We start from the raw sequence: 230,686 nt of genomic DNA, 5'->3' as shown, positions 1-230,686 counted from the left end.
TCGGCCATTGCCCAGGGGTTATCATGGCCCGATTGTGCCAGTGCTGCATTGCCAAAGCAACTGGCAATAGTCACTCCAAACGTGATGATACCACTTTTGATTCGTTTTGATAGATATTTCTTTTTTGATGAACTACTGCATGAGTGAAGATAGGTAGCAGTGAAAAGTTTCATAAGGTATTTGAAGTTTAACTGTTAGTGGTAAACGCTTTTGTAAACAGGCGGCAACCTAGTTTATTAGTATTATATAATTGTTAAACCCCAATGAAGAGAATGTACAACGGATGTATAGTGTGATGAGAACTGCTACTGAAATTAATTGTATGGCTTAAAACTTCACCAGGCTTAGATGCGATATATGGATAGCAGTACTTTGATATTGTTTTACATTAATCCGCTCTCAACAGATTTGTATAACTGCTTTTATTATCTATATTGTATTACCAATTATTTAATGCTCTGCACACCTTCAGAGTATTAAATTTCATAAATAAATCTAATAAACGGCAAATCATGAACAAACGTTTACTTGAATTTACAGGTGGAATCGGGCTGCTTTTATGCGGCCATTTTGCCATCGGTCAAAACAAAAGTGTATTGCCCGAATGGGCTTTTGGCGGCTTTGCCAGACCGGCAAATATCAATCCCATTATTTCGCCTGATGCATCGTCACAGTTTCTGGATCCGATGAGCAAAAAGTTAGTTCATTGGGAGGCTAATGACACCTTTAATCCTGCTGCCGCTGTTAAAAATGGCAAAGTAGTAGTACTTTATCGCTCAGAGGATAAAACCGGTGTGAAGATTGGTATGCGTACTTCACGTTTGGGTTATGCCGAAAGTAGCGATGGTTTACATTTTACCCGTAAAAATAAACCGGTGTTATATCCGGCCAATGATTCGCAAAAAGAATATGAATGGTCGGGTGGCTGCGAAGATCCACGCGTAGCTGTTACTGAGGATGGCACTTACGTGGTTTTTTACACGCAATGGAACCGTAAAACACCAAGGTTGGGGGTAGCTACCTCAAAAGATTTAATACAGTGGAAAAAACATGGTCCCATTTTTCAGGATGCGTACAAAGGCAAATTTTTTAATATCCCGCACAAATCGGCATCGATACTTACACATGTCAAAAATGATAAACAAGTAGTTGCAAAAGTGAACGGCAAGTATTTTATGTACTGGGGAGAAAATGCCGTTTATGGTGCAACATCAACTAACCTGGTAGACTGGACACCGATAACCGATAATCAAGGAAAGTTGAAAGTGCTTGCTGCAACAAGGCCCGGCTATTTTGACAGTGACCTCACCGAATGCGGTCCTCCGGCTATACTTACTGATAAGGGGATAATCCTGTTTTATAATGGTAAAAATCATCCGGGTGATGGAGGAGATAAAAGGTTTAACGGCAATTCATACTGCGCGGGGCAAATGCTTTTCAGTAAAACAGATCCAACGAAATTGGTAGACAGACTCAACGTACCCTTTTTGCGCCCCATGCAGCCCTTTGAAAAAAGTGGACAATACGTAAACGGAACAGTATTTATTGAAGGCATGGCATGGTTTAAACATAAGTGGTATTTATATTATGGCTGCGCCGATTCCAGGGTAAGTGTGGCTGTTTATGATCCGGCTCATCCTGCACCTCCAGACCCTATAACTGACAAAGCAAATTAAGTTAGGATAACTCTTAAACCAGTTATAAAGCAAATGAGTAAAGCATACTTGTTGTTTAACTTTAAAAAAGCATTAGCTAAATGCGATAAGTTTTGGCTACAACAACAGTTAATTCGGCTAAGTTTTGCCTATGATGTTACCATAAGTTTGCATTAATAAATTTTGCAACATGAAAATAGTAGTAACAGGCTCATTAGGTAACATCAGCAAACCATTGGCAACCGAGCTCATTCAAAAAGGACATCAGGTAACCGTTATTAGCAGCAGTAATGACCGCAAAGCGGCCATCGAAGCCTTAGGGGCAACGGCGGCTATCGGGACCATGGAAGATGCGGATTTTTTGACGCACGCTTTTACCCGAGCAGATATTGTATATGTTATGGAAACACTTAAAAGCGATGCGTTTTTTGATCATTCCCTTGACGTAGTTGAAGGCATTACGCAAATTGGTTATAACTACAAACAAGCGATTGAACGCTCAGGCGTTAAAAAGGTGGTGCACCTGAGCAGTATTGGCGCCGACAAAGGCCCCGGACTATTGCGCTTTCATTATAATGTAGAAAACATTCTTAGAGAACTGCCTGAAGATGTTTCTATTAAATTTATGCGTCCGGTGGGCTTTTACTATGTAATGTATCAATTCATTCCGATGATTAAACAACAGGGTGCTATTTTTTCAAACAATAGTCTTGAAAGAAAAACGCCATGGGTATCACCGCTAGACATTGCCGCTGTAATTGCAGAAGACATTGAGAAACCGTTTGAAGGAAGAACTATCCGTTATATTGCCAGTGACGAAGTTTCAGGAAGGGATATCGCCAAAATTTTGGGCGAGGCCATTGGTAAACCGGATTTGCAGTGGATGGAGATCAGTGACGAACAGATGCTGAACGGGTTGCTAACAGCAGGTATGAACCCTCAAACAGCAGAGGGGTACGTAGAAATGAATATTCCGGTGCGAGACGGTAGCCTGTATGATGATTTTTACAGCCATATGCCTGTACTAGGCAAAGTGAAGTTAACTGACTTTGCCAAGGACTTTGCTATTGCATACAATCAAAATCAGTAACTTGCATGATGCCCGGCACCGCACCAGTTAAGATCAAAACCATATCGCAGCTTCACGAGCTTCGGGGTTTGCCTAAACCGCAGCACCCGTTAATTAGCGTAATAAACCTTCATGATGTCAAGTTTCCCGCAGGTCAGGTTAAGCAATTTGCCGTACTTGATTTTTACAGTATTGCCATTAAGCGGGCTACTAACCTTAAATACAAGTATGGGCAGCAACAATATGATTTTGATAACGGGGTAATGTTTTTTACTGCGCCTGGTCAGGTTATCGGCGTAGAAGCTGGTCAGGACGTGGAACATACAGGATGGGTGTTGTTTATCCATCCTGATTTTCTTTGGAATACTCAGTTGGCTAAAACAATCAAAAAGTACGAATTCTTTGACTATGCCATAGATGAGGCGCTTTTTCTGTCTGATAAAGAAGAACAGGTAATAAATGATATCCTGCGCTTTATACAGCAAGAGTACAGTTCCAATATCGATAGATTTACGCAGGATATCATTATTTCACAGATAGAGCTATTACTTAACTATAGTGAGCGTTTTTACAACCGCCAGTTTATTACCCGTAAAATTGCCAGTCATCAGCTATTAGATAAATTGGAGCAATGGCTGGATGATTATTTTAATGAAGATCAGCAAACTATGAAAAGTTTGCCTGCAGTGCAAGATATAGCTGCGGCATTGCATGTGTCGTCAACTTATCTTGGCGGAACATTAAAGGCGCTTACCGGGCTAAGCACACAACAGCATATACATGAAAGATTAATTGAAAAGGCTAAAGAAAAGCTGTCAACCAGCAGCCTGTCTGTGAGTGAGGTGGCGTACCAACTGGGGTTTGAGCATCCGCAATCTTTTAGTAAACTGTTTAAGGCAAAAACCAAGCAGTCTCCATTAGCGTTCAGGCAGTCTTTTAACTAAGGAATGGTAACGATAACAGCAACGGGCACCTGCTCAATAAGGCGCTTAGAATCTGTATGTCATTCCTAAAGAAGTTTCATTTAAACGGTTTGCATTTTTATTTAAGCAGGTTAGCTTATAGTTGACATTATGCACGGTTCCATTAGCCAAATGTATATTGGTAAAGGATGCAGAATAATATAAGCGTTTGTTCTTGAGAAGGCGTAAGGAATGATTGCCTGTGCTAATACAAAGATTCTATATACATAGCCAGTAAGCAAGTAGTTTGCTTTGCTGGAACGGATCAATATTTGGATCGATTGCCAGAAGAGCGGTAAACGGATGGTTCTTTTACACATACAATCTCAAATACAACACTTTGCTCGAAGTGGCTATAAGTGTCAAAGATGAAATGCTTATCCAGCCATCTCTCAAACCGTTGCAGGTCATAATTGAAAGAATCTTTGATTTTATCAAACTTGATAAATGCGCCAATAAGCATTAGTTTGTTAAAGGTTAAAAGAGATTCCGCGGCTGTAACGAATTCCATTGTTGGTTCAAATAATTATGACATTGTATACGATAAGATTTTTAAAAAGTTATTAAATTTTTAATAATAAAAAAGAGCTAATGTTAGTAACGTAGATCACCTTCGGATATGCTTGGTTAGGCAAGTATTAATTTAATTCTTTAACGCCGGTGATAATAAATAATAGATATTTTCCTTCCAAGAATATATCATAAGCGAATGCAATATCAAGCCAGTCCATAATTTGTAAAAAGTCACATAATTCTGTGTCTTCCCAGTCTTTATAACGGATGACTCTTCCAATTAAATTGGACGGAGATTCTACAAGTGCTTGTTCAAGGGATAGTTGTGTTAAAGGCATGGTTAGTATCAGAATGCTAAAGATATATAAAGCAACCTAAAAATCAAGTAAATATTGGCGCAATCAATTTCAAGAAGTGAAATTGATTGCGCCAATTTTGATTATACGTAACTAGAAATTTCATAAAGTTGGCTTCTTTGCTGGCATCATTGATGTAAGCCAAATTCTTAGTATTGTATGGAAGATTATTCTATGCAGGTAAAAATAGTGTGAAAGTGGTACCCTGGCCTTCCTGACTTTGTACCTCAATAGTTCCGCCTTTAATACCAATAAGTTGTTGCACCAGATACAAACCCACACCCGTGCCGTCCACATGCTCATGAAAGCGCCGGTATTTTAGAAATAAGCCGGGCAGGTTTTTCTCGGGTATCCCAAGTCCATTATCAGCAATTACCAATTGTACACCTTCATCTACCATGCTGGCCTGTATATGGATCACAGGCGACCTATGAGGATGTCGGAACATCAAAGCATTCGTTATTAAATTATGCAAGATACTTTTGAGATGAACCCGCTTGTAATAAATAGTACAATTAACGGCTTCAGTAATGATCTGGCCACCGGTATTTTCGAGTGTTTCTGAAATTTCAACTCTTATATCGTCCAACAAAGCGCATAAGTCTATCTCTTCTGCATCTTGCCCTGTCAATTTTTGCGCTTTTATGATCTCGCCCAGGTGTTCAATGGTGCTTCTCAACCTTTTAATAGATTTTTGGGGTATAGCAAACAGTTTCCTGTCTTGCTCTTCAATCTTTGTTTCCAATCTGCGATGCAATAATTCTAGCGATCCTTCTAAGCTCATTATAGGCGTTCTGAGATCATGACTGACAATATGGAGCAAGCTGTCCAATTCTTTGTTGACAAAAACGAGTTCCTGGTTTAAATTGTGCACACGTGCATCAGAACGGTTTAGCTTTTTAAGGACTAAAAAGGCCCATGGGAAAGTAAGCGCAGCAGTTCCAAGCATCAGTACAACAATAGCATACTCTGGCTGAACGCCGGTATGTTTTAATATCCAGATAAATCCTGACACGAAGATGGGCAGCAGCAGCAGAAAATATAGAATGGCATATCGCACGTAAACCGATGCAGAATGTTTGGAAAAGGCTTCGCTTAACCATCTCTGAGAACGGCTGGCGTACAGCAAACCAATAGTGGTACTTGACAGGCCCAAAGTAGTAGGCAAGGCGATACCCGAATATCGGCCGAATTGGAACAGGCCCGTAATATTTAATAACAATCCCACAAGGGCACTATACAGCAGCAAAAAGCAAAATACCAGAATGATTTGAGCAACATTAGCTTTGCCTAAAGTAAATAGTTGCATACCAGTGCAAACCAGCAAAAAGCAAGTAGCAGTGAAAGCCGACATTCTTCCCACAGGTGCCTGAACGGCATCAGTAATATTATCTAATATCCCAAGTTGGTCTACCTTTAAATCAACCGAAAAAATATATTCGAGCAAAATGGTTAAGCTAAAAAGGAAAATAGCTAAATATATTATTAGGGAAACAGACTTGTACCCTTGATGAAAGCAAAACGAACTTACCCCCAACAACAGTATGGCCAAAGCTGTATTGAACTTCATGGATGCACCGTTAGACAAAAAACTATATAGTACGGGTAAGTCCCACAGCCAACCGGAAAGGCCTAATATGCCCAGTAAAATGGTCAGAAGAGATAAGTAAGTACTAGTGGGTGCAATTTTGTTCACGTATTTAAATAGCTTGACTCATATTTGTGCAAGGATAAGGCCAAAACGTACGGTATGTATAGCTACCGTTCTTAAAGGAGGATTTTTGCGAAAGGTAAAAGCGTTCAATTAAATGAAAGGACTTAGTCTGCAAACCAAAAATGAACTTATAGCGTGCGTTTCGTAGCAGTGATGTGAACGGATGTAATACCGTGTGTTGTTGTAAATTCTAACTTGAACTGATTCTGTATTTATGCTTTTTTAGCCAAAGCCATATCTATTTGTGCTGAAATTTCAAAATTGAACAAAGCCACAACGGCTATTGTAAAAAAGACATGGTTTTACAAACCTTATTTTTTGAATTAAGCATGCTATTTCCTAGTGTGCTGTTAGTAGCCTGAAAGATAACATGAATGCCAATTTTTTATACAAGAAATGGCGTATAAGCTAGGAGCTTTTAGATGAATTTCCTACTGTGTAAAAATTACTGGCTGCAACTTTCAAATGCAAGGTTTTGGCTTGTCATTAACGGTCTATATCATCCGTCTTCCATGCCTTTAGTTAGTCTAATTTGATTTAAAATCTCTGACGTAAAAAATTATAACTATTTGTTGTAATTAGCGAAACTTTTGGGTCGCTATTTATCGTAGAATGGCTAAAGTTTAATGAATAGTTATTTCAATAAACTAATCCTCAAAAAACACTTTCTTCATAAATAAATCTAAAATGCCATGATTTGGACACCGAACCTGCTGTGTGAATCAGTTTTTGCCTGTCTTGCAGACGCAGGGCAGCTTGACCCAAATTTTTCTTTTTTATCTGCCGGTGATTTGATCATGAGCCAGCTCCAGTTTTTCAATAAAGCGGCAACGCCCGATATAATCTTAACAAATGCTACTATGCTGGCAGAAAAACTTGATAACGAATTTATTAACTGTTATCCGGTTGCATACCAAAATGGTCAAAACAGCAGCACAAGCTGTAACGCTATGGTGCAGGTGTTAATTAATGAAAAAAACACAGTAGCCGATCTTGCTCAAAGTATCGCCCAATACTATACTTTCTAATATGCCAAAAATGTTACTACGTGCAAAATTGCTGTTTCTTATGCTCATAGCTTTTGGAGTAGCAGCATACGCCCAAACCGTTAATTCAAGCCCGCTGCAAAGCACTTATGCTGGCTTGTCTAAACAACAGATAGACAGTGTTAAAGGTGCTATCCTAAATTCGGTCTTCGAAAATCCGGCACTGTACAACGATGTTTACGCAAAATTTTTACGAAACTATGCGTCCGACTCCAGTCAGCTCTTCACTTTCGTTCGCGATCTTAACCTTAAATTTAAAGCGTTCCAGCCCGAGCGGCAGAATGCTGCATTGGGCTTTGCTTATAATTATAATAACAGCTGGACTAAAAGCAAGAGCAATGCCGTTGCTACCGCTTATCAAAGCTATGCGCTAAATCTTTCGGGTAACATAGCGTTTAACAAAGCCTATAACACCAGCAATTTATTAGAATCAGCTTTTCAGTACAATGCTTCGTGGATGTGGGGCGGAAAAGTAAAAGCGCTCGATTCGGCAGGGAAATCACAGTTTGTACAATTACAACAGGCAATTATCAATGCTAACATTGCTGGTAACCGTTCGCTGCTTGCCAGGCTTTATGCCCAGCGTGGCGCATTGGCAAAAACTACTAACCAATATTATCTGGGTATAAACGGTAACTTTTCACTAGAAAATACACAGGATTTTGCCAGGCGCCAATTTGTACCAGGGCTGCTGGTTAACCTGGGTGCAAAGCCCTGGGATACGCAGCAAGCTTTGTTGTACTTTAATTTGCCCGACTATCCGTTTGCCATACTCAGATTATTAACAGGTACAGACAGCACTTTCAGGCTTTCTGCAGCTTCTTTTCCCTCTATGCTGATTGGTATTGACCATGTCATTCCCGGGCAAGATAGTATCCGGTATAAAGTAAGCGGAAACCTGAATGCATATAACCGGCTGAGAACTGAAATTTCTTTTAAAACACTGGTGGCAGCTATCGGCAATCAGATGGTGTTTTATAGTGCCGACTTGAGATACTACCGCGAGCTAAGTCCGTCTATCGCGGTAAAAAGAGCTGGCTTAGATCACTTTGTTTATTTCACCTCGGCCCTGGAAGCTACAAACGGTTTCTTTATCAGCTATACCGCCGGTCGGTTACCCTTTGATTTAAAAAATAATGTGGTATATGGCCTTGGCTATCATTTTTATTTAGGTAAGTAATTAAAGCCGGTTATTATCCTTCAGCTCAACTTTTATAACTCATTTATTAATTATAAAACTAAAAACATGGCAAATTTTATTCAGGCATTTAACATTACACTGGGTAACGAGGGCGGGTACGCCAATAACCCAAACGATCATGGCGGCGAAACATATGCAGGTGTTGCCCGTAACTTTTGGCCTAAGTGGGCCGGATGGCCGATAGTAGACCAAGTTGTGGCACAGCACCCGGCTAATCTTGATGCCCAATTACGGAGCAACAGCAACTTACAGGCCGCCGTTGAGTCCTTTTACCAAGAAAATTTTTGGGATGTTGTTGGCTTGGGCGCACTTCAATCGCAACAGTTGGCCGATCAGTTGTTTGATACCGCTGTAAACATGGGTACTGGAATGGCTGCGCGCTTTTTGCAACAAGCAATAAACGAACTGAAGCCAAATACAGTTACCGTTGATGGTCAGGTAGGGCCTCATACCATTGAAGCTGCTAATGCTGCTAATGGTGAGGCGCTTTACAACCAAGTGATAGCCTTGCGTCGAGAACGGTATTTGGCTATTATCCAAACCAACCCATCACAGGCTCAATTTGAACATTCATGGATGAGCCGGTTAACGCCTTTTAATCCGCAGTTAGCCTGATTTTCCTTAATAACTATTGATTAAACCATTAAAATGAAAAAGTATTTAATATTTACGCCTGCGTTGTTGCTGGCTCTATCGCTCACAAGTTGCAGCGATGGTAAGCAGCACTATGATTTGCACAAAACACTTGCGCTGTTTGTTATAATCGCTATCATCACTATGTTCTTTTTGCTGGCGTTTTATAGCAATATGCTAAGAGACGAAATAAATGATTGTGAGGCTTTTGATGCACATGCTGAGAAAGTACGTAGAAAGGTAGGTGTTAGATTTTTTAAAAGCAGCAATCCCTTTAGCTTATCGCGCGTGCAGCTTGCTGTATGGACAGTAGTGATTGCCTGCAGTTATATTTACCTGGAGCTGTGTATGGGTAATTGCAGTACAACAGGTATCAACCAAACAGCATTGATACTGATGGGCATAAGCGCCGCAGTAACCACAGGTAGTACCCTGATGGATAAACGCGAAATACAGGACGGTCGTGACCGTCATCAGAATGCTCCTTCTGAAGGCTTTTTTGTGGATATTCTTTCTGACGATAACGGCATCAGCATCCACAGGTTCCAGAATGTAATCTGGACCGCTATTGCCATTATTATTTACCTGAATAAGATTTATAGCATTCGTACTGGCTGTGCATTGCCAGAGTTGAGTGAAACGCTTTTGGCTTTAACAGGTATCAGCAGTGTAACTTATCTGGCTATCAAGTCTCAAGAAAATAATCCGGCAATTGAATATGCCGAAGAAAATTCGCCTGTTAACATTCCGGACCAATCTGCAGCAGCAGTTATTTCAGCATCCTATGCACCTGCGGCTACACCTTCAACGCCGGTAAATCCGGTTACGGCACAAACTGATGTTAACGCAATGCCCGCATCGCCTGACGCCGCTACTGGCATTGTGTCTGCCTGATGGTAGCTAACCCGGTTGCTATTAAATGCAGTTTGTAAACACAAACACACCAACTATACCTAAAAAATTTAGAAACAACAATGATATCTACAAACCAATTAGCAGGTTCTGATTTTAACACGCAGGTATATCAGAACACTCATGATGCTGCGGTGGCACTTGCTGCTCCATTTGTTACTGCCAATCAGCCCAATACGGTTGATGAATACTCTTACGTTTTATACTCTGCTGAAGAAATGAAAGCCAATTTTGGTATAAGCGATTTGCTTTGGCAAAATGGTGGGCCTGTGCTTGGGTTTAACACGCCTAACCAAAACTATGTAGCAACAACCGATTGTTCTGGTTTTGTTGCCCGTGTGTTGTATGCTACGATACCTTTGGGCGCTAAAACCAATGTTTATGCATCGTTGGTAACCGCTGCCAACGGTACTATTACAAATTACCAAACACCCGGCCACCAGCAACCTTTTCCAAGCGCGGATGATTTTGCAGAATGGTTTGCCTTGGGCGCAAAACACAATCTTGAGCCTGTTGCATATACTATTACTAAAAACGGTCAGCTAAGCAGGGGAGGTGCCTTTAGCGCGGTGAAGCCCGGCGATATTTTAGCCTACGGTTTGCCTGCCGGAAGTAAAGACACCGGACACGTAATGATTGTTGACAGTGTAGAAAAGCTGCAGAGAGGTGTTTTAAATGCTGCATTTTGGTCAACCGACTTAGCCGAGTTCATACAGTCTGGTTTGCAATTTTACGCAGTAACTGTTTTCGATTCATCTAACGTTGCCCATCATAATGATCAGCGTGGCAACGGCGAGCCAAAGCCAACAGGAATTGGTAGGGGCACTGTGTTGGTTGTAGCCGATGAAGCAGATACGCCCATAGGTTTCATGTTTGCCGCTCATGATCTGTTGCTGCAGGTACAACCTATCACTGTGTCATTACCAGCCTCAGCCACCGGCACTATCGGTTCACTTGCGGTAGGCCGTGTTGTTGGTGCATAAAACGAATAAATCAAATACGAAAAACCCAATTATGTGGGTGCAAATATCCCCAAACGTATTGCATCCTTAACTCTTCCCATTAAAATTTATTGCCTTTTTTACTAAAATGAGTACTATACAGTCCTTTCTTTCAGCACCATCATATGGCTACGACTTTGTTGTTGCTGTTACCCAAGCCAGCATCAACACTACAATGAAAGAATACCTTTCGGTCGCTAATCAACCGGTAGTAACCATGTATTACAACCAGGATGAAAATGGAAATCCGGTTGTGGTAGATTATGCTACCTTAATGACACAAACTAATGGTACAGATCCATTCAGTGTACAAAACTGGGATGCCAGCGAACCGTCTACGGCAGGTGTGACCAATATCGGTCAATCAAATTTCTGGTACGGATTTAAAGCCCAGATCGGTTTACCTCCGGGTTATGCACCTCAAAATATTCCGGATTTGGTAAGTCTTAATCCCGGAACCGGCGCCGTTAGCTTTACCCTGTTGTGTTCGTCTTTTACCGTGGTAGAGGCAAACTTTGGCAGACACGGCCTTACCAGTTTTGTAAACCAATCTCAGCAGCCGGGAGCTGCATGGCTGTTTACCTCAACGGTACCAGTTAATACGTTGATTAACAATACCAAGCTCCCTGCCGATGTGCAGCAGCAACTTAATAACCTCGGACCCAATGCATTCAGCGTGCAGCAATTAATGTTTGACCTGGATAATGCGGCTCTGGAAACTGTACCTACATTATCGGGCGTAGCTGCAGGTTCTGCTGTTGCAACAGCACTGAATGAAGCCTTTGTTGGCGCGTATTGTAGTGCATTGAAAGGAAGTGCTTTGCCTGTGTTGGGCTACACAATTGTGCCTAATAATCCTGCTGCAAACACATCTTCATTGAGCGTTAGTAAGATGAATTTTGAGATAAGCCCTTACGTTCCGGCGAATGCAGGGCCAGAAATTTCGGACCTTAACACGCTGAACTATCTGTGCGCTACAGGTAATGATGCACTTCCGCCTGCTGTTCCGTTTACCTGGAACTGGGTTGAACAAAGCGAGGAAGATTGCTATGATGGTGCTATTGCCATTAATCGTAAAGCTCTAGCCAATTACTTTTGCCAACATTTGATGAACATTGCAGAAGTTAACTGCTATGTGCCTTCTGTTCACGTTGCACTTAGTGGTTTTCTGGATACGCAATGTAACTGGACCTGGAACCTTTCGCGGGGGCAAACACCTTCAATCAGCCTGCCAGCTACCGGCTCTACAATACTTGATATTAGTTATCAAAGCAGTAAAGCATATGATCAGGCAGGCCTTAACGGTGATATGGGTAGTGCAGGCCTGTCATCAAACTATTCCATGACGGTTTCGGCCACTGGTAACACCATAGTAATTTCCCAAACGCTTGTAGTGTGGATATCGTTATCAAGCCTGAGTGATAATACAGAAGGTAACGTTGTAAATAGAACAATTACAGATACCTACACCGTAACGATAAACGAAAACGGCGGCTTAATGCTAAGTGCACCTGTATCAACTGTTACCAATTCGCCCGATGATGTGAGCGTAAGCGGTTTTACCAGCTTTTTTAACGGCTTAAATGATTTGAGCGCTACAATTAGTAATTATGCCAATGATGTGGCAGCTACACAGCTAACCGACGTTCCGGTTTCTGCCATTCAAAACTTTGTTTTTCCGGGTGGCAAAACGTTTACATATGCCAGCGTTGGTTTTTCGGAAAATCAGGATCTGGTTGCCCATATCACTTATACACAACCGCAGTAATCCCTTAAAAGCTTTTATTCTTAAGTAATACGATGAGCAACAATATCAATATAACATCCGAGTTGATAACCAATTATCTTCATGCGGAAATTATGGCTCCTGATGCTGCCTTTCAGGCTGTGCAAACCAGTGCCGGATACGCACTGTTGTTTTCGGTAGGAACCGATCATGTTTTTTATGTAACCGAAGAAACCTCTGCCGATACAGCAAACGGATGGACAAAAACCAACCTGACCAGCAAATTTTTAAGTACAGCTTTGCCTAATGCCCAGGTCAAAACTTTTTCTGTTGGGCAAGACATCCATAGCGGTACGATAGGCATGGGTATGGTTGCCACACTCTCAGGTACCGACCATTTGCTTTTATGTTTAAATAACTCCAGCACTGATACCTCGTGGCTGCAACAACCGGTTTGGGTAAACTATCCTTTTGACGCGCCTGGAACCCAGCCAGCGCAGATTGAGATTGTAAACGTTTACCTTACGGAAACTGCACAAGGGCAATTTATTGTTGCTGATATAATACGCGACCCATCCAGCGCTGTTCAACTGATTGAGCGTTTTTATATCAATACTAGTAAAACAAGTGGCTATGCCTGGACACCGCACAGTTTACCGGTTGATTTTGAAGCAAGTGCCTATTTATCTTGCTTGGGGCGTTCTGCAGGCGCACTGGTAGATGGAACTTACACCGGCGGGCAGGTTAACGGAAGTGCTCAGCTAATTTATAATGCATTATACAATCCGTTTAATCCTAATGTTGCACCAAGTGCCGCTGTGCTACAGCTGCCGGGCAATCTTGTTCCGGAATCGATAGCTGCCTGCAGAAATGCAGATGGCACAACCGACTTGTACGTTACAGCGAAAGGTTCGCTTTATTATTTTGCGGCAAATAATCAAGTTAATGGTGCAACTGCTGTGTTGCTTTATGCGCATAGTATGTTTATAAATGTTGCTAAATTATATGCCAGTCTTGTAAATGGCATAGTTACGGTTTGGGGTTTAAACTCGGCAGATAATATCTTTTATACTTCTTGTGCGGCATCTGCACTTACTGCAGGTACCGGCCAATGGTCTATGCCAGTTCCGTTGCTCACAAACGTAGACATGATTTCGCCGTACGTTAACGTGGTTAATAACGGTAACACCATTTTTGCGGTTGGCGGATCAAATCTTTACATATTAGCAAAGTCGCCCGAAACGGGGCTTTGGAAAACTGCCCAGGTTTTGCTTCCGGCATCTGACGCAACAATGCCGGCACAAAAAATTGATTCTTATACTACCACTATCTCAGTTACGGATGCAACAGGGCAGCCGGTGGTCAAAAGTGCTGTACAGGTAAGCGCTGCTACCAGAACGGCTTTTTATGTAAATAATCTATACACCGTTATTGATACAACCCCCATCGCAATAAACACCGACGAAAACGGATGCATCACCCTGATTGAAGCCGTAAATGGCTTGACTGCAGTTTCTTTAACGGTAACGTTGGCCGGCAGTGCGCCAACCAGCGTTAACCCAATGGATAAGCCGTTTCAAAAACTGGCCCAGCTAAATACGCCAGGCAATATTCAGACAGCAACTATCCAAACGCAAACCGGCGCATCCAAACCATTGCTTGCGGCAAACGCTTCATCAGGCGATATACAAACTGCCGCTAATGCTATGCAGAGTTTAAATACAGCTTACCTGAAACTTAATGTTACATCAGGTTCGGCAGCTGTTGCTGCGCTGCAAAAAGTACCGCCTGCTGCCGCAACTCCGCATGCGTCGGGGCTTTTAGCCGATTTCGGTGACATTTGCCATTGGTTGGCTACCGGCGTAGAAAACATTGTTTCGATTGTAGAAGACGCTGCTTCTACTGCCTGGACCTTTGTGGTTACAATAGCAGGAGACGTGTATAATTTTGTGCTGAATGGTGTTGAGCAAGTGGTAGCCGCCGCCTCATGGGTGTTTAATAAGATAGTTAGTGGTATTGAAGACCTGATCAGTTTCTTGAAATATCTTTTCGATTTGGAAGATATTGCCCGTGCAAAAGGCGTGCTTTATAACCTCTTCACATTATACATGCAAAATCAGGTGAGCTTGTTGTCAACATACAAGCAGGATTTTGATACACTGATGAGTAACATCGAGGGCGATATCAGCAAATGGGCTGGCATTTCATGGGACACCTTTGGAGCCGCAGGGAGTAGCACTGTAGCCAGCAATAATAAGCCGGTATCTGGTCAAAGCACTTCGTCCAATTATTTGCCTTATCATTTCAAAAATCAGGCGGGCAATATGCAGCCAGCAAGTAGCACCCCTGCAAGCGCCAATAACGAAGATGCCTTAAACGTAGTTTTTAACGCATTAAAAACAGAAGAAGCAAATTTGCAGCAGGTGTTTGGTGATTTGCAAAGCTTGGGTAGCCAGTTTTCATCCCTAACGCTAACGCAAATATTGCAGAAAATAGCCGGCATAATTGCCGAGGGCGTTGTGAGCGGAATTAAAGTTGGAGTGGATGCTATATTTGATTTTTTGACAACCATTACAGAGGATGCGCTGAGTGTGCTAACAACTCCCGTAACCATCCCGATTATTTCAGATATTCTTAGCGATTTCGGCGTGCCATCATTTTCGGTACTTGATGTATTATGCTGGGTTGCTGCAGTGCCTGCTACTATTGTTTACAAAATCGTATTCGGACAAGCGCCTTTTGCCGCTAATGCCGAAACCGAATTTTTAAGCCAGGCAACTACTTTTGATGCCATTACACAAGCGGTACCAGCCAGTACTAATCAGCAAGCCGGGGCTGCCAATGCTGGTGTGCAAAATGTGGCTTTTGCAGCCCAACTGCCTGGTTCATCTCAGGCACCCGCAAATCAGGCGGCAGCCATCAATATGATACGTCTTGCTCCGCAGCCAGCCACAGGTAAGCTTGCCGGCATATTGGGGCTGTCATCATCAACCTGTTCTTCAATTTTTGCTTTTGCTCAAATTGCCACGGGAGTTTTGTTTGCTTGTTATGCTCAAATTAATGGCTTAGAGGCCGCAAATCCGCAAAGGGTTAATCCGCTCACCACACCATGTACCGCGCTTTCAATAGCCTGCGCAGTTGTGCCGGGTATAGCAGATACCCTGTTTCCACAAGATCCTATTAAGGATAGCGACTGGAGTACATTTAATAAAATAGTAGTTTGTTTGCGCGTAATTAGTAAAACCTATTTCTGGATCAGTCGTAGTACTGCCGCTACGCCGGGTTTGGCCACACTTGCAGCTTCGGCGTCAATTTACGTAGATACGGTTATGGTTATACCGGGGTTAATGTGCACTATTCAGCATTTTACTGAACTTGCCGAAGAACCGAGCGACTCGGCATTCGCTATTGCCTTGGTAAATGAAGGCAGTAAACTATCATCTTATGTAGCAAGGGTACTTTATGGGGCAGTTACGCTTACCTCGGCCGCTGCCGATGAAGTTGTGCCATTTATGGTTTTCGCTAATATACTTGCTGGCGGCTTACACGCCACCGAAGGTATTATTGAAATGGCTGCAAAAAATAGTTCGCCTGGTGCCATCGCTTAGTTGAACGGGGACTTGTCCCAAAAGCTAAGTTTATCAATTTGAAATGAAAGCGGCTTGCCATAGCGTAAGCCGCTTTCATTTTATCCGCCACTTAAATTCGATCTAATCGCGCAGCAATATACGGTGGGTATTAAAAGTGACTGGGCAATTGTGCCGGTTAGTTTTAAGAAACTAACTGAAAGTTATTTACTCTTAGATTACCGGTTGCTAAACAGGTTCAGTTTAGTATAGCAAGAAAGAGGTAGATTGTTGCAATTTCACAATTCCTTTGAATCTTCCTTAATTGTATCTTCCGCTGTACATATCCATTGGAGCATATGCGGAAAGGGTTCTACGCCATGTATTTTAGCCTGCGTTTCATCAAAAGCCAAACCATAATATTGTAGCATCGGTACGCCGAAATAATGGCCCTGACTGAAGTTGTTGACAATAGAAGAACCGCCTGACTTATACCCGTTTTCGTGAAAAACAACATGTGGATCTATACCAATATGCACACATGCTGCGTATGACCATGCAATGGCCATTAGTTCACCGGCATTGTTTTGGTCGTTATTTTCAAGTGCACCATTCATCTTCATTCTTTCATTTGGCGGTGCGCAGGCCAAATGCCCAGCTTCGTGTAAGATATCACCCGGATAAAGTAATTTATTGTCATCAATCAATAAAGTTCCGTTTGCCAGCTTTAGCCCCGGCAGAAACGATTCTTCCTCAATTTGCTCAAGGCGATAAGGTAAGCCTACCTCGGTCAAAAAATTCAGAATTTGATTTTTAATTGTTTTCATTTCTAATTCATTAGCTAATTGCAGTGTTTGTGGCGTGTTTTGTTGCCTTAGTTCAGCTATAATTGCGCGTTGCGTTATTAAATCGGATTCGTCAATTTTCTCTCGTGTTTCACCTTTGTTGAATAGGGCTTCTAACCAGTTGTTAACCTGGCAGTCAATTACAAGATGAATCCGGTCTTTCGTGCTCATGTTGACGGCTTGGTGAGTCAGGTTTGCGTTAATGTACCAACATTCTCCTGCTCGCATCGGAACCAAATCTTCCTCTACAAAAAACTGTACTTCGTCATGTGTAAACACAGGGAAGTGTAAACGTGCCTCACCTTGCTCAAAAGCCAGGCCCGGATCACGGTGTGCTTTTATTGAAGCGCCAGCACCAAGCTTAAGAAGCCGTACTGAGTATGTTTGGCACTGCAAACCGTCTAGCAAAGCTTTTGTAAAAGGAAGTGCGTTAATTAATTGCGTGTCTTCAAATAAATTTTCACCCAACAGATCAGCATAAGGCTTATCACTGTGTCCTCCCGGTGTTCGTAACGGAAAGATTGTCCAGTCTCCCCTGTACGCAGCAGCGTTAAAGTGTGGTACCCAATTCGGATCTTGTAGAATGGCTCCAATTTCCGTCTGAAGGTCAAGAATGTTTACAGTGATGGGTAGTTTAGCAAAGACAATCATCGCACTTTATTTAAAATAAAATTTCCGAGAACTAATACATCAAGATCGCTTTCAAGAAAAAAGTTTACGGCTTCTGTGGGTGTTTCTACTATCGGCATGCCTTTCCTGTTTAAAGAGGTGTTTAGCAGTACGCCGATACCTGTACGTTTTTCAAATAATTGCAAAAGCCGCTCCAGTTTTTGATCCCATCCTTTCGCCACCGTTTGTACCCTGCATGAGCCATCTTCATGAACAATACCACTTAGCAGGTTCCGCCACTCCGGTAAAATTTGGTCTGTTAAAATCATATAGGGGCTTTCCAATCCGTTTTTAAAATATTTTTTTGCATTTTCAAGTAGAACAACGGGCGCAAAGGGTCTGAAGTCTTCCCGCATTTTTATTCTGGCGTTTATACGATCTTTGATACCGGAAATCTTGGGATCGGCCAGGATGCTTCGATGACCAAGTGCTCTTGGTCCAAATTCTGCGCCACCTTGATACCAGCCAATGACACAACCTTGTGCTAGCATTTCTGCAGCCACTTCCGAAGCATCATGAATAGGTTTCCAGGTAAATTTTTTGAAATGTTGTTTTTCGGTAGATGCAATTGCATCTGCAATGGCCTGATCATGATAGGGGCAGCCTAAGAAAACTTCTTCTCCCGCAACTTTTTCAGCTTTGCCCATTATTCCGTGCCAACCATACAGTGCACATCCAAGCGCCAGTCCGTTATCGCCAGCCGCCGGCTGTATGTAGAAAGATTTTAAGTCCAGTTTTTGAATCAATGCACTATTGGCTACGGCATTTAATGCCACGCCGCCAGCATAGGCAATATGCTGATGGGGATGAGATAACATTCTTTCACGAAAAATATATATCAACGCTTTTTCGGTTTCGTCCTGTATCCAACGCGCTATATCTGCATAATGGTTAAAATTTGTGCGAAAGTGCTTATAATCAGCTGCTGGACAATTGTAAAGCTCGGCAAGGACGTCATGCTTGACCTGAACGCGGCCGCCATGTAAGTGGAATATGGAAGGGTAGCCCCTTAGTCGTCCGTAGGGTGCCAGGCCCATTAGTTTGCCGGCATCGTCCATGTTGCCAAAGCAATAGTGACTAACCGCGCTATATAATCCGCCTATAGAGTGGTAGCTGGTTGGAAATTGAAAGCCCGCCTGTCTGGACCCCGCATTAAAGGCCGAAAAGTCTTTTACCAGGGGAAAAAGCTTTCCATCTTCAAAAAAGTAAAAGCTGTCTTTTTCGCAGTACATTCCATCGGAAATGTCGGTTTGTAAAATAGAGGCACCGCCTAAATCCATACATTGTTCAAAAGGACTGCCGCAGCCATCAATTACCATAACATTACAGGCGTTGAACGGTGAGCGGCCGGCCGCACTCCAGGCATGCGCAAAATGATGCGAAATTGTATGAACCGGAATCTGAAGATCTTCGTTGAAGTAGCGTTTGCCTTTATAGCGGGTGAGTGGTATTTCTATTTCAAAATTTGCTGCCTGCACAATTAAGTCCAGGTCTTTCGCCTGGATACCTGCTGCCTTGAGGCAATATTCTACAGCAAGCGCGTCATTTCCGCCGTCATGCTTAATGCGGGATAGACGTTCCTTTTCAATAGCTACCAGAACTTTGCCGTTCTTTATTAAACAGGCTGAACCGTCGTGAGAAAGGCCTGTGCCTAATACATACGTATTCATGACTCCATCGCAAAGTAATGATAGTACGGGCGTTCGGCAATCACATATTCAAACTCAATGGTTTTACCCGCATACTGGTCGGCCGAACCGATCCGAACCGGTAGATTCAGCCCGCAATTATAGGCTGTAAGAAACTCTTCGCCATATATTTCAATTTCGGTAAATAACGACAAATCTGTAAATCCCTTCGTTTCCTTGGGTACAGCAATCCTGCTGATGTTGATAGAAGGAAATTTCTTCATGCCTATTTCATATACGGTGCCAAGCAACTGACGTGGCGGGTTACAGGGTGCAAACATGTTTTGAATTTCACGGCCACCATCAATCATTAGCAGGTTAACAGTAATGTTTTGGGGAATAAATATCCCGCCGTCCGCTAATTGTGGCAAAAGATTATTCATAATAGATACCTGTGGTTCATCTTTTAAAGCCTGATGCATCGTCTCGGAAATGATAAGGTGAATATTGATATCATCCGGAATTTGATATTTCACAGCATCGGCCTGGATATACGCTTGTACGTATTCTTGTAGCGAAAACCGCTCATAAAGATTTTTCACTGCTTGCATGGAGAGCGAATTGATTTCCAGCAGGAAGAAGCCAATCTCTTTTGAAGAAAAGATAGCAGTAAGCGGTAACACCAAGGCAGAATAAGGGCCAGTACCGGCATAAAGGATGTTGATACGCTGATTGCCGAACTTTTTGCGGAGATCGTGGACTGCCTGAACTATCCCTCTAACAAAGCGTCTCGTTCGTTCCACTTCCAATAAGCAGTGTGCCGCCTGTGCCGAGGAAATAGCCTTGCCTGTTTCAAGAAATATTGCATCATCTCCATTGTCGTGAGCGCTAATGCCCGTAGCTTCAACAAGCAGGTTATACAAGTCATGCAGAGCATCATAAACTGCTTTAGGATTATCGCCATCCAAAATAACTGATACTACATGGTTTAGAATTTCCTGGTACTTCATACATATAAGCTTAAGGCAAAATACTTAAATAATACACCCCAAATACTAAAGTCATTGGTTTAATTTTTAGTAAAAATTAAACCAATGAGAATGCGGCGACTAAATATTGCTATTACGAAAAAAGCAGGTGTAAGGTTGTTCCATAAAAAGCTGTTTGTGAGCCGTAAAGACTAAAAATACTTATTAAGAAGGCGCTTTTTTTAAACTTTGTTTATTTAATTTTTAATTAAATAAACAAAGTAATGATTCGCCCGTATAAACTTAAAATGACCTTGCAAAATACCTATCTACATATTCCGCATTTACTAGATACAGCACAGCTGCAACAAGTTGATTCATTGCTGGCGAATGCAAGTTTTGTGGATGGTGGTATGACTGCAACAGATGCCGCTAAGCGGGTAAAGCGCAATTTGCAGATGGATATGCAAACGCAGCAATACGCGGCTGTACACCAAATTTTGCTTACTGCCATTAATCGAAATTTGTTGCTACGTAACGCAGTATTTCCAAAAGAAATTTACCCTTTTTTAATAAGCAGATATACGGCAGGTATGACTTATGGTTGGCATGTTGACAGTCCGGTAATGGGTAACATGATGAGAACGGATATTGCAATGACGATATTTTTAAATGAAAAGGAGGATTACTCGGGCGGAGAGCTTGAATTACAAACGCCGGTAGGTAACCAACTTTACAAATATGATGCAGGCGATGCCATTTGTTATCCATGTACGCAGTTACACCGGGTTTGCGAAGTACAAGCCGGCGAGCGCAGAGTAGCCGTTACTTGGATGGAAAGTTTAATCAAGAGCCAGGAGCATCGTCAAATATTATTTGAATTGCAGCAAATTATTGATTCACTTTTTGCCAAAGATATACACGATAACGAAGCAAGATTATTGCAACAAAATCACAGTAACTTAATACGGATGTGGTGTGCCTGATATAGCGGCACTGATAGAATAATTTTATGAGTAATGCAGTTTCAATTGGTCTGCTCTTACCAAATTCTACCATTGTACCGATGAGTCGGGACTTTGAAAAAGGAATAAAAAGCGCCTTGAAAGAACATGTTGAAGCAAATGCTTGGGAAATTGAGTATGTGCCAGAATTTATAGGAGATGGTTCAAGGGAAAAGGTAGATGCCGCCTTTAATAAATTTTACGGTTATTACAGTGTCGATCTCATTGCCGGTATTGTATCAAACCGTACGCTGATGGGGTTAAGTGACAAGCTGGCCAAGCGAAAGAAACCAACACTTATCAGTAATCTGGGTGAACATTTGCCAGATACACGATTAATGAGCTCTGTGCAGTTAAACTCATTCAATTACTGGCAACAGGTTTGGGCACTGGGCAAATGGGGTGTTGAAAAATTTGGCCCCAAGGGGATGCTCGTTAGCGGATTATACGACGCAGGCTATGCTTTTCCATCTGCATTAAGTTTAGGGATGACGGCAGCTGACCCAACTTCTGTAATGCCTTTTGCTATTGCACCGCTCAAAGATGCCGGTAAACTTGCAGATGTTAATTCCACTTTTCCACACATCGAGAATTATGAACCTGACTTCATCTTTGCAACTTTTTGTGAGGCGGAAGCCGCATTGTTTCTACAGGAATTTCAACGCAGGGGCTTACATAAAAAGTATCCTTTACTTGGCCTGCCGCATTTGTTAGCGCCGTTTGAGGGAACCGGTGAAAAATTAGATGTTTACACAAGCCTGTCTCTTAACCGCATGTGGAAGGGGCCAGAGGATAGCATGCAAATAGAAGAGATCGTTGATAAACCGTTCTTTTTGTTGGGTTATGAATCGGGTTTGCTTATTGCCCAAGCTTTAAAAGTGGGCGGTCCGGATATGCTTAATTCCCCATTGGTTGAAGATAGTGTGGATGGAATTCGTGGTAAGATCTCAGCTACTGTGCAAAATCAAGGCAATTCAGCTCAAATCTACTTGGTCAACAACCAGTTCGATGGAAAAAATAACATCCGGAAAATAGCGCAGCAACTGGAAACTATTTGTGTTAATGATGAACGAATAACAGCCCTGCTTGATCAGCCTTCTTCTGGTTGGTATAACCCATATCTCGGTATATGAAACAAATTGGCGTCATCTGCAATACGGAAAGCCTCGCTTTTCCATCAATCGGCTATTTAGCCGCAAAAGGATTGCTTGCCGGCGTTTTAGTATTGGATAGATATCGAAAAAGGCTGGGTACGCAGTTAATGGCTGCAGGGCTTTTGCCGGAGAAAATTCGTTTTTTGAAAAAGGCTGGTTGGGAAAACGGTCTGTTCCAATGGTTAAATGATGTGAAGCCTGAGAGTGTATGGGTGTTCGGTTTTCCATGGAATATTCCACAGGAACTGTTGGATGTTCCTATAAATGGTTTTATAAATTTTCACTTCGGTTCGTTTCCCCTGTATAGAGGTGCTGATCCTATGTTCTGGCAGCTCCGGAATCGCGAACCTTTTGCAGGACTTGGTATTCACCGGATGACAGCGGAAATGGACGGTGGACCTGTACTTCTGCAAAAAGAAACAGCTTTCATTCCAGGAGAAACCTATGGTTTTTTTTGCCAACGGATGGGGGTAGTTGCTGCCGGTTTGCTTGATAATTTAATTGGTATGGACTATAGCGTTGAAGGTAGCGAGCAACCCAAATCAGATGCAGGCCACGCAAAATACCTTTTACGACCTAGTTTGTCGGATCTTACAATCGATTGGCAAGTTCAGGACTCAGTGAGCATTGAAGCATTGGTTAACGCCTGTAATCCTAATTATGGTGGGGCAACAACAAGTTTACGAGGTGTAGAGGTGCGGCTTTTAGAAACTATGCCGGTTGACATTGGCAGTGAGATGCTGACAGCGGAACCCGGCACAATTGTATATGCTGATGCACTATATGGTTTGATCGTTGCATGCAAAGACTTACGGTGCCTGCGTATTAACATTGTTTCTATGCAGGAAGGATATGTTTCGGGAAGTAAACTGGTAACTATGGGTGTGCGAGTGGGAGAGAAGTTTATTTAAGCTAAAATTTATATATCAGTAATCAATTATTTAACCATTTAAAAACGAAATCTTATGGAAGGATTTGTTGGCGAAGTACGAATGTTCGCCGGGGGCTTTGCACCCAAACAGTGGACCTATTGCAACGGTCAGGTCATGCAACTGCAGTCAAACACGGCTTTATTTGCAATTTTGGGCACAGTTTATGGCGGAGATGGCAAGGCTACATTTAACCTCCCCAATTTGCAGGGGCGGGCAGTTGTAGGTGCAGGAACCGGTTCCAATGGGCTGACCAAAACGTTAGGGCAGTCGGATGGAACAGCTACAACAGTATTAACTATGGCTCAGTTGCCTGCTCACAATCACCTGTTTCAGAAAAATAGCGCGTCTGTTTCTGGTGGTGCGCAAGTGACAATGCAGGTAAACAACGAAACATCAGACCCCAGTCTACCGCCTTCAGGAAATTACCTCGGCGTAGATAATGGTGGCTTTTCACTTTATGATCCAACACTCACGTCACCTAACTACTTAAATTCACAGGCTATTAAGGTTCAAATGCCTGCTGCAACAGTAGACCTTACAAATATAGCTGTTGGAGCAACGGGTACAGGAACGCCCTATACAAATCTGCAGCCAGGATTGGGCGTGGCGTATATTATTTGTTTGACTGGTCTTTTCCCTACACGTAATTAAATTGATGTAACAATGGATGCTTATTTATCAGAAATCCGAATTTTTGCAGGAAATTTTGCGCCCCAAAATTTTGCAATCTGCAATGGAGCAGCAATTAACATAAATCAAAATACAGCCTTATATGCCTTATTGGGTACCACTTTTGGAGGTGACGGGAAGACAACATTTGAGCTTCCAAACTTCCAAGGCCGTGTTGCGATTGGTGCTGGCGCCGGTTTTGGGCTTACCAGCTTTAACCCTGGTGCTACCGTAGGCGAGGAAACTTACGTTCTGAGCATGAACACACTAAGTAATCATACTCATCCGGTAGGTTCTTCATCTCCTCTAACCGTCACCTTGAACGGGCCGATTACTGCAACTATGGCTGTAGAAGATGGTGCAGGAAGTAGCGATACTCCGGTTGGTGGTTTTTTGGCACAGGAAGGTTCTTCATCCGGGTTGTATGCTGATGCTCCCACCGACAAGGCCGCGTTGAACAGTGCCTCAATTGCGCTAGATATGCAAGCCTTAACGGTAGATTATGGTTCGATGACAACGGCATTGGCTGGCTCACCATCGCCACAGCCGGTTAGTAATTTACAACCATTTCTTGTTCTTAATTATATTATGTGTGTGAGTGGTTTTTTTCCATCACGAAACTAGTAAACCTCAAAATTTAAAATTATGGAAGGAACAGTAGCTGAAATCCGTATGTTCGGAGCAACCTTCGCACCAGAGTCTTGGGCATTTTGCCAAGGTCAGACAATGAATATTAACACAAATCAGGCGTTATATGCATTAATAGGAACTGTATTTGGCGGCAACGGTATCCAAACATTTAATTTGCCCGATATGCAGGGCAGGGTACCTGTAGGAATTGGTACAATTCCGAATCAACAATTCACTGTAACATTAGGACAAAAATTAGGTGCCGAAAATGTTATGTTGACATCTGCCAATTTACCTCCGCACACCCACCAAGTTACCGGTGCCGGCGTATGTAATATAGCCGGAAACCTCAATGCTAAAATGACTGTTAATAGTAATCCTAGTCCAAATTCGCAGGCTAATCCAAATGAAGCCTTTTTATCGCCAGCAGGCGGAAACAAGCCTTACGCAACAACCAATAATGGTACACTTAATGTCAATGCGTTGCAGGTGTCAGGTGCTAACATGTCTGTTAACCCCTCTTCTATGATGCTCTTGCCTGTAGGTGGAAGCGCCAAGGTAGATTTACATATGCCAAGCCTGGCCGTTAATTTTATTATTTGCGTAAACGGAACTTTCCCGGCAAGAAATTAAATTACTGAAGGCTGCCCTTGGCAGCCTTCTTTTTTTTATATCCTTTCATCATTTTCTAACTCAGAGTGTTCTTATTTGTTGGCCTTTACAAATGGATACTTAAATTGTTTTCTTTGTAACTAAAAAAAACTAAGCAGCGTATAAAGCGCATTAACCTGTCACAGTATCTGGTAGTTACAGGTAATTAAAAATCCATAAATCGTTATGGCTTACTATGAACGCGGCAGTCGTCAATGACTGCTCGGCATGGCTATGTTGTAGCTAAACGTTAAACTGTACCCTTATATGAGGAAATTTTACCCGGTTAATTTACGTGTTGAAAGATTATTAAAGCCACATCCAAAAATTCAGAATTATCAAAATTTTTGGAACGGCCTGTTCATCACCCCCACAATTAAACCACACGGCTGGTCGCTCGTTTTATTATTACTGCTTCTTTCTTCGGGCATTAAAGTAACGGCGCAAACCACTACTAACTTTAACACCCTTCCTGCAGTTCCAGTGCCGCTGTACCGTGAATCGGCAGTTTCCACCGCTTCTTATGCTGTAGAAGGGTTTGTATTTACCACTGTAAATGCCAGTCCCCCAAATCCTAGTACGCAAATCATTTTCTCCCGTCAGACAAAAAGTACTAATGATTACGTATTACGGACCAGTGCAACCACAGTTGGTGTGGGCTATGTTTCTGTTAAAAAGGCGGATGGATCTGCTTTTAAGCTCGGGGGATTCGATTTTCGTTTTGCCATGCTTACCGGAACGGGAACTACCCATAGCATATTTACATTAACGGGTTATAAAGGCGGTAGCCCTGTTGCAAATGGTTCTGTCAGCGTAAATGGTCTGCCTCCCGCAACATATTTCACCCTGTCAACCAGCGCCGCATCAGGATTCAATGATATTGATGAATTTCGGTATACTATGCAAGGGGGTACCGGGCAAACCAGCTATATTGACATTGATAACATAGTAACGGGTCCGGCAAACGTGGCAGCTGCCACAGCACCAACCGTTACTACTGCAGCAGTTACAACCTTTAATGCAACTACGGCAACCTTAGGAGGCGATATCACTTCTGACGGGGGATCTGCGGTAACAGAAAAAGGTATTGTATGGAGCACTGCAACCAATCCCACAACTGCAAATAACAAGGTAAACATAGGGGCAGGTGCCGGCAGTTTTAACAAGGCATTCATAGGGCCATTTACACCAAACACAACCATTTACGTTAAAGCTTATGCAATTAACGCAAAAGGTACAAGTTACGGTGATGAAATAAGTTTTAAAACAAACGCACTTGCCGGCACCAGCGCAGTGTATGATTTTGAGACGGCATCTGGTACCTACACCGGTTTTGATACGAAAACTTTAACAGCTACAAATACGGCATCGTCCTCATCCATAACAGTTACAGCCGCCACAGACGGTGTATTTAGAAGCTCAACAAACGGTTCAAATACAGCCTATTTTGGTGAAGAAGGTTTATATTTTGGCTGGAACGCTCAAGAAACTGCTTTTACGGTTGCCGCTCAAAATGGTAAAAGTTTTGATCTGACATCATTTTATTTAACTAACGAAAACAATGAGCCAACTAGCTTTTTAATCTCCAGCGCAAAGGGCTCTATAACAGTAGCGATACCAGGCGGTAGTCCTATTGCTGCCAATTTTATTGATATAAGCGGAAATGCAAACGCTGCTTATTTTAAGGGTATCAAATCTTTCACGGTTACACCAAGTATACCCGCCTTCATGGAGTTTGATCACATGGTGATCGAAAACATTCAGACAGCAATTACCACACCAACCGTAACTACGGCATCTGTTACTGCATTGAGCGCCACTGCCGCTACTTTAGGCGGCAACGTAACTGCCGATGGGGGAGCTTCTGTTACAGAACGCGGTATTGTTTATGGTACATCCTCAACTCCGGCTATTGGTGGTTTGGGCGTAACTAAAGCTGCATTGGGAAGTGGCATGGGTGCGTTTTCAGTATCTGCAACCGGGCTGGCCAGTAGTACCACCTATTATGTTCGTGCTTATGCCATTAATAGTGTTGGAACAGTATATGGCGAGCAGCAAACATTTACCACTCCGGCCGCAAGCAACGGCACAAATTTAAATGCGGGCGATATGGCAGTAACTGCCTGGAGTGCTGCAAACAACACTGTGGATGTAGTGACTTTAAAAGATCTCTCTGCGGGTACGATTGTGAACTTTACAGACTGGGGTTGGTCAAATCCTAATGGTGCATGGGCGGCTAGTAGTGTAAGTTCAATAGGTGAGGGAAATATTAAATGGACCTTATCTTCGGCTGTTAGCAAAGGCTCAGTTATAAGAATAACGTACACTAATGGTGCAAACATCACCTTAAAAAACCTGACTACAAATACAGCTATTGCGGCAGCCGACCTGGCTTTTACCGGATATGGCAATGTTGTAACAGATCTGATTATTAATACAGGAGACAATTTCTTTATTTATCAGGGGGAGTCTACAAACCCTAATTTTATATTTGGTTTCAATAATACTATTAGTTCTTCTCCTGCGGTGGATGCAACTGGATGGGTGCCAACAGGCAACTACACTACAGGCTATGCTATTGCTTCAAATCTTCCCAACGGGAATGGAAGTCAAAATGCTCTTACCAACGGCATTAACGCCATTGGTTTTACAAGCAAGCAAACCAACGTAGCTTATACCGGACCTACTACTGCTACCGATGCAGCTACTTGGCTTTCTAGAATTGCCAATGTTAATAACTGGACTCAACAAGGCACTACCGTACCTCCCTCTTATGAAAGTGCCAACAAAATTATTATCGGTTCTGTTGCTATAACCGCACCAACTGTTTCTACTATATCAGCTTCGGGTACTGGCGTAACAACAGCAACGATAGCCGGTAATGTAACAGCGGACGGTGGTGCCGCAGTCACAGAACGGGGTGTTGTGTATGGCACATCTGTTAACCCAGCTATAAACGGCTCAGGCGTTACAAAAGTTGCTGATGCAAATGGCGGAACCGGACCTTTTTCGGAATTTTTAACTGGATTGACCGGTGGTACAACTTATCATGTTCGCGCATATGCTACGAACAGCGAAGGGGTGGCCTATGGTGATGATCAGACATTTACAACGGCTGCACCGTCTCTAACGTCGTCGGCCACTGCTTTAAATGCTTTCAATACCACATCCGGTACTGCATCAGCAGCGCAAAGCTTTACAGTAAGCGGCAGTAATTTGACAAGTGATATTACCGTTACCGCACCAGCAGGTTTTGAAATTAGCAAAACATCAGCTACTGCAGGTTTCGGCGGCAGCCTTACTCTGGCAAATTCTGCAGGTACGGTTACCAATACCAATATTTTTGCTCGTCTCACTGCTACTGCTTCCGGTTCTCCTGCGGGCAATATAACAGTTGTATCAACAGGCGCTACTTCACAGAATATAGCCGTAAGCGGAACGGTGATCAACGCTCCGGTAGTAACCAGCACATCAGCATCTGCCAGCGGTTCCAGCACCGCTACCGTTAGCGGATCTGTTACATCAGACGGTGGATCACCTATAACTGAACGCGGGTTTGTATATAGTTTGGCGGCTAATCCAACTATTGGCGGTTCGGGCGTTTTAAAATATGCAGATGCGCAAAGCAGTACCGGTACTTATTCTGCAAACCTTACAAATCTGGCAGCCGGATCTAACTATTATATTCGCGCATACGCCATTAATAGTGCAGGTACAAGTTATGGAAGTGAATTAACTTTCATTACCATACCGGCTCCTACCACCACGGTAGTATCTATTACGCGTGCTGATGCAAACCCGTCAAATGCTAATGCGCTAAATTATACGGTGACCTTTGCCGACGCTGTAACCGGCGTTGATGCAGCCGATTTTACATTAACTACAACAGGCACTGCAAACGGCACCATTGGTGTGCCGACTGGTTCAGGCAAAATCTGGACGGTTCCGGTTACTGCTGTAGCAGGCGACGGAACAATGCGTTTGGATTTCACAGGTGCTACAAGTATTAACCCAAATGCTTCTGGTATTTATACTGCCGGTCAAGTGTACACTGTTGACCATACCGCGCCTACGGCTATCATTGCCAGCAGCGCCGGTGCATCAGGCAGTACAACCAGTACCTCATTATTACCTTTTACAGTTACATTTTCAGAATCAGTTACCGGCTTTACATCAGCTGATATCACCATAACTAATGGCACATTAAGTGGTTTTACAGGCAGTGGCACAAATTATACATTTAACGTTACCGCTACAGCTAACGGTGCAGTTACGGTAAATGTGCCTGCTAACGGTGCGCAGGATGCTGCAGGCAACGGCAATACGGCAAGCAACCAGTTTACAATTAACTACACACAGGCAGTAACTGCCGCTGCTGTTGTAACGGCACCGGCAAATGGTAGCTTAATTAATAACGATAAACCAGTTTATACCGGTACAGCGCCGTTTGGTGCAACGGTTACCGTGTATGTAGATGGTTTATCTATTGGTACCACAACGGCAACCGGCGGTAATTTTAGTTTAACGCAGCCGGCCAACTTGGTGAATGGTAGCCATAGCGTGTATGCCAAAGCCGTTATCAGCGGTAATGCCGAAAGTGCTAATAGTAATACCAATACCTTTATAGTTGATAGAACGGCACCTACATTAGCTATCAGCAGTAACAAAGCATTATTAAAAGCTGGTGAAACGGCTATAATTACCTTCACATTCAGTGAAGATCCGGGCGCTACGTTCACCTGGAGCGGAGCAAGCGGCGATGTTGTAGTATCCGGTGGTACGCTCAGCGCCATTTCCGGCTCAGGGTTAATCCGAACTGCAACCTTTACGCCTGTTGCAGGTGTAAATAACGGCACAGCCAGTATCACGGTTGCTGCAGGCAGTTACGCAGATGCCGCAGGTAATTACGGCGGCGCAGGCGCAACCCCTTTGTTAACGTTCGACACTCAGTTGCCACCTGCACCGGTAGTAGTTACGGTAGCTAACGGCAGTATACTGGCAACTAGTACACCTACTTACAGCGGAACAGCCGAGGCGAATTCGACTGTGACGATATATGTAGACGGCGCTTCAATCGGTACCACTACAGTAAGCGGAACTGGCAATTGGAATAAAACCCAACCAGCTGCTCTGGCAGCGGGTAGCCATACGGTTTACGCCACTGCAACTGATGCAGCTGGTAATACCAGTGCAAACAGCAATACCAATACGTTTACCATCGATGTAACCGCACCGGTAATTGCTTCGGTAAACGTACCGGCAAACGGAACTTATATAGCCGGTCAAAACCTTGATTTTAAAATTAATTTTTCTGAAAATACTATAGTAAGTCAGTTGGGTGGTATACCGTACCTTTCTGTCACGTTAAATACCGGTGGTACAGTAATGGCGCAGTATGTATCCGGTTCCGGAACGTCTGCGCAGACCTATCGTTATACTGTAAAAGCAACAGATAAAGATTTGGATGGCATTGCGATAGGTACCCTGGTGTTAAACGGTAGTACAATTACCGATGCCGCAGGCAACAATGCAGTGCTTACTTTAAATAATGTTGCAAGCACAGCTAGCGTATTGGTAGATGGCACCCCAATTGTGGCGCAAACCATTACCTTTAATGCATTGGCTGCCAAAACTTATGGCGACGCTGCTTTTGATTTAAGTGCATCTGCCTCTTCCGGGCTGACCGTAAATTATACCAGTAGCAATGCGTCTATCGCATCTGTTAGCGGTAAAACGGTAACTATCCATAAAGCGGGTACGGTTACGATAACTGCAAGTCAGGCCGGTAACGGAAGTTACTCAGCTGCACAGGATGTGCCGCAAACACTCACCATTAATGCTAAAGCGCTTATGGTAACTGCCAATGCTCAAAGCAAAACCTACGGCGCGGCCGACCCAGCTTTGGATTACAGCATTACCAGCGGCTCACTAGTAACGGGTGATGCTCTTAGTGGTGCTTTAAGTCGCGAGGCTGGTGAAAATGCAGGCACTTATGCTATTCAGCAAGGATCACTAACAGCAAATGCCAACTATGCGCTCACCTTTGTGCCAGCTAATCTGACTGTTAAAAAGGCGGCGCTTACTGCAACTGCCGATAATCAGTCTAAAATATACGGTCAGGCAAATCCGGTGTTAACGGTTTCTTACAACGGTTTTGTAAACAGCGAGACTAAAGCAAATTTGACAACCCCGGCTACCGCTACCACAATTGCAATGGCTGGCTCGCCGGTGGGCACTTATACTATTACGCCAAGTGGTGCAGTGGCTGCCAACTATGAGATTACCTATGTAAACGGTACTCTTACAGTAACGGCCGCTCAGCCGGTTATCACTTTTGCCGCTTTACCGGCTAAAACTTACGGTGATACCAACTTTGCACCAGGTGCTAGTAGTACCAATAATACTACAGCCATCACTTACAGCAGTGATAATACAGCCGTTGCCACTGTTGTGGACGGTAAAATTCATATCACAGGCGCAGGTTCTGCTAAAATAACCGCATCACAGGCCGCTGATGGAAACTACAGTGCCGCTACCGATGTGAGCCAGAACCTGACCGTTAATCCTAGAACTATTGCGATCGCGGCTACTGCACAAAGCAAGATATATGGTGATGCCGAACCCGCACTGGCATATGCTGTGACCAGCGGTACTTTGCTAAGTGGCGATAACTTTAGTGGTGCATTGAACCGTATTACCGGCGAAAATGTAGGCACCTATGCTATCAACCAAGGTACTTTAACAGCCGGTAGTAATTATACCCTAACTTATACCGATGCAGATTTAACCATTAAGTCAAGACCTGTCACCATAACTGCGGTAGCTAAAGCAAAAGCTTATGGTGAGGCTGATCCAGAACTAAGTTACAGCATAACAAGCGGCTCATTGGCTGGTAACGATGCTTTTACCGGCTCCTTAACCCGCGAGGCAGGGGAAGCCGCAGGTATTTATGCAATTAAGCAAGGTACTTTAGCATTAAGCAACAATTATGCGCTGACCTTTGTGGGTGCTAACTTAACTATCGGGCAAGCTACTCCGGTGATTATATTTGCCACTATACCGGCCAAAACCTACGGAGATGCCGAGTTCACAGCAGGCGCAACCAGTACGAATAATACTACTGCCATTACTTACAGCAGCGACAATGAGGCCGTAGCTAAAATAGCTAATGGAAAAATACAGATTATTGGCGCTGGCTCAGCTAACATTGCCGCCATGCAAGCAGCAGATGCTAATCACGCTGCTGCGCAAAGTGTGGTACGTGAGTTGGTAGTGAACAAAGCAGCTGTTGTGATTGCAGCTAAAACCAAAGCGAAAATCTATGGCGAGGCAGATCCGGCATTAACCTACGAGATAACTGCGGGTACTTTAAAAGGAAGCGACACGTTTAGCGGTTCGCTGGCACGCGAGTCGGGAGAAAATGTAGGAGCCTATACAATTAAACAGGGTACCCTTGCTTTGAACAGTAATTATTCTCTTACTTATACAGGCGCTGATTTATCGATCAACGCTCGTGCAATCACAGTTGCAACAAATATCAAAACCAAAACCTACGGCGAGGCTGACCCGGCGTTAACTTATACTGTAACTCCAAGCTTAATTACAGGCGACAGCTTTATTGGTAGCCTGACCAGAGAGCCGGGTGAAAACGCAGGCAGTTACGTTATTAAGCAAGGAACCCTGAGCGCAGGTAACAACTATGCCATAACTTACACGCCGGCTAATTTAACCATTACACAGCGTGCTGTTAGCATTGCGGCCGCGGCGAAAACTAAATCTTACGGCGAGGTCGATCCGGCGCTAACTTACAGCATCAGCAGTGGTTCACTGGCAAACAATGATGTATTCACCGGTTCACTTACCCGCGTGGCAGGGGAGGCGGCAGGCACCTATGCCATTAAGCAAGGTACTTTGGCGCTGAGTAATAATTATAACCTCACTTACGTGGGTGCTGATTTGACCATTGAGCAGGCATCGCAAACCATTACTTTTGCGGCCTTGCCGACCAAAATTTACGGTGACGCTGATTTTGCGGCCGGGGCAACCAGCAGTAATACAGCTGTACCGGTTACTTACAGCAGTGATAACCTGGCTGTAGCTACTATTGTGAATGGCAGCATACATATTGTTGGTGCAGGTAAAGCAAATATCACTGCATCACAAGCAGCAAATGCAAATTATACTGCAGCGCAAAATGTTGTTCATGAGTTAACGGTAAGCAAGGCTGATATTACCATTGCCGCCGCAACAAAAATTAAAACGTATGGCGACGCCGATCCGGCTTTAACTTATCGCATCTCCGGCGGTTCATTAAAAGGCAGTGACGCCTTTACCGGAACCTTAACACGCGAGGCAGGCGAAAATGCTGGGACTTATGCCATCAAGCAAGGCACGCTTAAACTAAATGATAATTACAATCTGACTTATAATAGCGCAAACCTAACCATTGGTACTAAAGCCATTACGGTAACGGCCGCAGCTAAAGTTAAAACCTATGGCGAAGCGGATCCAGCCTTGACTTATAGTGTTAGCGCAGGTAGTTTGGTGGGTACAGATGCCTTTAATGGTTCACTAAGCCGTGAGGCTGGTGAGAATGTAGGTACCTATGCTATTAAACAAGGCACTTTAGCATTAAGCAATAACTATGTGCTTACTTATCAGGCTGCAAATTTAAGCATAGGCAAAAAGGCTATCACCATAACGGCAAATGCACAAAGTAAAACCTATGGTGATGCTGATCCTGCGTTAACTTATACCGTTAGCAGCGGTGCGCTGGTTGGTCAGGATACCTTTACCGGTTTACTGATTCGCGAAGCAGGTGAGCAAACAGGTACTTATGCTATTAAACAAGGTACGTTAGCTTTAAACAATAACTACGCGCTTACTTATGCGGGCAATAATCTCATCATCGGCAAAAAAGAGCTGGTAATTACCGCTGATAATAAAACCAAACATTACGGCGAGGCCAACCCCGAGCTGACAGTGAACTATAGTGGTTTTGTAAATGGTGAGGATGCCACAAAGTTAACTGCTCAGCCAGTGGCGCGTACTGCTGCTAACCAAAATTCAGCAGTGGGTAGCTACGATATTACGGTAACCGGAGCGGTATCTGACAATTACAATGTCACTTACCGTAAAGGAACCTTAACAATCGGCAAAGCACAGTTAACCATTGCAGCTGTTAACCAAAGCAAAACCTATGGAGAGGCTAATCCTCAACTGACTGTAAATTACACCGGCTTCTTACATGGCGATACAAAAGCTGATTTAAGTGCACAGCCTGTGGTTACAACAACAGGTACAGCGCAATCAAGTGCGGGCAGCTATGATATTATGGCAAGTGGTGCGGTGTCCAGCAATTACGATATCGTGTACACTAAAGGTACGCTAACCATAAACAAAGCGCCGTTAACTATTACAGCCGATAATAAGACCCGTACTTATGGCGCAAGCAATCCGGTTCTGACCGTAAGCTACAGCGGCTTTGTGAATAATGATACACAAGCCAGCTTAAGTACACAGCCGGTTATCAATACAACAGCAAATGCTACAACCGGTGTGGGTATGTATGATATCATTGCATCTGGTGCTGCATCAAACAATTACAGCATTGTTTACAACAAAGGTGTTTTAACCATTACACCAGCCAATCTTAGCATTGTGTTTAGCAGGCCACTGCAAGCAACTTACGGTGATGCAGATCTAAATCCGGGTGCAACACTTGGCAGCGGCGAACCTGTTGTTTATAGCAGTGATAATACCAGTGTAGCTACAATAGTTAACGGTAAGGTGCATATTATAGGAGCAGGTATGGCTAATATCACCGCCAGTGCGCCGGCAAACGGTAACTATGCCATTACCCAACCGGTAACACAACGATTGACTGTAAACAAAGCTAAACAGACTATCGATTTTGCATCAATACCGGCATTGAACCGTGTAACGGGTCAATATGACTTAAGCGTAGTTAGAGCATCTTCAGGTCTGCCGGTAAGCTTTACAGTGGCCGATCCGCTGATTGCCTCGCTGGATGGCCATACACTGAAGGCTAACCGAATTGGAACTACCCGTGTTACTGCATCGCAGGAAGGAAACGCCAATTATCTGGCTGCTAATACTGTGGTGGAAAACGTAGAAGTAAATGATGCAAATGGCGGTAACGAGATTGTGGTGCGTCAGGCAGTATCTCCAAACGGCGACGGTGTAAACGACTTCCTTTATATTGAGGGTATCCAAGACCATCCAAATAACAATGTGACGGTAATTAACCGTAACGGTGTAAAAATATTTGAGATTAAAGGATACGATAACAGTTCAAGGGTGTTTGACGGCAAATCGAATATTAACAATCAGATGCAGCAGCCCGGCACCTACTTCTTCATCTTGCAATATGAAGGCAAGCGTAAAACCGGCTGGTTCGTATTAAAATATTAAATCAGGTAATCAGATCAGAGATAATCATAAAAATATAATCAGTGAAAGTATTATCACAACTCATAAGCAGGCTATTATTCAGCCTGCTTATTCTAAGCCTGTTTTCATCGGCTAAAGCGCAGCAGCTGTTCAGCTACTCACAGTATATTAATAACCTGACACCGCTGAACCCGGCTTATTCAGTAATTGATAAGGCAGGTTCTTTAAACGGCATATTCAGAAAGCAGTGGGCTGGTATCGAAGGCTCGCCGGCAACCTTTATTGTCAATGGCAATCTGCCCATCGAATCTATTAACGGCGCAGCAGGGCTAACGGTGCTGAACGATGATTTTGCGGTGGAGCACCTTACAGAGGTTAATTTATTTTTTGCAAAGTCTATACAATTAGCAGATAATCAGTATCTGGCTGTATCACTCAACGGCGGAATCAGGCGTTATGTGGCAAACTACTCTTCTTTGGATGCGGTAGATCCTCAGTTTCGTAATGATGTGCGGGAAACCAAACCTAACATAGGCTTTGGTGTGCTTTACTATACCGATCATTATTACCTGGGTGTAGCCGTACCGGAATTCACCAGTCGTTCGTTGGGTAATGCCTCGCAGGTAGATAACAGCTATTTCCGCAGTCATTATAACTTCTCGGGTGCTTATCTGTTTGGTAAAGCAGGCGATGATATAAGAATAAAACCGGCGATGCTGGCTACCTATACCAAGGGCATTCCGTTCATTGCCGATTTCTCGACTACCTTGTATATGAAAGAAACACTGGGTATTGGTGCTAATTATCGCACTAACAACGAAATGTCGGGTATACTATCGTTCAGTTTTGAAACCATTAAGCTGGGTTACAGTTACCAGTTCGGTACGGCGTCCAACAACATCGACCGTAGCTTTAAAAATAATACCCATGAAATAACGCTTACCTACCGCTTTGGCCAAAACCTGGCGCAACGAAGCTTACTATAGATAAAATACTGTAAAGCACTTAAACTATTAAGCCGCCTTTTAATGAAGGGCGGCTTTTGTTTTACGGTTATTTGTGCCTAAGTGACAATGCCTATGTAATCACAGGAAACCTTCGTGTCTATACTAAATATCTAGCCTAAAAATTTTAATTACTTACACATGTAGTTATTCTTTACAATAAATAAATTTACTGTTTGAACAATTCTCTGTAACTTATCATGTCACTTTTCCGTTACAGTGAGTTATATTAAAGCTAGCCAAAGTCAGAACTAATTACTGGTGCAATGCTTGAATTTATTTTGATGCCAGATTTTAGCCTATACTAGATAATTTATGCAAACACAACTTGAGCTTTATCAGCGCGTTACTCCATTGGTGGGATTGGGGATTTTTGAGCATAATTTTCAGACAGGGGAGGTTTACTGGAACCCAATAGTTAAATCGATACTTGAGGTAGGTAACGAATATGATTCCAACCTGGAAGATTCCATTAACTTGTGCAAGCACCCAGAACAGATTAGGGAATTATTGAGTAAAGCGATGGCCTCGGGGGAGCCTGAAACAGGAACTTTTCAAATTACTACGCCAATTACCCGGAAGCATAAATGGGTAAGGATCCATTTGCAAGCAACGTGCGATAAAGGTGAATGCGCTTCGATATATGGTGCCCTGGAAGACGTTACGCAGCGTGCGGAGGTGATAGCCCTTTTAAAGGAACGTGAAAAGCTTTTTACAAATGCATTTGACTTTGCACCAATAGGCCTGGCACTTGTATCGCTTACCGGCGGCTGGATTAAGGTTAATCTGAGCTTGTGTAAAATGCTTGGTTATACTGAGCAGGAATTTCTTAAGCATACATTTCAAGATTTCACACATCCTGATGATCTGAATAAAGACCTCCAACTTCTTCAAGAGCTGCTGGACGGTAAGGTAGAGTCCTATAATATGGAAAAGCGGTACTATCATGCTGATGGCTATATTATTTGGGCAATGTTGAGTGTTTCGCTAATTCGAGACGAATTAGGGCAACCCATGTACTTTGTTTCTCAGATTAAGGATGTTACAGAAAGAAAAAAGCACATGGAGACTATCCAGAGCCAAAATGACAGGCTCCTGAATTTTGCTCATATAGTTTCCCACAATTTAAGGTCGCATACCGGTAATATGAAAATGTTAACGGACATGATATTACTGGAGCATGATGAAGAGGAAAAAGAGCGACTCTTATTAATGCTGAACGAGAATACGAGTAATATCTTAGAAACACTCGAGTATTTAAACGAAGTAGTAAAGGTGCATGATAACGTGGGGGTAGGTAAAGTATCTTTGCATTTAAAGCCTGCTGTTCAGCGTGTACTTGATATTCTTTCCGCTTCAATTCAAAATGAAGAAGCAGAAATAACACTAGCAATTCCGGATGACTGTTGCATACAGTTTCATCCTGCATACCTGGAAAGCGTGATCATGAATCTGATCAGTAATGCCCTTAAGTATAAACATCCTGACCGGCAGGCAAATATCAGCATTACGGCTGAACGCTTTGATAGGCAAATTCTATTTAAAGTAAAAGATAATGGTCTGGGAATAGACCTGTCGCTTCATGGGCACAAGCTTTTTGGCATGTATAAAACCTTTCACCGTCACCCGGATGCAAGGGGTATGGGTTTGTTCTTAGTTAAAAATCAGGTTGAGGCCATGGGCGGTAGTATATCAGCAGAGAGTACGCCCAACTGCGGAACAACATTTATAGTGAGATTTGAGTTGTATGAAAACAAAGCTGCAGAACATAGCCTGCATCATTGATGATGATAAAATGTTTACTTACCTGGTATCAAAACAAATCCGTTTACAAAATTTGTGTGATACGATAATAAGCTTTGGCGATGGCGAGGAGGCGCTCAGGTATTTAAGGCCGATTATTGAAACTCCGGATACGCTTCCGTCTGTTATACTTTTAGACATTAATATGCCGGTGCTTGATGGCTGGCAGTTTTTAGACGAGTTTACAAAGTTTGCAATAACCAGTAAAGTAAAGGTCTACATTGTCAGTTCATCTATAGACCGGGCCGACCAGATGAAAGCGGCATCCTACAAAGATGTATCAAACTTTTATGCAAAGCCTATAACCAACGAACAGCTTGTAGAAATGTTAAAAGATTTTAACCATTAAACGGCTACGCCTTATTTAACCACCATCATATGTTGTATAATGGTGGTCAAATTTATTTTTAAGCAAAGTTTATTACAGCTAGTTATCAGCTTGATGGCTGGTCCAGATTAGCTTTTCTGTTTGATAGCCTATACGCTTTGCCTGTTGTAAGTACGCTGCTTTAACACTTTCAGGTATCGTAGTTGTGCGTGATAGCAGCCATAGATACTCTAAGTTATGACCAGAAACCAACGCATAATTATAATCTTCATCAATAGCCAGCACATTGTACCCGGCATAAAAAGGACCGAAAAAAGAAACTTTTAACCTGCCTTCATCAGGATTATCCAAAACTTTGGCCTTGCCGATGCTTTCTTTCCATTGTACCGCTTTAACGTTAAAGCCCCGGTTATCTACCCGTATGCTGCCATCTGTGTTCAGCGTATAAGTGGCGGTTACATCGCGTAGGCTCTTTTCAAACTTAACCGGCATTCTTGCAATCTCAAACCATTTGCCCAGATAACGCTCAAGATTAAACGGGTGGACTGCTTTAGCGCCTTTAGGTATACCTACCCAAGCGGTTGAAGCCAAACCTGCGGCCAGTGCTGCAGTGCCTAAACCCGCACCTGCGATAATCCATGGATTTATTTTGTTTTTTTGCATCATCTATGAGCCGAATAGTTGACATAATTGTCTACTCAGTAATTTTCTAACATTGCATCCGTCAATATTGTTTATGATCTGTTGCTTATATTCCCAAAACGGAAAAGGCTACGAAAACAGAGCAGTACTTAAAAGATATCCGCAAAGGCACTTTTAAAATGCTAAAAGTGAGTTTCAAATGGTAAGTGATCTACGCAGTCAAAAATTCAGATTCTTATCAAAGAAAGGTTTTAAGAAACATAACTCGAATCAATTTGCTCTACTGTGTTATTTGCTAATTTTGGACTCGTTAATATTTTAAGGATACAATTAATATGGATGGGCTGAAAAAGTTGGTCAGTACGCAAGTTATTATTGGCGAAAATGACTTACAAACTGTCATTTCGAAATTTCGCTTAAAATCCCTGCAAAAAGGCCAGCTGCTGTTCAAGCGTGGGCAAATAGCAAGCCAGTACTATTACGTCAACAGCGGAGCACTGCGTTTCTTTTACGGTGAGGATGTGCAGCTTACGGCGTGGGTGGTAATGCAAGGTGAGTTTTTTGCAGAAATTTCCAGCTTAAATCCACAGCAGCCTACCCGCTTTAACGTAGAAGCAATTGAAGCCACCGAGCTATTTTGTATTGATAAGGTTGATATGGAACTGCTTTACCATCAGTTGCCTGCATGGCAGGAGTTCGGACGCAAAACTTGGGAAGCTATGGCAATCCGGATGATTGATGAGATTATCCGTTTTCAAACCTTAAGTGCCGAGGAGCGTTACCTCGAATTTCTGCAAAAGCCGGGCTTTATGCAGCATGTTTCCGTTAAGCAATTGGCCTCTTATCTGGGCATCACACCCAATGCGCTAAGCCGTATCCGCAAAAACCTGCGCTAATTCAATTTACTACCAAATGGTAGTTTTTGGCATCATCATAGTGAATAGTTTTGTCGCATCAATATTAAATCACTATGAAAAGTACCATCTTGGTTGCAGGTGCAACCGGAAATCTAGGAGAAAAAATCTGCCGGGACTTGTTAGGAAGAGGAGCAAATGTAAGGGCTATCGTCCGTGCCGAGAGCGAACCGGCAAAGGTTAAAGCTTTACAAGATCTCGATGTATCAGTTGTCGAGGCAAACTTTGCCGATGCATCACAATTGCAATCCGCCTGTTCCGGCGTATCCTGCGTGGTATCTGCATTGGCAGGATTGGATGATGTTATCATCACTGCTCAATCGCAGCTCTTGAATGCTGCGGTGCAGGCCGGTGTACCCCGCTTTATTCCGTCCGACTTTTGTACAGATTATACACAGCTATCCGAAGGTGACAACCGTAATTTTGATTTTCGTAAAAAATTCAAAACAGTAATAGACGATAGTGCCATTAAAGCAACCTCTATCTTTAACGGCGCTTTTTCTTATGTGCTGCAATATGGCATTCCGCTGTTCAATTTCAAAGACCACACAATTGCCTATTATGAAGGTAAAGCAGATTGGAAAATTGATTTTACCACACTAGATGATACAGCCGCTTTCACAGCCGCTGCCGCACTAGATGACGAGTCACCGCGATATTTGCGTGTTGCCAGTTTCCAGGTAAGCCCTCATGATCTGGCAACCTTAAGTCAGCAGTTATATGGTGAGCCGTTCCAGCTGGTAAACGGCGGTACAATGGAGCAGTTTTCTGCATACAACCAAAAAATGAGGGCAGAAAATCAGGAAGGAGAAACGGAACTTTACCCAAAATGGCAACAGGCGCAGTACCTGTACAGTATGTTTGCAGCCCACCATTCCAGCTTGGATAATAGCCGTTACCCGGATATTCGCTGGTCGTCTGCAAAAGAAGCTTTACAGCAAAAGTAACCGTACATAAGGTGGGTGGCGGCACTAGTCATGCGCCTGTTTATCTGCCGGGCTGGCTGTAACCTCAGTAGTTTTTTCACCAAGTTGCGCCGGTAATAGCTAAGCCGTTACTTATAAACGCGGTGAATGTCTGGGTTATGGGCAGCTCTGCTGTATTTTAAAATAAGCGGAGTTGCATAATCCAACTGGTAACTCTATTATTATATTTTTTCTTGAAGCAGTTTTAGAATTTAAGTTTTAGGGAATAAACTTAAAGATTTTAGTCTTATTTGGTGCTTAGGGTATTATTGATCTGCTGTGAGCTGCCTCAAAATCAATTCTCAAAGAATAAGCCTGCTCACCGTAAATTAAACTACTTTTCTCTAGCTGTTCGCCGTACAATTCTTCCACTTTGAACATTTGTAGCCCAAACATAGACAAACGTACGGGAAAGGTATTTAGCCGGTAACTACTTTTGAACCAGCTAATCATTTGGTAGGGCATTGCGGCATTTAAGCAAAAATGCTATAACAGCACTATTACCGGATAGCCAAATAACCAATTGCCTGATGAAGAGATTTGTTGCGATTTTTATATTGCTATGTTTTTCCAGCTTTCTTTATGCCGAAGACGGACACCAGCTTTGGCTGCGTGCGCACAACACGGGTACTGTTCGTGTTCAACCGCACCGCAGGTCATCACTGTTAAACTTGGCCGAGCATGAGCTTCGGACGGGTTGGCGTGGAAAACCAGGGGCGGTTGTGCAATTCAATGTAAAGCCTGATAAAGACATTAAAGGTGATGGATTTAAACTGGAATGTGGAAGAATTACTGCACGTACCGAGGCCGGTATATTATATGGTGCATTTGATTTAATGAGACGGCAGCAAACGGGCCAGTCAACAATTACTATCGCCACAAATCCCTCTTATGAACGACGTATACTGAACCATTGGGATAATTTGAATGGTTCTATTGAACGCGGTTATGCCGGGCGTTCAATATTTTGGCGAAACGAAAAAGATTCATTGACCGTTACCGACGCTGACCGCACCTTGTGGCGCGAGTATGGCCGGGCCAATGCCTCTGTAGGTATAAACGGCGCTGTATTGAACAACGTAAACGCATCGCCACTGATATTGTCTGTAGCGTATTTGAAAAAAGCAAAAGCCATAGCCGATGTGCTCCGCACTTACGGTATTAAAGTATACCTTTCTGTCAATTTTGCCTCACCAACCCGACTGGGCGGCCCATCAACTGCCGATCCCTTAAATCCTGCTGTTGCACAGTGGTGGCAGGCTAAAGCCAAAGAAATATATCGTATGATACCGGATTTCGGCGGATTTTTGATTAAAGCAAACAGCGAAGGGCAACCCGGGCCACAAAACTATGGCCGTAGCCATGCCGATGGTGCCAACATGATTGCCGACGCATTAAAACCGTTTGGCGGCATTGTAATGTGGCGGGCTTTTGTTTACAGTTCAACCAATAAAGACCGGGCAGGCCAAGCCTATCAGGAGTTTGTACCCTTCGACGGCAAATTTCACGACAATGTAATTGTACAAGTTAAAAATGGACCTGTGGATTTCCAGCCGCGCGAACCATTCAGTCCGCTTTTAGGAGCCCTGAAGAAAACGCCGTTAATGCTTGAATTTCAAATCACCCAGGAATATTTAGGGCAATCTAACCATTTGGTGTTTTTATCTACCATGTGGGAAGAATGCTTAAAAAGTGATACTTACCAGGCGGGTGTGGGTAGCACCGTAGCCCGATGTACGGATGGCAGTGTGTACCCTCAAAAAATAACAGCCATTGCCGGTGTGGCTAACATTGGTTTAGACACCAATTGGTGCGGCCATCATTTTGCGCAAGCCAACTGGTATGCGTTTGGCCGGCTGGCCTGGAACCCAGAGTTAACCAGCGCACAAATTGCTGATGAATGGATAAGGTTAACCTTTGCGGATTACGATACCCAAAGTGGTAGCCAAAAAATGGCTAGGTGGGAGCAAGAGTTTTTAAAACCGGTTAAAGGTATGATGCTGGAAAGCCGGGAAGCAGCGGTTAATTACATGATGCCCCTTGGTTTGCACCACTTGTTTTCTGCATACGAACATTATGGACCAGGACCGTGGTTTGCACCCAAAAACGTTCGGCCAGACTGGACACCTCCTTATTATCATAAAGCAGATAGCGCTGGTATTGGTTTTGACCGTACTATACAGGGAAGTAACTCGGTAAGCCAATATAGTGAACCGCTCAGGTCTCGGTTGGCTAATGTACAAACCTGTCCCGACGAATATATTTTATGGTTTCATCACCTGCCTTGGGATTTTAAAACAAAACGGGGGGTAACGTTATGGGATGATATATGTTACCATTATGATAAAGGTGTTAAACAAACAGCTGGTTTTCAAACGCTATGGAATACTTTGCAAGAATATGTTGATACGCAACGTTTTATACACACGCAGGCAAAACTACAGCGCCAGCATTTAGATGCACAGGTTTGGAAAGATGCCTGCCTGTTATATTTTCAGCAGTTCAGCAAACGGCCATTTCCCTCTGATGTAATACCACCGATTTACCAATTAGAATACCTCATGCACACAGATCCCAGACGTATCACTGAATAAGCCAACCAGCATAAGTTTAATGTATCTGTAGGATTGTTGCATACACAATGCAATAGCACTCTGCCTGTGCATAAATGTTTACTGCGATGAGTTCCTGAAGGGTACTTGCATTCAGTTAAGCCCAAAAGCAACTCAATAGCAATGAACCACCTTTAAAATACCAGTAAAAGACTTCCTATATTATATGATTAATACATTCCGTTGTTATTTAACATGTACAGCTTTAGCTTCATGGCTGCCGTTTGCGGCTTTTGCGCAAACACAGCCCAAAAGCGATGAGGCTTATTACCAAAGTGTACAAACCTATGTCAATCCGGTGTTGCCGGGCGATCATCCAGACCCCACGCTTCTTAAAGTAGGGGACGATTTTTATCATTGCGGTTCAACCTTTCATTTTAATCCCTACCTGCCCATTTATCATTCCAAAGATTTAATTCATTGGGAAATAATAAGTCGTGTGCTACCGGCCTCAAAAGCCGGTTGGGTATCCGACAAGCCATCAGCAGGAATTTGGCAGGGCGCCATTACTTACTTTTATGGCTCTTATTGGATCTACTTTTCGGCAGGCGGGCAATGGTTCTGTAAAGCACCGTCGCCTAAAGGCCCTTGGTCTGCTCCGGTACAAGTGAAATCTAATCCGCAAACCGGCCCCCTGGGGTATGATAATTCAATTTTTGTAGATGATGACGGCAAACCTTACATGGTCATCAAGAATGGGCAAAAGGTAAACCGCCTGCAGGCTTTAGGCAAAAATGGCCAACTTACTGACACGGTTATTAACTTAGACTGGATTAACGCCAAATTACAATACAGTTGGGCCGAAGGGCCCGTGATGTGTAAGCGTAACGGTTATTACTACTATTTTCCGGCGGGCGATGTTTCCGGCGGTCAATACGTACTTAGGGCTTCTAAACTAACCAGCGATTCTACAAAATGGGAGCGCTTAGGTGAATTTTTTAAACCAATTTCTGACAGCGAAGTGGGTTTTCGCAGGCCCAACCACATTGCAGCGCCTGTTCAGCTAGCCGACGGAACCTGGTGGACAATAGGACAGAGTTATGAAAAATACCAGGGTAATGACTGGTCGGGTACAGGACGGCAAACCGGTTTGTACCAAGTGGTTTGGGAGGGCGACCGCCCGTGGGGCATGGCACCAACAACGCAGCCTGTTGTTAAACCTAATCTGCCTAAAAGTGGTATTCCCTGGCGGCGGGTAGCATCAGATGATTTTGATAAGGAAACATTAGACGTTAACTGGCATTTCTTAACCAAAAGGGCTTCATCTCAATACTTACTCACTAAACGCAAAGGCTGGATTACGCTTATGCCTGATACCAACCGTGCACACCTGATGCAAAAAGAAACAGATCATTACTATACGGTCATCACTAAGGTTGACTTAAATGCAACTGATAGTGCTGATAAGGCAGGTATTTATCTTACTAATGGTAATCAAAAGGTAATAGTCAGGCTGTTTTCTGGGTTCGATCAAGGTAAAAAAATAACCTTGCAAATGGATACAGCCACACGTGTAGTATCAAACCCGGTGGGTAACACGGTTTGGCTTAAGCTACGGCGCTACGAGCACTGGCTTACCGGGTATTATAGTTTAGACGGTAAAAGCTGGACAGTTGTTGGCGCTGCCGTAAATGCTGTTGATTTAGACAAGGCACAACCTAATTTCAATTCATGGGTTGGAACCAGTGTTGGCCTGTTTGCAGAAAGTAAACCTGCGGATTTTGACTGCTTCACTTATAAAGACGGCTTTTCTGAAATTCCAGCCATTAGCATGAATAACTTTTATGGCGTAAAAAGATTGGCCGATAAATCTGTAACTAACACCAGTTCGTTAGGTGGTTGGTTAATGCTTGCTGGAGTAGACTTTGGCCAGCAACCAGCCGAAAACATTTCTATACAAGCCACAAGCTCAGAGAATGCCGAACTAGAAATTTGGATAGACGACCTTAAAGATGGAAAGCGCGTGGCAAAGATGCCCGTTACGAAAACAGCAACAGATGAATGGAAAACATTCACCACTGCATTAAAGAAAGTAAAAGGGCAACATGATGTTTTTATCAAATTTGCTAAGGGTGCATCTGGCGCTGTAAAAATTAAGAGTATGAAGTTGGTAGCTGAGTAGGTTTCAACGTTTTTAAAGCAAGCCAGCATTTTGTATTTACTAATGTGAATGCAAAATGCTGGCTTTATCTTTAATTTTTATTGGCTATCTGGTCACTGATATGAAAAAAGTTAAAATCGGCATAGCCTCCAGTGTTCTTTGTAGCATAGTTAAACAATCCAAACCGGTATCCCATAAAATGAGGAATGGTATAGGCCATGTTTAAAGTATTACCAATGTTTAGCCAGGTTTTGCCATCCAGGCTGTACGCAAATGTAGCCTTGTCTGTCCGTTCACGGAAATCGCAATCTGCTTTCAGGTAAACCACCTTTTGTTTAAGTAGTATGCGTTCCACTTCAACAGCAGTGCCCGACTCGCCGTTGATCATAACTAAATAATTTCCGTCATCTTCAGCTTTTACGCCAACCCAGCCAAACTTTTTTTGCAATAACAGCAAGCCGGAGCAGTCTCCATTTTTTAGGTGACTTATGTCAACCACTGTGTTGGCCGAGCTAGTTGGCCCAAAGGTTCTCTGCGTCAAAGTATTGCGCGCCAAAAAAATACTGGTATCTACTCTTGCGGTAGTAAGGCGAAGATAACCGGGCCGTTGGGTGAGCGACCATAGGGCGTTTTCTGGGTTATGGTTCCATTGCCATACCAAAGGCAATGATGCATTTTCCTTTTTATGGTTAAATTCGTCAGGTGCAACAATTCCCGGAATTATACTTTTATTGGCCGGTAAGTTCAATTGTGCAGGTACTTTCCCGTTTTCGCCAATAATGGGCCACCCGTTTTGCCAGCTAACCGGCACCAAATAGGGAATACGTCCAACTGCGCCAAAATCCCGAAATAAATAAGCAAACCATTCGCCTTTAGCGGTATTAATCAGCCCCCCTTGGGCTACGCCTTTGTCCTGAAAACCGATACGCCCTTCATAAGGGCCGTTGATGTTGTCGGCACGGTGTATAAGAACCGTACGCATGCCGCCACGCGGCCACGAAATATTGAACAAGTAGTATTTACCATTCACTTTAAAAAGTTGTGAACCTTCTGCCGGTAATCCAACATTGGGGCCAGCTGCTATGCTTGCGTTAGCAATAATTTCATGTGGCGTGCTGCCGGTTTTTATGCCTGTTAAATCATCATTAAGTTCAGTCAGCATAATTTTGCCGCTACCGTAAACCATGTAAACTTTTCCGTCATCGTCAAAAAATAGCGAGTGATCGTGTAGGGCAGGTTTAAAGGATGCCGCTTTCCAAGGGCCTTTCTCAATATTTTTGGTTGAATAGATATAAGTTTTACCGGTGGTGCCGGCAAAGGTAGAAACATAGTAGGTGCCCTTGTGATAACGCAGGCTGCTGGCCCACGAGCCTCGTCCATAAGTGCTTTTACCATTAGCCAGATTTAACTCGTCTATATCATCCAGCTTGTCATACGCATAGCTAACCAATTTCCAGTTTACTAAATCGGTAGATTTCATGATGGGTACGCCTGGGTTCATATGCATTGTTGTACTACTCATGTAATACACTTTACCTACACGAATAATTGATAGGTCAGGTACATCGGCATAAATAACAGGGTTACTTGCTTGCTGGGCTTTAAGCGTAAATGCACCAACACTATACATGGTAATGATGACCGCCAGGCTCAAATAAAATATTTTTTTCATTAGCTTATTAAATAATGACAGGCTTTAACTGTAGATAAAGTAAAAAGTGGGTTTAGATAGAAAGTTTGTCAATGGTAAATTTAGCTTAGACAAACTCGTTGCTTTTGCACAAACTGTTATAAAACGTCATGAAAATGTTTAATATATGGTAGGGTTTACAATATGTAGACCAGTAGGTTAATAAAAGTGATGTTATGTTCAGCGCATTAAAATCTTGCCTTGGGTTAGCAAAGAACTCATTGAAAAGGGTGGCTTACTGTTTCTTGTCATAATTTCTTTTTAGTGTTAAACAATTGTTTGATGTGTAGTTAAAGTGCAGTATTACAAGTGATTTAGACAAACGCTTTATTCATTTGTATAACTAAATTCCTTTGGCATAAACATTCGTGCTATCCTTTTATTCGAATGTAGCACACCTCAATTGTAAAAACTTCGACTTTAGCCTTCGCAGATGCCTCGTGCATCTACCAATACCAATTATAATTTTTCAGCAAAAACCAATTTAAATAAACCTATATGCCAGCTGTTGCCATATCTGGTGTAAATAATGCAATCGATTGCAATCATTTGCTCAGGCTTTTATAGTAACGATTGAATACCTAAATAAATAACCGATTAAAAGAATAAACAGAACGAAATATGAGAAAATAACTACAACTAAAATTGAACAAAAGAATTTGAGCAAAGGCTGTTTACCGGCCACTAACCAAAAAAATTATTAACCAACATTAAACTTTCATGAGAATATTTAAACAAAAAACATGGTGGAGGATAACCGCATTCATCTTGATGCTGCTATCTTTCTCTTCTATCCTTTATGCGCAAACCCAAACCATACAGGGTAAAATTGTTGATGATAAGAATGAAGCACTGCCCGGCGCTACTATCAGAACATCAACTGGTGTTACTGCTTTTGCCGGAGCAGATGGCACATTTACCTTAAAGGCAGCGCCTAACACAACAAAAATAACGGTATCTTTTATAGGTTATGTTGATAAAGAGATAGTTGTAACTGCGTCAACCACAAACGTGGGTACTATATCGCTTGGCAGAGGCGGCAAAGATTTAAACGAGGTAGTTGTTATTGGCTATGGTACACAACGCCGTGAAGCCGTTACAGGCTCAGTGGCTTCTATTGGCGGCGATAAGTTACGTGATGTACCCGCGCCTAACATTTCTCAGGCTTTGCAAGGCCGCTTACCGGGTGTCGAACTTACGCAAACCAACTCAAAACCAGGTGCCAACTTCCAGATATTAATTCGTGGACAGCGCTCACTTACTGCCGGAAACGAGCCACTGATTGTATTGGACGGTATTCCGTTTGTAGGCAATTTGGGCGATATCAACCCTAACGATATTAAAAGCCTCGACATTCTTAAAGACGCGTCAGCAACCGCAGTATATGGTTCGCGTGGTGCTAACGGTGTTATTTTAGTAACTACCAACAGGGGCCAGGTTGGAGGCGACGCAAAAATAACCTACAACGCTTATGCAGGTACGCAAACGCCATTTGCACGTTACAAGATGATGACCGGTCCACAGTTTGTTGAGCTTCGTAAAGCATCAGGTTTATACCCGGTAAATGGTATTGATGAAGATAATAATGTTGATACCGACTGGCAGGACCTTCTTTACAGAACGGGTTATGTAAACAGCCACGATGTTGGCGTTTCGGGCGGTAGCAAAACAGGCAGCTACAATTTTGGCGGCGGCTACTACCGCAACCAAGGCGTTATCCCAACACAGCGTTACACCCGTTATACCTTCCGCGGATCGGTTGACCAATCTGTAGGCAAATTTGTAAGAGTTGGTTTTACTTCCAATAGCAATTATAATTTAACCGAAGGTAATCAGGTGGGCATTTATGGCAACCTAAGTAACTCGCCTATTGCTAATCCATATAATGCAGATGGTACGCTTAAAAGAACAATAAGGATGCCGCAAGATGAGAGTTATATACTTGACAGAAATAGAGTAGAGGATTTGCACGACAAATGGCTGGATGAAACCCGCGCTTTTGCCACCTATAACTCTATGTACGGCGAAGTTAAAATTCCGGGTGTTGATGGCCTTAAATATCGCTTGAATTTGGGTTTGGATTTCCGGCAGTCAAATTATGGAAGCTATACCGCACAAGGTATCAACAGTACAACCGTAAACGAGCAATCCAGAGCGCGTGTGGATAATTCACATAACTATCACTGGACACTTGAAAACGTGCTGACGTATGACCGTACCATTGCTGAAAAGCATAGTATCAACTTGTTGGCATTATATTCGGCAGAGCAAAATAAATTTAACAGCTCATTCATGACGGCCCGTAACCTGCCTTCAGATGCTTTTCAGTTTTATAATTTAGGTCAGGCATTAGGCGAAACAGTTATTGGCAATGGTTCTTACCAGCTTACCGGCTTAAACTCGTGGATGGGCCGCGTGATTTATTCTTACGATAACCGTTATTTTTTAAATGCCAGCCTTCGTGCCGATGGTTCTTCCCGCCTTGCTCCAGGTAAAAAGTGGCAAAGGTTTCCTGCCGTTTCTGCCGGCTGGAACATTAGCAACGAGTCGTTTATGAAAGACGTTAAGTTTTTCGACAATTTGAAAATTTCGGGTGGTTACGGACAAACAGCTAACCAGGCAGTAGGGCCTTATCAAACGCTGGGTCAGTTAGAAGTTCGGCAGTACAATTTTGGCGATACCAATTACGCTACCGGTTATTATGTTAGGCGTACGCCAAGTCCGTATTTAGGATGGGAATACTCAGACACCTGGAATGCAGCTCTGGATTTTACGGTGCTTAAACGCCGCCTTACAGGTAGACTGGAGTATTACGTAACCAATACCAAAGAACTTTTGCTTGATCAGGGTTTACCGGCAACAGCTGGCGTGCCATCAATTACAGCCAACATTGGCCGTACGCAAAACAAAGGTTTTGAAATGGCTTTAAATGGTACAATTATCGATAATCCAAAAGGTTTAACCTGGGATTTGGGCGTGAATTTTTACATCAATAAAAATAAATTAGTAGCCTTAAATTCCGGACAGGAGCGCAACGAAGGTAACTTTTGGTTTGTAGGCCATAACATTAACGCCATTTTTGATTATCAATATGAAGGTTTGTGGCAACAAGGCGACCCTTACCTGAACATATTGGAACCAGGCGGCAACGTAGGTATGATTAAAGTGAAATACACTGGTGGTTATAATGCCAACGGCCAGCCAACCAGGCCTATTGGTACCGCCGACCGTCAGATACTGGACGTTGATCCAGATTTTCAGGGCGGTTTCAACACTCGTTTGGCTTACAAAGGCTTCGACTTAAATATGGTAGGTGCTTTTAAAAGCGGCGGTATACTGGTAAGCACCCTGTACGGGTCGGGAGGATATTTGAATCTTTTAACCGGCCGTCGTAACAACATCCAAGTTGATTACTGGACGCCAACAAACACCGACGCCAGATACCCTAAACCGGGTGGCATACAAAGCGGCGACAACCCTAAATATGGCAGCACATTGGGGTATTTTGACGCCTCATATCTTAAAATTCGCACTATTACGCTGGGATACGACTTAAACAAGCTATTAGCTAAAACTACAACTTTCAAGGCTCGATTGTATTTTACGCTGCAAAACGCATTTGTACTGTTCTCGCCTTATCATAAAGCATCAGGAATGGATCCTGAACCAAATAGCTTTGGCGATGAAAACCAAGCGGTAGCGTCTTACCCAAGACGTATTGTAACAATCGGTACCAACACACCAACCACACGTAATTATATCCTTGGCTTAAATGTGTCATTCTAAACAGATAAGTGATGAAAAAAAATAAAATGAAAGCAATTGTTGGATCTGCACTATGTGTTTTAATACTATCAGGCGGATGCAGTAAAATACTCGATGAAACTCCACGCGCTACCTTTACTCCCGAATTCTTTAAAACAGAGCAAGGCGTTAACGGCGGTTTAACTGCTATGTATGCTCACCTGCGTAATATCTATGGTCAGGCTTACTATTATAATTCTGGTGTAACCGGTACAGACGAGGCCACCTGGGGGCAGCAGGCTGACGGTAATTTTAAAGACTTTGACGTTTCGGGCGTTGGCAATATAACGCCTGCCAGCTTCCCGATGAGTATTTTGTGGAATGAAGCGTATCCTAACATTAATACAGCCAGTGGTGTTATCGAAAACGCCAGTGCTGTAAACATATCGCCTGCATTAATTGCTGAAGCGAGATTTTTCAGGGCGTTTGATTATTTTTTACTGGTACAAACATTTGGAGGTGTGCCGCTTGATTTAGGTGCAGGCGTGCTGAAATTTAATATCACCCCAACAACTTCTTCGGTGCGTAATACGGTGCCCGAAGTTTACACCAAAGGCGTATTTCCAGACTTGTTGCTGGCCGTAAAAGATTTACCGGCAAGTGGTCGTGTGGTAGGCGGGCTAACCAAAACTGCTGCCCGGTTAATGTTATCAAAAGCTTATTTAACTTACGGCTGGTGGTTGCAAAATCCCAATAACATACCTACTTATCCGGCTACCAACCGTACCGATCCGGACGGGCACGACGCAGCATGGTATTTTCAGGCAGCTTATGACGTAGCAACCGCTGCAATTGATGATCCGGGGCCATTTAAGCTTCAACCCACATTTTACGATGTAAACGTTGGTTCAAACGACCGTAACAGCGAAATGCTTTTATACGCCGATCATACCCAAACCAGTGAAAAATATAATGGCGGTAGCTTAACTTTTGGAAGCGGCGGTGCGCCGGATAACTTTGCCGGCTGGATGATGACATGGAATTATACCGTATTAAAAAGCGGGCCTGAAAATTCAGTTTTACGGGAAGCTGAACAACACTTGGGTCGTCCGTGGGTACGTATGGCACCAACCATAGAAGTATTCAAAAATACCTTTGCTGATAAAGTTAACGATTCGAGGTACGATGGCACATTCACCACCGTTTATCGCGGTAACTGGCCAAAAGGAGGGAGCGCTACCAAAACGCTGCCTAATGCCAATAATATCCAGATTGCTCCGGGCGATGCTGTACTAACTTTCCTGGATAATGACAATCCGGCTGTTGCTTATGCAAATGCGAATGGTAATGTTGGCGCTGGCTTACTACCCGGCCGGTCCGACTTTGTAATCAATCCAAGTGGTATCAGCAGACTTGTATATCCTGGTTTGTGGAAACTAGGCCCTTACCGTACTGATAACGCCGGGGGCCTTGGCCAACCCAACGCCGGCAGCACCCGTCCGTTCCCAATAGCTAAGTTTTCAGAACTGTACTTTGTAGCAGCTGAAGCAGCAGTGAAAGGTGCAACTGTGAAGGCCGGTAAATCTGCCCGCGATTTAATTAACGTTATACGCGCACGTGCCGGTAAATGGCGCTTCACTAATAATGGTAATGTATCCAAGGTTGAAGATAACAGTGCGGCAATGATAGCTGCTACGCCAGCGGTTATTGATATTAACTACATCCTGGCCGAACGCTCACGGGAGTATTATGGCGAAGGCGGTCGTTGGCATGATCTGGTTCGTACGCAAAAATGGGGAGAGTTAGCCAAAACCTTTACTATTTGCGGAACAGGCCTTGGTGATCATACACCAGTTACTGTAACACGTAACATTCAAGGCTACCTGTATCTGCGTCCAATACCGCAACCTCAATTGGATAACATGATCGCTTCTCCGGCCGAAAAAGCAGCCTACCAAAATCCTGGCTATTAACTAAGGGTCACTTATAAAAAAAGGCAGTCCATTAATGAACTGCCTTTTTTTATGGAATTTAAAGATTAAAATTTAACAACTTCCCAGTAAGCTTTTTTGGGTTTAAGTTCCGTATTAAAAAGCAGAGGGAAGTTTTTTCGGCCTCTGCCGTCAAGCCACGTATAGCGGTCAGAAACGTTCCAGAACGTTACACCTGTAATTTGCTTTCGGTACTTGCGGAATACCTCAAATGCCATTTTGTATTTTTCCAGCTGCTGTTGTTCCATTTCGGGGGTAAAAGTTGCTTTGGTTTGTTGCTGTTCTCCATTAATCAGCTGCCCGCCTTGCCTGCCTGCATATACCGAAATATCCAACTCGGTAAACTGCACCTGTAAACCCAAGGATGAAAAAAGCTTTATGGAGTTTTCCAGCTCTTCGCGGCTTGGGTTAGTTACAGACCAGTGTGCCTGTAAACCAACTCCCTGTACGGGTATTCCCTTTTCACGCAAACCTTTAAGTAACTTGTAAATTTTTTCTCTTTTAGCAGGTTGTTCTGTATTATAATCATTATAAAACAATACAGCTTTTGGGTCGGCCTCATGGGCATATACAAAGGCTTTTTCAATAAATTCCTGTCCGGTAATTTGGCTCCACTTTGTTTTGCGCAAAAACGTAGTATCATCAGCAATAGCCTCATTCACAACATCCCAAGCATAAATTTTGCCTTTATAACGCGACACTACAGTATGTATGTGCTTTCGCAATCTGTCCAATAATACTTCTTTACTCACATCATTCCCGGCAGAGTCTCTAAACATCCAGTTTGGTGCCTGTGCGTGCCAACATAGTGTGTGCCCTCTTACTTTTAAATGATTGCGCTGAGCAAAAGCAACAATGCTATCTGCATCAGGCCAGTAAAAGCGGTTTTCCTCAGGATGTATCGGGCCCATCTTCATGGCATTTTCGGGCGTAATACTACTAAATTCTTTAACAATCAATTTACTTTCCTCTGAATGCAGTTCCCTTGGCGTTACCGCCGCACCAATAGGAAAGTATTTTTTGTAATAATCTTTCAATCCCTTATCTGAATCAGTTGGTGAAGGGCGCCAGGCCAAACCGGCCAAACATAAGGCTATAGCACCAGTACAGTAAATAAGTTTACGTTTATTATTCATCATCTATATAAAAATTTTGCTGATACGTTATATTTCCAGGTTGGCAGGATAGATTTACGCCTTTCTTTTCCAATTCACTGGTATTCAAATGTAATTGCCTGTCTGTACATCCAAGGAGCCGTTTATGTATTTAAATTATACATTTGTTCAGCCTGCAATCGAATCGTAAGTTGCAGCGCAATCATGGTGCCTTTTATCCGCTAACCCTCGTTTCTTATTTAGGGTAGGAATTGCTTTTGGTTTATGCTCGTCAAAAATTCCCCGTGCGTTACAAGGCGCGTAATTAAACAAAGTCAATATCTATTTGCACAAATGTGCTACCTTTAGGCTAAGCGCAAGCCTAATTTTGACCAACCAATTATTATATCAATCAGCCAACAGCCTATCTGTGCTTGCATCTTTATAAAACCGATGTTTTACAATGGAAAGATAGAATTAGCTTCTAACAATTGCATAAAAGGCGTAGTCTTATTTAAGAATTAATATAGATGAGGAAGCTGCCTGTTTTTATTTAGTTGCGTTTAGTTTAACATATTTCAATGCGTTTAAAATTCGTTTTTAGTTGTTCTGTTTTAATGAGCGTGGTGTGTGGGGCATTGGCGCAATCACCTATGCAGCCATTTCGTTTAAATCAGGTAAGGTTGTTACAAAGTCCTTTTCTGCAGGCAGAAAAAGTGAATTTGGACTATATGCTTCGCTTACAGCCTGATAGGTTACTTGCGCCATTTTTGCGGGAAGCAGGCCTGCATCCCAAAGCAGAAAGTTATGGTAACTGGGAAAATTCGGGTTTGGATGGTCACACGGCCGGGCATTACCTAACTGCATTGGCGCAAATGTATGCGGCAACAGGTAATCTGGAATGTAAACGGCGATTGGATTATATGACTAATGAACTAGCCCGTTGCCAGGCAAACAACCCAGATGGCTATGTTGGCGGCGTACCTGGAGGGCGGCAAATGTGGGCAAAGGTAAAACTGGGCGATTTTAGCGAATTTGATAAGAAATGGGTACCTTGGTATAACCTGCACAAGCTTTACGCCGGTTTAAGGGATAGCTATTTGCTGGCAGAAAACACCCAGGCCAAAGCTGTATTTTTAAAGTTAACCGATTGGGCGATGGATGAACTGTCGGGCTTGAATGAAGCGCAAATTCAACGGATGCTGGGCACCGAACATGGCGGAATGAATGAGGTGTGCGCTGATGCGGCTGCCATATCAGGACAGCGCAAATATATGGACCTTGCTCGTAAGTTTTCGCACCAGGCCCTGCTGATGCCACTTGAGAAGAAGGAAGATAAATTAAGCGGTATGCACGCTAATACCCAAATACCGAAAGTAGTGGGCTTTGAACGGATAGCCGAGTTAAGTAACGATGCGAATTACCATTCGGCTGCTCAGTTTTTTTGGCAAACGGTTGTTAGTAAGCGTACTATTTCAATAGGTGGTAATAGCGTAAGGGAGCATTTTAACCCGACAGGTAATTTTACTTCCATGATAGAATCTGAACAGGGGCCGGAAACTTGTAACAGCAACAACATGCTTAAGCTTTCGAAGATGCTGTTTCTGCATGATGTCCAAGCGCAATACATTGAGTTTTACGAGCGCTTGCTGTACAACCATATTCTTTCATCACAGCATCCTACAAAAGGAGGTTACGTGTATTTTACACCTATCCATCCACAGCATTACCGGGTATATTCTACTCCCGACGAAGGCTTTTGGTGCTGTGTAGGCACGGGGATGGAAAATCATGGCAAATATGGTGAGTTGATCTATACATACCGCAACCGCGATTTGTACGTGAATTTATTTATACCATCGGTGCTTAATTGGGCTGAGCGTAAATTACAACTTACACAGCAGAATAATTTTCCGGAAAGAGAAAGCAGCCAATTAACTGTTAAAATTGCTAAACCCGAAAGCTTTACCATTTACCTGCGTAAACCAAAATGGTTAGATAGTGAAGGCTATAGTGTTAAAGTAAATGGGCAGACAATTAATCTGTCTTCACCGGTGGATAACTATATTGCCATTAAGCGGCTCTGGAAGACAGGCGACCGGATCAGCGTGCAATTACCAATGAAAGTGTATACCGAATATTTGCCTGATGAGTCGCATTGGATTTCGTTTTTACGGGGCCCTGTGGTATTGGCTGCCGCTACAGACACTTCTAATTTAACCGGGTTGCGTGCAAATGGTAGCCGGTGGGGGCACATCGCAACCGGCCCAATGTATCCGCTTACAGCATCGCCTTTATTGGTTGGCAACCAACATGATATTGAAAAGGCATTGGTTAAAAGCAAGGAAGGCACCAATGTATATACAGTAGGTAATGTTGTAGCGCAGGAGAAGTTTAAACACTTGAAACTGGTGCCTTTTTACACCCTACATGATGCCCGTTACATGCTTTACTGGCCTGTGGTGTCTTCAAAAGACAGCGTTTTACAAAAAGAGGCAGAGTTGCAAATGCTGGATAATACTTACATTAAGCTGGCATCGCGTACCATTGATGGCGTAGTTCCCGGCGAACAACAGCCCGAGAATGACCATGTTCTGATAAAAGATAAGTCAGAAACCGGAGTTTTCAGAAACTTACACTGGCGAAATGCTACGGGCTACTTTGGTTATCGTTTGCGGATGACGCCCGCTGTAAACAAACTGAGTATCACTTATTATGGCCTTGAATCGGCTGAATTTGACATTTATTTAAATGACATAAAGCTTGAGCATGTTACTTTGGCTGGTACAGAAGGCGATGCTTTTGTGACTAAAGAGTTTGCTGTACCGGAGGATGTGAAGAAAGCAGGGAACAGTGTTCAGGTTAAGTTTGTGGCTACCCCCGGAAAAAAAACAGCAGCCATATACGATTTACGTTTACTCAAATAAGCGGGTTGTGTAAGCAGAACGCCAGCAGTTCAATACATATCGGTTGTAAATGTGTCTTAAACACCCAACACGAAAAACTTAGACTATAGCCGTAAATAGACTGTTAAACAGGCATCAAAGCCATACTAGGCTTTGCCATAGTGGCAATGGAGCTATATGTTCTAAATAATTCAAACTTTCTAAAATTAGTTTTTTAAACTGACTTCAATATTTCTGTATGGCCTAAACATGCTAGATTTAAAGTTCGTAGTAACACACTCATAAGTAATTGAACTTAAGGCATACTTTATTGTACAAATGTTCCATTACAAATGTCGCCTTTCAAAGTATATTTGTTCAACCAAATTGAGAAGATCTCCTGTTTTAAAGACTTGCTATTCTGCATTAATGATTGCCATTTTGTAGCATAAGTGAACGCAAATACTGTGTAGAGAATTTATCAGGAACTTGTTATAAACCTAGTTATGCAGTCATGTTATCTAATGTTGCGCAATATAGTATTTGCGCTGTCTTTGTTATTTGTGTGTACATGTACCGTAATTGGGCAGGTACCAAAGTATCAATTTACAGCAATAAGTTCTAAAGACGGACTTGCTTCGAATACGGTTAATGCAATATTAAAAGACCGCTATGGGTTTGTGTGGTTCGGCACTGAAGATGGGCTTACCAGGTTTGATGGTTTAAACTACACGGTATATAGGCACCATGCAAAAGATACCATGAGTTTATGGTCAAACGAAATAACAAGCCTTTACGAAGACCCTTTCGGCCAATTATGGGTAGGCACAAGTGCCTCATTGCACTTATTCGATCGAAAACGAAACTGCTTTCGCCATTACAAATCAAATAACGAAGTTAATGGCTTTACCAATGCAGTTATTAAAAGTATTTGCAGTGATTTTGAGGGGAAAATATGGGTGGCAACTTTAGGAGGTCTAAATAAGCTGGATCCGAAATCTGGCGTAATAACCAAGTTTGGCGATATGCGTGACGTGCCCGACGAAATCGGACATCAGTCAATATTAACGGTATATGAAGATAGCCAGAAACGAATGTGGATTGGCGCAAAAAACGGTCTTTACCAATATAATCGCAAAACCCACAACTTTACTGCTTTTTTGCCCAACATCAGTAATTCCAAAAATTTGGCAGGCGGTACGGTTAAAGCTATTGTAGAAGACAGGCAGCGAAATCTTTGGGTAGGCACCAGTGGGGGGCTAAGCAAGCTTTTACCAGATGGAAGAAGTTTTTCCAGCATCAAAGAACAAACGCCTGCTCCGGGTAACCTGTCCAATAATATCATTTACGCTTTAGCGCTTGCCGGTAAGGATGCGCTTTGGATTGGTACGGAAGAAGGGCTTAACATCTTAAATTTGCAAACCGGGGTAATAGAACATTATTTACCGGATGGTCGCAACAGTTACAGTATATCTGGTAAATCAATTCGCAGTATATTGGTTGATAACCAGGGAATAGGCTGGCTGGGCTTTTATGTAGCAGGCGTTAATAAATACGATAGTAACCTCACATTTTTTAATCTAAAAAGGAGCAATCCATATGACGCTTATGGGCTTAGCTCGCCTTTTGTGACTTCCTTTGCACAGGGTAATGGCAATCAAATTTTTGTAGGCACAGATGGGGGAGGATTATCATCTTTTGATACACAAAGCGGGCTGTTTAAGCGCTATCCACTTACCTCTGCCAGGAAACGGCCGGGATCAAACTTTAGTATTTTAGCCCTTAAACGAACCCGGAATGGCGATTTATGGGCAGGCACGTTTCAGGACGGGGTATTTAAAATAAACCCAACCACCGGAGCTGTAAAACAATTTTTAAAAGGTACCGGAAACACAACCATCAATCATGATGAAATATTTTGCCTTGAAGAAGACAAAAGCGGGCGCATTTGGATTGGAACAAACGGAGGCGGCGTTGATATATACGATCCGAAAACAGGAACTTTTAAGTTTTATGTGCCGTTTGCAAGGGCAGCTGATGAGTTTAGCCTGCCGCTGAACGGTTATATCCGCGATTTTGAAGAAGATGAATTTGGCAGAATGTGGATAGCCTCGCACGGCATGGGTATTGGCATATTTGACCCCAAAAATGAGCAATTCACAGTACTGAGTCATTTGGCCGGTAACCTGCCAAGTAATTTAATTCAAACTTTGTACAAAGACGGGCGAGGTAATATGTGGGCTGGTACGGGAGATGGGCTGCTGAAAATAAATGTGCGTACCAGGCAGGTAGAAACTTTTGGCGCAGAACATGGCCTTGTGGATGGCATTGTACACAAAATATTAGAAGATAAGTTAGGCAGGATTTGGTTTAGCACAAACCGGGGGGTAAGCTGGATAGATCCTAACCGTAAAGTTGTAACGAATTACAATTCAGTCAACGGGCTTCAGGGCGGCTCATTTGAGCAGGGAGCCGGGTTGGTTGATCATAACGGTGTGCTGTTTTTTGGTGGTACAGACGGGTTTAATTACATACAACCGGCAAATGGTATAAGGGAAAATAAAAACCCGACGCCCGTTATATTCACCAGCTTGAAAATTGATGATAAAGAAGTAACAAGTGCAGGTTCGGATATGCTGCAAACCGACATATCAATTGCAGAAAGCATTCGGCTGAATTATAAGCAGAACTTTTCGATCAGCTTTGTTGGGCTTAATTTTACAAGCACCAGGCAAAATCATTACTACTACCGGCTTAAAGGTTTTGATAAAGATTGGATAAATGCCGGAACAAAAACAACCGCTTATTATACCAATCTTAGTCCTGGCGAATATGCGTTTGAAGTAAAGGCTGCTAACAATGATGGCTTTTCAAACAAAGGCGTCAAGTCAATCAATATCACCATCCGTCCACCATTTTGGATGACCATTTATGCTTATCTGTTTTACATTACGGCGGCTTGCTCATTACTGCTCTGGATACGGCATCGTGGCATACAGAAGCTGCGCCGTACTTTTAAACAAGAAGAAGCCAGACGTGAGGCAGAGCGTCTGCACGAACTGGATCGCCTTAAAATTAAATTTCTAACCAATCTGAGTCATGATTTCCGGACACCTATTGCGTTGATAATGGCACCAATAGATAAGTTACTGTCGCAGCGGTTAGAAGATGGCATTGATACACAGCTAATGGTGATAAAACGAAATGCTAGGCGACTGTTAAATATAGTTAATCAGTTGTTCGACCTTCGGAAAATCGAAGAAGGAGAAATGCGTCTGAATCCGATTAAGGCTGACATTATTGCCTTTCAGAAAGAGGTTAGTGAAGCGTTTTATGATTTGTCTGAAAAGAAGCGAATTGCATTTGTTTTCAAATCCTCAATAAGCTCGCTCCAGATCAGCTTTGATCCTGATAAATTAGAACGTATCCTGTTTAACTTGCTATCTAACGCTTTTAAATTTACCATGGAAGGGGGTAAAGTAATGTTGATTACTTACCTAAAGCAGTCAACAACAGATACGGATCAATCTAATTTGGTCATTGAAGTTACAGACACGGGTATTGGTATTGATGAAAGCCAGCAGCAACACATTTTTACGCGATTTTACCAAAATCAAATATCCGGTAATGTTTTCAACCAGGGTAGCGGTATCGGGTTGTCCATTGTAAAAGAATTTGTTGAGTTGCATGGCGGAACAGTAGAGTTGCAAAGTGAGCCGGGTAAAGGAAGTTCATTCTGTATTTATTTGCCGGTAGATGCTGAAGCTGCACAACCAAAAATTGAAAATACGCCCGACGATGAAATAACAGACAAAACGGTTTCTGATACGGAAATGCAATCTGTTTTGCAGCCGGTTAAAGAAAATAATGTAAAAGCTGCAACGCTTCCTATCGTTTTAATTATTGAAGATAATGAAGATTTCAGATTTTACCTTCGGGATAATTTATGTGCCCACTATAAAGTAATAGAGGCCGCTGACGGTAAAGAGGGCTGGCAAAAAGCATTGTCAGTTCACCCGGAGGTTATTGTAAGTGATATAATGATGCCGCACATGGATGGTATACAGCTTAGTCAAAAACTAAAGGCAGACAAACGCACCAGCCATATACCTGTTATTTTACTTACAGCATCAACCCGCGAAGAAGAACAAATTAACGGCTTAGCGTCTGGCGCTAACGATTACCTTACCAAACCGTTCAGTTTCGGAATCCTGGTTATCAAAATTAATAATTTACTGGCTTTTAACAGAACACTCAAAAGCACATATACCAAGCAACTCAAGGTAGAGCCTGCCCAAATTAAGGTCGAATCGGTTAAAGAAAAATTCTTAAAAATGGTTGTTACCTATGTAGAAGAAAATTTGCATAATACGCAGCTATCGGTCGAGGATCTAAGCCGCCATATAGGCATGAGCCGTGGGTCGCTCTATAACAAGCTGCTGGAAATAACAGGCCTGTCACCGGTAGAGTTTATTCGTTCCATAAAGTTGGAGAAAGCAGCCATGTTACTTGAAGATAGTGATATGAATATAGCGCAGATTGCCTACGCAGCTGGCTTTTCGACCCCTAATTATTTTGCCAAATCGTTTAAGGCAAAATATCAGATGCTGCCCTCCGAGTATCTGAGTCAGAAAAGAAAAACGGTTGCGCACATGAATGATTAGGCTCTTTGATAAAGCCAGATTTTGCTTTTTAAGTATGTTTTCTCTTTTGCTGAACAAACTGCCACCTATTTTAAACATTTAAGCGATAATGTGTATGTGCGAACACATAGTTTTACTAAACCTAAAATGAGAATGTTCAAAGCTATTTACACTAGCTAAACCTGTTAACCAACTTTTGCTTTATAACGTTGCAGGTTTTGATGTGTGATACCTTTTAGGCAATTAATAAAAAGTAAATGCTAACCAATAATAACGGCATGAATAAACCCTGGAAGGAAATAACAATTTATGATATAGCAGAAAAGCTGAACCTTTCGGCTTCTACGGTTAGTCGTGCACTTAATGACCACCCAATCATCAAGGAAAAAACAAGGAAGCTTGTTAAAGCTACTGCCGAAGCGATGAATTTTGAGTTTAATACGCAACCTCCAATTCAGGTAGCTGTGAGCCAGCGAACGCTGGGTGTTGTAGTGCCGTTTTTATACCGCGATCAGATGGCCGAAATAGTCAGCGGAATTATGGAAGCTGCAAGCCTGGCTGATTACGAAGTTATAATTGCACAATCGTTCGGCCTGCTCAGCAAGGAAATTGAAATAGTTAAAAGTATGTACCGCAAAAAGGTTGACGGTTTACTGATTTGCCTTGCCTTTGAAAAGCAGGAGATGGAACATTTTAGCAAATTTCGTCAACATCATATTCCCATCTGCTCATTTTATAAAGTATGGAATGATGCTTATTGCGGGCAGGTGCGCATTAACGATTTCCGTGCCGCTTATGAGCTAACCAGCCATTTAATACAAAGTGAATATACCCGTATCGGTTACGTAATGCACCAATCAGGCGATGGCATTTACCAGGATAGGCTTAAAGGATTCAAGTCGGCCCTGCACAATCATAATTTAGTTTTTGAGCCATGTTGGATTTTTAAAACAGATTTAAGTTTGAATGCCGGGCAAGCTGTAGCCAAACAAATTTCGTTAGCTGAAAACGCGCCTGACGCCTTGGTTTTTGATGATGATATATGTGCAGCAGCCTGCATGAATGAATTAAAAAAACTTGGATATAAGGTACCTAACGATATAGGCATAACAGCATTTGGAAATGCAGCTGCTTTGGTAACCGAGCCACCCCTAACCACCATTGATTTTCAACGCTACCAATTAGGGCAAATGGTAGCTACACAGCTTATCAATCAGGTAAAGTATCGTAAACTGCACGAGATACAGCCTTTTAAAACCGAAGTTGGCTATGAACTTAATTTGCGGGCTTCATCCTTAAGGCAAAGGAGTTATTTGAAAACAAGCTCAGGTTCATATTAAATTCTTATTCGTCTATTCAACCAATTAAAACAACACCTTTAAAGGTTATGTATAAATTTTTCTTGACGCTTATTTGTTATTTCTTGATAGGCCTGCAGGCACATGCACAAATAAAAATGACTAACCCTATCCTGGCCGGATTTTATCCGGACCCGAGTATTGTTAGGGTAAATACAGATTATTATCTGGTTAATTCCACATTTGCATACTTTCCGGGTATACCTGTTTTTCATAGTAAAGACCTTAAAAACTGGAAGCAAATAGGCAATGTAGTAGAAAGACCAACACAAATGGACTTTTTGGGCGACCGGGTTACACGAGGCTTGTTTGCACCCGCTATCAATTATCATAAAGGCCTGTTTTACATTACCTGTACACAGATTGACCACCGGGGTAATTTTGTAATGACAGCCAAAAATCCGGCCGGCCCCTGGAGCGACCCAGTTTGGCTGCCACAAGTGCAAGGTATAGACCCTTCGTTGTTTTTTGACCGCGATAAAGCTTACATTGTTTACAATGCTGATGCGCCCGACAATAAACCGCTGTATGCGGGGCACCGTACTATAAGGGCTTTCGAGTTTGACCCTGTAGAGAATAAAGTAAAAGGAGAAAATCAGATCTTAGTGAACGGCGGCGTTGACATTTCAAAAAAGCCGGTATGGATTGAAGGTCCACATATTATGAAAGTAGGCAACTGGTATTACTTGTATGCCGCCGAAGGAGGCACATCAATAAACCACTCTGAAGTGGTTTTTAGGAGCAAGTCAGCTTTAGGACCTTATGTGCCATACGAAAACAATCCAATCCTTACACAACGCGGCCTGCCCGAAGATCGCAAAAACCCCATCACGTCAGCCGGCCATGCCGAGTTTGTGAATGGGCCTGATGGAAAAACCTATGCGGTATTTTTAGCCGTACGACCTTACGAAGGCAACTACTATAATACTGGTCGCGAAACTTTTATTGCGCCCGTTAAATGGCAAAACGAATGGCCTGTCATTAATCCCAATTTTAGGGAAATACAGTATCAATATACATTTGGCTTTCCTGAAAAAAAGCAAGAAAATACACCGCCTCAAAGTGGCAATTTTAGCTACATTACCCGTTTTGAGAAAGGCCTAGATAAATCATTTTTGTTTTTGCGAACGCATGATGCAGCCTGGTATAAAACAAGCCGCAAAAACGGGCTGGTGATGCGTTTAAAATCCGAAACCTGCATGGAAAAAGGCCATCCCGCTTTTATAGCCAAGCGGCAACAGCACACAACCTGTACTGCTGCTACCAGCCTTAAGTTCACCGCTACTAAACCCGAAGAAAAAGCCGGGCTATTAGCTTTTCAGGACGAAAATCATTTTTATTTTATCTGCAAATCAATCGATGATAGTGGCAGCCCTTTAGTACAATTGTTTAAAGGCACCAATTCAGAAAAATCAATGGATTTGCTTGAGGAGGTACGTTTACCCAATAAGCAGCAAGTTGTTGATTTAAAAATACTTGCCGACGGTGCAAAGTACAGCTTTGAATACACCTCGCCAAACGGCACCTGGATAGCGTTAAAAAAAGATGTGGATGGAAAGCATTTAAGCACACAGGTAGCCGGCGGCTTTGTGGGTAGCGTTTTTGCGTTATACGCAACATCGTCGGGTACCAGTTCTTCAAACACCGCCACTTTTAGGTCTTTTACCTATAGCGGGTCAGATAGGGTTTACAACAAATAGCTAAGCCCGCTTTATATTATATAACCAATTATGAAAACGCTGAATTACATCGAAAAACTGCATCTGTTTTTGCTCAAACGTTCCTTGAATGTAAAGGCAATGATATTACTGGGAAGTGCATGGTTGGGCACTGCTACACCAAGCTATGGGCAACAGACGGTTCAGCAGGCAAAAGAAGGATTTGATGTAAGCCGGACAGGCATCGCCCATGGGAAGATTGATACGATCAGTTATTCATCCAAAACAGTGGGTACGGTGCGTAAGGCATTAATTTATACACCGCCAGGGTATTCAAAAAACAAGAAATATCCGGTATTGTATCTGCTTCATGGCATTGGCGGCGATGAAAAAGAGTGGCTTAATGGCGGCAAGCCTCAGGATATTTTAGATAATTTGTACGCCGACCAAAAACTTGTGCCTATGCTGGTGGTGTTGCCTAATGGAAGGGCCATGAAAGATGACCGGCCAGTTGGTAACATCATGGCACCCGACAAGGTAGCTGCTTTTGCCACTTTTGAGCAAGACCTATTAACCGACTTAATACCTTATGTTGAAAGTCACTTTTCGGCCTTAAAAGACCGGGAGCACCGGGCTATAGCCGGCCTTTCAATGGGTGGAGGGCAATCATTGAATTTCGGTTTAGGTAATTTAAACAAGTTTGCCTGGGTGGGAGCGTTTTCGGCGGCGCCTAACACCAAGCAGCCCGAACAACTGGTGCCTAACCCGGAAGAAACCAAAAAGCAATTGCGCCTGCTCTGGATTTCGTGCGGAGCCAGCGATAACCTGTTAGGCATCAGCAAACGCACACATGATTATCTGGCCGCTAATGCCGTGCCTCATATCTATTATATCGAACCCGGTGTTCACGATTTTAAAGTATGGAAAAACGGTTTATATATGTTTTCGCAGCTGATTTTTAAACCGGTTGATGTATCTACCTTTTCACAATATGGCGCTATGCCGGTTGGCGTACCGGCGTCTACCAATATCCCAGGTGTGTTATTCCCGCAGATATTGCCCAATAACCGGGTAATGTTTAGGGTAAAAGCACCTCAGGCTAAAGAGTTGGTAATTGACCTAACCAAAAAGTTTCCGATGCAAAAAGATACTGGCGGCATTTGGACACTGACTACTGATCCTATACCGTTAGGTTTTCATTATTACTCACTGCTTATTGATGGCGTTCCGGTTGTTGATCCTGCCAGTCAAACCTTTTATGGCATGGGTCGTATGGCCAGCGGTATAGATATACCCGATCCGGATGGTGACTTTTATACAGTCAAAAATGTTCCGCACGGGCAAATCAGGCTAATCACCTATTATTCAAATTTAACCAAAAGCTGGAGACGTGCTTATGTTTACACACCGGCCGACTATGATGCCGGAACAAAAAAATACCCGGTACTTTACCTGCAGCATGGCTCGGGCGAGGATGAAACAGGTTGGTCGGCTCAGGGCAAAATGAATATTATCTTAGATAACCTGATTGCGGAGAAAAAGGCTAATCCGATGATTGTGGTGATGGATAGGGGTTATGCCACAGATGCTGCAAAAACAGCCAGCAAAACCGCAGGCATGAACGGCAACATTTTTCCAGAAGTATTGGTTAAGGAGATTTTTCCCACAATAGACCGAACCTTCAGAACCTTGCCGGATCGTAATCACCGTGCTATGGCCGGCTTATCAATGGGCGGTTTTCAAACCTTCCAAACAACCATGACCAACCTTGATAAGTTTGCTTACGTTGGCGGTTTTAGCGGCGCAAGCTTTATACAGCCTGATGCTGACATTACCAAAATGTATAATGGGGTATGGGCAGATGCCAATAAGTTCAACAAGCAAATGAAGGTGGTTTATGTAAGCATTGGCACCACAGAACCGGAACGGATGTATACCGGGGTCAAAAATTTTCATACTGCTTTAGAAAAAGCAGGCATACGGCATGTATACTATGAATCTCCGGGCACAGCACACGAGTGGCAAACCTGGCGCCGCTCACTTCATCAATTTGCTTCGCTGATATTTAAAGATTAACGAATGAGAAAAGTCTTACTATTAATGTTGCCGCTGCTTTTGCTCTGCTTAAGTGGGTACGCGCAGGATAAAAACTTTTACATCTTTTTGTGCTTTGGGCAATCCAATATGGAGGGCAACCCAAGGTTTGAAGCACAGGATACGATAAGCGATGAACGCTTGCAGCTGCTACAGGCTGTTGATTGCCCCGAACGGCATCGAATTAAAGATAACTGGTATACGGCGGTGCCGCCCTTATGCCGTTGCAATACAGGTTTGTCTCCTGCCGATTATTTTGGCAAAACGCTGCTAGCTCATCTTCCGGCTAAGGTAAAAGTTGGAATCATCAATGTTTCGGTTGCCGGTTCTAAAATCGAAATTTTTGACAAAGACAATCATCATTCGTATTTAGCAACAGCGCCCGACTGGATGAAAAAGATGGCAGCCGATTATAACAATAATCCTTATGCACGTTTGGTAGAACTGGCAAAATTAGCGCAAAAAGCCGGCGTAATTAAAGGTATATTGTTACACCAGGGCGAGTCGAACACAAATGATACGCTGTGGACACAGAAAGTAAAAGGTGTGTACAATAACCTGCTCACCGATTTACACTTAAAATCTAAATCTGTTCCATTGCTGGCGGGCGAGTTGGTAAATGCCGATCAGGGTGGTGCCTGTGCATCCATGAATCAAATTATTGCCCAATTACCAGCTGTTGTTCCCAATGCTCATGTAATTTCATCAGCCGGTTGTCCGTGTGCTAAAGACAGGTTGCATTTTACAGCAGAGGGGTGCCGTAAACTCGGTAAGCGATATGGTATTAAAATGCTGGCATTACTTGGGCATAAGATAGCAGAAACTGAATAAGGGTTCATAATTAAATTCACATTACAAGTCATTCATTATCATGAACTACTTAAAACTTGGCTTTATTGGTATTGCGTTTGCTTTGTCGTCAAATACTTCAACAGCTCAAAATCCAATAATCACTAACCAATTTTCGGCCGATCCCTCAGCCAGGGTGTTTAATGGCAGGGTGTATGTTTATCCATCCCATGATATTAAGGCTGCCCCTGGACGCGGACGCGCCGGTTGGTTTGTGATGGAAGATTACCACGTATTTTCGTCGGCTAACCTGACTGAGTGGACCGATCACGGTATGATCGTAAGCCAAACCCGGGTTCCATGGGCCGACCCCGCATCTTTTAGCATGTGGGCGCCTGATTGTATTTTTCGTAACGGTAAATACTATTTTTATTTCCCCACCACTTCTAAGCCCAAAACACCGAGTGGCCGAGGGCATTTTGCCATCGGCGTAGCCGTTGCTGATAAGCCGGCAGGGCCATTCAAACCCGAGCCAGCGCCAATAGCTGGCGTATTAGGCATCGACCCTAATGTATTTACAGATGACGATGGGCAAAGTTACCTTTACTGGTCGCAGGGAAATGTTTACGGTGCCAAGCTAAAAGCTAATATGCTGGAACTTGAAGGTGAAGTAAATACACTGGCCGACTTGCCTACCAAAGGACTTAAAGAAGGTCCTTACATGTACAAGCACAAAGGCACTTATTATCTTACCTATCCGCATGTTGAAAATAAAATTGAACGATTGGAATATGCCACCAGCAAAAGTCCGTTAGGGCCTTTTAAGTTCACCGGGGTAATTATGGATGAAAACCCGACCGGATGCTGGACAAATCATCACTCCATCATCGAATTTAAAGGCCAGCATTACCTTTTCTATCATAGTAATGATCTATCGCCCAGCTTTGATAAAAACCGATCTGTCAGGATAGATAGCTTGTTTTTCAATGCCGACGGTACTATCAAAAAAGTTGTTCCGACCTTACGTGGGGTTGGCATTACAAAGGCTACTGCTCATATACAAATTGACCGTTATAGTGAAAAGGGGGCAACAGCAACCGTTGACTTTATTGATACAGCTCATAAATTCAATGGATGGAAAAGTATTTTGCCTGCAACAGCAAATGGCTGGATAAAATACAATAACGTTCAGTTTGAACCTGCCGCAGTAAAAAGTATCACTGTTAAGTCGTTATCAAATAGGGGAGGGGTTTTGGAAGTTAGAGACGGTTCGGTTAAAGGATTGGTTATAGGCACAGTTAAAATACCTCAAGGCGGTACATGGCGCAACGTGACAGCACAAATTAAACCAATTAAAGCCGGAATAAGGAACTTGGTATTTGTTGCCCGAAATTCAACTATAGAGGTTGACTGGGTAAGCTTCAAGTAGTTGAAATTTGGATAGATACTTATTTGATAGAGCCTTTTAAAATATATCAAGCAATTATTTTACAGGATTTCTGTAAGCCGATCATTAAACAAATGTTGCAGATATATATATGAATTACTCACCTTTCCCAGCTAGGGCTAGTTGTATTATTGTTCCTTAAATTCAACATCTGGGTACTAAAATGTCGAATTCACTTAAAGCTTTTTGTGCAAGCATACATAATGACAATCATCAAATATGAGATTTTTTACAATCCTTTTAATTAGCGTTAACTGTTTACTTACGCAGGTATACAGCCAAACTGTTACGGTGAAAAGCCAGGACAAGCAAACACAGCTAAATGTGGTAGTGCGCAACGGCAAACCAATGTACAATGTAACCTACAAGGGTATTACCATGCTCGAAGATTCTCCGTTGGGTTTTAAATCAAGCGAAGGCGATTTTACAGCAGGTATTCAATTAGTAAGTAAGGCAGACAGCCTGGTGCAAAAATCATATTCACAAACACGAATCAAGAAATCTCAGGTAAATTATCAGGCAAACCTGTTGTCTTGTACGTTTGCTAACGTTCAACAACGCAAATTCACTGTTGTGTTTCAGGTGAGTAATAACAATATCGCCTTTCGCTATGAGCTCCCCGAATGGGGTGAGCGTCGGTCATGCGTTATGGAAAGTGAGGCTACCGGCTTTAAATTTCCATCGGCCACCACCACATTCTTATCCGGCATGATGCAACCCATGACAGGCTTTGCCCGAACCGCGCCCAGCTACGAAAGTATGTATGAGGCCGACAAGCCCATGGATAAGGTTGCCCAACGCAAAGAAGGTTACATCTTTCCCGGACTATTCCACGTGGGCAACAAGGGGTGGGTTTTAGTTTCAGAAACGGGTGTTAATAGCTTGTACTGCGCATCGCACCTGAGCAGTCCATCAACCGACGGAACTTATACCGTTGAGTACCCCAGCCCTAAGCAAAACAATGGATTCGGCAGTACTGGTGCAGCTATAGCTTTACCCGGCGTAACGCCCTGGCGTACCATTACGTTGGGCGATAACCTGAAGCCAATTGTAGAAACCACTATACCTTTTGATGTGGTAGAGCCACTATACGAAGCCTCGCAGGATTATAAGTTTGGCCGTTCAACCTGGAGCTGGATTTTATGGCAGGATAACAGCATGAATTATGATGAACAGGTGCAATTTATTGATTTAGCTTCGACCCTAAATTATGAGTACATATTGATTGATGCCTTATGGGATAAGAATATTGGTAAAGCCAAAATGAAAGCGCTTGTAGATTATGCGAAGTCAAAAAATGTAAATGTTTTTTTGTGGTATAATTCTAATGGCACGTTTAACGATGCGCCGCAAGGACCCAGAAATAAAATGAACACGGCTATTGAAAGAAAAAAGGAAATGCGGTGGCTACACGAAATAGGTGTAAAAGGGTTAAAAGTTGACTTTTTTGGTGGCGACAAACAAGAAACTATGCGATTGTATGAAGACATACTTTCTGACGCCAATGATTTTGGGTTGATGATTATATTTCATGGCACTACCTTGCCGCGGGGCTGGGAACGGATGTATCCCAACTTTGTAGGTGCCGAGGCGGTTTTAGCATCCGAAATGCTTGTCTTTTCAGACGGGATAAGAGCTGCCGAGGCTTACAATGCCACTATGCATCCCTTTATACGAAATACTGTTGGCAGTATGGAGTTTGGCGGTGTTGTTTTAAACAAGTACCTGGTTAAAAGTAATGCTGGACGTAACAAGAGACTAACTACTGACGCCTTTCAACTCGCAACCGCAGTTTTGTTCCAAAACGCGGTGCAGATGTTTGCGCTTACGCCCAATAACTTAACCGATGTGCCTTCATTTGAAATTGATTTCATGAAAAAAGTTCCTACTACCTGGGATGAAACGGTTTATATCGACGGCTATCCGGGCAAGTATTGTGTCATTGCACGCCGTCATGGCAATCAGTGGTATGTAGCCGGGGCTAATGCTACAAAAGAGCCAATAAAGGTTAAAGCAGCCTTGCCGATGCTCGGCGGAAAGAAAGTTAGACTATATGCAGATGATGCGAGCAAGCTAACCTCCATGACCGAATTAAGCATCAAGTCATCAGGTATGGTGGAACTACAGATGCAGCCGAATGGTGGGTTAGTAATTACTAATCATTAAAAAGACCGTTATTTCATGTCGGCCGGTTTCATTTTAGCAAAAAATGCGAAACCGGCTTTTTTTATTCTTATACTAAGTGGATAAGTTAAAGTAAGGCAGCAATATGTATTTAAACTTCTTTACGATTTGTTTAAACGAAAGTGCCATTAGAAGGAAAGCTGTAAATCTACCTTAGCCATCGTAAACCTAACATTCAGGCATAAACCTGTGCTGCTTTTTACAGCAGTTGTAGTATAGATCGTGTAACCTATAAATATATCGACATTTAAAAAGTATTATTTATGTATAAAAGCTTACATATCACTTTAAATTTTTTGTTGTTATTAACGCTGCCTTTATTAATCAAAGCGCAAAATCCAATTATTCAAACCATTTATACCGCCGACCCGGCTCCGATGGTCTTCAAGGATACCTTATTTCTATACGCGGGGCATGACGAAGATAAATCTACCTGGTTTACCATGAACGACTGGCACGCGTATTCTACTACAGATATGGTAAATTGGACAGACAGGGGTATGGCTTTATCGCTAAAAACCTTCAGTTGGGCTTCCAAAGATGCATGGGCCGGACAGTGCATACCCCGAAACGGTAAGTTTTACTGGTATGTGCCGGTAAACGCTAAAAATGGAGGCATGTCAATTTGGGTAGCGGTGTCTGATAGCCCAACAGGGCCATTCAAGGATGCATTAGGTAAACCCATGATTTCAGGAGGGTGGGGTTATATTGATCCATCTGTTTTTATTGATGACGACGGGCAAGCCTATTTATACTGGGGCAACCCGCATCTTTATTATGTAAAACTTAATAAAGACATGGTGTCTTATGATCAAAGCGTAGGCATTGTTAAAGTACCATTGACTGAGGAAGGTTTTAAGCTTCGAATTGTAGATGCTCACAAAACATTTGCCTGGGCGCAGTCTGTAGATGGTTTGGAATCACACAGTGTTAAAAATGCGGTTGATAATAAGTATTACTGGTATGTAGCAGCTATTGATAAAGCAACCCAAAAAAAAGTAATTGGGGTAGCTGTAGGCGAAAGAGCAATAGGGCCATTCCATGATGTGCTGGGAAAACCGCTGATAACCGAACATACAGACGGCGAGCATATTAATCCGACGGTGATTGAAGACAATGATAAACAGGTTTGGCTAAATTGGGGAACCCCGGTTCAGTGGCAGGTAAGGCTAAATCAGGATATGATTTCTTACAATTCCTCTGCCGGTATTGAAACTATTCCGTCAGATAAAAAGGCTTGGTTTATGGACAAGGTCAAGTCTACAGTAAATTCAACAGAAAAGAGATTTACCACTTATGAAGAAGGCCCTTGGCTATATAAACGTAAAGGTTTGTATTACCTGTTGTACCCTGCAGGCGGTGTTCCTGAACATTTGGCTTACTCAACCAGCAAAAGCCCAACAGGGCCTTGGACGTACCGCGACACCATTATGGCAGTAATAGGCAAAGGTGGCGCATTTACCAATCACCCCGGTTTGGTAGATTATAAAGGAAAGTCGTACCTGTTTTATCATAATGGTGATTTGCCAGGAGGGGGCGGTTTTAACCGCTCTGTTTGCGTTGAAGAGTTTAAATTTAATAAGGATGGTTCTATCCCCAGAATTGAACCTACAGCAACTGCGGTCAAAAAATCAGTAAGTAATTTGAACCCTTACACCCGGGTTGAAGCCGAAACTATAGCCTGGGAAGAAGGCATAGAAATAGCCAGCGCTAAAGGGAAAGGTGAATATGTTACTGATATTGATAACGGCGATTACATTAAGATCAGGAGTGTGTATTTTGGTAAGGGAGCTCAGTCATTTCAAGCCGAGGCGTTAGCTTTAACAGGTGGCGTGATTGAAATCAGGCTAGATAAGCCAGACGGTATTTTAGCAGCCACCTGCAAAATTAAGCCAGCGAACGGTACTAGTAATTGGAAAATATTTTCGGCCAGTGTGAGTGGTACTAAGGGACTGCATGACGTTTACCTAGTTTTTAAAGGAGGCAATGGACACTTGTTTGAGTTTGACTGGTGGAGATTTGTTAAAAAGTAACCTCTCAGTAAACCGCAACTGTAGTGATGGACTTTCAAATAATAGAGCGTGGCAATTACAGCAATTTTTTAAATAAGTTTAAATTCATCAGTTTATTGACTCATAACATCCCCTCTACCTAGGTAAGCTGCCTGGCGCCTGGAATTGCTACTTCAACGATATCCGTGTTGTTGGAGCTGTTTAAAATACCTGACAACAAATACGCTTCTTTATTTATATTACTTTTGTAGATGACGCAACAGCAAGCCAACAATCCACTGCATGGTAAAACTTTAGAAACCATATTGAATGAACTGGTAGCTTATTACGGATGGCCTGAATTAGGGGCTCGCATTCGCATTAATTGTTTCAATGACAACCCGAGCATTAAATCAAGCCTAACGTTTCTTCGCAAAACCGACTGGGCAAGAAAAAAGGTAGAAGACCTGTATGTTTCCACCTTGTTTAAAGTTTAGATAAATATTAATGGACAGTGGTCCATAGGAGCTTATCTACTATCAATGCTTTTTCTTATTGTTCATTTTGGCTTTTACACCGGCCCTGTAATTGTAAGTTTTGGCATTGCTGGCTTTTTTTTCGTGAAATGCAGCTCCGGGAGCATCATCATCTGCTTTTGCTTTAGCAGCTTTCTTTTCGGCCATATCTGCAAAACTACGTTCTTTCTCAACAATCAATTCTTCCGGCAATTCGCCCAATGGGATTTTTTGACCAGTAGCCTGCTCAATTTTTTTTACCGCAGTTAGTTCAAGATCAATGGCGAACGTAATGGCCATAGTTTCGTTTTCAACATCCGGCGACGCATCAATTATGCGGTCAATATAAGTTTCTTTTTCAACCGGTAATTCAAAATGAATCAGGAACGGGATACCTTCCAGTTCCAGTTTCTGTTCTTCATCATTAACTACAATTAATACGCGGGTAGCGGAATTCTTAAACTCTTGTAGTGATACAAAACCATCCATCTCGATAAACCATGGGTTTAACAAAGCAACGGTACTTTTGCGGTCGTGCAAGCTTTTGTAAAGTTTTTCGGCCGTTGGGCGGGTGTTCACAAACAGTACTACTTTGGTAAACAGGTCTTCATCCTGCATAAACAGGTTTAACAAATTCACTTTGGTACCAAAGTTAGGCAACAGGTATAGTATCTGTGGAAGCATATCAAACTGTGGCTCACCTGTTTCTTCAACCTCAACGGTGGCCGGTTGTTTCATAAATGGCGTTATCATTTTATTTAAACGCTCATGCATTACTTCGGTAAAAACAAGGTGTTGGCATTTAGGGATGCTATCGGCCAGTTCGGCAACGGGTAATTGTAAGCCTTGTTTAACAATCAATTCAGCATCATCAATTACCAACAGCTCTATCTTATTTACATCCAAGCCAAGTTTTAGGTAAATAGCACGTGCCCTATCAGGTGTTGCAACTACAATATCGGCACCATCGGCCATGGCATCCATCTGGGCTTCTATGCCTGGGGCAGCAAATAAAGGAACTATCGAAAGCGTTTTGTTTTTATTGAGCTGACCTATTTTAGCAATAACCTCTTCTACCTTTTCTTTATCGGGCACCAATATCAAAACTTTCGGCACACCATCGGGGGTATAGTTAAACTTGTTGAGCGTGGCTAATATATAGGTAGTGGTTTTGCCGCAACCTTCGGGGCCAACCGCTATTACGTCCTGACCGCCGTTAATACGCGCCAATGTTTTTTGCTGAATTTCTTTAGGAGCTACAAAACCTGCTTCATTTAAAGATTGTATTAAACCTTTCTTCAGCTTAAATTTATCTAACCACGCCATACCTTATGTTTAAAATACCCCCATAGGGGCAGCAAATTTATCCTTTTTAAGGCGCATTTCAGCTTGTCGGCTCAAATTGGTTTATAAAAGTATCTTAATATTACTTAGTTAAGCTTATATCAGCGTCGTAATGTACTAGCCTGAATCAGGTTTATAATATTATGCTGTTAAAAAATAAAAATTTTCAATTTAAGTTTTTAACAATACGGGGTTTATTGTGGTGTTGAACTTCTGAGCAAGCTGGTGCAAGCCCGGCAAAGCTGACATTCCTAATTAGAAATGGTGTATGCGCAATATTGCCGTAAAAGTTTCAATATAATTAGCATTTCAATCAGGAGAAAGCAGTAGAGGTGACTATCTCAGCTTATTTGTAAGAGACGTGGTATATTCATTGGGCTTTGAACATTACCAATGAATATGCAAGTGGTTCAAGGCAATGAGCAATCAATCTTCTTTAGCTTTTAATCCTTAAAAGTTGCCAAAATATTTTCTGACCTTATTCAATTCTAAAGTAAGGAAGGTTGTTTTTTATTATTATTCGCCTTAAATATTCACAACAATTTTTCCTACAGTGTTGCCCTGTTCCAGCATGGTATGCGCCTGACGAATATTATCCTCACTTAAACCGGTAAGTGTTTGTTTGAGCGGCGATTTAACCTTGCCATTGGTTACAAGTCCTATTAATTCCCGAAGTATATTTCCCTGACTTTCTTGGTCTACACCAAAAAGCGTTTTGGAAAAAACCATCTCCAGGAAAACAGTTACAGATTTGTTCATTAACTGCGAAAGATCTATTCCGTTAACGCCCTCAATTGTCGCCAGATATCCGTATGGTTTAATCACAGCCGGAAGCCAGGATATAGCGCTTTTTAGCCCATTAACGGCAAATACAAAATCAACCTGGTCAATTCCTTCATCCTTTAGTTGTTTTACTACATCAGCATGGTGATCGACGATAATATCTGCTCCAAGTTCTTTTACCCATCCTTGCGATTCAGGTTTGGAAGCCGTTGCGATGACAGTTACACCTGCTTTTGCTTTTAATAGCTGTATGGCCATTGACCCTACACCTCCTGCAGCACCCAAAACTAAAACTGTTTTAACATCGGGGGGTAGGGCATCGTTAAAACGGAATAATGACTGGTAAGCGGTCATAGTTGCTACCGGAGCTGCCGCTGCGTGATCAAAAGGAGCAACGTCAGGTATCTTAGCTGTTGATCGGTAGTCGGCCGCTACTAGCTCGGCATAAGCGCCTTGTCTTGTCGTGTCACCTAAACCGAACACGCGATCACCTACACTGAAGCCTGTTGCCTTTATTCCCACTTGTTCTACAACACCGCTAAATTCGTAACCCAAAATACGATACTCACCTTCAGGTGCATCTAAAACCCTTCTGAAAAATGCCTCGCCCGGATTAACTCCGAACGCTTTGACACGGACCAAAATGTCTGTTTCCCTGATTTCCGGGTTCGCTACTTCTTCTAATTTGATTCCAAAGTCGTCTAAGCTGTTTTTTTGACGATAAATTAATGCTTTCATAAAAAATGTTATTTAAAATTGATAGGGTAGCTAACCAGTTTAATACGGACAATGCTGTTCCAGATCAGTTATCTAACCTGGCGTTTTAAGTTGCCGGGGTCAACTACATATCTTCTTTTTGATTTTTATATTTTCATAAATTGAAGCAGAGTGGCTTAAAAGGTGAATTCCCTGCCATCCTATTTAGGCCAATCCGCAGGTGTTCTAAGCCAACGTTGATTGTATGTACTCCTTGAAAGTTTTCGTCTTTCTACTTAATAACCGCTCCAAATCACCTGATTGGTATTCGAATTCACCTTCTTCAATTGCCACTACCCAACTCGTTATAAATTCGGCGACATGACGGGGAACACCTTTGGCAACTATCCCGTCAATATATTCTTCCGTTGTAATAGTGGTAAAAGAAACAGGTTGTCCTTTTACTTCTGCAAGAATTTTGGCAACGTCAGCAAACGAAATAAGATTGCTGCCGCCTAAGGAATAGATTCTATTTTCGTGTCCCGGCGTAGATAGAATTTCGGCGTGGGCTTCCGCTAGTTCATCCCTAGTTGCAGGTGCCATTTTTCCGTTGTTTGCAGGAACTTTTATGCCGTTTTCATAAGGATTTGGGTCAAAGTAAAACGATAAAACGTCTGTGAAAGGCGGGTGGTATACAACGGTGTAAGCAAGCCCTGAAGATTTAAGTACTTGTTCCGTAAAAAGATCCGACTCGGTAATTTCCGGCATAACACGTCCTGAACCTTCTTTACGCATTATTGCCATATACACCACGTGTTTGACTCCAGCCTGACGCGCGGCGGTAATCGCATTATAATGTTGGGTAGACCGGTCGGTAAAGGCGACCGCACTTGTCAGCATGACTTTATCAATGCCTTCAAACGCATGCACTAACGAATCATAATCAGAATAATCACCAAAACGAACTTCAACGCCTTTGGTTGCCAGATCTTCAATTTGTTCTTTTTTTCGGGAAAACCCGATGATTTGATTAGCAGAAATTCCTTTTTTTAGTAAATGCTCAACCGTTGCTTTTCCAATTGAACCGGTAACCCCGGTTACAAGAATTGTTTGACCTTGAGGAGCTTTTGAATAGTTTGTCATCTTTTCTTTTATTTAAAAATCATTAAATTTGCTTTTGATTTGCAAGTGCAAAAGTAAAATAATGCTTTTCAATTGCAAGCATTGTGTTATTAAATTACTTTCAAATTGCAAGTAGTAATAATGGAAAATATGAAATTAACTAAAAAGCGCTCGGATTGTCCTATAAGTTCATCATTAGATATCTTCGGAGACAGGTGGTCGCTGTTAATTGTAAGAGATCTGATGCTTCATAAAACGCGTACTTACGGAGATTTCACAAAGTCGGCGGAAAAGATAGCAACGAATATATTAGCGAACAGATTACAGGTGCTGGAGGAGAGTGGCATCATTATCAAATTACCCTATCCGGATAATAAGGTAAAAGGACTTTATCAGTTGACCCAAAAAGGCGTAGATTTAATACCAGCTTTGATTGAAATAGCCCTTTGGGGCAGGAAATATGTATCCGACGCAGAAGAATCTTCACCCTTTCTCAAAGAAGTGAAAAAGAACAAGACGAAATTTTTGAGAAATATAATGGATAAGCTACTGACAAACGATAATGCCCACAATTAAAATAGGATATACCAAATGGAAAGATGTTATCTGATTTTTTAAGACAGTCTTTTTTGCTTGGTAAATACATTGTGCATGAAACCATCAAGTTTTTAATATATGGGAATGTGATATGTTAAAAAAGAGACGTTTGCTTAACCACAATTAGTTACTAGAGTGGAAGCGCCTTTATTTCCGTTCTTTGTTTACTTTTATATTTCAGTGTTTACCCCTCTGTTCACATAGCAATGGATACGTGGAGTAAATAGGATGCGCGCCAAATGATCACAACCATTATCGGTTCCGCGCGGGAGGATTGCCATTAGTGTTACCACTGGCGACCGTGCCTGTCTAATGTTAGCCTAAACAGGCTGCATAAAGAAGGTTTTGATAAGTGCTTACTGTTATAACGGGTGATCCGTTTTTGAATTACACTTAGGCTAACCTTTGTCAAAAACCAGTTACTGCACTAGTCGATGCTATCCAGTATGTACTGGTGTCCGGCATCCATGCGGAGGTATAGATTGGAGAACCTGCCATCTTCAAGATTAAAGATTTTGGTTAAAGTGACCATTCCATTCCGCTTTAAGCTGACCCTACATTTCGCGGCAAACTGACCAGGGCAATCGGGACAAAAGTGACACAACTGCTATTGTGTAGCAGGCAGAGTCCGACAGTGATGACATAAAGTCGAAAGTGTCAAAAGGAAGTTAAGCGATAGGACCATCAATGTTTGTTCTGAGTAGGATGGTACATCCTTAGCTGGCGGTCTAATAACCTAGAACGGTAAGAAGTATATGTGGATCCATCGCGGAGAATAATTAATTAATGAAGCGTCACTTCCTGAATGTAGAGGTCAGCTTGCTCTCCTTACACTCCTTTTGAAAACATGAGAACGAAACGGAAAGGTAGAGGGATGCGCGCGCCTCTGTCTCAGTACGAAATCAAAATATATAATAAGGGGCTGCAATATAGCCAGCCTATAAACATACTGAGGTTTGAGAAGAAAGTGGTTAAAATGACTAATATCATCAAGGGCGGTATTTTATTCTTATCAGAATTGATGAAAAGGGGTTTTGCTGAGAAGTGCCTTCAAGAACTAATGCGTTGTTTTGAGGAAACTGTTGTTACCGAAAAAATAAATACAAAGCTTTTGACAAACGCAGAGCTTAAGATATATGAGATAGATATTAATCCAAGGTACTGGGGGCAGGCTTCAAGAAAGCAAAAACACAAATATAAGCCGTTATTTACGTCAATAATTGACCGATTAGGCATGCAAAAGCTAAAAGCGATTACTCGTATGCTTCTGCAACAAAAAGACCTCGAAATCATAAATTGTTAACGATTATGCCGGTTGATCTAGAAGTAGCAGAAAGGGAACGTTTTTACCATTCATATACTATATAAAATCGTTCCCTCGCTTAAGCATTTCAGTTTCTTGTTCATGGTAGCTACACAAGTGTCGTTAATGACATGATGTTTAGCAAAATTTGAATAAAACTGCACCCACCCGGTAAGTAAAACTTGGTTTCAAAATACGAGGTAAGCCCCCGGCCTCAATAGTAGTTAACCCTAACCGCATAGGTGGTGCACTTTAAATTACTTATAGTGTAATTCAGCCTAAGCAAATCATTTAGTTATTGAATTTAATAATTACTAAACAGTATAAAGCAGTACCTAAGGAGACAAAACGTAAGGCTAAAACTTAGACAAAAGATTATCTATCTAACAGAGTTGACGGCATGGATACAAACGAACAACTATTAATCTACACTCTGTCTCATCAGCGCAGAGTACAAGCCGAATTTATAAAACAAACGGGCTTAAACCGCGCCGACTTAGAGTTTGTTGCTTTTGCCAGTCCAGCTACCTTTGTTTACAGCCACTGAGACGTATAAGCATTTCACCAACATGAATATTCAACAGGCAAGGAGGACAATTCGAAAGCTTGTTAGGCTAAATGCCTTTGAGGTTCTTCGGCCAGCCAGCCAGGGAAAGTCTGCTATTTATTGCCTTTCGGTATCTGGTAAAAAGCTACTATCCTGTTACTTGCAGTTATGGAGAGGATAGTAGCGTTAAATCGTCTATTTTCATTTTATCTAATTGCAAAGCAGTTTTGCGTTACCTTTTTCACGTTCAACTTATAGACTACTCAAGTATACTTTTATTAGGATTATACAGCTTCCGGGTATTTATTTCATAAAAGTTACCCAGTATGGCAAAGTATTTCCTGCGGTAGTCCGCATTGTTGGATTGGTATATAGAACAGATGAAGTAGTTATGAATTCTACCAAATTCACTCGCATTAGCATGACCGCCTTTTTCGTGAGACTCAAATTCCCTGATACTCGGGTTTGTTACCACCAGCACTAGCAGAATGGCAGCTATAATGTAACCTGCACGCTTCATTGCTTATTGATATTCATTTCAACAGTCACATCCGGCTTTTGTCCAGGCATTACACGACGCCATTCTATCAGCTTATCATTAATAAACACCAACCAAAAGCGGTCTAGCACAGTCTGGTTAACGGCGTATTGGCTAAACTGTACAACTTCCATCTTTTTATCGCCAGATTCTGATTGCTGGGCATACACTACACCGTCAGATTTTTGATGCATGGCGATGATGGCTTGCTGCTAGTTCATGTCCAGTGTTAAGGCATCGGTGTTGATTCGCTGCATCACGCAGGAGGTTAGCAGTAATACTGCAAGGAAAAAGTAAATAGATTTCATTTGTCGTAATTTATGGGTGTAAAAAAATATGGCGCAACTAATATCAATGCGCTACCCAGGGTTACGACGCCCTACAGACACAAAGATACAGCCACGCCATGACGGCGTACTATAGGCTTTGTATTTGTCTGTATCTCGAGGTCGTAATTCGGGCAGCAATACTTCGCTTAGTACAATATCTAAATCAGGCCAAAGGCCTTTAATAACTAACTATTAAACTTGTTTATCCGTTAAAGTAAATTAAGGCACTAAGATAAAAAATCTTCGTTTCCTGCTTTAAAAATTAGTTGGCAACTTTTTTAGTTTACATAACAAGTCTTACATTTATACATCTGAACCTGTTGCACTCCTAATGAACCAGAACCCTGAACAAATTGCACGCGATCATATCGATGAACAGCTTATAAACTGCGGCTGGGTAGTTCAGTCAAAAAAGCAATTAAACTTAACCGCTAGCTTAGGTGTCGCCGTTCGGGAGTATCAAACTGATGTAAACTCGGCCGACTTCGTGCATTTGTTGATCGCAAATCAGTAGGTGAATAATAGATTGCGTTATTTTTATCAACTTAAACCGAAAACCATTGTCAAATTACCTCACTTTATTGTACCTGTCGTTAGTGTTGCTTATATGCGGATGTTCAAAGAAAGAAGTGCCCAGTGTTCCTGAAACTCAAAATACACCTGTAAGTCCTACACCGACTTTTAGCTTTACAGTTAATGTTGGTTCTATCACTGATACTTCCGCAATTATTACACTAGCTATTACTGGTGCTAAACAAAGCGATGATCTTAAGTATTCCGTTGTATTAAATAATAAAACCCTAACGGAAAATCAGCAGGAAGCTCGTTACATCATTAAGGACTTAAAATCTGAAACGGATTATCAGGGAATTATCGAATTGAAAGATCATTCGGGTAATGTAAAATCACAATCGTTCAACTTCAAAACGTTAAAATATTACTTAAAATTCTATAAAACTTACAAAGCGACCCCTAATGGGCTAGGTGACAGCTTCGTACCAACAGATGATGGAGGCTATGTAATTGCAGGATATGGCCCGGGAGACCAAGGGGATTATTTCTTTTATGAAGTAATAACGCTAACAAAAGTTGATAAATTCGGTAAAGAGATTTGGTCGAATAAATTCCAGTATATCAACCGCTTTTATAATTTTCTGGGGCATCCCCGCTATACGGTTGCAAAGACGTCAGACGGAGGATTTGTAGTAAATGGCTCCTCGGCAATAGTGAAAGTTGATGAAGCCGGACACAAAATTTGGGACTACTTTTTTGAGTTAACAGGTTCTAAGCTGATAATAGAAAGCTTATCAGTTAATAAAGACAATACTATAATCGTTTGCGGTCACAATGATGAGGGCGCACTCGTTTGTAAATTTACAGCTGATGGTAAACTCATCTGGAAAAAAAGTTTTCTTTATAGCGAAGGTATTTATACAAATACTAAGTCTATTATTCAAACTAATGATAACGGATTTATAGTGATCGGCGAGTACCATGCAGATGAAAAAGAAGGGTTTGGTGATAAGGTTTACTATGCTAAATTGGATATTCAAGGTAATATATTATGGAAAAAAAGCTTCCTGCAGCCTGGTACAAATAGCGCACAAATAATAAAGGCATCACTAGAAGGAAACTTAACCATTCTTTCTTATACATATGGCTATAGCTATCATCCCAAATTAACTACGATTTCAACGAATGGTGCCATTATCACTACTATTGATTTCAAACCTTCGGGTGATGTTGCGGTAAATAATTTTGACTTTACACCGACTGGATACATTGTCTGTGGTCAATATATCCCCTCTTTTGCTACTCCTAGTAATTACTTGACACTTATAAAAATGGATAAACAAGGGGGCATTCTTTGGCAGAATCAATATGGTACAGAACTTCCAAGAGACGTAAAATATACACAGGAAGGCTTTGTTGTTTGTGGTGCTACACTTAACTATATAGGATACGATTTAAGGCCCGAGGTATTGCTTTTAAGATTGGACCCGGAAGGTAAATTATAGATCTTTCAAGATTATAAAGGTGCATTGGCAAATTTTTATACGTGCAACTTGCTTTAATTTAACAAACTTAATTACAGGTCAGTAACAAAGCATAAGTCCCCAGTGGCAAAGTAGTTTTTTTATGCAGACGGGTAAAAGCTAAGACGAAAGGCTGTTTGCGATCTGCCTGCTATAGAAGCAATAGGTTACTTGCTGCTGTTAAGATTAACCATCCACGGAGTTTACAGCACTTCTTAAAATTCCTATCTCTTGAACGAGATAGCCGGCTTGTTCGTTGGTGGTGACCGGACCAGCATCAAGGAAGATACCAAGAAAGAGAAAGGTGAAAACTGTTTCACTGATATCTTGAAGGAGTTAAAAGATTACCGGCCGGTACTGCCTATTCAAGCGGTAAACCCTAGTGTGGTGCAATCAAGTAATTTTATCAATGAGATTTATTTGGGCGATAGTGCAAGCAGTATTACGATCGGCATCAGCGATGTGTGTAAAAAGTCGATCTATGATTACCAATACACGCAGGGGCTTCTGAGGGAACCATCTTTAAGAAGGTAGTAAAGCATCCGGTTATGAAGGTGCCGTATCATGAGTTTGGGCACGCGAGTGACTGTAAGAGGTACCTGATCACGCACAACTTTACTAATGAATACCTGGCATTCATCAATAAGAAGAAAGGGTTGGGGATACGGGCGCTGAGTGGAGTGTAGCGTCAGCAAACACCACCTGAAAGAATCATGAAGATAATTGCAATGGCAATTCCTACCGGGATGCTTATAGTGATTAGTACAAACTGTCCTAACACACTAAACAGGAACCTTTTTGCTGTGGACGCTGGTAAGAAGTAAATAATCGCATCAGCAATAAGGTATAAAAGTAATCCGGGGAGTATACAATCATATTTGCCCATTTTGCCGTCTATTCCCATTAATACTAACTACTTGTTGAACGGCAGTGTCTCGCTGGTCAATTTGCGGAACTTCCAATTTCCTCTTCTTGCTGTAAGAATCAAATATCCAGTACAGTAGCCACGCATAGAATATTGCACCTAGCGCTAAAACAGGACCGAAATGAAAATTAAAGCTTCCGATGAAAACGAAAACGACTATATGGATGAGATATAATGGGTAAGATATATTACCCAGTGTATTAAAAAGTTTGTTTGTGGGCCTTGAGAATTTGGGAAACTTATGATTGAAAAAAACTATGAAAAACACAAACGCTAGACAAATCGCATGCATAATGTAGGTGATGAGGTCATCCTTGAAAAATAATCCTAATTGATGGTGCTTATACTTCGATGCTGCTTGAATCAGTGTAGTGAGCAGTATGTGACTAGCAAAAAGAAATGCGACAGTAAATAGATTGAACTTTCGCTTTTCTGGATATATAGCTAAAGCGAAACCCGCAACCCATACAAAAGCAAGAATAGGTAAATTTATTGCGTATTGCGTACCAAAATAATACGGCCAATGCATAATTGTTCTGCCGCATGTATATATGCAGTAAATGGTGAATGACCCATAAATGATGACATTAAGCCACTTGTAAGAAAGCTTCAAAAGTGCAGGAGCGAGTGCATAAAGCCAAACTTCAACAGTAAGCGTCCAAGAGGGAAGCCCCAAGTTGTTAGTTGTAAAAATCTGGGTAAGAAATAGCAGGTTCGCAAACAAGATACCAGTTAATGGCAAGGAAAAATCCGGTCTATTCACTAATAGAGAGGTGAGTATCGAAGCGATATATACTGGATAAATGCGTGCGATACGGCGTTTAAAATAAGACTCTTTGCTTTTATTAATAGATTTTCCGATTGAAAAACCACTGATCAGCAAAAAGCCCAGAATCGCCTCAAAAGCACCGAACTTTTTATACCAATCGAATGAATGATAGGTGTCAAATGGTGTGATGTGTTCAGCGAGTACGATCAATGCAAGTAGAAACCTTGTGAATGAGAGTAACTCCCAATTGAACTTGTTCGACGGCATAGGGTTTAAGCAATAGTTTTGCTCGAAGATAAAAAAAGCTTTTGATTATAGAAATCAGCCTGTGAACAATGCGAGAAGCTGCTCCAATGTAACGTTATATTTTAGAATTAAGCTCACTAAAAATAGGTGTCTAGCACATCGTTAGGTTTAAGCAGGCTTTGTTCTGCTAAACGACTTCTTTAACAACCCCCGCACCTTCTTTCTAATCAAGGCAGGTGTACCATCAACAAAAGTGAGCTTCGGCACAATGCTATTTGTAGCAGAAACAACCGGGAAGCCTGGATGTTGCACAATAAAATAATCTGACAGGCTTTGACTAGCTTTTTGGCTCGCATCTTCAATTACTTCTCCAAAATGCATTAGCCGTTCGTAGAATGCATTCATAATGAACTGTTTCAATATTCTTATCTAATCGCAAGATTTAAGCCAATACACCCTACGGTAGTAAATAAGATTTCCACAAGTTATTAACAGTACTTGTAAGTGCTAATATTTTTAGCATGCTTTCGTGGTAGTATCAAACTAAAGCAAGTAATCATGATGGAATTTGAAGTAAAGCTCAATCACGACAACATGCAGCGTATGGTGATCATTGAAAAGGCTGCACAGGCTTATACCTCGAAGTAATCGACCCTCGAAAAGAGCGGTTTAACCAGGAAAGAGAAGTAGGCGAGAAAGGAATTGGTTTTGTCGTGACGCTTGGCGAAAAATGGCAAAACTCACCTGAAGGTACGTTTTAAGTTGTGGAACGTGCACCCGATCATCAGACGCAACCTATCACCTATGACGACTATGTAGACGCCATTATGTTCTATTGCAAAAAACGAAAATTGAATTGGGGATGTGCCGATTCATTAAACGAAGCTACCCAGGTATATTGTTTGCCAGATGAAGAAAGCTATGAGCACTGTTTGGAACCAGCGCCTGCACGTGTAATACTTTTTAATCCAAACGGCCGCACGAGAGCCCCATTAAGAACCATACATAACTAAGCTGCTATGGAATTGATTCACGTATACGAGCCGGCACCACCCGGCAGGGGTTTGCCTTTGGCAGGCTTCTGCATACATGCCGGTTTTGAGAGTCCGGGGACGGATTATGAGGAGGAACGGATTAGCCTGGATGAATATGTGACCAAGTATCCACATGCCACGTACTACATCCGTGTCAAAGGTGACTGCATGAAAAACTCGGGGATCCATGAAGATGACCTGCTGGTGGTTGATAAAAGTCTGAAAGTGCTGAACGGTGATATTGTGATCGGCGTACTGGATGGCGAACACGTGCTGGCTGTTTATGTAGAATCCGGCCACAAAAAATACTTGAAGCCCGACAACCCCGAATACCAGCCCATCCAAATGAACGAGTTCACCGACTTCTCTTTGGAAGGCGTCGTATCTTTCACCATTCACAATCAAAGGAGGGACTGCTTTGTTCGCGCTCATCGACTGCAATAACTTTTATGTCAGCTGTGAGCGGGTGTTTGACCCAAAGCTCAGAGGCAAGGCCGGCGTGGTACTCAGCAACAATGACGGCTGTGCTATCGCCCGGAGCTAGGAAGCTAAAGATTTGGGCATTAAATGGGTGCGCCTTATTTGAACTGGAAAACCTTGTCAAGCAAGGCAAACTCTGGTGGCGCTCCAGTAACTATACGCTGTATCAGGATATGATGCGGCGTGTAACGCACATCATTGAAGAGATATGGCCCGAGATGGAGATATATTCCATTGATGAGTTATTCTGTGACGTACATATGTTTGATCGGTTTAGCTTGGAGCTGATGGCCATTGAACTGCGCGAGCGTACCTTGCAGCACACGGGCATACCGGTGTGCATAGGTATAGCGCCTACCAAAACACTGGCTGAGGCGGCTAACCGTACCGCCAAGAAGAACTTTAAGGAAACCGGCGTATTTGTCATGAGTTCGGAAGAGCGCCGAAGGTTTGCACTTGGCAAGCTGCCGGTGGAAGACGTGTGGGGCATTGGCCCAGCTAAAGCCACTGCGCTGATACGTTCAGGTTATTCCACAGCCTTAGGCTTTGCTGATATCAAAAATGCTGAAGCTATCCAGGAGAAGTTTACCATCACCGGCCTGCGTACCTGGTACGAGCTGAACAGCAAAGCTATCAAGATGGAATACGACCAGCCCGACAAGAAAGGCATTATACAAACCAGAAACTTTAAACTGAAATGACGTTGCAAGTTTAAAGAGGTCAGAAAAATCCTTAAATAAATAATCTATTAAAGACCAACCGAAGATTAGGCTTCCGCTTTTTTAGCTTGCTATAACAATAATACAAAGGCAAAATTAATTATGTTTAATCGGTTTCGCAAGTTCTTAAGGAACTATCTTGACGGTGAGGAGATTGTCATTGAGGGAGAGCTTACCCTTAGTTGGTGGGAAGTGGGCGCTATTATTACTATTACTGGACTTGCAATTTGGCAGATATGGTGGTAACGGGTACGCGCGAAGCATTTGCCGCACTGATTAATAGACGAGGTATATACAAGAAACTGGGCGTTAGCATCAGTACTGTTGCAGGTTGGAAGATTTACTTAAGCGAGGGCAAAAGTATTTCCTTAGACAAAATGGAAGAGATGCTTTTGAGGGCTGGTGGAACAGTAGTGCAGGAAAAGGTTTGGGAAGTAAATAGCATACTAGGCAACGACACATTTACCGCCGCAGAAATTGAAAGCATTAAAACATTGATTGCTAAAATCAGGTCGTCAGGAGAAGTCTTGCAGAAAAAATATCGTCGCCAGCTACGCGAAGATTTTAATTTTCGTATGGAGGATTTTGAGCAAGGCAATGGTTTTACCGTTGATGATTTGCAAAAAGCTATTGTTGAAGGAGACATAAAAGTTTCTAAATAACTCATATGAATAAAGCACGCAGGCATGAATTGAAAATGCTTAAGTTAAAAAAGAGGTTAACGCAATTGTCATTATTAGGAAAAGTAGGTAAATTTTATGCTTACAGATCTCATGGCAAACCTTGCTCATGTTGGCTTTGTCGCAACGAAAAATATCAAAGATCCATGGGAAACATGAAAGCAATTAAAAGTGAGTTGAATATTGCATAAAGTCAGAATAGCCTTATCAATAATTCATAGTAAGCACTATACAAATGCCCGTGCCTACACGCATGGGTATTTGTATAGTGCTTACAATAGAACTAAGCGAAATCCAAGCCCTTTTAAGCGACCCTACCAAACTGGTCAGTAAAATATCCGACCTTGCACCCGACATCCCAGAGCAGTCCGTTAATTTCTGGCCTGAACAGCATAAGGTTGTATCTGATATGCAATACCGCCCGGATAGAAATGTTGATGTAACTACCGGCGTAAAAGATGCCAATGGCGACGAGATTTTCAGGCAAGAAACCAAGCCCGTTCACGGCATACCCTCAGCTACGCAGAAGCTTATTATAGATTGGTCGGTTGACCTGGCGCTATCGGGAGGTATTGATATTGATTGCACACCGCGTGAAAACGTTGCAACAGATGAAACCATGTTGGCCATGGTCAAAAAAACGCTTGAGGATAACAAGTTTGATTATCTGGCTTTGGAGATCGAGCGCTTAAAACAGCGCTACCTCACCGTGTTGCTGGTTTGGTATTCTGTACCAGCCGAAGAAGACTACTGGGAAGGCATAGGTCGTAAAGACAGTAAATATAGCATGCGTTGCACCATTCTCAGCCCTGAAGATGATAACATCATCATCCCTATTCGTGACCAGTACAAAGACATGGTAGGTGCCGCGCGCAGATACACCGTTAAAATTGATGGCAAGGATGTGGAGAAGATGAATCTGTTCCTGACGGATAAGTACATGACGTTTAAGCAGGATACTGGCGGATGGCAACTGGAAAATTCAACACTCATCAAATATGGTAAGGCAAATTTTATTCTGGATGAACAGAAGCGCACCGAATGGGCCGATGTTGATGCGAAAATTGAGAGGGTAGAGGAGATAGACAGTGACACGGCTGATGAAAATCAGCAATCCGCATTCCCTATCTTGCTGGCACGTGGCAACATCGTGGCGGCTACCGGTGGAGGCGCATCCAATACCCGTAAAACCTTCCAGATGGATGCGATAATGCAGATTTGAGATATGTAGAATCCAAAGGAGGGCAGCAGTCAGCCAGCGACGAGCGTAAGAACATCCGGACTGACATTTTTATTGAGACGGCTACACCAGATTTGAAGTTTGAAGACATCAGCGGAGATTTGCCAGGTGTTACCATTGAAATAATGCTGTTACCGGCTACCAACAAAGCACGCCGGAAACATAAAGGCAGTATCGGTATGTTTCATCAGCGTAATCTGAACTTCTTAAAGTCAGCTATGGCGGTAATCAATACAGAAGTTAAGCCATCCGTAGGGCTGGTGATGAAACCGGAGTTTAAGATTGAGCTGCCGCGTAATTTAAAAGAGGAGTACGCCAATATTGTTAGTCTGGTGGGTGCTGGGTTGATGAGTAAGGAAACGGCTGTAAAGCAACTGGCATTTACCGCTAATCCCGAAGAAGAGTATGAACGGATTAATGCCGAAGCAACGGAAGCGGCTAAGTTGTTGCAGCCGGTAACGTCGGCGCCTAGACCATCGGAATACTTGGAAAAGTAACTATGGAAACATTGTATCGCATTAATCACTCATGCCGAACTGTCATTTATTATTTTCTTGGTATTGTTTATCAATCTGTTCGCCAACTGCGTCAACAAATGTTTGTGGAATAACAAATATGTCTGGACCGCCAGAGTAATACCAGCCTTGTTCCGACTTTTTTACTCGAAAATATAGATCAGATCCGCTATGTTGATCGATAAACATGTATTCATTACCATCAAACATTATAGGTCCACCAAGCACAGTGCCATTGGGGCTATCAAAGTAAACAGCAGTAATATATTCAGCCATAATGCAAACTATACAACAAACACTAAATACAAAGTAATTGCACATTGAACGGCAGTATATTATCTCTTACTTACAAACGCCACCCGTACCGCTATTCTTAGCGCAGTGCTTACAATACTAACAATTTTTACAGGCTTTACAAGATTTGCTGCCGGTGCAGGTGGCAAACGCAGCTTTGGCGACAGGCTTATGTCCGGCCGTAGCAGAAAGGGTAGTAGCCAGTGCTACCAGTGTGATAAGGTGTTTCACGGTTCATTAAATAGTCTTGTAATATAGAGAAAAGATTACTTGGTGCAAAAGAGACTCCATTGATAAAAGCAGCCTTTAATTTATAACGATCATTGCAAAATAAGATACTGCGGATCACTAACCTCAATCTGCACCTTTTTCTTATATCTATAAGTTTACCTATTATCGTAATGACCATTCCATCTACTTTTGCAGCAAGCGACTTTGCCTGACCTCTTAATACCACAGTCAATGGCTGATTAGGATATGCAGCGCCCACGTTAAGCAGAACCAGGCTGCCTAGGTCTTTATAGCCATATACTTACTGCACAGTACCAGTAAATACAAGCGTGCTATCTCATAGATACCTTATACACGGTATAGTTAACCTTGCTAGCACCTTTATTGCCGTTTGAGTAAACATCATATCCTAAACCAACATAAAGGCTTCCATTAATCGGCAATAAGAAACCTTCAGTCTGGCTAACCCAAGCTGTAAAGTAACTGTTTCCAATTACCGGGGACCACTTGTCGGTGGCCGGGTCATAGGAGGCGAATAGCGAAGAATAAAGGCTGGTATAGCCAGCGCCCCATTGACCACCATAAACAATTATTTTGCCATTGAAACTAACTAAATATGGCCTGAAAGTACCAGTGTTGGGATAATCGATCCAACTCTTTCTTATTAAAGATTTGCCGTTTAAATCAAACTCATAGAATTTATTGACAAAGTTTGACGAAGCTGGGCCGGATACGACCGCAGCTGTTTGAAGCAAATAGATATGCCCATTGTTGATTACTGTTCGCACATTGCCTAAATCATTCGGAAAAGACATATATACATTCCAGCTTCCATCTGCCGGGTCAAAGATCCTTAAATTTAATTTGCCAACTGCTTGTTGGTTGTAAAAAAAATTTGACTCACTTGTAATACAATATAATTTATTGTTCCAAACAAAGAAATCAACAATACTTAGCGAACGATCCTCATCGTGATCTGAAGTTAATAAAAGGTAAGTCCTTCTCCATTCGTTAGTTGTAGGGTTATAGGAAGTAATGAATTCTCGGTAATACTGTTCTTGATTTTTGCCACTTGGCCGGTCATACGTTGGAGGAAAATATATTATGCCATTTATGGTTTTAGCGCCGTTTCTATAGTCAAAATAAGGGCTAGGTTCCATCTCATTCGAAACAGGTAATTCTTGCCAGCCACCTGTTGCAGGGACAAGGCTGTAAAAATTAGTTTGGCCTTGACCAAAGTTTGAGTAAGTGTACAATTTTCCACCAGATTCGAAAAAACAACCAGCGAGCGTGTATTTTACCGGATGTTTAATTGCTGTTAATAAACCGCCGTTGGATACCGTTACATCAGTTGTATATACCAGCTTGCCTTTGTACGAAAGTGTGAACTTTGCGGTTCCCAGTGGAAAATCATCGGGTACATCAAATAGAACCTGCCTGTGTGGTTCAAATCCCGTATTCTTCAAAATCCTACTGACGGTAAGGCTGACGTTATTTAAAGTGCCGCTATAGTTTTGTACATTCTCGTCAGTACCTACCACCTCTACTAATAAGGAGTTATCCTGATAACCGATGGTCTTATATGGGGTAATACCTCCTTCATACAGAATGCCTCCTTCATAATTTATAAAAAAGTCTTTTGGGTGGTAGTTGAAAGCGCCTTTTCCAGTTACAATATAAGGATTTCTGATTTCATATGGGGCAAATGCCTGACTGAAGACGGGAGATAGTATTTCTTTACCATCTTTATCAATCATACCTATTCGATAATATGCTTTAACATTATCAAGATAAATACTGAAAGCATACTTAGAATAGTATCTGGAGTTGTTAAAATTTGTTGGAGGTTTGCTTGTTCCTGCAAGTTCATTTATTAAATCCAACGAATCATTATCGAAGTAAACCTTCGTCGACTTAGCATCTTTAGTAAGCTTATAAGAAACAACCATCGACAAGTTAGTGATGCTATCTACCTTTACATCTGAATAAAAAGGTTGCTCAACTGGTTTTTGAGGTTTTGTTTCTTCTTGTGTATGGTCTTTTTTACATCCTGAGTTAAGAAAAGAGATGCAAAGGAAAAACCAAGCAAAGTAATAGCAATAAGGCTTAGACATATGTTGTTCTGTGATTGTTCAAAGATATGAATCAATCAGCACTTTCAAACAAAGCGATTATCCTCCGATGGTGCATTTTAATAATTATAAGAGTGTATTTCACAACTGTAATTCGATTTTAGGTCACGAGGCATATATTATAAAACAAATGTTTCAGCCGATCAGCAATTAAGGCAACGGCTCAGTGGCCGGTATATTCTTACGGAATAAGAAGTAAGGAATCAAAACCAACAATAGTGGTTAAAAGGTAATTCTTCATGACTTAATTATTCCCATCCTTGTCTACCTTCATCAGTTTGATTTGGTAATCAAGAGGACCATCGTGGCTGCCTGAAGCAACAAAACCTTCATCAATGTATTTCACGTCATAACAGTTGCCTTCTGTATATCTTTTCTTCCAGATAATTTTGCCTTGTTTATCCGTTTTGATGAGCATCCAGTAATTAGATATGCCTGCAAACGGTGGTACGTAAATGCCGGAAAGTATATATCCATCGGGCGTAAAATCAAAACCGGTTAATATTAAGTATTCGGTAATGTTTAAATCTGCTGTCATCAGCACATCTCCATTAGGTGTGATTGTTGTAATTCTAGGTCTACTTTGGAGGATATCAGTTATGATTGTAAAAGTACCGTCTGGCCCTGCCTTAACGTCCTTAGCATGGCATGTGCCGGTTATGGGGAATCGCTTTAACCAAACAACGTTTCCTCTATCATCAAGTTTGGCGTAATATGATTGAATGACTTCAGTGCCGGCATATTCCCCAATAACAATAAATCCATGATCGTTGGTTTCTGCAATAGCAGTGGCCGATGTAAAAGTTTTTTCATCTTTATCAAAGAAGTGATTTTCCCATATAAGTTTACCATCTGACGAAAACTTATATATGAGAGCGCCTGCATCACCATAACCAACTACCATGATGGTGTTATCTTTATTCACCGAAACGTTACGTATCAGAAGATTTAGCCCGGTTCTTGGAAAGTAGTGTTCCCACAATCTATGCCCATTGGCGTCGACTTTTACAATGGCGGACGATCCGTTTACAACAAACCCACCATCAGCCAGTTGTACAACGTTGTATTTAGTATGCCCTACTGAAAACCTATTATCGTACCAGAAACTGTTAGACCAAATCTTGTTTCCAAATTTATCAACTCGCAAGAGCGTGATGATCTCGTTATTGTAACTGTTTCCATAAATACCCTCCTTATAACTGGCTGATGCAAAGCCGCTGATCACATATCCGCCATCAGGTGTTTGTATGAAGGAGTCACCTTGGTTTTCAGGTGCTACATCATATGTCTTGATGAATTTTAGATAGTATTTTAAAGTTTGAAAGCTAATCGGTTGTGACTTCACATTGCCGTGCTGATCTTTCAGTTCAACCTTGCCTTCATAACTGGTTTCAGCAGTTAATTTCTTGATGATATAACTAGCGCCTTGCTGGTTCTCAGCTATCGTTTTGTTATTTAACGTGATAGCGTATTTTAAGACGTCGCTTTGCTTTGCATTCGTGGTGTTGAGCGTAATTGCAGCAGAGCTATCTGTCACCGCAGCAACAGTAACTGTAAAATTAAAAGTTGGCGTATTATCAACAGGTGGGGGCGTGTCAGTTTGAGTCTTTACAGGTTCAGAATCTTTCTTCGAGCATCCGGAAAGAAAGAGAAACAGTGATAACGTACAAAGTGCTAAATATTTAGCCATTGGAGTATTGGGGTTTAAGTTAGAGCGAAGATATTAAACAGAACGATGAGTTCAAATTGAACCATTCATTGTTAAGTGCTTTCCGAGCAACTATAAACGTCAAGCTGCATTAATTAAATACATCAACCAACCCCACTTAGTAAGTCCACGAACTTTACCACACGCGACCCTACCAGTAACTTCGTGACATATCCGCAAGGTGTAGACGAGTAATTAAAAAATGCAACTTAGCAACTCACTCAAAAACTTACTATGTCACTTAAAATCAAGATTGCAGCACGACTGAAGGTAAAATCAGCAGGCGTGAACCTATCTCAAAAATGTATCGATGCTATTGTTGCCCGTGCTGAAAAAGGCTTAACGGACGAATCCGACGATACAGCTATTGATGCCAACCTGGACACCATTTATTAGATGTCACATATAATACCCGTTGGATGACTTGAGAAGGGTTCGCATTAAATACTAGTAGCATTAAAAATTTTGTGCATTCAATAGAGATACTTTTTACAAAGTCACAAAAACACATGCCACAATCGCAAAGCATAAAAACATATCATTGACTAATAAAATATAGTTGGTATTGCTGGTCATATAACAACTTGCAGGTAAGTTCAGTGAATCTCGTAAGTGCAATAAAATTAAACTCAAGACAGCAGTAGCAGATTTTGATTGCGTGCCTAACATTGTATAATTACAATAAAATTTTGTATCGCCATTCAAATTGCCATCGTTATTTGAATACGGGCTTTTAGAAAATTGCTACCATTTTTGCTACCAATCAAAAATTTAATATAATAAAAGGCCCTTATTGCTAAATAAGGGCCTTTTTAAAATTTTGTTGGTGGAGCCGGAGGGAACGCTGAGAACGGCGTTACAGGCTCTCTTTTGATATCTATGTCTTGGTTTATAGCCCTGCTCACCGAGCGCTCACCAGATGGCCACTATTTGACCCTTAAATTATGCTACTTAGTGTAATGAGACTAAAGATAATAATTTTTGGTCAGCATCACAAATTTTGTTAGGATAGAATTTCAAAATTAAAGGTGTAGCGGGTTCCTATAATCCCCCAAAGTATTGATGCTAAAACGGCTGTTTCAGGTTGTCTGAAATTGTTTATCTTCACTGAGTAGTAGTTAAATACCTGAACCATCGTGAAGAAATACTTAAAAAATTTTGCCAAATCTACTCACAAATTGTTGGGTAAATACATTAATGCCTGGGATCGAGAGGATGCAGTTACAGAGACCGGGTCCGCTTATAACCCATTGTCACCAATCGACAACGCGGATGCACATCAATATTTTGAGGCTCTGAATTGGGCTTTGGAGCATCGCAGGACGAAAAACATTTACAACATCGCCTTAACAGGACCTTATGGCTCAGGTAAAAGCAGTATTTTGAAAACCTTCCAAAAGAACAACCAAAACACGGACTTGGTATTTTTGGAGATATCACTGGCGACTTTTAAAGAAGAGAACCCTGGCGAGGATAAGGAAGAAAAGGATCCTGCACCCGCATCTGGCGGAGGTTCAACGCCTCCGGCAACCATGGAAACGAAAGACAAACCGGACCTGCCCAAAAGCAAGGATGACCTCCTCCGACTTATTGAGCTGAGTATCCTGCAACAGATATTTTATCACGAAGAAGACAAAAAAATACCTGATTCCCGCTTTAAGAAGATCAAAAACTTCAAGCGTAAACAACTCATCTGGATCACTGTGAGCATCATGGCGGCCATGCTGTTCGGTTCTTATTTATTTTTTCCGGAAAAAGATGAACAATTGTTACTAACCAAGTTCCCTGGTTGGCTGGCGAAAGACCTTCATTGGACCTCTTTGCTCATTTTCTTGACCGCAGTGTCATTTGTGGTCTTTCGCTCCATCCGTTTGGCTTATGGCCTGAGAGTCAGTAAATTCAAGTTTCAAGATGCGGAGATCGAGATTGATAAGAATATCAGCAAATCCATTCTCAACAATCACTTGGACGAGATACTCTACTTCTTTGAGGTCACTGACTATTCGGTCGTATTAATTGAAGACTTGGACCGGTTCCGGCAGGCCGAGATCTTCACCAAGTTGCGCGAACTAAACCTGTTGATCAATAATTCCAAAAAGGTCGAACAGGCCGTAGTATTTATTTATGCGGTGCGGGACGAGATGTTCCGGGACAAGGACCGCACCAAATTCTTTGATTTTATCATTCCTGTTATCCCGGTAATCAACAGTTCAAACTCCAATGAAAAACTGACCTCCATCGTGAAACAAAATGCCTATAAGATATCCGGCGACCTAATTGATGACCTAAGCTTTTTTATCGATGACATGCGCCTGTTGTATAACATCATGAATGAGTATCACATTTACCGTGAGTTGCTTGGTGAGGAACTCGATCAGGATAAATTACTGGCCATGATCGTTTACAAAAATATATATCCCGAGGATTTCGTGGCATTAAGTGATGGGAAGGGCATCCTTTACAAAGTAGTCAACGGTCGTAAGGCCTACTCTAGTGAGCGTATTAAAAAATTGGATGAAAAGATCGAAGCTAATAAGGCGCGTATCGAGCAGTTAGAGGAGGAACTGTATGAAGACGAAATTCAGTTGCGAATGATATATCTAGGATATTACGCTTCGCGAATCACCGGCTTTTCTCAATTTATCATTGATGGTGTCGAAAAGACCTTCAAGGAGATCGCCGACGATGAATCACTATTCAAAAAGGTGACTCAGGATAAAATCGCTTACAAGTATTTTACGCATAACTACAGTAACCAATATACCCTGCAACAAATTCAGTCGTCAGTGAAATTCGCGCAGGTAGAAAATGATTTGGCGGATGAGTATACTTATACAGACCGGCTCGCAATTATCAGAGAACGCTTTGATGATCGGCAGGAGACCCTTAAGGAAGAAATCGCCAAATATGAAAAACTCAAGACTGATCTGCGGCATTTTAAGCTCAAGGAGATACTTAACGACAGCTCAGCCAAGATCGATATTGACGAAAAGTCGCCCCAAGGCTTATTGGTAAAACTGCTCTTACGTTCGGGTTATATTGACGAAGATTACCTGGATTACATATCCTTATTCTACGAGGGCAGCATCACCAAGGAAGACCGTACCTTTCTGCTGAATGTCAAAAGTCAGATCGCGCTGAGCTATGACTTTAAACTTCAAAAGATTGGCAACTTAATTGGAAAGATCCGAGTCGTTGACTTTCAGCAACCCTACCTTTTGAATTATCAACTGCTGGACTATTTGCTGGCTCAACCATTAGAGAACCAGCGAATCGCGGTGCTGTCTCAATTGAATGAAGGTTACGAATATGCTTTTTCCTTTATTGACGGTTATCTAACCAACGGGACGTAGGTACCGGTTTTCATCGAAGAGCTGACTAAAACCTGGCCAGGCTTTTGGAAGTTTATTATGCAACAAACCCTGCTGACCAAGGAGCGGAAGCGGGAGTACTTTGAGTTGGTGATAGCCCACGCGGCAGTAGATTCGTTGAAAGCGATCGCCCGCGTTTCAGACTTGGACAAAACCATTTCCGGGACGGAAGATTTCATGCAGTTGATTCCCGATGAGGAGAAGCTCAAAAAAGTGATCACTGCTTTACAGATTAAATTCAACGCGCTTGATCTGAAATCTGGTCCAAAGAAGCTTGCCTCCTTTGTGTGTGATAACGAACATTATCAATTGCTTCCGGTCATGCTTGAGCGAGTTATCGACTTTGCTGGTACGTTTGATCGGGAAACCTTCGATAAGCGCAACTATGAGGCTATCTATTCTTCCGGTTATCCGAAATTGATTAGCTACGTCAAGAAACAGTTGAGTGATTATCTCACGAATGTCTATCTGAAAATGACGGACTATCAGTATATGGATTCAAATCATTTTGTTACACTGCTGAACAACGATACCATTGCTTTAGAGTTACGGAGGCAAGTTATCGCAAAAACCACCACACTGGTTCCGCTGATCACCGAGCTGACCCACGCTGCCCTAGATGATGAATTATTGGAATGGTCATTGGTTGAGGCTACTTGGTACAATGTTATCATGGCCTATGTCCGTAAGGAAAATTCAATAAGTAATGCCCTTATAGGATATTTAAACGATAGCGCGATTGCCGGCGAACTATCCAAACGTAAGATTGATAAAGATAATCCGGTTACCGATCTGGAGACCGTTAAAGCCTTCATGGTGGAGCTCATTAATCGGACCGACCTGTCGGACGAAGCTTACGATCTCTTAATGATTAGTATACCTTATTGGTATCCGATGAGCAAGTTCAATGCTGAGTTGACCAAAGAAAAGATAGACCTGCTCATCAAGCGCTATGTAGTATCTCCGGTTCCGGAGAACTTCAGCGCCTTAAAGGAGCGCTACCCTGGAACGCAATTGTTGCTGATCGAACGCAGTAAAAAGGAGCTTTTTGAAAAATTAGAGCAATTTACACTGGACAGTTCCGACGTCGTGGGCATTCTTAAATCTGTCAAGTTTACCTTACAGGAGAAGAACACGCTAGTCAACCATGTTAACGACATTTTGTTGGTTAATAACCGGCAGGTGCAAACCGAATTAATGCGGTTGATTTTTGACCATGCATCTTTTAAGGTCCCGGAAATGGTATTGCTGTCTTTATTGAAAACTGCCTTCCCAATAGGGCAGCGGGTTAAACTCTTCAACATGCATTACCAGCAGTTCACCACCGCGCAAATGGCGGAAATCTTCGCTACATTTCCAGACCCGTTTGACGATATAGGGGTTCGTTACAAAAGCCCCGTCATCCCTTACGGTACCGAAAACGGTTACCTAGCCAACAATTTGCGGTCAAAAAATTTCATTGCTAATATCAAGGAAGAAAAAAAAGGGATACGCCTGATCAGCTTCAAAAAATGATTGTCGCTTGTGCCGGTCACAGAATAGATTGTAAAGACGTCAAATCTTTAAATTTAGCGTGGTAATTGCGGTTCTTCAACGGTTCGAAGGCCACATATGGTCCCAATGGTTTGGCATCGATGCCATGACCTTTTTGTTATTTTTAAACAGCCTCAGGTGCATGAAAGGTTCGGTTGATATCATTTCCTGAATGACCACTAGCCTCCATGGAGATTTTTTTAAAATGTAGCGATCAGCCCCTAGCTTATTGTATTTTACTGAGAAGGGATTCTTAAGATTGTTTAGCCATCATAAATTAGCTATTATTGTTTACTCAGGCATAATAGAGTAACTGAGCCTTATATTATTGAATAAGAGATTTTTATTTATCTACATAGTACAACAAAATCTTGAGCAACGAGAAACTAACACGCAAAGAGATAATCGACAAGCGCATACAAGAAGCGGGCTGGAATATTCAGGACCGGACACAGGTTGTAAAAGAATTTATCATTCGCGGAAATGCTGATAGACTAAATGAGCCTGAGCTTAAATACGGTGTGGAATTTTGTGACTATGTACTTTTAGGAAGGGATGGTAGGCCGATAGCAGTTATTGAAGCTAAAAAGACATCAGCGGATCCAACTATCGGAAAAGAACAAGCAAAACAATACTGCTACAACATTCAGAATAGTCAAAATGGGGACTTACCTTTTTGTTTCTTTACGAACGGACATGACATCTTTTTCTGGGATTTAGATAATTATCCTCCAAGGAAAGTGCATGGTTTTCCAACCAGAGAGGATTTACAACGCTATAAATACCTTCGTCAATCGAGGAAGGCTTTAGCTAGCGAATTTATCAATACAAAAATAGCAGGACGTGACTATCAGCAAAGAGCGATCAGGTCAGTTTTGGACGCAGTAGAAAAACGCAAAAGAAAATTCCTTCTAGTAATGGCGACGGGGACTGGCAAAACAAGAACCTGCATTGCATTAGTTGAATCTTTGATGAGAGCCGGTTGGGTTGAAAGAGTACTTTTTCTAGTTGACCGTATTGCTTTACGTGACCAAACATTAGATGCTTTTAAAGAACATCTATCAAACGAACCAAGGTGGCCCAAGGTTGGTGAAAAATCTATTGCACAAGACAGGCGCATTTATGTTTCGACTTATCCAACTATGCTGAACGTCATACGAGATGAAAACAATTCGCTTTCTCCCCACTTTTTTGATTTGATTGTGGTGGATGAAAGCCACAGGAGCATTTACAATACTTATCAAGAAATTCTTGACTTCTTCAACACGATAACTCTGGGCTTAACTGCTACTCCTACCGATATTATCGACCATAATACTTTTAATTTATTTGAATGCGAAGATGGAGTTCCAACATACGCTTATTCTTACGAGGAGGCTGTCAATAATATCCCACCTTATTTGAGCAATTTTCAGGTAATTAAAATTAAGACCAAATTCCAGGATGAAGGTATTAGTAAAAGGACTATTTCACTGGAAGACCAGAAAAAGTTGATACTTGAAGGAAAGGATATCGCGGAAATGAACTATGACGGCACTGAACTCGAGAAGACGGTAAGCAACAGAGGTACGAATTCTTTGATTGTAAAGACTTTCATGGAAGAATGTATCAAAGACCCTAACGGAGTTCTTCCCGGGAAAACGATTTTCTTCTGTGTTGGCAAACGCCATGCAAGGGAAATTGAACATATATTCGACAATCTTTATCCTGAATACAAAGGGGAATTAGCAAAAGTAATTGTATCCGATGATCCAAGAGCATATGGAAAAGGTGGTTTGTTAGACCAATTCACCCATGATAACATGCCGAGAGTTGCAATCAGTGTCGACATGTTGGATACAGGAATTGATGTTCGTGAATTGGTCAATATGGTTTTTGCAAAGCCTGTGTTTTCCTACACAAAATTTTGGCAGATGATAGGTAGAGGAACTCGTTTATTGGAGCCAACCAAAAAGAAACCTTGGTGTATGGAAAAGGATGTTTTTCTAATCATGGATTGCTGGGACAATTTTGAATACTTCAAGCTTAATCCTAAAGGCAAGGAATTAAAACCGCAAATCCCATTACCAGTCCGACTTTTCGGACTACGACTAGATAAAATTGAAAAAGCTATTCAGGTTAACGAAGCAGATATTACATCTCGTGAAATTTTAAAGCTTAAAAAACAACTTAAGCAGTTGCCTCAAAGTTCAATAGTTATAATGGATGCTAAAAGCCAATTGCAACGAATTGACGATGATGATTTCTGGAATCAGTTGACAGCAAAACAAATTGACTTTCTTAGAACTGTTATTAAACCATTGATGAGAACTATTTCCGATGCCGACTTCAAAGCAATGCGTTTTGAAAAGGATATTGTGGAAGTGTCATTGGCTCAACTGAATAAGGACATAGATAAATATGATACACTTCGATATGGAATAATTGAAACTATTGCTGAACTCCCTTCTTCAATCAACATAATTGCAAAAGAAGCGGAATTAGTGCGGCAATCTCAAACCAATCAATATTGGGCAACTATCAATGAAGACAAGTATGATGAATTGATTAATAAGTTAGCTCCTTTAATGAAATTCATTGAGTCTGCTAATGTGCAACTTGGACCAGCTAAATTCAATTTGCAGGACATCATCACGCAAAGAGAATTTGTCGAATTTGGTCCCCAGCATGAATCGGTAAGTATTTCTAGATATAAAGAGTTAGTCGAAGAAAAAATAACCGAGCTAACCGAAACAAGTCCGCTCTTGAAAAAAATTAAAGCCGGTGAAGCAATTTCGGATGAAGAAGCTCAACAACTTGCAGAAGAACTTTATGAGGAACACCCCAATATTACTATTGATCTGCTTCGCAGAGTATACAATCACCGCAAAGCTCAGTTGGTGCACTTTATCAAGCATATTCTGGGGATTGAAGTTCTAGATTCTTTTCCAGAGACGGTGTTCGAAGCATTTAACAATTTTATTGTAGCTCACAGTTATTTAAGCAGCAGGCAATTGCAGTTTTTGGATTTGCTCAAAAGCTATATCATTGAAAGAGGAGACTTGGAAAAACGCAACTTAATTGAATCACCGTTCACCATGCTCCATCCGGAAGGAATTCGGGGGGTATTCAACCCAAATGAGATTGATGAAATTTTAAGTTTAACAAAAAAATTATTGGCGGCATAATGTTACAAAACAACGCAAATCTTAAATCAACTATTAACAACCTTTGGAATACGTTCTGGAGTGGTGGTATTAGCAATCCTTTAACGGCAATTGAGCAGATAACCTACTTGCTTTTTATGAAGCGATTAGACGACATGGAAGCAAAGCGAGAAAAGGATGCTGAATTCACTGGCGATTCATATACTTCTCGATTTGAAGGCACTTATGTACCGTATGTTGATGAAGCTTTGTATCTGTTTAAAGATAAAGATGACTACCCCAAGTATGTGAAAGATCTTGATGCTGCCAAGGCAAAGGTTGAAGAACTGAAAAAGCCAAGACCTAAGGCGGAATTGCGTTGGTCGTTCTTCAAATCAATGGCACCGGCCGAGAAAATGTTGGAACATGTTAGATTTAATGTCTTTCCGTTTATCAAGAATTTAAACGGTGGAACATCTCCATTTACCAAACATATGGCAAATGCGGTTTTCATTATCGAAAAGCCGTTGTTGCTTGTAGAAGCCATCAAGCAGATAGAGTTAATTTTTCTGGAGATCGAAAAAGACGCCATGGAAGGTGGACATGCTTTTCAGGACATACAGGGGGATGTATATGAAATGTTGTTAAGTGAGATTGCAACAGCAGGTAAAAATGGACAATTCCGAACTCCAAGACATATAATAAAATTAGTTGCTGATTTAGTTGAGCCTAAATTAGGGAAAAGAATTGCCGATCCTGCTTGCGGAACAGGCGGGTTTTTGCTCGGAGCCTATCAATACCTTTTAAGTGATTTGGTTCGCCAGAAAGATCCTTCCAAGCTGATAAAGGACAATGATGGTTTTGAAAGAGGAACACTATCGGCTGTCCTTACCGAAGACGTAAAACAGATTTTGGAAGACAGTTTCTTCGGTTATGATATTGACATTACGATGGTTCGTCTTGGATTGATGAACCTAATGATGCACGGTATTGACAATCCGCATATCGACTACAAAGACACCTTAAGCAAAACTTACAATGAAGATGCTCAATACGACATCGTAATGGCAAACCCGCCATTTACCGGAAGCATCGATAAAGGCGATATCAATGAAAACTTAAAACTGCAAACAACTAAGACAGAACTTCTTTTTGTTGAACGTATTGTCACCATGCTTAAAATGGGTGGTGTGGCTGCTATAATTGTACCGCAGGGAGTGTTGTTTGGAGCAGGAAAAGCATTTACCCAACTCCGTAAGAAATTGGTAGAAGAAGCTCAATTAAATGCTGTAATAACAATGCCAAGCGGGGTTTTTAAGCCGTACGCTGGCGTGAATACTTCGATTCTCATTTTAACCAAAGGCGGGATAACTGAAAACACTTGGTTTTATGAAATGAAGAGCGACGGTTATGAGCTGAATGATAGACGCGCCGAAAAATATAAAGAAGGTGGCATTCGGGATTTTGGCGATTTACAAGACATTATTGTCAAATACAGGGGTCGCAATCCAAAGATCGATACAGACAGAACAGCTCAATGCTTCTTTGTCCCTAGAAAAGAAATTGAGGACAAAAACTATGACCTAAGTATGAGCAAATACCAAGAGCAGGTATTTGAAGAAATTGAATATAAAGAACCGGCTTTAATTTTCGAAGAACTCGAAAATTTGGAAAAAACCATACTTTCTGAATTAAAAACGTTAAAAGACATGATTGCCTAATGGAAACCACAGAGTATAGATTAGGTGATGTATGTAAATTGAGGAATGGGTATGCCTTTAAAAGTGAAAACTTTTCAAATGAAGGAATTCCTGTAATCCGTATTTCGAACATCAAGGATGACGAAGCCACTTCAAATGACGCTTTAAGAACAGCAGAGTCCAGTGTTTTTGAAAAATTTAGAATTTACAAGGGAGATATTCTCATTGCAATGTCCGGTGCTACTACAGGAAAATTCGGACGCTACAACTCTGATCACAAAGCATATCAAAATCAGCGGGTAGGATGCTTTGTGATTCAAGATGAAAATAAGTTGAATTTAGACTATTTGTACATTTTACTTAAAGGTTTACAAAAGAAAATAGAGCTTGATGCTTATGGTGGAGGCCAACCTAATATCTCAGCGTCAATTATCGAAAATTATAAAATACGACTTCCATCGTTAGAAAATCAAGTAAGAATTTCGAAAATTTTATATAAAGCACAAAGCTTAATTAAGCTAAGGGAAACGAGTATTAAGTTGTTGGATGAATTTCTAAAAATGAAATTTATCAAATTGTTTGGCACACTTTCTTCACCCAAGTTTCCTACGAAACCATTAAAAACATTCGCGCTCAAAATTACTGATGGAACTCATCAGAGTCCAAAGTTTACTGAATCTGGAATACCATTCTTATTTGTTTCAAATATTAAAAACGATGAGATAATTTATGAAACGGATCGTTTTATATCAGAAGAGGAATACGATATTTTAATTAAAAGGACTCCTATAGAGATAGGTGATATTCTTTATACTTCAGTGGGCTCGTACGGCAATCCTGCAATTGTTAAATCCTTGAAAAAGTTTTGCTTTCAAAGACATATAGCATATATCAAACCTAATGAAAATAGAATAAACTACATCTTTTTATTTGGTGCATTAAAAAGTGATTTTGTAAAGGCTCAAGTAGAGCGGTCAGTTAGAGGAGCTGCGCAAAAAACTTTAAATCTTAGCGATCTAAAAGCGCTTTTAATTCCAGATGTCCCAAAAGAGCTTCAAATAAAATATGCTGAAGTTGTCAATGAGATCGAGAAAATTAAGAAATCATTCATCTCGTCCAAATCGTTCCTGATTGACTTGTATCATTCCCTTTCTTCAAAAGCATTAAAGGGACAGCTTGAAACCATTGAAAGAGGAGTTATAGAAGGCATAATGGATGTTCAACCGAAAGTTAGCGGAGATGTAATAGCCGTTGAAAAAATTAATAAAGAATTAGAAGAATTTCACAAAAGTCAACCTCATACAGGTGCACCGGATGAAATCGACAATACCATTCGTCAACTTGAGGTGGAGTTGAAAATTAGGGGTGAAATTCCTTTTTGGGATGAATACGTAAAATATCGAATCGTGAAAGGCAAATTTAAAGAACCATTCACATTTGCTCAACTTTGGGAAGAGATCACAAAATTTCCTTTTGAAGCCGTTCCTGCATATGATAAGATGGCGAATTTGCTTTTCAAATGGTTATCGGAAGAAAATGCTTTTATAAAGCAAAGATTTAATGAATCGACCAAAGAAATAGAATTAATCGTACATGAAACTGCTGAGGCTTAAATTGAACGAGGATTTCAGAAGCTTGCAGGCAGGCTTTGAAGTTCATTTCCTTCGTGGTTTTGACAGAAAGAAGATTTGGGACTTCATGCCCTACTGTTTGGTGGGTCGAAACGGCAGTGGTAAGTCGAATATTTTGGAAGCATTGGCGGCTATCTTTTATCACATGGAATGTATTTACCTTGAATACCGCCCAGAAGATTTTGAAGGTGAAAAAAATGAAAATGGAAAGGTCATTCGTAGTGGTTTTTTTGCAGAAAAATGTACCCCAGATGCATTTGAGATAGAATATCTCATATCAGTACCCAGAGATATTACGGCAAAAAGGTTTGAGTACTTGAGCAATATTGCATTGCAAGATGAAATAGCACATGTTCGAATTACAAAGCAAACCGGAGAACCGCCTTTTTTCGAATGGATCGATCGAGATGAGTTAGAACCTGGAGCCACAAACCCTCCCGCGAGGGACATAGCAAAGTCATTATTACCTGACTATATTCTTGGCTATTCATCTGGTGAAAATGAGATTTTAAGCCTTCCGTTTTTCAAAATGCTATTTATCCAATATGACGAGTATGAAGACGCATTGAGGGAAGAGACCGGCTATGCTCAACCCGAAAGTAGGTTAGCTTATTTAGATGCCCAGCACAGTCAGGCCGTATTCTTGACTAACTATCTAATGCAGGACGAAAAAATACTAAAACCGATTTATGAGGTGATCGGGATAAAGGCAATCACCCGATTTAGAATCATTATAAATCAGAGTAAGAAGATTCCAAAATATAGGTTTGAGGATTCGAGTTTGGTCGAAGAACAATCGTTAGGAGATAAAAGGGACGATTTTTTTGAACTGACAAGCCAACTCAAAAGAAAAAATGAGTCTTTAAAAGATTACAAAGCCATTGATAAATTAAGAAGCTGTGCAACAAGTCAGTTTTTTGACGCAGAGAAAAAGGTTCTCTATCTGGATTATTTAATTGATTCTGATAAAAGGAATGAAAATGGAGAAATCCTCGCCAACGAGCATGGAGAGCAGATTGGATTGAGTGAAATGAAAAAAGCTTTCAGAGCTCATTTTAATGAGGACCCTTTTGAGTTGTTTAGGGCGTTTCATATTCTTCTCACACTTAACTTATACGAAGTAGACCGCAAAACTAAGGAAGAATTATACAAATCAGGTAGTTTGTATGTGAATGAGACGGTGCCCGTTCTTGCTTCGGAAAAACGGATCATGCGTTTTAAAGACTTTGCTATTAAAAAGAAAGGAACCCGCGGAGAGATTTTAAGCAAATCACTGTCTGACGGGGAGCACCAATACTTACATGCAATGGGAATTTGTTTGCTATTCAAAGATACAAACTCACTTTTTTTACTTGACGAACCAGAAACGCATTTTAATCCAGACTGGAGAGCCATGTTTGTTTCCACTTTAAAAGATTGTCTGTCTCAAACTAAAAAGAGAAATATTAGGGAATTACTCATTACTTCCCATTCTCCTTTTATCATTTCGGACAGTCATGAAGAAAACGTACTGGTTTTCAAAAAGGATAACGAAACAGGAGTTGTAACTGCAGATAGACCTGGCTTCAACACGTTTGGCGCCTCTGTGAATCAGATTGCTATTGAAATTTTTGAAAGAGAAGATACAATAGGGGATTTGGCAAATTCAGAAATAACATCTTATGAAACACGATTCAGGGAAGGAGAGAATGCGGAAAATTTAGTTAAAGAGATTAATTCAAGACTTGGAGATTCTGTTGAGAAAACCATATTAATTAACCGTATTAAAGGATTTATAAAAGATTAATATGCTCTTCAAGTACAAATATGTAAATCATGAAATTGAGAAGTTTCAAAAGTATAGCGACTTTCTCTTTAATCATGTTTGGACAAAAGCAAGAGCTGATTTTGATTCCTCTAAATTGAATCAATATCCAGAACTTAAAATTATTTATGAGACACTTCATTATGACGATGGAGATTGGGCTCAGTTTTTCAATTCGAGTATCGAAAATATTTATGCTGAATTTCTGAAGCTGGGCAAAGCTCAGCGAAAGGAATTGAAAGGGTGGTACAAGACGAATAACAGAATTCATTCTTTATGTATAAACACTGATTTAAAACCTGTTAGATATCAGGAGATTGAAGCCCGATATCCAAAGTTATCACTTTTGTTAAAGACCTTTTATGAAAGGCTTTATGGTTCAACCTCCCCTTTTATTTTAGCGATCTTTGGGAATATCAAGGACCTAAAAAAGTCGCACTACGAAGACTTTATTGATGCCAATTTTGATGGACACGAAGGGATTTGTCCATTCTGCGGCTTAAATTCAATTAAGGGGAATGATCATTCAAAGTTGGAAGCGTACGATCACTTTCTTCCCAAAGGAAAATATCCTTTCAACTCTATCAACTTCAAAAATTTGGCACCAATGTGTCATGAATGTAACTCTTCATACAAATTGGAACAAAATCCTTTGATTAACATCGATCCTCTTTCGAATGAGATTTTAAGGAGAAAAGCCTTCTATCCGTATTCGCTGGAAAACTGGAATCTTGATATTAAAGTCGAACTTCTAAACCCTGATTTAAAGACTTTGACAAGTGAAGAAATAGGTATTACTATGACTTGCAATGGAAAAAATGAAGAAATAGAAAGTTGGAAAGAAGTTTATGGAATTGAAGAAAGATATAGGGCCAAGTTGCTAGGAAAACATGCTGGCAAGAAATGGTATATTGATTTAAAGGATGGAATCCATGTAGCCAAGAAAATATTAAAAAACGATGATTTGTCAAAAGAAGATTGGTATAAGTTACTTTTAAATCAATGTAGTGAAGACATGATGGCGGATTGTAATTTTTTAAAAAAGGCCTTTTTTGAAGAATGTACAAGACTAGATATAGCCTAGTGTTGATTTGTAATACTCGAACACTGATAACCAAAGGAAAGCCATTTTTTGCTTTCAAACTAAACTTTCTAATGTCTACATCTCAAGTATTATTTACATTTTTTTAAACGGAAAAAATGAACTTTAGATATAGCAAAATTTCAAGAATTTGATTACGTGAATTCCTACTACGTTATCAATCGAATTGAGAGACTATTTGCAACTCTGCTAACCCTTCTTTTCCCTTATATATTTAATAGTGACTCAGTTATTTATACTTCTTTTACTTAAATGGCAATAAAACGTTCCCTATTCTTCATTGAATCAAAGCTTAGATTAGCCTTTTATAACTCTTGAGTATGAGTTTAAATGTTTACATATTGGTTTTGATTATTAAACTTGGGTTGTTTTTCTTCGTTAAATAAAAAAAACTTCACAGCCATGCCTAACCGATATTTCAAAGCCCGCCAACCATTCGATTTCAATCCGCACAAATACGACATCGGTATATTAACCGGGTTAAAACGGGGTTATGAAGACAATTTATTTATCCGCAAACTTCTTGATCTGCATGAATCGGAGTATGCTCTGTATTACAAACATCACCTTAAATACTTTCTTCCAAAAGAACCTGATGGCGAACAGGAATTCTTCACCTTCGTCTGGCAGATCGTACAGCGACGCATCAAATTTATTGAGCAGAAGGATCCTTTTCATTCCAGCCATGCAATGGATGTAGAGTTGATCGCGATCCTCACTAGGTTCCAAAAATACCTGCGCTCCATAGACCGCTGGCATACCGAAAAAACACTACCAGAGATCATTTCTGAACAGTATGAGCAGATCCAGCACCAGGAACAGAAAATAGCAATTTTGAAACAAGAATTGAAAGAAGCCCGGAAACTGGAAACTAAAGAGGTTATTGATATCCCCAAGGGATATGTTCTAACCTTCGTTGATCTATGCCAAAAAATGAGGAATATCATTTTACCTAAAGAAGGAAAAGAGCTGGTCTTTTCTCGAACAGAAATCGTATGGACCAAAATGATCTCCAAGTACTTCACAGAAGGCGGTAACGAGATTAATCACGATACCATCAGGCGATATTTTCCAGCAGATCATAAAAATCCGGGAGATAAATATTCCGGTGTACCTGCGAAATACCAGTTATTCGATATCGTACCCGCGAAGAAGCGCAGCATTTAATAGGACTTTCCGTTCTGATGCTTTGCTCAACTTATGCTAAACAGCTATAGTTGTCATTTCATAAGCCGTTAAGGCATTCTCACCTTTCTTATACCCCTTCAATTTAACCACGTGAACTTGCATGGTCATCGCCGCGTGCCGTTATTACTTTCATTTGCGGCATGACGATTATCAACGACGAAGCCTTAAGCCGCTGCATCCGGGATGCAGTCAGGGCAGAACTAAAGGAACATTTTAATCTAGGACGCAATCCGCCGCCAGAGAATGAACGGCTTCTCTCCAAACAGGAGCTGGCCACAGAGTTAGGCGTGTCATTGGTCACGCTCACTGACTGGATGAAAAAAGGATTGCCTTTTCTTCGTCTGCACAAGCGCGTCTATTTTAAAAAAAGCCAGGTGCTTAACATCATGCACCAAAACATTACAAATCAGATCAAGGAGGACAAACGATGAATGTGGAATTAATCACCAGTGAGGACTTGAAGCAATTTAAGAATGAAATGCTATCAGAGATCAAAAGGCTGATCGGCACACCGCAGGGTCAAAGCAAGCAATGGCTAAAAAGCGTAGAAGTGCGCAAGCTGCTTAACATCTCGCCAGGCACTTTGCAAAACCTGCGGTTAAACGGCACCCTGCGCTTTACCAAGATTGGCGGTATGCTTTATTACAAACTGGCCGACATCAACAAACTTTTAGAAGGAGGTGCATTATGATAGCCGCAGATTTTAAAAGCAATTTTAGCCGTTATAGTAACTGGATCAAACGCATGGGCGCGGATAGCCGGATGCTGGCCACCCACGTCAGCTTGTTTACTGGTTTGTTTGTCTGCTGGCAACGGAGCGGCTTTCAAATGCCCTTTACCATCACCCGGAAAACACTGATGGCTTACAGCCGGATCGCCTCAATAGCAACTTATCATAAGTGCATTAAAGAGCTGGATAAGTACGGTTATATCAGTTACCAGCCATCTTATCATCCGAGGCTCGGCAGCCTTGTTTGGCTACCTAAAAACGGATAGTGAACAGATGAATGAAAAGGGCAATTTACCAATGTCCGGTTATAGGAATAGTGCGCAGAAAGATTGTACGACTTGTAAGGAGCGAGTTAATGTTTTTGCTATACAAAAACCCGGATACACCCTGACGGGATGATCCGGAACTCGCTCCCGTTGGTCGGTGTTTAAAGAAGATCTAGAAAGGAGTTAGTCCATGACAGCAATCACAGAAAAGAGCAATTTAAATAAGAAGCGAACGCCGGGCAGACCTAAAAAAGCGATCAACCGGAGCAGCATTTTGATGGTCAGGTTGACCCCAACCGAACGGCTGCTGATTGAGGAACGAGCCAAGAAAGCAGGCATTAAGCCGAGCGAATGGTTTCGCAGGGCAGCCAAAAGCGCCAAGGTTTTTCCGCGCTTTACCGCCGAGGAAACGGCTTGGTTCCGCATGCTCGCGGGTCTGGCCAATAACTTCAATCAGTATGTGCAGCTGGCACACACCAATGGGTTGCTGTCCATGGCGATAAAGGGACAAGCTGTAATCAGGCAAGTAGAAGCGCTGTTAACCAAACTCAATAAACATGATGGGTAAGCCAATCACCGGCAGAAGTTTTGGCGGCTGTATCCGCTATGTGGTCGATCGGCAGGAAGCCAAGGTATTGCATGCTGAAGGCGTACGGATACAGAATGCCAGCCAGCTTATTCAGGACTTTAACCTGCAACGCAAGATGCGGCCTGAGTTAGGCAAAGCAGTAGGGCACCTCATCCTGAGCTGGAGCAAGGAAGACTTAGCAAAGCTTAGCGATGCGATCATGGTGGAACGGGCGAAGGAGTACATGGAAAAGGTGGGGATCCGTAATACGCAGTTTGTCGTGGTGCGACATACGGATAAAGCGCATCCGCACCTACACCTGATTTATAATCGGGTGGATAATAAAGGTAAGACGATCAGCGACAGGAACAACTTTGCAAAAAATGTCAAAGCCTGTAAAGAGATCACCTTGAAGTACGGCTACCATTTGGGTGAAGGTAAAGCACAGGTCAACCGGCAAGCGCTACGTGGCAAAGAAAAAATAAGGTACGAGCTTCACGACGCCATCAAAGCTGCCTTAATAACAGCCACCAACTGGAGAGAACTAGAAGCACAGCTTGCTAAGCAAGGTATTGCTATAGCACACAAATATAGAAACGGCACCAGTGAAGTACAGGGTATCTCTTTTGAAAAAGTCGATCTAAAAATGAAAGGCTCGGCAATCGACCGCAGCCTGAGTTATGCAAAGATTGATGCTGCTTTGAATCGGAATATGAAAATTCAGCTGTACCAGGCAACACAGCAGAGTGATGAACCATCACTCGCCGGCAGGTTAAGAGAGGCTTTACAAAACGACAGACAACATGAACATCATCACTACTCTGGTGGTGGTAAAAGCCTTTTGGATATTCTATTAACACCTGAGTTTATGCCAGCCGGGCCTGATCCCATAGGCGATGCTGAAGAAGCACGTAGAAAGCGAAAGAAACGTAAGGGTCAGCAGCAGACACAAGGGCCACGCTTATAATTAATCATGTAGAAAAGTAGCTTAAAACAGAATGTTATGCAACAGGAAGAAATAGAAGAAAAAGTAACGATGATAGAGGAATTGTTTCAGGGCTTAGTAGGTCGGATGGACATACTGGAAACCGGCATGGCTGATTTCCTAAAGACATTCATGGAACAATACCGAAATGTGTTGGAAAACATTGCTGATCGTGTAGAGACTGCGAATAAGCGTTACGATGATCGTAAGATACAGACCAACATAGATGAGTTGACAAAGATAGTTAGTAGTATGCCTAAGATTGTCACTGTCAGGAACACACATCATTTCGGTGCCTGGTCAAAGAGCTTGATCATTGGCGTCGTGATTGCCTTTGTTTTAACGGCCGGTTCTATAGGAACAGCGCTTTACTTTAATCATCAGAATAACCGGCTAAACAGTGAGGCTTATAACTTTTGGTTGGTGCGGGCAATGTATCCCGAAGTATCGAAAACTATTGAAGCGAAGCTAACTGAAGATCCCAATGGCTTTATACAGCAAGCAGAAAAGGCTATGGTTAAACAACAAGCTATTATCGCAGCAGAAGCCGAAGCTCATCAGGCCGAACAGCAACAAAGAGCAGCTAAACAAAGGCTGGAGAAGGTAAAGTCAGCTAAGTAGAAGTGTACGATTGTCCCTATGTGGCTGCGGCAGATTACTGCATTGCACCACGCGCTTTGCGCCGAGTTTCATTTCGCAATCAGCCTCGCCACCCTCGCAGGCAAGTATTCGTACCTCACACACGCCTGCCCGCCCTGCGCACTTATCAGGAAAAATGTCACAGCACCGCCATCACAAAGATAGCTACGCAGGAAAACAGTCAAGGGTGTATAAACAACGGCTATCGCCGTTGCCCTTGACAATTTCCCTGCTTTTAGCTTCGGCTGTTTAAGCGATGCAATGACCTGGTATGTAATGATGAATTAGTAAGTCAATATGAGATGCAGAAGTAGTTAGATTTATCTAGGAATGTAAACAGGGAACCGAACTTATTACAGCTTAACTTAACCTACTTATTATTTTTTAGCAGATCAATTATTTCAGCCTCTCTTGAAAGCAAACGCTCATAAAGCTGTTTGTTCTCCTGATGTAGTTGCTTAATTTCGTCCAACGATTCGATCCATTTTTCCATTGGGTTAATCGTGCATTTATAGTATTGACTATATGCTACAGCCTCATCATTAAACGTGTTGGCAATTATATTAACCGCTTTGTCCTCATCTAAATTCTTAATGGCCTCAACAGGTACTTTAAGTATAGTAGCGACTTGAGTTAGGATATCTTCTTCAATTGTTTCTTTCCCTTCCAACAGAGATACTCGTTTTTGACTCCAATCCTCACCTAAAGCTAAAGCAAGCGCCTCCTGCTTCAATCCCAGCATTTCGCGAAAACGTTTCACATTGCGGCCTTGGTGAATATTTTTTGGAGTGTCGGTAGCTGTACTCATAATAAAAACGGTTGGTTAGGCAAATGTATGAAAATTTGAATTTCAAGTTACCTGTTTTCTGGGGCTTATACAAGCATAAATTACCTGGCTGTTAAACTCCGATAGAAAGCCTCAGAATAGGTTAGAAATCTTTTCATGTGGTCATTTGTCTTGTTAGCAACAATGCGGCAATAAGAACATGAGCATGTATTTAGGCACCATAACACCTTGGGAACAGTATCCCAAACACTTGCGCTTCAGTGAGATCGTAAATCCCTTAAAGGTCATCACCGACTTCTTCAGTTCAGGCTGGCCGAATGACCACCGTCAGGATTTAAAGGAATGGCGGTATTACGTATTAAATGATAAGTTCTACAAAGACCGACATGGCCCCGGCCACGTGTTATTTATCTATGATCAAACAGTGCAATTAATTGAAGCCTTGCACTTGTTATTACTTAAGAATAGTGACAGGTGGCCGAAATTGCCGGATGTTACCGAAGAGCAGATAGAAGAGGAAAAGAAGGATTGGATCTATTTCCCAAAAAATCTTTCTGCAAAGGAGATCGCCAATCCATACAAGGCAATCAAAAAGTGTTTTAAAAAGATCAGCCCACAAGAGTATCGTGATTATTTGAAAGAATGGTTGCACGCTGCATTATATAACAGTGCTGCTGACGAAACTATGATGGCGGGCGAGATCATTGATGTATATGATAATATCCGCAAGCTTTATTCAGCAGCCTGGCTTATTCACCAGCGAGAAACGGATGATACGATCACACATAAGTCTTGGGGTAAAAGCAAGTTTGATAAAGATTCAGTACCTACAGCCATTGCCAAAGAGCTATTACCCTTAAAAGACCTAAACCCTGAATTGACAAAAGCTGAAAAACTTGGCATCGAGGAAGTGAAGAATCTTATCGTAGGGCGTGTGCCATCGGTATCGATGATGTACCTCATCGGTACACATCCTGATCTCTTTACTTATTATCTCCTTGTACTAATTGATGACAAGGAAAAAACGCCCGAACACGAGATTGCCAATAAAATAGAAGATAACTGTCAATACTTAGCATCGGTTTTTGCCATCGTTCACAAGCTATCTAGTGCCAAAGAGGCGTTAATGAAGGATCGACGCTTTTGGCATAATACCCTTTACAAAAGCATCAATATTTACCAAGCGCCAGAGGTCGAACTTACTGGTGCACGCGCCATAGAGAACGCTATTTGGCTTGAGCGAGCACAGCATAATTGGAACAGATGGGGTAATCAGGGTAACGACTTTATTAAAGGCGCGGAAAGATATATTGAGGATGCAAATTACAATTTAGCTCTCTTTTGTTTACATCAGGCAGCGGAGAGCAGCCTCATTGGAATTATAACGGCAGTTCTTGGCTACCGTACTAACGGACATAGCCTTGCGAGAAAAATTAAGATCACCTTACTTTTCACAGATGAAATTAAAAATGTGCTTAAACTTGATACGCTCGAAGGAGTAAGATTATTTACACTACTGCAATCAGGTTATGCCGAAGCAAGGTACAAGAGCGATTTCAGAGCGGATGAAGAGTCTGTGAAAGTATTGAAAGAAATGGTAGGTTTTCTGTTAGAGAAGATTGAGCAGGTATATCAAGAATTCATAAAAGGCAAAACCGCGTCCTAAGTATCGCCAAGTAGCAGTGGCAGGCGGCAAAATGTCTATGTCGCTTCGCTTGCTGCTACACAAGCTAATTTTATTACGTCTAGTCGAACGTTGTCCTTTAACGGAATCCAAACTATGGCCGATTATAATTTTCCGCTTTATGAATTAGAAGAAGGAATGGGGTAATGAGCTAACTCATAGTTTTTTACCAGTAAACTTAATGCCTCAAGTTCAGCATATCCTGCTGAGCCTTCATCATTATCAGCCTGCATAAGCTCATATACGCGAGCCATAGCAGCACTATATTGTTGCTCAGTTTTTATTACCTCTGACATAATATCCTCAAATATAATAAAACGGTTCTTTTCCTGAGATCTATTAGCTCGATATATCTCTATTAAGGGGTCGCAATTTGCGACCCCTTAATAGTATCACAAATGTGATACCTTATTTTTTAAAATTAAATCCTATAGGCTCACGTGGCTCATTTTTTTGCTGTATTAATTGCTTTAACGCCTGAAATATTGCTGCAATATTGTCATCATGCTGAACGACTAATTTTTCAAGTTGTTCGAATTTAAGTAACATGTCTTTTTGGGAAATCAGCATTTCTCTAAATTTCACAAAGACTTCAATAATTTTTATGCTCATTTCAATTGCACGCTGACTTTTAATCACGTTTGCTAACATTAAAATGCCATGTTCACTGAAGGCAAAGGGTAAGCTTCCACCCAAATGTTTCCGTGATGGTATCGCATTTTGCGATACCATAGCATCAACTTCTTCCTCAGTCAGTTGAAACATAAAGTGCTGAGGAAATCTCTCGATATTTCGCTTGACCTGTTCCCGTAAGCGCTTGGGTATCGTTCCATATAAATCTGCTAAATCCCTGTCTAACATTACCTTAATTCCTCTAACGAGGTATATTCTTTCTGCAATATCATCATTGCTTATATTCAGTGCTTTCATTTTTTTTTCTTATTTAAGACTTGATGTTACAAAGTTGAAATCAAGTTTTTAACAATGTGATTTACCTTAACTTGATTGTAGCTTTTTTCTTAACGCCCCCATATCTTCAGCAACTTTCAAATCCAGAATTCGTGCGTAGTGCTGAGTGGTTTTGATGTTAGAGTGCCCAAGCATCTTAGAAACGCTTTCTATGGGTACACCATTTAACAGGGTGACGGTGGTTGCAAATGTATGCCTGGCGATATGAAAGGTCAGGTCTTTATCGATACCGCACAGATCTGCTATTTCCTTTAAATAGGCATTCATTTTCTGATTGCTTAGTATTGGCAAAAGCCGGTCTTCGTTTTCGCATTGTGGATGATCCCGATATTTATCAATGACAGATAGTGCATAAGGTAGTAAAGGAATGCGGGACGGCGTGTCAGTTTTCTGACGGCTAGTAAAAATCCACTGCTCCCCGTCGAAGCCACGAACAATTTCTGAACGCTTTAACTTTTGTACGTCCACATAGGCCAGTCCTGTATAGCAGCTGAACAAAAAAATGTCCCTGACCTGATCCAGCCTAGTGCTTAGAAACTTTTTAGAGGCCATTAGGTCAAGCTCTTCCTTAGAAAGAAAGGGGCGGTCGACTTTTTTGATCCGTATCTTGTAATTTAAAAAGGGATTGATAGTTATCCAGCCATTAGCAAGGCAGATACGGACGATCTTTCCAAAGTTTTTGATGTACTTAAAAGCCGAGTTGTTGTTACACTTTCTTATAGATCGTAGGTAAAACTCAAATTCAGTAATGAAATGGTGATCTATCTGTTTAACACGGATGTCCTTCTTACTGTACTTCCACTGCATAAAGTCAATGGTATGTTTCAAGGTTGTTTCATAACGAGTGGCAGTTGCGGGAGCAAACTCACGGTTCACAAGGGCCATCACTTTTCGGTTATGCTCTTGAAACACTTCCACTAACATCATCGGCTTTTCGATTTTACCTAGATACCGGTTTTTGATTTTCTCAGCCGTGATTTCTTCATCGTAATCCTTGAGATAGCGGGCCGTATCATTAATTTTCATCTCAAGTCTGCTCAGCGTTGAATTAACTTCCTCGATCTCAGGCGTCCTTCCTTTGGCTCGTCCTTCACTTGGATCCCATAATTTGGGCTCAATTCTTTCACCGGTTGCAAGTTCAACACGTTGTCCGTCCACGGTAATCCTCATGTAAACCGGAACTTTCTGCTCTTTGGCATTTGCTCTCTTTTTCAGATAAAAGAGAATAGCGACATTTTTAGTCATAAAAAAGCTGTTAAAAGTTAAACAAAAGTAACTTCGCAGCATAATTCAAACAAGATGTTCACTCGCTGAACATGTTGATAATCAATTAGTTTAATACCTTCTGGTGAGCAACTTAGTGTAAAATGACCTGCTCACCAGAATAGTCACCAAAATGGCCGTTCAACGGCGAGCAAATCAAACCAAAATGCAACAAAAAACCCCTCAAACATAGCGTTTGAAGGGTTTTAGTGGTTTTTGATACCTACTTGGTGGAGCCGGAGGGATTCGAACCCTCGTCCAAACATGGTATAAGGTAAGCTTTCTACATGCTTAGCTCTGTTCAGTTGTCGGGAAGGGGAAGGTCAGTGGCTCACCTGTACCGTCTTCCGTAGGTGCTTTATCTCGTTCGCTTATCACACCTTAAGCAAACCAGTTTCATCTGTCGATGCCCCGTATGCCGATCCGATGAAACGGAAAACCGGCGGGACAAAAGCTATGCTAATTCTAAATTAGGCAGCTAAGGCGTAGTTATTTTCGCCATTTGTAAGTTTGAGCGTTCAGATTTAAGCGCTAATTCACCCAACGCGCTGCATGCTTACTTACTTATCTCCATCCTGTCAATTCCGGTCGACCCCATTTGTTGTCTTTTCTTAACTTGACAAAACTTAAAAAGTAATGTGATTACAAATATACAAACTTTGGGCCATACTTGTAATTTTCAATTTTTATCTGACAGTTTGCCTGTACCGATAACGTATATACTGAAAAGGGGGTGGCCATACATTATGGCAGCCCCCTTACAAATACTATAAATCTAGCCGATTAGCTTTGTAAGCTAGCAATAGTGGTTTTGCTTTCTGTTTTTCCAGGGTACACTTTTAAAGCTTCCTGTAAACAAGTCATCGCACTTTTTAAATCGGTTTGATTTAATACATAGGCCATGCGTACTTCATTTTGGCCAGCGCCCGGTGTGCTATAAAAGCCTGTAGCCGGTGCCATCATTACCGTTTGATTTTCGTAGCTAAAACTTTCCAGCATCCACTGGCAAAACTTGTCGGCGTTATCAATTGGTAAACGGGCCACTACATAAAAAGCGCCGCCCGGATTAGGGCAAAATACGCCATCCATTTGGTTAAGGGCATTCACCAAAACATCGCGGCGGTGAGTATATTCTACGTTAACTGTTTCAAAATAAGCATCAGGTGTATCAACGGCGGCTTCGCCAGCAATCTGCTCTATCATACCCGGACTTAAACGTGCTTGTGCAAATTTCAATGCAGCTACCAGTACTTCTTTGTTTTTGGTAATTAAACAGCCCAAACGTGCACCGCAGGCACTGTAGCGTTTGCTTACCGTATCCATCACAATCACATTTTCTTCCAATCCACTCAGATGCATAGGCGATGTAAACTCTCGGCCATCATAGCAAAACTCACGATAAGCCTCATCAGCAAACAGGTATAAGTCGTACTTTAATACCAGCTCTTTTAAAGCTTCCATCTCGGTTTTAGAATACAGGTAACCAGTTGGGTTGTTAGGATTGCAGATGATGATAGCTTTGGTTTTATCTGTAATCAGCTTCTCAAAGTCACTAATAGCAGGCAATGCAAAGCCATTTTCTATAAAAGATAAAATTGGTTTTACTACTACATCGCTTTGGCAGGCAAAGCCGTTGTAATTGGCATAAAACGGCTCCGGAATAATTACTTCATCGCCAGGATTAAGGCAAGTACTCATGGCAATAGTTATTGCTTCCGATCCCCCAGTGGTTACTATAATGTTTTCGGGCGCTATGTTATAATTTAGCTTGTTATAATACTCGGTCAGTTTTTTGCGGTATGATGATGTACCTTCCGATGCAGTATAGGCCCAAACTTTAAAATCGATGTTTTTAACGGCGTTCAGCATGCCTTCCGGTGTTTCGATATCCGGCTGACCAATATTCAAGTGATAAACCTTTTTACCTTCTTGTTTGGCTTTTTCGGCAAACGGCGTAAGTTTCCGTATAGGCGACGCTGGCATGTGTTGCCCTTTTTGAGAGATTTTTGGCATGCAGCAAAGTTATAAAGATAATATCCTATTATAAAAACAAAAAAGGCGCATAAAATGCGCCTTTTCCATATGTAAATTATCTTTTACTTATCGTGTAGGTTGGGTAATTACTTCGCCTACAATATAAAGTGTTTTGTTAGGGGTTTTGGTGTTTGATGTTACTACAATAGCTTTTGAAAATGCACCGGGTGCAGCAGCACTGTAAGTAATTTTGATAGAGCCTTTGTCTCCTTTTTTAACAGGTGTTTTGGTAAAGTCGGCAATAGTACAACCGCAAGTTGGTCTAACATCAGTCAGAATCAACGGCTCCTGGCCAACGTTGGTAAATTCAAACACAGTGGTTACCGGTTTGCCTTGTGCAATTTTTCCAAAGTCATGTTTTTCTTCAGAAAACTTAAATTCAGCTTTTTGGCTGTCTTGTGCTGATGCAGTAAAAGCAAATCCAAGAATTACTGCACATAATATAAGTAACTTTTTCATATTAGTTGTTTGATAGACACAAATATAATTTAATGGTTTAAAATACCTAATAATATTCGTGTCATTATACGTGTGCTGTAAATAGGATGTTACTGTAAAACAAAATAGAATTTTTTATTTTTACGGCCTAAACAAATAATGTATGCCAGAAAGCACATTACCGGCCAGCGGAGATTTTACTTCAAGTGAGCTGAGTTTTGATGATTTCCGTAAAATCGTCATTAATGATTACCGTATCGGTTACGAGAGCAGGCAGGCTGCCCTAATAGGGAGGCGAGAGGTACTTACGGGTAAGGCCAAGTTTGGCATTTTTGGCGACGGTAAAGAGGTGGCTCAGATAGCTATGGCTAAAGCTTTTCGCAAAGGCGACTGGCGCGCCGGTTACTATCGCGATCAAACTTTTATGTTTGCTACGGGCATGAGTACTATTAAGGAGTTCTTTGCCCAGTTGTATGCACACCCGGATATTGAAAAAGATCCAGCCTCGGCTGGCCGCCAAATGAATTGTCACTACGCTACGAGGTTTGCGAATGCCGATGGTACCTGGGTAAACCAGGCCGAAACCATGAATTGCTCGTCAGATATATCAACCACCAGCGGTGCTATGCCGCGCTTACTAGGTTTAGCCTATGCTTCAAAGCTGTATCGCGAAAATAAGGAACTGGATTACTTAACACAGTTTTCGGTTAATGGTAACGAGGTTGCTTTTGGTACAATAGGTAACGGAGCTACCTCAGAAGGGTTATTCCTGGAAACTTTTAATGCCGCTGGTGTATTACAAGTACCAATGGCTATTTCCATTTGGGATGACGCTTATGCCATATCGGTACCAGCCAAGCTGCAAACCACTAAAGAAGATATTTCTGAAGCACTAAGCGGATTTCAGCGTGAGGCCGGAACCAACGGTTACGAGATTTTTAAAGTAAGGGGTTGGGATTATGTAGCCTTGTGTGAAACCTATACACATGCCATCAACCTATGCCGTAACGAGCATGTACCAGTGCTGATTCACGTTACGGAGATGACGCAGCCGCAGGGCCATTCTACATCAGGTTCGCACGAGCGGTATAAACCGGCTGAGCGATTGGCTTGGGAAGCAGAGCATGACTGCTTGCTGCAAATGCGCAATTGGATGATAGCATCAGCCATCATTACCGAGCAGGAACTGGAAGAACTGGAAGAAACCGCTAAAAAATATGTACGCAATTGTCAGCGCGAAGCCTGGAACGAGCTTTCGGCCGAGATAAAGGCAGAAGTAAGTGAGGCGGCCGCTTTAATTGAGCAACTGGCCGAGCAATCTGCAATTGCCGAAGTGAAGAAAATAGCGCCATCTTTGCGTGCCTGTATTGATCCGGGAAGACGCGATATTGTTAATTCAGCGCGTAAAGCGTTGCGTTTAACGGCCAAAGAGGATTTTGATGAAAGAAAAGTTCTGCTGGAATGGTTAAACCGAGAGAATGAGCTGAACGCAGAGCGTTACAATTCAAAGTTGTTTACCGACACGCCGCTGTCGCCGTTAAAGGTGCCTGTTGTGCCGGCGCAATACGCTTCGGATGTGAAAATGCTGGATGGTCGTGAAATATTAAATGCCTGCTTTGACGCCAACTTTGCGCGCGACAAGAGCATTGTAGCTTTCGGCGAAGATGTTGGTGCTATTGGTGACGTTAACCAGGGTTTTGCAGGCCTACAAGCCAAGTACGGCGACTTGCGTATAACCGACACCGGAATTCGCGAATCAACCATCATCGGGCAGGGTATGGGCTTATCTATGCGAGGCTTGCGACCTATTGCCGAGATACAATATTTAGATTACTGGATTTATGCCATCACCGTATTAAGCGATGACATTGCCAGCCTTAGCTATCGCACGCGTGGTGGCCAAAAAGCGCCTTTAATCGTTCGTACCCGCGGTCACCGTTTGGAGGGTATTTGGCACTCTGGTTCACCCATGGGGGCCTTGTTAAATGCCTTGCGTGGTTTTCACATTTGCGTGCCGCGTGATATGACCCAGGCTGCCGGTATGTACAATACTTTATTAAGAGGCGACGAGCCAGCCATGGTGATAGAAAGCCTGAACGGTTATCGTCTGAAAGAAAAATTACCCGAAAACATCGGCGAATTCACTGTGCCTTTAGGCAAAGCCGAGCTGTTAACAGAAGGTACCGACATTACGGTGATATCCTACGGCTCAACATTGCGTATCGTATTAGAAGCCGCTGAAGAGTTAAAAGCTATGGATATCAACATTGAAGTAGTAGATCCGCAGACGCTTTATCCATTTGATTTGGACGAGGCTTGCGTAAAATCACTTCAAAAAACCAACAAGTTGCTGGTGGTAGATGAAGACGTTCCTGGTGGTGGGTCCGCCTATATTTTGCAGCAGGTGCTTGAAAAGCAGGGCGGATACAATTACCTGGATGCAGCGCCTAGAACGCTTTGCGCCAAAGAACACCGACCGCCGTATGGTTCAGATGGTGATTACTTTAGCAAGCCGTCCGTAGATGATGTAATAGAAGCGGTTTATGCGATGATGAATGATAGCAATCCGGCTAAGTATCCGGCTATATTTTAAGTTAAGCACAGCAAACAAAAATGCTCCATACTATATATAGTATGGAGTATTTTTGTTTTAGATAGGGTAACAATACGTTAACTATTATCTCTAAAGTATGATATGAAATTGTTCCCATACGAGCGTGTAGAGCTAAAAACAGAGCTGACACATGACTTGATAATAGAAAGATTTTATTCGTATGTTCATCGGCCTGTACCACCTGGTAACCCATTCAAACGAAAGCACATAGAACGCTCTGGGTATGAAGGGGTGCGGTTTAATAATTTATTAACTGTTAATCCCATTATTAACTACCGGAATTCGTTTGCACCCGAAGGAAGCATTGAAATTAAAAACGTAACTGATAGCGGCAATGTAATTATAGTTGTTAAATTAAATGCGTTTGCAACAGCTTTTTGCCTCATGTTTACGGCCATTTTCGTATTTGCATTTATTGGTATTGCTGTTAGTGAAGTAAGTGAGCACCAGTTCTCTGGCTTTGTGTTTATTCCGGTGCTGCTGTTTTTGTTTATGTATGGCATGATGATTTTGTCTTTCAACGCTGAAAAAAGCCAACTGATGGCATTCATGAAACGGTTAGTTTCAGATGATTTGATAGATTAATGTTTTACTTTTGCGCCATACAAAACGTAAATATGGATAATCAAACTTTTTCAGCTATAGCCGAAGTCATTAAAACGCGCCGCACTATTAAGCCGGGCACAATGAACGGTCAGAAAATACCTAATGCACAAGTAGCCGCCCTGCTGGAACTGGCCGATTGGGCGCCAACACATGCCTATACCGAGCCTTGGCGCTTCGTGGTTTACGAAAACCCAGAGCAGTTTTGCCATCAGCATGCTGAGTTGTATAAGCAGCAAGCTACCGAAGATACTTTTAACCCTGCTACATATAACAACCTGATGAATATGGGCAACAAAGCATCGCACGTAGTTATAGCTGTTATGCACCGCGGCGAGTTGTCTAAGCTGCCTGTTTTTGAAGAAATTTCTGCAGCAGCCTGCGCCATACAAAATATCTTATTAGGTGCAGCTTCCTTGAACATTGGCAGCTTCTGGAGCACTGGTGGTGCTGCTTTGAAACCTGTAATGAAAGAGTTTTTAGGTTTAGGTGCAGATGATCAGGTAATGGGTGTTCTGTACCTGGGTTATACCGACGAACATCCAGCCGGGCAACGTAAGGTGCCATTGGAAGAAAAGGTTAAATGGGTACAATAACCCTTAATTTTTACTAAAAACCCTTTGCTTTAAGTTGTTGTATAATACAAATCATAGTGTTATATTTACTTATAGCAAGGGGTTTTGATATTTATGCTTTGTTTGTATCTATTAACTAGCGGTTAAATAGATGATACTTTAATGACGATAGTAAGGCAATTTGTAGTTATATTTGTATTACAATCACAAAGCAATTATAACCTTTAACTTAAACCTGTTTCCCTTAGCTTATTTATTTTTAAACTAATCAACGGAGAACATGAGAAAACAATTTGGGTGGATTTCAAGCATCATCTTAGGTATCTCGATCATCGCTATTAGCTGGCGTACTGCAAATGCAGATAAAAACACGTTTGTATCTAATGCTAAAACAACAGTTACCGCAAAAAAATTAACCGCTGTAAACGCTTTTAGCGGGTATGTTAACGATATTTATCAATCTGCTAACCTGATTGCATCAGGTTTGGATTTTAATGTTTTTGAAAAGGCTGTTACCGGTTATTATAATTTAAAACAAAACCACAGGTTAAGTGATAACAGCTCGGTAATAACTATAGTGGATTTCAATAAATCAAGCCGTACCAAACGTATGTGGATAGTTGATTTATTGAAAAAACAATTAGTGCTGAATACTTGGGTAGCCCACGGACAAGGTAGTGGTGATGAGATGGCAACTCAGTTTTCAAACAATGAAAACTCGCATCAAAGCAGTTTAGGCTTTTATGTAACTGATGGTATTTACTACGGTAAACATGGCCGTTCATTAAAATTAGACGGTATGGATGCTGGCTTTAACAGCAATGCCCGTGCTCGTGCCGTGGTATTACACGCTGCCGATTATGTGTGTCAAAACACTATCAATCAACTAGGCCGTTTAGGCCGCAGCTATGGTTGCCCTGCTGTATCGCCAGAAGTATGTGGTCAGATTATTGACATGATTAAAGGTAAAAATATGCTGTTCATTAATGCCAACAGCAATACTTATACTTCTAAATACTTAGATAACACTTTTATGAACAGCTTTGCGGCTGCTGATACTAACAGCACTCAGCAAGTGTTAAGAGCTGCTTTATAAGTCATAATAACTATATAAAATAAAAGGCCCGGTAAATTTACCGGGCCTTTTATTTTATATAGTTAACCGCTTAAGCAGTCAGGTATTTGTTCATGTGGGCGAATAATACAATGTCCAAGCCGTAAACGTCTGGCCTAAATTGCAGGGTTCCAGAATCGTCCAGCCAGCAGGTTACGTAAGTAATATATACCGGCATTTTGGGTGATAACGATAAGTCTGTTGGCTCAGTTTCTTTCGCTTCGATAGCGTTTTTAGCGGTTTCAAACTTTTGGCCGTTGCCAAATAACACTTGGGCTAAATCAATCGGCCGCTCAACACGTACACAACCATGGCTAACAGCACGCATCGTTTTGTTGAATGCCAGTTTGGCTGGGGTGTCGTGCAAGTAAACAGCGCTTTTATTCTTAAACAGGAATTTGATTTTACCTAAGGCGTTGTTATCACCAGGCTGTTGTTTGAAAGAATAACCTTCTCCAGCAGATGCCCAGTCAATGGTTTCCGGGTCTTCTACTTTTTTGCCGTCTTTATAAACGTCGATATTTTCGTTCGATAGATAGTAAGGGTCGGCTGCCGCATGTTTTACAATCTCTTTGCTGGCAATACTTTCAGGTATATTCCAAACGGGGTTTACTTGCGCCGAATAAATCATACTGTTCAACTGCGGTGTTTCGCGTGAGAATGGTCTGTCTACTTTGTCGCTTTCGTCGTATTCTACCAAATTGTCTGCCCGGTCCATGTTGCGGCCTTGGCCTACGCACACTTTCATGTTTATAACAGATTTTCCATCTTTTACAACATTCAGTGTGTAGTCCGGAATGTTTACGATTACATACTGGTTTTGCGTTGGCTTATTTTTCCAGCGTAAGCGTTCCAAATTTACTTTCAGTATGCGGTCAGATTCCTCAGCTGATTTACCGGGCACTTGTACACGGGTTTTTAGCGCTTTTTGTAAGGCTACGTATTGCTTGTCTTTAGGCTGTATGCTGTCCAAAAAGGTTTTTAATTTCGAAATACCAAATACCCGTTTCATCGATATGCTGTCAGGTCGTTTAGTTTCGGTGTAATAGCGCGCATAAATTTTACGCGGACTAATCAATCCATACTGTAAAGCATTAGAGTAGTTAATTAACGAATTAGCCAGCATCACTTCCAGTTCGGCCATGTTTTGATACGCTTCATCTGCGTTTTTAATAGCGTTTTTGCTATAAAATTTGTTCACCAAGTCGGTTACCTGTTGTGCTTGAAAAACACGCGGATCAATACCATGGTCGTCTGCATGCTGCAGATAGTTAGCCAGTGATTTTAAGTCTTCACCTTCCATGTGGTCTAATAGCAGAACCGGATCATAACCATTCTGCTCATAAAAACTGGTAATCAATTGCGGGTTGGCAAGCTTAGATTTTTTTTCGGCCAGTACCTTTTGAAAGATAGGGGTAAAACCCTCGGGCGTAACTTTATTGAAAGCCTTGTTTTTGTTAACCTTGTAAATGGTTTGGGCCATGTCCGAACGCTTGGTTCGTTTACAGCTCTCGATGGTTATAGTAAAGAAGGCGCAAAGGGCCAGCAGAAACAGCGGCCACTTTGCTTTAGACATTTTTATAGTATCAAGTATCATATGTAGATGAATTTTATACTCCTGATAAGCAATAGCTATACCAATACTTAAAATAACAACTAATTTATAATGAGTTAAGCTTCACCTACACATAAAGCTTACTCAGATTCGCGTTTACGTTGAGGAACTTTAGCCGGTAGATTGGTTTTACTAGCCGGCGTGTTCTTATTGCTTTGTCCCTGATATGAAAACTCCAGTACACAGCCCCTGTATGTGGTCTTTTCTGGATTTTGCTCTGAAGGGCCGGATGTTACCGAGGTGCTATCTACTGTTAAATACAACCGCCCACCATCGGGCGATATAGCAATATCCCGGTACCGCACATCTCCTTTAAAATAATTTATGGTATCACTGATAACTTTATTTCCAGCTGCATTTAATTGTAGCCGTACCAGCTTTTTGCCCTTTAAACAAGGCAGTAGCACGGAGTTTTTCCAGCCGGGTATAGTGTTGGATGTATAAATTTCAATACTGCTCGGTGCTTCAGACTGCCACTCGCCGCCATCAGCACCACTTTTTGTTTTGTTAAAAAAGTCTGTAAGAAAGCTGTTGGTTAACGGATATAATGTTTTGATCGGATCACGATAGTCTGCACCTATTTGCCGTGCGTTATTTTGCTCGTTTTCAATCAGCGGGTAGGTGGTATGCCAAACGCCCGGTAAAGCAGCATTGTCTGATACGCTTGCAGCCAAACCGTTGTAATTATTGTCGGCATAGCCGATGATCAGCGGGTGGCCATAATTTTTTCCTTTTTCGATGATGTTAATTTCGTCATCCGAGTAGGGGCCATGTTCGGATGAGTAAAGCCGGCCTATACCGTTAATTACAGCATAACTCAACCCTTGCGGGTTACGGTGCCCATAGCTCCATACAGCGTTTTGTTTAGCGCCATTAAACGGATTATCGTTTGGTATCCATTGGTCTGTATAATGGGCATCTTGGTCTGCTGTCAAGTTAAATCGCAGAATCTTTCCTTCATATATATTTTTGTCCTGCGCGTGGTTGGGCCTGCCACCATTACCAAACTGCCCTGCGCCCAAATCCCCTATTGAATAAAAAAGGTAGCTTTTGCCGTTTACCGGTGCTATAGTAAGTCTGCCGCCATTGTGATCGCTACTGGCTGGTATGCTGTCGCAAACGGTTGTAGCGTTAATAAGCTTTTGCTGTTTGATATTGTATTCATATCGTACAATTCGGGCAGTAAAAAAGCATCCGCCACTATTTATCTTGCAACCATTGCCTGCACTATCAGCCCCGGCAAATTTATATACATAGATAAGATAAACGTAGGGCTGGCCCGATAGCAGCTGCGGATGCAAAGCCATCCCCATTAACCCGCCCTGCGGCCAGGGCTTTCCGCCACTAACGGATTTAGGCAATTTATCATAACGAGGAAATTGCCGCTCGGCAGATAAATCTAATAAAACCGTTTTGGTACCATTTGCCGGATTGATACGGCTAACACGGTAACCGTGGGCTTCTGTTATCCATAAATGTTTATCAGGCCCGTATGCAACCTCCCACGGATCGCTCAACTTATCGGCCACAACACGAACGCCAAACTTCTCATTCTTAGGGCCGGTTATCACCTGTGCATTTGCTGTAATGAAGCCGCAAATCAGGAGAGAAAAAACTACGGGGAAATAAATTTTCTTCATAATTCATATACAGGTATGGCAAGCTTATGTTCTGTAAAACATTTAGATACAATCATTACATCGTCAACAAAAGTGAATTATGGAGCGGTAATTTTGTGCTGGATGTTAAAAACCTATATTCGCTTCTGCAGACGCTATACATGCTAAGTAGGTATCTGAATTTAAAAAACATTGTATGAGTAATAAACCCGAAGTTTGGCTGCGTGGGCCGTTGCCTGATATGCCACCGTTGGTACAACCTGTAGCTCATGCTTTATTGCAAGCTTGTGAAGAAGTGCAGGAACTGATGGCTGGTTTCCCGGCCGAAAAGCTATGGCAAAAAGTTGCTGGAATGGCTTCACCAGGTTTTCATTTACAGCATCTAACCGGCGTACTAGACCGGCTATTTACTTACGCCAGGGCCGAAGCCTTAGATGAAGCACAACAACAGGCATTACAGGCCGAAGGTAAACCTACCGGTAATCCCGACGAAGTAAATAATCTGGTTGAAAAATTCAGCCGGCAAGTTGACATCGCCTTGAATCAACTGCGCCAAGTGAAAGAAAGTGAATTAACCGATGTGCGCGGCGTTGGCCGGGCACAGGTTCCGTCTACCATGTTAGGATTGTATACGCACTCTGCCGAGCATACCATGCGGCATTTGGGGCAGTTGCTGGTAACGGTTAGAATTTTAGTGGCTGAGTTTTGATAACGACTCAGCTTAGTTCGATAGGTAACGATCCTAATTCTTCAAAGCTGGCTATTTTGAAATCGGCTTGGTCTATCTGAAATTCTCCTTTGTGATCGTATAATATGGTTGCAATGCCCAAGTCTTTAGCGGCTTTAATCTCCGAGTCGGGATCGTCGCCGATAGCTATTACCTCTTGTGGTTGATAGCCATACTTTTGCAGAATATCCTGGAAAACCTCTTTCTTGGTAGCCTCTGTTTTGTCTGGGTCGTTTACTATTACTTCTTTGTAATCTTTTCGCAAGTCAAGCAAATCCACCTTGCGCCACTGCATTTTGGTAAAGCCCATGGTCACTAAAAATTTTTCGGCTTTGAGTTGTTGCAGGTAGGCATAATCTGCAAATGGCTGCATGGGACCTTCGTAAGTAAGATCGCGCAACATGGTAACACCTCTTTCTATCAGTTCCTGTGGAAAGTTGTGTGCATCAGCAACCTTTTGGTAAGCTTTTTTTAGTAATTCTTGTTTGGCTTTTTCTAATTGATCTTCGCCAACTTCGCTTTTATATTCATCCATCAAATCATATAAAGGCTTAAATAATTCTTTACCAATTGATTCAACCGGATAGATGGTATTGTCTAAATCTAAAATTAAAGCTTTTATCATTTCTGTATATTTAGAAATGATGTAACAGGCATTAACACCTGCGGTTTTAGAAATAAGGGAATAATAAGTAGGCGACTAATGAAAAAACCTAAATAGCCAAAGCAGATTCTTTACGCACGCTGAACTGATATAACCAGATAAAGCCAATGGCTGATACTAAACAAGCACCACCCAGCACCCACCAAAGCAAATTAAAGCCACCAAATAAGATAAGTTGGCTCCCCAAAGCTGGTGCAATAATTTGTGCGCCAGACCATGCCATGGAATATAATCCGGCGTACTGTCCGCGGTTGCCCGCATTGGTGCGTACAATCCAAAATGCGTTCATGAAAGGCATGCTTAGTATCTCGCCTAAAGTTATAAGCAATACTACCAGCAAGGCAACCCAAATGGCCGGGTGCATTGCGTTTAAAAACACAAAGCCAATGCCCGTAACCAATATACCGGTGCTAATGTAATGCAGTGCATGTTTCTTGCCTTCCAGCTTATGCACTATAACCATTTCAAAAGCAATAATAAGTAAACCGTTTAAGGCCATTAAAAAGCCGATAAAACGTTCGCTAAAGTGCCATAGTGTTTTATAGAAAACTGGCTGCATAGTAAAAAGCTGAAAAAAGCAGGTACCAAACACCGCGGTAAGCGCAATAAAAATGAGGTATTTACTATCGCGATATGCCGAGGTAGAGCTGTCTATCAATACCAATTGGTTTTGATGCGGCTTTTTGTAAGATGAGCGTGGCATTAACTTTAGCAGCAGCAAAGCTGATAAGATATTGGTGCAGCCATCAACCCAAAACAATAAATGGTAGTCTATGGAAGCTAAAAATCCACCCAAGGCACCCCCGCAGGCCCAACCTAAATTAACGGCAAGTCTGTTTAATGAATAAGAGCGGGTGCGTGTGGCATCAGTACTATAATAAGCTACGGCTGTAGAGTTAGCCGGGCGGAAAGACTCGTTGCAAAGGCTTAGCACAAATGTAACTATACAAATATGAATAAAACTTTGTTGCTGGCCGAGTAATAAGAACAATAAGCCACCAGTTAATAAAGCGCCTATCTGAACATCGTAAAACCCATGGCGGTCGGTTATTTTGCCGCCAATAAAACCGCCTGCTAATGCACCTGCGCCAAATAATGCCATCACAATACCAGCCTGACTTATACTGAAATGGAGCTGCTGCGTACAATAAATGGTCATGAAAGGAATAACCATAGTGCCGCTACGGTTAACCAGCATTACCAGCGCCAGGTACCAGCTATGGCGGGAAAGCCCGCGGTATGCATTTCTATATAATTTTAGTGTAGAGTTCAGCATCAGATATATTGTGACGCTTTACGATTAATTCATAGTTAAGGTTACATCTTTTTAAATAAAAAACCACCACTATATTGAATAATAGTGGTGGCATATTGTAAAGTAAAGCTTATTATTAAAATATTAGATACGCACAATATCTGCGCCCAGGGCTCTCAAACGCTCATCGATGTGCTGATACCCGCGTTCAATCTGCTCAATATTATAGATAGTTGACTTGCCTTGTGCCGACAGTGCTGCAATTAACAAGGATACACCGGCTCGGATATCTGGCGACGTCATGGAAATGCCGCGCAGTTGCACCTGCTTGTTCAAACCGATAACGGTAGCACGATGCGGATCGCACAAGATAATTTGCGCGCCCATATCCAGCAGTTTATCAACAAAGAACAAACGGCTTTCGAACATTTTTTGATGAATTAATACCGAGCCTTTAGCCTGTATAGCTACTACCAGCACAATGCTCAACAAATCTGGAGTAAAGCCTGGCCATGGTGCATCGGCAATAGTCATGATAGAACCGTCAATAAACGTTTCAATTTCATAATGGTCTTGCGCCGGAATGTAGATATCGTCGCCACGTAACTCCAGTTTAATACCTAAACGGCGGAACACATCCGGGATAATACCCAGTTCTTTATACTGTACGTCTTTAATGGTGATTTCAGAACCAGTCATGGCTGCTAAGCCTATGAATGAGCCAATCTCAATCATATCGGGCAGCATGCGGTGTTCGGTGCCTTTCAGTTCGGTTACGCCCTCAATGGTTAACAGGTTTGAGCCAATGCCGCTAATTTTGGCGCCCATACGGTTCAGCATTTTACAAAGCTGCTGCAGGTAAGGTTCGCAAGCCGCGTTGTAAATGGTGGTGGTACCTTTAGCCAAAACAGCCGCCATTACAATGTTGGCTGTACCGGTTACCGAGGCTTCGTCCAACAAAATGTAAGTGCCTTGCAGGTCGGTAGCATCTACATTAAAAAAGCCGTCTTCGGGATTGTAGTTGAATTTAGCACCCAGTTTTTCAAAACCCAAAAAGTGGGTATCCAATCTACGGCGACCAATTTTATCACCCCCCGGTTTAGGTATAGCTGCTTTACCAAAACGGGCCAGCAATGGGCCAACAATCATGATAGAACCCCTTAAGCTACCGCCTTTAGCTTTAAAAACATCAGACTGAAAGAAATCCAGGTTGATATTGGCAGCTTCAAAAGTGTAAGTATCAGCCGAAAGACGTTCTACTTTTACGCCCATATCGCCCAAAAGCTCTATCAGCTTGTTAACATCTTTAATATCAGGAATATTGCTGATGGTCATCTTTTCGCTGGTTAACAGCACGGCCGAAAGTATTTGCAAGGCCTCGTTTTTAGCGCCCTGTGGTATAATTTCGCCTTTTAAAGGTTTTCCACCATTAATCTCAAAAGCATTTTTCATATCGAATTATAATCGGTGTTAAACAAACACAATTGTGTCTTAAAATTTTTGCAAAGATGTTTAAATGAGATGCAATAAACAAGAGCCAAGATTCAAGACCTATTAGTGATTACTCATCAACAGATTCCTGATTCTTGGCTCTTGCTTGTTTTATTTCTTATTAATATTTGCGTGAACCGCCACCGCTGCTACGGTTTTGATTGTTGTTGCGGTTTTGGTTATTGTTATTCCGCGGATTGTTGTTGCGGTTTTGATTGTTGTTGTTATTCCGGTTCTGATTATTATTACTCCGCTGGTTATTGTTGCTGCGGGTGTTTTGTACCGGGGTACGATATTCAACACGGTTAAGATTTATGTTTTCTTCCAGTTGCAGCTCGCCACGTGAAAGTTCACGCAAATCGGCCAATATGCTTTCATCGCTTACCGAATCTTTGTTCCATTGCACATAGGCCATTTTCATGAAATTGGCTATAGCCTGTATCATATGCTGACGGCGTGCCGGCTCTTCAATGTTGCGAGCCTTGTCTATCATCAATTCAATGGTTTTGCCATAGTGCTTGTATTTGATACGCTGGTTAGGATATTTTAAGGGTTCTGGTTTAAGATGTATTGCCTCGGGCAAAGGAACCGGATATGGCGAATCAACATCAATCTTGTAATCAGATATAATGTGCAAATGGTCCCATAACTTGTGCTTAAAATCAGCCACATCCCGCAGGTGTGGGTTTAAAAAGCCCATCAAATCTATCACCACATTAGCATAGCGGTTACGCTCTTCTTTTGTAGGCAAATTTACAATGTACTTAACCATGTTTTGTACATTACGGCCGTATTCAGATAATAAAAGTTTACTACGGGTTGAGTTATAATCAAATTGAGCAGGCATTTCTTTTTGTGCCATGTAGTTATTTTTAATAAAGATTTTTTATCAGCTTGCTGTGCCGGTTAAGTAAAAAACAGGAAGAGAGCAGCTGTAGTTTGATAAGTTCTACAAAAAAATATATCAGAGTAACGCAAATATAAAGTTTTTGTGTTAGTCATGAAGTAAAATTGTACATAAAGCCAAAACTTTTACATCAATTCATATTTAAACGAGTTAATACTATATTGTATTATGACATTGCAGCATCAAGTTTATATAAAACATATTGATATATACAGGTTTAGCATAGCTATGGAGCCGTTTACCATAGCAACGGGTACTATGCGTTATGCACAAAATGTATTAATACGCATACATACCGATGCAGGTTTCGCCGGTGTGGGGGAGTGTTCGGCGTTTCCCATGATAACCGGCGAAACGCAGGAAACCTGCCTGGCTATGGCGCGCGATTTTGCTGAACTATGGGTAGGGAAAGATGCACTGGATATACCTGCCCGCTTGCAACAGCTGCACAACTTTGCTGCTGGGAATTATACTATTAAAAGCGCTTTTGATATGGCATTGTATGATATTGCCGCCAAGAACGCCGGCCTGCCGCTGTATAAGTTTTTAGGTGGCGAAAAGAAACCGGTAGAAACCGATATCACCATTGGCATTGGCGAGCCTGATGCGATGGCCCAAAAAGCAGTCGCCTTTCAGCAAAACGGTGCCCGGATATTGAAAGTAAAATTAGGCAAGCATGCGCAAGAGGATGTAATACGTATCCAAAAGATAAGACAGGCTGTAGGACCGGATATGAAAATAAGAATTGACGCTAACCAGGGCTGGAGTTTTGACGATGCCGTTTATGCTTTGCAAGCAATGGGTAATGCAGATATTGAGTTTTGCGAACAGCCTATGCGCACCTGGTATAATGACAAGCTGCCTGAGCTCAGAAAATTATCGCCGGTAAAAATAATGGCCGATGAAAGTGTGTATACCCATCATGACGCCCGTTTGCAAATAGAGAGTGGGTCATGTGATTATATTAACATCAAGTTGGCCAAATCAGGCGGAATGAACGAAGCTTTAAAAATACATGATTTGGCTGCTCTGCATAACATCCCTTGCATGATGGGCGGCATGTTGGAAAGCCGGATTGCCCTGAGTGCTAAATTACATTTGGTGTACAGTGCACCCAATATTCATTTTTATGATATGGACACCTGTATGCTAGGTCATTTGGAAGATCCTTGCATCGGTGGAGTTAGCTATAACGGCTACCATTTAGACATTGCCGATGCACCTGGCATAGGCGCCGATGCCGATCCTGCCTTTTTAGAAAAGTGTGAGCATTGGCGTGTTTAACAACTTGTTCTAAACAAGTTGTCATCTCGAACGATAGTGAGAGCTCTTTTCAAACAGGCAGTTAACCTATCGCTTTCAAAAGATTTCTCGTTAGCACTCGAAATGACATTTTAATTTTCAAGAAATTCAAAAGCTCTTTCTCCCAAGGCGGGTTTAGGAGGAGCTTAATGTATAGCCGGAAAGGAAATGCCTTTGATATTCCTATATAATTCTACCGCATACAAATCTGTCATGCCTGATACAAAATCGAGCACACTTTGAATTTTGGAATATAAATCAGTATCGAGGGTGATGAATTGTTTTGGAATCAGCTCCACCAGCTTTTTGTCGTAGTTTGAGCTATTGTTGATTAAAGCTGGAATGAATTCTTCCAGCAGTCCGCCCATTACTTTGTAACCGGCAACTTCAATTTGTACTACCGATTGATAATTATAGATTTTCTTTTTAGAGATGTCTGATATTTCTTTCCAAGGTGCGGCGAATGGTTCTTCTAGAGCGTCAGTCAATCCCATATTAAAACCGCCATCTAAAATGACATTTTGGTTGTCCATAAATATCAGAGATGTTGCCGTAATCAGGTTGTTGATAGCTTTGGCACGCAATAATCCAACTTTAGCATCTTCGTCCTCAAACTCACTTTCCAGCCAAGGCTCCAATCGGGTGCTGTTGCAGATGGGTAGCAAAAGTTCTTTAATTTTATCGTACGATAGAATTTTCAAACGGTGAGCATCTTCCAGATCTATAATGCTGTAACAAATATCATCGGCCGCCTCTACCAAGTATACCAGCGGATGGCGTTTATAAATCAACGGATTATTTTGGGTTTGAATCATACCCAACTCGTCAGCCATGGCTTGGAACGACGCTTGTTCGGACTGAAAAAAGCCATACTTTTTTTGATGAATGTTGCCTTTCACATGGCCGGCAATAGCTGCACAAGGGTACTTTACGATAGATGCCAGCGTAGCGTAAGTTAGTGCAAAAGCGCCGTTACCTTTACCGGTAAACGGGTGGGTAAGGATGCGGAAGGCATTGGCATTACCCTCAAAATGGATAACGTCATGCCATTGCTCGTCTGTCAGGTCGGCTTTATATTTGGTCCCATCGCCATCGGTGAAATATCGCGACATGGCCGACTCGCCCGAATGGCCAAAAGCTGGGTTGCCCATATCGTGCGCCAGGCAGGCTGCAGCTACAATATTGCCAACTTCGCTAATGAGCGGCAGCCTTTTATCAACATCCGGTTCCTGCTTTTTGAGGTTATTGTAAAAAATGGTGCCTAGTGATCGGCCCACGCTGGCCACCTCCAAACTATGCGTTAGGCGGTTGTGCACAAAAACACTGCCGGGCAGCGGAAAAACCTGCGTTTTGTTTTGCAAACGGCGGAAGGGTGAAGAAAAGATCAACCGGTCATAATCGCGCTGAAATTGCGAACGAGCCTTGTCCTGATCTTGTATATCGCTATTTTGAACACCCCACCGTTTTGCCGAAATAAGTTTTTCCCATTGCATCATAGCTGCCAGAGTATAGAATTAAGAATTTGAATTCAAGATTATATCAGTATCTGTTTACAACAAAGCGCTCCTTGCATGCTGCAAGAGCGCTTTGTTAACAAACCGGTCAAATATAATTATTTGCTCAGTTCCGCATAGTGTTTGTAAAACAGCGGAATGGTTTCTATGCCTTTATAATAATTATATATATCGTATTTTTCGTTGGGCGAATGTAGTGCATCACTATCTAAGCCAAAACCCATTAATACGGTTTTGATACCTAATTCGGCCTCAAACAATGCCACAATTGGTATACTACCACCACCGCGAGTAGGAATAGGGTCTTTACCAAAAGCTTCGGCAATAGCTTTTTGAGCTGCCTGGTATGCCACGCTATTGGTAGGCGTAACTACCGGTTCGCCGCCATGATGTGGCGTAACTTTCACCTTTACATATGGTGGTGCAATGTGGGTGAAGTGTTCGGTAAACAGTTGCGTAATTTTTTCCGAACTTTGGTTAGGCACCAGGCGCATAGATATTTTAGCGTTGGCTTTAGATGGTAATACCGTTTTGGCACCTTCGCCAATGTAACCGCCCCAAATGCCATTTACTTCTAAAGTTGGGCGTGTGCCGGTACGTTCTAAAGTTGAATAACCTTTTTCACCCCATACATCGGCAATGTCCAGGTCTTTTTTATATTCTTCTTCGTTATACGGGGCAGCGTTTAATGCATTGCGCTCTTCTTCAGTTAATTCCACCACATCGTCGTAAAAGCCGGGGATGGTAATATGGTTGTTTTCGTCGTGTAATGATGCAATTAATTTAGCTAAAATAGTTGCCGGGTTAGCTACTGCACCCCCGTAAACGCCGGAGTGTAAATCACGGTTAGGGCCAACAACTTCTACTTCTAAGTAAGATAAACCACGCAAGCCTGTTTCAAGCGAAGGAGTTTCCATACTTATCATCGAGGTGTCTGATATCAGTACCACATCGGCTTTCAGGCGTTCTTTGTTTGCTTTTACGAAAATGCCTAGGTTGTTAGATCCCACTTCCTCTTCACCCTCAATCATAAATTTGATATTGCAGGGTAAGGTGTTGGTTTGCATCATCAGCTCAAATGCTTTGACGTGCATGTAAAATTGACCTTTATCATCGCATGCACCACGGGCATATATTTTGCCATCACGAACGGTGGGTTCAAACGGTGGGGTATGCCATAATTCTAAAGGGTCGGGTGGTTGTACATCGTAATGTCCGTAAACCAAAACAGTTGGCTTAGATGGATCAATAATTTTTTCGCCATACACAATAGGATAGCCAGCTGTAGGGCAAACCTCCACATTGTCGGCGCCAGCTTCGCGCAGCTTGGCTGCTGTATAATCGGCCGTTTTTAAAACCTCAGGTGCATATTTCGGATCGGCGCTTACCGAAGGAAAACGCAGCAGATCAAAAAGCTCATCCAGCATACGCTGTTTATGATCTTCGATGTATTGTCTGATTACTTGCATAATTACAAATGTAAAAAGGCAAATATAAAACTTACATACATCTGCGGCGCATATAATAGGTTTTAAAAGCAATAATGGCAACGGAGTTATTTATATGTTGCGTGTACATGCTTAAGTTCCAATACTGCACTGCGGCATCTGTTCAGTTTTACAATAAAAACAATGCAGTATGTTGCAACCTGTTTAATGATAGGATATGGGAGAAAGACTTTACGTTTTAAAGTATTTATAATACCGGCTTTTGGATATAGTTATGGTAGGCAAATTGAAAGCATTGCTATCATGAAACGAAGTGCAATTTCCAATACAGAAAAAATCAGATTGTGAAAGGGAAGTAATAGAGTTTGCTGATTTAATGTTGATTGGCGTTAGCGCCAGTAATGCGTAGTACCTAGTGCAACAGGAGAGGTGATGATCAGCAAAAAGAAATTGTCTTAAATTTGAAATTTTTTGATTTCTATTTGCGAAGCCTTTTAAAGTTTAAGAACAATGATGGATTGGTTTTAGATTGCCATCTGTTGTTGAAGAAATTAATCAACTATAAAGAGCCCGTTAATAGATAACTTACCAATACGGCTGATGGCAACATTGCAATATGTAACATCTGAAACTTTAAGGGTTCAAGTGTAAGTTACACAAGCTTATTGATCAGGACTTGATAACTCTCAAATATCCGGTTGTTATAAAACTGTCAATAATTATCAGCTTAAATTCTGATGTTTAAGTTTAACTGTAAGTTGGCGGCCAAAAGCTTCGAACAAGCTTTCTTTAGTCAAATAGGCTCGCTTTTTTTAAGAACCGTTATTTACTCACAAATATTTCTTCAACCATACATTGTCTACTTGCAAGGGTATACTACATCAAGCAATCTTTTTGATGAAGACTCTACCGAAAAATTCTTACTTAATAATAATCAGAATCTGCACTTGCAAGATTTTACCGAGTTTGCCGAATTAAGTCACATTCAGCAGTTCGATGTAGGAGTTTGATTATAGCAGACATGCTTTGAGCATGTTTTAATTATGAATGGTTACTGTAATAATCAACCACCTTCACTTGGTCTGGTGCCATCGCCAGTACCTAATGTGCTTTTATCGCCAGGACCAAAAGCTGCTTTTTTAGATATGTTAGGTTGTGCGTCGTTTTCTTTAGTGCAAGAAGATATAGTGGCTACGCTGGCAAATAAAGCCGCGGCTAATAATAATTTTTTCATGTGTTATTTTATAAGAAGTATTAAAGTGTATGGACAACTATTGATTTTTTAAGTAATTAATCAACCGCCTTCGCTTGGTCTGGTGCCATCACCGGTACCCAATGTACTCTTATCGCCAGGGCCAAAAGCTGTTTTTTTAGAGATAGTGGGTTGTGCATCGTTTTCTTTGCTGCAAGAAGAGAATGTGGTTACACCGGCAAATAAAGCGGCAATTAGTAATATCTTTTTCATGTGTGTTGTTAAATAAATAATATCTGAAATATCTGTAGGTAAAATCAAGTTGTTGGTATAATCAACCACCTTCACTTGGTCTGGTACCATCGCCAGTGCCTAATGTGCTTTTATCGCCAGGGCCGAAGGCTGTTTTTTTTGATATTGTTGGTTGCGCGTCGTTTTCTTTAGTGCAAGAAGATATAGTGGCTACGCCGATGAATAATGTTGCTGCTAATAAGAACTTTTTCATTTCAATATGTGTAAAAAAGTGTGTAATAATCTGTATAGTTCGTGATGTTAAAAAGCACTAATGGCTAATTATCTTGCGGTCTGAAAAGAGTGTGATAATCAACCGCCTTCGCTTGGTCTGGTGCCATCACCGGTACCTAATGTGCTTTTATCGCCAGGGCCAAAAGCTGCTTTTTTAGATATGTTAGGTTGTGCGTCGTTTTCTTTAGTGCAAGAAGATATAGTGGCTACGCTGGCAAATAAAGCCGCGGCTAATAATAATTTTTTCATGTGTTAATAACTATTTATTAAGTGTTGTTTATTTATTAATTAAGTAGTGATATTTTTAGACGGACTCGATTTAATCAACCGCCTTCGCTTGGCCTGGTGCCGTCACCTGTACCCAATGTGCTCTTATCACCAGGGCCGTCTGCTAGCTTCTTGGTTACGCTTGGTTTTGCATCGTTTTCTTTGCTGCAAGATGTGATGCTTGCTGCGCTAATAAATAGGGTTGCAACAAGTAATATTTTTTTCATAATCTATTAATTTATAGTATTTTGTGTCTGTTATCTAAATCAACACTACAAATGTAAAGAAGTTTTTACGGATTCAAAAAAAAAAATAAAAAAAATTAAAAATTTCTGCATGGTTGCCAATCTTGAGTATATTTATAACATTCCGCATCTTTAATCGTAATACGGCTTTAATGAAAAGAATATTGGCCTTTTTTATCACTGTTATTCTATTTATCCACAGTTCTTATGGTAAATCTTACCTTGAACCCGAGCTAGCTCAGGATACTAGCGAGGTAAACAACCTGCTGGATAAAGGCTTTGATATGCGCCTAACAGACGCCACGCAAACTGTTAAATATGCTGACAGAGCATTGCAATTGGCCCGGAAAATCAAATATGACAAAGGTGTTGCTATGGCTTATCGGGTTAAGGGATTGGGTGAGCATTATTTAGGAAATAATGAAACTGCCATTATGAATTACTTATTAGCCAAATCTATTTATCATAGTCATCATAATGTTGTCGGCGAAATTAATATCAATAATAACTTAGGTGCCCTTTACCAGGATATCGACTATGATAAGTGTTTAGAGTATTACCAGAGCGCAATGGATTTGTACCGCAATCATAAGGTTGAAAAAAAGAAGTTGCTTGCTGCTATACACCTAAATTTAGGTAATGCTTATCAACGTAAACTGAATTTTACAAAAGCATTAACTAATTATGATAAAAGTTTTCAACTTATCAATGAAGTTGGTGATAAATCATTATTGGTTGCTGTGTTGCAGGATATGGGGGTGGTTTACAAATCAATTGGTAATTATGAAAAGGCAAAAAGCTTACTGTTTGAGGCTAATAAGCAAGCTAAAGAGGCTGACTTAAATCTTGCTATTGCTCAAATAAATATTACTTTATCAGAAATTTTTACAACACAGGGTTTGTTCACTGATGCTGAACATTGGCTTAATGAAGGAAAGGCTTTCGCCTCGGTTACAAAAAATGAAAAGCTGATGGATGATTATGAAGGCAGCTTTTACATGTTAGAATTGAAACGCAAAAATTATGAGCATGCTTTGCGTTACCTGCAAAGTATCTATCGTAAAGATAGTATTCAATATCGCAACAACAGTTCAGCCGCATTGAATATCTACCAAGTGAAATTTAGGCAGAATGAGTTGCTGCAAGAAAAGGAGGCTAGCGAAGTTAGGCAACGATATAACCGAAATATTGCCATAGCAGTAGTTTGTCTGGCAATTTTATTATGCTTTGTGGTAGCACTCCTAATAGGAAATGTGAAGCGTAAGGCGGTAACTAATAAACGATTAACTGAGTTGAATAACGAAATATCTGTTCAGAAAGATAATTTGGATCGAATAAATCACCACTTGGAAGAGATTATTGATGAGCGCACCAAGGATTTGCAGATCAAAAACAAAAAGTTGTCCGAGTACTCTTCTTATCTGTCACACCAAATCAGAGGACCGATTGCTACGCTCAAAGGTTTAATGAACTTGGAACGGGAAGGGTTGGTAAATCAAACCGAATGCATTACCATGATGATAAAATGCGTGGGTGAGATTGACGATAAAATTATGGATATGAGCGATATGCTGCACAATCCCGAAAGAGCCGGTATGTAATTAAAAACACTTACCTATAAACTTTAACAAGCAATAGGTAAGTGCGAATGTATTTGTGCCTCCATTAACCCCAGATAAACGCAGTACCAAGCCACCATTTGCAAAATAAGCAGTTTACGGTGCTTTTTATACCCTTGCGTTTCAAAGGCTAAAGTTTGATTGCCTGCCGTTACATAAAAACATTTTTCGCCTCTGCGGGGCTTAAATTTAGATTTAAGCACATTAAATACGCCTACCTTTAATTTTGTATCCGGATCGTGAATAGTGGTTCCGTCTTGTAAGGCAGAGTGTTTTGGTATGGATATAAAATACTTAGTCATCATAATCTGTAGTGTTGTAGATTATGATTTACAATTATTACTCCAAAATAATCTAGACCAGTTTCTTTTGCGAAAAAGGCAATTTTATTCAGAAGTTTAAGTAAGTATGTCCTAAAAAGAAAATTGGTTAATTAGGTATTAACCGTTGGAAAGTGCGGGAAAAATAAAGGCTGCTGATTGTACCAGTTTTTACAACAGAAGTGTAATAAAAAACAAACAGCAGCCTGTTTTTATACGGCAATTGGGCGTTTGTTGCGCAGTTCTTCGTAAAGTTCAATCACTTTTCGTTGCAACTCGGCAATTTCAGTTTCACGTTCAGATAGTTTTTTATTAGCAGCATTCATGCTCGAATATTGCTTTTCGCTTTCTGTTAAACCTAAACCAACCAATTGAACAACACTAATTTCAAAAATGGTTGCAATCTGTTCTAGCCTGGATAGGTTAACGTCGGTTATACCAGTTTCAATTTTTGAAAAAGCAGGAATCGAAATACCTAAACGGGTGGCAACATCTTCCTGGCTCCAGCCACGCTGATGACGTAATGTACGAATATTGTTGCCTACAGAGTTAACTGCCTTGTTATTGATAAGAGCACTCATATGTGTTTAAACGCCTATATAAGGGGAAAGGGCGTAGAACTATAAGTTCAAAGCATGTGCCACACGTTTTATATTGCGTTTAAGTAATAAATAACGCATATTATTATATATTACAACTAAAACTGGTGAAAATATTCCACGGTTTGAGAATGTAATAGGTTAAAAAATTGCCCAGTTTGAGGCTTTTATCAAGGTAGGAAGATGATGTGATTTCTTAAAGATTAAGTAAGTACTACCACAACATTTTGGTAGACCTATTGTTTTTTCAAATTCTTTAAATTATTGTAGAGTAAGTTATATTTCTTACTCTACAATACGAAGTTTGGCAAATTTAAGTAAAAGTTGTTTCTGACCAATTTCTTTAAAGAAAATGGTAGCTTTTACGTCGGGTTTATTGCCTTCTAAATTAATAACCTTACCAAACCCAAATCGCTCGTGTTCTACTTCCATACCTACCTGCAACTTACTGGTATCTGATGGTGCAAAACCTGCGGTTGGTACGTGTGCTTTAGCCAGCAGCGAAGTAGTTTTAGGCTTGGCCGTAGCTGGTGCTTTAGGCTTGGAAAAGGTGTCGCTATTACGACTCCAAGCTGTACGCTCATCGTCAAAAAATGGATTGCCTTTAGCTTGCTTAGCCGTATAATCCAATTCCAGGTACTGCGCATCAATCTCATCCAAAAAGCGGCTGGGTTCGCAGTTTATGAGCGTTCCAAATTTGAATCTGGATGTGGCATAACTAATGGTCAGTTTATACTCGGCACGGGTAACGGCTACATAAAACAGCCGGCGTTCCTCTTCCAAATCCGTGCGCGAGTTAAGCGACATTTGTGAAGGGAACAAATTTTCCTCTAATCCTACCACGTGAACTTGCGGAAACTCCAATCCCTTTGATGAGTGAATGGTCATTAATGACACCGTATCCGCATTAGGGTTTTTGTCGTTATCATCATTGGTAAGCAAGGCCACATCCTGCATAAAAAGATTCAGGCTCTTGTCTTCAATGTCTTCCCGTTCCGAAAACTCCTTTATACCGTTTAATAACTCCTGTATGTTTTCATAGCGGTTAAGCCCCTCAACAGATTTATCTTCATACAAGTCTTTTAACAAACCTGAATGTTGTGCGATGTGCAAAGCTGCATCATAGGCCGACATGGTTTGCGTAATCACCTGAAAGCTTTGAATCATGGTGCCAAAAGTACCCACGGTTCCGGCGCTACGGCCGTCTAAGTATTGCGAAGCGTTGGTTAGCACTTCCCATGTGCTGATGTTATTTTGATTAGCACTTACAATAATTCGGTCAATTGTGGTGTCGCCAATGCCACGGCGCGGATAATTGATAATGCGCTTCATCGCTTCTTCATCATTAGGGTTAAAGGTTAACCTGAAGTAAGCAATTAAATCCTTAATCTCTTTGCGTTGATAGAAAGATAAACCACCGTATATTTTGTACGGAATATTCAGTTTGCGTAAGGCTTCCTCCATTGAGCGCGATTGCGCGTTGGTGCGGTATAGAATGGCAAAGTCGTGCCATTTTAAGCCGCGGGTAGTGCGTTCCTGCATAATGGATTCAGCAACCACTTTGCCTTCCTCATTGTCGCTAAAAGCACGGATGACTTTAATCTTATCACCGTTTTCTTTTTCCGAAAAAACGTTCTTTTTAAGTTGCTCTTTATTGTTGGAAATAATGCTGTTGGCAACATTCACAATGTTTTGAGTAGAGCGGTAATTCTGCTCTAGCTTAAATACGTTCAGATCCGGATAATCCTTTTCAAAATTCAGGATGTTCTGGATATTGGCACCACGAAAAGCGTAAATACTCTGCGCATCATCACCCACCACACAAATATTTTCGTTGATAGACGCCAGCTTTTTTACAATCAGGTACTGCGAAAAGTTGGTATCCTGATACTCGTCTACCATCAGGTACTTAAACTTATTCTGATATTTGTACAGCACATCCGGATATTCTTTCAACAGACGATTGGTTTGAAACAGCAAGTCGTCAAAATCCATTGCGCCGGCACGGTAGCAACGGGTGGCGTACATTTCATAAACCTTGCCCATGTTGCCACGTCCGCTCGAAAAATCGTCGGCTTGGATCTGAGCATTTTGCTGGTATTCCTGCCACGATACCAAGTTGTTTTTCGCAGCCGATATACGGTTGTAAACAAAGTTTGGGTTATAAAGCTTATCGTCTAAGTTCAGCTCTTTCAAAACTGCCTTAATAACGCTTTTGCTATCGTCGGTATCGTAAATGGTGAAATTATTAGGGTAGCCCAGCTTATCGGCCTCTACACGTAAAATTTTAGCAAATACAGAGTGAAAGGTACCCATCCAAATGTTTTTGGCTTCGGGGCCAACCACGTGGGTAATACGCTCACGCATTTCTTTGGCAGCTTTGTTGGTAAAAGTAAGCACCAATATGTTAAAGGCATCAACGCCTGTATTAATCAAGTGTGCTACTCTGTATGTAATTACCCGTGTTTTGCCCGATCCGGCACCGGCAATTATCATCACAGGACCTTTGGTTTGCTCAACTGCAGCCCTTTGCTGCGGATTTAATCCCTGTAAATAATCCAAAATCTTCTCCTCTTTTCTTAAGAACGACAAAATTAGATTTTTGCCGCGAAAGCTGAAAGGTAAAACCGTAATCCTTTTGCTAATTTATTTAGGATGCCATTGTCGCTATGATTAGACACTAAACTGTGAGCTAAACATTTGGTTACCTTTGGCAACACACAACCTCAAAATCATTGTTCTCTAAAGAACAACATTGTATTTTATGAATCGTCTTGCAAATTCTACCTCACCATATCTTTTACAACATGCTAATAACCCGGTTGATTGGTACCCGTGGGGTGCCGAAGCTTTGCAAAAAGCTAAAGCCGAAAACAAATTAATATTGGTAAGTATAGGCTACTCGGCCTGTCATTGGTGCCACGTAATGGAGCACGAAAGTTTTGAAGATGAGCAGGTGGCCGCCATCATGAACGAGCACTTTGTTTGTATAAAAGTAGATAGGGAAGAGCGCCCAGATGTTGACCAAATTTATATGAGCGCCGTACAATTAATGACCAACCGTGGTGGCTGGCCGCTTAACTGCATTTGCCTGCCCGACCAGCGCCCGATTTATGGCGGTACCTATTTCCCGAAAACAGACTGGTTGAACGTATTGATGAGTTTGGCCGACTTTTTTACCAACCGGCGTGATGAGGCCGAAGAGTATGCTGTGCGCCTGACAGAAGGTATTCAAAAATTTGAGTCGGTAGACTTGATTTTGGAGCAACCTGAATACGCCCAGGCTGATTTGGAAGCCATTGTAAAAGGCTGGAAACGTTACCTGGATAAAGCTGAGGGTGGCATGGCTCGTGCACCTAAATTTCCAATGCCCAACAACTGGCAGTTTATGATGCGTTACGCGCACTTAGTCAAAGATGATGAAATTGCGCAGCAAGTTAAGCTCACTCTACACAAAATGGCCTTCGGCGGTATTTACGATCATATCGGTGGTGGTTTTGCCCGCTACTCGGTAGATGGCCGCTGGCATGTGCCGCATTTTGAAAAAATGCTGTATGATAATGCCCAGCTAGTTGGCCTTTATGCCGAAGCCTACGTTTGGAACCCTGATCCGTTATACAAGGAAGTGGTGGCCGATACATTAGCCTTTGTGCAACGTGAACTCATGTCGGCTGACTTTGGCTTTTACTCGGCCTTGGATGCTGACAGCGAAGGGGTGGAGGGCAAGTTCTACACTTTTACCAAAGCCGATATAAAAGAGATTTTGGGTGACAATGCCGATTTGTTTTGCATTTACTACCACATAACCGACCCCGGAAACTGGGAAGAAGAAGAGACTAACGTTTTGTACCGTAAAGAGCAGGATGATTTGCTGGCGCGCCAGCTGGGCTTAAGTACCGAAGAATTGCAAAGCAAAATAGAAGAAGCTAAGAGTAAAGTGTTTGAAGCGCGGAGTAAACGTATTCGCCCCGGATTGGATAATAAGATACTGGCATCCTGGAATGGTTTGATGTTGAAAGGTATTTGCGATGCATACCGCACTTTTAGCAACCCCAACTATTTGGAATTGGCTTTAAATAATGCATCTTTTATCAAAGAGGATTTAGTTAAAGCCAATGGTCGGTTAATGCGTATCTATAAAAAGAACATCAGCATAAACGAGCCCATTATTGCCTTTTTAGACGATTATGCCAATGTAGCAGAAGCTTTCATTGCTTTATATGAGGTTACTTTTGATATACAATGGCTTCAATTAGCGCAGCAACTGGTTGATAATGCTATCGAATATTATTATGATGACAGCGAAGGCATGTTTTTTTATACCGCCAGCGATGACGAACAACTCATCGCACGAAAAACAGAAATTATGGATGGCGTAATACCGGCGTCTAACTCGGTGATGGCACGCAACCTGCATAAGCTAAGTTTATTGTTTGAAAATAACCGATATGAAGAGATTGCCGCGCAGCTATTACGCAATGTAATGCCTTATATGGCTAAGTACGGTTCATCGTACTCAAACTGGGCCATGTTGTTGCTGGAGGAAGTGTTTGGAACGTATGAAGTTGCCATCACCGGCAAGCTGGCCCACCAAATCCGGCAGGAGTTAGAACAAACTTACGTACCTAACAAAATTATGTTGGGCGGAACGGAAGAAAATTTACCTTTGCTTCAAAACCGGATTGCCGACGAAACACGGATTTTTATTTGTAAAGATAAAACCTGCGGATTGCCGTTAACTACGGTGGCGGAAGCATTAAAACAAATTACGCTTTCGTAACTTTTAATAATAAATTGCATTTACATGAAAATTGAACCACAACACGTAGTATCCTTAACATACGATTTGTATGTGAATCAGGAAGACGGCACCGAAGCATTAGTTGAAAGTGCTACTTTAGAGCAGCCTTTAACCTTTTTGTACGGCGCTGGCCAAATGCTGCCTAAGTTTGAAGAAAATTTAAGTACCCTTTCAACAGGGGATGGCTTTGATTTTAGACTGGCTGCCCAGGATGCTTACGGTGAATATAGCGACGAGGCGGTAGCTAGCTTGCCCAAAGATATGTTTGCCGGTACCGATATGCCAGAAGTTGGCGCTATACTACCATTACAAGATAACCAGGGTAACCGTTTCCAGGGACAAGTGGTATCTGTTGCCGAAGATTCGGTTATTGTAGACCTAAACCACCCCATGGCTGGTCAGGAACTACATTTTAAAGGAAATATCGTTAATGTACGTCCGGCTAACCCAGAGGAATTGTCTCACGGTCATGCCCATGGCCCGGATGGTCACCACAGCCACTAATTAAAAAATCAGACAAACAAAAAGGCCGCTAGTTGAGCGGCCTTTTTGTTTGTGGTAAAATAATTTTACTTCATATCCCAGAAAGTAATTCTGTCTGTTCCTGATAATCGGCATCGTATAAGTATACGTGATGATATCGACTCTTTATTTAACGTAGCAGGTATAAACGTTTTTTCTTCATCACTTAATAAATTAATATTCATCTTGACATTTTCATCTTCTTCCGGTCGTAAGCGCGATTGTATGTGTACTTTGTACTCAGCCAACCGTCCGTATGGGCTAATCAATAGTTCAATGGTATAGTCAAATAGATCGTTGTTTATGCCAATTAAATCTTTCGGTAACTGGAACAAATTCAAATAGCGGAGGTAGCCGTAATATCGGCCACCTGGTTTTATAGGTTTTGTTACCCGGTCGGTATCTGCTATTGGCTTGTCAATAATATATTTAAACCCCGAAGTAGAATCTTCGCGTGCTTCATAAATTAAGGTTTTGCTATCGTAGTTAAAGCGTTGTATCACTTCTTTTTTTAAGTTGAAGAAAGTCCAGCTGCCTACTTTTTTGTTCTGATTGTAGCGTCCGGCAGCAAGCATTTGCTTTTTATAAAAAGCCACGTAAGTGCCTTGGCGTGTGTTTAAATCAGATTTTAAAACTTCGTATTCTTCTTTTACCTGCGGTGTAAGCTTTGAGTCGCGCTTTTCGGTTTGCTGAGCCAAGCCCTTGCCCCAGGCAAATAATAATAAAATAACAGTAAAGCTTTTTAAGCTCAGTAAAGTATGGTTAAAATTAGTCATTATAAATTTATTTGTATTCAGTATTATGATGCAGAAGCTCAATTTCTGTTATTCAATTTAAAAAATTACAGAAGCTTTTAAACTTTTATGTTCACATAATGCATCTATCAACACCACGTTATTAAACACTGTTTTTGTAACATGTTTACAGGTTGCCTTATTGTATTGAATTTATTACCTGAATTATTACTAAAAAACCACTTATAAAATTAGTTTTGGTGATACAGATCCATACCAAAGCCAAAACGCTTATCAAACAACTGATTACACGGTAGTTGTAGCATGTTGGCAAAGTTGTTTAATATCTTATCATCTGTTTAAAATGATGCAAACTAAGTGTAAAATATTCGGAAAAAGTTTAACTTTTTTTGCCAGCCTCTTAACATCTTTAGCTGTATATGCACAAAGTGATCCGTTATTAGGGCAAAAAGCACCCGCAGGCACCAAAGCCGATGGCAAACTTACCGAATGGGCATCTCTACCTTTGTATAATAAAAGTACGCAGTTACATTATACTGTAGCCAATGATGCTAATAATATTTATTTAGCTTTTACTTGTACAGACGCTACCAGTATTAATAAAATATTAGGCGGTGGCTTAACTATTGCCATTAACAAAGATGGTAAAAAGAAAGAAAAAGATGCTGCGGTTGTCAGTTATCCATTATCCGGCGGCGGCATGCGTATGTTAAGAGGTGGTAACAGGCAGGGGGGCACTAACATAGATACTGCTGCGCTGGTGACTTCACGAAAGCAAATCATTACCGGTATGAAAGAGGTAGGAATTACCGGCATAAAAGACATAACAGATACCCTGATTTCTATATACAATGTTTACAGCCTTAAAGCTGCAATGAATGTAGACAGTAAAGCTAATTTAATTTATGAGCTGGCCATTCCGCTTAAGCTTTTAGAACTTGATGCTAGCAGCGCAACCGAAATTGCCTTTAATGTTAAAGTGAATGGCATTCAATTCAATAATAACCGCATGAATATAAATGTTGACGGTGGTGCGCGTTCGGGTAGTTTTGATGGTGGAGGTATGCGTATGGGCGGCGGTTTTGGTGGTGGCCAAGGAATGATGGAACTCACTACTCCATCCGATTTTTGGAGCAAATATAAACTGGCTAAACCTTAACCTGCATTCGTCAACCTCTACACGCTCATCTATTTTCTTTAACCTTACACATGAAGCCATTTCTATTTATTGTTCTTTTCACTTTTATAGCTCAATTAGCCATAGCTCAGGTACCGGGGCGCAGGCAAGCTGGTGCAGCACCTCCTTTGCCGGTTCGTGAAGTAAGCGGCGTGGTAAAAGATAGTACTGATGAGGCGGTTATAGGCGCAACGGTTAAAATAAAAACCGCAACCGATAGCATAAGCACTACCACCAATGCCGATGGCATTTTTGTATTTAAAAATGTTAAATCGGCCACTTTTGTCATTTCCATTACAAGCATAGGTTTCCGGCCAGTAGTTAAGCGAATGCTTAACAATGATGCGATACCTCGATTAGTGCTCGATCCTTTTGTGTTGCGTAACCAAGCCAATGCGCTGAAAGAAGTTATTGTAAACGGAACGCCTAGTATTACTTATAAAACGGATACCGTAGAATACAGGGCTAGTGATTACAAAGTAAGACCAAATTCTTCGGTTGATGAGTTACTGAAAAAAATGGAGGGAATGGAAGTCGGCTCAGACGGCTCAGTAACGCACCAAGGGCAGCAAGTTGTAAGGGCAAGGGTAAATGGTAAAGATTACTCGGGCGGTGACGTGGCGCAGGCGATCCAGAATCTACCTGCAGACATTGTTGAAAAAATTCAGGTGGTGGATGACTATGGCGATCAGGCCGCACGCACAGGTATAAAAGACGGCGATCCGCAGAAGGTACTGAACATTACCACGCGTGCCGATCGTTCAGTTGGCAACATTATTCGTTTGGCGGCAGGCGGCGGTAACAACGATAGGTATGAAAGCCGGGTGTTTTTGCAACGATTGAACGGCAACCAGCAAGTTGGTCTGCTAGGAAGTTTTCGTAATACGGTAAATGGGGTAGCGTCAACCGGTGTTTCGGGCGGCTCAGCCGGAGGGGCATCAGCGGCAACAGGTGGGGCATCGGGTGGTAACAGCAGCAGTAACGGAAGCGGGGGAACTACTACATCTGGTAATCCTAGCTTTAGCTACCGCGACCAGTGGAGTAAAAAAGTACAAGTAAATGGCAACTACACCTATAATTACACTAATGTGCATACGTTCAGCAATAGCTATGGTGAGCAGTTTAGCGGAGACGGAACCACCTCTTTTATAAATAACAGCGACTCCAGGTCTTCAAACAAAACGCACCGGGCCAGTTTTGAATTTGAGTATACGCCCGATAGTGCCAACTTTTTGCGGATAACACCCAGCGTCAATTTCTCATCTTCTAATTCCATCACAAATTCGTCCAGCATTCAGAGTGGTTTCGCAAACCAAAATACGTCCGGATTGAACACCAATAGAGGCAGTAATCCAACCTGGGGAGGCATCGTTTTTTATCAGCACATTTTTAATAAGCCACGGCGTAATTTCTCTATCCAACTCAACTACAACAACGCCGATCAGAGCCAGGAAAACGAGCCTAATACCGAGGTTGATCAAAAAGATGCCAACGGTGAGGTAATCAACAGGTCTATCATTCACCGGTATGTAACGCGGGATAATTCAACCATAAACTTCAGAACCAGCATGACCTATGTTGAGCCGCTTTCTACCATATCGCAACTGGAGTTTAATGCGCAGGTGAACAACCGGTCGTACCATAACAAAGCCTTTACCGATAGTATTGATTTCGCAGGTAACTATATTCCGTTAACCTATATCGATAATGTGTTTGATTACAAATTTACCGAGTCGCGCTTTGCGGTTAATTACCGGCTTAATCAAACCAAGTTCAATCTGTCAGTAGGGGCTACGGCTGTGCCGACAACTCTAAGCGGCGATAACGTAAGTAAGGGCACAACTACGCATCGTAACTATTTTAACCTGATTCCGATTTTTCGTTTTCAGTATGTATGGTCGCGACAGCAGCGGGCATCTATTAATTACTCGGGTAATCCAACCGAGCCGTCTTTTAACCAAATACAGCCTGTGCCCGATCAATCAAACGCCTTAAATACTGTTTTTGGTAACCCTGATTTGAGGCCATCATTCCGGCACTCCATCAATGCGTTATACAACAATTATCTGCCCAATTCTAAAATCAATATATCGGCTAATATCAATGGTAGTATTATTACCAACCAAATTGTGAGCAACCGGGTTACCATCAGAGCTACCACTGACAACAATGCCCGGTATACACGATACGAGACCTATTACCTGAACATGAACGGCTCGTATAATATCAACGGCAACTACAACTTTTCTAAACAACTGGCCGACCGCCGGTACAATCTGTCGTTTTTGGGAAATGTTACTTATGCCAATAATGTTTCGATGCTAGATAACGCCCGAAATTTAACAACCGTTTGGCGTTTCAACGAGCGATTTGGGCCTCGAATAAACCCGAATGAATCCATTGAGATAAACCCGTTTGTAGCATATGATGTTACCAAATCGACTTTTAAACTACCGAGGGATACCAGTACAACGGTTAAGCGGATTTCTATGAATATCGACGGTAAGGTTTACTTGTTTAAAAACCGCACATTTAATATTGGCTATAGCGCCAGTAAAAATCTGGTGTACGGTATCACCTCTCGAAACCCTTTGGTAATTAATGCCTCTATAGAAAAAGAGTTTTTTTCGCGCCGTTTGCTTACGGTAAATTTGCAGGTGTTCGATATTCTAAAGCAAAATAACTTTATTGACCAGGTAACCACCACCAGTTCGGTAACCAATACCGTAACCAATGCGTTGAGCCGGTATTTGATGTTAACGGTACGGGCCAATTTGCAAAAGTGGACCGGTAGTCCGCGACGTAACGGACGCGAGTTACGCCGCAGAGGCGACGGCAGTTTTATTGTACCGTGATGATTGCTTAATAATCGTTCAGTTGTGCACCAAAGCTACTAATCTCGTCGTTGCTGAAGCCCGCATTGTCATCGGCAGCCCAGGTATACAGGGTGTCTTTGTAAATGCTGATAGTAAACGAATCGGTAATGATATCGTAGTAAGTGGTTTCGCCCTCAATATGTGGGTGCACAGTTGCGGGTATTTGCTGGCCGTTGATGGCTAAAGTAATTCCAAAATCTTCCATAGTGGTATAAACGTTAGATAGGTACTAGGGTTTGTGGTAATATAATTAACCTTTAATTAAACAATCGCTTTTATAGGCTGTTGTTTTTTTAAAAGGAGGAATGGTTATGTTACTACCAATTATATATGCTGTTGTAATATTGTTCATCATCGGCATCATTTACATGATTGTAAGACAGAGCAAAGGCAAAAGAGAAGTAAGAAACGACATGAACAGAAGAAGCTGAGTAAAAATACTCAGCTTCTGTTATAAATTCTAACCCATTCTAACAGGCGTTCTTCAATGTCGCCGGTTAAGTCTTCACTTAATAAGCGCCAGCCCCAGTTGCCTTCGGCTGATGCCGGGTTATTCATACGTGCTGTTTCATCTAATCCAATAACATCCTGAATGGGTAGCATCGCAATTTTAGCTGTGGATGAATAAGCTACGCGCCCTAATACCTCGTGAATATTAGATGCTTTTGCTGACACACCTGTATACTGTTCAATTTGTTTGCGGATAGCTTTGTTGACATCCTGATTGAACCAGCCTACCGTAGTGTTATTATCATGAGTACCGGTGTACACCAGATAGTTTTCCTGGTAGTTATGTGGGATATACAGCGATGCGGCAATCTCGTCGCCGAAGGCAAATTGCAGCACCTTCATGCCCGGCATGCCAAACTCATCGCGCAGTTGAAATACAGGCTCATCAATATCACCTAAATCCTCAGCCACAAAAGGCAGTTCGCCCAGAGCAGCCTGAACAGCACGGAAAAAGTCGCTGCCCGGCCCGGTTTTCCATTTGCCGTTTTTGGCAGTTTCTTCACCTGCGGGTACATCCCAATAGGCTGAGAAAGCACGGAAGTGGTCTAGACGCAGCAAATCAAACATTTCCATGTTTTTGCGCAGGCGGTCAATCCACCATTTATAATTCTGCGCTTTCATAACATCCCAGCGGTACACTGGCATGCCCCAAAGCTGACCATTGTCGTTAAAATAATCTGGCGGTACGCCAGCTACGCCAATCATGTTACCCTCGCCATCCAGTGCAAAACTTCCGGGATTTGCCCAAACATCTACCGAATCATAGCTTACATAAAAAGGCAAATCGCCAAATAGCTGAATATTCAGCGTATGGCAATATTCTTTCAGAGCCTTCCACTGCTTATCAAAAATAAATTGCAGCCATTTGACTTTATTTATTTCTGTATTATGTTTTTCGGCATAACGTTTTAAAATGCCAGGTTTGCGTAATTTATATTCGCGTGGCCACTCATACCAAGGCTTATTTTCGTGATGGCGTTTGATGGCGGTGTACAAAGCAAAGTCTTCAAGCCAATAAGCTTCCTGTTCACAAAATACTTTAAACTGATTATTAAGTGTTGGGAACGAGCCATTGCAGCAATTAACGTAAGCCTGCTCAAACAGCGCATCTTTTATTTTTTTAGCTTCGGCATAATCCACTTTATCGGTGGGGCGCACGTAATAGTCGTTTACATCATCCTCATCCAGCAAACCTTCTTTAACCAGCAAAATCGGACTAATTAAAAGCGTATTACCCGCCATGCTGCTGATGGAGCTGTAAGGCGAATAATTTTGCTCAGATCCGGTTGGATTGAGCGGTAAAAGTTGCCAGTACTTTTGGCCGCATCGGCTCAAAAAGTCGGCAAAAGTTTTAGCGCCAGGTCCTAAATCGCCAATGCCGAAACCTGATGGCAAGGAGGTTATGTGCATTAAAATGCCAGCACCGCGATTACCAGAAGGCTGCTCTAATTTTAATAGCGCGAGCGGTATGCCAGCCAGCACTTCTTTTATTCGGATGGTATTTTCATCTACCTTGCCCGATGTACTGGTCAGTACATTTTGCCATTCCGTCGGCGCTTCGGCTGGTAAGATGATGCGTGTGTTTTTCCATTTCAAATTAACGGGTAAGCGGTCCTGTTCGCGGCAAAGTTCGGCGGTATACAGCGGTACAACGCTAATATACCAGGTTTGCTCATATCGGCGGGCAAAGGCTAATATGTAATCTTTGTAAGCGCCTTTTACTTGTAATGGTATATAGCTGCCTTGTGCAAACAGGTTTGCGTCCTGTTTACGAATGTTAAATAGCTGGTGTGTAAGCCACAGTTTTAATTGACCATCGAAGCGGTTTTGCCACAGTTGTTGCTGCAACTCTGGCGAGTTAGGATTGCTATCAAATTCGTCCAGCAAACGGCTGCGCAATTCATAATCAACCGGGCGGCGGTTGTCTGGATCTACTAAGCTTAAATCATACAATTCACATCCCTGATAAACATCAGGTACACCAGGGGTGGTGAATTTAAGCAGCACTTGTGCCAGCGAATTGATGATGCCGTAATCAGCAATTTTAAGCTGGAAACTTTGGAATGATTTCCAAAACTCGCTTTTAACATCTAAAATACTTTTGGCAAAATAAAGGGTTGCCTGTTCGTATTCCTCGTTAGGTGTTGTCCAATTTGAATTTACCTTGGCCTCGCGCATGGCCTTGGTCAAGTATTCCTGCAAGCGATTGCTGAAATCGTCGTCCGGCTGGCCGGGCATTGGGTAAGCGCCGGCAATGGTTTGATAGATGAAATATTCGTCGTTGGCGCTTGGGGCATTGTTTTGTTTTAAACCGGCATTCAACTGTTGCCAGTGCTTCACCGTGCGCAACCATAGTTTAGGCAAATCGCTCAATATATTCAAACGAGCGCGTACATCTTCGCCCCGTTTGGTATCGTGGGTAGAGGTGCCGTTGATTGCAAGTGGCCATTGCTTCTGGCGTTCCTCCATCATTTTATGGAACTTTTTAGCACTAATGCCAAAAGCGTCTGGCGCATCACCCACTTCATTATGACCAATAAAGCGGTTATAAGTATACATCAACGTATCCTCAACACCCTTTGCCATCAGGGGGCCGCTGAATTGCATTAAGCGCTGGTAAAACTGTAATGCACGCTGGTTGTAGTCTGGGTTACCCAGTTTAGGTTTTTCCAGAATAATCACTTCCAGTAAATTCAGCGCAGCTTTTAAACCGCTGGTATTTTTTTTAGCCAGTTCAAAAATCTCTTTAATGGCATCGTATTCATCTTTAGGTAGCGGAAACTGGTTGCCATAATACCGATATACCGGGCAGTGGATGAGTAGCTCGCCGATAGCTTTTTTGATGTCTTCGGCTTTTAATTCGGCTGCTATCTTTTTATCAATTAAATTCAGATTAACCAAAAACTGGTACAGGTTTTCCAGCTCTCCGCCCATATGCTCATACAATATGTAGGCTTTCTTTTTCCAGATCTGTTTCTGCACAGGTTGGTCGTCATTTACCAGATCTTCATAAAAGCTGGTTAACTTTTTTTCGGAAGATGAATTGGTGAGCAGGTTATTAACAATAGCCAAGTAATCGTACCCACTGCTACCTTGCAAAGGCCACTGGTCGGCCATATCTTCGCCCGATTCCAGAATTTTTTCGGCTACAATGTAAGTGTCTTCTCCGGCTAGTTCTCTTAACCTTTCCAAGTATTGAGCCGGATCGTACAAGCCGTCGATATGGTCGATACGTAAACCCTGGAATACGCCGGTTTCCACCAAGTTTTTAATCATCTGATGAAAGTGGTCAAAAACGGCTTTATCTTGGATGTTCAGGCAAATGAGGCTGTTTACCGTAAAAAAACGGCGGAAGTTAATGCTTTGATCTGTTTCCTGCCAGCTGCATAGGCGGTAAGCCTGCTGATTAGCTATCTGCAATAAAAGGGCTTTGTCGGCATTGACATTAGCTAAGCGTTGGGTTAAATAGCTGTCTGCACCTTCCGCCTTTAACGCTTTAATCAATTTTTGTTTCCAGCCAGTCCATTGTACAGCGTACTTGCCTGCATCGGGTACATTGTTTAGTACAGCAAGTTTAGTTGTTAATGCCTGGATCTCTGCTGGTATTTCACCTTCACCCTGTAATACAGCTGGGTAAGTATTTGGATTAAGCGGATAAATGTTATCATAATACTGCAGCACTAACCCTTGTTGTGGCTGGTAAGCTACCTTAACTTCGTTGTTATTGATTACGTCTTCCAACGAGTTGCCCAAAAACGGGACCATCAGTGGTTCATCTCTGAAAATTGGACTAGCCCATACCGCATCAAAAAAGTTAGCATATAAAGAGTGCTTACCTTTTTCAAGCAAATCCGTTAACCACGGGTTGTTTTGATGGAAGCCCATGTGGTTAGGCACAATATCCTGCAGCCAGCCTATGTTATTTTCCTTTAATCGGGCACTGATAGCTTTTAACTGTTTTTCGGTTCCAATTTCGGGATTGATGCGGTGCGGATTTACGCCATCATAGCCGTGCGTACTGCCGGGCGTTGCTTCAAAAATAGGTGAGGCATATACGGTACTTACACCTAACTTCTGCAGATAGCCAATAATGCGTTCGAATTCATTAAAGGTAAAAGCCGAATGAAATTGTAGTCGGTATGTTGCAACAGGGTTGTTCATTATTCGTTGATGTATATGATAAATGATTCGGGCTGGAGTTCAACGCCGTCGCCGCCATTAACTACTTCGGGGGCAGCTTTAGGGCCGTTCCATTGCGTATCAGCCGAATCAAATTGTTTTTTCCAAGTTTGTGCTGTATCGGGTAAAGATAAACTTTGAATGTTACCAGAAAAGTTCATGAGCACAATTGCTTCCTGAACATGGTGTTTACGACGCAGGACCACGGTTTTTTGTTCTTCATTCGCCTCTGCTTTTACTTGTTTGCGATTCAGATTGTGCAATGCTGGTAAGCTTTTACGCAATTGAATTAAGGCTTTATAGAAGCTGAGCATGGTGGAATGCTGCCCTAGTTCAGGCAAATTCCATTGTAGCTGCGAATCAATAAATGTCTTTTCATCAACCGGATCGGGTGCTTCACCTTGGGCATGAAATGCTGCAAATTCGGCTTTGCGTCCTTTGCGCACAGCTTCGGCCAGTTCTGCATCGGTATGGCTCACAAAGTACATAAAGCGGTGTGGCTCACTATACTCTTCGCCCATAAAAAGCATAGGCAGAAAAGGTGCTGTAAGTACGGCACCAGCCATCAGCTTTTGCATTTCAAAGCTGAACAATTCGCTACTGCGCTCGCCCAGCATACGGTTGCCCACCTGGTCATGGTTCTGCGAAAACACGATGAACTGCTCGCCGGGATTGTTTTCGGCTTTGATGCCAAAATGCTTATCACGGTGAGCGGAGTACTGTCCGTCGTATACGTAAGCGTCCTGGTAAGATTTAGCAAGGTCGGTAACACCGCTAAAATCGCTGTAGTAACCGGTTGGCTCGCCGCCGGCGGCTAATCGCAGCGCGTGGTGAAATTCATCAATCCACTGCGAATCCATGGCAAAGCCACCTACATTTTGGGGGTTCAGGAATCTGGTGTCGTTTAAATCACATTCTACAATGAGATAATGCTTGCGGCCAGTTTCCTGCATCAATTCATTCACTCGTGTACGTATTTCGCTCAAAATGTGCACGGCGCTGAAATCTTTGATAGCATGCACAGCATCCATCCGTAATGCATCAATATGAAAATCGCGGAACCACATCAACACGTTTTCAATAAAGTAATGACGCACGGCATCACAGCCGGCATCATCAAAATTGATAGCGTTTCCCCAGGGGGTGTTGTATTTTTCGGTAAAATATGAGCCGAATTCGCCAAAATAGTTACCCTCTGGTCCCATGTGATTGTAAACCACATCTAGCACCACAGCAATCCCTTTTTGATGGCAGGCATCCACCAAACGTTGCAACCCTCCGGCTCCTCCATAACTGTTTTGCACAGCGTAGGGGAATACACCGTCATAGCCCCAATTGCGATTGCCCGGAAATTGGGCAACCGGCATAATTTCGATAGCATTAACACCTAACTCAACCATGTAATCCAATTTGGCTTCGATGCCGGCAAACGTACTATTGGGGGTAAACGTACCAGTATGCAATTCATACAAAATATAATCTTGCAAAGGCAGGTTTTGCCAGTTGTTATCCGTCCATTGGATGGCTTGCAGGTCTACCACTTCCGACGGGCCGTGTACCGTGTCAGGCTGGTGTAGCGATGCAGGATCTGGTAATTCTTTTTCGTCGTCAAGCACAAACTTATACTGAGTGCCAGCGTGTAATTTATCGGTTTTAAGCTGCCAATAACCATAAGGCTGTTGCTCGAGTGGTAGTTGTTCGTTCGAATTCTGTATTTTTATTGAAACCTGTTTTGCTTTGGGCGCCCAAAGCAAAACACTGGCTTCATTTCCATTTAATGTAATTCCGGGTCTGTTGTTCACGGTTTTCATTCAGCGGTATTATAAATTACAGGGTCATGTAATACAATTACCGACCGGCCTTCAACGGTTATGGTGTCTTCAGCATTATATATTTCGGTATCAGCTACTTCATCTTTGGCTGTGTCAATAATCTTAGTCCAGGTTTTAGCGTAAGTATTGGTAGGTAGTTTATATTCAACTGGCTCTGTATGCGCGTTAAATATCATGTAAAAACCATCGTCAATAATGGCCTCGCCATTTTTATTGCGGGTACGCAGTGCGCGGCCGTTAATAAACACCGCTAACGATTGTGCGTAACCGGTATCCCAGTGCTCGTCCGACATTTGATCACCTTCCGGTAAGAACCAGGCAATGTCCTCTACACCTCTGATAGGTGCGCCTCTGAACCACCGACGACGGCAGAATGCTGGGTGTTCCCGGCGTAGCTTGATCAGTTTGCTGGTAAATTCCATTAAGTCTTTATCGGCTGCTGCCCAGTTTACCCACGATATTTCATTATCCTGGCAATACGCATTATTGTTACCACCCTGGGTGCGGCCAAATTCATCACCCGCTAACAGCATAGGTACACCTTGCGACAAGAACAACGTGGTTAGGAAATTACGTTTTTGCCGTTTACGGATATTGTTAATTACTTCGTCATCAGTCTCGCCCTCCGTACCGTAGTTGTAAGACCGGTTGTGGCTTTCACCGTCGCTGTTATCCTCGCCGTTGGCCTCGTTATGCTTTTCGTTGTAGCTAACCAAGTCATTCAGCGTAAAGCCATCATGAGCAGTAATGAAGTTAACGCTTGCTGTAGGGTTACGGAACTCGTCTTTATATAAATCGGCACTGCCGGTAAAGCGCGACGCAAACTCAGCCAAAGCACTATGCTCGCCACGCCAGTAATCCCGTACGCAATCGCGGTATTTACCGTTCCATTCACCCCAACCGGCCGGGAACTGACCTACCAGGTAACCACCTTCGCCAATATCCCAAGGCTCGGCAATCAATTTCACCTGTGATATAATTGGATCCTGGTAAATGATCTCGAAAAACGCACCTAATTTGTCTACCTCATGTAGGCCACGGGCCAGGGTTGCTGCCAAATCAAATCGGAAACCGTCTACGTGCATCTCGGTAATCCAGTAGCGCAGGCTGTCCATAATTAAACGCAATACAGCGGGCATGTAAGCATTTAAAGTGTTTCCAGTGCCGGTGTAATCCATATAGTAACGCTTATCGTCACCTACCAGGCGGTAATAAGCTTCGTTATCAATACCTTTAAAAGATAGCGTTGGGCCAAGCTGATTACCTTCGGCGGTGTGGTTGTATACCACATCCAGTATCACTTCAATACCGGCTTTGTGCAGTTCTTTAACCATTTGCTTAAACTCGATTACCTGTTCGCCTAATGTGCCGCTGCTGCTGTAACGTACATCAGGCGCAAAAAAGCCGATGGTGTTGTAGCCCCAGTAGTTGGTAAGGCCTTTGTCTTTCAAGCCCCAGTCGGTAACAAAGTGGTGTACCGGTAACAACTCAATGGCGGTGATGCCTAGTTTTTTCAAATACTCGATGGTAACTGGGTGGCCAATTGCTGCATAAGTACCCCTGATTTCTTCCGGAATGTCCGGGTTAAGCATGGTAAAGCCTTTTACGTGTGTTTCGTAAATGATTGATTCATGGTAAGCATATTTTGGAGAGCAATCATCTTCCCAATCAAAAGCAGGGTTGATCACAACGCTTTTAGGAATATAAGGAGCACTGTCAGTTTCATTAAAAGTCAGGTCTTTTTCTTCATCCAGCAAGTTATAACCGAACAGCGCGTCGCTCCATTCAATGGTGCCTGATATTGACTTGGCATACGGGTCAATAAGCAACTTATTAGGATTAAAGCGTTGGCCATTGTTTGGATCATAAGTGCCGTGTATACGATAGCCATACAATTGGCCGGGCTTTAAATGCGGAACAAAAGTGTGCCATATTTCGTGTGTACGTTCTGTAATTTCAATTTTTGCATATTCTACCTCATCCTGAGCTGTTTTAAATAAACAAAGTTCAACTTTTGAGGCGTTAGCCGCATATATAGCAAAGTTTACGCCTTTGCCGTTAAAGGTAGCACCCAACGGGTACGGATTACCTGGAGTATTGTTGATATTCATGATATTCCAACAATGTTTGAACGCATAAAAAGTTTTGAATACAGCTAAGAAATTGTCCACATTAAAGGCAAAGTGCATTGTGATTATCAAAACGCGTGACACCGTTACAATTTCGGGCGTCACCTAATCCTATGCATTTAAAATAAGCAACTAAATCCATACTGCCTTATTATGTTATAGTAAGCAGCAGATGCAGGGTGTTTATTTTACACTATCTTGCTAACGGCTATTGTTAATAAATAAAATGATTTTATCTTTGACAATCGATTGCAAAAGGCGAAAAATAGCATATCTTCGTTTTTAATAACCAATTGACAAACCAGTTTTCAGCATAAATTAAGTACTAACTCATGTTATTATTAGGCATTGATATTGGCACATCCTCAGTAAAAGTTTCTGTGGTTGACGCCGGTACACAAAAGGCAATAGCCTCGGCACAGTATCCTGAAACCGAGTCGCCCATTATCTCCTTGCAACTGGGCTGGGCCGAGCAGTCGCCCGATATGTGGTGGGATCAAGCGCAGCAGGCTATTAAACTGTGTCACAATTCAGGCGCATACAATCCGGATGATGTTGCAGCAATAGGCATCGCTTACCAAATGCACGGATTAGTGCTGGTAGACAAAAATCAGCAGGTGCTGCGCAACAGCATCATCTGGTGCGACAGCCGCGCGGTAGAATACGGCGACAAGGCGTTTGCAGCCATTGGCGAAGAAAAAAGCTTGTCGCACTTATTGAACTCGCCCGGTAACTTTACTGCTGCTAAACTGGCGTGGGTAAAAGAAAACGAACCGGAGCTTTATGCACGGATTGACAAGATAATGCTGCCTGGCGATTTTATTGCCATGAAGTTGACCGGTGAGATTACAACATCGGTATCAGCACTGTCTGAAGGCATCTTTATTGATTTCAAAGAAAACGGGCTTTCGAAAGATGTAATGAACTTTTTTGGTTTCAGTGAACAATTGATTCCCGCAGTTAACCCGGTATTTTCTTCTCATGGTACATTAACACAATCGATTGCAACCCCATTGGGTCTTAAAGCTGGCATACCGGTGGCTTATAAAGCAGGCGACCAGCCTAATAACGCTTTATCGTTAAATGTGTTAAATCCAGGCGAGGTTGCTGCAACAGCTGGTACATCAGGTGTTATTTACGGGGTTAGCGACCAGTTGGCGTATGACCCACAATCGCGTGTAAACACCTTTGCACATGTGAATTATACTAACGAGCAAAAGCGCCTTGGCATTTTATTGTGCATTAATGGTACCGGTAGCTTAAACCGATGGACCAAGAGCTTATTTGGCGCAAGCATCAGCTACGGGCAAATGAACGAACAGGCTAAACAGGTCCCTGCAGGCAGTAACGGCCTGCGTGTGTTGCCGTTTGGCAACGGGGCAGAGCGTATGTTGAACAACAAACTGGTAGGTGTACATTTTCACAATATTGATTTGAACATGCATACGCAGTCGCACATTTTCCGTGCCGTGCAGGAAGGTATTGCCTGTGCATTTCGTTACGGGTTAGATATTATGCGCAGTAACGGCATGAACCCAACCGTTATTCGGGCCGGTAAGGCCAACCTGTTTTTGAGTGACCTGTTTGCCGAAACGTTTGTGAACGTAACCGGTGTTCCGGTTGAGCTGTACAAAAACGATGGTAGCGTTGGTGCGGCATTAGGTGCCGGTATCGGTGCAGGCATATTTGCAACCCCGGCCGAGGCTTTTAAACATATGGAAAAGGTGCAGGTGATAGAACCCACGCAAAATAATTTTGAAGAAATATACCAGGAGTGGAAAGTACTGCTGGAAAAACAACTCATAGCCGAAGACGCTATCAATCAGGAAACAAATCAATCTATCAATATTAATAACTAAATAAAATGGCAAGTATTTTAACAGGAGAAAAGGAATATTTTAAAGGCTTTGGCCAGATTAAATATGAAGGACCTGAAAGCGATAACCCGTTGGCTTTTCGCTGGTATGACGAAAACCGCGTTGTAGCGGGCAAAACTTTAAAAGATCATTTTAAATTTGCCGTAGCTTACTGGCATTCTTTCAATGGCAATGGTTCTGACCCTTTTGGTGGTGCTACGCATGTATTTGAATGGGATCAGAAAGCAGATGCCATTGAGCGTGCCAAAGATAAAATGGATGCCGCGTTTGAGTTCATGACTAAACTGGGCTTACCATACTACTGTTTCCACGATGTAGATGTGGTTGACTATGGCAATGACATCAATGAAAACGACCGACGTTTACAAACTTTGGTTGAGTACGCAAAAGAAAAGCAAGCAGCTAGTGGCATCAAATTGCTATGGGGTACGGCTAACCTGTTCTCTCACGAGCGTTATATGAACGGCGCGTCTACCAACCCTGATTTTCATGTATTGGCACACGGCGCTGCGCAGGTTAAGGCAGCGCTGGATGCTACCATCGCTTTAGGTGGCGAAAACTATGTGTTCTGGGGCGGTCGAGAAGGTTACATGAGCTTGCTGAATACAGATATGAAACGTGAGCAGGAGCACTTGGCTAAGTTTTTACATGCAGCTAAAGATTATGCACGTAAACAAGGCTTTAAAGGTAATTTTTTCATCGAGCCAAAACCATGTGAGCCAACCAAGCACCAGTATGATTATGATGCGGCAACCGTTATTGGCTTTTTACAGAAATACGACCTGCTGGGCGATTTTAAACTGAACCTGGAAGTTAACCATGCTACCTTGGCCGGTCATACTTTTGCACATGAAATGCAGGTAGCTGCTAACGCTGGCATTTTAGGTTCATTGGATGCCAATCGTGGCGACGAACAAAACGGCTGGGATACTGACCAGTTTCCAACCAACCTGGGCGAGGTTACCGAGTGCATGATGGTATTGTTGCGCAACGGCGGCTTACAAGGCGGTGGTGTTAATTTTGATGCAAAAGTACGTCGTAATTCAACCGATCAGGCCGACTTGTTTTATGCGCACATTGGTGGTGCAGATACTTTTGCCCGTGCACTGATTACGGCTGACAACATCCTGCAAAAATCAGATTATTTAAAAGTAGTAACCGAGCGTTATGCTTCATACGATAGCGGCAAGGGTAAAGAATTTGAAGAAGGCAAACTGTCTTTAGAAGACCTGCGTGCCTACGCTATAGAAAACGGCGAACCGGCAACTATCAGCGGTAGACAAGAGTATCTGGAAAATTTGATAAACCGGTATATTTAATTATACTTGTTGCTAGTTAAACCTAAAAAATCCAAGTATAATCTAAATGAATAAGTTAACCGCAGGCGACTACACCGTATTCGTCGTCTACTTTTTAATTGTTGCTATTTATGGTCTGTGGGTATATCGTCGTAAGCGTAATGCCGATGCTACTTCAAAAGACTACTTTTTGGCCGAAGGTTCATTAACCTGGTGGGCTATCGGTTCATCACTTATTGCCTCCAATATTTCGGCAGAGCAATTCGTAGCCATGGCCGGCAACGGCTTTACCATGGGCCTGGCTATATCTGCTTATGAGTGGATGGCTGCCTTAACGTTAGTAATTGTAGCTGTGTTTTTTATTCCGGTGTATCTCCGTAATAAAATTTTTACCATGCCGCAGTTCCTCAGTCAGCGATATAATGACACCGTAGCCATGATTATGGCCGTATTCTGGTTGTTGCTGTATGTAATTGTTAACTTAACTTCTATTTTATACTTGGGCGCTATCGCAGTAAACGGCATATCTGGTATCAACTTTAACTTGTGTTTAATTGCCTTGGCCGTATTTGCGGTAATCATTACCCTGGGTGGTATGAAGGTAATTGGCTTTACCGACGTTATACAGGTGTTCTTCCTGGTATTGGGTGGTTTGGTAACTACTTACATTGCCGTTACGCAGGTATCTGAGCACTTTGGCGGCCACGGTTTTATGGATGGTTTACAATTCATGTACAGCAAGTACAATGATCATTTCCACATGATTCTGAAAAAAGATAATCCAAGCTTTATAGATTTGCCTGGCTTAACGGTACTGTTAGGCGGTATGTGGATTGTGAACTTAAACTATTGGGGCTGTAACCAGTATATTACCCAACGTGCGTTAGGTGCAAACCTTAAAACTGCACGTGGCGGTATTTTATTCGCTGCATTTTTGAAACTCATGATGCCATTAATTGTGGTATTACCAGGTATCGCAGCTTATGTACTGTACAAACAAAGCGTGTTTCCAAGTGAAATGATGGGTAGCCTGAAAGATAATCATGACAAGGCTTACCCGGTATTGTTGAACTTGTTGCCTGCCGGTTTCAAAGGTTTATCATTTGCCGCTTTAACTGCAGCGGTTGTGGCTTCGTTAGCAGGTAAAGCAAATAGTATTGCAACCATCTTCACGTTAGATATCTACAAAAAGAAGTTGGTGCCTAATGCACCCGATCGCAAATTGGTAACTGTAGGTAAAATTGCCGTAGTGGTTGCCATGATATTAGGTGTCGTAATTTCTCCGTTTTTGGGTATCGACAAAAAAGGTGGTTTTACCTTTATTCAGGAATACACAGGCTTCGTATCACCGGGTATTTTTGCCATGTTTATCTTGGGCTTCTTCTGGAAAAAAGCTTCCTCAAATGCTGCCTTGTTTGCAACCATTGGTGGCTTCATCCTATCAGTAGTATTCAAGTTTTTACCAAAAGTAATGGACCTTTCATTCTTATACCCGTCTGGCTTTGCTGTAAAAAGCAAGGACAGTGGCTTGTACGAAATTCCGTTCCTGGATCGTATGGGTTTTGTATTTATCCTTTGTATCATCGGTATGTGGATCATCAGTACTATCGACCATGCAAAAGGCAAACAAACCAACGGTTTGGAAGTAGATAGCAGCATGTTCAAAACCTCTAATTCGTTTGCGGTTGGGTCATTATTTATTTGCGGTATTTTGGTTGCACTTTATACCTTGCTTTGGTAATAACAGCAAACTAATTATACAAAAGGCGGTTCATCTCCATGAGCCGCCTTTTTTGTTTATAGCCCATGCCAAACTTGCCATTCTACTATAAAATTATTTATATATAATCAATATAAGTTGCAAAAAGTAATTGGTGGTAATAGCTTCCGTAATAACTTAGTATCAAATATGTTACCGCAATGAACGACTTTTTAGCTGCCCGATCGCAAATGGCCCTTTCGCTGGGTTTTCACATCATATTCTCGTGTATTGGTATGGTAATGCCCTTTTTTATGGCAGTATCGCATTACCAATGGCTTAAAACTAAAAATGTTGCTTATCAAAACGTTGCCAAGGCATGGAGCAAAGGTGTGGCCATATTTTTTGCTACAGGGGCGGTATCCGGTACTATTTTGTCGTTTGAATTAGGTTTACTTTGGCCACGTTTTATGGAGCACGCCGGTCCGATTTTCGGTATGCCGTTCTCTTTAGAAGGCACTGCATTTTTTATTGAAGCCATTGCGTTAGGATTCTTTTTGTATGGCTGGGATCGATTAAACCCATGGTTCCACTGGTTTACCGGCGTTATAGTAGGGGTTAGCGGGCTGGCATCGGGTATCTTGGTGGTAGCAGGTAATTCATGGATGAACAGTCCTGCAGGTTTTGATTATGTGAACGGCCAGTACCTGAATATTGACCCAATAAAAGCGATGTTTAACAAAGCCTGGTTTTCTGAAGCACTGCACATGACCTTAGCTGCCTTTGCAGCCACAGGTTTTGCAGTGGCCGGCGTGCATGCCTTAATGATATTACGAAATCAGAACGTACGCTTTCACCGGTCGGCTTTTAAGATAGCGGCAGTGTTTGCCGGTGTAGCAGCTATTTTACAACCCCTGGCAGGTGACATTGCAGCCAAGAGTGTAGCGCAACGTCAGCCAGCTAAATTAGCAGCTATGGAAGCTTATTATCATACACAGCCCAACTCCCCACTGCTAATTGGTGGAATTCCAAATGAACAGGAAAAAAAGGTTGATTATGCTATCGAACTTCCGGGGGTATTAAGCTTTTTAGTACATGATAACTTTCATGAGCCCGTAAAAGGTATGGATCAGATACCGGAAAAAAATCAGCCGCCAGTTCCCATTGTTCATTACGCTTTTCAAATTATGGTAGGCCTGGGTATGTTTATGCTGCTGGTATCCGTTTTATACTTTGTGGCGCTTTGGTTTAAAAGAAAATGGTTGGATGCCAACTGGTTGCTTAAGCTGTTTGTTGCCGCTATACCAACCGGATTTATTGCGGTAGAAGCGGGGTGGACGGTTACCGAAGTAGGCCGGCAGCCGTGGATTATCCAAGACGTTATGCGTACTGCCGACGCCGTTACGCCTATGCCGGGCATAGCTTATTCATTTTACCTGTTTACGGCCATTTACATCTCACTAAGTATAGTGGTTGTGTTTTTGCTCTACCGGCAAATTAAAGTTGTACCTGTAATGTATGATAAACCAGCTCCGGCCCTAAACTTAAATGCTTCCTGATATGCAATATGTAATCATCACTTTTTTATGGCTGGCAATTTTGCTGTATCTGGTTTTAGGCGGCGCTGATTTTGGTGCTGGTATCATTGAGTTATTTACACCTTCATCATTGCGTAGCCGCACGCGCAAAGCCGCTTACCAGGCCATTGGGCCAATTTGGGAAGCTAACCACATGTGGCTTATTATTGCGGTTGTAATTCTGTTTGTAGGATTTCCTGTTATTTATAGTACCATGTCGGTCTATCTGCATATACCGTTGGTAATCATGTTGCTGGGCATTACTGCCCGCGGAACAGCCTTTGTGTTCAGAAACTACGATGCTGTGCGCGATAATATGCAGTCGGTATACAACCGCATCTTTTTAGGATCTAGTTTTATAACCCCGTTGTTTTTAGGCATCATTGCCGGTAGCGCTATATCGGGAAAAATCAACCCGAAGGCTACCGACTTTTTATCAGCATATGTGTTTTGCTGGCTAAATTGGTTTTCGGTGGCTATAGGCTTATTTACTGTTGCGCTATGCAGCTTTTTGGCATCTATTTATTTAATTGGAGAAGCTAACAACGATTTCGACAGAAAAAGCTTTGTGCGCAAAGCCATCATCTGGAATGTGGTGGCTGTTACATGCGGTGCGCTGGTTTTTATAGCGGCTTATATAGAGCATATACCGCTTATAAAATGGGTGTTGGGCAATACGGTAGGTTTGGTTGCCGTGATTGCAGCATCTATATCTTTGGTTGTTTTATGGTATCTAATAGCTCAGGGAAAAACGATGGTGCCGCGGGTATTAGCCGGCTTTCAAACAACCATGATTTTACTGGCCGTTACCTATGTACACTTCCCCAATTTCCTTATACTTCAGGGTGGACAGCACTTATCTTTATTTAAGCACCAAGCGCCGGATGCAACCATAAACGCCTTGGGATGGGCTTTGCTGATAGGTAGTTTATTTATACTGCCAGCCTTGTTTTACCTGTATTATCGCTTTCAGCAATTAAGTCATGAAGGCGCTGATGAGCATTAAGTTACATTTATAATTGCCTCATTTTCAGCCTGTATTTTATTCTAATTAAGAGTTAAATAAATTGCTTTTTAAGCTGCCATAATAGCGTTTATATTGGCTTGTGGAATGCTATTTGTACCTATCTGTACATGGAATTACTGACGGTGCTGGAACAGATAGATGAGGAAGCAAAAGTAATTGAAACTACTTCTGCAAAAGGCTTTAAGCTATGGATGCCAAAGCGTGTGGTGTTTACGCCAGATGCACTGGATGAACCTTACGGACAGCAGATTTATGAGCGGGCTAAAAGTTTAAACCTTAATATTGAATTGCTCAAAAACAACCGCATAACCGGCTTGCGCGGTGCTACCGAGCGCGAAACATACAAGATAGCCAAGAATACACTGGCTATTGTTAACGCGCCTAAAAGTGCGTTTAACTTACGCCCTATACCGCCATCGGCCGACTGGCAGTTTCACCTTGCCGAAGGGTGTCCGGCGCATTGCCAGTACTGCTACCTGGCTGGTAGTTTGCAAGGTCCGCCTGCTATCCGTGTGTTTGCCAACTTGCCATCTATCTTAGAAAACACAGTGAAATACGAGCGGCTTAATCAGGTTACCAGCTATGAAGCCAGCTGCTATACCGACCCGTTAAGTTTGGAACATATTACCGGTGGCTTGGCCGAAACCATTAAGTTTTTCGGTCAGCGGCCCATGAGTCATTTACGGTTTGTAAGTAAGTTTGATGCCGTTGAACCTTTAATGGGGTTGGAGCATAACGGACATACCCGTTTTCGATGTAGTTTGAATGCCGATGCCGTAGCGCGCCGGTTGGAGGGCGGAACGCCTAATGTAACTGCACGTATACAAGCTTTACGTAAAATGGCATTGCCCAAAGTGCAGGGTGGGGGAGGCTATCCCATTGGCGTAGTACTGGCACCTATTATGCCTATACCGGGTTGGGAAGATGCTTATGACGATTTATTTAATCAGCTACAGCAAAACATCAACTTCGATTGCGATTTGACCTTCGAGCTCATCAGTCACCGGTTTACGCCGGGGTCTAAGGATGTTTTGATGGAGTGGTATCCAAATACCAGTTTGGATATGGAGGAGAGCACACGGGCAACCAAACGTAATAAATTCGGTGGAACTAAATATGTATACAACCGCGAGCAGATGCAGTTGCTTAAAAGCTTTTTTGAAAGTGAGATCAAAACCCGCTTTCCGAATGCTAAGGTATTGTATTGGACATAAGATAATCCCACCCAAACCCTTCGGGGAAAGGATGGTTTCTGATTAGTAAAACAATATTCGATAAACAAGAAATGTCATTTCGAGTGTTAACGAGAAGTCTTTTGAAGGTGATAGGCTAACCTACCGGTTCTAAAAGATCTCTCGTTAACATTCGAGACGACGTTTTTTATTTTAAGTCCTTTCTATCGTGAGAACTAAGATTAAACCAGTTGCAGTGTTTTGCTGGTACGCTCGCGTGTTTCATTAGCTAGCTGCACATTTTTGGCTAATGATTGTCCGTAAGATGGAATCATGCCTTTAAGCTTAGCTTGCCATTCGGGTGATTGTGCTTTGTCTTTAAAGCAACGCTCAATCAATTGTATCATAATAGGCACCGAGGTTGACGCACCCGGCGAAGCCCCCAATAAAGCAGCAATACTTCCATCAGCAGCGGCTACTACTTCGGTACCAAACTCCAGCACACCACCACGTTTAGGATCTTTTTTGATAACCTGTACACGCTGCCCGGCAATTTCAAGTTCCCAGTCCTCTTTACGGGCGTTAGGGAAATATTCGCGCAGTGCCTCCAAGCGGTCATCTTGCGATTGTGTTACCTGACCAATCAGGTACTTGGTTAATGGTATATTATCTATACCCGCTTTCATCATTGGTGCAATGTTGTTTAAGCGGATGGAAGTGAACAAATCTAATAATGAGCCTTTTTTCAGGAACCGAGTTGAAAAGCCTGCATACGGGCCGAATAACAACGAACGCTTGCCGTTAATCATACGCGTGTCCAAATGCGGTACAGACATCGGCGGCGAACCTACAGAAGCTTTACCATATACTTTTGCCTCATGGCGTTCAATTACATCTTTGTTGTTGCACACCAACCACTGACCACTTACCGGAAAACCGCCAAAGCCTTTGCTTTCCGGAATGCCCGATTTTTGCAGCAAGTGCAATGCACCACCACCAGCGCCAATGAATACAAACTTGGCATTTACCTTACGGCCAATGCCGCCTTTAATATCTTTTACAGTTATTTTCCAGCTTTGGTCTTTGTTGCGGCTTACATCAGCTACATCATGTTGCAGGTGCAGGTTTACACCGGGTTGCTGTTTCAGGTGATTAAACAAACTGATGGTTAATGCACCAAAATTAACGTCGGTGCCCAAATCCATTCGGTTGGCCGATACTTTTTGGTTTTGCTCACGGCCTTCCATTACCAGCGGAATCCATTGCTGCAATTGTGTGTGGTCTTCCGAATATTGCATACCGGCAAACAAGTGATGTTTAACCAACGCTTCATAACGTTTGCGCAGATAAGTTACGTTATCATCACCCCAAACAAAACTCATGTGTGGCACCGGAGTAATGAATGATTTTGGCGATTGAATAAATTGTTTGTCTATTAAAAACGACCAGAATTCTTTTGAAACTTCAAACTGCTCGGCAATTTTAATAGCCTTCGTAATATCTACCGAGCCGTCAGCCATTTGCGGCGTATAATTCAGCTCGCAAAAAGCAGAGTGACCAGTACCGGCGTTATTCATCGCGTCCGAACTTTCGGCAGCCATAACATCCAGTCTTTCAAAAATTTCGATAGTTAAGTCGGGCTGCAGTTCTTTAAGCATCACACCTAAAGTTGCGCTCATAATACCGGCGCCAATTAAAACTACGTCCGCTTGTGAATTCTGTGTATTATCGTTATTACTCATTTTGGTATTGAACGGTGCAAATGTACACGCAATTTGTATTGTACCTAATTTAAACGCGCTATTTTATGAAAATCATCATAAAAATTACAATATCTTTTATAAAAAGATATTTTCCTTACCCTACGGTTACAAATTTAGTTGGTTGATGCTGATAGTTTAACAATCGATTAAACCAACCTACTGCCAAGAACCGATTAATATTTTATTTAATGCAGTACTTCCTGAAGCAAATCTTTAAATGATTGTTTAATTAACGCCATTTCCATCTTGTCTCCCTTAAGCAAAGCTTTACTAAAACTTACCATTTGCTGTGCAGTAATATGCGGCGGCAGGGGGGGCACAGCCGGATCAACTACAACATCCAGCAACGCCGGGCGGTCTGCTGATAGTACAGCATCCCAGGCAGCACCAATATCTTCCGGCTTTTCTACCCTGATACCTTTTAAACCTAGCAATTCAGCATACTCCGCAAATTTGAAATCCAGTAATTGTTGTGAGCCCACAAATTCCGGATTACCATTCGTAACACGCTGCTCCCAAGTAACCATATTCAGGTCGCGGTTGTTTAGCACCAATATAATCAATCTGGGGTCACTCCATTGCTTCCAGTATTTAGCAATGGTAATCATACCGTTGATACCCAGCATCTGCATAGCACCGTCGCCAATGATAGCAATCGGCACACGATCAGGATAGGCAAATTTGGCTGCCGTAATATATGGCACGCCCGGACACATGGTTGCCAATGTACCCGATAAAGAAGCCATCATGCCTTCTCTAATTTTTAGATTTCGGGCAAACCACGTAGCCGATGAACCTGAATCAGCTGTTAGGATGCAACGGTCGGGTAGGCGGGGCGATAATTCTTGTAGAACTAGTTGCGGGTTTATAGGATTAGCCTCCACTTTGGCTTTCGCATCTACTACTTTCCACCAATCGGCCACATTTTTTTCAATCGTTTCGCGCCAATTGCGATCTTCTTTGCGGTTTAATAATGGTATCAACGCTTTTAAAGTTTCTTGCGCATCACCAATTAAATTAACTTCGGTAGGATAGCGCAAGCTTACCATTTTAGGATCTATATCAATCTGTACAGCCCGTGCCTGACCTTCTTTAGGTAAGAATTCCGAGTACGGGAACCCGGTTCCTACCATTAGCAAAGTATCACAATCAGATATCATCTCCCAGCTGGCACTGGTACCCAGCAAGCCGATGGCGCCAGTTACAAAAGGCAAATTATCAGGCAGTATTGCTTTGCCTAATAATGCTTTGGCAATACCAGCACCCAGTAGCTCGGCCACCTGTTTCAATTCTTCGGGCGCTCCGGTGGCACCTACGCCAGCCAGTATCGCAACCTTTTTGCCTTCATTAAGTACGGTGGCCGCTTTTTGTAGTTCGCTCATGGGCGGTACAGGGCGTTCCAAACTGTGGCCTATGCCGGTGTGTACGCTACCATGTTTATGCGGTGGTTCTTCAACAGCATCTAATTCTTGTACATCATTAGGTAGTATGACACAAGTTACTGTGCGTTCGGCTTTGGCAATGCGTATTGCACGGTCTATCACATGGCGGACTTGGTTGGCATCGGTTACCATATGCACAAAGTGATGAGCAACGTCTTTAAACAACGATACCAGGTCAACTTCCTGCTGATATTCTCCGCCTAAAGACATACGCGCCTGTTGACCCACGATGGCTACTACTGGCTGATGGTCTAGCTTGGCATCGTACAAACCATTAAGCATGTGTATAGCGCCGGGACCTGATGTGGATATGCAAACGCCCACCTCGCCGGTAAATTTGGCGTGGCCGCAGGCCATAAAGGCGGCGTTTTCTTCATGGGATACCTGGATGAACTCAACCTTGTCTTTCAATTTATCCAATGCACCCATTACCCCGTTTATACCGTCGCCAGGATAACCAAACACTCGTTTAATACCCCAGGCATGCATACGCTCCACTATAAATTCGCTTACATTCTTGCTCATCGCTTTCTACTTTACCTAACAGCCGTTAATCACTAAGCTGTTAAGGTTAACCTGAGCATGGAATGAATTGTTTATGAAATGGTTGATTATTTAGATAGATATGACTTAAGAATAGAACGTATTGATTTGTAAACCTTTGCATTTGTAATAAAGAATATTATATCTTTATTGCAAATACATTCATTATTATGAAATCTAAAATTATTAATTCTTTTTTCCTGGCAACTTGTGGTATTCTGTTTTGGCTGATAACAATTGATGTTAGCGGCAAATGGGTTGGTAAGGTAGACTACAACGGCACAGATGTTCCGCTCACTTACGATTTTAAAACTGAGGGAGCAAAACTCACAGGAAATATAACAACACCATATGGTGAAAGTCAGATATCGGACGGTAAGGTAGATAAGGATGTGATTACCTTTAATACACAATTAAACGGTACTACTATACCGCAAACCGGTAAAGTATACCAGGATTCAATTGTGATGAAGATGGATTATAATGGTAACGAAATGACAGCAACGTTGAAGCGGGCTAAAAATTAACAAACATAAAGCATAAAAAAAGCGGCCATTGTTGTGAGCCGCTTTTTTTATGCTTTTTAAGCTGTTATTCAATATGGTTTTCGGCAAACAACGTAGCTTCCAATATCTTGTTCAAGGCAAACACAAATACAGGTGCTGCCAATACATCAATAGTGTAATGAACATGCTGAACCAGCAGTAAAATGCCTACAATTACCGAAGCGACGGCCGCTGCAATACGTTCTCCTTTTTTTGGTAAGCAAAAACACATAGCAACTAAAGTAGCGGTATGGCCAGAAAAGAAAAGATCTTTGGTGATAGTAGCATGTCCATAAAATACGCCGGTTAAAGGGTCAACCAGTTCAACCAAGTGAGCGGGTGCTGCTAAAGGAACCAGCGTGATGGTTAATATACGCGCTACACATATCATGATGTACAGCCACACATATTTGGTGTAAATAAGCGGCTGTTTAATAGCCCGGATAAGGGTATATAGTCCCATACCCCAAATGATGAGAAAAATGCATATCGACACATTGGCAGCAGGAATGCGGGCCAAAACGAAATCATGCAGCTGCAAGCCAGGGCGGTTTTCAATAGCTTGAAAAAACATGGGCATAGCCGACAATATAGCAGCTACAATTACAGAACCCGACAGCGTCAGCAAACGTTTAGATGAAGAGGCCCAAAGGGCTTTCCAGTTTTGTTTTAAAGACAGGGTCGAATTCCGGCTCACACTAAAAATAGTTTAATCAAGGGTTGCAAAGTTAATACATTCACAGGGTATGTTAAATAATTTTTATGTAAACATTAAATCTGTACTATAGAATACGTATTGTGTTTTAACAGATTAGCTTACCTTTGCGCCGTTTAATTAAACGATATGAAATATAAGTTGGGCGATTTTGTGCGCTTTGTTGACGAGCGGAGAGAAGGATATGTAACCCGGATTATTGATGACCAAATGATTGGCGTTACCGATGAGGATGATTTTGAAATACCGGTACTAGCCAGCAAAGTAACATCCGTATACGGTCATCAGCCAAAAGTGCAAACCAACCAGGGTACTGTACAGGCAACTGCCGAAGTTCCCGTTTCCGAGTTTAAAACCAAGGGTGTGTATTTAGGTGTTATCAGCGATGCGAAGGCCGCGTCGGTAGTGCACTTTCATTTGATAAATGATACATCGTATCAATTATTGGTTACTTTAACTACCGAAAGACAGCAAGGCTTTAAAGGCGAGTTTGCCGGAATTATTGGGCCAAACTCTTCTGCTGATATTTATTCGGCACAGCTTGCAGATATACAATTGTGGCCTAAATTCAATCTGAACATATTGTTCCATACAACGCAAAACATAGCGCCGGCTACTCCAATTGCTTTCGCTGATAAATTCAAGGCTAAAGATTTTTCGGGAACCAAAAAAGTAGTACCTGTACTGAACCAACAGGGATGGCTCATCCGTTTAGACGAACCTGAGTTGGTTATCGATGCAGAAAAATTAAAAGAAAGCTTTTATAAACCGGCGGAGGAAAAGCAAAAAGTTGACCGCCCTGCCAACGAAATAGATCTGCACATCGAGAAGCTACGTAACGATTATCAGTTTATAAGCAGCAGTGATATTTTGCGTATTCAGTTAGAACATTTTAAAAAGGCTTTAGACGCTGCTATTGTTCATCAATTGCCCGAAATTATATTTATACACGGTGCCGGTAATGGCATACTGCGTCATGAGTTGCATAAGCAATTAGGTAAACATCAAAAGGTGCAAACTTTTTTAGATGCCCGTAAAGAAAAATTTGGCTATGGCGCTACTAAGGTAATCTTGAAGTAAGCGTAATGCGCCCTCGGATACTTGTATATCTTTGCGCCCTGTTAATTTAAATTATAAGATTAATCTCAAGAGGATGTGATAACGGTCATGTTCTCGCATAAAATAATATTTTCATGAAAAGAGTTGTTGTTACAGGATTAGGCGTGGTTTCGGCTTTAGGAACTGACGTAACTACATTCTGGAATAATATTGCTAACGGCCAAAGCGGTGCTAAAAACATTACCCGCTTTGATGCTGCTAAATTTAAAACCCATTTCGCGTCGCAGTTACCGGCTGAATTTAATGCCGCCCAATTTCTGGACAAAAGCGAAATTAAGCGGAATGACCTGTACACTCAATATGCATTGATTGCCGCTAAACAAGCTATTGAAGATTCGGGGTTTGATATCAATGCTATGTCGCCTTATGATGTGGGCGTAATTTTTGGTTCGGCCCAAGGTGGAATGGAAACATTTGAGCAGCAAATTGAAGAGTTTGTAACCAAGGGTTCTGAGCCTCATTTCAACCCATTTTTTATTCCAAAAACGTTGGTGAATATGGCCGCCGGGCTAATTTCCATTAAGTACGGTTTAATGGGTATAAACTACACCACAGCTTCGGCTTGTGCCAGTGCAAACAGTGCTATTATGGATGCTCTAAATTACATCCGTTGGGGTAAGGCCAAGGTGATTATCACCGGTGGTGCAGATGCGCCTATTACGCCGGGTTCTATGGGCGGTTATAATGCTTTAAAAGCTTTGTCAACCCGTAACAGTGATCCACAAGCGGCATCACGCCCATTTGATGTGGAACGCGATGGCTTTGTAATGGGAGAGGGTGCCGGTGTATTGGTGCTGGAAGAGTATGAACATGCCATAGCCCGCGGTGCCAAAATTTATGCAGAGCTGGTTGGAGCAGCCATGACATCGGATGCGTACCACATCACCGCTACACATCCCGAAGGCAAAGGCGCTATTAAAGGAATGGAGCTTGCTTTGCAGGATGCAGGCTTGAATAAAGAAGACGTACAGTATTTGAACGCCCATGCTACCTCAACCCCTGTTGGTGACATTAGCGAGGCTAAAGCTATCTATTCGGCGTTTGGAGGTAGTGATAACTTGTCTGTAAGTGCCACCAAATCCATGACCGGTCACTTACTGGGTGCAGCTGGTGCTGTTGAGGCAATCATCTCTATCAAAGCCATTACGGAAAGCTTGGTGCCGCCTACAATTAATACCACTACGCTGGATGCACAAGTTCCGGAGGGCTTGCACATTGTAACCCAGCAGGCTTTAGAAAAGAAAGTAGATGTGGCCATGAGCAATACTTTCGGTTTTGGCGGGCATAACAGTGTTGTAGTGTTTAAAAAGATTTAGATATAAATCCGAAGAATAGGAACAGAGAGCGGGATTATATTTCCGCTTTTTTTTGCAATTTTTTTTACTAGATAAGTTAAATAACACCTATAGCAAACCGTATTGATAACCCATATGTTGAACTTGTAGGTATTGAATAAATTATGGCAACGTTTTCAGATATAATAAATAGTCAGCAAGCGGTATTGGTTGATTTTTCGGCAGAGTGGTGCGGTCCGTGCAAAATGATGGCACCTATTTTAAAACAGTTAAAAGATGCCATGGGCGACCGCGTGAAGATTGTGAAAATTGATGTAGACAAAAATCCGTCTGTGGCGCAGGAATACCGCATTCAGGGTGTTCCTACCTTGATTTTATTTAAAAATGGCGAAAATAAATGGCGTCAAAGCGGTGTAGTACAAGCAGGCCAGCTAAAGCAAATTATTGAACAATATGTGTAATGACTAGTTGTTGGCTAAAAACTTAGCCACTTCTACTTCATTAACACGGGTAAACGTCATGGTGCGGCCAATAAATTTAAAATGCCAGTAGCCGGTTACTTTTAATGTATTATCATCGGCTAAATAGGCTGATGAATTCCACTTTTTGCCGGATTGTGCATCGTAAATCATGCCATTTTCCCAACTGTTGGTTTTAGGGCGATATTCCAAATTTTCCAGCACATTCATGCCGATTAATTTGCGTGAGCGTAATTCTGCTTTCGGATTATGAATATCGGTACGTGTTTCCATGGGTTTTGATGGCATGTCCGAATCATCAAACCAAACCAGCTTGGCTTTAAAATCATTGCCATCCCGAAAAACTTGCACAATGCAATTCTTTTTTTCTGACATCCATTTACCACACACCCTGTCGCATGGCAATGCAGCACTGCGCGAAGCCATAATAGTAGTAGAAGTAAGAATAAACAGCGTCAATAATCCGGTGGCAAGTTTTTTAACCATGTTGTTAAAATTTATACAATGTACTAATGTTTAACGGTAAATTTTTACAATTGTTTAACAAAAGTTTCCCGAAAAATTTGATAAGCTCACAACTATTGGTGTTGAATATAGCCCTGCCTGTCAGAAACGCATTATGTACGAATCATCAGGTGCTATGCCAGCATCTTTCCTGCTTTCAATTACATCTTGAATTGATTTAGGTAATTTTGATAATAGGTTGTATCCGGTAGCCTTTTCAATATCTCTTACTGTGCAAAGGTATTTTGTCCAGTTCGGGTCTACACTATTATTGTTGGGTGTGTTTACTGCAATTACTCTCGTATTTTGATTGATGCGCTTTAAATCATCGCTACCCTCGGGTATTACTACTATAACTTTCCAAATGTTTGATGGCACTTTGATATGGCCGTTGTCAATGGTTGCATGATATCCTTTTGTGCCATATCCGCCTGAGCCATAGCTACCCATAATTACATATACTTCGTTTCCTTTTTTTACCAGCAGGCGTTCATAATTTTCCAGATTGCCCCAAGTGTGCTGGTTGTTGGCCGGTGCCTGCGGAATCATGTTGGTCATTAAAAAAGTGGCCGAATTGGCTTCGTTTGAATTCGTCCTGTCGGCCGACGGACAATTATGCCCCCGCTCAAAACCACTGCCTTGGTAGCTGGTATTTTGTACCTGGTAGCAGCCTTTAGGCAGGTTGCTATTCGGTCTAAAATCGTTTGCCCGCTCGGCATTGCCCAAAGTGGCACGGCCTACATACCAGCTCACCCAATTGGGGCCGCCTTTACTGCAGCTGTAGCTTAAGGTATAGTAAGATGATGTTAGTAGATAGTTATCTGTATTGTTGGCACTGGCTGTTGCATTACTGGGATTGCCTAACAACAGGTTGTCAAAATCGGTGCTGTAAGCAATTGTGTCATTTGTAGTAGATCCAGGCTGCGGTGCTGTTGCTGAGGGTAGGTTATGGGCCCCAAAAGCGTATGCCGTAAAATTGTCAATGTTAAGGCGACTCTTATTGCTGCCTGTTTTGCGGATCTCGAAGCGGACAGGGCCTTGTTGGTTTATAGTAAAAGTTGCTGTCTGCAATTCGTTGCTGGATGTTTGAACCTCATTGCCAGTTTGCCTGAAGGTACGGCCGCCATCGGTAGACACACGCAACTGCCAGGTAGAACTGCCTTTGCCATATGCCGCATACTGGATGGTAACTGCTGATGCGCCATTAATATCAAAGTTCATTTTTAACCGGCCTTTATTACGCAGGCGGATGGACTGGCGGCCATCTTTAGCGTCAGCAGCTGATGAACCAATCAATCCATCGTTTAAATACCATGTGCCGCTACTAAGGCTGATGTTTCCAGATGCATATGTTGGTTTACTGCCGTTCTCAAAACCTTCGGCTAATTCTATCTTTGCACCACCGCTGGGTGATGTATGATTCCCCGACTGCCGGTTGCACGAACAGCCATTAATAATTATCAGGCATGAAAAGAGGAAATAGGTATATAAGCGGATCAATTTCATAGGTAAAGCGTTGTTTGCTTATAACCAATAAATGTAAGTCTTTTGTTTTTTCGAATTGTGGAATTATAGCAATCGCTCAATCAGGCTTCCTCTATTTTGCTTACCATCCAAATCATTAATCCACCCAATAAAGAAATAATCCCGAACGACCATTGTAAGCCTGCCGCCTGCGCTACAAAGCCTACAAAAGGAGGTACAATTAAAAAGCCAAGGTAGCCAATGGTTGATATAGAAGCTAGCGCAGCACCGCTGCTTAATGTACTTGATTTGCCGGCTATGCTAAATACCAATGGCACTACACAGGCAACACCTAATCCCACTAATACAAAGCCAATAGCGGCAGGCAAAGTATAGGGGAGAAACACCGCCAGTAAGAAGCCCGATAATATAAACCAGCCACTATAGTTGAGCATGGCCTTAATGCCTATACGGTTTACCAGCTTATCGCCAACCAGGCGGGCGGTAGTCATGGCCACCATATAAACTACAAAGGCGGCCGTTGAGGTAGCTTTAGGTGCGTGTACAGCCTTTTCGAAGTAAATGGCGCTCCAATCATACATCGTATTTTCACAGGCCATGCTGGCAAAGCAAATCAACGCAAACTTAATCATGCCTTTATCGGGGAACAAAAGCAATGGCTTTTTCTCAGTTGCTACCGGTTGCTGGTAAAAGGTGTATGGATAAAAATAGATGGAGGCAATCACCAGTAGTATACCGGCCGACATCAGGTGGTAAGAAACCGGAACGTTGTATTTAACCATCAGGTAGCCTACGCCTGCGCCTGCAAATCCGGCCAAACTCCAGATGCCATGAAAGGTAGTAATGATGGATTTAGTGTATAACGATTGCACACCCACCGATTGCGCGTTAACCGACAAGTTGAGCAGGTTGCGGGCAGAGCCTAAGCAAAACAGCATAATAACCAGCTGCCATACTGCGGTGGCAAACCCTAAAAAACAAAGCACTATATTAAAAAGCAACGCGCCTATTATGAGTATGCTGCGGCTGGCATAGTGGCTAAGCAACCGGCCAGTGACAGGCAGTGTAAGCATAAGGCCAATGGGCAGCGCAAATAATACGGCGCCCAATTGTGCCTCATTTAGGTGCAGTTGTTGCTGAAGGGTAGGAATACGAGAGGCCCAGGATGAGTAGCCGAAACCGGATATAAAGAAAAACACAGCACATCCTATTCTTAACTCGCGCGGGGATTTATTCCTTACTTCTGCCATTTGGCGGCAAAAGTAAGGAATATAGGTTATACTAGGCTAGCCTTATTGAACGCCATGTGTGCCTGGCGCAAACAGGTACTGAATGTTTTTGTAATAAGCCAGATCATGGTCCGGCTGTTCATAGCCGGCCAGGATAGGCTGTTTAGAAAAAGTTTGAAAATAGAGCAGGCATGAGTTGCGCCAGGTAACGGCGCTTTGTTCCTGTATTTGCAGTAATTGTTTTACCTCTTCAAAACGCGAGTTGTCAATTTTACCATGCATTAAATTCCATGTTTTTTGCATGCTGCGAACCGAGTCAACGCCTGCATAATAATGATCAACCAGTTCCATCCATAAAGTTTTGCCAGATGGCATTGTGTAATTCCAGCTGACGTGATGGAACCACAGCAAAAGTTCCTGAGGTGTGGTTTCTATTTTATCGAATCTGTTGCGTACCTCGGGATAGTATTGGGCCACGGCGTTACTGCCGGTTGAGCTACGGTTGAATCCAATACCTGCCGAGTCGGCCTTGTGATAATACACGGAAGTCCAATCGGGGCGACCTGCATTTGACACCCAAGGGCCGGGCCCGTAATGTCCGCCCATGCTCATCATATGGTGCAAGCCCAGCGGTGTCATGAAGTTTACAGCCGTTTCGCGGGAATTAAGCATTATTTGCTTTACCGGGTTGATGAAGCTGGCATCGTTGGTAAATGTCATGCGCAGCCATTCATCTGCAATAGCATCCGAACTTAAATTGGGGTTCCACGCCAGTCGGCCGTACGCATACCAGTTAGCCTGTCCAAACGGATGACCAGTCCAGTTCACGTCTGAGCCAATATTAGACACTCCGGCTATAGCAGTTAAAGAATGACCTTCCAGCTGTCCATCAATTACCTTGGCTACTGTTGATCCTTTTCCTTTAGCATAAGTATCTGAATCTAACGTTTCTTTAAATAGCGGTGCCAGGTAAACCAGGTAGTTAGAGAAACCCAGATATTCTTGTGTAATCTGATACTCCATGGCCAGTGGTGTTTTAGGCATAGCGCCGAACAACGGATGAAAGGGCTCGCGTGGTTGGAAATCGATTGCACCGTTTTTCACTTGAACAATTACATTACTTTTAAACTGTCCATCCAGTGGCTTAAATTCATTGTAAGCTTGTTTTGCCCGGTCATCCGGAACTTTGTCATCATAAACAAAGGCCCGCCACATTACAATACCGTTGTACGGTTTCAAAACATCAGCCAGCATATTGGCACCATCAGCATGGTTGCGGCCATAAGTTTGCGGACCGGGCTGCCCTTCGGAGTTCGCTTTAACGAGAAATCCGCCAAAGTCGGGGATATAGGTGTATATCTCGTCAACCTTATCCTTCCACCATTTCTGAACACCGGCATCCAACGGGTCGGCTGTTTTCAAACCACCTATTTCAACCGGTGCACTAAAGCGGGCAGTTAAATATAATTTGATACCGTAGGGGCGAAAGGTATTGGCTAAGGCTGCTACTTTAATGAGATAATCTTTAGTTAATGACAGCGCATTAGCGTTCACATTATTCACTACCGTACCGTTGATACCAATAGAAGCGTTAGCCCGAGCATAATCAATATACCTAGGGTCGATGTATTGGGGCAATTTATGCCATTTCCAAATAGATGAGCCTGCATATCCACGTTCTACCGTTCGGTCCAGGTTATCCCAGTGGTTCAGTAAGCGTAGTTTTATTTTAGGACTTTCGATGACATTTAGTTGCTGTAAGCTACCATTGGTTTGTATCAGCTTTAACAAATTGAAAACGCCATATAAAACGCCTTTACCTGTATTGGCGCCAATTATGATACTGCTTTTGCCGTTGGCAGCAACTGATTTAATGAAATATCCTTCGTCGCCTATGGCTTTTAGCTGCGCTTGGTAGCCGGCAACTGTTTTTGAGGTTAATGCAGTTCCTGCTACTAACGTGCCGCTGGTTGTGGCGCTGCTTACTTCGGCTGGTTGCAAATTCAACATTTGCAGCAAACCAGTTTGTAATTCGGCTTTAGCTGCTTTAAGCGTTGGCGAATTAGCCGGGAATATCAACTGCTTTACTGACTGCCGGTAATTGTTGTATAACGCGTTATCTGTTACCCGTTCGTACCTAAGCCACAAGCGGTAGCCGTTATCAGCTTTGGCTTGAACAAGATGTAGCAATCCCAGTAAAGCTATTACATAGCAGATTTTTCTTCTCATAAGGCAGGTCCATTATTGGTTTATTTTCTTCGAAGCGACGATTCGCGTATAATCAGTTCCGATTTCAGAAGCACTTTATTTCCTGATGTTGCCGTATAAGTATTGTTTAATTTTTCAACCAAAATTTGAGCGGCTACTTCACCCATCTCGTAACCCTTGTAAATAACGGTGGTTAAACCTGGTTCCACAATATCGGCAACGGCATCATCGTTAAAGCCGGCTATGGCTATTTCATCTGGAATGCTCACGCCATTTTTGCGCAGTTCTTTTAAACATCCTACTGCACATGCATCGTTGATAGCAAAAATACCATCAGGCCGGTTGGGCATATTTAAAATGGTTTGTGCAGCTCGGGCACCATCTTCTATACCTAATTCTGTGTATAGTACCAGGCTTTCATCGTATGGAATATTATAGTCCAGCAGCGCTTGCTTATAACCATTAAAGCGATCCAACGCTACGCTACTTAAGCGATAGGCGGTAATGTGTACAATACGCCTGCATCCTTGCCTGATAAGGTGTTCTGTTACCTCATAAGCTGCTTTAGCATTATCAATTTCAACACCGGGGCATTTTTCATGCGGAAAAATACGGTCAAAATAAACCAGTGGTATGCCGCGTTTTACGAAGCTTTCAAAGTGTTCAGCATTTTCGGTATCGTAAGCTAACGAAACCAGCAGCCCATCTACCCGGTTATTGTACATCGCTTTGGCAATCTGTACCTCCTTACCAATGTTATCTAACGATTGGCTGATAACCAGGTTGTAATTAGCCTCGCTCAATACTTTATCAATACCCACAATAATATTGGTCATAAAGCTACTGTCCAGGTTACCCACAATCAGACCTATTATATTGCTCCGCTTTTTGCGCAGATTACTGGCCAGGTGGTTAGACCGGTAACCCATGCTCTGTGCAGCTTCCTGCACCTTTTGCTTGGTAAGTATGTTTACAGAAGGGTGATCCATTAAGCCGCGGCTAACGGTAGCAGCCGATATATTCAAGTGCCTGGCAATATCGTATATAGTTATTTCTTTCTCGGGGTTACTCATCTGGAACTATTCGCTTTAATCTTCAAAATCAACATCGCCATAAAATCCGGGCGGGTATATATCCTACTATTTTCTTAGGGTTGATGCCCGTACAATTAATTCGGCTGGTAAAATTACTTCTTTATCTGTTAACGCGTTGTACTTATTATTCAGGCATTTGAGTAAGATGCGGGCAGACGCTTCGCCCATCTCATAACCTTTATAATCAATGGTTGTTAAGTTAGGCTCAACTATGCAAGCCAACGGGTCGTTATTAAAACCGGCCACTGCAATATCCTCGGGTATACGTATGTTGTGTTTCTTTAAGCCCTGTATACAATTTACAGCACAGGCGTCACTCACAGCAAATATACCATCGGGGAGTTCGGGTAGGGCCAGTATCAACTCTGCTATATCCGCACTGCCTTTTAATGTTAAATCGCTTCCCATTACCAAGTTATAATCTACCGGTAAATTATGGTCAAGCAGGGCCTGCTTATAGCCCTCCAGCCGTTGTTTGTATACAGTATGCAAATGCTGCGCTGTTATATGTAAAATACGTTTGCAACCTTGGTCTATCAAATGACTGGTGATGCTATAGGCAGCCTTAAAGTTATCGATAGCAATACCAGGACTGCGCTCATTCTCTAATACCCGGTCAAAATAAACCACCGGAATATGGCGGTTAAAAAAAGCGTCGAAATGTTCCAGATGGCTGGATTCATAAGCTAAAGATACCAGCAAACCATCAACCCGATTGTTGTACATCGACCGCGAGTTGGTAGTTTCTTTTTGCAGCGTCTCAAACGATTGGCTGATAATTAAATTGTACCCAGCTTCATTCAACACCTTTTCAATTCCGGCTAATACATCCGACATGAAATTGCTGTTAAGCCGAGGAACTATTACACCAATAGTATTGCTTTTTTTAGTACGCAGGTTACTGGCCAGATGATTGGACCGATATCCCATGCTTTGTGCAGCGCCTAAAATTCGCTGCTTGGTTTTAATGTTTACAGCTGGATGATCTGCTAACGCACGGCTTACGGTAGCAGGCGAAATATCTAGTTCTTTGGCAATATCATAAATTGTAATTTCTTTTTCCGGCTTCTTCATTAATTAGTGTTTGGCCCCTAAAAATACTATAAATACTCATTGATATTCAAGCAGTATACACACCCTATGGGAATTTTATAAAGCCGAGTATATGAGTCTGCAACCAAATAGTATACGCAAGTAAATGTATAAAAATTATTGCAATCGATTGTATATTGTTAAAATAGTTTGCAGCTTTGAGAGCGTCAGTATACTTAACTCATTGCTGCCAACACGCCGAGTTATATAAACCAACTGCATATTTATGATCAGTAATTTAGAACAAACTTTTCGCTGGTTCGGCCCGTCCGATCCAGTCACACTAGCCGCTATCCGGCAAACCGGTGCTACCGGTGTTGTAACCGCCCTGCATCATATACCGGCAGGTGAGGTGTGGTCATTTGAAGAAATCCAGACACGTAAAGCTATAATTGAAGCATCTGGCTTAAAATGGTCGGTGGTAGAAAGTGTAAATATTCATGAGAGTATACGTATTGCCAGCACCGAGCGTGATGAGTATATAGCCAAGTACATTGAGTCGTTAAAAAACTTGTCGGCAGCTGGCTTGAGCGTAGTATGTTACAATTTTATGCCGGTGCTGGATTGGACCCGTACCAACCTTGATTACCGCCTGCCCAATAACGCATCGGCTTTGCGTTACGATGCACCTGCGCTGGCCGCTTTTGATTTGTATATATTGGAGCGCCCCGAGGCTTACCAAGAATTTACGCCCGAACAACAGCAAGCAGCTAAAGCTTATTTGGACAGCCTAAGTGAAGAAGAAAAAACCAAACTCACCAATATCATCATGGCCGGCTTGCCGGGTACTGATGAAGTATTCACCATTGCAGAGTTTAAAGAGCATTTGAAACGATATGAGCACATTAATTCACAGGTATTAAAAGAAAACATGGCGTACTTTCTAAAAGCCATTATTCCTGATGCCGAAAAGCTGGGGATAAAGATGTGCGTTCATCCCGACGATCCACCGTTTTCTATTTTAGGATTGCCGCGCGTTGTTTCAACCGAGCAGGATTTGGTTGATGTGGTGAATGCTTGTCCGTCGCCGGCTAACGGGCTTACTTTCTGCACCGGTTCGCTTGGCGCTAACCCGACTAATGATTTACCAGGCATGATAGAACGTTTAGGACAGCATATCCACTTTTTACATCTGCGTAATGTAAAGCGCGAGGCCGATGGTAGCTTTTATGAAGCCGATCACTTGGATGGTAGCACAGACATGTATGCCGTGATGAAAAGCATCATTAAGGAACAGAAAAAACGCCACGACAGCGGCCGTGCTGATGTAGCCATTCCTATGCGCCCCGATCATGGGCATAAATTATTGGACGATTATAACTACAACACTTATCCCGGCTATTCGGTAATTGGCCGTTTGAAAGGTTTGGCCGAGTTGCGCGGACTGGAAATGGGTATTAAACGGACACTGTTTGATGCGTAACAAAGTGTGATAAAAAACGAAAAGGCCGCTATATAGCGGCCTTTTTTATACTTAGCAGGATTGATTATCCTTTACGTTGAATTGCTTTTTGAGCGGCCTCAACAATATGTTTAGCATCTAAACCATATTTAGCCATCAGTTGCTCAGGTGTGCCCGATTCACCGAATGAATCGTTAACAGCAACGTATTCTTGTGGTACAGGTTTGTTTTTCACTAAAGCTTGTGCTACTGAATCGCCTAAGCCACCTAAGCGGTTATGCTCTTCGGCAGATACCACACAGCCGGTTTTAGCTACTGAGCGCAATACGGCTTCTTCGTCAAAAGGCTTAATGGTGTGTATGTTGATGATCTCGGCAGAGATACCCATCGCTTCCAGCTGTTCACCGGCTTGGATGGCTTCCCATACCAGGTGGCCGGTAGCTACGATGGTTACGTCGGTACCTTCACTCACCATCCAGGCTTTACCAATCTCGAACACCTGATCGGCAGGGGTAAAGATAGGCACCACTGGGCGGCCAAAGCGCAGGTAAACCGGGCCATGATGCTCGGCAATGGCCATAGTGGCGGCTTTGGTTTGGTTAAAGTCGCAAGGGTTAATTACCGTCATGCCCGGCAGCATTTTCATCATGCCAATGTCTTCCAAAATTTGGTGCGTAGCACCATCTTCACCCAAAGTTAAACCAGCGTGCGAAGCGCAGATCTTAACGTTTTTATCAGAGTAGGCAATAGACTGGCGAATCTGGTCGTAAACACGGCCGGTAGAAAAGTTGGCAAATGTTCCGGTGAACGGGATGTAACCACCAATAGTCAAACCGGCTGCAATGCCCATCATGTTAGCTTCGGCAATACCTACCTGCACAAAACGCTCAGGAAAAGCATTGATGAAGTCCTGCATTTTTAATGAACCTACCAGGTCGGCGCACAAAGCTACTACCTTAGGGTTGCGTTTGCCTGCTTCCAGCAAACCGGCCCCAAAGCCCGAACGGGTATCTTTTTTTTCTGTATATGTATACTTGGTCATTGTTTCAGTTGTGTTGGGTTGTCTGTTATGGGTTGTCTGTTGTCAGCAAAAAGCATTAAGCTATAATTTAACAACTAACAACACGCAACTGACAACTGTCGAATTAATAGTCTCCTAAAGTTTCTTCCAGTTGATTTAAAGCCTGCTCTAACTGTGCATCGTTAGGGGCAACACCATGCCATTTGTGCGAGCCCATCATAAAGTCAACGCCGGCACCCATGTCGGTTTGCATTAAAATGCACACTGGTTTGCCTTTGCCTGTAAGGCTAATGGCTTTTTGTAAACCTTCAACCACAGCGGCCATATCATTACCTTTCATCTCCATTACTTCCCAACCGAAAGCAACAAACTTAGCATGCAGGTCACCTAATGAAAGAACTACTTTAGTTGGCCCATCAATTTGCTGACCGTTGGCATCAACCGTCATAATCAGATTGTCTACCTTGTTGTGCGGCGCAAACATGGCAGCTTCCCAAATCTGGCCTTCCTGCAACTCACCGTCGCCATGTAAGGTAAATACCAAGCGATCGTCGCCGTTTAGTTTTTTAGCTAATGCAGCACCAATACCTACAGATAAGCCTTGGCCTAATGAGCCAGAAGCGATGCGTACGCCCGGCAGATGTTCGTGTGTGGTTGGGTGGCCCTGTAATCTGGAATCCAGTTTACGGAAGGTAGCCAATTCTGCCACATCAAAGTAACCGCTACGGGCTAAAACAGAATAAAATACCGGTGATATGTGACCGTTAGAAAGGAAAAATACATCTTCGCCAATACCGTCCATGTTAAAAGCCGGGTCGTTTTTCATGATTGAAAAGTACAGGGCAACCAAATAGTCGGTACAGCCCAATGAGCCACCCGGGTGACCGCTTTGGCAGCCATGCACCATGCGCACCACATCACGGCGTACTTGTGAGGCAATACCTTTAAGCTCTTGAATATCTTGTGTCATTCGTTGTAGTCAGTGGTCAGTGACAAGTAGCCAATGACCTGTGATTGAATTATGCTGTTAGTTTAATTTGCTAAATGGAAGCTAGTAGTAAGTGCTTGTGTTGAGTAGATTTTGGCAACTCAATACTAGGCTAGCCACCAATTACTTTACTGGCTCTACGCCTGCAGCAGCAGCTTTGGCGTGGTCGGCCAGAAATTGAGCCAAGCCATTATCGGTCAACGGGTGCTTTAATAAAGCAGTAATGGCCGAAAGCGGACCAGTAATCACATCAGAGCCGATTTTAGCACAGTTAATAATATGCATAGGGTGACGTACCGATGCTGCCAGGATTTGAGTTTGGTAACCGTAGTTATCATAAATCAAACGGATATCTTCAATGAGTTGTAAACCGTCGGTAGATACGTCATCTAAACGGCCAATAAAAGGTGATACATAGGTAGCACCGGCTTTAGCAGCAAGCAGTGCCTGACCAGCCGAGAATACCAATGTACAGTTGGTACGGATACCTTTTTCGGTAAAATATTTAATGGCTTTAACGCCGTCTTTAATCATTGGAACTTTTACCACAATCTGCTCATGCAGCTGGGCCAGAGCTTCACCTTCAGCAACCATTTCGTCAAAAGTTGTAGAAATGACTTCGGCGCTTACATCACCGTCGGTAATTTCACAGATGGCTTTGTAATGTGCAATAACGTTGTCATGGCCGGTGATGCCTTCTTTAGCCATCAGGGATGGGTTAGTGGTAACTCCGTCCAGTACACCCAGATCATGCGCTTCCCTGATTTGTGCCAGGTTCGCCGTGTCAATAAAAAATTTCATAATATAATTGTCTGTTTATGATATGATAAACCTTATAAACCCGCAAACAGCGGTTGTGCCGTAAATGCACGGTAAAAATGCAACAAATTTTGGACGTTACCTAAATAATTTTCACAATCGATTGCAAAGCTCTTAAAAGCTTATTTTCGTTTAGATTCAGTTATTGATAGCCGTAGTAAAAATTTAAAATCATCGGCATTTTTAACATTATATAAAATACTCACACTGCCGATGTTTTTTATAAAAGCGCATCAATTTATTATTTTAATACCTGTAGCAGTATTGAAACTTTCTGGCGGGCCTAAATAACTTGGTTTCAATCCGCTGTTAACGTCTAATACCAGTTTTTGCAGAACTACGCCCGGACTCACCATCCAAAATTTTACCGTGTGTGCTCCGGGTTTACTGATATGGTGTTTTGAAACTAAAATGTTGATGTTTTCGGCTACCGCTTTGTTCCATAATCGCTGATTAGCTTCGGCATTAACGCTAAATATTTGTGGCTGTTCTTCGTCAAACGAAATAGCATATTTCAAACTCTTATCATGCGTAAAATCAATGGTAGGCGATATATAAGCATTGATAGCTACCGTGCCTGTGTCAGTTAAAATAACGGTATATTCCAAATGCGGACTGTTTCCACCAAGTTTTTGGATTGGTGCCGTTGCAGGGTAGGGAGTTACGCCAGACAGGGTACGTCCATAATCGGGTATGGTTAGCCAATGGGCCGTAGTACTATTAACCGCTTTTGTGTAATGCTCAGCTTCAATAGACACATATCCGTTATTCTGAACAAAACCATTAACCGGTACTGCCTTCATAGTATTATTTAAATTTACATGTACCGTAACTTTAACACCGTCAGAACCAGTGATGGTAACAGGCGCGCTTGTTGCACCGGCAGGTACTTTGTCCCAGTTGACGTTTACCCAGAGACGAGTTTGCTTTTCAACGCTTCCATTAGTAGACGAAACAGTAATCCAGCTGGGGCAGGTTATGGTATATCTCACTGCTTCTTTGCCACGATTAAACACTTCAATATAATGCGGTGCTTTATAATGAGGACTAAACTGTGGTAAACTGGCTTGATCTGTCGCATTAGGCCACCAATCGGTTGAGCCTTCTACCGCAACACCCATAGCTGCTTGTTTTGGTATGTCAATGGTTTTTACCTCGGGCATTTTGTTGGCTTCGGGTTGCTGCCAGTATGTGTAACCAATGTGGGTCTGGTCCATCATGTGATTCCATTTGCCACCAGCCAGCTGCGTGTTGTAGTACTTTGAAATTTCGGCATCGCGGGCGTATAAATCTTTAACCTTGTCGGCCATGTCATTAGTTGCGGCGCGGCCTTGCTCTGCATACCATCGGTTAAGCGCCGTACTGTAGTAAAGTTCATTTAAATTAGCGCAGGCCAGTACAGGGTGCAGCACTAACTCATAATAAGCGTCTTTATACGGAGCTGAAATATCTTTATATAACATTTCGGCTTCGTCTTTAAGTTTGTTGTAGTCATTAACTACAGTTTCAAATTCCTGATAATTTACTAAGCTGTAAGTGTTTTGATCCAGTAATTCGGGTTTACGACGGCCGTTGTATTTAGTGTATTTAGACAAAATATCTGCTATTTGCGAAGCGTATTGAGCACCAAATTGCTCTTTAGCCCATAAGCGGGTGTATTCTTCCACACGGCCTGCAGGCCATCTAGCAGGATTCCAGGCGTAATCTAAAAAGAAAGAGATTGGATATTCCATCGGTTTCAAATCGCCCACGTTTACAATCCACACCTGGCGCGCGTTATAATCATAAGCCAAATGCATCTGTTCCCAAACCTTGCTTATAGGGTTTGTATTTAGCCATTTGTAATTGCGCGGACCGCCTACGTAATCGAAGTGATAGTAAATACCGTAGCCGCCCTTGCGTGGCTTTTCGCCCAATTTAGGCAGTTTGCGAATGTTTCCCCAGTTATCGTCACACAAAAGCAAAGTGACGTCGTCTGGTACGCGCATACCTTTGTCGTAATAATCCTGCACTTCTTTGTACAAGGCCCACATTTGAGGTGTTTGCTCGGCTGGTTTGCCGGTTACTTCGGTAATTATTTTACGCTGGTCGCCAACAATTTTCTCCAGCAAGGCAATGTTGGTACCGGCCTCCATAGCCATATCACCGTCGCCGCGCATGCCAACGGTTACTATAGTTTCGGCAGTGCCCATATTTTGAATGCCTTTGCGCCAAAAATTACGTAGTTCCTCGCCATTCTTGTTATAATCCCATTCACCTTTGCCATAACGTTTCCATTCGGTTTGAGCTCTGTCCATAGGCTCATGGTGCGAGGTGCCCATTACAATGCCGTACTCGTCGGCGGTTGCACGGTTTAAAGGGTCGTCGTCATTAAAAGCGTTGCCCCACATAGCCGGCCAAAGGTAGTTGCCCTTTAAGCGCAATATCAACTCAAACATCTTGGCATACATTTGATGGTTAAAACCGCCAAACTTTTCTTTGGTCCAACCCGAAAATGCTGGTGCTTCATCATTTATAAATATGCCACGATATTTGACGGCCGGTTCCCCCTGTGAGTGCCTGCCTGCCGTTACATATAAATTTTTTTGCGTTTTGGTTGGTACATCGGCCCACCAGTACCAGGGCGATACGCCAATTTGCGACGATAAATCATATATGCCATAGATAGTACCGCGCTTATCACTTCCGGCTATAACCAGTGCGCGATCAACACCCGGCATAGGTTTTTCGATGTTTTGCAGTAAAAACGTTTCCCACTTGCCTTTAATACCGGCTACATTTAATTTTTTTTGCTGAATAAGTTTATCAATTAACGGACTTTTGCCGATGGTGCCAATCAGTACCACCTGCTTGCCGCTTACTGCGCCGGTTGAAAGTGTTGGCTGAGCACGGGTAACGGATATAATGTCTGTTTGTAAATCTTTTGCTGCACGCATTACGCCGGCATAGTCTGCACTGCTAACATATATAGGTGCCGATTTGCCGGACACTGATAAAGCAAAGCTGCCGGCACTAACCTGGGCCGAAACATAATTTGGTTCGCCCGTAGCGTAGGCTTGCTGTTTACCACAGCATATAAATACCAAACAACTTGCGCTAGCTAGGCGGCGGGCTTGTTTAAGGTTTGCCGATAAAAATTTTAATAATATTTGCATGGTAGGTATGATTGTAACTAAGGCTATTTCTTGAAATTGATTACTTCATCATAGACTTTTTTAGGCTGTAAATTCGTGTCGAACAAAAGAGGGAAGTTTTTACGGCCAGCTACCGGATACTCATCCAGCCAAGTAGAGCGGTCAGACAGGTTCCAGAAGGTTACACCTGTGAGCACTTTTTTTTGCTCACGGAAAATGCTGAAAACTTCTTTGTATTTGGCTGTTTGTTTTTGTTCTAACTCGGGTGTGTACTCGCCTTTTTCGCCCGGGCGTAACGAGCGACGGTTTTTCTCCCAAGGATAGATAGATATATCCAACTCCGTAATTTGTACTTTTAAGCCCAATGATGCAAACTTTTTGATGGTGTTGCGTAACTCGGCTGCGGTGGGTTCATAAACAGACCAGTGTGCCTGTAAGCCTACTGCATTAACAGGAACTTTGGCATCTACCAACTTTTTCATTAACCTGTATACACGCTCCATTTTTTCAGGGCGTTCGGTGTTATAATCATTGTAAAACAGGATAGCATTTGGATCGGCAGCATGAGCGTATTCAAATGCTTTGACAATAAAGTCCTCTCCACATATCTGGTACCAGAGGGAGTTACGTAAAAATTTAGTGTTATCGTCATCAATAGCTTCGTTCACAACATCCCAAGCGTATATTTTACCCTTATAACGATTAACAACTGTTGTAATATGATCTTTTAGTCTTCTTAACAAAACCTCTTTGGTTACCTGCTTGCCTGTGCTATCAGTAAATAACCAATTAGGCGTTTGCTCGTGCCAGCATAAGTTGTGACCGCGTACGCGTAGACCATGTTTTTGAGCAAAGTTTACGATAGAATCTGCGTCCTTCCAAGAATATAAGTCTTCGCGCGGATGGATAGGGCCCATCTTCATGGCATTCTCGGGGGTTACGCTGTTGAAGTGTTGTAGAATAAAATTGGCGTCATTACCGGTTAAATTTTGGGGGGCTACTGCTACACCAACGGGAAAATAAGGTTGATAATAATCTTTCAATCCTTTAGAGTCACCAGTATTAGCTTGAGCTTTAATCTCCGTTACAGTGCAGCATCCAACAACAGCAACTAAAGCAACCCGAATACTAAGGCGCTTTATTGTTCCAAGTAAAAAAAGTTTATTCATAAGAGGTTTTAATTGGCTAACAAATTCTTTGAAAACTCTAGAGAGATTCCTTCAAAACAACGATTCAAAGTATATTTGCAATCGATTGCAAATATACTTGTATTTATCACTTACACAAGTTTTATAAAGGGTTACCAGTAAGGTAAGTATTAAATAAATGAAGAGTGATCAAAAACTTTTTATGAAGCTGTATTCACTATTGTCTCTCACAACAAAAATTGCTGCAGTTTATTTTTTGTAATTTTTTAAAAGATTGACAGATATTATTAAAAGGTTATAAATGATTTTGTATTTATATTATGAGTAATTCTTTACTGGCTCAGTTTTTTAAAAATATTAATATTTCATTCCTCGCAAAACATATTAAAATAAATTGCAATCGATTGCATTTTTAAATTTTCTTACTACTTTTAGCCAACCAATATTCCAATTATAATTTTTTCCGAGGCTTCATTTGACAAATGCTGCAGGCTGCTTATAACAACACCATATGTTGGCTAAGTTCAGTGAGGAGCACATTTGTAAAGAAAATAATTACTAAAAATCAAAATATTATACTATGAGAGAATTTTTACTTTCTATTTCCATTACTGCAAAAGAATCTAAACGGCTTAAGCCAACGCCTGGTAGTCCCGGTATGCCGTATAGTGCACTGTAAGTTACCAGTGTATTCTTAAAACTTGACAACCAAAAACAAACACTTTAAATTAATTATGGAAAAACTTAGACTCATTAAATGCTGGAAGGCTTTGCTGGTACTTATTAGTATCAGTATGCTTTCGGTAAACCTGTATGCACAGTCCAGAAGCGTAACCGGTACAGTACTGGACGAGAAAGGCGAGACCCTGATTGGTGCTACAGTAAGGTTAAAAACCGCCAAGTTAACTACCACTACAGATGTGAATGGTAGGTTTACCATTACGGTTCCGGAAGGCGAGCCTGCCTTGGTAGTAACTTATGTAGGATATGTAGACCAAGAAATTGCGCTTACTGCACAAAGCAATAACGTAACCGTTAGAATGTCGGCCAATTCGCGAAGTCTTAACGATGTAGTAGTGGTAGGTTACGGTACGCAGCGTAAAAAGGACGTAACCGGTTCGGTAGCTTCCATTAGTGGAACAACCTTACAAGAGGTACCAGCATCACCAAACGTAGTAGACCAGTTAAAAGGTCGTATTGCAGGCCTGGATATTTCCAGTAACAGTTCTACGCCGGGTTCACAAGGCCAGATCCGCTTACGTGGCGAACGCTCTTTCGCAACAAACAGAAGTCAGGCAGATGCACAGAACGGTCCGCTATTCGTAGTTGATGGTGTACCTTTTGTAGGCGGTAGTTTAAACGATCTAAACCAGGATGATATCTTAAGCATTGATGTTTTAAAAGATGCATCGGCCGCTGCTATTTACGGTTCAAGAGCTTCTGGCGGTGTAATTATCGTAACTACCAAAAGAGGTAAAACCGGCAGAACAATTGTTAGTTTGGATGCCTACGCCGGTATCAGCAACATTACTAAAAAGTACCCGTTCATGAACGGTGCACAATTTGCCGCTTTTAAACAAGAATCTATTAATGGTAACCCTGCAAAAGCTACCGGTTATCCATTTACTGCTGCAGAGTTGCAAGGCATTGCTAATGGCACCAGTACCAATTGGCAAGATTACATATACAGGAAAGGCTTGCTGACTAACGATCAGCTAAGTATCTCTGGTGGTAACGAGAATACACAATTCTCTATCAGCGGTGGTTATTATTATGAAAAAGGCACCCAGGTAACTCAAGATTTTAGCCGTGCATCTTTACGCGCTGTGATTGATCATAACGTTAGTAAACGTGTTAAAGTTGGTGTAACTACATTTGGAACTTTAACCAACAGCAACGCAGTAACCGGTATTTTATACAATACACTTGCCATTAGTCCGCTTACTTCTCCTTATAATGCAGATGGTACAATTAACCTGCTGCCAATGAAGGGTTCGGTTGATGAGCCTAACCGTGTTAACCCACTTACTTTAAACAATCCTTACATACAGGCACTAAACAGAAGGGTTTACAGTTTTAACTCAGTTTATGGTGAAGTGAATATTTTAGACGGTTTAAAATACCGCTTAAGCGCCAGCTATACTTTTGGGCAAACCCGCGGCCAAGGTTATTCGCCAATCAGTACTATCGTTAACTCTAACACTACTACTGATAAAACCGCAGAAAACTTAACCAATAACGAAAACTTTACCTGGTTGATTGAAAACTTGGTAACCTACGATAAGGTATTTGCGCAAAAACATCACCTAACCTTAACCGGTTTATACAGTGCTGAGCGGGATCAATCACAAGGAATAACTATTAATGGTAATGGTATGCCGGCTGATTATCTGCAAAGTTATAACCTGTTTTTTGCAAATACGCTGTTTATCAACGGTTCAAACCAGCCATATTATAGCCGCCGTAACCTGTTGTCATATATGGCAAGAGCCAACTACGTGTTTAATGGTAAATATCTGTTAACGGCTACTGTAAGAACAGACGGTTCATCGGTACTTACTCAAGGTAATAAATACTTCACCTACCCGGCGTTTGCCTTAGGCTGGAATATCGACCAGGAAAACTTTATGAAAAACATAAAGTTTGTTAACACCCTTAAATTGCGTGCTGGTTATGGTGTAACTGCCGATCAAAGCATCAATCCTTACCAGGTATTGGGTAACTTAAGCTCCAATGCTTACAACTATGGCAGCAATGGCCAAATAGGTTATCTGGTAACTAATTTACCTAACAACTTAAAGTTTGAGCATACTAACAATTACAATCTTGGTGTTGACTTTGGTTTGTTTAACAATCGCCTTACCGGTACGGTTGATTATTATCAGCAAAGAACTTACGATATTTTGCAACAACAAACTTTACCGGCTAGTAACGGCGCACAAACTACACTGGTTAACGCCGGTAGTTCAAAAGGTAATGGTGTAGAAGTGTCTTTAAGCTCGGTTAACTTACGTAGCAAAAACGGCTTAAACTGGTCTACTGATTTCAACATCTCATTTGTGAGAAACTCTATTGTAGACTTGCATGATAACTTACAGCAGGATATTGTTAACGGATGGTTTGTTGGTCAGCCATTTAACATCATTTACGATTACAAAAAAGTAGGTATCTGGCAAACAAGTGAAGCTGCAGAGGCTGCGAAATACAGCGCACGCCCAGGTCAGATCAAAATAGAAGATGTTAACCGCGATAATAAAATTGATGCTGCCGACCGTCAAATCCAAGGTTCATATCAGCCGAAGTTCGTATCTGGTTTAACAAACAGATTTTCATTTAAAGGAATTGATCTGACTTTCGTAGCATTCGCTCGTATCGGTCAAAAAGTTGCGGTTACTTACTTAGGTGCTGATTCAGGTGGTTCTGGTTATCCTTTCTTTAACTCGGGCCGTGTAAACCAATACAATGTAAACTATTGGACACCAACTAACCCAACACAAGATTTTCCACAGCCTGACGCCAGTTTAACCGGCCCGAATAATGGGTCAACTTTGCAGTACCGTGATGGTTCATTCATTAAAATGCGTAGCATCAACCTGGGCTACACATTTGGATCAACCATGATTAAGCGTGCCGGCTTTAGCTCGTTGCGTGTTTATGCAAGCTGCAATAATCCTTTCATTATCTACTCACCATTGGTTAGACAAGGTTTAGCAATCGATCCTGAAGGAAATGGTTATGGAAACCAATTGCAAGGCGCATCAAGCTTTTCAGCTGATGCTTTAAGCCGTGCGGTTACTATCGGTTTGGCTAATCCGCCATCACGTACATTTTCATTAGGCTTTAATGCAAAATTCTAATTCCTTTTAAATCAACAACATGAAATCATATAAAAAAATAGCTTTATTGCTTACTGCACTTGGCACAATGAGTGTAAGCAGCTGTAAAAAGTTTTTAGATCAAGCTCCTAAATCCAGCATTACTCCCGAGTTTTTTACTACTTCGGGCGGTGTACTGGGTGGTATTACCGGTGTTTATTCTGATTTGCGGAATTTGTGGGGTACAGAGGGCTTTTTATACTATTGCCAATTTGGTACAGATGAAAGTATTATTGCCAACGGATCGGGTAACGGTGGTAAGGCTTTTGGTACTTACTTTAATTATGTAAACAATGTAAATGATGTTTACAATGCGTTGTACGGCTTATGGAGTATCGCTTATCAGGACATCAACACCCTTAACGGTGTATTGCAATACGGCCCAAGTGCATTTCCTGATGCTACTACCCGCACTGCTTACCTGGCTCAAGCTAAGTATTTAAGAGCCTTTTATTACTTTCATTTAGTGCAAACATTTGGTGATGTGCCGTTGCACACGACCTTTGTTACGGTACCTACTCTTTCTGATACTCGTGCACCTAAAGCCGATGTTTGGGCGCAAATTATCAAAGACTTAACCGAGGCATCAGCAGAATTACAAAGCCGTCCGGGCGAGTCTATTTCATCAACCGGTGCTTCATCGCCTTTTCAGGGATATGCTGCAACCAAAGCTTCAGCTTTGTATTTGTTATCAAAAGCATACTTAACCAGAGGCTGGCAAACCAATTCGCAATCTGATTTTCAGATGGCTTTGCAAACTGCTCAAACCTTAATCACCAACAAGGGCTCTTACGGCCCCGGATCTGGTTTGGCTTTATACAACAATTATGCAGATGCATACAGTGAAGCCAGAGATGCCGGCAATACCGAGGCATTGTTTGGGATAGACCGCAGTTCTGATCCTAAATATGGCGACTACGTATCGCAGGCGTCAAGCGGCAAAGTGAATGGTTGGGCTTGGTTTTTTAGGCCAAACTATCCAACGGTTAATGCCAATTATCCGGCTGTAGGCGGTTCAAACGTAATGACGAGGGATTTGGCAAATGGTCGTCCGTTTTTCCGTGCCAGGCCAAATTCTAATTATGTAGAAACAGTTGCTTTTGCTGATAAAACAAATGATTACCGTTATTGGAATACTTTCCAAACTACATGGATTGCCAATACTGCAAACATTACCACTCCTCGCGGTACGCTAACGGTAGGACAGGATACCGCTATATGGATGCCGCCTTATGACCCCGGAGCAGCTAAAAGGGCTACTTTTAAAGGTGTGATAATGGTTCGCGAAAGTATAGCCAATGGTACCGGATCATACAGCGGAAACTTTTTTCCATCTTTAAGAAAGTTTGATAACCCTAGTCGTCCTGCAATTAATGACCCCTCTGTGCGTCCAACCATTTTGTTCCGCCTTTCAGAAGTTTACCTGATTGCTGCCGAAGCTGCTTTTAAACTAGGAGACTATAGTACAGAAGTAACTATGTTAAACGTGTTAAGAACCCGTGCAGCAAACCGGCCGGCAAACGCACCTGCAGCCCCATCAAATGCGGTAGCCAATATGCAATTAACTACTGCGCAAGCACAGGCAGGAGGGATAGATTTGATTTTGGATGAGCGTACCCGTGAGTTGTACGGCGAATCATTAAGATGGTGGGATTTAACACGTACGCAATCATTGGTGCGCCGTGTAAAACAATACAACAGCGAAGCCGGACCAAACATTCAGGATTTTATGACGCTAAGACCTATCCCGCAAACGCAGATAGACTTGGTAACTGTTGGACCTAGATTCCCGCAAAACACAGGATTTTAATTTAGTATAGTAATAGTTCATCAATTAAAAGCCGCTCTGTAAAACAGAGCGGCTTTCTTGTTTTTCTATATGTTTAATTTTATTGCAAGGGGTAATCCTTAGCTTATAATCAATATAATTTCAATTGGTGAATAGTCTTGAGGATATCAAATGACATATGAAACGGCTTTAAGTGCAGCAATTGAAAAGCTGCTTACAAACTTTAAAACGCTTCGCCTAAGTTTAAGCGGATTGAGGAGAAACCTTTGCTGACACCATAATCGATAGCAATGTTGGTATTAGATTTTTTGTTGAACTTAATACGCAAACCGGCGCCGCCTGCAGGATGGAAGTATTTAAATTTATTGGTTTCGGGCTCTGTAACCGAGGTAGTATTAGCAAATAAAACAAATCCCAGCAAACCATTTCGGGTAATACCCCGCCGATATTCAGTTTCAAAGTATGCCAACCGCGAACCTCTGTAGCGGTTTTGCTCAATGCCCCGGCCCGAGCGGTTGTATACGTCCCAACCGATACTGGGTAAGCTTAAATAAGGGGTGCCACCACCAAAGGTAGACCAGTAATAGCTCCAAAATGCCAGCGTGTTTTGCACAGGGCCGTGGCTCAGGGCCACGTATTTTCTCATATCCAAATAAACGGATTGCCATGTACGGTTACTGCCTAAAGCAGGTGTGTTATAGCGGTAAATAAAATTGGCATAACAACCTGGCATTGGGTTGATAGAATTGTTCCGGGTATCGTAAAGTAAGTTAAAGGTAACGCCTGATGAAAAAGAATTTTGCCCAGGCGCCGTGCCGAAGGTATAATCAGATACATCCTGCAAATTGGCTTCCTGATCTTTGGTATTTATACGGATATGGTAATCCATAGCATAACCAAAACCTGCCAAAAAATACGGTTTTATTCGGCGTAAAACGCTCTGATAAAAGCGAACATATTTATAATCTAAACCCGTTTTGTTCTCTTCAGGCTGATCACCGCCTAAACCCCAGGTATCTTGCGGATAAACCATTAAGCGTGTGTCACCAGCTATAAACCATTTGTTATTTTTAAGCCAGATGCTGGAGCGTAACGGTAAGCCAAAACGTCCTTGCAGGTTAAAGTAAGGGGTAAAGCTAACGTTAGATAAATTGGTAGTTTCACGGTCGCCCAAATAAAAGCCGGCTGTGGTAGATGTGATAAAAGCTTTGCCGCCACCGGGTACACTGGTGGCCGTAGGTAAAAATGAAAAGTAAACTTTTGAATCACTTGACATGCTGGTTGCCGGCTTTGCTTTCATTTTAAAAAAGGCTCCAATAACATCCGTTAAATCTTTTTGAGGAACAGTATCGCTTTTAGGTGCCACACCAAATGAGCCGCCATTTTGTGCAAATACACCCAAAGGTAATAAGCTAATCAATAAAGCAAAACGTATACCTTTCCCCATTAGCTAATCTGCATGTAGATTTATTTTATCTTAATTTACCCTCTAACTACGTAACGGAAGGTAAATTTGTTTACAATATTTTGACAATTGTAATTAACAAAATAAAAAATAATGTTGCAATAGCATTATGGTTTTTGCATCCTTAATTTGTTGATTTTTTAACATTTGACGCGCTTCGTCAAAATTCAGTTCAATCAATTCTATGTCTTCACCTTCTTCAGGCAGTCCGCCTGTTTTTGAATGCTTTTTACTGCTATCGTAAGGCGCTACAAACAGATGTAAATACTCGGTAATACCACCGGCTGATGTATACGTTGCTCCAGCTTTTACAACCTCCTGAATTTTTAATCCGGTTTCTTCTGCCACTTCACGAATGGCGGATTGTTCTGGCTCTTCACCTTCGTCAATTAAACCCGCGCATGCCTCCAGCAAATAACCAGTATCATTACCATTTAAAAACGTTGGCATCCTGAACTGGCGGGTAAGGAGAAATTTTTTTTGTGCTTCGTCATACAACAATACAGCTACTGCGTCTGGACGATAATAAACTTCAGCCTCCATATTGTGCATATTACCATCGGCATTTGGTTTTTGATAGCTGAAGTATTTAAGTGGATATTTACGCTCAGATAATGTTTCGCGGTTGGTAATTTGTATATCGGCCATGGTAGTTCCTTTAAAATTTTGAACAGGTATTAAGCAGTTTAGGTTTTACTATATTGTTGGTTTAGGTACTAAAACAAAAGCCTGTACATTTGCACAGGCTTTTGTTTTTATGGTTAATTAACTATTAATGATGACGACGTGAGTAATAGCGTGTTGTACGATGGTGTGAGCGGTAGTAAGCACGTTGTCTTTTAGCTTTGTTACGACGGTGCTCGTTACCAATAATATAACCACCGCCGGCACCAATAGCGCCACCAATTAGAGCTCCTTTTACACCGTGACCAATTAAACCACCGGCAACGGCACCACCTGCACCGCCTATTAAAGCGCCTTTGGCTTGTGAGCTCATTTTACGACGTTGAGCGTTAGTAGTAGATGTAGAAGATATTATTACTGATAATATCAAGCTGAATAACAAAATGGTCTTTTTCATAGGATGTTCCAATTTATTTATATGATAGATGCGAATATTAAGTAATGGTTTAATTACTAATGTAACATGAGCATTACCAAAGTATTTGTTTACGTTATTAACAAATGTTAAGCCAAAGATGTTCAAACACACATGTTATGGTATGGTTTGGCATTGCTGCTAAACCTCAAACAGGTAGTAAGGGCACGCATAGCCGGCCTTCACCAAAATAGGTTTAGCCACGTTGAAAATGCGTATCTCATTATTTAAAACACCCTCAAGCGTTCCGGCATGTGCATGCCCGTGAAACGCTGCCACTACGTTGTTACGAATTAAAGGCTCTGCCAGGCGGGATGATCCCAGAAAAGGGAATATCTCTTCGGGTTCGCCTACCACAGTTGCTTTGATGGGGGCATAATGAAGCACGGCAATTTTTTTAGTTACCTGTGGATCGGCATCCAATTTATTTAATGCACGTTCAAGGTGAAGGGCTTCGTCTACCGCTTCCTGTACAAAGGCTTTGTTAGCATCCTCGCCAAACATGGTAAGCAAATAGCGGTCAAAACCACCGCCAAAGCCCTTAACCCCCGCAAAGCCCACGTCGCCAATTACCAAGGCCTCGCCATCAAGAATATGAACGTTCGAATTTTGTATAGCCTGCCTGATTAATTTTTGGCGGCCTTTTTCGTAGTCGTGGTTCCCTAATACGCATATAACTGGTATGGTACAAGAGCGTAACTCTTCCGACAATATTTTAGCTTCGTCTTCATCACCGGTGTCAGTTAAATCGCCGCATATCAGTAATACATCTGCATGGGCCGATACTTCACGAAAATAATCGGCCCACTTGCCATGATCAGTTTCTTTAACATGAATATCGCCAACGGCGGCTATACGGGTTATCTTTTTGTCGTCCATCAGAATTTATACAGTTTTAATGGTGTACGATTTATAGTTCCAGTCTTTAATATCTACGCTGTATTGTGTTTGGTCAATCATCGGGCCACGGCAAACTTTTTCGGTAGGGGCCGGTACATCATACTGTTCCTGTGCCCGTCGCAACAATTCGTCATATACCCAACGTGGTATGATGTCCTGATAATCAGCCGGGTAAACAAATTGAAAGGAAAGCAACTGCGCTAAAAACAATTGCCAGTGCTGGTCCATTCTAAACATCAGCTGTTTCCAATCCAGGTTGCTGCCGTATTGTACCAGTAAGTGATTAATATCTGCACCATCGTAGCGTTCGCGATTTTGAACATATATTTTGCTCCAAATCAGTTCTTCGGGCGGTAATAGTTTGACGTCTTTTTCAAAAAAACTAGCATCTACAGCGCGTTCAAACCAGCTGTCATCTACGGTGCAAATGTTGTTTACCGTGTCAAAAATCAAGTCAATAAAGTACTCGCCCTTAAATATTTTAGCAAGCCAGCGGGCATCAGTAAACTGCGTTTCATAACCCCGGTCCTGAAAGTATTTCATAATGCGCGTACAGTCAGACGATTTACAGTAAACGTCCAGATCCTTGGTTTCGCGGTAAATACCACTGTAATGAAAAATGGCAAAAGCGCCGCCCAGCATAAACGGAATTTCACTTTCTTCCAGCAGCTCTAATGCCTCCTTGTAAAATGCGTAAGCATCTTTATCGTCGTTAATACTCATAAATAGTTGTTTTTAAATGCAAGGCCCTTGGTCTATGTTATCAATTAGATGCTTTTGAGCGGCTTGTATCAGCATATAACTATAATCATGATATTCTGTTTTAATGGTTTTAAGGCTTCATTCAAAGCAACCGGCAAACGCTTATCTTTGTATACTTCTATGAGCGATTTAAAGAAACAACTGCACCAGCTATGTGCTAACCTGATACAACAGCGCCTGGACGCTGCCCAACAAGCTATTGAAGCTGCCCAGCAAGCCGCTAAAGACGATACCAAAAGCAGCGCCGGCGACAAGTACGAAACCGGCCGTGAGATGATGCAACAGGAAACCAACCGCAATATGGCCCAGTTAACAGAGGCCAACAAATTGCTGGTTGCGCTTAATCACATCAGTACTAACGGCCAAGCTACAATTGCCGAGGCCGGAAGTATAGTGGTTACCGATAATGGCAAGTTTTATTTATCTGTTAGCGCAGGTACGGTTGCTTTAAACGGGGAAACGTATTTTGCTATATCGCCAGGCTCGCCAATTGGGTTGAAGATGAAAGGGTGTAGGGCAGGAGATACTTTTAGTTTGAATGGAAAGCAATACACAATAATTGAAGTTTTATAAAATCGTAACTTCACTCAATTGTAGCACACCTTGACAATATGTATTAAAACCACTGCTCTAACCGCAAACCATAGGTCAATAGCAGGTTTTCGCTGCTGGTAACCGAAATGCGGTTGTACGCCAGTGAACTATTTAAACTAAACCAGTTAGTTAACTTAAAGCCCAGGTTAAACGTAGAGCGCAAGTTATAATCATTACGCCTTGTGAGGGAGGGTTGCCAAAATGTACCGCCATCGGCAGTAATCAATTTTTTTATAATGAAACGAAATTGTACCCGAAGCGAATTACGGTAAGTATGATAATTAATGCGCTGATCATTAATATATAAATCGCTCAAGTCATATAAAATACCGTCGCTGATATTTAGGTAGGCTTCAGGTCTGTCGTAAATACTATAGGCAATACCACCACCGGCCAGTAATTGATTGTTTATTTTGAGCGAAAAACTGGTGTTATAATTAGCTAAACCCCAATAATAAGAATGCGGTATGCCTTTATAAAGGTTAAAATCAAGCGAGGTAGAATAGTCGTTATTGGTAAGGTCGCTGTTGGTTTTGCCGTATATCCAGTTGTTGTTTAAATTAAGCTGGATACTTTTTTTCTTTAAGCCGAAGGTGAAAGCATTATTAAGCAGGTAGGATTTACCATCTTTAGCACGGTTCAGAGAACCTGTGCCATTAAACAAAGCATGATAATGGGTAGTGTCGGAAAATTGCGCACAGGCTAATTGTGCACAGCATATTAAAACAAATAGGGATAGAAATTTATACATACATCACCTGTAAGGCTGCTTAATACCGACAATTAAGCAGCCTCATTGTTTGATCCGAAAAGTATCAAAACCGTGCGGGATTAGCCCAGCATCAGCATGTCTTCATCATCGGTTAAGCTAAGTTGTATGTTTTCGCTGCCAGCTATGCCTTCAATAGATCCTTTAATGTGAGCAGCACTAATCAGTGCTTTTTCCAATTGCTTTTCGCGCATTTTCCAAAGTTTTTCCATGGCATCGCGCTCGCGCTGAATAGACAGGCGCATGCTCATAAAACCTTCGCGCAGGGCTTTCCATTGCTCGCCAAATTCATTGCTCATCAGGTAGTCATACAGCAGGTGCATTTTATCGCCTTTATTTTCCTGTGCTCGCATAATGGCCGATGTTTTTATGATGCAATCGCGCAATACATAGGATACCGCTTTGACTTCCTCAAATGAGCAAATCCAAACGCCGTCTTTTTCGCCAAAGCAATCCATGCCTTTAGGGTAGCACTGTGTTACAATAACAGCGGTGTCGGCCCCAATATGGCGCATATCTTTTTTTAATTTTTCTACCCAGTCGCCGCCAAACTCTTTAGTTCGTTTGCTTTCGTAAATAATGCGGCCGCACTCTTGACCATATTGGTTGCGGATGGTTTGTATGCAATCTGCCCCACGAATACCTTTACCTACTTCACCTATTACATCAAATGGGAAATAGCTGCGCAGCATTTCTTCCAAAATCAGTTCCTGCACCTCGCCCTGTAACTGCATGGAGCCCTGCTCGGCCTTGCGTTTCATTTCGTCGGCCAGCTTTTTCTGGTCTTCCAGCTGCTTTTCAAGTTCTTTAACTTTAAGCTGGTATTCTGTATCACGTACGTTAAACTTTTCGTGTTCTTGCTTGCGTATCTGCTCGGCCAACTCTACACGCTGTTCTTGCAATTTGCGCTGGGTAATTAGTTCCAGTTCTTCCTCGCGTGATTTTAGCTGCTGCTCTTTTTGCATAAACTCCAGCTCTTTTTCGCGCGATTGGCGTAGCTTTTCTTTCGATTCCTCAACCGTGTTTTGCAACAGTTGCATTTTGGTTTCGTAATCAGAAGCTATGGATTGACGGAGGGTTTGCTCCATGGCTAATTGCAACTGCCGTTTTTCTTCTGTAAGGCGCTGTTCAAATTGCTGCTGCTGTTTGCGTTGCAAGGCGCTAAACTCTTCTTCTTTTTTGCGGGCTTCTTCTTCCTTTTGCAGCTTAAATTGCTGCATTTGCAAACGTAACTGCTTCTTATATTCCTCAGTCATCACTTCTTCAATCGGGAAGGGATGATTACAACTCGGACACTTTACCTCTGTAGCCATATTTTTCGTGCTGGTGAATTATCTTAACTAGTATAAAACAATCGCCTTAAAGGTAAATGTATTTTGTTAAAAATATTAGCAAAGGTTTTGCACATCATCCGGTAGGTTATCCACATTGAAAATGATTAACTGTAAATGCATGAAGATTGCTTAAGCAAATAGCCGCTGTTTGAAAGTGCTTTTAATAGTCCAGTTGAACTAATGGATACTAATATTGTTACCATCACCTTATTAATAGCAAGGTACTATAATTGAATAGTGAATTAACTAAAAAGAAATTTATATAAACCAATATTTGTAGCGGCTGTTATTTTGTATACACATCAAAAAACATTGAACTATGATTATTACAGTAAAAGAACCAGCAACACATACCGATATTGAATTGGATGCTCAACCCGAAGATTATAATGGCGAACAAGGCTGGCGTATATTATCGCCCGAAAAAGATTCGTTTGTGATGGTAGAAAAGGATGGCCAGTGGAATGTAATGGACGATGCCGATATCAATCCCGAATTTTTGGATGCTATTGGCAAAGCTTTGCATCCTGTTGCCCGCTATAACCATCTGAGCGGATCAGAAGGCGTATAGCGTTATGGGCTAATTTATAAGCACACAAAGCGAGTTCAGTTAAAGCTACTGAACTCGCTTTGGCTTTTCATATATGTTAAGAATTGTTAAACGGTAAAATGTAAACGGTATTAACCCTAAATTAGCTAATAAAATCTGACGGTTGTATCAACTTAACTTACAGGCCATGAAATTGGTTATTACCTTATCCTTTATATTCTGCATTTTTAAACTCAACGCCCAATCCTTAAATGGCCGTGTAATTGACCGTAGTACGCGTTTGCCTGTTGCAAATGCGCGGATAAGCACCACTTATCAAAACGCTACAACTAACAATACAGGCATCTTCCGGTTAAATACAGCCCATGTTGGTGATACTGTCTTAGTTGAAGCTACCGGGTATGTTTCATTCCACTCTATTATCAATAAATCGTCTGGCGATACGCTTAAAATTTATTTAAGCAAAGCATCTGTATTGTTAAAGCCGGTCACTGTTTTTGGAAAGCATGATGCAGGGCTGGATTCCTTACGTTTGCGCCAGGAATACGCTTCCACGTTCATTAATAAAAACAGGGTTCTAAAAGATGCGTTTATTACCCGCTCGCCCAATCTGTATAAACCTTACGATAATTTAACAGCACCCAACAATACAACAGCCATATTAAGTGTTAATGCGCTACAGTTAGTAAACAATATTTTTTCGAAGAAGAAGGGGGAGACATCGAAGCTGCAAAAGGTGTTACTGAAAGAAGAGGAAAATGACTTTGTAAACCGTACGTTTAACCGCCAATTGGTTACCCAGGCTACCGGATTAAAAGGCGATTCGCTACAATCGTTTATTAACAGGTACAGACCAACAGCTACACAGTTAAAAAGTATGACTTCGTACGACTTAATTGTGTACGTAAAAAATAACTATCAAACATTTAAACAGCCAGCTAAAGCTGAAACAGCTAACCCCCAATAGCAGCATACGTTATTTTGTATTGTAACATTAGGTAAAAACAGTAGTTTAATAGTAAATTTCTAACACCTAAAACGAACAACACATATGATTAGAAACCATGAAATTGACTACCGCATTTTTGGTGAAGAAATGCAATATGTAGAAGTTGAGCTTGATCCAAATGAAACAGCTGTAGCCGAATCGGGCGCATTTATGATGATGGACGACGGCATACAAATGCAAACCATATTTGGCGACGGTAGCCATCAGCAAAACGGAGGCTTAGTGGGTAAATTATTTAGTGCGGGAAAACGGTTGCTTACCGGCGAAAGCTTGTTTATGACAGCATTTACCAATGTTGGGCATGGCAAAAAGCGTGTCAGCTTTGCCTCGCCTTATCCCGGTAAAATTATTCCATTAAACTTGTACCAATTAGGTGGCACCGTAATTTGCCAGAAGGATGCGTTTTTATGCGCAGCAAAAGGTGTGGGTATCAATATAGAGTTTCAGCGCCGCTTAGGTACCGGTTTGTTTGGTGGCGAAGGTTTTATAATGGAACGTTTAGAGGGTGATGGTATGGCCTTTATGCATGCCGGTGGCCATGTGTTTGAGCGAGAACTGCAGCCCGGCGAAATGATAAAAATTGATACCGGTTGTTTGGTGGGTTATACCGCCAGCGTAACGTTCGATATTGAATTCATTGGCGGTATTCGTAACAAGCTGTTTGGCGGCGAGGGTATATTTTTTGCTACCCTGCGCGGACCGGGAAAAGTGTGGATTCAAACCCTGCCGGTGAGCCGTTTGGCTAGTCGCATTTTAACCTATGCCTCACCAGGCGGCCGCAAAGAAGAAGGGAGTATCCTTGGCGGTTTAGGTAACTTGCTAGACGGTGACGGGTATTAACAAATAAAGATGAGTCCGAAGTATCAGGCTGTAAGCTTGAACGACTTGATACTTTGGACTCATAATTAAATTATCTCTTTTTTAATTCTCTTACTTCTTGCTTCAGCTCTTGAATACTTTGCTGCGCCTGCCTGTTTTCTAAATAAAAATAAATAGCACAGGCCAAAAATATCTTACCTAAAATAAACACTGCAGCAAACACCCACTTCCATGCCTTATGGATGCGCATGTGGGTAGATTCGGCTTCAACCTCGATATAATTAGGCCCTTTAGGATCGCTTTCATTTCGGCGATACTGTTGTTCCCGGTTAAGTTTTAGTGCCGTTTCATTCGGGGTAACTGTTAGCTCGTTAAACTCGGCTTCAATACGGTTCCATAACCCCGATGGTGGTGCTATGGCCATATGTTGAGCCAATTTCTCCATATCAACTTCCAAATCAGCCAACGCCGTTTTTACCTCAGGGTAATTGTTTTTCATATACAGCACTTCCTTCTCTTCTGCTTCAGAAGCTGTTCCGGTAACATAGGTTTCTAATATACCGCTTTCAATAAAGTCCTGTATGGGTTTATCCATTTCTGATAATGCTAAAAGCTTGTCTCAATATTAATCTTATGTCTTCTTCAGATTTGCCTAATTCCTGCGCCAGCGAAGCAATGGGTTGCTGATTGTAGTACACACCACAAAAAACAAAACGTTGTTCCATGTTCATAGAATCCAGATAACGATCAGTATCCGAACCGTCCATTTTTACAAAATCTCTGGAACTGCATGAACGCAAAGTGGTTGCAAAGTTGCTTAGTTTTTGCTTAGCCAGTAGTTGTAAACGGAGCCATGTGCTTTCGTTTGTTAAGGTTAAGCTGTCCAACTGACGGGGTACTTCTTTAAATACCTCTATCAAGTATTCCTCAGCCAGCTTTTTATCCTTTACTACCCGTGTTATGTAGCCTAATAACATATTGCCATAACGGTCGTAAAGGGCACGCGTTGCTACCACGTCGCCGCTTGTTAATGATTTACGATTCTCAACTTTTAACTCCACGCAGGAAAATATTGACGATTACTTAATACAAAGATAACTATTTGCAGAAAATGAATAAGCATTTTAATAATAGACCGTAAGATTAATTGCTTGTTTGATAACGTATTAAAAAAATTATTACATTTCCTGTAACAAAGCCTTTGCTGTCATATCTAAATATCGCTTATATGACCGAGGTACTACAATAATGTCATAAGCAACGTTCAGAGCCCGAACCTTAAGGGCCCCTTATAAAACAATCCAACAAAATAATGGCTGATTTAATTTTTAAACTGTGGTGGGTACTGCCCGTTATGGCAGCACTCGTAATGTACAAATCTGTACTTCGTGTATTTTTCGGTATGGTTATCGTGCCTGATGACCGTATTGGTTTGGTAATTAAAAAGTTTACCCTGTACGGCGACAAGCGCCTGCCCGACGGGCGTATAATTGCCACTAAAGGCGAGGCTGGTATGCAGGCCAAGCCTTTAGCACCAGGCCTGTATTGGCGCATGTGGCCATGGCAGTATAGTATTATTATGGAACCTTTTACCATCATTGAGCAAGATAAGCTTGGGCTTGTGAAGGCTAAAGATGGTGCTCCCTTTGATACCGGCAGGGTATTGGGTAAACCGGTGGAATGTGACAAGTTTCAGGATGCGGCGCGGTTTCTGGAAACTAACGGACAAAAAGGTCCGCAGGCTGCTTTCTTAACTCCTGGTAACTATCGTATCAACACTTTTTTATTTGAAATTCAGAAAGTGCCTATTACCCAAATTCACGAAAATAAAGTGGGTATAGTAACTACTTTAGATGGCGAACCTTTAGATAAAGGCGAAATTGCCGGCGGCTCGGTAGCCGGTCACCGTAATTATCAGGATCCGATGGCATTTATTCACGCTGGCGGCAAAAAGGGTTTGCAGGAAGATGTGATACTGGCCGGTACCTATTACCTAAACCCCTGGTTTGTAATTGTAGAACAGGTAGATATGATGCACATACCCGTTGGCTATGTAGGTGTAGTTAACTCTTTTGTAGGTCCCGAAGGTACCGACACCAGCGGTGATGCCTTTAAACATGGTAACATCGTGCAAAAGCCGCAAAAAGGTGTATGGTCTGAGCCGCTTGATCCGGGTAAGCACCCCGTAAATATTTATACCCATGGCGTTGAAGTGGTACCTACTACCAACATTGTACTTAACTGGGCCAATAGCCGTAGTGAGGCGCACGAGTTGGACAAGAACCTAAGCACTATCAGCGTTCGTTCGTCCGACGGTTTTACGTTTAACTTGGATGTGGCACAGATTATCCACGTACCCCGCAATGAGGCGCCTAAGGTAATTGCACGTTTTGGTAAGATGAAAAACCTGGTATCACAGGTGTTGGAACCTACCATTGCCAACTACTTCCGTAACGCAGCACAAAAAAGTGATGTAATTGGTTTCCTGACCAATCGCTCGCAACGGCAGGATGATGCCAAGGGTCACATCAGTCAGGTACTGGCCGATTATAACGTGGTAGGGGTAGATACCCTGATTGGCGACATTGTGCCGCCCGAGGCTCTGATGAAAACCATGACCGACCGTAAACTGGCCGAAGAGGAACGCCATACCTACGAAATTCAACGTAGCGCCCAATTGGAACGTAAAGAGTTTGAAAGTGCTAAAGCAGGTGCCGATATGCAGCCGGAAGTAGTAAAATCAACACGTCAGGTTGAAATCAACACGCAAATGTCGGCCGCTAAGGTGGCTGCTGCCAAGGGTGATGCTGAATCTAGAACGATTAATGCCAAGGCTGATGCGGAGAACCGCACCATTAATGCCCGTGCTGATGCAGAAGCTAAAACCATCATTGCAAAAGCGGATGCTGAAGCAACTGAAGTAAAAGGTACTGCCGAAGCCGGTAAAATTAAAGCTATCGGTTTGGCAGAAGCCGAGGTAACCAAGCAAAAAACAGAGGCCATGGGTACCGAGCAATATGCGATTGTTCGTGTAGCCGAAGCCTTAGCCAGCAACGGCGTAAAATTAGTGCCCGAAATTTTAGTAAGCGGTAAAGACGGCGGTAACGGCGGCATGATTGACGCCCTGATAGGCAGCGAAATGTTTAAAAAGTTACAGAAGGAGAATAGTGTTAGTGAGTAGTTTTTATAGATAATTTATTTTATAAAGCGCATCTTTTCGGATGCGCTTTTTTTGTGCTGCTATGTTGAGGTTGTGCTTGGAGCTTAACGTTTTTCAGTGGTCATTTACTTACTTCGTCTGCTCATTGCCGCAGTGGCTAGATACTTTTGTCATAGCCACAAAAGTATCCAAAAGGCCTAGCTCTCGCGATCCCCTGTCTACCCTCTTACCCAACGCTGGCCCGGGCACGATAGCGGGCCTTTGCGCTTTTTTTTGTTTCCCTTTTCCTATCCTTATTCTACAAAAGCACTGGCAGAACAACTTAGGCAAAAAAGAATCGGCATTCAGCTTCTTTCGGTAGCTACTACTGTAAGTAAACGCACTGTCTTAAGTAGAAAGAAGGTGTGGCCGAGAGGTTTCTTTTTGGTTACTTTTTCTTTTCCGGTAAAAGAAAAAGTAACATCCACAGGCTGTGGTTTAATCACATCCCCATCCTAACAGGGCACAAACGAAGTCAAAAAACAAACAAAAGCTAACAACTAACAAGAAGAGCCCGGCTAATTAGCCGGGCTCTTCAAAAAGTAAACCTCAATTATTACCAGATTCTAATCCGGTCTTCAGGTTTCAAATACATTTTATCACCAGGTTTAACGTCGAATGCTTTATACCAAGCATCTACGTTCACTACCGGACCATTAGTACGGAAACGACCAGGTGAGTGTGGATCGGTTTTAATTTGCTGGGCAGTAGCCTCAGGGCGTTGTAAGCCTCTCCAGATTTGTGCGAATGACAAGAAGAAACGCTGATCTGGGGTAAAGCCGTCAATTTTGGTGTTAGACTGACCTTGTTTGGTTTTTTTGAACGCAGTATAAGCTACGTTGATACCGCCTAAGTCGGCTAAGTTTTCACCTAAAGTTAAACGACCATTTACGTGCATGGTGTCTACTGCAACAAAGCCGCTGTATTCGTTAGCCAGTTGGGTAGCACGCACTTTAAATTTATCAGCATCTTCAGCTTTCCACCAGTCGCGCAGGGTACCATCGGCATCATACTGACGACCTTGGTCATCAAAACCATGAGTCATTTCGTGACCGATAACGGTACCGATACCACCATAATTTACGGCATCATCAGCAGCAAAATCATAGAATGGGAACTGTAAAATACCAGCAGGGAATACAATCTCGTTGTTTACCGGGTTGTAATAAGCGTTAACGGTAGGAGGTGTCATGCCCCATTCGGTTTTGTCAACCGGTTTGCCCAGCCTGTTAATCATCTCATTATAGCTCCAGTTAGATACGCGGCGTAAGTTGCCAAAGTAATCGTTACGAGCAATATCCAGGCCGTTGTAGGTTTCCCATTTTGTGGTATAACCAATTTTAACAGTAAAGGCGTTCAGCTTTTTCAAAGCACGGGCTTTGGTTTCGGCAGTCATCCAATCCAGGTTTTGGATACGCTCGCCTAAGGCAGTTCTTAAGTTAGCTACTAAGCCTTCCATGTAAGTTTTGGCAGCAGGCTTAAAGTATTGCTCAACATAAAGCTGACCCAATAATTCGCCCAAAGCACCATCCACTAACTGTGCGCTGCGCTCGGTACGTGGTGTTTGTACTTGCTGACCGCTTAGTACGCTGCTGTATTTAAATTGCGCTTTTACAAACGGAGAGCTTAATGAACCGGCAGAACCTTTCAGAATGTTCCATTTGAGGTAAGTTTTCCAATCTTCAACCGGAGTAGAGGCTAACAAAGCATCCGCTGACTTGTAGAAATCAGGCTGACCAACTAGTACGGTATCTTGTCCGTTTACTTTCAGCTTAGGTAAAATTTGCGCCCAGTTTAAGTGCGGGGTGGTTTTGCTGAAATCCGATACCGCAAACTTGTTATAAGTTTTGTTAGGATCGCGCATAGCCACACGGCTCATCTGTGCTTGTGCCAGTTTACTTTCAATACCAAAAATGGTATTGGCATTTTTTGCAGCCACATCCGCCGAAGTACCGGTTAAAGTAAATAAGTCGGTAACGTATTGCTTATATGCAGTTTGGATGCGCTGTGTGCGGGCATCGTTATTTAGGTAGTAATCGCGATCGGGTAAGCTAGTACCACCTTGGCCAAAGCCAACCACGTATTTGCTTACATTTTTAGGATCTTGACGAACACCAAAGCTAAACAGCGGGCTGCCAATAGCGTTTGAGCGCTCGTAAACCATTTCGTTTACTACGCCGTCCAAGCTGTTAATGGCATCAATACGTTGTAAATCAGCTTTTATAGGGTTGTAACCCAAACGCTCAATGGTTACCGTATCTATAGCGCTGGCATACAAATCACCTACACGTTGTTGTAAGCTACCTTTAGGTTGCGATGCCGAGGTTTTGCTAACGTTTTCTACAATGCCTAAAATTTGGCGTTTGTTGTTATCACGCAGCATCAAAAAGCTACCCCAGCTGGTTTCTTTTGCCGGAATGGTGTTGTTTTTTAACCAACCACCATTGGCGTACTCAAAAAAGTCGTCGCCGGGTTTTACAGAAGGATCCATGTTGGCCGGATCAATAAATTTTTTGACTGGCGCTGGTTTGGCTTTGCCAGGTTTGCCGCCATCAATAGCCCAAGAAGTGTTTGCCGAAAGGCATAACACGGCTGCTGCAAGCATCCAATTTCCTAAATTCGATTTCATTTAACAGTTTAAAATAAAAGCTTAAATTAAGGAATTATTAAGGGAATGAACAAATTGTAAAAGGTTTTTTACAGGTTAAAGAATTTAACTAGAAGTGAGTTGGATGGTATTGATTTAGAGCATATGAACAGGCAGTCAAATTACGAGCAGTTTTGTGTGTACAAATTAAAATAGGTTTATGCTTTATTTACTCCTAAAAGTGTTCAAACATATAATTTATAATCCCTTTACTCAAGCCCTTAACTATTAAAGCAAAACATTATTTTTGTGAGCTATGAGTATTTCAAAAACCTACCAGTTTAACGAAGTTGAAGATAAATGGTACAGCTACTGGCTGGAACACAAGTTTTTTAAATCAGTTCCCGACGAACGCGAACCATACACTATAGTCATTCCGCCGCCCAATGTAACCGGTGTGTTGCATATGGGCCATATGCTTAATAATACCATTCAGGATGTACTGATACGCCGTGCGCGTATGCAAGGCAAAAATGCCTGCTGGGTACCCGGTACCGATCATGCCAGCATAGCCACTGAAGCCAAAGTGGTAAACATGCTTAAAGAACGCGGCATCGCCAAAAAAGATCTTACCCGCGATGAGTTTTTAAACTACGCCTGGGAGTGGAAAGAAAAATATGGCGGCATTATCCTGGATCAACTTAAAAAGCTGGGCGCTTCATGCGATTGGGATCGTACCCGTTTCACTATGGATCCTGACTTGTCAGCAGCGGTAATAGATACCTTCATCCATCTGTACAAAAAAGGGTGGATTTACCGTGGCGTACGCATGGTAAACTGGGACCCTAAAGGTTTAACTGCTGTGTCTGACGAGGAAGTAATTCGCAAAGAGGTTAACCAGAAACTTTACTATATCAAATATCAGTTTGCTGAAGGTAATGGTTACTTAACTATTGCCACCACTCGCCCTGAAACCATCATGGCCGATAGTGCGGTGTGCGTTAACCCGAATGATGAGCGTTATACACACCTGCATGGCAAAAAAGTATTCGTGCCATTAATAAACCGCGAAATTCCGGTGATACTGGACGAGTATGTAACGATGGATTTTGGTACCGGCTGTTTGAAAGTAACCCCGGCGCACGATTTAAATGACTATGAACTGGGCCAGAAACATCATTTGCCGGTAATCGATATTCTGAACGATGATGGCTCGCTGAACGAAAGCGCACAGATACTAATTGGTGAGGACCGCTTTGCCGCTCGTAAAAAAATTGCCGTAATGCTGGAGGAAGCCGGCGCGTTAGAGAAGATAGAAGAATATAAATCGCAGGTAGGCTTTTCGGAGCGTACAGATGCGGTAATTGAGCCAAAACTGTCTATGCAATGGTTCTGCAAAATGCAGGAGATGGCTCAGCCTGCGCTGGATTATGTATTAAACGGCGAGGTTAAACTCATCCCAGACAAGTTCATTAATACTTACCGTCATTGGATGGAAAACGTGCGCGACTGGAATATCAGTCGCCAGTTATGGTGGGGCCAGCAAATTCCAGCCTGGTACAACGATAAAGGCCAGTGGGTGGTAGCTAAAACGCAAGCCGAGGCGGAAGCAGAATTTGCAGCACAAGGCTTAGAATCTGCCGGCATTTACCAGGATCCCGACGTAGTAGATACATGGTTTTCGTCATGGTTGTGGCCAATTTCGGTTTTTGATGGTTTTAAAGATCCGGATAACGCCGATATCAACTATTACTATCCGACCAACGATTTGGTAACGGCTCCAGAGATTCTTTTCTTTTGGGTAGCGCGTATGATAATGGCAGGGCATGAGTTTAAGGGTGAGGCGCCATTCCGCAATGTGTATCTTACGGGTATTGTGCGCGATAAACTGGGCCGCAAAATGTCTAAGTCATTGGGCAACTCACCCGATCCGCTTGGCCTAATTGAAAAGTTTGGTGCCGATGGCGTTCGTGTAGGAATGCTGATGTGTTCACCGGCTGGCAACGACCTGATGTTCGACGAAAGCTATTGTGAACAGGGACGTAATTTTGCCAACAAAATATGGAATGCATTTAGGTTGGTTAAAGGATGGGAAGTAGATGATAGTTTAGTATATGCCAACAGCCCATCTGTTAATTGGTTCAAAAACCGCTTTAACCAAGCACTGGCCGAGATAGAAGACAACTTTAAACAATACCGCTTGTCTGACGCCATCATGGCCGTTTATAAACTGGTTTGGGATGATTTTTGCGCCTGGTACCTGGAAATGGTTAAGCCTGCTTACCAACAACCTGTTGATAAGCAAACATACGATTATACCATCGGCTTTTTTGAAGATTTATTAAAACTGTTGCACCCCTTTATGCCGTTTATTACCGAAGAGTTATGGCATGATGATTTGTTTGGCGAGCGTACGTCGCAAGATTGTTGTATTGTGGCTCAATTGCCAACAAGTGAGCAAATAGATGCCCGTTTGTTACAAGAGTTTGAAGGGATAAAACATTTGATTACCGAAATACGTAATACGCGCAATAGCAAGCAAATTTCACCTAAAGAAGCTTTATCATTATCTGTAAAAATTAATAACGGAACCGATTACAGTGCGTTTTTACCAGTAATAACCAAATTGGGCAATATCAGCGAATTTAATACAGTAACTGATAAAATAGCCGGTGCAGCCAGCTTTATTGTATCAGGAAACGAGTTTTTTATTCCTTTAGAAGGCAATATAGATGCCGAAGCTGAGCGTGAGCGATTACAGAAAGAGAAAGATTACTTGGAAGGATTCCTGAAATCAGTAAATGCTAAGCTAAGCAACGAGCGTTTTGTAAATAATGCTAAGCCCGAAATTATAGACAACGAGCGCAAGAAAAAAGCTGATGCTGAAGCAAAAATTAAGATTCTGGAAGATAACCTAGCTCTTCTGGCAAATTAATTGTAATAGATAAAGAACTTTGATGACCAAACATCAGCTTAGCATTATGGTAAGCTGATGTTTTATATACATACAGATACTGATTATTACAACATCTTACCATGAGTAAAGAAGCAGGTTTTTTTAACCTCTCCATAAATAAAATTATTACAGATGAACACTCCCAAATGGATGTTGCCCGGGTACGTTTACTGTATTATGGCTTGTGGTTGGTGTTTGGTACCGTATCTATTGTATTTATCAATTTATACTTTCAGCATAAAGCTGTATTGACAAGCGTTGGCGGTGCTGTGCTGTTAAGTATTGCTATACTTTTTAAGTATCTTACCTGGAAGCCCGATTGGAAATTTGTATCACATGCTTTGCTGGTAATAGGAAGCCTTATTAACCTCATTGATGTTTTTATCATATTTCAGCGGGTAGATGTTGTCACGGTACAACTTGTTCTGATTATTGTGATATTCAGCTATTATATGCTGGGTCCTAAATGGGGGATGTTGTATTCGCTCATGAACCTGGTACCTGTTGTTATATTTATGATATATGCTTATAATAACATATATATCATTGATTTTAAACCACAACGGTTAGACCAACCTACCATTATCATCAGCGTATTGGGTAATTTTATTTTGTTGGTGTTTATTCATAACCATTTTTACCAGGCTTTTATAACCAACATCAGGCAGCTTAAGAAAAACAGCCACGAGCAAAAAAGGCTGAACACCGTATTAGAGTCGGCCATTGATAAAGCCGAAAAATCATCACAGGCCAAATCAGAGTTTTTGTCGACCATGTCGCACGAAATTCGTACGCCGTTAAATGCTGTAATCGGCATGACCAATCTGTTGATGATGGGCAATCCTAGAAATGACCAAAAAGAAAACTTAGAAATCTTGAAGTTTTCGGCAAACAACTTGCTGGCCATTGTAAACGACGTGCTGGATTTCAACAAAATTGAATCGGGCAAAATAGTATTCGAAAACATCAGGTTTAACCTTACCGAACTGATGGGTAATATATGCGGCGGACAAATTATTAAGGCTAATGAAAAGGGCCTAAACTTTGTGCTGGATGTTGACCCCCGTTTAAATCAAAGAATCATTATTGGTGACCCTACCCGCATAACGCAAATTATCTTCAATTTAGTTAGCAATGCCATTAAATTCACCCAGCAAGGGCAAATTCAGGTAATTGTTGAACTGGTTGAAGACCGCCATGACCGCGCAACCATCAGCTTTGCTGTAAGAGATACCGGTATTGGCATTGAACGCGAAAACCTGGATGCAATATTTGAGCCTTTTACGCAAGAATCTATCACCACCACACGCCAATACGGAGGCACCGGGTTAGGTTTGGCTATAGTTAAACGTTTGCTGGAATTGAAAGGCGTGCAAATGCAGGTATCGAGCAAGCCTGGAGAGGGGTCAGCTTTTACATTTAATATGGAGTTCCCGGTTTCAACAGAAAAACCGGTAGAAAAGCCTAAAACAACAGTTCCAACCCAAGAGCAGGTAGCCGATCAAAATAATTTAAGCCATCTGAATGTGCTGGTTGCCGAGGATAACTCGGTAAATACTATGTTGATGAAAAAGCTTTTTTCTAAATGGCATTTAAAATCATCATTTGCCGAAAACGGCGAACGTGCTATCGAACAGGTTCAATATGGCAATTTTGATATTATCCTGATGGATTTGCAGATGCCGGTAATGAACGGCTTTGATGCCGCTATGGAAATTCGTAAGCTTGAAGATCCTAAAAAAGCTAATACGCCTATCATTGCTTTAACAGCGTCTGCTTTGATTGATATCCGCGAAAAGGTGTTTAGTTCGGGTATGAACGATTATGTGTCCAAGCCATTTAAGCCTGATGAATTGAAAGAAAAGATACTGAACCTGGTTGGTGATGATACATTAATAAAATAATTATAACCTGCTATATACAGGCAGTTCCTCTATAAACTGATAGTTGCTTTTCTCGAAATTTATAAAGCAGTAATAATGTTGCAGTCCGTTAGTTACGGCTAATACAGGTACGCGGTGCGTAATGTTGTAACGGGCAATCTGGTCAAATACTTTTTGGGTAATTTCAACACCCGGCGCTTTACACTCTACCATCAAAATCTTGTTGCCATCGGTATTGAACACCACAATGTCCGACCGGCGTGCAATACCGTTTTGCCTTAATCCGCCTTCCAGTTTAATTAACGCTTTAGGGTAGCCTTTTACTTGCACCAGGTATTGTACAAAATGCTGGCGTACCCATTCTTCAGGTGTCAACAGTAAGTTTTTTTTTCGGATATCATCAAAAATATAAAGCTGACCGTTTTGGTCAGTCAGCTTGAAAGGGTAGGGCGGCAAATGGAGCGGTTGCAGCAAATTCATCGCGCTAAATTCATCATTATCCCTGCTAAATCCTAATCGCTTATTTTGTAAATTGCACACCTGTAAAATGACTGCGAACGAGATACTGAAAGAACTGAAAAGCCGCAAATTTAAACCCTTGTACCTTCTGCATGGCGAAGAACCTTATTTTATTGACGAGGTAAGCAATTACATAGAAGACAAGGTGCTTAACGACGCAGAAAAAGGCTTTAATCAAACTTTATTATACGGTAAGGATACTGATATTATGACCGTAATAAACGCGGCACGGCGCTTTCCTATGATGGCCGAGTATCAAGTAATCATCGTCAAAGAAGCGCAGGACATGAAATGGGGCAAGGAAGATGCCGATAAAAAAGGCCTCAACCCGGTGTTAAGTTACTTCGAAAACCCGTTGGCAAGCACAATTCTCGTGTTTTGTTACAAGTATTGTAAGTTTGACAAGAGGAAAAAGGCGTATAAAGCCATTGACAAAAACGGTATTGTAATGGAGTCGGCAGCTTTGTATGATAACAAAATACCTGCCTGGGTTGAAAGTCATGTTACCGGCAAAAGCTACCGTATAAGTCCGCAGGCCTCGGCTATGCTGGCAGAGTATCTGGGTAACGATTTGTCTAAAATTGCCAATGAGTTAAGCAAGCTGATGCTTAACGTTCCCGCCGGTCAGGAAATTACTTTGAAAGATGTTCAGGAAAACATTGGTATCAGTAAAGAGTATAATGTTTTCGAGCTGCAATCGGCACTGATTCGTAAAGATGTATTAAAGGCCAACCAAATCGTAAACTACTTTGAGGCTAATCCCAAAGCTAACCCAATAGTGCTGGTTTTAGGTAACCTGAATAATTTTTTTAGCAAGGCCCTTTTATATCATTATACCAAAGACAAGGCTAATGCTGCCCGCGAGTTGGGCGTTAGTCCGTATTTTATCAAAGATTACGAACAAGCTGCCCGCAGCTTCGACTATTACAAAACCATGCAAATTATATCGCTATTGCGCGAATATGATTTGAAAAGCAAAGGTGTTGATTCCAATGCCTCGCACGGCGAATTATTAAAAGAACTAGTGTTTAAAATAATTCACTAACAGGCATAAGCTGCAGGCAATTAAAGTTTACTCACCAGTGTTGGGCTGGTAATCTTCATCAAACTCCAAGTCGTCTTCACTGTACGTGTTTACTACACCGCTGCCATCCAAAGCAACCTCAACAGGGTCGCCGTCTTTCATCTGGTCTAAGTTAACTGTTCCGCGTTCGTCTGTTTGGCTGATTACCACGCGATCGCCATATTCAAATAATCCGTTTCTCATGTGAGTTTTACTTTTTAGATGTAGTAATTAACACTCGGTCGATGTAATAGTTTACTATTATTAATTGGTCAAATGGGTTATGTTGACACCATGAATATTTTATGAATGTATGTTTAGAGACGGTCATATAACACATTCGTTTTAATTTCTCGGTACAAATTTTCACCTTTACGGCGCTTTTAGCGAATATTAATTAAAGTTTTAAGCGTTATTTTATATGCAATACTGGCTCGTCAAATCAGAACCATTTAAATACAGTTGGGAAAAATTCAACCAAGACGGACGCACCTTTTGGGATGGCGTGCGCAATTATCAGGCCCGCAATAACCTGAAAGGGATGAAAGAGGGTGACCTGGTGCTTTTTTATCACAGCAATGAAGGGAAAGCAGTAGTTGGCATAGCCAAAGTAGTGAAGGAGTTTTACCAAGATCCCACTACTGATGATACAAACTGGGTTGTGGTTGATTTGTCGCCTGTTGAAACATTAAAAAAGCCGGTTACTTTAGAGCAAATCAAATCTGACGAACGGTTGAAAGACATTAGCTTGGTGCGTCAGGGCCGTCTATCGGTAATGGGGTTGAAGGCAGAGGAGTTTGATCGCATTGTGGAGTTAGGAAGCTAAAGGGTTAAAACTCTTTTTTAAAACCTTATTGACAAGGCGCAGGTTGACTGTTATATTATAAACTTAAAATCAGACATCTACTCAGAATGAAATACAGAGCGTTTAAGGACGTATCCGTGGCCGAGGTGGGCTTGGGTACGTGGCAGTTGGGCAGTGCCGATTGGGGTAATGTAGACGAGGCTGAAGCCATAAAGATATTGCAAAGCTATGTTGGTGCCGGAGGTAATTTTATTGACACAGCCGACGTGTACGGCATGGGCGTAAGCGAAACGGTAATAGGCAAGTTTTTAAAAAGTACAGACAAGGAAATTTTTGTAGCAACCAAGTTGGGCAGGCGGGGTGACGGCGGCAATGGCTGGCCACAAAACTTTACCTATGATGCCATGAAGCGCCAGGTAGAAGATTCGTTGCAGCACTTGGGGGTATCGCAATTATTTTTGGAGCAGTTACACTGCATCCCAACGGATGAAATGCGTTCAGGAAAGGTATTTGACAACTTGCGCAAACTACAGCAAGAAGGGTTAATCCGTTATTTTGGTGCAAGCGTGGAAACATCAGAAGAGGCTTTAATGTGTTTGGAGCAGGATGGACTAGCATCACTGCAAATAATATTTAACTTGTTCCGCCAGCATGTGGCTGATGAAGTTTTTGCCAAAGCTAAAGAAGAAGGCGTAGCGCTGATTGTGCGTGTGCCACTGGCCAGCGGTTTGCTAAGCGGTAAATTTAAAGAAGATACTACTTTTGACGCAAATGATCATCGTAATTTCAATGCAAATGGTGATGCTTTCAATGCCGGTGAAACCTTTTCGGGTATTGAATTTAAAGAAGGCGTAAGGTTAGCTGCACAGATAAAAGCTATATTGCCTGATGAGCGCATGGCGCAATGGGCCATCCGCTGGATATTGGATCATCCCGAAGTTACGACTGTGATACCAGGCGCATCTAAAATTAGCCAGGTACATGGCAATGTAGACGCTTCCGATATGCAACCGCTTTCGCTGGAAATACACCAGCAACTGCGCAAGCTGTACGACGAGCAAATTCATAACAAGATAAGAGGGCACTTTTAGCATTGATATTCATTTAAACTAAAAAGGTCATTGTCTGATACTAGACAATGACCTTTTTAGTTTAAGCGTGCTTATCTAGATAAGCATTATATCTTTTTAGTACTGTTTATTCTTGCTTGGCAGCCATAAATAATGCTTTTAACTCAGTAGCATCATTTGGTTCCATACGGCCGCTTAATATTAAACGCAGCTGACGACGTCGAAGAGCACCAGCATATAAAGATTCCTCTTCGGGCGTACCAGGGATCAGTTCCGGTACCTGTACAGGCGTGCCATCACCATCCAAGGCCACAAATGTATAATAAGCCTCGTTGCTTTTAACCCGTGTGCCGGTAGGTATATTCTCGGCCCATACATCCAACCGTACTTCCATTGATTTATTGAATGCGCGGGTTACTTTAGCTTCAATGGTTACGGCATCGCCCAGTTTAATCGAATGCTGAAAAGATACGTTATCTACGGATGCGGTTACCACTAAGCGGTTACTGTGTTTCTGTGCCGACATGGCCGCTGCAATATCCATCCAGTATAACAGCCGTCCGCCCATCAGGTTATGCATCATGTTGGTATCATTCGGCATAACAAATTCATTCATGATAACCAGCGAGTCTTGAGGCTTTTTAGATGTAATCATTGGTAGTAAAATAAGGCGCAAATATAATCTTTTAGTGGCTAACACCTATGGCGGGCAATTCAACAATTTAAGCTATTAACAACCTCAAGGTTTGAATCGCCTTTAAATTAAATCTCCTTTCAGGTAAGTCCTTTATTATCGTTTTGCAGTAGTGAGCAATTTGTAGCCAATTAATCCCTCTCCACGAGCACCAGGCGCCCGGTAGTAAATCAGTACCTGATATTCGTTTTCAGTTTCAAAATAGCTACCCTCGGGAATAACAGGATCAGTATGATTAGTGCTGCGAGGAACCCAGGCATACTGGTAATCATATACACCTTGTTTAAGGAGCACGTTTATGCGGTAGCGGTTGTTGCTGCCATCGTACTGCATTTTGCTGGCGGCATCCATCCGGTAATCATTAAATTTACCTACCACATACATATCACCATCAGCCGGATTTTGATTAGCGGCTAAGTTAAAATATACCTGTGCATAGTCGGCGTCCGTACGAGCATCCCGGCCGTCCTGATTCCGAATGAAGAAATTGCCATCGCTATCGTATAAAAACAAGTAACCTTGTTGATTGCGGTTAGCATCCCCCAAAAGCAAAACAGTATTAGCGGTGTCTTTAAAAATTCTGGCCACCCGTTCGGAATTCAATTTTAAGGTACGTATATCAAAGTGCCTAAATTCATTGCCACCGGCAAAGTCATTACTCTGGTAATCGTTGAAAAGTAATTGGGTGCCGCGCACGTTGGTAGGGCGGGTGTTTAGTACAGCCGTTTCGGGCCGCCCGTTTTGCATAACGAGTATCTTTATGTCGCTATAGGGGTTAGATACATTTAACCCTGCATAATCAACCTGAAAGTTAATTTTTTGATTGGCTTGCCTTAATGATACAATGTTAGATGGTAGAATCTCGGCCGCAACAGATGCAGCTGTTCCAGCAATATAAATACGGCGTGTTAAAGCCAGCTTACGTTGGTCACCGTCTTCATAAACTTTTAGTAAATAATTACCGCTAAGTTTTGGCGCAATGTTTTGGTTGGGAATTTTTAATTCGTAATGCACATATTTTTGCACGGTACCGCTGGCATACCAGTAATCCAGCAGGCGGTCTTCCATATAGCTTTGCAAGTACTCGGCTGGCGACAGGTTTGAAGGATTCCATTGTGCATCACAATGTTGTATAGTGTAGTAATAGTTATGACTTTGGCCGCTCAGGTCGTCAAAATTTAACTGTATTTGCTCGGTAGAATGCAGGTTGATGATTGGGAACGAGCCTTCTTTACTAGTATTATAACACTCAACGCTTTTAATCTCGGGCCGGTAAGTATAGTTGTTGTAAACCAGCTGCTGTGCAAATGATTTCAACACAGCTAAGCAAATAATCATTAATATACTCAAGCACTTTTTCATACACCACAAAATAAAAACGTCATGCCGAATTTTCCTTCAACATGACGTTTTAAAGTCGTTTTATAATTAAGCTTCCAGTTCCATAATCTGTTCAGCCAGTGTTTCCCATTGTTGCTGTACTTGCTTTAGCTGGGTTTGCTTTTGCTGATAGCTGGTATTGGTTTCTTTTAATTTATTCGGATTACTGTAAATACTGTCATCGGCCAGTTTGCCTTCTAGTTGCTTTACTTCTTTTTCCAAATCGGCAATCTGCTGTTCCATGCGGGTTAAATCCTGATTCAGTTTTTTTAACTGCTTGGATTTATCCTCGGTTGGCTGTTGCTTCACCTCTGGCTTTTTTTCTTCCTTTTTAGGCTGCGGGGCAGGTGCTGCTGCTTTAGGCTGCAGTTTACGTTTAGACTGCCATTCCTCATACTCAGCGTAAGTGCCCGGGTATTCTTTAATATGCTTGTCTTCGATGTACCAAATTTTGTTGGCAATATTATCCAAAAAGTAACGGTCGTGCGATACGGCGATAACCGTACCCTCATACTGTTGAATGGCCTGGATCAATATATTTACCGATTGCATATCCAAGTGGTTGGTAGGCTCATCGAGTATTAAAAAGTTAGCATCGGCGGTAAGTGCTTTAGCCAGCGCTACGCGCGATTTTTCACCACCCGAAAGGACGCGGATTTTTTTAAATACATCATCACCGGTGAACAAGAATGAACCCAAAATTGAGCGTAACTCTGTATCAGTATGTTTGGGCGCAAATGCCTGTAGCTCCTGCAAAATCTCGTTTTCCAGATGCAAAGATTCCAACTGGTGCTGAGCAAAGAAGGTTTGTGTTACGTTGTACCCAGTGTCGCTTTTACCTGTAAATTCCTTATCAGCACCGGCAATAATGCGCAATAGGGTTGATTTACCTCGTCCGTTGGCACCAATCAGGGCAATTTTGTCGCCTTTTTCAATTACTGCGTCGGCGTGGCTTAATATCTCGAGATTTGGATAGCTCTTGCTCAGGTCTTCGATGGTGATTACATTCCTACCCGATTGCCTGCTGAATTTGAAACTGAAATTCACACTAGGATTATCATCATCCACATCATCAATGCGCTCCATTTTATCAAGCATTTTAATGCGCGATTGGGCCATTTTAGCTTTAGATGCTTTAGCCCGGAAACGTTCAATCAAACGCTCTTCCTGGCGGATTTTGGCTTGCTGGTTTTTAAACTCTCCGCGTTGAATCTCCTCACGAAGGGATTTTTCTTCCAGATAAAAAGTATAGTTACCAGCATAAACAGTCAGTTTACCTTTACGCGATTCAACGGTACGGTTAATTACTTTATCTAAAAACCATCTATCGTGCGATACAATAACAATGGCGCCTTCAAAATTTCGTAAATAATCTTCCAACCATTGAATAGACGGTAAGTCCAAGTGGTTGGTAGGCTCATCCAGTAGTAAAATATCCGGAGCTTGTAACAGAATTTTAGCCAGCATTACCCGCATGCGCCATCCACCCGAAAAGGTGTTTAGTTTACGTTCCTGATCAACATCGCTAAAACCCAGACCTGCTAATATTTCGTGGGCTTTATATTCGATATTGTAGCCATCCAGTGCTTCAAACTCGTGCTGTTTATCACTTAGCTTGTTTAATAAATCTTCACTATAATCAGTTTCCAGCTTCTTTAGCAAAGTTTCAATTTCTGTGTGCAGTTGGTTCTGGCGCTCAAAGGCTTCCATTGCCACATGCAAAATTGATTTATCAGAAGCGTAAGAAAGTAAATCCTGATTTAAATAACCAATGGTTAATTCTTTCGATTTAGATATAGTGCCCGATGTAGGTTTGTAGTCGCCTACAATTAGCTTCAGCAAGGTAGTTTTGCCGGTTCCGTTAGCGCCAATAAGGCCAATTTTTTCTCCGGGTTTAATATGCCAGTTGGCTTCGTCATACAGCGCACGTGCACCAATCTCGAACGTCAGGTTATTTATCGCAATCATTTAACTACAAATATACCAATTTGGGCCGAAAGGGTAAAGCCGCACGGTGTAAGTAAATTGTAATTAAATATGTGTTAAACGGCTGTTTATTTATGAACTTTAAGCGTCATTGGTGTATCCATTAATCTGAAATACACTTGGCCCTTGCCGTCTTTTTTAACATATATGTTTGCCAACGTACCTTCTGAGCCATTCGCTTCTTTCACTTTGATAATATTGGATGATGTATCAAAACGCCACACGCCCTCGGGTATTTGCTGATTAGTAACATTGCCTTTCATGAAAAAACGATGATCTGCCCTGATGTCAAACACAAGCTTCATCACTACGAGCTTCATTCTGGCAGCAGCAGCACCATTAGCAACAAGTGGCGTACCTGGATCTACATTAACGTCAGATATCTTCCAAACGCCAACCAGTTCTTTGGCTGATGGCGCTTGGAAAAAGTTTGTTGCCATAAAAAGTGATAACAACAGTGTAAAAGCTTTCATGTAAGTGCTTTAATCTTTTATTGCTTTTAGCCAGGCTTGTGCCATTAAAGCGGCACCTGCAATGCTCGGATGTACACCATCATTGGTCCAATAAACAGCCGGAGCAGTTTTTAAAGCTTCATCGAACAGTTTTTGATATGGCAAAAATACAGCATCGTATTGAGTGGCCAGCTCGCGGGATGTTTGGCGGTAAGCATCAAAAGCAGGATACCATTTTTCATCTACCGCTTTTACACCTTTAATTGCAAACGGCTCACCGATAATAAATTTTACATTAGGCAAGGCTTGTTTAGTGCGGTCAAGCAGTTTTTTGTAATCAGTGCGGTAAGTTTCAATGGTACCTTTATAGCCACCCGTAAGTGTATGCCAAAAATCATTTACCCCAATCATAATGCTTAACACATTTGGCTTAAAATTCAAACACTCATTGTCCCAACGTTCGGCCAGCTGGTATACTTTGTTTCCGCTAACACCACGGTTGTATATCTGTAAGTTTTTATCTGCATGATCCAGCAGCAACTTAGCGGCGGCCTGGTAAGCATAGCCAGAACCCAGCATGCCAAAAGTATTAGGCGCATTTTCATCTCTTTTGCGGCCCCAATCAGTTATCGAGTCGCCTTGAAATACAATGACATCATTTTCGTTCAATGCATATTTTTTCACGTTCTCGTTTTTGAAAGCGGCCGACACAATTTGAGGCAGGGCGATGGTGGCTGTTGTGGCGATGGCAGTATTGGTGATAAATTTTCGCCTGTTAAATAGGTTGCTCATGGGTATATAGTTGGAGCCCTAATGTATGGGCTTTATATCAATTCTGCAAATACGGTTGCAAAGCCCTAAATTTGCAGCATGTATCCCTTAATCAAGCCCATATTTTTTAAGTTCGATCCCGAAAAGGTTCATTACTTTGTAACCCGTAACTTGAAACGTTTTAACCGCTTTCCGGGCGGGACTGCTTTAAGCAGAAGCGTTTGGGATGTTGCCGATAAGCGACTGGAGCGCGAAGTGTTTGGCCTTAAATTTAAGAACCCGGTGGGCTTAGCCGCAGGGTTTGATAAAAATGGCGATGTAATTGCCGAAATGGCTAACTTAGGTTTTGGCTTTGTTGAACTAGGCACGGTAACACCTTTGCCACAGCCTGGTAACGATAAACCCCGTATGTTTCGTTTACCTGCCGATGCTGCCTTGATTAACCGTATGGGCTTCAATAATATGGGAGTGGATGTGCTGGCTTCGCGCATTGCCGCTTACCGTAAAAGCGATGCTGCCAAGCAACAAAACATTATTATCGGCGGCAACATTGGTAAAAATAAAAACACACCTAATGAGGATGCCGTAAGTGATTACATTAAGTGCTTTGACCGCTTGTTTGATGTGGTAGATTATTTTGTGGTTAACGTAAGCTCGCCCAATACACCCGGCTTGCGTGCTTTGCAGGAAAAAGAACCGCTGATGCAAATTTTGAACACCTTACAGCAACGTAATCAAAAAAGTGGTATCAGCAGACCTATCTTGCTTAAAATAGCACCTGATTTAACCAACGAGCAGTTGGATGATATTGTTGAAATTGTGCAGCAAACGGGTATTGCCGGGGTTATTGCTACCAATACAACTATCAGCCGGGAAGGATTACAATCATCACAAAAGGTAATACAAGAAACAGGAGGATTAAGCGGTAAGCCGTTAACCAGTCGTTCAACAGAGGTGATTCGTTATTTGTCTGAAAAATCTAAAAAATCATTTCCAATTATTGGGGTGGGAGGCATACACTCGCCCGAAGATGCAGATGAAAAATTGAAAGCAGGTGCTTCTTTAATACAGTTGTACACCGGTTTTATTTATGAAGGACCAGCGCTGGTAGGGCGTATTAATAAGTTTTTGTTAAGCCGTTAAATGTAATTTAACGGCTTATTTTGTTTGATAACAAAAAAGCCTGCCGGTATAACCGGCAGGCTTTTTTATGCTGAAATGAATCAGTAATTACTTTGAAGAAAGTTGTGCTAAAATTTCGTTGTTTTTAGCAATCTGGCTGTTTTTTGGCTCTTGTGAGCGGCTTCCTGGTTCCAGGTTAGTTGCCAGTTTCAAATGTTGTACTTCTAAACGAGAAACGGTTTTGTTTCTTCTGTCTTTTCTTTTTAAACGTGTTACGCCCATTGTAATTTATTCTTTACGGTTAACCCTTTTGAGGTCGAGAGCGGATTCGAACCGCTGTACGAGGTTTTGCAGACCTCTGCCTAGCCACTCGGCCACCCGACCGTTTTAACGGAGTGCAAAAATAATTATTATTTGTTGTCTCGCAATATTTATTTCAACCTTTTTCTATTAATTTCTGAACAAAACAATGCTGTAGCAATAGCTACGTTCAAAGACTCAGCTTGCCCAATGCGCGGAATCGTTATTTTTTTATCAATAAGCTGCTGTATTTCAGTCCGCAAACCATTGCCTTCATTGCCCATCACCACTAAACCTTCGGTGCCAAAATCGGTGGCATAAATATTTTCACCATCCAGCAAAGCACCATACAAAGGCAGGTTAAGTTGGGGGAGCAGCTGTGTTAAATCAGTATAATGAACACTTACTCTGGATAACGACCCCATGGTAGCCTGCACTACTTTAGGGTTATAAACATCTACCGTATCAATTGAGCAAATGATGTTTTGAATACCAAACCAATCGGCCGTGCGGATAATGGTGCCCATATTGCCGGGATCCTGCACGCCATCCAGCACCAATGTGAACTTTTGTCTTAACTGTTGCTGCTGTAACGCGGGCCATTCGGGTATATGTATAACGGCTAATACTTCTTGCGGCGTAGTTAAACTGCTTATTTTTTCAAGTTCTGTGGCTGTAATTTCCTGAAAATTGATTTTCTTTGATAGCTGATACAATTTAGAACCTGCTGCAGGCGTATGATAAACGGTTTGAATAACGTAAGAGGATGCCGTAAACTCGGCTACCGATTTAAAACCTTCTGCGACAAA

Annotated in this window: 180 protein-coding genes, 1 tRNA gene, 1 other RNA gene and 1 pseudogene (2 of these 183 only partly in view); 100 read left to right on the top strand and 83 right to left on the bottom strand. The window is 42.0% G+C overall.

What is annotated here, in order from left to right:
* Positions 1 to 173 carry the 5' end (the start) of a CehA/McbA family metallohydrolase gene (locus GPM24_RS10070; RefSeq protein WP_158826630.1) on the bottom strand. The gene continues 1,096 nt to the left of window position 1, outside the view, so 173 of the gene's 1,269 nt are visible here — the first part of the coding sequence; it begins with the start codon at positions 171 to 173; its stop codon lies beyond the left edge, outside the window.
* A 339-nt stretch (positions 174 to 512) separates the two neighbouring features.
* Between GPM24_RS10070 and GPM24_RS10065 the strand changes: the two genes are divergently transcribed.
* From GPM24_RS10065 to GPM24_RS10055, 3 genes are all read left to right on the top strand, one after another.
* On the top strand, positions 513 to 1,676 hold the full coding sequence (locus tag GPM24_RS10065) for a beta-1,2-mannosidase (RefSeq protein WP_158826629.1): 1,164 nt from the start codon (positions 513 to 515) through the stop codon (positions 1,674 to 1,676).
* 169 nt (positions 1,677 to 1,845) lie between these two features.
* Complete coding sequence (locus tag GPM24_RS10060) at positions 1,846 to 2,745, top strand: NmrA family NAD(P)-binding protein (protein ID WP_158826628.1); 900 nt, start codon at positions 1,846 to 1,848, stop codon at positions 2,743 to 2,745.
* Between the two features lie 5 nt (positions 2,746 to 2,750).
* Positions 2,751 to 3,668: a helix-turn-helix domain-containing protein gene (locus tag GPM24_RS10055; protein WP_369409676.1), complete on the top strand. Its 918-nt coding sequence runs from the start codon at positions 2,751 to 2,753 to the stop codon at positions 3,666 to 3,668.
* Between the two features lie 283 nt (positions 3,669 to 3,951).
* On the opposite strand, the gene GPM24_RS10050 is transcribed toward GPM24_RS10055, so the two are convergent.
* From GPM24_RS10050 to GPM24_RS10040, 3 genes are all read right to left on the bottom strand, one after another.
* Positions 3,952 to 4,197, bottom strand: coding sequence for a hypothetical protein (locus GPM24_RS10050; protein ID WP_158826627.1), 246 nt, complete (start codon positions 4,195 to 4,197; stop codon positions 3,952 to 3,954).
* Between the two features lie 127 nt (positions 4,198 to 4,324).
* The gene (locus GPM24_RS10045) at positions 4,325 to 4,537 is read right to left on the bottom strand and encodes a hypothetical protein (RefSeq protein ID WP_158826626.1); all 213 of its coding nucleotides are present in this window, start codon (positions 4,535 to 4,537) and stop codon (positions 4,325 to 4,327) included.
* 190 nt (positions 4,538 to 4,727) lie between these two features.
* The gene (locus tag GPM24_RS10040; protein WP_158826625.1) at positions 4,728 to 6,251 is read right to left on the bottom strand and encodes a sensor histidine kinase; all 1,524 of its coding nucleotides are present in this window, start codon (positions 6,249 to 6,251) and stop codon (positions 4,728 to 4,730) included.
* Positions 6,252 to 6,961: 710 nt separating this feature from the next.
* Between GPM24_RS10040 and GPM24_RS10035 the strand changes: the two genes are divergently transcribed.
* The 7 genes from GPM24_RS10035 to GPM24_RS10005 all read left to right on the top strand — a co-directional run bounded on the left by GPM24_RS10035 (position 6,962) and on the right by GPM24_RS10005 (position 16,396).
* On the top strand, positions 6,962 to 7,297 hold the full coding sequence (locus GPM24_RS10035) for a hypothetical protein (protein ID WP_158826624.1): 336 nt from the start codon (positions 6,962 to 6,964) through the stop codon (positions 7,295 to 7,297).
* A gap of 40 nt (positions 7,298 to 7,337) precedes the next feature.
* Positions 7,338 to 8,495 (top strand): hypothetical protein, encoded by a 1,158-nt coding sequence (locus GPM24_RS10030; protein WP_158826623.1) that lies wholly within the window; start codon positions 7,338 to 7,340, stop codon positions 8,493 to 8,495.
* A gap of 66 nt (positions 8,496 to 8,561) precedes the next feature.
* Positions 8,562 to 9,131 carry a glycoside hydrolase family 108 protein gene (locus tag GPM24_RS10025; protein ID WP_158826622.1) on the top strand — a complete coding sequence of 190 codons (570 nt, stop codon included), beginning with the start codon at positions 8,562 to 8,564 and terminating at the stop codon, positions 9,129 to 9,131.
* Between the two features lie 33 nt (positions 9,132 to 9,164).
* Positions 9,165 to 10,043: a hypothetical protein gene (locus GPM24_RS10020; protein WP_158826621.1), complete on the top strand. Its 879-nt coding sequence runs from the start codon at positions 9,165 to 9,167 to the stop codon at positions 10,041 to 10,043.
* Positions 10,044 to 10,123: 80 nt separating this feature from the next.
* Positions 10,124 to 11,044 (top strand): hypothetical protein, encoded by a 921-nt coding sequence (locus GPM24_RS10015; protein ID WP_158826620.1) that lies wholly within the window; start codon positions 10,124 to 10,126, stop codon positions 11,042 to 11,044.
* A 106-nt stretch (positions 11,045 to 11,150) separates the two neighbouring features.
* On the top strand, positions 11,151 to 12,830 hold the full coding sequence (locus tag GPM24_RS10010) for a hypothetical protein (protein ID WP_158826619.1): 1,680 nt from the start codon (positions 11,151 to 11,153) through the stop codon (positions 12,828 to 12,830).
* Between the two features lie 32 nt (positions 12,831 to 12,862).
* Complete coding sequence (locus tag GPM24_RS10005; RefSeq protein WP_158826618.1) at positions 12,863 to 16,396, top strand: hypothetical protein; 3,534 nt, start codon at positions 12,863 to 12,865, stop codon at positions 16,394 to 16,396.
* A 257-nt stretch (positions 16,397 to 16,653) separates the two neighbouring features.
* Here the strand turns inward: GPM24_RS10005 and GPM24_RS10000 are convergent, their stop codons facing one another.
* The 3 genes from GPM24_RS10000 to GPM24_RS09990 are packed head-to-tail and all read right to left on the bottom strand — an operon-like array spanning position 16,654 to position 20,506.
* A complete protein-coding gene (locus GPM24_RS10000; RefSeq protein ID WP_158826617.1) occupies positions 16,654 to 17,850 on the bottom strand; it encodes an aspartyl/asparaginyl beta-hydroxylase domain-containing protein in 1,197 nt (398 codons plus the stop codon).
* Positions 17,847 to 19,538 carry a carbamoyltransferase family protein gene (locus GPM24_RS09995; protein ID WP_158826616.1) on the bottom strand — a complete coding sequence of 564 codons (1,692 nt, stop codon included), beginning with the start codon at positions 19,536 to 19,538 and terminating at the stop codon, positions 17,847 to 17,849. The genes GPM24_RS10000 and GPM24_RS09995 overlap by 4 nt, the downstream gene beginning before the upstream one ends.
* Positions 19,535 to 20,506, bottom strand: a complete 972-nt coding sequence (locus tag GPM24_RS09990; RefSeq protein WP_158826615.1) for an SAM-dependent methyltransferase — start codon at positions 20,504 to 20,506, stop codon at positions 19,535 to 19,537. Before GPM24_RS09990 ends, GPM24_RS09995 begins: the two co-directional genes overlap by 4 nt.
* A 242-nt stretch (positions 20,507 to 20,748) precedes the next feature.
* Here GPM24_RS09990 and GPM24_RS09985 point away from each other — a divergent pair, with 242 nt between their 5' ends.
* The 10 genes from GPM24_RS09985 (at position 20,749) to GPM24_RS09940 (ending at position 39,073) form a co-directional block, all read left to right on the top strand.
* Entirely contained in the window at positions 20,749 to 21,450 is a 702-nt protein-coding gene (locus tag GPM24_RS09985; protein WP_158826614.1) for a Fe2+-dependent dioxygenase, read from the top strand.
* Positions 21,451 to 21,476: 26 nt separating this feature from the next.
* Positions 21,477 to 22,601: an ABC transporter substrate-binding protein gene (locus GPM24_RS09980; RefSeq protein WP_158826613.1), complete on the top strand. Its 1,125-nt coding sequence runs from the start codon at positions 21,477 to 21,479 to the stop codon at positions 22,599 to 22,601.
* On the top strand, positions 22,598 to 23,533 hold the full coding sequence (locus GPM24_RS09975) for a formyltransferase family protein (protein ID WP_158826612.1): 936 nt from the start codon (positions 22,598 to 22,600) through the stop codon (positions 23,531 to 23,533). Before GPM24_RS09980 ends, GPM24_RS09975 begins: the two co-directional genes overlap by 4 nt.
* Before the next feature lie 54 nt (positions 23,534 to 23,587).
* Positions 23,588 to 24,205 carry a phage tail protein gene (locus tag GPM24_RS09970; protein ID WP_158826611.1) on the top strand — a complete coding sequence of 206 codons (618 nt, stop codon included), beginning with the start codon at positions 23,588 to 23,590 and terminating at the stop codon, positions 24,203 to 24,205.
* A gap of 12 nt (positions 24,206 to 24,217) precedes the next feature.
* Entirely contained in the window at positions 24,218 to 24,847 is a 630-nt protein-coding gene (locus GPM24_RS09965) for a phage tail protein (RefSeq protein ID WP_158826610.1), read from the top strand.
* Positions 24,848 to 24,868: 21 nt separating this feature from the next.
* Positions 24,869 to 25,486 carry a phage tail protein gene (locus GPM24_RS09960; protein ID WP_158826609.1) on the top strand — a complete coding sequence of 206 codons (618 nt, stop codon included), beginning with the start codon at positions 24,869 to 24,871 and terminating at the stop codon, positions 25,484 to 25,486.
* 285 nt (positions 25,487 to 25,771) lie between these two features.
* Positions 25,772 to 35,938: an MBG domain-containing protein gene (locus tag GPM24_RS09955; RefSeq protein ID WP_158826608.1), complete on the top strand. Its 10,167-nt coding sequence runs from the start codon at positions 25,772 to 25,774 to the stop codon at positions 35,936 to 35,938.
* 41 nt (positions 35,939 to 35,979) lie between these two features.
* Positions 35,980 to 36,903 (top strand): PorP/SprF family type IX secretion system membrane protein, encoded by a 924-nt coding sequence (locus GPM24_RS09950; protein ID WP_158826607.1) that lies wholly within the window; start codon positions 35,980 to 35,982, stop codon positions 36,901 to 36,903.
* Between the two features lie 333 nt (positions 36,904 to 37,236).
* Positions 37,237 to 38,706, top strand: a complete 1,470-nt coding sequence (locus GPM24_RS09945; protein ID WP_158826606.1) for a sensor histidine kinase — start codon at positions 37,237 to 37,239, stop codon at positions 38,704 to 38,706.
* Positions 38,669 to 39,073, top strand: a complete 405-nt coding sequence (locus GPM24_RS09940; RefSeq protein WP_158826605.1) for a response regulator — start codon at positions 38,669 to 38,671, stop codon at positions 39,071 to 39,073. The genes GPM24_RS09945 and GPM24_RS09940 overlap by 38 nt, the downstream gene beginning before the upstream one ends.
* Before the next feature lie 78 nt (positions 39,074 to 39,151).
* On the opposite strand, the gene GPM24_RS09935 is transcribed toward GPM24_RS09940, so the two are convergent.
* Complete coding sequence (locus tag GPM24_RS09935; protein ID WP_158826604.1) at positions 39,152 to 39,718, bottom strand: lipocalin family protein; 567 nt, start codon at positions 39,716 to 39,718, stop codon at positions 39,152 to 39,154.
* A 311-nt stretch (positions 39,719 to 40,029) separates the two neighbouring features.
* Here GPM24_RS09935 and GPM24_RS09930 point away from each other — a divergent pair, with 311 nt between their 5' ends.
* The 4 genes from GPM24_RS09930 (at position 40,030) to GPM24_RS09915 (ending at position 46,307) form a co-directional block, all read left to right on the top strand.
* Complete coding sequence (locus tag GPM24_RS09930) at positions 40,030 to 40,590, top strand: Crp/Fnr family transcriptional regulator (protein WP_158826603.1); 561 nt, start codon at positions 40,030 to 40,032, stop codon at positions 40,588 to 40,590.
* Between the two features lie 74 nt (positions 40,591 to 40,664).
* On the top strand, positions 40,665 to 41,555 hold the full coding sequence (locus tag GPM24_RS09925; protein ID WP_158826602.1) for an NmrA family NAD(P)-binding protein: 891 nt from the start codon (positions 40,665 to 40,667) through the stop codon (positions 41,553 to 41,555).
* A gap of 548 nt (positions 41,556 to 42,103) precedes the next feature.
* A complete protein-coding gene (locus GPM24_RS09920; protein ID WP_199269720.1) occupies positions 42,104 to 44,167 on the top strand; it encodes an alpha-glucuronidase in 2,064 nt (687 codons plus the stop codon).
* 184 nt (positions 44,168 to 44,351) lie between these two features.
* The gene (locus tag GPM24_RS09915) at positions 44,352 to 46,307 is read left to right on the top strand and encodes a family 43 glycosylhydrolase (protein WP_158826601.1); all 1,956 of its coding nucleotides are present in this window, start codon (positions 44,352 to 44,354) and stop codon (positions 46,305 to 46,307) included.
* 70 nt (positions 46,308 to 46,377) lie between these two features.
* Here the strand turns inward: GPM24_RS09915 and GPM24_RS09910 are convergent, their stop codons facing one another.
* The gene (locus GPM24_RS09910; RefSeq protein ID WP_158826600.1) at positions 46,378 to 47,958 is read right to left on the bottom strand and encodes a glycoside hydrolase family 43 protein; all 1,581 of its coding nucleotides are present in this window, start codon (positions 47,956 to 47,958) and stop codon (positions 46,378 to 46,380) included.
* Between the two features lie 738 nt (positions 47,959 to 48,696).
* Here GPM24_RS09910 and GPM24_RS09905 point away from each other — a divergent pair.
* A complete protein-coding gene (locus GPM24_RS09905) occupies positions 48,697 to 51,762 on the top strand; it encodes a SusC/RagA family TonB-linked outer membrane protein (protein ID WP_158826599.1) in 3,066 nt (1,021 codons plus the stop codon).
* Positions 51,763 to 51,773: 11 nt separating this feature from the next.
* Positions 51,774 to 53,693: a RagB/SusD family nutrient uptake outer membrane protein gene (locus GPM24_RS09900; RefSeq protein WP_158826598.1), complete on the top strand. Its 1,920-nt coding sequence runs from the start codon at positions 51,774 to 51,776 to the stop codon at positions 53,691 to 53,693.
* Positions 53,694 to 53,758: 65 nt separating this feature from the next.
* Here GPM24_RS09900 and GPM24_RS09895 read toward each other — a convergent pair whose 3' ends face one another.
* Positions 53,759 to 54,850, bottom strand: coding sequence for an endo-1,4-beta-xylanase (locus GPM24_RS09895; protein WP_233268781.1), 1,092 nt, complete (start codon positions 54,848 to 54,850; stop codon positions 53,759 to 53,761).
* 608 nt (positions 54,851 to 55,458) lie between these two features.
* On the opposite strand from GPM24_RS09895, the gene GPM24_RS09890 reads away from it, so the two are divergent.
* The 10 genes from GPM24_RS09890 (at position 55,459) to GPM24_RS09845 (ending at position 74,351) form a co-directional block, all read left to right on the top strand.
* Complete coding sequence (locus tag GPM24_RS09890) at positions 55,459 to 57,732, top strand: glycoside hydrolase family 127 protein (protein WP_233268780.1); 2,274 nt, start codon at positions 55,459 to 55,461, stop codon at positions 57,730 to 57,732.
* Positions 57,733 to 58,196: 464 nt separating this feature from the next.
* On the top strand, positions 58,197 to 62,354 hold the full coding sequence (locus tag GPM24_RS09885; protein ID WP_158826596.1) for a hybrid sensor histidine kinase/response regulator transcription factor: 4,158 nt from the start codon (positions 58,197 to 58,199) through the stop codon (positions 62,352 to 62,354).
* A 257-nt stretch (positions 62,355 to 62,611) separates the two neighbouring features.
* Positions 62,612 to 63,673: a LacI family DNA-binding transcriptional regulator gene (locus tag GPM24_RS09880; protein ID WP_158826595.1), complete on the top strand. Its 1,062-nt coding sequence runs from the start codon at positions 62,612 to 62,614 to the stop codon at positions 63,671 to 63,673.
* A 116-nt stretch (positions 63,674 to 63,789) separates the two neighbouring features.
* Positions 63,790 to 65,391, top strand: coding sequence for a glycoside hydrolase family 43 protein (locus tag GPM24_RS09875; protein ID WP_158826594.1), 1,602 nt, complete (start codon positions 63,790 to 63,792; stop codon positions 65,389 to 65,391).
* 30 nt (positions 65,392 to 65,421) lie between these two features.
* Entirely contained in the window at positions 65,422 to 67,425 is a 2,004-nt protein-coding gene (locus GPM24_RS09870) for an alpha/beta hydrolase-fold protein (RefSeq protein WP_233268779.1), read from the top strand.
* 3 nt (positions 67,426 to 67,428) lie between these two features.
* Positions 67,429 to 68,274: a sialate O-acetylesterase gene (locus tag GPM24_RS09865; protein WP_158826593.1), complete on the top strand. Its 846-nt coding sequence runs from the start codon at positions 67,429 to 67,431 to the stop codon at positions 68,272 to 68,274.
* A gap of 40 nt (positions 68,275 to 68,314) precedes the next feature.
* Positions 68,315 to 69,661 (top strand): family 43 glycosylhydrolase, encoded by a 1,347-nt coding sequence (locus GPM24_RS09860; protein ID WP_158826592.1) that lies wholly within the window; start codon positions 68,315 to 68,317, stop codon positions 69,659 to 69,661.
* A 237-nt stretch (positions 69,662 to 69,898) separates the two neighbouring features.
* On the top strand, positions 69,899 to 71,845 hold the full coding sequence (locus tag GPM24_RS09855; protein ID WP_158826591.1) for a glycoside hydrolase family 97 protein: 1,947 nt from the start codon (positions 69,899 to 69,901) through the stop codon (positions 71,843 to 71,845).
* 281 nt (positions 71,846 to 72,126) lie between these two features.
* Entirely contained in the window at positions 72,127 to 73,896 is a 1,770-nt protein-coding gene (locus GPM24_RS09850) for a family 43 glycosylhydrolase (protein ID WP_233268777.1), read from the top strand.
* A 230-nt stretch (positions 73,897 to 74,126) separates the two neighbouring features.
* On the top strand, positions 74,127 to 74,351 hold the full coding sequence (locus GPM24_RS09845) for a VF530 family protein (protein WP_158826590.1): 225 nt from the start codon (positions 74,127 to 74,129) through the stop codon (positions 74,349 to 74,351).
* Positions 74,352 to 74,393: 42 nt separating this feature from the next.
* Here the strand turns inward: GPM24_RS09845 and GPM24_RS09840 are convergent, their stop codons facing one another.
* From GPM24_RS09840 to GPM24_RS09830, 3 genes are all read right to left on the bottom strand, one after another.
* Positions 74,394 to 75,695, bottom strand: coding sequence for a DEAD/DEAH box helicase (locus tag GPM24_RS09840; RefSeq protein ID WP_158826589.1), 1,302 nt, complete (start codon positions 75,693 to 75,695; stop codon positions 74,394 to 74,396).
* A gap of 543 nt (positions 75,696 to 76,238) precedes the next feature.
* Entirely contained in the window at positions 76,239 to 77,234 is a 996-nt protein-coding gene (locus tag GPM24_RS09835) for a zinc-binding dehydrogenase (protein ID WP_158826588.1), read from the bottom strand.
* A gap of 204 nt (positions 77,235 to 77,438) precedes the next feature.
* The gene (locus tag GPM24_RS09830; protein WP_158826587.1) at positions 77,439 to 78,335 is read right to left on the bottom strand and encodes an SDR family oxidoreductase; all 897 of its coding nucleotides are present in this window, start codon (positions 78,333 to 78,335) and stop codon (positions 77,439 to 77,441) included.
* Between the two features lie 120 nt (positions 78,336 to 78,455).
* Here GPM24_RS09830 and GPM24_RS09825 point away from each other — a divergent pair, with 120 nt between their 5' ends.
* From GPM24_RS09825 to GPM24_RS09815, 3 genes are all read left to right on the top strand, one after another.
* Positions 78,456 to 78,890, top strand: a complete 435-nt coding sequence (locus GPM24_RS09825) for a winged helix-turn-helix transcriptional regulator (RefSeq protein ID WP_233268775.1) — start codon at positions 78,456 to 78,458, stop codon at positions 78,888 to 78,890.
* Positions 78,891 to 79,758: 868 nt separating this feature from the next.
* Entirely contained in the window at positions 79,759 to 80,214 is a 456-nt protein-coding gene (locus tag GPM24_RS09820; RefSeq protein ID WP_158826586.1) for a hypothetical protein, read from the top strand.
* A 400-nt stretch (positions 80,215 to 80,614) separates the two neighbouring features.
* Positions 80,615 to 80,761 carry a hypothetical protein gene (locus GPM24_RS09815; RefSeq protein WP_158826585.1) on the top strand — a complete coding sequence of 49 codons (147 nt, stop codon included), beginning with the start codon at positions 80,615 to 80,617 and terminating at the stop codon, positions 80,759 to 80,761.
* A 259-nt stretch (positions 80,762 to 81,020) separates the two neighbouring features.
* Here the strand turns inward: GPM24_RS09815 and GPM24_RS09810 are convergent, their stop codons facing one another.
* On the bottom strand, positions 81,021 to 81,281 hold the full coding sequence (locus tag GPM24_RS09810) for a hypothetical protein (protein WP_158826584.1): 261 nt from the start codon (positions 81,279 to 81,281) through the stop codon (positions 81,021 to 81,023).
* Complete coding sequence (locus GPM24_RS09805) at positions 81,278 to 81,493, bottom strand: hypothetical protein (protein ID WP_158826583.1); 216 nt, start codon at positions 81,491 to 81,493, stop codon at positions 81,278 to 81,280. The genes GPM24_RS09810 and GPM24_RS09805 overlap by 4 nt, the downstream gene beginning before the upstream one ends.
* Before the next feature lie 466 nt (positions 81,494 to 81,959).
* Between GPM24_RS09805 and GPM24_RS09800 the strand changes: the two genes are divergently transcribed.
* The 3 genes from GPM24_RS09800 (at position 81,960) to GPM24_RS09790 (ending at position 84,198) form a co-directional block, all read left to right on the top strand.
* A complete protein-coding gene (locus tag GPM24_RS09800; RefSeq protein ID WP_158826582.1) occupies positions 81,960 to 82,142 on the top strand; it encodes a hypothetical protein in 183 nt (60 codons plus the stop codon).
* A 46-nt stretch (positions 82,143 to 82,188) separates the two neighbouring features.
* Positions 82,189 to 83,646, top strand: a complete 1,458-nt coding sequence (locus tag GPM24_RS09795; RefSeq protein WP_158826581.1) for a hypothetical protein — start codon at positions 82,189 to 82,191, stop codon at positions 83,644 to 83,646.
* Between the two features lie 249 nt (positions 83,647 to 83,895).
* Entirely contained in the window at positions 83,896 to 84,198 is a 303-nt protein-coding gene (locus GPM24_RS09790) for a hypothetical protein (protein ID WP_158826580.1), read from the top strand.
* 338 nt (positions 84,199 to 84,536) lie between these two features.
* Here the strand turns inward: GPM24_RS09790 and GPM24_RS09785 are convergent, their stop codons facing one another.
* Positions 84,537 to 85,625, bottom strand: a complete 1,089-nt coding sequence (locus tag GPM24_RS09785) for an acyltransferase family protein (protein ID WP_158826579.1) — start codon at positions 85,623 to 85,625, stop codon at positions 84,537 to 84,539.
* A 147-nt stretch (positions 85,626 to 85,772) separates the two neighbouring features.
* A complete protein-coding gene (locus GPM24_RS09780; protein WP_158826578.1) occupies positions 85,773 to 86,009 on the bottom strand; it encodes a hypothetical protein in 237 nt (78 codons plus the stop codon).
* A gap of 359 nt (positions 86,010 to 86,368) precedes the next feature.
* On the opposite strand from GPM24_RS09780, the gene GPM24_RS09775 reads away from it, so the two are divergent.
* The 6 genes and pseudogenes from GPM24_RS09775 to GPM24_RS09750 all read left to right on the top strand — a co-directional run bounded on the left by GPM24_RS09775 (position 86,369) and on the right by GPM24_RS09750 (position 90,254).
* Entirely contained in the window at positions 86,369 to 86,617 is a 249-nt protein-coding gene (locus GPM24_RS09775) for a hypothetical protein (RefSeq protein WP_158826577.1), read from the top strand.
* 6 nt (positions 86,618 to 86,623) lie between these two features.
* Entirely contained in the window at positions 86,624 to 87,082 is a 459-nt protein-coding gene (locus GPM24_RS09770; protein ID WP_158826576.1) for a LexA family protein, read from the top strand.
* A 22-nt stretch (positions 87,083 to 87,104) separates the two neighbouring features.
* Positions 87,105 to 87,819 (top strand): annotated as a pseudogene (locus tag GPM24_RS09765) (Y-family DNA polymerase).
* 245 nt (positions 87,820 to 88,064) lie between these two features.
* Entirely contained in the window at positions 88,065 to 88,499 is a 435-nt protein-coding gene (locus tag GPM24_RS09760) for a hypothetical protein (RefSeq protein ID WP_158826574.1), read from the top strand.
* Positions 88,500 to 88,752: 253 nt separating this feature from the next.
* Entirely contained in the window at positions 88,753 to 89,739 is a 987-nt protein-coding gene (locus GPM24_RS09755; protein ID WP_158826573.1) for a phage portal protein, read from the top strand.
* Complete coding sequence (locus GPM24_RS09750) at positions 89,736 to 90,254, top strand: phage portal protein (RefSeq protein WP_158826572.1); 519 nt, start codon at positions 89,736 to 89,738, stop codon at positions 90,252 to 90,254. The genes GPM24_RS09755 and GPM24_RS09750 overlap by 4 nt, the downstream gene beginning before the upstream one ends.
* Positions 90,255 to 90,296: 42 nt before the next feature.
* On the opposite strand, the gene GPM24_RS09745 is transcribed toward GPM24_RS09750, so the two are convergent.
* From GPM24_RS09745 to GPM24_RS09735, 4 genes are all read right to left on the bottom strand, one after another.
* Positions 90,297 to 90,548 carry a hypothetical protein gene (locus tag GPM24_RS09745; protein WP_158826571.1) on the bottom strand — a complete coding sequence of 84 codons (252 nt, stop codon included), beginning with the start codon at positions 90,546 to 90,548 and terminating at the stop codon, positions 90,297 to 90,299.
* Positions 90,549 to 90,665: 117 nt separating this feature from the next.
* On the bottom strand, positions 90,666 to 90,797 hold the full coding sequence (locus tag GPM24_RS22285; RefSeq protein WP_255459114.1) for a hypothetical protein: 132 nt from the start codon (positions 90,795 to 90,797) through the stop codon (positions 90,666 to 90,668).
* A gap of 332 nt (positions 90,798 to 91,129) precedes the next feature.
* Entirely contained in the window at positions 91,130 to 92,911 is a 1,782-nt protein-coding gene (locus GPM24_RS09740) for a Kelch repeat-containing protein (protein ID WP_158826570.1), read from the bottom strand.
* A gap of 262 nt (positions 92,912 to 93,173) precedes the next feature.
* A complete protein-coding gene (locus GPM24_RS09735) occupies positions 93,174 to 94,619 on the bottom strand; it encodes a hypothetical protein (protein WP_158826569.1) in 1,446 nt (481 codons plus the stop codon).
* Between the two features lie 252 nt (positions 94,620 to 94,871).
* Between GPM24_RS09735 and GPM24_RS09730 the strand changes: the two genes are divergently transcribed.
* From GPM24_RS09730 to GPM24_RS09660, 15 genes are all read left to right on the top strand, one after another.
* Positions 94,872 to 95,033, top strand: coding sequence for a hypothetical protein (locus GPM24_RS09730; protein WP_158826568.1), 162 nt, complete (start codon positions 94,872 to 94,874; stop codon positions 95,031 to 95,033).
* A gap of 785 nt (positions 95,034 to 95,818) precedes the next feature.
* The gene (locus GPM24_RS09725) at positions 95,819 to 97,990 is read left to right on the top strand and encodes a YobI family P-loop NTPase (RefSeq protein ID WP_158826567.1); all 2,172 of its coding nucleotides are present in this window, start codon (positions 95,819 to 95,821) and stop codon (positions 97,988 to 97,990) included.
* Positions 97,991 to 98,047: 57 nt separating this feature from the next.
* Positions 98,048 to 99,523 carry a hypothetical protein gene (locus GPM24_RS09720; RefSeq protein WP_158826566.1) on the top strand — a complete coding sequence of 492 codons (1,476 nt, stop codon included), beginning with the start codon at positions 98,048 to 98,050 and terminating at the stop codon, positions 99,521 to 99,523.
* A gap of 389 nt (positions 99,524 to 99,912) precedes the next feature.
* On the top strand, positions 99,913 to 102,708 hold the full coding sequence (locus tag GPM24_RS09715) for a type I restriction endonuclease subunit R (protein ID WP_158826565.1): 2,796 nt from the start codon (positions 99,913 to 99,915) through the stop codon (positions 102,706 to 102,708).
* Positions 102,708 to 104,387 (top strand): type I restriction-modification system subunit M, encoded by a 1,680-nt coding sequence (locus tag GPM24_RS09710; protein ID WP_158826564.1) that lies wholly within the window; start codon positions 102,708 to 102,710, stop codon positions 104,385 to 104,387. The genes GPM24_RS09715 and GPM24_RS09710 overlap by 1 nt, the downstream gene beginning before the upstream one ends.
* Positions 104,387 to 105,979, top strand: coding sequence for a restriction endonuclease subunit S (locus tag GPM24_RS09705; protein WP_158826563.1), 1,593 nt, complete (start codon positions 104,387 to 104,389; stop codon positions 105,977 to 105,979). The genes GPM24_RS09710 and GPM24_RS09705 overlap by 1 nt, the downstream gene beginning before the upstream one ends.
* Complete coding sequence (locus tag GPM24_RS09700) at positions 105,960 to 107,783, top strand: restriction system-associated AAA family ATPase (RefSeq protein ID WP_158826562.1); 1,824 nt, start codon at positions 105,960 to 105,962, stop codon at positions 107,781 to 107,783. Before GPM24_RS09705 ends, GPM24_RS09700 begins: the two co-directional genes overlap by 20 nt.
* A 1-nt stretch (position 107,784) precedes the next feature.
* Complete coding sequence (locus tag GPM24_RS09695; protein WP_158826561.1) at positions 107,785 to 108,885, top strand: hypothetical protein; 1,101 nt, start codon at positions 107,785 to 107,787, stop codon at positions 108,883 to 108,885.
* A 420-nt stretch (positions 108,886 to 109,305) separates the two neighbouring features.
* Positions 109,306 to 110,070 carry a hypothetical protein gene (locus GPM24_RS09690; RefSeq protein WP_158826560.1) on the top strand — a complete coding sequence of 255 codons (765 nt, stop codon included), beginning with the start codon at positions 109,306 to 109,308 and terminating at the stop codon, positions 110,068 to 110,070.
* 161 nt (positions 110,071 to 110,231) lie between these two features.
* Positions 110,232 to 110,522, top strand: coding sequence for a helix-turn-helix domain-containing protein (locus GPM24_RS09685; protein WP_158826559.1), 291 nt, complete (start codon positions 110,232 to 110,234; stop codon positions 110,520 to 110,522).
* Positions 110,519 to 110,782, top strand: a complete 264-nt coding sequence (locus GPM24_RS09680; RefSeq protein WP_158826558.1) for a helix-turn-helix domain-containing protein — start codon at positions 110,519 to 110,521, stop codon at positions 110,780 to 110,782. Before GPM24_RS09685 ends, GPM24_RS09680 begins: the two co-directional genes overlap by 4 nt.
* Positions 110,779 to 111,087 carry a hypothetical protein gene (locus tag GPM24_RS09675; protein ID WP_158826557.1) on the top strand — a complete coding sequence of 103 codons (309 nt, stop codon included), beginning with the start codon at positions 110,779 to 110,781 and terminating at the stop codon, positions 111,085 to 111,087. Before GPM24_RS09680 ends, GPM24_RS09675 begins: the two co-directional genes overlap by 4 nt.
* Before the next feature lie 190 nt (positions 111,088 to 111,277).
* On the top strand, positions 111,278 to 111,655 hold the full coding sequence (locus GPM24_RS09670; protein ID WP_158826556.1) for a plasmid mobilization protein: 378 nt from the start codon (positions 111,278 to 111,280) through the stop codon (positions 111,653 to 111,655).
* The gene (locus tag GPM24_RS09665) at positions 111,645 to 112,622 is read left to right on the top strand and encodes a relaxase/mobilization nuclease domain-containing protein (RefSeq protein ID WP_158826555.1); all 978 of its coding nucleotides are present in this window, start codon (positions 111,645 to 111,647) and stop codon (positions 112,620 to 112,622) included. The genes GPM24_RS09670 and GPM24_RS09665 overlap by 11 nt, the downstream gene beginning before the upstream one ends.
* A gap of 36 nt (positions 112,623 to 112,658) precedes the next feature.
* A complete protein-coding gene (locus GPM24_RS09660) occupies positions 112,659 to 113,261 on the top strand; it encodes a hypothetical protein (RefSeq protein ID WP_158826554.1) in 603 nt (200 codons plus the stop codon).
* A 388-nt stretch (positions 113,262 to 113,649) separates the two neighbouring features.
* On the opposite strand, the gene GPM24_RS09655 is transcribed toward GPM24_RS09660, so the two are convergent.
* On the bottom strand, positions 113,650 to 114,087 hold the full coding sequence (locus GPM24_RS09655; protein ID WP_158826553.1) for a helix-turn-helix transcriptional regulator: 438 nt from the start codon (positions 114,085 to 114,087) through the stop codon (positions 113,650 to 113,652).
* A 178-nt stretch (positions 114,088 to 114,265) separates the two neighbouring features.
* On the opposite strand from GPM24_RS09655, the gene GPM24_RS09650 reads away from it, so the two are divergent.
* The gene (locus GPM24_RS09650) at positions 114,266 to 115,732 is read left to right on the top strand and encodes a HEPN domain-containing protein (protein WP_158826552.1); all 1,467 of its coding nucleotides are present in this window, start codon (positions 114,266 to 114,268) and stop codon (positions 115,730 to 115,732) included.
* Between the two features lie 137 nt (positions 115,733 to 115,869).
* Here GPM24_RS09650 and GPM24_RS09645 read toward each other — a convergent pair whose 3' ends face one another.
* The 6 genes from GPM24_RS09645 to GPM24_RS09620 all read right to left on the bottom strand — a co-directional run bounded on the left by GPM24_RS09645 (position 115,870) and on the right by GPM24_RS09620 (position 120,475).
* A complete protein-coding gene (locus GPM24_RS09645) occupies positions 115,870 to 116,046 on the bottom strand; it encodes a hypothetical protein (RefSeq protein WP_158826551.1) in 177 nt (58 codons plus the stop codon).
* Positions 116,047 to 116,158: 112 nt separating this feature from the next.
* Positions 116,159 to 116,680, bottom strand: a complete 522-nt coding sequence (locus GPM24_RS09640) for an ORF6N domain-containing protein (RefSeq protein WP_158826550.1) — start codon at positions 116,678 to 116,680, stop codon at positions 116,159 to 116,161.
* A 66-nt stretch (positions 116,681 to 116,746) separates the two neighbouring features.
* Complete coding sequence (locus GPM24_RS09635; protein WP_158826549.1) at positions 116,747 to 117,964, bottom strand: site-specific integrase; 1,218 nt, start codon at positions 117,962 to 117,964, stop codon at positions 116,747 to 116,749.
* A 246-nt stretch (positions 117,965 to 118,210) separates the two neighbouring features.
* Positions 118,211 to 118,578, bottom strand: a transfer-messenger RNA (tmRNA) gene (gene ssrA, locus GPM24_RS09630).
* Between the two features lie 187 nt (positions 118,579 to 118,765).
* Positions 118,766 to 119,995 (bottom strand): pyridoxal phosphate-dependent aminotransferase, encoded by a 1,230-nt coding sequence (locus tag GPM24_RS09625; protein WP_158826548.1) that lies wholly within the window; start codon positions 119,993 to 119,995, stop codon positions 118,766 to 118,768.
* Positions 119,996 to 120,082: 87 nt separating this feature from the next.
* Positions 120,083 to 120,475 carry a DUF1573 domain-containing protein gene (locus tag GPM24_RS09620; protein WP_158826547.1) on the bottom strand — a complete coding sequence of 131 codons (393 nt, stop codon included), beginning with the start codon at positions 120,473 to 120,475 and terminating at the stop codon, positions 120,083 to 120,085.
* Between the two features lie 142 nt (positions 120,476 to 120,617).
* On the opposite strand from GPM24_RS09620, the gene GPM24_RS09615 reads away from it, so the two are divergent.
* The 4 genes from GPM24_RS09615 (at position 120,618) to GPM24_RS09600 (ending at position 125,342) form a co-directional block, all read left to right on the top strand.
* Positions 120,618 to 123,047, top strand: coding sequence for an alpha-ketoacid dehydrogenase subunit alpha/beta (locus GPM24_RS09615; protein WP_158826546.1), 2,430 nt, complete (start codon positions 120,618 to 120,620; stop codon positions 123,045 to 123,047).
* A 102-nt stretch (positions 123,048 to 123,149) separates the two neighbouring features.
* Positions 123,150 to 123,653: a hypothetical protein gene (locus GPM24_RS09610; protein WP_158826545.1), complete on the top strand. Its 504-nt coding sequence runs from the start codon at positions 123,150 to 123,152 to the stop codon at positions 123,651 to 123,653.
* A gap of 32 nt (positions 123,654 to 123,685) precedes the next feature.
* A complete protein-coding gene (locus GPM24_RS09605; RefSeq protein WP_158826544.1) occupies positions 123,686 to 124,267 on the top strand; it encodes a nitroreductase family protein in 582 nt (193 codons plus the stop codon).
* A 259-nt stretch (positions 124,268 to 124,526) separates the two neighbouring features.
* Complete coding sequence (locus GPM24_RS09600; protein WP_158826543.1) at positions 124,527 to 125,342, top strand: murein L,D-transpeptidase catalytic domain family protein; 816 nt, start codon at positions 124,527 to 124,529, stop codon at positions 125,340 to 125,342.
* Positions 125,343 to 125,412: 70 nt separating this feature from the next.
* Here GPM24_RS09600 and GPM24_RS09595 read toward each other — a convergent pair whose 3' ends face one another.
* Positions 125,413 to 126,936: a L,D-transpeptidase scaffold domain-containing protein gene (locus GPM24_RS09595; RefSeq protein ID WP_158826542.1), complete on the bottom strand. Its 1,524-nt coding sequence runs from the start codon at positions 126,934 to 126,936 to the stop codon at positions 125,413 to 125,415.
* Between the two features lie 119 nt (positions 126,937 to 127,055).
* Positions 127,056 to 128,615: a PQQ-dependent sugar dehydrogenase gene (locus GPM24_RS09590; protein WP_158826541.1), complete on the bottom strand. Its 1,560-nt coding sequence runs from the start codon at positions 128,613 to 128,615 to the stop codon at positions 127,056 to 127,058.
* A gap of 175 nt (positions 128,616 to 128,790) precedes the next feature.
* Between GPM24_RS09590 and GPM24_RS09585 the strand changes: the two genes are divergently transcribed.
* A complete protein-coding gene (locus GPM24_RS09585; RefSeq protein WP_158826540.1) occupies positions 128,791 to 129,303 on the top strand; it encodes a DinB family protein in 513 nt (170 codons plus the stop codon).
* Between the two features lie 7 nt (positions 129,304 to 129,310).
* Here GPM24_RS09585 and GPM24_RS09580 read toward each other — a convergent pair whose 3' ends face one another.
* The 4 genes from GPM24_RS09580 to GPM24_RS09565 form a co-directional block, all read right to left on the bottom strand.
* Positions 129,311 to 129,946: an HAD family hydrolase gene (locus GPM24_RS09580; protein WP_158826539.1), complete on the bottom strand. Its 636-nt coding sequence runs from the start codon at positions 129,944 to 129,946 to the stop codon at positions 129,311 to 129,313.
* Positions 129,947 to 130,034: 88 nt separating this feature from the next.
* On the bottom strand, positions 130,035 to 131,261 hold the full coding sequence (locus GPM24_RS09575; protein ID WP_158826538.1) for an MDR family MFS transporter: 1,227 nt from the start codon (positions 131,259 to 131,261) through the stop codon (positions 130,035 to 130,037).
* A 123-nt stretch (positions 131,262 to 131,384) separates the two neighbouring features.
* Positions 131,385 to 132,692, bottom strand: a complete 1,308-nt coding sequence (murA, locus tag GPM24_RS09570) for a UDP-N-acetylglucosamine 1-carboxyvinyltransferase (protein ID WP_158826537.1) — start codon at positions 132,690 to 132,692, stop codon at positions 131,385 to 131,387.
* 160 nt (positions 132,693 to 132,852) lie between these two features.
* Positions 132,853 to 133,593 (bottom strand): DUF4290 domain-containing protein, encoded by a 741-nt coding sequence (locus GPM24_RS09565; RefSeq protein ID WP_233268773.1) that lies wholly within the window; start codon positions 133,591 to 133,593, stop codon positions 132,853 to 132,855.
* Positions 133,594 to 133,866: 273 nt separating this feature from the next.
* Between GPM24_RS09565 and GPM24_RS09560 the strand changes: the two genes are divergently transcribed.
* Positions 133,867 to 134,922: a mandelate racemase/muconate lactonizing enzyme family protein gene (locus tag GPM24_RS09560; RefSeq protein WP_233268772.1), complete on the top strand. Its 1,056-nt coding sequence runs from the start codon at positions 133,867 to 133,869 to the stop codon at positions 134,920 to 134,922.
* 164 nt (positions 134,923 to 135,086) lie between these two features.
* On the opposite strand, the gene GPM24_RS09555 is transcribed toward GPM24_RS09560, so the two are convergent.
* Together GPM24_RS09555 and GPM24_RS09550 are read right to left on the bottom strand one after the other, a co-directional pair.
* Entirely contained in the window at positions 135,087 to 136,433 is a 1,347-nt protein-coding gene (locus GPM24_RS09555) for a deoxyguanosinetriphosphate triphosphohydrolase (RefSeq protein ID WP_199269751.1), read from the bottom strand.
* A gap of 119 nt (positions 136,434 to 136,552) precedes the next feature.
* Positions 136,553 to 137,923 (bottom strand): dipeptidase, encoded by a 1,371-nt coding sequence (locus GPM24_RS09550; RefSeq protein ID WP_158826534.1) that lies wholly within the window; start codon positions 137,921 to 137,923, stop codon positions 136,553 to 136,555.
* A 716-nt stretch (positions 137,924 to 138,639) separates the two neighbouring features.
* On the opposite strand from GPM24_RS09550, the gene GPM24_RS09545 reads away from it, so the two are divergent.
* Positions 138,640 to 138,912, top strand: coding sequence for a hypothetical protein (locus GPM24_RS09545; RefSeq protein WP_158826533.1), 273 nt, complete (start codon positions 138,640 to 138,642; stop codon positions 138,910 to 138,912).
* 53 nt (positions 138,913 to 138,965) lie between these two features.
* Here the strand turns inward: GPM24_RS09545 and GPM24_RS09540 are convergent, their stop codons facing one another.
* From GPM24_RS09540 to GPM24_RS09520, 5 genes are all read right to left on the bottom strand, one after another.
* A complete protein-coding gene (locus GPM24_RS09540; RefSeq protein WP_158826530.1) occupies positions 138,966 to 139,136 on the bottom strand; it encodes a hypothetical protein in 171 nt (56 codons plus the stop codon).
* Between the two features lie 60 nt (positions 139,137 to 139,196).
* Positions 139,197 to 139,367, bottom strand: coding sequence for a hypothetical protein (locus GPM24_RS09535; RefSeq protein WP_158826532.1), 171 nt, complete (start codon positions 139,365 to 139,367; stop codon positions 139,197 to 139,199).
* Between the two features lie 61 nt (positions 139,368 to 139,428).
* Positions 139,429 to 139,599, bottom strand: coding sequence for a hypothetical protein (locus GPM24_RS09530; RefSeq protein WP_158826531.1), 171 nt, complete (start codon positions 139,597 to 139,599; stop codon positions 139,429 to 139,431).
* A 98-nt stretch (positions 139,600 to 139,697) separates the two neighbouring features.
* The gene (locus GPM24_RS09525; RefSeq protein ID WP_158826530.1) at positions 139,698 to 139,868 is read right to left on the bottom strand and encodes a hypothetical protein; all 171 of its coding nucleotides are present in this window, start codon (positions 139,866 to 139,868) and stop codon (positions 139,698 to 139,700) included.
* A gap of 74 nt (positions 139,869 to 139,942) precedes the next feature.
* Entirely contained in the window at positions 139,943 to 140,113 is a 171-nt protein-coding gene (locus GPM24_RS09520) for a hypothetical protein (protein ID WP_158826529.1), read from the bottom strand.
* 170 nt (positions 140,114 to 140,283) lie between these two features.
* Here GPM24_RS09520 and GPM24_RS09515 point away from each other — a divergent pair, with 170 nt between their 5' ends.
* Positions 140,284 to 141,732 carry a tetratricopeptide repeat protein gene (locus tag GPM24_RS09515; RefSeq protein ID WP_158826528.1) on the top strand — a complete coding sequence of 483 codons (1,449 nt, stop codon included), beginning with the start codon at positions 140,284 to 140,286 and terminating at the stop codon, positions 141,730 to 141,732.
* A gap of 23 nt (positions 141,733 to 141,755) precedes the next feature.
* Here GPM24_RS09515 and GPM24_RS09510 read toward each other — a convergent pair whose 3' ends face one another.
* The 3 genes from GPM24_RS09510 to GPM24_RS09500 form a co-directional block, all read right to left on the bottom strand.
* Positions 141,756 to 142,055 (bottom strand): hypothetical protein, encoded by a 300-nt coding sequence (locus tag GPM24_RS09510; RefSeq protein WP_158826527.1) that lies wholly within the window; start codon positions 142,053 to 142,055, stop codon positions 141,756 to 141,758.
* 227 nt (positions 142,056 to 142,282) lie between these two features.
* On the bottom strand, positions 142,283 to 142,651 hold the full coding sequence (locus GPM24_RS09505; RefSeq protein WP_158826526.1) for a helix-turn-helix domain-containing protein: 369 nt from the start codon (positions 142,649 to 142,651) through the stop codon (positions 142,283 to 142,285).
* A gap of 303 nt (positions 142,652 to 142,954) precedes the next feature.
* Positions 142,955 to 145,231 carry an ATP-dependent helicase gene (locus GPM24_RS09500; RefSeq protein ID WP_158827315.1) on the bottom strand — a complete coding sequence of 759 codons (2,277 nt, stop codon included), beginning with the start codon at positions 145,229 to 145,231 and terminating at the stop codon, positions 142,955 to 142,957.
* Positions 145,232 to 145,433: 202 nt separating this feature from the next.
* On the opposite strand from GPM24_RS09500, the gene GPM24_RS09495 reads away from it, so the two are divergent.
* Both GPM24_RS09495 and GPM24_RS09490 read left to right on the top strand, forming a co-directional pair.
* Positions 145,434 to 147,449, top strand: a complete 2,016-nt coding sequence (locus tag GPM24_RS09495) for a thioredoxin domain-containing protein (RefSeq protein ID WP_158826525.1) — start codon at positions 145,434 to 145,436, stop codon at positions 147,447 to 147,449.
* A gap of 24 nt (positions 147,450 to 147,473) precedes the next feature.
* On the top strand, positions 147,474 to 147,974 hold the full coding sequence (locus tag GPM24_RS09490; protein ID WP_158826524.1) for an FKBP-type peptidyl-prolyl cis-trans isomerase: 501 nt from the start codon (positions 147,474 to 147,476) through the stop codon (positions 147,972 to 147,974).
* A 65-nt stretch (positions 147,975 to 148,039) separates the two neighbouring features.
* On the opposite strand, the gene GPM24_RS09485 is transcribed toward GPM24_RS09490, so the two are convergent.
* A complete protein-coding gene (locus GPM24_RS09485; RefSeq protein WP_158826523.1) occupies positions 148,040 to 148,768 on the bottom strand; it encodes a hypothetical protein in 729 nt (242 codons plus the stop codon).
* 322 nt (positions 148,769 to 149,090) lie between these two features.
* Between GPM24_RS09485 and GPM24_RS09480 the strand changes: the two genes are divergently transcribed.
* Both GPM24_RS09480 and GPM24_RS09475 read left to right on the top strand, forming a co-directional pair.
* On the top strand, positions 149,091 to 149,906 hold the full coding sequence (locus GPM24_RS09480; protein ID WP_158826522.1) for a hypothetical protein: 816 nt from the start codon (positions 149,091 to 149,093) through the stop codon (positions 149,904 to 149,906).
* Between the two features lie 50 nt (positions 149,907 to 149,956).
* Positions 149,957 to 152,779, top strand: a complete 2,823-nt coding sequence (locus GPM24_RS09475) for an outer membrane beta-barrel protein (RefSeq protein ID WP_158826521.1) — start codon at positions 149,957 to 149,959, stop codon at positions 152,777 to 152,779.
* Between the two features lie 7 nt (positions 152,780 to 152,786).
* Here GPM24_RS09475 and GPM24_RS09470 read toward each other — a convergent pair whose 3' ends face one another.
* From GPM24_RS09470 to glgX, 4 genes are all read right to left on the bottom strand, one after another.
* Positions 152,787 to 153,005 (bottom strand): hypothetical protein, encoded by a 219-nt coding sequence (locus tag GPM24_RS09470; RefSeq protein WP_158826520.1) that lies wholly within the window; start codon positions 153,003 to 153,005, stop codon positions 152,787 to 152,789.
* 236 nt (positions 153,006 to 153,241) lie between these two features.
* Positions 153,242 to 157,471, bottom strand: coding sequence for a malto-oligosyltrehalose synthase (gene treY, locus GPM24_RS09465; RefSeq protein WP_158826519.1), 4,230 nt, complete (start codon positions 157,469 to 157,471; stop codon positions 153,242 to 153,244).
* The gene (gene treZ, locus GPM24_RS09460) at positions 157,471 to 159,300 is read right to left on the bottom strand and encodes a malto-oligosyltrehalose trehalohydrolase (RefSeq protein WP_158826518.1); all 1,830 of its coding nucleotides are present in this window, start codon (positions 159,298 to 159,300) and stop codon (positions 157,471 to 157,473) included. The genes treY and treZ overlap by 1 nt, the downstream gene beginning before the upstream one ends.
* Positions 159,297 to 161,432, bottom strand: coding sequence for a glycogen debranching protein GlgX (gene glgX / locus GPM24_RS09455; protein WP_158826517.1), 2,136 nt, complete (start codon positions 161,430 to 161,432; stop codon positions 159,297 to 159,299). Before glgX ends, treZ begins: the two co-directional genes overlap by 4 nt.
* 350 nt (positions 161,433 to 161,782) lie before the next feature.
* On the opposite strand from glgX, the gene GPM24_RS09450 reads away from it, so the two are divergent.
* The 6 genes from GPM24_RS09450 (at position 161,783) to GPM24_RS09425 (ending at position 170,142) form a co-directional block, all read left to right on the top strand.
* On the top strand, positions 161,783 to 163,309 hold the full coding sequence (locus GPM24_RS09450) for a xylulokinase (protein ID WP_158826516.1): 1,527 nt from the start codon (positions 161,783 to 161,785) through the stop codon (positions 163,307 to 163,309).
* A 5-nt stretch (positions 163,310 to 163,314) separates the two neighbouring features.
* On the top strand, positions 163,315 to 164,646 hold the full coding sequence (xylA, locus tag GPM24_RS09445) for a xylose isomerase (RefSeq protein ID WP_158826515.1): 1,332 nt from the start codon (positions 163,315 to 163,317) through the stop codon (positions 164,644 to 164,646).
* Positions 164,647 to 164,692: 46 nt separating this feature from the next.
* Positions 164,693 to 166,366, top strand: a complete 1,674-nt coding sequence (locus GPM24_RS09440) for a sodium:solute symporter family transporter (protein WP_158826514.1) — start codon at positions 164,693 to 164,695, stop codon at positions 166,364 to 166,366.
* Positions 166,367 to 166,545: 179 nt separating this feature from the next.
* Positions 166,546 to 167,883: a cytochrome ubiquinol oxidase subunit I gene (locus GPM24_RS09435; protein ID WP_158826513.1), complete on the top strand. Its 1,338-nt coding sequence runs from the start codon at positions 166,546 to 166,548 to the stop codon at positions 167,881 to 167,883.
* Position 167,884: 1 nt separating this feature from the next.
* Positions 167,885 to 168,907, top strand: coding sequence for a cytochrome d ubiquinol oxidase subunit II (locus tag GPM24_RS09430; RefSeq protein ID WP_158826512.1), 1,023 nt, complete (start codon positions 167,885 to 167,887; stop codon positions 168,905 to 168,907).
* 128 nt (positions 168,908 to 169,035) lie between these two features.
* Positions 169,036 to 170,142, top strand: coding sequence for a spore photoproduct lyase family protein (locus tag GPM24_RS09425; RefSeq protein ID WP_199269718.1), 1,107 nt, complete (start codon positions 169,036 to 169,038; stop codon positions 170,140 to 170,142).
* A gap of 200 nt (positions 170,143 to 170,342) precedes the next feature.
* Here the strand turns inward: GPM24_RS09425 and GPM24_RS09420 are convergent, their stop codons facing one another.
* Complete coding sequence (locus GPM24_RS09420; RefSeq protein ID WP_158826511.1) at positions 170,343 to 171,842, bottom strand: malate:quinone oxidoreductase; 1,500 nt, start codon at positions 171,840 to 171,842, stop codon at positions 170,343 to 170,345.
* A 206-nt stretch (positions 171,843 to 172,048) separates the two neighbouring features.
* Positions 172,049 to 173,830, bottom strand: coding sequence for a thiamine pyrophosphate-requiring protein (locus tag GPM24_RS09415; protein WP_158826510.1), 1,782 nt, complete (start codon positions 173,828 to 173,830; stop codon positions 172,049 to 172,051).
* A 188-nt stretch (positions 173,831 to 174,018) separates the two neighbouring features.
* Between GPM24_RS09415 and GPM24_RS09410 the strand changes: the two genes are divergently transcribed.
* On the top strand, positions 174,019 to 174,375 hold the full coding sequence (locus tag GPM24_RS09410) for a hypothetical protein (protein ID WP_158826509.1): 357 nt from the start codon (positions 174,019 to 174,021) through the stop codon (positions 174,373 to 174,375).
* A gap of 64 nt (positions 174,376 to 174,439) precedes the next feature.
* On the opposite strand, the gene GPM24_RS09405 is transcribed toward GPM24_RS09410, so the two are convergent.
* Positions 174,440 to 175,090 carry a phosphatase PAP2-related protein gene (locus GPM24_RS09405; protein WP_158826508.1) on the bottom strand — a complete coding sequence of 217 codons (651 nt, stop codon included), beginning with the start codon at positions 175,088 to 175,090 and terminating at the stop codon, positions 174,440 to 174,442.
* Positions 175,091 to 175,237: 147 nt separating this feature from the next.
* On the opposite strand from GPM24_RS09405, the gene GPM24_RS09400 reads away from it, so the two are divergent.
* From GPM24_RS09400 to trxA, 3 genes are all read left to right on the top strand, one after another.
* On the top strand, positions 175,238 to 176,188 hold the full coding sequence (locus tag GPM24_RS09400; RefSeq protein WP_158826507.1) for a Smr/MutS family protein: 951 nt from the start codon (positions 175,238 to 175,240) through the stop codon (positions 176,186 to 176,188).
* A gap of 113 nt (positions 176,189 to 176,301) precedes the next feature.
* Entirely contained in the window at positions 176,302 to 177,543 is a 1,242-nt protein-coding gene (gene fabF, locus GPM24_RS09395) for a beta-ketoacyl-ACP synthase II (protein WP_158826506.1), read from the top strand.
* Positions 177,544 to 177,686: 143 nt separating this feature from the next.
* Positions 177,687 to 177,983 (top strand): thioredoxin, encoded by a 297-nt coding sequence (gene trxA, locus GPM24_RS09390; protein ID WP_158826505.1) that lies wholly within the window; start codon positions 177,687 to 177,689, stop codon positions 177,981 to 177,983.
* A gap of 3 nt (positions 177,984 to 177,986) precedes the next feature.
* On the opposite strand, the gene GPM24_RS09385 is transcribed toward trxA, so the two are convergent.
* From GPM24_RS09385 to GPM24_RS09360, 6 genes are all read right to left on the bottom strand, one after another.
* A complete protein-coding gene (locus GPM24_RS09385) occupies positions 177,987 to 178,487 on the bottom strand; it encodes a DUF2147 domain-containing protein (RefSeq protein WP_158826504.1) in 501 nt (166 codons plus the stop codon).
* A 120-nt stretch (positions 178,488 to 178,607) separates the two neighbouring features.
* Positions 178,608 to 180,011, bottom strand: a complete 1,404-nt coding sequence (locus GPM24_RS09380) for a DNA/RNA non-specific endonuclease (RefSeq protein ID WP_158826503.1) — start codon at positions 180,009 to 180,011, stop codon at positions 178,608 to 178,610.
* 80 nt (positions 180,012 to 180,091) lie between these two features.
* The gene (locus GPM24_RS09375; RefSeq protein WP_158826502.1) at positions 180,092 to 181,240 is read right to left on the bottom strand and encodes an MFS transporter; all 1,149 of its coding nucleotides are present in this window, start codon (positions 181,238 to 181,240) and stop codon (positions 180,092 to 180,094) included.
* A gap of 42 nt (positions 181,241 to 181,282) precedes the next feature.
* Positions 181,283 to 183,448 (bottom strand): alpha-glucuronidase family glycosyl hydrolase, encoded by a 2,166-nt coding sequence (locus tag GPM24_RS09370; protein WP_158826501.1) that lies wholly within the window; start codon positions 183,446 to 183,448, stop codon positions 181,283 to 181,285.
* A 20-nt stretch (positions 183,449 to 183,468) separates the two neighbouring features.
* Positions 183,469 to 184,500, bottom strand: coding sequence for a LacI family DNA-binding transcriptional regulator (locus tag GPM24_RS09365; RefSeq protein ID WP_158826500.1), 1,032 nt, complete (start codon positions 184,498 to 184,500; stop codon positions 183,469 to 183,471).
* Positions 184,501 to 184,566: 66 nt separating this feature from the next.
* Positions 184,567 to 185,595 (bottom strand): LacI family DNA-binding transcriptional regulator, encoded by a 1,029-nt coding sequence (locus GPM24_RS09360; protein WP_158826499.1) that lies wholly within the window; start codon positions 185,593 to 185,595, stop codon positions 184,567 to 184,569.
* Positions 185,596 to 185,839: 244 nt separating this feature from the next.
* Between GPM24_RS09360 and uxuA the strand changes: the two genes are divergently transcribed.
* Positions 185,840 to 187,036 carry a mannonate dehydratase gene (gene uxuA / locus GPM24_RS09355; protein WP_158826498.1) on the top strand — a complete coding sequence of 399 codons (1,197 nt, stop codon included), beginning with the start codon at positions 185,840 to 185,842 and terminating at the stop codon, positions 187,034 to 187,036.
* A gap of 64 nt (positions 187,037 to 187,100) precedes the next feature.
* On the opposite strand, the gene GPM24_RS09350 is transcribed toward uxuA, so the two are convergent.
* The 5 genes from GPM24_RS09350 to GPM24_RS09330 all read right to left on the bottom strand — a co-directional run bounded on the left by GPM24_RS09350 (position 187,101) and on the right by GPM24_RS09330 (position 194,146).
* The gene (locus GPM24_RS09350; protein ID WP_158826497.1) at positions 187,101 to 188,057 is read right to left on the bottom strand and encodes a transketolase family protein; all 957 of its coding nucleotides are present in this window, start codon (positions 188,055 to 188,057) and stop codon (positions 187,101 to 187,103) included.
* A gap of 103 nt (positions 188,058 to 188,160) precedes the next feature.
* Complete coding sequence (locus GPM24_RS09345) at positions 188,161 to 189,006, bottom strand: transketolase (protein ID WP_158826496.1); 846 nt, start codon at positions 189,004 to 189,006, stop codon at positions 188,161 to 188,163.
* A gap of 141 nt (positions 189,007 to 189,147) precedes the next feature.
* Positions 189,148 to 189,825, bottom strand: coding sequence for a fructose-6-phosphate aldolase (gene fsa, locus GPM24_RS09340; RefSeq protein ID WP_158826495.1), 678 nt, complete (start codon positions 189,823 to 189,825; stop codon positions 189,148 to 189,150).
* A gap of 251 nt (positions 189,826 to 190,076) precedes the next feature.
* Positions 190,077 to 192,998 carry a glycosyl hydrolase 115 family protein gene (locus GPM24_RS09335; protein ID WP_158826494.1) on the bottom strand — a complete coding sequence of 974 codons (2,922 nt, stop codon included), beginning with the start codon at positions 192,996 to 192,998 and terminating at the stop codon, positions 190,077 to 190,079.
* Between the two features lie 23 nt (positions 192,999 to 193,021).
* Positions 193,022 to 194,146, bottom strand: coding sequence for an endo-1,4-beta-xylanase (locus tag GPM24_RS09330; protein ID WP_158826493.1), 1,125 nt, complete (start codon positions 194,144 to 194,146; stop codon positions 193,022 to 193,024).
* A 713-nt stretch (positions 194,147 to 194,859) separates the two neighbouring features.
* Here GPM24_RS09330 and GPM24_RS09325 point away from each other — a divergent pair.
* Both GPM24_RS09325 and GPM24_RS09320 read left to right on the top strand, forming a co-directional pair.
* Positions 194,860 to 197,982 (top strand): SusC/RagA family TonB-linked outer membrane protein, encoded by a 3,123-nt coding sequence (locus GPM24_RS09325; RefSeq protein WP_158826492.1) that lies wholly within the window; start codon positions 194,860 to 194,862, stop codon positions 197,980 to 197,982.
* Positions 197,983 to 198,001: 19 nt separating this feature from the next.
* Positions 198,002 to 199,810 (top strand): RagB/SusD family nutrient uptake outer membrane protein, encoded by a 1,809-nt coding sequence (locus tag GPM24_RS09320; RefSeq protein WP_158826491.1) that lies wholly within the window; start codon positions 198,002 to 198,004, stop codon positions 199,808 to 199,810.
* 202 nt (positions 199,811 to 200,012) lie between these two features.
* On the opposite strand, the gene GPM24_RS09315 is transcribed toward GPM24_RS09320, so the two are convergent.
* From GPM24_RS09315 to GPM24_RS09295, 5 genes are all read right to left on the bottom strand, one after another.
* Positions 200,013 to 201,236, bottom strand: a complete 1,224-nt coding sequence (locus GPM24_RS09315) for a BamA/TamA family outer membrane protein (protein ID WP_158826490.1) — start codon at positions 201,234 to 201,236, stop codon at positions 200,013 to 200,015.
* Positions 201,237 to 201,329: 93 nt separating this feature from the next.
* Positions 201,330 to 201,902, bottom strand: a complete 573-nt coding sequence (locus GPM24_RS09310) for an NUDIX domain-containing protein (RefSeq protein ID WP_158826489.1) — start codon at positions 201,900 to 201,902, stop codon at positions 201,330 to 201,332.
* Between the two features lie 124 nt (positions 201,903 to 202,026).
* Positions 202,027 to 202,335, bottom strand: coding sequence for a YMGG-like glycine zipper-containing protein (locus tag GPM24_RS09305; protein ID WP_158826488.1), 309 nt, complete (start codon positions 202,333 to 202,335; stop codon positions 202,027 to 202,029).
* A gap of 159 nt (positions 202,336 to 202,494) precedes the next feature.
* The gene (locus GPM24_RS09300) at positions 202,495 to 203,232 is read right to left on the bottom strand and encodes a metallophosphoesterase family protein (RefSeq protein WP_158826487.1); all 738 of its coding nucleotides are present in this window, start codon (positions 203,230 to 203,232) and stop codon (positions 202,495 to 202,497) included.
* Positions 203,233 to 203,238: 6 nt separating this feature from the next.
* Complete coding sequence (locus tag GPM24_RS09295) at positions 203,239 to 203,976, bottom strand: nucleotidyltransferase (protein WP_158826486.1); 738 nt, start codon at positions 203,974 to 203,976, stop codon at positions 203,239 to 203,241.
* A gap of 87 nt (positions 203,977 to 204,063) precedes the next feature.
* Between GPM24_RS09295 and GPM24_RS09290 the strand changes: the two genes are divergently transcribed.
* Entirely contained in the window at positions 204,064 to 204,588 is a 525-nt protein-coding gene (locus tag GPM24_RS09290; RefSeq protein ID WP_233268771.1) for a 3-oxoacyl-ACP synthase, read from the top strand.
* A gap of 43 nt (positions 204,589 to 204,631) precedes the next feature.
* Here the strand turns inward: GPM24_RS09290 and GPM24_RS09285 are convergent, their stop codons facing one another.
* Both GPM24_RS09285 and GPM24_RS09280 read right to left on the bottom strand, forming a co-directional pair.
* Positions 204,632 to 205,360 (bottom strand): DUF481 domain-containing protein, encoded by a 729-nt coding sequence (locus tag GPM24_RS09285; RefSeq protein WP_158826485.1) that lies wholly within the window; start codon positions 205,358 to 205,360, stop codon positions 204,632 to 204,634.
* 80 nt (positions 205,361 to 205,440) lie between these two features.
* Positions 205,441 to 206,691: a DUF2130 domain-containing protein gene (locus tag GPM24_RS09280; RefSeq protein WP_158826484.1), complete on the bottom strand. Its 1,251-nt coding sequence runs from the start codon at positions 206,689 to 206,691 to the stop codon at positions 205,441 to 205,443.
* Between the two features lie 340 nt (positions 206,692 to 207,031).
* On the opposite strand from GPM24_RS09280, the gene GPM24_RS09275 reads away from it, so the two are divergent.
* The 3 genes from GPM24_RS09275 (at position 207,032) to GPM24_RS09265 (ending at position 209,111) form a co-directional block, all read left to right on the top strand.
* A complete protein-coding gene (locus GPM24_RS09275) occupies positions 207,032 to 207,283 on the top strand; it encodes a hypothetical protein (RefSeq protein ID WP_158826483.1) in 252 nt (83 codons plus the stop codon).
* Between the two features lie 166 nt (positions 207,284 to 207,449).
* Positions 207,450 to 208,229 (top strand): carboxypeptidase-like regulatory domain-containing protein, encoded by a 780-nt coding sequence (locus GPM24_RS09270; protein WP_158826482.1) that lies wholly within the window; start codon positions 207,450 to 207,452, stop codon positions 208,227 to 208,229.
* A gap of 84 nt (positions 208,230 to 208,313) precedes the next feature.
* Entirely contained in the window at positions 208,314 to 209,111 is a 798-nt protein-coding gene (locus GPM24_RS09265; protein ID WP_158826481.1) for a TIGR00266 family protein, read from the top strand.
* 70 nt (positions 209,112 to 209,181) lie between these two features.
* Here the strand turns inward: GPM24_RS09265 and GPM24_RS09260 are convergent, their stop codons facing one another.
* Positions 209,182 to 209,685 (bottom strand): hypothetical protein, encoded by a 504-nt coding sequence (locus GPM24_RS09260; RefSeq protein ID WP_158826480.1) that lies wholly within the window; start codon positions 209,683 to 209,685, stop codon positions 209,182 to 209,184.
* Positions 209,678 to 210,151 carry an RNA polymerase sigma factor gene (locus tag GPM24_RS09255; protein WP_158826479.1) on the bottom strand — a complete coding sequence of 158 codons (474 nt, stop codon included), beginning with the start codon at positions 210,149 to 210,151 and terminating at the stop codon, positions 209,678 to 209,680. The genes GPM24_RS09260 and GPM24_RS09255 overlap by 8 nt, the downstream gene beginning before the upstream one ends.
* Positions 210,152 to 210,402: 251 nt before the next feature.
* On the opposite strand from GPM24_RS09255, the gene GPM24_RS09250 reads away from it, so the two are divergent.
* Positions 210,403 to 212,271: an SPFH domain-containing protein gene (locus tag GPM24_RS09250; protein WP_158826478.1), complete on the top strand. Its 1,869-nt coding sequence runs from the start codon at positions 210,403 to 210,405 to the stop codon at positions 212,269 to 212,271.
* A gap of 574 nt (positions 212,272 to 212,845) precedes the next feature.
* Here GPM24_RS09250 and GPM24_RS09245 read toward each other — a convergent pair.
* Positions 212,846 to 214,918, bottom strand: coding sequence for a M13 family metallopeptidase (locus GPM24_RS09245; protein WP_233268770.1), 2,073 nt, complete (start codon positions 214,916 to 214,918; stop codon positions 212,846 to 212,848).
* A gap of 274 nt (positions 214,919 to 215,192) precedes the next feature.
* Here GPM24_RS09245 and GPM24_RS09240 point away from each other — a divergent pair, with 274 nt between their 5' ends.
* Both GPM24_RS09240 and GPM24_RS09235 read left to right on the top strand, forming a co-directional pair.
* Positions 215,193 to 217,811 carry a valine--tRNA ligase gene (locus GPM24_RS09240; RefSeq protein WP_158826477.1) on the top strand — a complete coding sequence of 873 codons (2,619 nt, stop codon included), beginning with the start codon at positions 215,193 to 215,195 and terminating at the stop codon, positions 217,809 to 217,811.
* Between the two features lie 101 nt (positions 217,812 to 217,912).
* Positions 217,913 to 219,736: an ATP-binding protein gene (locus GPM24_RS09235; RefSeq protein WP_158826476.1), complete on the top strand. Its 1,824-nt coding sequence runs from the start codon at positions 217,913 to 217,915 to the stop codon at positions 219,734 to 219,736.
* Here the strand turns inward: GPM24_RS09235 and GPM24_RS09230 are convergent, their stop codons facing one another.
* Complete coding sequence (locus GPM24_RS09230; RefSeq protein WP_158826475.1) at positions 219,737 to 220,195, bottom strand: type I restriction enzyme HsdR N-terminal domain-containing protein; 459 nt, start codon at positions 220,193 to 220,195, stop codon at positions 219,737 to 219,739.
* Positions 220,196 to 220,262: 67 nt separating this feature from the next.
* On the opposite strand from GPM24_RS09230, the gene holA reads away from it, so the two are divergent.
* Positions 220,263 to 221,279, top strand: coding sequence for a DNA polymerase III subunit delta (gene holA / locus GPM24_RS09225; protein WP_158826474.1), 1,017 nt, complete (start codon positions 220,263 to 220,265; stop codon positions 221,277 to 221,279).
* Positions 221,280 to 221,306: 27 nt separating this feature from the next.
* On the opposite strand, the gene GPM24_RS09220 is transcribed toward holA, so the two are convergent.
* Positions 221,307 to 221,501 carry a hypothetical protein gene (locus GPM24_RS09220; RefSeq protein WP_158826473.1) on the bottom strand — a complete coding sequence of 65 codons (195 nt, stop codon included), beginning with the start codon at positions 221,499 to 221,501 and terminating at the stop codon, positions 221,307 to 221,309.
* A gap of 217 nt (positions 221,502 to 221,718) precedes the next feature.
* Between GPM24_RS09220 and GPM24_RS09215 the strand changes: the two genes are divergently transcribed.
* Positions 221,719 to 222,123, top strand: coding sequence for an EVE domain-containing protein (locus tag GPM24_RS09215; RefSeq protein WP_158826472.1), 405 nt, complete (start codon positions 221,719 to 221,721; stop codon positions 222,121 to 222,123).
* An 86-nt stretch (positions 222,124 to 222,209) separates the two neighbouring features.
* A complete protein-coding gene (locus GPM24_RS09210) occupies positions 222,210 to 223,193 on the top strand; it encodes an aldo/keto reductase (protein ID WP_158826471.1) in 984 nt (327 codons plus the stop codon).
* Positions 223,194 to 223,299: 106 nt separating this feature from the next.
* Here GPM24_RS09210 and GPM24_RS09205 read toward each other — a convergent pair whose 3' ends face one another.
* The 5 genes from GPM24_RS09205 to GPM24_RS09185 all read right to left on the bottom strand — a co-directional run bounded on the left by GPM24_RS09205 (position 223,300) and on the right by GPM24_RS09185 (position 228,476).
* Entirely contained in the window at positions 223,300 to 223,827 is a 528-nt protein-coding gene (locus GPM24_RS09205; RefSeq protein ID WP_158826470.1) for an acyl-CoA thioesterase, read from the bottom strand.
* 135 nt (positions 223,828 to 223,962) lie between these two features.
* Positions 223,963 to 225,204, bottom strand: coding sequence for a type IX secretion system plug protein (locus tag GPM24_RS09200; protein ID WP_233268769.1), 1,242 nt, complete (start codon positions 225,202 to 225,204; stop codon positions 223,963 to 223,965).
* A gap of 90 nt (positions 225,205 to 225,294) precedes the next feature.
* Entirely contained in the window at positions 225,295 to 227,214 is a 1,920-nt protein-coding gene (locus GPM24_RS09195; RefSeq protein WP_158826468.1) for an ABC-F family ATP-binding cassette domain-containing protein, read from the bottom strand.
* 86 nt (positions 227,215 to 227,300) lie between these two features.
* Positions 227,301 to 227,705 (bottom strand): hypothetical protein, encoded by a 405-nt coding sequence (locus tag GPM24_RS09190; protein WP_158826467.1) that lies wholly within the window; start codon positions 227,703 to 227,705, stop codon positions 227,301 to 227,303.
* A 9-nt stretch (positions 227,706 to 227,714) separates the two neighbouring features.
* Complete coding sequence (locus tag GPM24_RS09185) at positions 227,715 to 228,476, bottom strand: SGNH/GDSL hydrolase family protein (RefSeq protein WP_158826466.1); 762 nt, start codon at positions 228,474 to 228,476, stop codon at positions 227,715 to 227,717.
* A gap of 78 nt (positions 228,477 to 228,554) precedes the next feature.
* Between GPM24_RS09185 and GPM24_RS09180 the strand changes: the two genes are divergently transcribed.
* Positions 228,555 to 229,598, top strand: coding sequence for a quinone-dependent dihydroorotate dehydrogenase (locus tag GPM24_RS09180; RefSeq protein ID WP_158826465.1), 1,044 nt, complete (start codon positions 228,555 to 228,557; stop codon positions 229,596 to 229,598).
* Between the two features lie 87 nt (positions 229,599 to 229,685).
* On the opposite strand, the gene GPM24_RS09175 is transcribed toward GPM24_RS09180, so the two are convergent.
* From GPM24_RS09175 to GPM24_RS09165, 3 genes are all read right to left on the bottom strand, one after another.
* On the bottom strand, positions 229,686 to 229,859 hold the full coding sequence (locus GPM24_RS09175; protein WP_158826464.1) for a spore protein: 174 nt from the start codon (positions 229,857 to 229,859) through the stop codon (positions 229,686 to 229,688).
* A 31-nt stretch (positions 229,860 to 229,890) separates the two neighbouring features.
* Positions 229,891 to 229,961, bottom strand: a tRNA-Cys gene (locus GPM24_RS09170).
* 47 nt (positions 229,962 to 230,008) lie between these two features.
* A protein-coding gene (locus GPM24_RS09165; protein ID WP_158826463.1) for a TrmH family RNA methyltransferase crosses the window boundary here: on the bottom strand, positions 230,009 to 230,686 show its 3' portion. It continues 72 nt past the right edge of the window; the window shows 678 of its 750 coding nt (coding positions 73-750); its start codon lies beyond the right edge, outside the window — the gene reads right to left on this strand; it ends in the stop codon at positions 230,009 to 230,011.

Origin of the sequence: Mucilaginibacter lacusdianchii (assembly GCF_009770985.1) — a bacterium.
GTDB lineage: Bacteria > Bacteroidota > Bacteroidia > Sphingobacteriales > Sphingobacteriaceae > Mucilaginibacter > Mucilaginibacter lacusdianchii.
Note: the sequence above shows the minus strand (reverse complement) of the source record. Positions and strands in the feature narration are given on the sequence as shown.

Excerpts from the sequence above, each read along its gene's own strand:
- GPM24_RS10065 (WP_158826629.1), top strand. The coding sequence starts at position 513 with ATGAACAAACGTTTACTTGAATTTACAGGTGGAATCGGGCTGCTTTTA.
- GPM24_RS10060 (WP_158826628.1), top strand. The coding sequence starts at position 1,846 with ATGAAAATAGTAGTAACAGGCTCATTAGGTAACATCAGCAAACCATTG.
- GPM24_RS10055 (WP_369409676.1), top strand. The coding sequence starts at position 2,751 with ATGATGCCCGGCACCGCACCAGTTAAGATCAAAACCATATCGCAGCTT.
- GPM24_RS10050 (WP_158826627.1), bottom strand. The coding sequence starts at position 4,197 with ATGGAATTCGTTACAGCCGCGGAATCTCTTTTAACCTTTAACAAACTA.
- GPM24_RS10045 (WP_158826626.1), bottom strand. The coding sequence starts at position 4,537 with ATGCCTTTAACACAACTATCCCTTGAACAAGCACTTGTAGAATCTCCG.
- GPM24_RS10035 (WP_158826624.1), top strand. The coding sequence starts at position 6,962 with ATGATTTGGACACCGAACCTGCTGTGTGAATCAGTTTTTGCCTGTCTT.
- GPM24_RS10030 (WP_158826623.1), top strand. The coding sequence starts at position 7,338 with ATGCTCATAGCTTTTGGAGTAGCAGCATACGCCCAAACCGTTAATTCA.
- GPM24_RS10025 (WP_158826622.1), top strand. The coding sequence starts at position 8,562 with ATGGCAAATTTTATTCAGGCATTTAACATTACACTGGGTAACGAGGGC.
- GPM24_RS10020 (WP_158826621.1), top strand. The coding sequence starts at position 9,165 with ATGAAAAAGTATTTAATATTTACGCCTGCGTTGTTGCTGGCTCTATCG.
- GPM24_RS10015 (WP_158826620.1), top strand. The coding sequence starts at position 10,124 with ATGATATCTACAAACCAATTAGCAGGTTCTGATTTTAACACGCAGGTA.
- GPM24_RS10010 (WP_158826619.1), top strand. The coding sequence starts at position 11,151 with ATGAGTACTATACAGTCCTTTCTTTCAGCACCATCATATGGCTACGAC.
- GPM24_RS10005 (WP_158826618.1), top strand. The coding sequence starts at position 12,863 with ATGAGCAACAATATCAATATAACATCCGAGTTGATAACCAATTATCTT.
- GPM24_RS10000 (WP_158826617.1), bottom strand. The coding sequence starts at position 17,850 with ATGATTGTCTTTGCTAAACTACCCATCACTGTAAACATTCTTGACCTT.
- GPM24_RS09995 (WP_158826616.1), bottom strand. The coding sequence starts at position 19,538 with ATGAATACGTATGTATTAGGCACAGGCCTTTCTCACGACGGTTCAGCC.
- GPM24_RS09990 (WP_158826615.1), bottom strand. The coding sequence starts at position 20,506 with ATGAAGTACCAGGAAATTCTAAACCATGTAGTATCAGTTATTTTGGAT.
- GPM24_RS09985 (WP_158826614.1), top strand. The coding sequence starts at position 20,749 with ATGATTCGCCCGTATAAACTTAAAATGACCTTGCAAAATACCTATCTA.
- GPM24_RS09980 (WP_158826613.1), top strand. The coding sequence starts at position 21,477 with ATGAGTAATGCAGTTTCAATTGGTCTGCTCTTACCAAATTCTACCATT.
- GPM24_RS09975 (WP_158826612.1), top strand. The coding sequence starts at position 22,598 with ATGAAACAAATTGGCGTCATCTGCAATACGGAAAGCCTCGCTTTTCCA.
- GPM24_RS09970 (WP_158826611.1), top strand. The coding sequence starts at position 23,588 with ATGGAAGGATTTGTTGGCGAAGTACGAATGTTCGCCGGGGGCTTTGCA.
- GPM24_RS09965 (WP_158826610.1), top strand. The coding sequence starts at position 24,218 with ATGGATGCTTATTTATCAGAAATCCGAATTTTTGCAGGAAATTTTGCG.
- GPM24_RS09960 (WP_158826609.1), top strand. The coding sequence starts at position 24,869 with ATGGAAGGAACAGTAGCTGAAATCCGTATGTTCGGAGCAACCTTCGCA.
- GPM24_RS09955 (WP_158826608.1), top strand. The coding sequence starts at position 25,772 with ATGAGGAAATTTTACCCGGTTAATTTACGTGTTGAAAGATTATTAAAG.
- GPM24_RS09945 (WP_158826606.1), top strand. The coding sequence starts at position 37,237 with ATGCAAACACAACTTGAGCTTTATCAGCGCGTTACTCCATTGGTGGGA.
- GPM24_RS09940 (WP_158826605.1), top strand. The coding sequence starts at position 38,669 with ATGAAAACAAAGCTGCAGAACATAGCCTGCATCATTGATGATGATAAA.
- GPM24_RS09935 (WP_158826604.1), bottom strand. The coding sequence starts at position 39,718 with ATGATGCAAAAAAACAAAATAAATCCATGGATTATCGCAGGTGCGGGT.
- GPM24_RS09930 (WP_158826603.1), top strand. The coding sequence starts at position 40,030 with ATGGATGGGCTGAAAAAGTTGGTCAGTACGCAAGTTATTATTGGCGAA.
- GPM24_RS09925 (WP_158826602.1), top strand. The coding sequence starts at position 40,665 with ATGAAAAGTACCATCTTGGTTGCAGGTGCAACCGGAAATCTAGGAGAA.
- GPM24_RS09920 (WP_199269720.1), top strand. The coding sequence starts at position 42,104 with ATGAAGAGATTTGTTGCGATTTTTATATTGCTATGTTTTTCCAGCTTT.
- GPM24_RS09915 (WP_158826601.1), top strand. The coding sequence starts at position 44,352 with ATGATTAATACATTCCGTTGTTATTTAACATGTACAGCTTTAGCTTCA.
- GPM24_RS09910 (WP_158826600.1), bottom strand. The coding sequence starts at position 47,958 with ATGAAAAAAATATTTTATTTGAGCCTGGCGGTCATCATTACCATGTAT.
- GPM24_RS09905 (WP_158826599.1), top strand. The coding sequence starts at position 48,697 with ATGAGAATATTTAAACAAAAAACATGGTGGAGGATAACCGCATTCATC.
- GPM24_RS09900 (WP_158826598.1), top strand. The coding sequence starts at position 51,774 with ATGAAAAAAAATAAAATGAAAGCAATTGTTGGATCTGCACTATGTGTT.
- GPM24_RS09895 (WP_233268781.1), bottom strand. The coding sequence starts at position 54,850 with ATGATGAATAATAAACGTAAACTTATTTACTGTACTGGTGCTATAGCC.
- GPM24_RS09890 (WP_233268780.1), top strand. The coding sequence starts at position 55,459 with ATGCAGCCATTTCGTTTAAATCAGGTAAGGTTGTTACAAAGTCCTTTT.
- GPM24_RS09885 (WP_158826596.1), top strand. The coding sequence starts at position 58,197 with ATGCAGTCATGTTATCTAATGTTGCGCAATATAGTATTTGCGCTGTCT.
- GPM24_RS09880 (WP_158826595.1), top strand. The coding sequence starts at position 62,612 with ATGAATAAACCCTGGAAGGAAATAACAATTTATGATATAGCAGAAAAG.
- GPM24_RS09875 (WP_158826594.1), top strand. The coding sequence starts at position 63,790 with ATGACTAACCCTATCCTGGCCGGATTTTATCCGGACCCGAGTATTGTT.
- GPM24_RS09870 (WP_233268779.1), top strand. The coding sequence starts at position 65,422 with ATGAAAACGCTGAATTACATCGAAAAACTGCATCTGTTTTTGCTCAAA.
- GPM24_RS09865 (WP_158826593.1), top strand. The coding sequence starts at position 67,429 with ATGAGAAAAGTCTTACTATTAATGTTGCCGCTGCTTTTGCTCTGCTTA.
- GPM24_RS09860 (WP_158826592.1), top strand. The coding sequence starts at position 68,315 with ATGAACTACTTAAAACTTGGCTTTATTGGTATTGCGTTTGCTTTGTCG.
- GPM24_RS09855 (WP_158826591.1), top strand. The coding sequence starts at position 69,899 with ATGAGATTTTTTACAATCCTTTTAATTAGCGTTAACTGTTTACTTACG.
- GPM24_RS09850 (WP_233268777.1), top strand. The coding sequence starts at position 72,127 with ATGTATAAAAGCTTACATATCACTTTAAATTTTTTGTTGTTATTAACG.
- GPM24_RS09845 (WP_158826590.1), top strand. The coding sequence starts at position 74,127 with ATGACGCAACAGCAAGCCAACAATCCACTGCATGGTAAAACTTTAGAA.
- GPM24_RS09840 (WP_158826589.1), bottom strand. The coding sequence starts at position 75,695 with ATGGCGTGGTTAGATAAATTTAAGCTGAAGAAAGGTTTAATACAATCT.
- GPM24_RS09835 (WP_158826588.1), bottom strand. The coding sequence starts at position 77,234 with ATGAAAGCATTAATTTATCGTCAAAAAAACAGCTTAGACGACTTTGGA.
- GPM24_RS09830 (WP_158826587.1), bottom strand. The coding sequence starts at position 78,335 with ATGACAAACTATTCAAAAGCTCCTCAAGGTCAAACAATTCTTGTAACC.
- GPM24_RS09825 (WP_233268775.1), top strand. The coding sequence starts at position 78,456 with ATGGAAAATATGAAATTAACTAAAAAGCGCTCGGATTGTCCTATAAGT.
- GPM24_RS09820 (WP_158826586.1), top strand. The coding sequence starts at position 79,759 with ATGAGAACGAAACGGAAAGGTAGAGGGATGCGCGCGCCTCTGTCTCAG.
- GPM24_RS09815 (WP_158826585.1), top strand. The coding sequence starts at position 80,615 with ATGGATACAAACGAACAACTATTAATCTACACTCTGTCTCATCAGCGC.
- GPM24_RS09810 (WP_158826584.1), bottom strand. The coding sequence starts at position 81,281 with ATGAAGCGTGCAGGTTACATTATAGCTGCCATTCTGCTAGTGCTGGTG.
- GPM24_RS09805 (WP_158826583.1), bottom strand. The coding sequence starts at position 81,493 with ATGCATCAAAAATCTGACGGTGTAGTGTATGCCCAGCAATCAGAATCT.
- GPM24_RS09800 (WP_158826582.1), top strand. The coding sequence starts at position 81,960 with ATGAACCAGAACCCTGAACAAATTGCACGCGATCATATCGATGAACAG.
- GPM24_RS09785 (WP_158826579.1), bottom strand. The coding sequence starts at position 85,625 with ATGCCGTCGAACAAGTTCAATTGGGAGTTACTCTCATTCACAAGGTTT.
- GPM24_RS09780 (WP_158826578.1), bottom strand. The coding sequence starts at position 86,009 with ATGAATGCATTCTACGAACGGCTAATGCATTTTGGAGAAGTAATTGAA.
- GPM24_RS09770 (WP_158826576.1), top strand. The coding sequence starts at position 86,624 with ATGGAATTGATTCACGTATACGAGCCGGCACCACCCGGCAGGGGTTTG.
- GPM24_RS09755 (WP_158826573.1), top strand. The coding sequence starts at position 88,753 with ATGCCCGTGCCTACACGCATGGGTATTTGTATAGTGCTTACAATAGAA.
- GPM24_RS09745 (WP_158826571.1), bottom strand. The coding sequence starts at position 90,548 with ATGGCTGAATATATTACTGCTGTTTACTTTGATAGCCCCAATGGCACT.
- GPM24_RS09740 (WP_158826570.1), bottom strand. The coding sequence starts at position 92,911 with ATGTCTAAGCCTTATTGCTATTACTTTGCTTGGTTTTTCCTTTGCATC.
- GPM24_RS09735 (WP_158826569.1), bottom strand. The coding sequence starts at position 94,619 with ATGGCTAAATATTTAGCACTTTGTACGTTATCACTGTTTCTCTTTCTT.
- GPM24_RS09730 (WP_158826568.1), top strand. The coding sequence starts at position 94,872 with ATGTCACTTAAAATCAAGATTGCAGCACGACTGAAGGTAAAATCAGCA.
- GPM24_RS09720 (WP_158826566.1), top strand. The coding sequence starts at position 98,048 with ATGCAACAAACCCTGCTGACCAAGGAGCGGAAGCGGGAGTACTTTGAG.
- GPM24_RS09710 (WP_158826564.1), top strand. The coding sequence starts at position 102,708 with ATGTTACAAAACAACGCAAATCTTAAATCAACTATTAACAACCTTTGG.
- GPM24_RS09705 (WP_158826563.1), top strand. The coding sequence starts at position 104,387 with ATGGAAACCACAGAGTATAGATTAGGTGATGTATGTAAATTGAGGAAT.
- GPM24_RS09700 (WP_158826562.1), top strand. The coding sequence starts at position 105,960 with ATGAAACTGCTGAGGCTTAAATTGAACGAGGATTTCAGAAGCTTGCAG.
- GPM24_RS09695 (WP_158826561.1), top strand. The coding sequence starts at position 107,785 with ATGCTCTTCAAGTACAAATATGTAAATCATGAAATTGAGAAGTTTCAA.
- GPM24_RS09690 (WP_158826560.1), top strand. The coding sequence starts at position 109,306 with ATGCCTAACCGATATTTCAAAGCCCGCCAACCATTCGATTTCAATCCG.
- GPM24_RS09685 (WP_158826559.1), top strand. The coding sequence starts at position 110,232 with ATGACGATTATCAACGACGAAGCCTTAAGCCGCTGCATCCGGGATGCA.
- GPM24_RS09680 (WP_158826558.1), top strand. The coding sequence starts at position 110,519 with ATGAATGTGGAATTAATCACCAGTGAGGACTTGAAGCAATTTAAGAAT.
- GPM24_RS09675 (WP_158826557.1), top strand. The coding sequence starts at position 110,779 with ATGATAGCCGCAGATTTTAAAAGCAATTTTAGCCGTTATAGTAACTGG.
- GPM24_RS09670 (WP_158826556.1), top strand. The coding sequence starts at position 111,278 with ATGACAGCAATCACAGAAAAGAGCAATTTAAATAAGAAGCGAACGCCG.
- GPM24_RS09665 (WP_158826555.1), top strand. The coding sequence starts at position 111,645 with ATGATGGGTAAGCCAATCACCGGCAGAAGTTTTGGCGGCTGTATCCGC.
- GPM24_RS09660 (WP_158826554.1), top strand. The coding sequence starts at position 112,659 with ATGCAACAGGAAGAAATAGAAGAAAAAGTAACGATGATAGAGGAATTG.
- GPM24_RS09655 (WP_158826553.1), bottom strand. The coding sequence starts at position 114,087 with ATGAGTACAGCTACCGACACTCCAAAAAATATTCACCAAGGCCGCAAT.
- GPM24_RS09650 (WP_158826552.1), top strand. The coding sequence starts at position 114,266 with ATGAGCATGTATTTAGGCACCATAACACCTTGGGAACAGTATCCCAAA.
- GPM24_RS09645 (WP_158826551.1), bottom strand. The coding sequence starts at position 116,046 with ATGTCAGAGGTAATAAAAACTGAGCAACAATATAGTGCTGCTATGGCT.
- GPM24_RS09640 (WP_158826550.1), bottom strand. The coding sequence starts at position 116,680 with ATGAAAGCACTGAATATAAGCAATGATGATATTGCAGAAAGAATATAC.
- GPM24_RS09635 (WP_158826549.1), bottom strand. The coding sequence starts at position 117,964 with ATGACTAAAAATGTCGCTATTCTCTTTTATCTGAAAAAGAGAGCAAAT.
- GPM24_RS09625 (WP_158826548.1), bottom strand. The coding sequence starts at position 119,995 with ATGCCAAAAATCTCTCAAAAAGGGCAACACATGCCAGCGTCGCCTATA.
- GPM24_RS09620 (WP_158826547.1), bottom strand. The coding sequence starts at position 120,475 with ATGAAAAAGTTACTTATATTATGTGCAGTAATTCTTGGATTTGCTTTT.
- GPM24_RS09615 (WP_158826546.1), top strand. The coding sequence starts at position 120,618 with ATGCCAGAAAGCACATTACCGGCCAGCGGAGATTTTACTTCAAGTGAG.
- GPM24_RS09610 (WP_158826545.1), top strand. The coding sequence starts at position 123,150 with ATGAAATTGTTCCCATACGAGCGTGTAGAGCTAAAAACAGAGCTGACA.
- GPM24_RS09605 (WP_158826544.1), top strand. The coding sequence starts at position 123,686 with ATGGATAATCAAACTTTTTCAGCTATAGCCGAAGTCATTAAAACGCGC.
- GPM24_RS09600 (WP_158826543.1), top strand. The coding sequence starts at position 124,527 with ATGAGAAAACAATTTGGGTGGATTTCAAGCATCATCTTAGGTATCTCG.
- GPM24_RS09595 (WP_158826542.1), bottom strand. The coding sequence starts at position 126,936 with ATGTCTAAAGCAAAGTGGCCGCTGTTTCTGCTGGCCCTTTGCGCCTTC.
- GPM24_RS09590 (WP_158826541.1), bottom strand. The coding sequence starts at position 128,615 with ATGAAGAAAATTTATTTCCCCGTAGTTTTTTCTCTCCTGATTTGCGGC.
- GPM24_RS09585 (WP_158826540.1), top strand. The coding sequence starts at position 128,791 with ATGAGTAATAAACCCGAAGTTTGGCTGCGTGGGCCGTTGCCTGATATG.
- GPM24_RS09580 (WP_158826539.1), bottom strand. The coding sequence starts at position 129,946 with ATGATAAAAGCTTTAATTTTAGATTTAGACAATACCATCTATCCGGTT.
- GPM24_RS09575 (WP_158826538.1), bottom strand. The coding sequence starts at position 131,261 with ATGCTGAACTCTACACTAAAATTATATAGAAATGCATACCGCGGGCTT.
- murA (WP_158826537.1), bottom strand. The coding sequence starts at position 132,692 with ATGAAAAATGCTTTTGAGATTAATGGTGGAAAACCTTTAAAAGGCGAA.
- GPM24_RS09565 (WP_233268773.1), bottom strand. The coding sequence starts at position 133,593 with ATGGCACAAAAAGAAATGCCTGCTCAATTTGATTATAACTCAACCCGT.
- GPM24_RS09560 (WP_233268772.1), top strand. The coding sequence starts at position 133,867 with ATGGAGCCGTTTACCATAGCAACGGGTACTATGCGTTATGCACAAAAT.
- GPM24_RS09555 (WP_199269751.1), bottom strand. The coding sequence starts at position 136,433 with ATGCAATGGGAAAAACTTATTTCGGCAAAACGGTGGGGTGTTCAAAAT.
- GPM24_RS09550 (WP_158826534.1), bottom strand. The coding sequence starts at position 137,923 with ATGCAAGTAATCAGACAATACATCGAAGATCATAAACAGCGTATGCTG.
- GPM24_RS09545 (WP_158826533.1), top strand. The coding sequence starts at position 138,640 with ATGTTTAAGTTTAACTGTAAGTTGGCGGCCAAAAGCTTCGAACAAGCT.
- GPM24_RS09540 (WP_158826530.1), bottom strand. The coding sequence starts at position 139,136 with ATGAAAAAATTATTATTAGCCGCGGCTTTATTTGCCAGCGTAGCCACT.
- GPM24_RS09535 (WP_158826532.1), bottom strand. The coding sequence starts at position 139,367 with ATGAAAAAGATATTACTAATTGCCGCTTTATTTGCCGGTGTAACCACA.
- GPM24_RS09530 (WP_158826531.1), bottom strand. The coding sequence starts at position 139,599 with ATGAAAAAGTTCTTATTAGCAGCAACATTATTCATCGGCGTAGCCACT.
- GPM24_RS09525 (WP_158826530.1), bottom strand. The coding sequence starts at position 139,868 with ATGAAAAAATTATTATTAGCCGCGGCTTTATTTGCCAGCGTAGCCACT.
- GPM24_RS09520 (WP_158826529.1), bottom strand. The coding sequence starts at position 140,113 with ATGAAAAAAATATTACTTGTTGCAACCCTATTTATTAGCGCAGCAAGC.
- GPM24_RS09515 (WP_158826528.1), top strand. The coding sequence starts at position 140,284 with ATGAAAAGAATATTGGCCTTTTTTATCACTGTTATTCTATTTATCCAC.
- GPM24_RS09510 (WP_158826527.1), bottom strand. The coding sequence starts at position 142,055 with ATGATGACTAAGTATTTTATATCCATACCAAAACACTCTGCCTTACAA.
- GPM24_RS09505 (WP_158826526.1), bottom strand. The coding sequence starts at position 142,651 with ATGAGTGCTCTTATCAATAACAAGGCAGTTAACTCTGTAGGCAACAAT.
- GPM24_RS09495 (WP_158826525.1), top strand. The coding sequence starts at position 145,434 with ATGAATCGTCTTGCAAATTCTACCTCACCATATCTTTTACAACATGCT.
- GPM24_RS09490 (WP_158826524.1), top strand. The coding sequence starts at position 147,474 with ATGAAAATTGAACCACAACACGTAGTATCCTTAACATACGATTTGTAT.
- GPM24_RS09485 (WP_158826523.1), bottom strand. The coding sequence starts at position 148,768 with ATGACTAATTTTAACCATACTTTACTGAGCTTAAAAAGCTTTACTGTT.
- GPM24_RS09480 (WP_158826522.1), top strand. The coding sequence starts at position 149,091 with ATGATGCAAACTAAGTGTAAAATATTCGGAAAAAGTTTAACTTTTTTT.
- GPM24_RS09475 (WP_158826521.1), top strand. The coding sequence starts at position 149,957 with ATGAAGCCATTTCTATTTATTGTTCTTTTCACTTTTATAGCTCAATTA.
- GPM24_RS09470 (WP_158826520.1), bottom strand. The coding sequence starts at position 153,005 with ATGGAAGATTTTGGAATTACTTTAGCCATCAACGGCCAGCAAATACCC.
- treY (WP_158826519.1), bottom strand. The coding sequence starts at position 157,471 with ATGAACAACCCTGTTGCAACATACCGACTACAATTTCATTCGGCTTTT.
- treZ (WP_158826518.1), bottom strand. The coding sequence starts at position 159,300 with ATGAAAACCGTGAACAACAGACCCGGAATTACATTAAATGGAAATGAA.
- glgX (WP_158826517.1), bottom strand. The coding sequence starts at position 161,432 with ATGAATATCAACAATACTCCAGGTAATCCGTACCCGTTGGGTGCTACC.
- GPM24_RS09450 (WP_158826516.1), top strand. The coding sequence starts at position 161,783 with ATGTTATTATTAGGCATTGATATTGGCACATCCTCAGTAAAAGTTTCT.
- xylA (WP_158826515.1), top strand. The coding sequence starts at position 163,315 with ATGGCAAGTATTTTAACAGGAGAAAAGGAATATTTTAAAGGCTTTGGC.
- GPM24_RS09440 (WP_158826514.1), top strand. The coding sequence starts at position 164,693 with ATGAATAAGTTAACCGCAGGCGACTACACCGTATTCGTCGTCTACTTT.
- GPM24_RS09435 (WP_158826513.1), top strand. The coding sequence starts at position 166,546 with ATGAACGACTTTTTAGCTGCCCGATCGCAAATGGCCCTTTCGCTGGGT.
- GPM24_RS09430 (WP_158826512.1), top strand. The coding sequence starts at position 167,885 with ATGCAATATGTAATCATCACTTTTTTATGGCTGGCAATTTTGCTGTAT.
- GPM24_RS09425 (WP_199269718.1), top strand. The coding sequence starts at position 169,036 with ATGGAATTACTGACGGTGCTGGAACAGATAGATGAGGAAGCAAAAGTA.
- GPM24_RS09420 (WP_158826511.1), bottom strand. The coding sequence starts at position 171,842 with ATGAGTAATAACGATAATACACAGAATTCACAAGCGGACGTAGTTTTA.
- GPM24_RS09415 (WP_158826510.1), bottom strand. The coding sequence starts at position 173,830 with ATGAGCAAGAATGTAAGCGAATTTATAGTGGAGCGTATGCATGCCTGG.
- GPM24_RS09410 (WP_158826509.1), top strand. The coding sequence starts at position 174,019 with ATGAAATCTAAAATTATTAATTCTTTTTTCCTGGCAACTTGTGGTATT.
- GPM24_RS09400 (WP_158826507.1), top strand. The coding sequence starts at position 175,238 with ATGAAATATAAGTTGGGCGATTTTGTGCGCTTTGTTGACGAGCGGAGA.
- fabF (WP_158826506.1), top strand. The coding sequence starts at position 176,302 with ATGAAAAGAGTTGTTGTTACAGGATTAGGCGTGGTTTCGGCTTTAGGA.
- trxA (WP_158826505.1), top strand. The coding sequence starts at position 177,687 with ATGGCAACGTTTTCAGATATAATAAATAGTCAGCAAGCGGTATTGGTT.
- GPM24_RS09385 (WP_158826504.1), bottom strand. The coding sequence starts at position 178,487 with ATGGTTAAAAAACTTGCCACCGGATTATTGACGCTGTTTATTCTTACT.
- GPM24_RS09380 (WP_158826503.1), bottom strand. The coding sequence starts at position 180,011 with ATGAAATTGATCCGCTTATATACCTATTTCCTCTTTTCATGCCTGATA.
- GPM24_RS09375 (WP_158826502.1), bottom strand. The coding sequence starts at position 181,240 with ATGGCAGAAGTAAGGAATAAATCCCCGCGCGAGTTAAGAATAGGATGT.
- GPM24_RS09370 (WP_158826501.1), bottom strand. The coding sequence starts at position 183,448 with ATGAGAAGAAAAATCTGCTATGTAATAGCTTTACTGGGATTGCTACAT.
- GPM24_RS09365 (WP_158826500.1), bottom strand. The coding sequence starts at position 184,500 with ATGAGTAACCCCGAGAAAGAAATAACTATATACGATATTGCCAGGCAC.
- GPM24_RS09360 (WP_158826499.1), bottom strand. The coding sequence starts at position 185,595 with ATGAAGAAGCCGGAAAAAGAAATTACAATTTATGATATTGCCAAAGAA.
- uxuA (WP_158826498.1), top strand. The coding sequence starts at position 185,840 with ATGATCAGTAATTTAGAACAAACTTTTCGCTGGTTCGGCCCGTCCGAT.
- GPM24_RS09350 (WP_158826497.1), bottom strand. The coding sequence starts at position 188,057 with ATGACCAAGTATACATATACAGAAAAAAAAGATACCCGTTCGGGCTTT.
- GPM24_RS09345 (WP_158826496.1), bottom strand. The coding sequence starts at position 189,006 with ATGACACAAGATATTCAAGAGCTTAAAGGTATTGCCTCACAAGTACGC.
- fsa (WP_158826495.1), bottom strand. The coding sequence starts at position 189,825 with ATGAAATTTTTTATTGACACGGCGAACCTGGCACAAATCAGGGAAGCG.
- GPM24_RS09335 (WP_158826494.1), bottom strand. The coding sequence starts at position 192,998 with ATGCAAATATTATTAAAATTTTTATCGGCAAACCTTAAACAAGCCCGC.
- GPM24_RS09330 (WP_158826493.1), bottom strand. The coding sequence starts at position 194,146 with ATGAATAAACTTTTTTTACTTGGAACAATAAAGCGCCTTAGTATTCGG.
- GPM24_RS09325 (WP_158826492.1), top strand. The coding sequence starts at position 194,860 with ATGGAAAAACTTAGACTCATTAAATGCTGGAAGGCTTTGCTGGTACTT.
- GPM24_RS09320 (WP_158826491.1), top strand. The coding sequence starts at position 198,002 with ATGAAATCATATAAAAAAATAGCTTTATTGCTTACTGCACTTGGCACA.
- GPM24_RS09315 (WP_158826490.1), bottom strand. The coding sequence starts at position 201,236 with ATGGGGAAAGGTATACGTTTTGCTTTATTGATTAGCTTATTACCTTTG.
- GPM24_RS09310 (WP_158826489.1), bottom strand. The coding sequence starts at position 201,902 with ATGGCCGATATACAAATTACCAACCGCGAAACATTATCTGAGCGTAAA.
- GPM24_RS09305 (WP_158826488.1), bottom strand. The coding sequence starts at position 202,335 with ATGAAAAAGACCATTTTGTTATTCAGCTTGATATTATCAGTAATAATA.
- GPM24_RS09300 (WP_158826487.1), bottom strand. The coding sequence starts at position 203,232 with ATGGACGACAAAAAGATAACCCGTATAGCCGCCGTTGGCGATATTCAT.
- GPM24_RS09295 (WP_158826486.1), bottom strand. The coding sequence starts at position 203,976 with ATGAGTATTAACGACGATAAAGATGCTTACGCATTTTACAAGGAGGCA.
- GPM24_RS09290 (WP_233268771.1), top strand. The coding sequence starts at position 204,064 with ATGATATTCTGTTTTAATGGTTTTAAGGCTTCATTCAAAGCAACCGGC.
- GPM24_RS09285 (WP_158826485.1), bottom strand. The coding sequence starts at position 205,360 with ATGTATAAATTTCTATCCCTATTTGTTTTAATATGCTGTGCACAATTA.
- GPM24_RS09280 (WP_158826484.1), bottom strand. The coding sequence starts at position 206,691 with ATGGCTACAGAGGTAAAGTGTCCGAGTTGTAATCATCCCTTCCCGATT.
- GPM24_RS09275 (WP_158826483.1), top strand. The coding sequence starts at position 207,032 with ATGATTATTACAGTAAAAGAACCAGCAACACATACCGATATTGAATTG.
- GPM24_RS09270 (WP_158826482.1), top strand. The coding sequence starts at position 207,450 with ATGAAATTGGTTATTACCTTATCCTTTATATTCTGCATTTTTAAACTC.
- GPM24_RS09265 (WP_158826481.1), top strand. The coding sequence starts at position 208,314 with ATGATTAGAAACCATGAAATTGACTACCGCATTTTTGGTGAAGAAATG.
- GPM24_RS09260 (WP_158826480.1), bottom strand. The coding sequence starts at position 209,685 with ATGGATAAACCCATACAGGACTTTATTGAAAGCGGTATATTAGAAACC.
- GPM24_RS09250 (WP_158826478.1), top strand. The coding sequence starts at position 210,403 with ATGGCTGATTTAATTTTTAAACTGTGGTGGGTACTGCCCGTTATGGCA.
- GPM24_RS09245 (WP_233268770.1), bottom strand. The coding sequence starts at position 214,918 with ATGAAATCGAATTTAGGAAATTGGATGCTTGCAGCAGCCGTGTTATGC.
- GPM24_RS09240 (WP_158826477.1), top strand. The coding sequence starts at position 215,193 with ATGAGTATTTCAAAAACCTACCAGTTTAACGAAGTTGAAGATAAATGG.
- GPM24_RS09235 (WP_158826476.1), top strand. The coding sequence starts at position 217,913 with ATGAGTAAAGAAGCAGGTTTTTTTAACCTCTCCATAAATAAAATTATT.
- GPM24_RS09230 (WP_158826475.1), bottom strand. The coding sequence starts at position 220,195 with ATGAATTTGCTGCAACCGCTCCATTTGCCGCCCTACCCTTTCAAGCTG.
- holA (WP_158826474.1), top strand. The coding sequence starts at position 220,263 with ATGACTGCGAACGAGATACTGAAAGAACTGAAAAGCCGCAAATTTAAA.
- GPM24_RS09220 (WP_158826473.1), bottom strand. The coding sequence starts at position 221,501 with ATGAGAAACGGATTATTTGAATATGGCGATCGCGTGGTAATCAGCCAA.
- GPM24_RS09215 (WP_158826472.1), top strand. The coding sequence starts at position 221,719 with ATGCAATACTGGCTCGTCAAATCAGAACCATTTAAATACAGTTGGGAA.
- GPM24_RS09210 (WP_158826471.1), top strand. The coding sequence starts at position 222,210 with ATGAAATACAGAGCGTTTAAGGACGTATCCGTGGCCGAGGTGGGCTTG.
- GPM24_RS09205 (WP_158826470.1), bottom strand. The coding sequence starts at position 223,827 with ATGATTACATCTAAAAAGCCTCAAGACTCGCTGGTTATCATGAATGAA.
- GPM24_RS09200 (WP_233268769.1), bottom strand. The coding sequence starts at position 225,204 with ATGATTATTTGCTTAGCTGTGTTGAAATCATTTGCACAGCAGCTGGTT.
- GPM24_RS09195 (WP_158826468.1), bottom strand. The coding sequence starts at position 227,214 with ATGATTGCGATAAATAACCTGACGTTCGAGATTGGTGCACGTGCGCTG.
- GPM24_RS09190 (WP_158826467.1), bottom strand. The coding sequence starts at position 227,705 with ATGAAAGCTTTTACACTGTTGTTATCACTTTTTATGGCAACAAACTTT.
- GPM24_RS09185 (WP_158826466.1), bottom strand. The coding sequence starts at position 228,476 with ATGAGCAACCTATTTAACAGGCGAAAATTTATCACCAATACTGCCATC.
- GPM24_RS09180 (WP_158826465.1), top strand. The coding sequence starts at position 228,555 with ATGTATCCCTTAATCAAGCCCATATTTTTTAAGTTCGATCCCGAAAAG.
- GPM24_RS09175 (WP_158826464.1), bottom strand. The coding sequence starts at position 229,859 with ATGGGCGTAACACGTTTAAAAAGAAAAGACAGAAGAAACAAAACCGTT.